This window comes from Halobacterium jilantaiense, from assembly GCF_900110535.1.
GTDB classification, from domain to species: Archaea; Halobacteriota; Halobacteria; order Halobacteriales; family Halobacteriaceae; genus Halobacterium; species Halobacterium jilantaiense.
The window spans coordinates 1874304-2094368 of sequence record NZ_FOJA01000001.1 but is presented as its reverse complement, the minus strand read 5'-3'; the positions used below and the strand labels follow the sequence as shown (position 1 = coordinate 2094368).

The window sequence follows — 220065 nt, the reverse complement described above, 5'->3', positions numbered from 1 at the left end:
GACGACACCGGGGACGGCTACGTCCTGCACGCCGACGGCCGCGAGCACGACCTCGGCCCCGACGAACTCCGGGCGGAACTGCTCGCGCGCACGTCGTACGTCCCGAGCATGGCCGACATCGTGGACTCGATGGCGGAGTTCGAGGCCGCGAAAGCGGCGGGGCGGGGCGCAATCGCGATGACGCGAGGGGCCACCCTCGAAATCGACGGGGTTCCAGTGGACATCGAGACCGACCGGATGTGGGACGAGGCGACGTATCAGGCCGCGAAGACGCCGATAGACCTGTTTCAAGACGTCTACGAGCATCGGCCCGACCAGCACGACGCGCTGGCCGACCGGTACGGCCGCGAGGTCGTCGAGCGCGCGACCGAACTCGGCGAGTAGCCGACCGCCCGCTGCGCGCTCGCGTCCGCCAACCGTCGTCCTTTTTTCGCGACGCCGTCGAGTAGCGGTATGCTCGTCGAGGAAGGCGGCGTCGCGGTGGAGGTCCCGGAGGCGTCGGGCGGCGGCGAGGGTGCCGCCGACGACGTGTTCTTCAACGAGACGCAGGAACTCAATCGCGACCTGACCGTGGCGACGCTGTCGGCGTTCCGGGAGCGCGAGCCGCGGGCCGAGACGTACCTCGACGCGATGACCGCAAGCGGCATCCGCGGGGTGCGTGCCGCCGCGAACGGCTGGGACGCGACGCTCGCGGACCTCGACCCGGACGCCGTCGAGTTGGCCGGGGAGAACCTCGCGCGCAACGGCCTCGACGGCGAAGTGGTCGAGCGGGACGCCAACAGCGTCCTGCACGACGACGACCGCGTGTTCGACGTGGTGGACGTCGACCCCTTCGGCTCCCCGATTCCGTTCGCTGACGCGGCGTTCGCGAACGCCCGGAACCTCGTCTGCGTGACGGCGACGGACACCGCGCCGCTGTGCGGCGCGCACTTCGAGTCCGGCGTGCGGAAGTACTCCGCGACCCCCCGGAACACCGAGTACCACGCGGAGATGGGGCTGCGCGTCCTGCTGGGGGCGATGGCGCGGACCGCGGCGCGCTACGACGTGGGCGTCACACCGATTCTGAGCCACGTCAGCGACCACTACGTGCGGACGTACCTCGAACTCCACCACCGGGCGACGGACGCGAACGAGGCAATCGACGAACTCGGGCACGTCTACCACTGCCAGCAGTGCCTCTACCGCGAACACGAGCACGGCCTCGTCGCCGACCCGCGGGACGAGTGCCCGCGCTGTGGCGGCAGCCAGGTGCTCACGGCCGGCCCGCTCTGGCTCGGGGCCGCCCACGACGTCGACTTCGCGGCGAGCGTGCGCGAACACCTCACCGGCGAGATGGGCGAGGCCTCGCAGGCGTTCCACCTCCTGCAGACCATCGAGGGCGAGCTCCACGAGCCGACGCACTACGACCAGCACCGGCTGTACAGCCAGTGGGGCGAGCCCGCGGTGGGCATGGACGAGTTTCTCGACCTGCTCCGGGACGCCGGCCTCGACGCCTCCCGAACGCACTTCGGCGGCACGACGTTCAAGACCGACGGCGGGCTCGGGGACATCGAGGCCGCCGTCCTCGGGTGAGCCGCGGCGATTTATACCGGACGCCGTGGAAGTCTGACGTGTGACACGACTCCGACGCGCCGCGGTCGTCGCTCGGCAGACAGCGACGGGAGCCCGCGACGAGCAAGTGACGTTCCTCGCGGCCGCCATCGCGTACTACGCGTTCGTGAGCATCGTGCCGCTGGTGTTGCTCGGAGTGACAGTCGGCCAGGCGCTCGGGGGCGACGCGCTCGTCGAGGAGGGGCTCCGGCTGACCGACGAGTTCCTCTCCGGCACCGGCCAGCAGGCGGTGCGCAACGCCGTCACCAACACCGAGGGCCGGGCGAGCGCGACCGTGGTGAGCGTCGCGCTGCTGGCGTGGTCCGGGCTGAAGCTGTTCCGCGGACTCGACGTGGCGTTCTCCCAGATTTACGGCGTCGAGGGGAGCGAAGGGCTCGTCGACCAGTTGAAAGACGCCAGCGTCGTGCTGGTGACGATTCCGGTCGCGGTCGTGGTCGCGGCCGGCATCGGCATCGCGGCTCCGGTGCTCGGGCTGCTGCCGTTCGCGAACGTCACGAGTGTCGCGTCGCTCGTCGTCGTGCTGTCCGTGCTCTTCCTGCCCGCGTACTACGTGTTCCCGGACGTCGGAATGACACTCCAGAACGCGGTGCCCGGAGCCGTCTTCGGAGCGGTCGGCTGGACGGCGCTCGTCGAGGGGTTCCGCGTCTACGCACAGACCGCGAGCCTCGAACTGTACGGTGTACTCGGTGGCGCGCTGTTGTTCGTTACGTTCCTCTACTTCGGCGGCATCATTATCACGGTCGGGGCGGTATTCAACGCCGTGCTGTCGGGACGAACTGACGACAACGAAGACGACACGGACAGCGGCCGCGAGCCCCCCGACGAGGCCCCGGACGTCGCCGCCCTCGGAGCCGAAGTCGCGGCGCTCCGCGAAGAATTAGACGCGAAGACAGTGAGTCGCGACGACCTCGAGGCGGACCTGCGGCAGTACGTGCGCGCCCGCCAGCGCCGCGGGAAAGCCCGCGGCTGGGGACCGTACCTCGTGTTGCTGTACGGCACCGGGATGACCGTCGCGGCGTTCGCCTACCTCTCCGGCGGCTGGGCGATACTCGCGATGCTCGTGGTGTGGCTGTCGACGCTCGGCCTCTACACCCTGATGGTGCTGTTCGGCATCGGCGTGAACGCGGTCGGGCTGCCGGGGAAAGTCGCGGACCGCGTGCGGTCGTGGCGGTCGTGAGCGCGCGCGGCGTCGGCGTCACCGAACTCGTCGCGGGCAGCGTTCCGGACGCGCTGGTCGCGGTGCTGGTGGTCCTCACCGCGCTCGGGAGTACGTACGTCGTGACGAGCGCCGGGCCGTTCGCGTACCTCTTCGGGGAGCGACTGGGCCTGCTGGACCGCCGGGACGGCGCGCGTCTGCTCGCCGTCACCATCGGCGGGCTGGCGCTGGTCGTGTTGCTGAAGGGCGCGTTCGCGGAGCCGCGGCCGCCCGAGTCGGTGATGCGAATCGCCGAGGACGGCAACGGCTTCCCGAGCGGGCACGCCACCGGAGCGACGGTGTTCTACAGCGGGCTGGCGGCGCTGCTCGCGGTCGGCTCGCGACCGCGCCGGTATCTCGTCGGTGCGGGACTGATTGTGCTCGTGTCGTTCACGCGCGTGGCGCTCGGCGTCCACTACCTCGTCGACGTGCTCGCGGGGATGACCGCCGGAACGGCGTTCGTCGGGCTGGCGCTCGCCGCGACGCGGCGTCGCGTCGTCTACGGCTTCCTGCTCGCCGTCGCGCTCGCGGTGGCGGCCGTCGTCGTGGCCGGACCGACCGTGGACGCCGTGGCGGCGCTCGGCGGGACGAGCGGCGCGCTCGCGGGCTGGCTGCTCGTCACGGAGCGAGAACGAGTGACCGAGGCGGTGCGGCCCGTGGCGAGCACGGGCGTCGTGCTCGCGGTCGGCGGAGCCGCCGCGGCGACGCTCGCCGTGGAGGCCGCGGCGGCGGCGGTGTTCGCGACCCACGTCGCGGCCGGAACGGTGTTCGTGGGGCTGCCCGCCGTTCAGAACTTCTCGAGGTAGCGGTCGGTCTCCCACTCGGAGACGGACGCCTTGTACTCCGAGAACTCCTGGCGCTTGGCCTCCGCGAACTTCTCGGAGACGTGCGGGCCGAGCGCTTCCTGGAGGACCGAGTCCGCCTCGAGCGCCGTGATGGCCTCGCCGAGGTTCCCGGGCAGCGTCTCGATGCCGTACTCGGCGCGCTTCTCGTCGTCGAACTCGTAGATGTCCTCGCGGACTGCGTCGCCGGGGTCGGCACCCGTCTCGATGCCGTCCAGCCCGGACGCGATGACCGCGGCGAGCGCGAGGTAGGGGTTACAGGACGGGTCCGGCGAGCGAATCTCGAAGCGCGCGGAGACGCCGGCGGCGTCCGGGACGCGGATGAGCGCCGACCGGTTCACGTCGCTCCACGCGATGTAGACCGGTGCCTCGTAGCCGGGGACCAGACGCTTGTAGGAGTTCACCGTCGGGTTCGTCACTGCGGTGAACGCTGGCGCGTGTTCGAGCACGCCGCCCATGAACTGGTAGGCCGTCTCGGAGAGGTTGAACTCGTCGTCGTCGTCGGCGAACGCGTTCTCGCCGTCCTCGTCGAACAGCGAGATGTGGCTGTGCATGCCCGAGCCGTTGATTTCGCCGATGGGCTTCGGCATGAACGTCGCGTGCACGTCGTTCTGCTCGGCGACGGCGCGCACGACCGAGCGGAACGTCGCGATGTTGTCCGCGGTGGTGAGCGCGTCGTCGTACTTGAAGTTGATCTCGTGCTGACCGCGGGCGACCTCGTGGTGGCTGGCCTCGATTTCGAAGCCCATCTCCTCGAGGGTGAAGATGATTTCGCGGCGGATGTCCGACGCGAGGTCCTTCGGCGCGAGGTCGAAGTAGCCGCCGTTGTCGTGGGCGTCCGTGGTGGCGTTGCCCTCCTCGTCTTTCTCGAAGAGGAAGAACTCGGGCTCGGGCCCGATGCTCACCGAGTACCCCATCTCCTCGGCGCGCGCGAGGACGTTCTTCAGGACCTGGCGGGGGCCGCCGGCGAACGCGTTGCCCTCGCGGTCGACGACGTCACAGATGAGGCGGGCGCTCCCGCCCTCGCCGTTCGACCGCCACGGGAGCACCGCGAACGTGTCGGGGTCGGGGTCGAGGCGCATGTCCGACTCCTGGATGCGCACGAAGCCCTCGATGGAGGAGCCGTCGAAGTAGATGCCCTCCGTGAACGCCTTCTCCGCCTGGTGGGCGGGGATGGAGACGTTCTTCACCGTGCCGAGGATGTCCGTGAACTGCAGCCGCAGGAAGTCGATGCCCTCCGCCTCGATCTCGTCCAGTACCGCCTGCTCCCGGTCTGTCAGCCCGTCGGTTTCGGAATGTCCGTTCGTCATCTCTATCTACGGTAAGAGTGGTCTACTTCCATCACTAAATGAGTATCGCTCGGTGTAAGTAGAGCCAGAAGGATAGAGAAGTGGACGTTCGTAAACTTCTATACCGTGGAGTCGGTAGCGTGGTGTATGACCTACGAGAACCTCGACGTGAAACTGGTCAACGAACTACTCGGCGACGGTCGCGCGAGCCTCCGGAGTCTCGCGGACGACCTCGACGTCTCGGTCACCACCGTCTCGAACCACCTCCAGACCCTCGAAGACGAGGGCGTCGTCGACGGCTACACGCCCGTCGTCGACTACGAGCGACTCGGGTTCGACGTCACCGCAATCCTCCAGCTCAAAGTCGACGGTGACGCCCTCCCCGACATCACGGACCGGCTCCGCGGCCACAAACAGATGGTCTCCGTCTACGAGGTCACCGGCGACTACGACGTCGTCGCCGTCGGGAAGTTTCAGGACACCGACGACATGAACGCGCTCATCAAGGAACTGCTGTCCGACGCCGACATCAACGAGTCCAACACGAGCGTCGTCCTGAACGCCGCCGCCGAGAACGAGCAGTTCGAACTCGACGTCGACGAGTAGTAACGGGCCGCGGATTCTCCACGCGACACGGAACGCACAGCAGCGGCTGCGCGACGAGCGTCGAAAGAAGTCGGCAAATCGGTCGGACGAGCGGTGCGACGGCGAATTCGGTGGGTGCTGGAAGCTAGGCTGTGCCCGAGCTTACATCATGCCGCCCATGCCGCCGCCCATGCCACCCATGCCGCCGGCACCGCCCTCGTCGTCACCCTTGTCGGTGGAGAGGTCGCCGGCGGAGATGATGTCGTCGATTTTGAGCACGAGGTTCGCGGCCTCGGAGGCAGACGTGACCGCCTGCTCCTTGGCGTGCGCGGGCTCGACGACGCCGGCCTCGAAGGTGTCCTCGAGGTCGCCGGAAAGGACGTTCAGGCCGGTGCGCTCCTCGCCGCTCTCGTGGGCGGAGCGCAGGTCGACGAGCGTGTCGATGGAGTCCAGGCCCGCGTTCTCGGCGAGGACGCGAGGCACGAGCTCCAGGGAGTCGGCGAACGCCTCGACGGCGAGCTGCTCGCGGCCCTCGACGGAGTCCGCGAAGTCACGGAGTCGGTCGGCGACCTCGACCTCGGTGGCACCGCCACCGGGGAGGACGCGGCCGTCCGAGAGCGTCTGCGCGGACACGTCGAGCGCGTCGGAGACGCCGCGTTCGAGCTCGTCGACGACGTGGTCGGTGGAGCCGCGCAGGAGGATGGTGACGCCGTGGGCGTCGTCGCTGGCACCCTCGACGTAGAACAGCTCGTCCTCCTCGTCGCGAGTGACGGAGCCGGAGACGACGTCGTCGCTGGACGCCGCGTCGAGGTCCGTGACGACGGACGCGCCAAGCACGTTCGTGAGGAACTCGATGTCGGACTTCTTGGTGCGGCGGACCGCGAGGATACCCTCCTTCGCGAGGTAGTGCTGGGCCATGTCGTCGATGCCCTTCTGGCAGAAGACGACGTCCGCGCCCGTGTCGACGATCTGCTGGACCTTCTGCTTGAGCTGCTTCTCCTCCTGGTCGAGGAAGGACTGGAGCTGGTCGGGGCTCTCGATGTTGACGGAGGTGTCGGCCTCTGCCTCCTCGACTTCGATGGCCTCGTTCAGGAGGAGGATGCTGGCGTCCTCGACCGCGCTGGGCATCTGGTCGTGGACGGGGTCCTTGCTGATGGCCGCGCCGCGGAGCAGCTGGCTCTCGCCGACGCCGCGACCGGTCTGGGTCTCGATGTTGATGTTCGCCGCGTCGACGACGATGCCGCCCTCGTCGGTGTCGACGGAGACCTGATTGATGGCGTCGTAGATGATGCCGGAGAGCAGCTCCTTGTCGAGTTCCGCGCCCTTGCCGGTCATCGAGGTCTCGGCGACGCTACGGATGAGGTCCTCGTCGTCGGGGTCGACGTCGACGGCGACGTTGTCGACTTCCTCGCGGGCCTGCTCGGCGGCGAGGTTGTAGCCCTTGATGATGGCCGTCGGGTGGATGTCGCGTTCGAGGAGGTTCTGGGCGTTCTTCAGGAGTTCGCCCGCGATGGCGACCGCGGTCGTGGTGCCGTCGCCGGCCTCGTCTTCCTGGGTCTCGGCGACTTCCACGATCATCTCCGCGGTCGGGTTGTCGATGTCCATCTCCTGGAGGATGGTGACGCCGTCGTTGGTGACGGTGACGTCGCCCATCGAGGAGACGAGCATCTTGTCCATGCCCTTCGGGCCGAGCGTGGAGCGTACCGCGTCTGCGACCGCACGGGCGGCCGAGATGTTGTGTTCCTGGGCGTCGCGGTCTTTCACGCGCTGCGCGTCGTCGCCCATGATGATCATCGGCTGCCCCTGCATTCGCTGTTGCTGAGCCATTGTGATAGATACATTGATTGCCATTCTATATAAAAGTATGTGTTTTGCGACGAGATTGCCGGGAAGCCGACAGACCGAGTCGCCGCCGTACCGCAGGCAAGGACACTGACGCCGGGGATTGTTGTGTTAGTCGTTCACACGAGCCATGGCCCGGGGGAAGGCGTTTAAGTACTAGAATCGGTGGTCGAGCCGTCAGTGGGCCTCGTCTGCGCCGCGCTCACGCTCGTCACGCGTGTACCCCAGCGCCTCCACGGCCGAGAGATTCCCGACGGGCTCCACGGAGTCGTCGCTGCCGTCGTACTCGTCGACCAGCGGCTCCAGCCAGCCGTTCGCCCACTGCGTCTCGATGCGGAACACGCGGTCGCCCTCCGTCTGAACCACCACCCACATGCGGCCGTCGTCGACCTGCTTGCGGTGCGAGTACCCCTCGAACTGTTCGTCCGCGACCTCGAAACGCAGGCGTTCCAGCATCCGCAGGTCCGCCAGCGTCTCCGCCGGACTCTCCTCGCTAGTCGACATGGCCGGACACACCGAGCACGGTGACTTGGCTATACGTCGGCTATCTTCGGATAGCGGCGGCTTAACGCCGCTCGGAGCAGCCCGAGTCCCGGGACCGCCACGCCGCGCCGGCGCGGCCGCGAACCCACACCTTTGTGTCCGGTACGCCACGAGGTGAACAGTGATGGTCGACCGAGGGAACCACGGAGACAGACGGCACCCGACGGCCGCAGAGAGGTGGGTCGATGAGCGGTGAACGAAGCCCGACTCCGCCCTCGGAGCGCATCGTCGGCCTCGACGCGCTCCGCGGGTTCGCGCTCCTCGGCATCCTCGTCATCAACGTCCGGGTGTTCTCGATGCCCGAAGTCGTGCTGTTCAACCCCACCGCGTACGGCGACTTCTCGGGCGCGAACTACTGGGCGTGGCTCGCCGGCCACGTCCTCGTGAAACAGAAGTTCATCACGCTGTTCACGCTGCTGTTCGGGGCCGGCGTCGCGCTGTTCACGCGGAACCGCGAGCGCGACGGCGACAACGCCGTCGCCCTCCACACCCGCCGGTCGCTGTGGCTCGTCGCGTTCGGGCTCGCACACGCCTACCTGCTCTGGTACGGCGACATCCTCGTCGCGTACGGCGTCACCGCGCTGTTCGTCGTCTTCGCCCGCGACTGGGAGCCCCGGAAGCTCGCGATGGTCGGCACCGCGCTCCTCCTGATTCCGTCGGCGCTGGAGGTGCTGTCCGCGCTCGCCGTCGACCCGGCCGCGCTCGCGGCCTCCTGGCAGCCCGACCAGTCGGCGCTCCGGGCCGAAATCGAGGCCTACCGGAGCGGCTGGCTCGGCCAGATGAGCCACCGCGTCGACACGTCGTTCTTCCGGCAGACTTCGGGCTACGTCGCCTCCACGAGCTGGCGGACGGCCGGCCTGATGCTGTACGGGATGGCGCTGTTCGAGACCGGCGTCATCACGAACGAGCGGTCGAGGGGCTTCTACCGGCGGCTCGCCGCCGTCGGTGGCACCGTCGGTCTCGCCGCCATCCTCGCCGGCCTCTGGTACATCGAGGCCAGCGGCTGGGCGGCCTCGGCCTCCCTGTACTGGCACCAGTTCAACTACTGGGGGAGCATCCCGCTCGCCGGCGCGTACCTCGGTCTCGTGATGCTGTGGGCGTCGTGGCGTCCGGACGGCACCGCGACGCGCTGGCTGGCGGCCGTCGGCCGCACCGCGTTCAGCAACTACATCTTCCAGACCGTTGTCGCCACCAGCATCTTCTACGGCCACGGCCTCGGCCTGTTCGGCCGCGTCTCCCGCGTCGAGGCCCTCGGCGTCGTCGTCGCCATCTGGGCGGTCCAGGTCCCCCTCTCGGTGCTCTGGCTGCGGTACTTCCGGTACGGTCCCCTGGAGTGGCTCTGGCGCGCGCTCACCTACCGGACGCTCCCCACGATGCGAGTAGACACCGCCGAGAACGCCTGATTTCTCCACCGTCAGTCACGCTCGACCGGGCTCAGTCGACGGCGAGCGCGCCGTTCCGGAGCCCGAACTGTCCAGCGCACTACTGGCCGAGTGGGCGGCACGAGACCCGTGTCGACAGCGGCTGGTCGACGCAGCGCTGGACGAACGGGAGGGGCGGCCGCCAATCCATGTAAAAATTTTTACTACGAGATTACGCGACATGACGTGGGCGCAAGCCCGAGCATGTCAGAGAACACGACCAACGCCCGCCACGTCGACGACACGCGGGAACGACGCCGGCAGCGGGCTGCCGGCTGTGTCGTCACCGACTCCGACGTGGGAGAGACCGACGGCTCGACCGTCTTCGACGCGGCCCCCGAGGAACATCCTGCGCTCTCGTTCGTTCTATTCGCGAGCAGTGCGGTCGAAGGCGTCGCGTCATAGCGGTCGTGCCGGTGTGGACACGTCCGACCAGTAGCCCGGAACCGGCCAGTACACCGGACTCGACAGCCACGCCGCCGCGCTGGTCGAAACGTATCTCTCGGCGGGTGCGGCAGCCTACCGGCCGCGTTCGGTCTCCGCCCGCGCTAGTTCGTCGAACAGCGCGACGACCCGGCGTTCGACCTCGTCGCGTATCTCCCGGACCGTCTCGGCGTCGGCTCCGTCGGGGTCGGCGAGCGCCCAGTCGCGAACGTCGACCCCAGCGACGGCTCCGAGGTCGAGCGTCGAGCACCCCATCGTCGCGACGTAGTCGCAGTTCCCGAGCGTTTCGCGGTCGACTTCGCGCGGCTGGCGGTCCGAGAGGTCGAATCCGGCGTCGGCCATCGCGTCGCGGACCGCGTCGTGGACGCTGTCGGCGGGGCGGGTGCCGCCCGTGAGCACCTCCACCCGGTCGCCGAGGCCGCGGCGTTCGGCTTCGCGCTCGGCGAAGACGGCGGCCATCTGGGAGCGGCCAGCGTTCTGCACGCAGACGAACGCGAGGGTAGTGGTCACGCGACCACCGCCCGAGCGGCGTGCAGCGCACGTCGCGCCGCAGGTGAGACGGAGTTCTGCACGCAGACGAACGCGAGCGTGGTGGTGGTTGTGGGCATGAGTTGGGTGGTCAGTCGTCGGTGGGAACGCTGTCCGCGGAGCCGTCGCCGCGGCCGGTCCAGTCGAAGCGGTCCTGAAAGGACAGCGCGACGTTCACGAGCGCGAGCAGGACTGGGACTTCGATGAGGGGGCCGACGACGGTGGCGAACGCGACGCCGGAGCCGACACCGAAGACGGCGACGGCGACGGCGATGGCGAGTTCGAAGTTGTTGGAGGCGGCGGTGAAGCCGATGGCGGTCGTGGTGGCGTAGTCGGCACCGACGCCCCGCCCCATCGCGAAGCTCACGAGGAACATCACGACGAAGTAGACCGTGAGCGGGACGGCGAGCAGGAGCACGTCGCCGGGGGCGGCGACGATGGTCCCCCCCTGCGTGGCGAACATCACGACGACGGTGAACAGCAGCGCGACCAGCGTGAGCGGGTCGATTCTGGGGACGACCTCGTCGTCGTACCACTGCTCGCTCCTCGCGCGCGTGCCGACGTACCGCGTGAGGAACCCCGCGGCGAACGGGATGCCGAGGAAGACGACGATGGCCTCGAACACCTGGCCGGGCGAGATGGCGAACGTCTCGATGCCGGTGACCAGCGAGTCGAGGCCGAGCAGCGGCGGAAGCACGAGCGCGAACAGCCAGACGTAGACGCCGTACGTGAGAATCTGGAAGAGGCTGTTGAACGCGACGAGGCCCGTGACGTACTCCGTGGAACCCTCGGCGAGTTCGTTCCAGACGAGCACCATCGCGATGCAGCGCGCCATCCCGATGAACACGAGCCCGAGGAAGTACTCGGGACGGGCGGGCAGCCCGGGGACGACGCCACCGAAGAAGACGACGGCGAGCGCGAACATGAGCGTGGGGCCGATGAGCCAGTTCTGGACGAGGCTCAGACTCAGCACGCGGTAGTTCGAGAAGACGGTCCGGAGCTGCGAGTAGTCGGCTTTCGCCAGCGGCGGGTACATCATGAGAATCAGCCCGACCTCGACGAGGTGGAGGTCCTGAATGGGGGCTGTCACGGAGGGCGCGGCGAACCCGAGGGCGACGCCGGCGGCCATCGCGGCCAGAATCCAGACGGTGAGGTACTTGTCGAGGACGTCCATCGACCGCGGGTCGCCGCAGGCCTCGCAGCCGCAGTCCGGGCCGTGGTCGTGGACGGGCTCACTCATCGACGGTCACGCTCCCGTCGAGGACGGTGACGAGCGCGACCGCGCGGTTCGTCGCCCGGTACTTCTTCCAGCGGCCGTCCTTCCGGGCGTCGGCGAGGCCGGCGTCGACCAGCCGAGAGAGCGCGTGGCTCAGCCCGCTCTCGGAGACGTCGACGAGCGCGTCCAGCTCGCAGACGCAGAGTTCGTCGCCGTCGGCGACCAGCGCGCGGACGAGCGAGTACCGGGTCTCGCTGGCGAGCGCCGACAGCACGTCGAGTTCGGCGTCGACGCGCGCTTCGCCGATTGCGGTTTCGAGCGCGGTCAGCTCGTCGAGGCGCTGGTCCACGTCTTCGTCCCGGCACTCCTCGAGTTCGTCGTCGAGGTAGCGCCGCAGCCGCTGGGTGGCGTCTGCCATCGCGGTATAGTTGAGTGGCCGCTCAAGTATTTGTTCCGGTAGAGGTAGCGAGACGCTACAGAGCCCTCTCTTCGCCTACGTATCGATATGTTTCTCTGCGAGAGTTCGGCAGTGGTTCAACTGTTACCGCGTTCGGCCATCATACCGGCGGCGCGGTCGGCCCACCCGCTGTAGTGGAACCCGAGGGCGACGACCAGTGCCATCCAGACGTTCGAGAGGACGACGCTCCAGTACGCGGCGGTGACGCCCCAGCCGAGCGCGACGCCGGCGACGTACGCGAACCCGACGAGGAACCCGAACATGCCGGTGGCGCGCGCGAGCAGCGGGATGCGGGTCTCGCTGGCTCCCTGGAGAGCCCCGGACAGCGCGACGAACGAGGCGAGGAAGGGCGCGCTCAGGCCGTACACTTGCGCGAACGGGACGGCGTACCGGAGCGTCGCCGGCGTGTCGTCGAGCAGCGAGACGAGCGGGCGGGCGTAGACGGCGAGCAGGACGCCCACCAGACCGACGGTGAGAACGCCGAGCGCGGCGACCGCCCAGCCGTTGTACCGCGCGCCCTCGGAGTCGCCCTCGCCGAGCGCCTGCCCGACGACGACGTTCGCGGCGACGCTGTACCCCCGGGAGAGCGGGCCGGTGACCTGCTGGTAGGCCCGCCGCCCGACTTGGAAGGCCGCGTTGACGTTCGTGCCGAACGTCAGCAGCACGGCGTTGAACGGGAACTCGGCGAGCGTGGAACTCAACCCCTCCGCGATTTTGGGGAGGCTGACGACGAACAGCTGTCTCGTGATGACCGCGGACGCCGGGCGCGCGAACCCGGCTTCGGTCGCGTCCGACGCGATGGCGGCCATAAGCGCGAGCGCAGTGAAGACGTTGCCCGCGGCAGTCGCAAGCCCGACGCCGAGGACGCCGAGTTCGGGGAGCCCGAAGTAGCCGAGGCCCAAACCGACGCTCCCGACGATGTTCGCGACGTTTGCGACGGCGTTCACGTACATGGGCGTGCGCGTGTCGCCAGTGCCCTGCAGCGAGCGCGCTGCGATGAGGGCGACGTGGCGTGCGGGCGCGGTGGCGAGTACGACCGCGAGGTAGGTGCCGCCCAGCGGGACGACATCCGGGTCGGCACCGAGCAGCCGGATGGCGTCCGCGCCGAACAGGAGGCCGAACGCGGCGAACGGAATCCCGACCAGCGCGCCGACGAGGACGGCCTGCGTGACGGCTTCGTCGCGGGTGGCGGTGGCGTCCCGGCCGGTGTCCTGACTGGAGAGGCTGATGGCACCGCCGCCCAGACCGAGCCCCACTCGGAGCGGGAAGCGCGCGTAGAGGTCTGCGAGCCCGACGGCGACGACGGCGGCGGGCGAGATGGCGGCCGTGACGGCGACGTCGACGGTGCGCATCAGGGTGCGCAGCGTCTGTTCGGCCATGACCGGCCACGCCAGCGCGAACACGCGCCGCCACACCGACCGGAGCCGCGAGTACACACCGGGGCGTCGCAGCCTCGCTGCATGGGCCTGTCGGTCCCAGCAGGCTTCGAGACCGCGGAACCGCGACCAGTTTCACTTTCACTCCGGTTCGGTCGGTTTTAAGTTAGCGGCGGGCGTTGTCCCAGTTGTCACACGCTCCATTTTCGCGTTCTTCGCGGTCCATCACCAACGGTTAAATCCGGAACCACCGTACCGCGGCGTATGCTCGAACTGGACGACGTTCTCGCCGCGCGCGACCGCGTCGCCGAGACGGCCCGGCACACACCGCTGGACTACTCACACACCTTCTCGGCGATGACGGATGCCGACATCCACCCGAAACTGGAGTGCTTCCAGCGCACCGGGTCGTTCAAGATTCGGGGAGCCACCAACCGCATCCGCACGCTCTCCGACGAGGAGCAGGCCGCCGGCGTCGTCACGGCCTCTGCCGGCAACCACGCGCAGGGCGTCGCGCTCGCCGCCTCCCGGTCCGGCGTAGACTCGAAGGTCGTGATGCCGGAGACCGCGCCCATCTCGAAAGTGAAAGCGACCAAGAGCTACGGCGCAGAGGTGGTCCTCCACGGTGCCGACTACGACGACGCCCAGGCCCACGCCCACGAGCTCGAGGCGTCGGAGGGCCGCACGTACGTCCACGCCTTCGACGACCAGTACGTCATGGCCGGCCAGGGCACCCTCGGCCTCGAAATTGTCGAGGACTGCCCGGACGTCGACACGGTCGTCGTTCCCATCGGTGGCGGCGGCCTCATCTCCGGCGTCGCCACCGCCGTCAAGGGCCAAAACCCCGACACGCGCGTAATAGGTGTGCAGGCGGAGGGCGCGTCGACGGTCGCCCAGTCGCTGAACAAGGGCGAGCCGCAGGGCGTCGACCACGTCGACACCATCGCCGACGGCATCGCCGTCCGGAAGGTCGGCGAGCAGACGTTCCCGGTCATCGAGGAGCGCGTCGACGAGGTCGTCACCGTCTCCGACGACGAGATTGCGACCGCGCTCGTGCTCATGCTCGAACGCGGGAAGACGCTCGTCGAGGGCGCTGGCGCGACCCCGCTCGCGGCGGTTCTGGAGGGGAAGTTCGACTACGACGACGACGAGACGATCGTGCCCGCGCTCTGCGGCGGGAACATCGACCTCAACCTCCTCACCACGGTCATCGTCCGCGGGCTCGTCGACCAGGGCCGCTACGTGAAGATCCGGACCGTCGTCAAGGACCGCCCGGGCAGCCTCAACGACCTCCTGAACGTCGTCGCCGACGAGCGCGCGAACATCTACGCCATCCAGCACGACCGCACGAACCGCCAGATCGCGATGAACGCCACCGAGGTCGAACTCGACCTCGAGACCCGCGGCCCCGAGCACGTCGACCGACTGCTCACCCGCATCCAGGACGAGGGCTTCGAGGTCACCGTCCTCAACGGCCCCCGCATCGAGGACTGACGGCGGTCGGCTGCCGGTCGACCCGTTCCTCCCACGTTTAAGACGTGGGGGAGCGACTCCCCGCACATGAAGCGCATCATCGAAACCGCAGACGCGCCCGCGGCTGTCGGCGCGTACAGTCAGGCGACCACCGACGGCGACGTCGTCTTCACCGCCGGCCAGATTCCCCTGACCCCGGACGGCGAACTCCTCGACGACGAACCCATCGACGTCCAGACCCGCCAGAGCCTCGAGAACGTCAAGGCCATCCTCGAAGAGGAGGGACTCAACATGCAGGACGTCCTCAAGGTCTCCGTGTTCATGGACGACATGGGCGACTTCGACGAGATGAACGACGCCTACAAGGAGTACTTCCAGGACAACCCGCCCGCCCGCTCGGCCGTCGAGGTCGGCGCGCTCCCGAAGGGTGCCGGCGTCGAAATCGAAGCCATCGCCGCCCAGCGCGACTGACGGGATGGACGCGCGCACGAAAGGCACGCTCCTCTGGGGCGTCGTCGGCGCGCTCGCCTTCCTCGTCCTCGCACAGGGCTACCTCCTGATTTCCGGCGACCGGGTCCCTTACGCCGCGCTGTTCGGGGTCGCCGCCGTCGTGTTCGTGGCCGCCGCCGCCACCGCGCGCGTCGCGGCCGGCCGCGCCCCCTGACGCGAAGAGAAGGGTTTAAACGCCCGACCCGGGTACGACAGACTGGGCCGGGATGGCCGAATGGCAAAGCGCACGCCTGGAAAGCGTGTCCCCTTACGGGGTTCAGGGTTCAAATCCCTGTCCCGGCGTTTCTCGTGACGTAACGGCTCCGAGCGGCGCGTCTCGTCACGCTGCGGACGTGAGTGTCTCCGCCCCGGTTTTTCACGATACTCACGCCTTAGCGACGACGCTGTCGTAGGCGATAGCGGGACGTAAACCACGGAAGCCGCAGTCGCACCGTTTCGCTGCGTTCGCTCCGCTCTCTCACGACGAGCTACCGCAGAAAACCGCGGGCGTGCGTCGCCGGTCTACCGCTCGTCGACGCTCGGGAAGTCGCGGTCCTCCTCGCCGACGTAGCGGGCGCGCGGCCGGATGAGGCGGTTGTCCTCGAACTGTTCGAGAACGTGGCCGACCCAACCGCCGACCCGAGACATGGCGAAGATGGGCGTGTAGATGTCGACGGGGATGCCCATCTGGTAGTACGTCGACGCGGAGTAGAAGTCGACGTTCGGCGCGAGGCCCTTCTCCTCGGCCATGTAGTCCTCGATGGTGACGCTCATCTGGTACCACTTCGTGTCACCCGCGGCCTCGCCGAGTTCCTCGCTGCGCTCGCCGAGAATCTTCGCGCGCGGGTCCTTGACGTTGTAGACGCGGTGGCCGAAGCCCATCACGCGGTCGCCGCGGTCGAGGGCGTCCTGCACCCAGTCGAGGGCGTCCTTCTCGCTCTCGTCGACCTCCTGGAGCATGCGCATGACGTTCGCGTTCGCGCCGCCGTGGAGGCTCCCGGAGAGCGTCCCGATGGCGGACGTGACCGCGGAGTGGACGTCAGCGAGCGTGCTGGACGTGACCATCGCGGAGAATGTCGACGCGTTCAGGCCGTGGTCGGCGTGGAGCACGAGCGCCTGATCGAAGACGTCGGCGAGCACGTCGTCGGGCTCCTCGTCGTTCAGCATGTAGAGGAAGTTCGCGGCGTGGTCGAGGTCCTCGCGGGGGTCGACCACGTCGTCGCCGTCACGCAGGCGCGTGAACGCCGCGACGATGGTGGGGATTTTGGCGGTGATTCGTTTGCCCTTCCGGAGATTCGCCTCGCGGTCGGTCGGGTCGGCGTCGCTGTCGCCGTCGAACGCGGAGAGCTCCGAGACGGCCGTTCGCAGCGCCGCCATCGGGTCCTCGTCCGCGTTGGCGAGGTCGGCGACCAGGTCGAGGACGTCGTCGTCGACCTCGCGGTGGCTCGCCATGTCCGCGCGGAACTCCGCCAGTTCGTCGCGTGTCGGGAGGTCGCCGTGCCAGAGGAGGTACAGCACTTCCTCGTAGCTGGCGTCCCGCGCGAGGTCCTCGATGGTGTACCCGCGGTAGACGAGCTTCCCCTCGTCGCCGTCGATGAAACTCAGCTCGGATTCGGCCACGAGCACGCCCTCGAGACCCTTCTTGAGTTCGTCGGACATAGGCTAGGGTCGCCCGCGCCGGTCCTAATGGGTATCGGTTTTTCGTGTGGATTTGCGGAGTTTCCTTCCGGTTCCGGTCACGCCAACGTTTAACGCGGGCCGGAGCGAACCGTCTGGCATGGGTGGCCGCGTCGAGTACGAGCCGGCGAGCGCGAAGGAGCTCCTCGTGGAGCTCAAAGACACCGCGGAGCTGCTGGTGGACCTCTCGTTCTCGGCGGTGCTGCACGGCAGCGACGACGTGGCCGAGGAAGTCCTGCGGCTGGAGGAGCGCATGGACATCCTCCAGTTGCGGGCGCGGATGACGCTCCTGATGGCGGCTCGCAGCCCCGAGGACGCCGAGTCGCTGGCACCGGTCCTCGGGGTCGTGGCGGCGACGGAGAAGATGAGCGACGCCGCCGGCGACATCGCGAAGGTCGTGCGTGAGGACGTCGGGCTGCCGGACGCGATGCGCGCCGCGCTCCCGGAGGCCGCGGAGTCGCTGGTGCGTGCCGAACTCGGTGCGGACTCGCGGTACACCGACCGGACGCTCGGCGAGGTCGACCTGGAGACCGAGACCGGGGTGCGGGTCATCGCCATCCGCCGCGAGAACCACGGCGAGTCCGGGCCGGGCGCGGGCACCGACTGGCTCCCGAACCCGGACCGCGAGACGACGCTGCGGGCCGGCGACGTGTTGCTGCTGCGCGGCCCCGAGACCGGCGTCGCGGGCGTCTTCGAGACGGTGACCGGCGTGGCGTACGACCGGCCGGCACCCCCGGAGCCGGACGTCGCGGACCTGGAGCGCGCGGTCGACTCTGTCGTCCTGATGAAGAACATGAGCGAACTCGCCGTCGACCTCGCGTACGGCGCGGTGCTGTTCGACGACGACGGGCTCGCGGGCGAAGTCGTCGAGCTGGAGGCCGAAGTCGACCAGCTGAAGTCGCGGTTCGAGGCGTGGACGCTGCGGGCGGCCGCCGACGTCCCGGACCCGGTCTCGCTGCGGGGCCTCGTCCACATCGCCACGGCGACCGAGGTCATCAGCGACGCCGCCGTCGAAATCAGCGAGGGCGTCCTCCGCGGGCTCGACACCCACGTCGTCGTGCAGGAGGCCGTCGAGGCCTCGGACGAGGTGGTCGTCCGCGTCCCCGTCGAGGCCGGCAGCATGCTCGCGGAGACGACGCTCGGCGACGAGCGCGTGAAGACGCAGACGGGCATGCGCGTGGTCGCCGTTCGGCGCGCGGAGACGGCGACCAGCGGCGAGACGTGGGTGGTCGAGCCCGGCCCCGACACGGCGGTCCGGGCGGGCGACGTGCTGCTCGCGAAGGGAACCAGAAGTGGTGCCGACCGGCTGCGCGGCCTCGCCGCCTAGTCGAGTGACCGGCTGACCCGGTAGGCCGCGCCGATGGTGAACAGCGCCGTCGCCAGCAGCGTCGTCGTGAACGCGAGGACGAGCGCCAGCCCGGCGAGATACGGGGTCGGGTACGGCGACCCGCCGGACGCAACCACGAACAGCCAGTACGTCCCGAACGCCACCAGGACGCCGACCGCCAGCCCTCGCTTCGCCTGAGTGACGACGTCCAGCGTCCGCATCAAGTTCCGTACGCCGGGCCGCTCGGACATGGACGGGAGTTGTGGCGGCCCCGCAATAGCAGCGTCGGTTCCCGTACCGAATCGCTGAAGGTACGGCCGCCGGAATTAGGGGGTGATGACGACGCTCGGCACCGCGTCTGCGGCCCCCGGCGAATTCGACACCGGTCGGCTCTCCGTCGGCGAGAGCCGGGACGGTGCCACCGTGGGGCTGCCGGTCGCGGTCGTGAACGGTGAACGCGACGGCAAGACACTCTACGTACAGGCCGCCAGCGACGGCGACGAACTGAACGGCGTCGGCGTCGTCCGGCGCGTCGTCCCCCAGCTCGACCCCGCCGAGCTCGCGGGCGAAGTTCGCGTGGTGGGCATCACGAACCTCCCCGCGTTCAACGTCGCCGAACACCGCAACCCCATCGACGACACGAAGATGAATCGGGCGTACCCGGGGAACGCGGACGGCTCCTCCAGCGAGCGCATCGCGCACGCGACGTTCTCCGCCGCGTCGGACGCCGACCTCATCCTCGACCTCCACCAGGGCTCGACGTCCCGGATGATCAACGAGGTGCGGGTGCGGTGTGGCCGCCACCACCGCCTCCACTCCCGGTGTCTCGAACTCGCGAAGGTGTTCGGGACGGGTCACGTCCTCGACCAGAAGGGGCCGGAGGGCCAGCTCGCGCGCGCCGGCCCGAACGACGGCATCCCCACCATCGACCCCGAGCTCGGCGGCTGCGTCGGCTGGGACGAGGAGTCCATCCAGTACGGCGTCGACGGCGTCTTCAACGTCCTCACGCACTACGGCTTCCTCGACGGCGACGTCCAGACGGAGCCACAGACGCGCGCGAAGGAGTTCGACCGCTTCGGCTCCCCGGTCGGCGGCCTCGTCGACTTCCAGGTCGACCTCGGCGAGCGCGTGAGCGCGGGCGACACGCTGTTCGAGGTGACGGACGCCTTCGGCACCCTGAAGGCCACCGTCACCGCCGACAACGACGGCATCTTCTGGCGCACTCGCCGCCTCCCGCAGGTCGCGACCGGCGAGTACGTCTGTTCGGTCGGCACCAACGTCGACACGTACTAACACGTCTACAGCTCGCGTCCCGCCACGCGACAACTCGCGCCCGCTCGCGGCGTCTACAGGGCGCGCAGACGGCCCCCGTCAGTTATTGTTCTGACTGGAGTACGGACGGTCACTGATGCCCTCCACCAGTCGCCGTGATGCACTCCGCTTGCTCGCTGCCGGCGGCGTCGCCGGCCTCGCCGGCTGTAGTTCTTTCAATCTCGGCAAGAGCAGTCCGAACGAGAAACCACCGGCGTCACTCGGCACGTCGTGGTCGCCGTCCGAGGACGCGTGGCCGTTCCCAAGCGGGGACCCACAGAACACCGCACAGAGCCCGGACGGCGTCCCGTCGCAGCCGACCGTCGAGTGGACCGACGGTACTGGCGGCGACTCGGTGGCGGCCGAGGAACGCGGCGACCTGGTCGCCGCGACGCCGAGCCGAGTGGTCGCCGCGAGGCAGTTCGACGACGGCGTCCATCTGCGCGCGCTCGCCGCGGACGGCACGCGGCAGTGGGACCGCCGACTCGAATTCCCGTCCGAACACCCGAACCCGCGGTACGGCGGCCTCGTGGACGGGTCGCTGTACCTGGTCGGAGCTGGCAACGATGTCGTCGCCCTGAACGCGGCCGACGGCACGGTGCGCTGGCGGCGAAACCTCTACGAGCAAGTAGCCGAGGATGTACCAGCGAAGTTCTTGTTGCGGAACGGCTCGTCCGAAGACTTCGCGGCGATGCTGCTGGCGACCCCGGAGACCCTCTACGTCCAGACGCCCTACGGGATTCACGGTCTCGCGCCGTCGGACGGGACTGAACAGTGGCGGCTCCGCTTCACTGCCGAGTTGAGCGACACGGTGCTTGCGCGACCAGTCGGCCTCGCGGTGACCGACAGCGGGGTGTGGGCGAGTTACGCCTGGCCTGCACCGCTGCTGTTTGCGGTTGAGCTGGGCGAGGATGGCCCGAGAATACAGCGGACCCGCCTGCCATTTCGGGACTACCCCGGCACTCCAGTCGCAGTCAGCGACCGGACAGTCGTCCTCGCGAGCGGCGTCACGTGGTCAACGAGGCCGGGTGAAACGCTGGCCGTCGGAGCGACGACAAACGACACGGAGTGGCAGTTTCCGGGGCACACGGGCGAAGGCGGAGCAGCGTATTCGCGGCTGGCGACCGACGGCGAGCGGGCGTTCGTCTGCCAGGCCACAGAGCAGCCCGAGCGGATGGTCGTCTCCGCGCTCCGCACAGAGACCGGGAAACTAGAGTGGAGCCACCGCGAGTCGCTCGCGGACCGCGACGTTCGAGTCGCCGACGGGCAGACGTTCCGGCTCTGTCAGACCGTGGTGGCGGGTGATTCGGTTGTCGTCGGGTTCGGCCAGCGGACTGACGGGGCGATGGACCGCGGGGCGATACTCGCCCTCTCACGCGACGCGGGCCGCGTCCGGTGGCGCGCCGACATCCCCGTCGCACCCGAGGGCGTGATGGTGACGCGCGACCGGCTCTACGTCGGCGGGCAGCGGGGTGGAGTCGTGGCGCTGGGGACTCGCCGGTCGTGACTACGGAAGGCCGCGAGCACGTCGGTTCGGACGCCATCGACGTGGACGCGTACTGACTGGCTCAGGCGTCGCCGCGGGACGGCGCGACCGGGACGGTGATTGTCCGGTCGACGGCGAACAGCGCGAACAGCGCGAACAGGGCGTACAGTTCTTCCGTACCCGTGAGCACGCCCAACACACCGAACACGCCGAGGACGCCGAGCCGGCTGACGCGGAGTTCCATGCGTGAGCGTACACGTCACCGGCACTAAACGACTGCTCCGAGTCCTGCCGCGCGGGAATGCGTTGGCCGGCACCGCCACGCTCAGGTGGAACGGCCGCGTGTGTCGACGCATGCTCGAATGCCGGTCCTGTGGCGCGACCTACGAGTCGGGACCCGACGAGCCGTGGCGCTGCGAGTGCGGGCACGCGCTCGACTTCGCCGAGTCGCCGGTGCCGGACACCGACGAGCCCGACGTGGCCCGCCAGCGCGGGCTGTGGGCGTTCGCCGACTTCCTCCCGGTCGGTCCGGAGGTCACCCTCGGAGAGGGCTGGACGCCCGTCACCGAGTCGGCCGAGTGGGACGCCCAGTTCAAGCTCGACTACGTGTTCCCGTCGGGCAGCTACAAGGACCGCGGCGCGGCGCTCACGCTCTCGCGGGCCGCCGAACTCGGCGTCGAGCGCGTCGTCGAGGACTCCTCGGGGAACGCCGGCGCGGCCATCGCGCAGTACGCCGCACGGGCCGGCGTGGACGCCGACATCTACGTCCCGGCGGACGCCAAACAGTCGAAGCTCGACGCCATTGAGGCGGCGGGCGCGACGCCCGTGCGAATCGAGGGGAGCCGGCAGGACGTGACAGACGCCTGCGTGAGGCGCGTGGAGCAACGCTCCACGGAATGGTCGAGCGGCGATGAGCCGCGAGACGAGGCGGTGGGCGACGAGGCGTGGTACGCGAGCCACGCCTGGAACCCGGCGTTCTACGCGGGCACGGAGACGTTCGCGTACGAGCTCGCGGCGCAGCGCGACTGGGCGGTGCCGGACGCCGTCGTGCTCCCGCTCGGCCACGGCACGCTGTTCCTGGGCGCGTACCGGGGGTTCCAGAAGCTCCGTGACGCCGGATGGACGGACGACGTGCCGCGGCTGCTCGGCGTGCAGGCCGCGGGCGTCGCCCCGGTCGTCGAGGAGCGCCACGGCGAAGCAGCGGCCGGCGCGAACGACGCGGCCGACGGCATCCAGATTCGGGAGCCCGCACGCCTCGACCAGCTGCTGGCGGCCATCGGGGAGACTGACGGGGACGCAATCGCGTGCGGCGAGTCGGAGACGGAGGCCGCGCTGTCGGCGCTCCACGAGCGCGGCTTCTACGTCGAACCGACGAGCGCGGTGGCCGTCGCTGGGCTCGAAGCCTACCGCGAGAACGGCACGCTCGACGGAGGCGAGGACGTCGTCGTCGCGCTGACCGGGAGCGGGCTGAAGGCGGACTAGCGGCAGTCCGAGAGGTCGACGAACGAGTCGTCGGCCGCCGTCAGCCACGTGGTGACGAGCTCCTCGGCGTCGGCGTCCGCCGGGAACAGCGTACACTCCTCGCCGTCGTCGGCCGACTCCACCCGGGCGATGACCTGCCCGGCGGCAGCGCTCTCGGGCTGGTCGTCGGGCTGTGCAGCGGCGTCGTCGGAGCGAGTGCGGCTGCCCGGCGTCATATTTCCACGTTCCACGACCGTACGGTAAAGGGTTGGGGCCCCTTGCGGCGGACCGAAAATCCCCGCAAAACACTTACCTATCGTTCGGGGTGGGTGGGCGCGTCCCACTCGCCGCGGACGAGCGGGCGGGCGATGTGCCGGCGCGCGCACGGCGGCACCTCGTACCAGCCGCGGTCGAGGTCGCGGCCGAGCGGGCGGCGCTCTTTGCCCGGTGCGCTGGTGTGGCAGTCCCGGCAGCGGTAGCCCTGGTCTGCGCCCGCGCTCTCCATCGAAGTCCCGCAGTCCGGGCACGTGGGGGTGACGCGCTCGGTCGTCACGAGGTCCCGGACCGCGAACTTCTCCAGTTTGAGCGTGCCGTCGGCGACCTCCCCGCAGACGGCGACGCGGTCGCCGGGACGCAGCCCTCGGACGTGGCCGCGGAAGCGCTTGGTCGGCTCGAACGCCACGCAGGCGAGACGGTCGCCGTCGGCTTCGACATCGAGGAAGACGTGGCCGCCCTCGCGGGTCTCGGGGTCGGCGGCGACCGTCGCGTCGACGCGGTACGCGCGGCCGTCCTGCACGTCAGCGAGCGCGGCGTCGGCGAGGTGGGCGTCGGTGCCCTGATTCGTCACGAACAGTTCGCTGGTGTGGACTCGCTCGCTGTCGATTTTGTCGGCGACCCACTGCACGGTCTCGGGGTCGTCGCCGCGAATCCCGTAGAGGATTGGGCCGGGTGTGTGCGGGACGCAGACGAGGTCGCCCTCCGCCCGGTCGACCGTGTCCCACGCGTCGGGGTAGGCGGCGTCGGCCGCGGCGAAGACGCTCTCGGCGTCGACATCCCGGGTGGTTCCCCAGCGCTCGCGGGGCCGGTAGTGGATGCTCTCGTACGTCCAGTCGTCGAACGCCGTCCACGCGCCGACGGCGGCGAGCGCGCCGACGACGCCGCGACCGTTCCCCCAGCCCGCGGTCTGGTAGCCGTGGGCGGCGGCGAGCGACTCGGCCTCGCCGGGGTCGATATCCTCGCGGAGTGCGCGCTCGGCAAACGCAGCGACTGCCGGCGGCGCGTCGGCCTCGTGGGCGACGACGACGCCGGGGTTCGTGCGCTCGTCGTCGACCTCGGCGTACTCCTCGACGACCCGCGAGGCCACGTCGAGTCCGACCGCGGGGTCGACGTCGGCGTGGACGGCGAGCGCCGCGTTCCCCCGCGTCTTGTACGCGACAGCTGGGTTCAGTCGGACGAGCAGGATTCGGTGAACGTCGACGCCCGCGGCCCGGAGTTCTTCGGCGACGAGGTGGGCGGCGTACGTCGTACACATCCCCGCCGTCCGGGAGTCCGTGTCGTCGAGCGCCACGACGGTCATGCCCGGGCGTACGGCGGGCAGCGGTTTTCCGGTTGCGGTCGGGCGGCCGCGGCGTCGGACGTGATGGTTCGGTGGCGTGACTGTCGAAACCCGGGGCAGGCGGGCGTCTCGCCCGTCACAACGCATATATGGCCCGAAAGACTTACCACGCAGTATGTCACGGTCGGCTCTCATCGAGAACGTCACCGCGATGCTCGCAGACGCGGGCTTTTCGGTGAGCGACCGGTGTGCGACGCGCCCGAAGAGCTTCGACGTCGCCGCGCGCCGCGGCGACGACGTGGTGCTGCTGAAGATTCTCGGGAACATCGACGCCTTCGACGCCGAGACCGGCGCGGAGATGCGGCGGCTCGGCACCTACCTGCAGGCGACCCCGCTCGTCGTGGGGCTCCGCACGCGCGACGAGAAACTGGAACCGGGCGTCGTGTACTTCCGGCACGGCGTCCCCGTGTTCAGCCCGGACACCGCGATGGAGCTGTTCGTGGAGGGACTGTCGCCGCTGGTCTACGCCGCGCCGGGCGGCCTCTACGTGAACATCGACGGCGACGTGCTCTCGGACCGCCGAGAGGAAGAGGACCTGAGTCTGGGGAAGCTGGCGACCGAACTCGGCGTCTCCCGGCGGACCGTCTCGAAGTACGAGGACGGCATGAACGCCAGCATCGACGTGGCGATGCGACTCGAAGAGCTGTTCGGCGGCGACCTCACGTCGCCTGTGGACGTGATGGAGGGGGCCGAGGACGTCCGGGACGCCGACCCGACGCCCGAGGACCCAGAGGCCGCGCCCGAGGACGTGCCGGTACTGTCGGTGCTCGCCCGCGTCGGCTTCGAGGTCCACCCGACGGTTCGCGCGCCGTTCAAGGCCGTCAGCGAGGAGTCGGCGGGCCCTGACCGCCTGCTCACCGGGCACTCGTCGTTCACCGAGGCCGCGGTGAAGCGCGCTCGCATCATGAGTTCCGTCGGCGAGGTGACGCACACGCGGGCCGTCTACGTCGTCGACGAGGCGAGCCGGGAGGCCGTCGACGACACCGCCATCGTGGAGCGCGAGGAACTGGAGGACATCGACGACTCCGAGGACCTCCGGGACCTCCTGATGGACCGCGGCGACCCGCAGGAGGCGTAGTTCCGCGCGTCGTCTGCGGCCAGTCCTGTCTGAAAGTACACTTTTCTTGCCGGCCGGTATCGCCTCTGTATGAACAGACGGGAGTTCCTCGCGACCGCGAGCGTCGCGTCCCTGGGTGTCGTCTCCGGATGCACCGGAGGCGAGTCGGAGACCGAGTGGGGCGGCGCAGTGTCGGAGGCCGAGCCGGGCGGCTGGCGGTTCCACAGGAGCGACGCGCGCCTGTCCGGCTCCTCGGATGTCTCCGTGCGGCAGCCGGACGGAGTCAGCGAAACGTTCGAGGCGAGGGGGGTACTCACGACGGACTCGCGAGCGTGTTTTGGGCCGGGTGTGCGGTGTGTTCGGGCCTCGGCAAGCGAGAGCGAGAACGAAACGATGGCGGAATCCGGGTGGTTGCGCGGTCTCCCCGGCGACAGGGCTGTCGTGCTGTCGTCGGGAGCGGTTCTCGTGTACGACCTAGCGTCTGGGAGCGTTCGGCACGAACAGTCGGTCGCAGACGACGCACGGCACCCGAGAGTCGATAGCGAACACCTCTACTACTCGACTGAGGACAGCGGAGCCGTGCGGATACTGCGGCTCAGCGACGGCGAGGAGTGGCGCGTCGACGTCGGGCAGCCCACGCGCGTCGGTGCGGTCGCTGGGAAGCAGCGAGTAGTGAGTTGGAGCGGCGGGACGGCAGCGGTCGGTCCGGGTCCAGAGATTACGTGGTCCCGGTCGCTGGCGAATCCGAGCGCGGCGTCGGCGGACGGCGACCGCGTCTACGTCGGCACGACCGAATCGGGCGGCGGGCGCGTCGTCGCGCTCGACGCGGCGTCCGGCGAGGAACTGTGGAGCGTCCCGATGTCGATGGCTGTCGGGACGCCGACAGTCGGCGAGACGTACGTGTTCGCGGGCAGCACGGAGTTGACTGATGGACCCGAGCAGCCCGGGCGTCTCGTCGCCATCGAGAAGACGACTGGCACGGTACAGTGGGAGCGGGAGTCCTACGCCGACCGGGCGCTGCTCGCTGACGACACACTCCTGCTGGAGGACGGATACGACCGACCGCTCGTGGCGCTCGACGCAGCGACGGGCGAGGAGCGCTGGCGGGCGCTCCCGGACGGTGGAAATCCAGTCACCGTCTCCGACGAGGGGCTCTACGCGAAGACGGCACGCGACAGCGTGGCCCTGCTGTCCTGAGCCGTTACACCACAGTCCGGAGTCGAGGGGTTCTATTAGCGCACAGGAGACGACACCGCGTGCCCGCAGTCTTGTTAGAGCAGTGCAATTTATTTCCGGCAGCAGCGGTGCCCGAAGTCGTACACGCATTGTAGTTGGATTTCCAATCAGTCTCCGAGGGGCCGCGAACACGCCGCTCTCCGGGGGTTATTGCGAGTTGGTTACCAGAACCCTGTACACTAGTCACGGAAGTTATATTTGAGGTGCGGTCACAAGCAGAGTACGCAGAATGTTGAGCACGAATCGAGGAGCCACCGATGCTGCGCTTGCCGAGTCGAGTCCACTCAGCCGAAACTTCGCGTGGACGGACGTGAGGCCGGCAACCGCCGTCGTCGAACTCGTCGCAGAGGCCACGGACGAAAACCCGACTGCTCTCGACCCGCTTCACGACGCCATCGACCCCGACGCGCTGAACCGAGTCGTCGAACCGACCGAACCGAACGCCAGCGGCAACCTCCGCGTCTCGTTCTCGTATCAGGAGTTCTTCGTCGTCGTCCGACAGTCCGGACAGATCACCCTGTACGACCTCGACGAGTGAGCGGTCCGGCCACCGAGTTTCCTTCGACACAGCCGTAGCGACGGCGCAATCAGCGAAGTCACGCCCGGCGAGCGACCGCTCCAGACGCGAGTTCCCAGCCCGTCAGCGCTGCGTCTGTCGGTCCTGCTGTTCGACGCGGAAGCCGCCAGTCTCCTCGCGGCCGAGCAGTTCGCGCTGCGGGTACGGAATCTTGATGCCGGCGTCGTCGAGCGCCCCCTTCACGTCCCGGACCACGTTCGCGGTCGCCATCGCGCGCTTCGCGGGGCTCGGGTGGTCGATCCAGAACCGGCACTCCAGGACGACCGCCGAGTCGCCCAGCGACGTCGGCACCACCTGCGGCGTCGGATTCGAGAGTACGTGGTCGACGTCTTCGAGCGCGTCCTGAACGACTGCCTCGGCCGCTTCGATATCGGCGTCGTAGTCCACGCCGACGTCCACGGACAGCCGCAGGCGGTCGAGGCTCGTGCGGTTCGTCACCGTCGCGTTCAGGACGTTCTCGTTCGGGATGACGACCTCCTCGCCGTTCGGGTTCCGGATGCGGGTGTTGATGATGGTGATGTCGGTGACGGTGCCCTCGTCGTCGCCGATGGCGACCCAGTCACCGATCTCGAACGGCCGCGCGACCATCAACACGAACCCCGCGATGAGCGACCCGATAGTCGTCCGGGCGGCCGTACCGATGACGATGCCGAGGAAGCCCGCGCCGACCAGCAGCCCGCCGAGATTCACGCCCCAGACGGACAGCGACGCGATGGTCGCCGCGACGAGCACGCTCACCTGCAGCACGCGGAACACCACGCCCTTCTGGTGCTGGTTCAGCGCGTCGGACTGCTCGGCGTACGCGTCCACGCGGTCTTCGAGAACGTCGATGCCGACGAGCGTCGCCGCCACCAGCGAGACGGTGATGAGCACGCGCACGAACAGCGGAATCGTCCCGAGGATAGTTTCGACGGCCGCCACGGCGACGTCGACGTACCCCCAGATGACGAGCACCATCAGGGACACCAGCACGAACAGCGCGAGCTGGATGGTGCGGACGACGAGCGTCACCGGGAACCCGACGTCGAAGGAGTCGAGGTCGACCGGGACGCGTTCGTCGGAGAGGATGCGGCCGGTCACTTCCCGGTGGACCGTCCGGACGATTCGCGGCGCGAACAGCCACGCGAGCAGCGCCGCGATGGCCGCGAGGATCACCGTCGCGCCGACCCGGGCTTGCGTCGACGCGAGCTCCTCGAGTATCGAGCTGATTTGCTGGACGGCGTTCACAGACAAGGTTCATAAGCCAGTGCTACCGCAAAAAAGCGTGGATACCGGCGACGGCGGTTCGCTGCCGTTCTCAGGCCCCGTACGTCTCTTCGAGGTACTCGACGATATCAGGTCGCCCAGCTTTTCCGCTCCGAGCGCTCACGCGCTCTCCGCGCAAAACCTGGACCAAAACGACCTATGCGCCGTACGTCTCTTCGAGGTACTCGACGATATCGTCGCTCTCTGCCATCCCGTCGATGCCGTTGTCGGTGTCGACGAGTACGGGAACGCCGGTCTGGCCGCTGACGTCCTCGACTTCGCCGCGTTCGCTGTGCGAACTCGGGACCTCGTGTTCGACGTAGTCGAGGTCGAGTTCGTCCAGTTTCGTCTCGACTTTCGCGCAGTACGGGCAGCCCGGGAGCTTGTACAGTTCGAGTGCCATGGTGTGCCGTAGACGAGCGAGCCCCAAGAGTGCGGTGGACCGAGCGGGGACGGCCGCTTCGACGGCACTGCGGGCGAGTGGCGGCGACCGCTACACTGCGGCCGCGAGCACGCCGCTCGTGCGGACGTAGAAGTAGACGACGAACGCGCCAGCGAGCAGCCACTGGCCCAGTTCCACGTCGTCGAACTCGCCGGCAGCGACCTTCGCGATGGGGTAGGAGATGATGCCGGCGGCGATGCCGTAGGCGATTGAGTACGTGAACGGCATCACGAGGATGGTGAGGCCGGCCGGGATGGACTGCGTGATGTCGTCCCAGTCGACGGCCGTGACGTTCGCGAGCATCAGCAGCGCGACGACGACGAGCGCGATGTGGCTCGCGTACTGGGGGATGGCGGCGGCCAGCGGGACGACCGCCAGCGACAGCAAGAAGAGGACCGCGACGACGAGCGCGACCATGCCGGTGCGGCCGCCCTCTTCGACGCCGGTCGCGGACTCGACGTACGTCGTGACCGTCGACGTGCCGAGCATCGCGCCGAACGTGGTGCCGACGGCGTCCGCCATCAGCGGCTCGTCGGCGTCCGGGAGGTCGCCGTCGTCGTTCAGGAAGCCGCCGGCCTGCCCGACGCCGACGAGCGTGCCGGCGGTGTCGAAGAAGTCCACGAAGAAGAACGTGAACACGATGAGCGCGAAGCTGAACGCTTCGACGTTCCGGAACCCTTCGATGAACGCGCCGGCCAGCGGCGTCACGTCGTACTGGGCTTTCGGGAGTTCGCTGGCGGCGAATCCGCCGTTGCGGACGAACTCGCCGGCGAGCACGCCGGGGTCGACGACGCCGGCGTACGTGAGCGCCGCGCCGGTGACGGTGGTGGCGACGATGCCGATAATGATGCTGCCGGTGACGCCGCGGGCCTGCAGCGCGACCGTGAAGAACAGGCCGACGACGGCGAGGATGGCGACCGGGTTCTGGGCGAGGTCGCCGAGCGCGAGGATGGTTCCGGCGTCACCGACGACGATACCCATCGCCTCCAGGCCGATGATAGCGAGGAAGAGCCCGATACCGGTGCCGACCGCGAACTTCACCGGTTCGGGGAACAGTTTGATGACGTACTCGCGAGCGCCGACCGCGGTGAGGGCGATGAACAGGATGCCCTCCACGAAGACGGCCGCGAGCGCGGTCTGCCAGGGGACGCCGAGCGCGCCGACGACGGTGAACGCGAAGAAGGCGTTGAGGCCGAGGCCGGGCGCGAGCCCGAACGGGCGGTTCGCGTAGAACGCCATGACGAGCATGGCGACCGCGGACGCCAGCAGGGTGACGACCGCCAGCATCTGGACGGTCTCGGCGTAGCTGTAGTTGGCGAGCGCGATTCCGGGTTTGACGACCTCGCCGTCCTGCGTTATCTGGGTCATGACGGCGGGGTTGACGACGACGATGTAGGACATCGCGAGGAACGTCGTCACGCCTGCGACGACTTCCGTGCGCAGGTCCGTGTCGTGTTCGTCGAAGCCGAAGTAGTCAGCGAGCCCCATGATGCACGTTCGGCCACATCCTACCGCGATACTTGAGGCTTGTTATGCACGTTCGACGTTCGTGTCGAGTAACAGTTTCCTCATCCTCGAACGATGCGCGAACATGTATAGAATTCGGCGTTACAGCGCGTCGAGTTCCGTGAGCGCGCCGACCGGGGCGTCCGTTCGCTCGCGCGCCCGGTCGATGCCCTCGTCGCCGGCGGCGATGAGCGCGAACACGCCCGTGACGTCGGCGTCGGCCGAGTCGGCGATGTCCAGCAGGAGTTCCTGGGTCTCCCCGGAGCGGATGAGGTCGTCGACGACGAGCACGGTGTCGCCGTCGTCGAGGGCCGATGCCGGCAGGTAGTAGGTGAACTCGATGCCGGATTCGAGGCGCTGGCGGGCCTCCACGAACTCCTCGACGGCGGTCTCCTTGGACTGCTTGGCGTACGCGCAGTCCGCACCGTAGTAGGAGGCGAGCGCGGCGGCGAGCGTGATGCCGTCGGTGGCGGCCGTCAGGACGACGTCCGGCACCTCGAAGTCGAACGTCTCGGCGGCGACGGGCGCGACCAGGTCGAGGAAGGACTGGTCGAAGACGACGCCGGAGTTGTCGACGTAGCCGTCGTCGTCGACGTGGATGCGTGCGGCGAGTTCGTCGCGCAGGAGGTCAGCGCCGGCGTCGCGAACGACCTCGCGGGCGCGGTCCGCGCTCGGGAGGACGTGGCCGTTCACGTAGCGGTTCAGGTCGCCGGCCGGCAGCCCGGTATCCGCGGAGAGTTCGTCGTAGGTGCGGGTCTCTTTCAGCGTGCGGAGGACGTCGACCGCCTGCAACTGCAGGGCGGCCTTCTCGGCTCGATTCATATCGATACACACGTTTCCACAAACTTGAATACCTCGAAGCGCAGCGTGCGGGAAGGAACCACAAACGCGCTCACGTCGCGTCGCTACTCGGCGTCCAGCAGGTCGCTCGCCGTGGCCAGCGCCTCCATCTCGACGCCGTGCTCGGCGAGCAGTTCGCGGCCGCCCTCCTCGCGGTCCACGACGATGAGCGCGCGGTTCACGGTCGCGCCCGCGTCCCGGAGCGCCTCCACAGCGTCGACGGCGGACTGGCCGGTGGTGACGATGTCCTCCACGACGACGACCTCCTCGCCGTCGTCGAGCCGTCCCTCGATTCGGTTCGCGGTGCCGTACTCCTTGGCCTGCTTGCGCGCGATGACGTACTGGACGCCGGCCTCGGTCGCGGTCGCGGCGGCCAGCGGCACGCCGCCGAGCGCGACGCCCGCCAGCTTGGTGTCCGTATCGATGCGGTCGGCGAACGCCTCGGCGATGGCGCTCAGGCAGTCGGGGTCCGTCTCGAATCGGTACTTGTCGACGTAGTACTCCGAGGTGCCGCCGTGCGAGAGTTCGAACTCGCCGTACTTGACGGCGTCTGCGGCCCGCAGGGCGGCCACGAGGTCGTCGGTGGGCATCGGTGGACACGGCGTGCCCGTCGGACAAAAGCCCCCCGGTCCCCGCCCAAACGCTATGCCGTGTGTCCACGAACGTCACGACATGAACGTTCGTGAGGCCAGGCCCGGAGACGCGTCGGCCGTCCGCCGGGTCGCGGACGCCGCCTGGCACGACGCCCACGCGCCCATCGTCGGCCCGGAGACAGTCGAGGAGTTCCTCGCCAACTACTACGACGTGGCGGACCTGCGAGCGCGCTACGCGGAGGACGACGGCAGCACGACGTTCGTCGCCGAGGACGGCGAGGTCGTCGGGTACGCGACCGGCGTGCCAACCGACGACGCCTACGACCTCGCAGCCATCTACGTCCACCCGGACCGTCAGAGCGAGGGCGTCGGCAGCCGGCTGGTCGAGACAGTCGAGTCGCGGGCCCGCGAGACCGACTACGACACGCTCCGACTGGTCGTGATGGCCGACAACGATTCGTCGCGCGGCTTCTACGAGGCACACGGCTTCGAGCACGCCGACGACGACTACGACTCGGAGTTGGGCGTCCAGAACTGCATCTACGAGAAGCGGCTCGACTGACGCCACAGCCGGTAACACCGAGCATCCGCGAGTGAGCGTTCACGAGAGCGGAGCTCTCGTGCAGCCCATCAGAAACGCTCCGCGTTTCTGAGGACGGTCCGCAGGACCCGAACGACGCGGTTCACTCGCGGCTTCGCCGCGAGGCCGACGGTACTACCACGGCTCGTCCTTGAGGCCGAGCGCGTACGCGATGCCGTTCGTGAGGAGGTGGAGCGCGGGCGTGAGGACGACGACGGCGACCAGAACGGGGATGGTGAACGTCTCGCCGAACCACGCGGGGGCGGCGGCGGCGGTGAGCGCGAGCGCGACGACGACGAAGTCGAGCTGGTCGACGAGCGGGAAGGCAGCGCCGCGCTCGCGACCAGTCCGGCGCTTGAGGAAGGAGGCGAGGACGTCGCCGAGCATCGCGCCGAACGCGAGCGTGAGCATCGCGGCGGCGGGGAACTCGGGGAGCGTGACGCCGAGTGCGTCGGCTGCGGCGGGGCGGGCGGCGTTGAGCGCGACGGCGAGGGCGACGCCGACGACGGTGCCGACGGCGGTGCCACGCCACGTCTTGCCGTCCCCCAAGAGGCGGCTGTCGCCCCACGTGCGGCCGCCGTCGATTGGGCGGCCGCCGCCGGCGAGAACGGCGGCGTTGTTCGGGACGTACGCGGGGAGCATCGCCCACACGGCGACGGCGACGGTGCCGACCAGGTCCATGCGGGTCGGTGGTCGCGCACCACTCAAAAAGCCGCGGGTTCCCGCGAGCGGGGTACTTAAGGGACGGCGACCCCCAGGTTCGTGTATGATTCCGCCCATCGCGAGCCGGTTCGTCGCGGGGGAGACGCCGGCAGAGGCAATCCAGCACGCCGACGACCTGAACGACAGGGACGTGAAGGCGATTCTGAACCTCCTCGGGGAGCACTACCACGAGCGCCCGCCCGCAGACGATGACGCACGGCAGTACCGCGATCTGGTGCGGGACATCGCGGACACGGACGTCGACGCCTGCGTCTCGGTGAAGCCCTCCCAGATCGGACTCGACGTCGGCGTGGACGTATTCCGGGAGAACCTCGAGAGCATCGTCGAGGCCGCCGACGACCACGGCGTGTTCACGTGGGTGGACATGGAGGACCACGAGACGACGGACGCGACCCTCGACGCCTTCGAGGACTTCGCCCGGAAGTACGAGGGCGACGTCGGCGTCTGCATTCAGGCGAACCTCAAGCGCACCGAGGACGACCTCGAACGGCTCGCGGACGTGCCGGGGAAGGTCCGGCTCGTGAAGGGCGCGTACGACGAGCCCGGTGACATCGCGTACAGTCGGAAAGAGCGCGTGAACGAGGCGTACCGCGACTACCTGGAGTACATGTTCGAAGCGTTCGACGACGGCGTGGCGGTCGGCAGCCACGACCCCGCGATGATCGAGTACGCCGCCGACCTCCACGACGAGTACGGCACCGACTACGAGGTCCAGATGCTGATGGGCGTGCGGGAAGACGCCCAGACGGAGCTGGCGGCCGACGGCGTGGAGACCTGGCAGTACGTTCCGTACGGCGGCAAGTGGTTCTCGTACTTCTACCGGCGCGCGATGGAGCGCAAGGAGAACCTCCTGTTCGCGGTTCGCGCAGTCGTCGGCCGGTAGGGAGAAAGCTCGAAATCACTATACGTGGTCCGTCTGTGGGTTCCGGTATGAGTTCCTGGAAGCGGGACTTCGCGAGCGGGCTCGTCGTGCTCGTCCCGATTCTCGTCACGCTGTACGTCATCTACTGGCTGTTCGGGCTGCTCTCCAGGCTCTCGCTGTTCGCGACCCAGATCAGCGACCCGGCACAGGCCGTCGGTCTGACGCTGGTCGTCTTCGTGCTCGTGGTGTTCTCCGTCGGCTACCTGATGCGGACGGCCGTCGGCGGCATCGTGGAGGCCGTCATCGACGACCTGATGAACCGGCTGCCGGTGTTGCGCATCGTCTACAACGCCTCGAAGATGGCGGTGGAGACGGTGCTGTCGGACGGCGCGAGCGAGTTCCAGAAGCCGGTGAAAGTCGAGCCGTGGCCGGGAATGCGGCTGACGGCGTTCAAGACCGGGAAGACGACCGACGACGGCCGCGAGGTCGTGTTCATGCCGACCGCGCCGAACATCACGACGGGGTTCGTGATGGAGCTCGAACCGGAGGACGTCCAGGAGGTCGACGAGTCCGTCGAGGACGCGCTGACGAGGGTGTTGAGCGCCGGGTTCGGGGAGAACGACGACGAAGTCGCCATCGACAATCTGGTCTCGGACGACGACAGCGAGTAGCGTAACGGCCCCACAGTTCTCGTCGCAGTCTAGTCGCCCGCGTCGATGCACGTCGCGGAGCGGTGCGCGACATCGACGACGACGTAGCGGGTCGGCGGCGTCGCGAGCCGCCGAGAAAGAGCGTCCGTGGCTGTCCTAGACGTAGTGGAACCACTCCTCGCGGTCGCCGGCCTCGACGAGGTCGAAGAACGCGGTCTGGAGTTCCTCGGTGATGGGGCCGCGGCCACCGTTACCGATTTCGACGTTGTCGACCTGCTTGATGGGCGTGACCTCGGCGGCGGAGCCCGTGAAGAACAGCTCGTCGGCGGTGTGGAGTTCGCCGCGGGAGATGGAGACGTTGTCGTGGACGGTGTAGCCGCGCTCCTCGGCGAGTGTGATGACGGTGTCCCGCGTGATGCCGTCGAGGATGCTCTCGGAGAGCCCGGGCGTGTAGAGTTCACCGTCGCGGACGAGGAAGAGGTTCTCGCCGGGGCCTTCGGCGACGTTACCCTCCTTGTTGAGGACGATGGCCTCGACGAAGCCGTTGCGGCGGGCTTCCTCGCCGGCGAGCATGCTGTTGACGTAGAGGCCGGTGGTCTTGGCGTTCGTCGGAATCTGACTGGAGGCGTGCTTGCGCCACGACGACACCATCACGTCGACGCCGTTTTCGAGGGCGTCGTCGCCGAGGTAGGTGCCCCACGGCCAGGCGGCGATGGCGACGTCGGTCGGGCAGTCGCCCGGGGAGACGCCCAGCGACTCGTAGCCGTAGTAGGCGAGCGGCCGGATGTAACACGACCGGAGGTCCTGGCGGTCGACGAGTTCGACGGTGGCCTCGGTGAGTTCCTCGCGGGTGAACTCGATGTCGAGGTCGTAGGGCTTCGCGGACTGATAGAAGCGGTCGAGGTGTTCGTCCCACCGGAAGATGGCGGGGCCGTTGTCGGTGTCGTAGACGCGGACGCCCTCGAAGATGCCCGAGCCGTAGTGGAGCGCGTGAGTGAGAACGTGCACTTGCGCGTCCTCCCAGTCGACGAATTCGCCGTCCATCCAGATGGTGTCGACATCCATCTCGCTGAAACTGGCCATGTGCGGCGGGACGCACTAGTCAGTCATAAAACCACGAGTGACGGTTCCCGCGATGCTCGCCGGTAGTCTCGACAACCGGCGGAAATATCCATGAATAATCTAACCGTCGAGCTTAATTACCCGAGTGAATTATCTCGCGTCGATGAGCGAGTTCACACCGCTTGCCTACGAGGACATCGACGAGGCCCACCGGCCCAGTCTCCGGGAGGCGCTGGTCCCGGTGCTGGCCGTCGTCCTCTCTCTGGGCGTCGGCTCGGGCTACCTCGGGCTCGCGCCGCACGCACCGCTGCTGTGGAGCATCGCGTTCACCGGGCTGTTCGCGCGCTACCGGCTCGGCTACGACTGGGACTCGGTCTACGACGCGGCCGCCGCCGGCCTCCGCATGGGGCTGCAGGCCATTCTCATCCTCTTCGTCATCTACGGCCTCATCGCCACCTGGATCAGCGCCGGCACCATCCCCGGCCTGATGTACTACGGGCTCGGCGCGCTCACGCCCGCCGTCTTCCTGCCCGCCACGGCGGTGCTGTCCGCTATCGTGGCGTTCGCCATCGGCTCCTCGTGGACCACGGTCGGCACCCTCGGCGTGGCGTTCGTCGGCATCGGGAACGGCCTCGGCATCCCCATCGCGATGACCGCGGGTGCCATCGTCTCCGGCGCGTACGCCGGCGACAAGCAGAGCCCCCTCTCTGACACCACGAACCTCGCGGCCGCCGTCACGAACACGAACCTCTACGACCACATCAAGGGGATGCGCGTCGGCACCGCCATCGCGTTCGGGCTCTCCGTGCTCGCGTACGCCGTCCTCGGCGTCTACTTCGTCGAGGGCGGTGCCACGAACGTCGCCGCCATCAGCGGCCCGCTCGCCGACAGCTACGCGCTCGGTCCGCTCGTCTTCCTGCCGCTCGTGGTGACGTTCGGCCTCGCACTACGGGGCTACCCCGCGCTCCCGTCGCTCGTCGCCGGCGTCTTCGCGGGCGCGCTCACCACCGCGGTCGTGCAGGGCGTCGGCTTCACTGCCGCCTGGGACATCTTCCTCAACGGCACCGAGCCAGCCACCGGCAGCGAAGCCGTGAACAGGCTCCTGAACGCTGACGGCCTCGCGGGCTCGGCGTGGACCATCTCGGTCGTCGTCGCCGCCCTCTCGCTCGGCGGCCTCCTCGAACGCACCGGCGTCCTCCCGACGCTCACGCACCACCTGACGCAGGCCATCTGGTCGCCGGGGTCGCTGGTCGCTGGGACCGGTGTCGCCGCCATCGCGACGAACGCGTTCTCCGCCCAGCAGTACATGAGCATCGTCATCCCCGGAGTCAGCCTGCGGAACCTCTACGACGAGTACGGCCTGAACGAGCGGGACCTCTCCCGCGCCGTCGAGGCCGCCGGCACGCCCACCGGCCCGTTCTTCCCGTGGCACGCCGGTGCCGTCTACATGACCGGTATCCTGTACATCAACCAGCCCGCCGCCATCTCGTGGTGGTGGGCTCCGTACTACTTCTTCGGCATCCTCTCGCCGCTCGTGCTGTTCGCGATGGCGTTCTCCGGCCACGGCTTCGACCAGACGCCCGCCGACGTGGACACCGACGAGGTCGGAGAGAGCGGCATCGTCGCGGACGACTGACCGACGACTCGCTGTGGCTCGCTGGTTCCCGTGACCGGCGACAGCCTGAAACGGGTGGCCGACGGGGTACCTGTATGACAGACGCCGACGTCCGTCCGCACGCGTCGCAACACGACGCCATCGGCGACCTCCCGCTGGTGACGAGGTCGGCGACCGTCACCGAGGTCGAGACGATGGACCAGGACCGGCGGCCGGAGGTCGTCGCGGCCGTCCGCGAGTGGCTGGCGGACCGCGGGCTGGACGGCGACTACCCCGAGGTCACGCGGGACACCGACCTCGGCGGTCTGGCCGGCGACCTCGGCGACGCCGGGTATCCGGGGCTCGCGCGGAAGGTCGCGACCGTCGCGGAGCGCTACGACCGCCCGAAGCCGATGCTGGCGCGGGCGCGCTTCGACACCCACCAGGACGTCGACTTCCTCGCCGGCCAGTACGTCGGCCTGCGCTACGACGGCACCTCGCGGGCGTACTCGCTGGCGAACTCGCCGACCGAAGACGAACTCGAAATCTGCGTGCGGCGCGTGCCGGGCGGCCGGCTCTCGCCCCGAATCTGTGACGGGCTCGCGGTCGGCGACGACGTGAGCGTCCGGGGGCCGTACGGCGACCTCGTGCTCGGCGAGCAGTCCGAACGGGACCTCATCTTCCTCGCGACCGGCACGGGCGTCGCGCCGATGAAGAGCATGCTCGACTACGTCTTCGAGACGGGCCGCGACGAGTACGGCGGCGAGCGCCGGGACGTCTGGCTGTTCCTCGGCGCGGCGTGGGCCGACGACCTCCCGTACCGGGCGGCGTTCCGGGCGCTCGCCCGCGAGCGCGAGAACTTCCACTTCGTGCCGTGTCTGAGCCGCGAGCCAGTGCTCTCGGACTGGGACGGCGAAACCGACTACGTCCAGCACGCCCTTCTCAAGCACACCGACGCGAGCGCCGTCACCGCGCCGCTCGGCCGTCGGCTGGAGCGCTGGCTGCAGGAGGAGCCGCGGTCCGGCGTTCGGGCGCGCATCGACCCGTCGAACGCCGACGTCTACGCCTGCGGCATCAACGCGATGGTGTACAGCCTCGTCACCGCGGCCGAACGGCTCGGCGTGCCGGCCGGCCGCATCGAGTCAGAGGGGTTCGGGTAACGAATTCGGGACTACGGGCCGCCGTCACCGAGGACGGAGAATCTGTGAAAATCGCCCTGCGTAAGGTTTGAGAGCATGGCTATTTCTTCTATGGGAGCTTGATAGACAGAGACATGTCGGTTATTCCAGTCAGTCCCTCAGCCGCCGCTCTAACGCCGCTAACTATCGTTCGTGAGCGTCTATCTGATTTTTCGCGCTCAATACGTCCTCGGGCGCGTCTGAAGTTTATCCTGATGTTGTCTGCCTCGTCACGGATGTGGCGACGAATCTCTTGGAGTTGAGAGTGAGTGTACGGCTCCTTTCCAGCAACTTCGGCCATCTCTGGAGTTACGAGTCTTCCACGATTGTACTTCCTTTTGAGTTCCCGAACCTCATTCGTGAACTCCAGCCGTACAGAAGTAATCTCGGAGGCAGGCAACTCCTCCAAGTTTTCCACAGAGTAGCGTTCTTTCCAGTCCTCGATTTTTCGCTCCACCCTCTCTGGAGGAACCTCGGGAGTAACCATACGGTACACAACACTTGCTACCCGGAAAATACCAGTGGCAACCCTTACTGGAGTGCGTCGAGCAGCTCGCTGCCTTCGACGTACGCGAAGTCGTGGCGGTCGGCGTACGCCTTCGCGTCGTCGACGGAGAGCGCGCCGCCGGTCTCGTCGTCGAGCATCTCGCAGACGACGACGGCGGGCGGGACGCCGGCCTCGCGGGCGAGCGCGACGCCGAGTTCGGTGTGGCCCTGCCGGTCGGCCAGCGACGGGGCGGCGCGGAGGACGTGGACGTGGCCGGGCGCGCGGAACGCGTCGGCGAACGCGACGGCGTCGGGGTCTGCGGCCGCGCGGCCGAGTTCCGAGATGGTGAGCGCGCGGTCGTCGTCCGTGATGCCGGTGTAGGTGTCGCGGTGGTTCACGGTCAGCGAGAACGACGACCGGTCGTCGTAGCCGAGGTGGCCGTGGTCGGCTGCCGGGTGGTCGAGTTCGTCCACCACGAACGGCAGCTCGAACGCGTCGGCGACCGGCTCGGCGAGCGCGACGCAGACGAGGCCGCCCGCGTCGTTGCGCATCCGGGCGACGTCAGCGGGCTCGACGGACGCAGCCGGGTAGACGAGGTCGACCTCGCCCTCGCGGTCGGCGGCGTCGTGAACCAGTACGGGGTCGCCGTCGCGGAACGCGGCGACCGCGCTGGCGACGGCGGTGGCGTTACTGCTCTTCGACACGGATGGTCACCTCGTCGTCGTCCAGGAGGCCGAGTTCGTCGCGGAGCTTCTCCGGGGCGATGACCTCGAGTTGGCTCTCGTCGTGGTGCGTGCGGTCCGGGACGATGACGTGCGCGCCGTCGAACTCGCCGGCGGGGGCGTCCGGGTGGTCCTCGCGGACGACGACCGTACAGCGGTAGCAGGTCGCGGACCCGTACGTGCGCTCCTCGTCCTCCCAGCCGTCGATGGGGACGCCGCCGAGTGACTCCATCGCGGAGCGGGCGCGCTGGCTCTCGGCGTCGAGGTCGACGTTCAGCGTGCCCGGGTAGGGGTCGTAGCCGAGCTTGTCGACGAACTGGCGGTTGTAGCCGGGGAGACTGATGTAGTGTCGGCCCTCGCCCATGCCGCTGGTGACGACGCCGGTGAGGTCGAGTTCGCCGGGGTCGTCGAAGATGCGGCGGTAGTCCTCGTACTCTCGTTCGAGCGCGCGCTCGCCGGCCTCGGTGAGTGCGACCCACTGGCCGTCGCTGACGAGGTCGCGGGTGACGTAGTCGGCGTCCTCCAGCGCCTGGAGGCGGCGGGAGGCGGTCTGGTTGGAGGCGTCGAGGCGGCCGGCGAGGTCGCCACACGACACCTTCACCTCGCCGCGGTGGCCGCCGTCGAGCGCGAGCAGTTTGAGCACGGCGAGTTCGTCGTAGCCGACGTCGCCGGTGCCCGTGGCTCCTGACATGTCTCGGCGTTGGCCCGCGGCCCGCATAAGGATACCGGATGTGGAACGCGTCTCGGAATTGAGCTAGTCGGCGCTCGGGCGGGCGCTCACGACCCCCTCAGAGGTTCCGAGGAACTTCGTGGATGATCAACCCCTGGTCCGTGACCAGGACGACTACGTGGTCGGGGGCAGCGGCCACATCGGTGTAATCAGCGTCTTCATTCGTGTAGGTGGTCGTTCTCCGCTCGGCCCCGACAGAGGCTGTCAATTGGTACGCCCCGGTTCGGGACACGACCTGACTGAACTCCACGCTTTCGTTGCCGGACAGTGCCCTGCGATAATCGTACGCGAGTTCGTCTTGGCCCTCGTGCCGCATCGACAACGAGAACTCCTGGTTTTCACTCCCCGTATTTACGACCCATATCGTCGGCGGAGCCGCGTTTGTCGACTGGTTCGGCCCACTGTACGGGTCTTCGGCCGTCACGGTGTGGTGGCTCAGTTCGATTCGAGTCGTCGTTTCCCGCGAAACACCGTAGATAGCCATCGATGCGGCGTCAGTCTCCCCGCCGCTCGTCGAGTAATAGTACGGGTATCGGACCTGAGCGTAGTATGTACCTCGGTCTTCGGCCACGACGACGGCGTCTCTCGTCGTCGTGCAGCATCCGACGCCGTACTTCCCCTCCTCGTAGCGGTCTTCGAGGTGTTGCTCCAAGAACTGTTGCTCGTACTCCAGCGCGTACGATTTCACGGAAGAGTTGTTGAGTTCCTGTGGCTGTTCTAGTGGCGGAGTCAGTTGCCCCCCGTTCGAATCGGTGCCGCCCCCGGTTGTACCGAGACAACCCGCGGAGACGACGATGAGGAGCACGCACGCTGTTCGGGGACCAATCTTCATTGCCACTATATGGGTTTGCTTTCCGCGAAAATGGTTTTTTGGCTAGGCTTCCCTCAGTCAGCCTGCGCGCCCTCCGCCCAGAACTCGGAGCCGTGTTCCAGTTCCGGCACCCACGTGTCCTCGTCGCGCGCCAGCAACGCGATTCGCGAAGACTCGTCGGTCTTCAGCACCGGGAGACTCGACATGTGCTCCTGCACCGTCTCGGCGAACGCCGTGACGCGCTCGGGGCTCGGCATCGCCTCCCGGCCGAGGCGGTCCCGGCTGTCGCCGACGTGCATGTACGCCTTCAGCTCCACGAAGTCCGGGTCCGCGCGCTCGAAGAACCCCGCGTACCAGTCCGGGTTCGCCATGTTCTCGCCGCCAACGAGCGTCGTCCGCAGCACCGTCCGCGTCTCGTCTTTCTCGTAGAGCACGTCCATCGTGTCCACGAGCTTCTCCCACGCGTCGTCCTCCTGAGCCCCGACCACGTCGTCGAACGTCGCGCGCTCCGGCGCGTCCACGGAGACGTAGAGCTGCGTCGGGTCGCACTCCCGCAACACCTCCGGCCGAGTGCCGTTCGACACGAGGAACGTCGTCAGCCCGCGGTCGTGGAACGCCTCGATGAGTTCCGGGAGGTGCGGGTAGAGCGTCGGCTCGCCGTCCAGAGAGATGGCGACGTGCCGGGGCTCCAGCGCCTCCTCGAAGCGCTCTCTGGGAACCTCGTCGTTCCCGCCGAACCCCGACAGCAGCTTCCGCTGGAGGCGAATCGAGGCGTCGACGACGGCCTCCGGGTCGTCCCACTCGACGCCGTCGAGTTCGTACGTGTGCCCGGAGTGGTCCCGCCAGCAGAACACGCAGCGCTCGTTGCACCGCACCACCGGCGTCATCTGGATGCAGCGGTGCGAGCGGATGCCGTAGAAGGCGTGCTTGTAACACGACCGACCTTCTGTAAGTGCATTCTTCGTCCATCCGCAGGCCTGGGCCGCCGTGTGATTCACGCTATGGTAGTCCGGATCATCGACTTGCTTCGGTCCGGACTCGCCCTCGCTCATACAGGGAGGCAAGCGTGGGAACGGCAAAAAGCCCGTCCATCCCACCCAGAACGGTCATGCCCTCCAAGTATCGGGGATGGCCAAGCGTTATTGGAGAAGAACAACCTCGTGATCGGCGGCCCTATCTGTCCATTCACCGTTTAGAATCCGAACGCGGCTATTGAAGTTCCAAGTTTTACCGTCAGACAGACCACTCTTTGACGTGATGGCAGTTCCGAGGACGTTCCCGTTTTCTGCATACACCTTCGGGACAGCCATTAGGAAAGCATCGTCAACACCGCTTGTATTCTCGACCGTTGCTGAGATGATAGGGCGATTGTCGTCCTGTGGCACCTCCATACCTGACTCAGTGACGCTAAATCCATCGGGGAAATAGGTGCGTGGCGTTGTAGTCGCTTGAGTGATTACAAGCTCGCCTCGCTCAACCTTTGAGGGGTTGTCAACGTATATGACGAAGGCGTCCCATACTTCGCCAGGAGCTAGGTCACTGATTTTTACCACGCGCGTGGTCAATAGGTTGTCCTGCCCGTCGTAGAATTTCCCAGTGACAGCGACCGACCTCAGCCGTTTAGTGCCCGTATTCTTGACGTGCCCCACAATCGCGCCTTCCTCGTAGCCGTTTGGTGATTGGACTCGGTACTCCGCCGAGGTCACACTCGCCTCAACCGAGGTTGAGGAGGTTTGCGTCTGTGAGTCAGTAGATGTCGAGGTTGTCTGTTGCCCAATCGATGTTTGTGACGCGGTTGCTGGATTCGCCGAGTCGCCACTACTGGTACAACCAGCGAGTCCTGCCGCACCGATTGTAGCTGCAGTAGCAAGGAATCGCCGTCGGTTCATATCCCAGTCGTTCTCATCAATACGAAAATAACTACGGATTGGTTCCCCCGACTAGTAGTCCTCGGGGTAGCCATCCAGGGTGTCCCCCGTCGACTCTCCCACGTACGCCTCTACAATATCCGCCACCAAGCCGGCGAGCGCACCCGAGGGAGCACTCGGGGTACTGTCGCGGCCATAGTAGAGATACGGAACGCCTCCGCGAATGGTGGCCGTGTTATGCGGCCGGAGGAGTGGGGCGTCCCGCTTGAGGAGATACCGGAGTTGGATGAACTTGTACTTCCCAACGTAGTCCTCAATCGGGAAGAACGGGAGCGCCACAGTGTAGTCCGTCACCTTGCCGTTCTCGACGATCACGCGACTAGTGTAGTCGCCGCCCGTTTGGGTCGGGAAGATGTCGAACGCCACTGTGCTATCATCCAGTAACGGGTTATTCACGTCGGCGACGGTGTCGGCGAGCCGGTCGCCTAATGCGGGCGCGTCAAACCGGTCGCCGTCTCTATTCCAGCTGCTATCTCCCGCCCAGAAATACTGTCGCTCGGTATCGTCCGGGGTGGCTTCACTCGGGAGGTCCTGCGCGCCAGCAATCTCACTGGAATTCGGCCGGGGCATGGCTACGTGGGACGCGCAATCACCGTGCGCGGCCTGGGAGAACAGGCCGCCGAGGTGGTCGCGCTCCCAGAAATCCAACCCCTCCGGATAGGGGTCCAGGTCCGGGAATGGGTCCTCGCCAACACTCATCGGGTTACTGGATGCTCGCGCGGACGTCCGCCACCGTCACCGAATCGGCGAGGTCGTCCGGGTTCGATTCAGCCTCGATTTGGCGGGACCGCTCCCCTATCGCGTCGAGGACGGTGACGCGGGGGCCGTACCGCTTTTGCTCGGCCGCCAGCAGCAGGTCGAGAATTGCGTCATGCTCGCCCGCTTCAATCGCCGCAGCCGCGTCGTCCGCTGCATCGAGGACCGCCTCAAGCTCCGAGGTTGCCACCCACCGGAACACGTGGTTCCCGGACTTGTCGGTCTTGTTCTTGAGACGGTTGACGGTGTCCTCGTCATCGATGAACTGAATCGGGTCGCCGCCCGTGCGGCCGTAGTCGAAACTTACGCCCCGATGGAATTTGATCCCCGGATGGCCCTCGCGGAGCGCGAACAGGTATTCGTCACTCATTCTGACCACCGAATAGGGTCGGCGTGTGTTCATGGGACTGTACTAGCGTGGTCGTTCGATTCGAATCGTTCATAGTCGAATTGGGTCGGCGCGGTGGCTCGCCCGAGAGTGCCGAAACCTCGGGGTCGTCGCATGCCCCGCCGTGCTGTGACACACGAACGGGGTACTGGATCCATGACCGAAACGACGACGTCCGACGGCCGGCGTGGATGCTCGCCCCCGGGTGCCGGCGAACCCGGGGGGTCATCACGGACCAAGTCATTCGTCGACGTCCTCCGGAACACGCGGCGCGTTCTCGGCGTACTCCCCGCGAAGAACCACCGTCGGCCCACTATGGGAGAGGTCGGGGTTCCCCGCCGCGTCGGCTGGCACGCGGTCGCCGTCCGGCGTCACGTACCCGTCCCCGTCGCCGTCAGTATAGACAATTCCGTGGTGTGGCGTCGTCGCGTCAGACGGCGTCTCTAGGCTGTCGACCTTCCGCGCAATCTCACGCTTCGACCGGCGCGTCATGTCGACCGCCTCGCGTCAATCAGTTCCCGGAGCGCCGTCGCGTACGGCTCCTCAACGTGGTCACTGGCGTCCCGAAGGAACGCGCCCATCTCCTCGCTGTCGCCGTCCGGGTCGCCGGCGACACTCCCATAGTTCGCATACCGATACGCGAGCGCTGCGCGAAACGCCTCACGGACGCGGTCGGGGACGTCCCCGGGAGTCGTGGCCTCAGTCGTGAGGTCATCAAGCGCGCGTTCTAGCTCGCGCTTTGAGTGCCGAGTCATGAGTCGAAGTCCTCCCGTTCGGTGTGCCAGTCGCCGACGGCGTCGCGGGTGATCCGCGTCCGGGATGCCAGCCGCTTCTCGCCGTCGTCGCTCTCCCCGCCGTCCCAGTCCGTCGGAACCACGTAGTCGTTTATCACGATCTTCGACGGCCCGTCGTAGTCGGCCGTGGGGTCCAAGTCATCGACCGCGCGCTCGAGCTCCCGCTTGGAGTGCCGCATTATCGGCCACCTCCTTGCGCTTCTTCAAGCGCCGAGATACGGGCCGCCAACTCCTCGAGCTCCTGGAACTCCTGGCACCACTCGTCGAACTCCATGACCGTGCGAGCGGCCTTCCGGTATTTCTCCTCGCGCAGCAACCCAATCACCGCGCGGTTCACGACACTCTCCACGGTGAGCGCCCGGCGGTCGCGGTCCGCAACGTGCTCGCGGCTGGATTCAGCGATTCGGTCTAAGTCCTTGTGAATCTGCGTCTGACTAACGCCGAATCGCTCGGCTTGCTCCGACTGATTGAGGAGTTTCGGATGGCCGAGGTCCTCAATCTGTGAGAGTAGGTCCGCCCGCCGCTCTTGGTACGTGAACTCCTCGGGTGGCTTCGCTGGGATTTCCACGTTGGAATAGTCGGGTTCACTACCACCGTTTACAACCGTTTGATTAGACGCAGTCATGTGATTTGAGGGAGTTGTAGGAGGGCTATTTCACGCACGGCCACGGCCGTCGTTCTCTGCCGGTTCCTCCTGGTCCGCGAGTAGTGACTGTATGGCGCGGTTGTAGTTCCGGAGGTCGTGCTGTTCTTTGTACGCCTTGAGGTCGTCACGGGTCGACGTCCCCAGGGGGATTGAGGTTCGATCCATACGCAGACATATGTGTGATATACACTTATATTTCTGTGTCAGGATAGTGGTATAAGGGCATGTAGTTCAGAACGGAAACGCGACCTTCCGAGCACAGGGAGTTACTATGAGTCACTTTGAATGGAAATGGAATATACATCAATAAATAGATAGAAATGTTATCATCCAGCCCACAACCGTTGTTGGTACTCGGCCGTTACAAGGGTCATCGGCCGTGGTCTGCACCGTGGTGAAAGTGTTACCACCGTAATACAGAGAGTATAACCACGCTTCCGCCAATATAATCTAGTTGACTAGACAAACCCCGATGAACCACACAGGCGGGCGGGCATGCATACGCATACGCGCGTAGATATGCCGGGGGTTGTCTAGTTAAAATACTTATATTGGCGTACTGTGGTGTGTGATGCCTGGATCCGGCAAGTTATACTTTCACCAGGGTAAGGAAAAGAAGTGAAATAAACAATTCGGGGCTACTCGAAGCCGCCGAAGCCACTGGATGACCGGCCACCTGCGTCTGTGTCCGACCGATAGGCGTCTGCTCGCGCCGTGAACGAGACATTCAGAAAACACCGTTTCTGTGTTCCGTTCACAGTCGCACGGCCGTCACTCACGTTGTGGTCTGTTTTCAGCCGCGTGGTCATTTCACTCTGCATTTCCGCCGGCATGGACTCTTGCTCGCAGAAGTTCTTATACACTTGATGCACGGTCTTTTTCGGAATCGGTTCGGTGTTACCTACGTCACCCACGTCAAGGCACGTAGACGCGAATCGGTCCACTGTACTCCCCCATTTATCCCACTTCTCGGCTGTTAGGGACGGCGTCAAGTCACCCGTGAAGCCACCCTGTTCCCGAAGCCGCTGCAGGCCGTCAAGCGCCCAGTTTAAGATACCGGGAAGCTCCGATTCGAGTTTCTCGTCTAAATCACCGTCGCGGTCGTCCTGTGGGATTGTTCGAGGAAATGCCGCGAGGAGAATCCGGCGATAGAACGCCCCGTCGTCGTTCTCCGTATCGGGGAGCTGGTTCGCTGCGAAAATGTGTTTCGCGGTTGGCGTGAACATGAACGGGTCTTTGCCCTTCCGCTCAGCCTTGATGGGGTCGCCCGCGATAATCTCTTTGAACGTCCCGGTTTTCTTCACCGCGCTCGCGGGAATATCGTTCCGGATATTCACCCACTTCCCGTACAGTTCCGCGCCGCCGAACCGTTGGGTCATTTCCTGTGGGGAGAGACTAGCCACGGTGTCCTCACCGTGAAGAGCGCGTATCGTATCGGCAAACGTGGATTTCCCGCTATTCCGTGGACCGACGATGAAGAGGCTCTTATGCCACTTTAGCCGCCAGTGCATTAGCGTGAAGCCCGCGAACTCCTGCAGTTTCTTCTTGGCTGTTTCGTCGGACACCACTTCGTCAAGGAATTGTTTGAACCGGGGACAATCCGCGTCCGGATCGTATTCCGTTCCGAGACGGCTCAAGAAATTATACTCGGGGTCGTGGTCGGATAACTCACGGTCGGATACGTCCAACACGCCGTTGGCCACGGCAACTTTCTCTGCAGGCCCACCCATATCGTCTTGTGTGACTGTCGTAGCCGCTCGAAGGTGGGATAAGACCTCGCGGACCTCGTTACGCGCGTACTTGTCACGCAGGCGGTCACGGACGATTTGGCGGGCTTGTGACTCTCCGGTTTGCCGGTAAATCCCGTCGTTCGGATCGTACCACCATAGCGTATCGTCTTCCTCGAAGGTCCGCCAATAGTGGTTTTGTAGGAGAACTTCGGCGGCGTCATACCGTGCGGCGTTCTTCCCGTCGCTGTTCTCCGCGTTCTGATACCGCTCGTATACGTCCGACCACGTCACGTCGTGCGTGCCGGTTCGCTTGTCGCCGTCTGTGACGTTCTCGCCGGCGTCACGCTCCGGGGAAGTGTTCTCTGTGGCGTCCGGGTCGTAGAACTCAGTTTGACCCTCTAGCGCCGTCCGTATCGTTCGCTCCCCATACGTCCGGTCGCCACGGTCGGCATCCCACTTCTCCCGGTACAAACCGGATTCGCGGAACAGACTGTCAATCCTCGAACGGTCACCGCCCGTCCAGAACGCCAGCAGATTCACGAGCGCCTGATCCGCTTCGCTCTGTGACGGATACCCCGCCGTATCTCCGTTCCACAGCCGGCGGAACTTCTCACCGTTCTCGGCGTTCTTCGCCTTCTCGATAAGGTCGGCGTCCGATAGGGGGACCGACCCGGTCTTGCCGGCCTTAGGGGTGGGGTTCACGCCGCCAGGTCCATCCTCCGAGCCGGCGGATTCAGCGTCACTAGCGATATACTCACCGTGGACGTCCTTCACTGCTTGATGGACTTGCGTCACGTCCGCCGGCGTGTCCTCAATCCGGTGGCCGGTCACAGTCAGATATCGGCCGGTATCGTACATCTCAATGTGGCCGGGTTCATCCTCGACGTCCGCGCGGTTCCCTCCCTCAGGGACGAACCCCAGGCCGAGTAACCGCAATCCGGTTCCGGACGGGGATACCTCCGCATACGTGGGGACCTTCTCAAGCACGTGGTCGGCCCATGCCTCGCGGTCGCCTGTTTCGGGGTCGCGGCAATCATCAAGGTCAAGGCCCAGAATGGTAGCCTCGTCGTGAAGAACGAATCCGATCCCATCCGTGTCCGTGGTTTGCTTGGCGTGGTAGCTGACCGCGTCCTCGAACGACGTCCACGTTTCGCCGTCCGTGGATTTGGCAATCCCTCCGGTGTTGACGTCGACGGGGAGTTTCGTCCAATCTTCGCGGTCGGCGTCCCATTCGTACCGCCAGCACACCCACGCATCCTGATTGGTGAGTGTGTCGGGGATTGCGCTGGGGGTTACATCTAATGGCTCTGGGCGTGGGGGTTTTTGAATGCTCACCGAATCACCCCGTAGGCGCGGGCGTGCGATTCACACACTGGCGTTCCGTCAATTTCGGTGTGCGCGGGTTCCCAGCATCCGCCACAGAATTGTTTTCCGTAACGACTTTGTGGCTGGCTTCTGTAGTCAGTCACAGGCGAATCACCCACTCGGTGTTCGTCGTCATCCCCATCGTCGCAGTGGCGGCCGCGCCAACGGCCGTCTCGTTTCCGTACATTACGCTTCAGCCTCCTGTTCGGATAGTTCGAGGAGTGCCTCCGCGAGGCCGGCTGCGGGAAGGTCGGTGTCCGTGAGGTCGGCGAGGTCCTCGCGGTGTTCTTCGACCGCGTCGATCATGGTTCTCCCTCGTATTCTTCTGCTAACCGCCGCAGCAGGTCGTCGTAACTCTCCTGTGGCTGCTTGAGTGGGTACAGGATATTGTCCCGTGTTTGCCGGGAGCACGGGAGTCGGGTGTTCGCCTTTGGCATACACAGGGTGTAACGGGCGTACAAACCTTTACATAAACGCAAGTATATTCACTTTACATGGGAGAGCGAGCAAATGGCCCGATTCTCACGTCAACGCGCCGGGACGTACTCCAGGGTGACTACGACAGACCTAGCAGGCAGGCAGAACAGGACCATAAAGACGCGATTGAAGAAAACACCCAATTAGGGCTCCAAGACTACCAATTCCTCTTCAACCACGTAGACCAAGAAGACTTAGCGGATATCATCGGTGGAGAAGCGGATTCCGAAGACGGACCTGTGGCCCATGATAGTCGAGATATGGACTTGGCCGATCTCGAATGGGACAATGCCAGGGAGTTCTTCACGAAACAACGGGACCAAGACGGGAGGATTTGGCCCCCGGACCAAAACCCCGACGCCAAAATACCGTATGAGCGGTACCGCGAAGAACTCAAGCAGTCAAACAAAGCGACCCCGGAGATGCAGAAGACACTGATTGATTGTATTGGGTTCCTATGCCGGGCTGCCGAAGCCGGAGAGTTAGACATCCACGACCTGATTGAGCGTGGAGTTGAGCGATACTATCGGACGCACCCAACAGAAGAAAATCGATTGGTGGATGTACGGTCTTGGTCCGAAGAAAAGAACGCGGAGAAAATCAAAGCGTACTCCCGTCAGACAGACTGGGAGCCATCCTCGCCTGAAGGGGAAGAGGGGGAAAGCGCAACCATTATTGAGGGCTCTAGTTCCTTTGACCCCAAAGAGGCTGAATCCGCAATAGCCCGGTTTTTGGCCCGTGACGGAAGGAATTAGTCCTCGCCAAGTTTCTCCGCGAGCGCCGCCTTCACCTCCGGGTCATCAAGAATCTCATCGAGCGTATCCAGCTTCTCCTGCGTATCCGAATCCTCCGGGTCCGTCTCCGCATAGGACTGTTTCATGTCGTCCTGTATTTGGTCCTCGGCCGCCTTCGCGTCCGGCGCGAACACCGTCCCACACCCCGGACACGCCTTCGCCTCCGGCTCTAACTGTTCGCCACACGTCGGACACACCTGCGGCGTCAACGGACTTTCCTCTTCAGGCTCCCGCATGTCCGCTGCGACTTCCGCCGCGCGAATATGGTCGTCGTCAGTCAGGTGCTGGTAGGTCGTTTCCATTACCTTACTGTTCGGGCCGTGTCCGATTAGGTGCTTAATCGTCGATTCGTCCATGCCGTAGTCGCGCTTACACGCTGTGACGAAGTAATGCCGGAAGTTGTGAGGGTTTGGTGGTTTGTCCACTCCCGCGTTCTTGGCTACCTTCTTGAGTTGCGAGCGAATCGTTGACTGTGACAGTTTCTCCCCGGCTGTCCCACGCTGCGCGGTCGGGAGGCACGTAATCAGATAGTCGTCGGGCTCCCCCGTGGGATGGTCTTTCAACCAGTCATAGACGGGCCGGGCCGCGCCGAGGAGTGGACGCTTCGAGCCGTTCTTGTCCGCGCCCTTCAACCCGGCTTCGTCCGTGTTCAAGTAGTAAACCCCCTCGTCAGTGTCGACGTCCTTCACGCGGAGCGTCTGAATTGCTCGAATCCGCTGGCCCGTATTCAATAAGAGCTCAAGCACACACCGATCCCGTGTGTTGTTCACGGCGTCCCGGAGTTCCTGAATTTCCTCCCGAGTGTACATATCGCGTTCGTCCACTGACGACTTCGGCTGGCGTTTCACCACAACTTCAGTGTGGTTAATCCCGAGGTCGTCGTGGTATTCGTAGAACTTTGTAACGCCGCTCTGCCACTGTGAGAGCGTGCTCTTGGCGTAGCCGCCCTCCTTCACGTCTGGGTGGGTGCCACTACCAATCTCGTCAAAGAACGCGTTGACAGCGCGCGTGTCCGGCATCTCAACAAGCGGCGTGTTCGCCAGTTCGCCAACGCGTTTCAGGGCTTGCGCGTACGCTGCGAGCGTCCCGTAGGCTTTCGTCTCGCGTTCCCCGTTTTCACCCGTGAAATTGACTGTGGATATGTCGGGATTGATTGCGTCTAGGAATTCGAGCGCGGCGTCTATGTCGTCGGGGTGGAGGTCGGCGTCTTTCAGTCGGTCCCGTGAAAGCTGGTAGCGGCGTTCGGGGTCGTCTATCGAGGACATACTGAGTTCTACGCATACCAATACGCGCCGTGCTTATAGCAGTTTGGTACGACTATAAGGCGTGCTTGTAGCAGGTGCCCTCGCCGCGCATCGCGTTCGCGGTCCAGCCACACGTCTGGGCGGCCGTGTGGTTCTCGTGGTGGTAGTCCGGGTCGTCCACCTGCTTCGGCATGGCACCGAGTTCGGCGCTCGCGGGGAAAAGCGTGGCGTCAGCGACACAGCCGCGCGAGCCACGCCGGCCGCGCTTCAGAACACCTTTTGTCGGCGGCGTCCACCACACGGGCATGTTCATCGCTTTCCGCCGGGAAGTCGAGGCCGCCGTCGAGGCGGCCCTCGACGACCTCGGCTACCCGACCGGGGACCTCGGCATCGAGGAACCGCCAGGTGACGTGCCCGCCGTGCTCGCGTCGAGCGCGGCGTTCCGGCTCGCCAGCGAGGCGGGTGCGCCGCCGCCCCAGGTCGCCGGCGAACTCGCCGACGCTATCGACGTTTCGGACGCGGAGTACGTCGCCGACGCGCGCTCGCAGGGCCCGTACGTGAACTTCGCGCCGAGCGACGCGTACTTCGCGGACACGCTCGCCGCGGCCCAGAACGACGACTGGGGGCATCTCGAAGACACCGGCGAGTCCGTCGTCGTCGAGCACACGAGCGCGAACCCGACGGGGCCGGTCCACGTCGGCCGCGCCCGGAACCCGATTCTGGGGGACGCGCTCGCTCGCGTCCTGGAGTACGCGGGCAACGACGTGACCCGCGAGTACTACGTGAACGACGCCGGCCGCCAGATGGCGGTGTTCACGTGGGCCTACGAGACGTTCGACGAGAGCGACCTGCCGGAGCCGGGCCGCGAGAAGCCCGACTACGACCTCGTTCGGTACTACCGGAAGGGCAACGAATTCCTCGAAGAGGGCCCCGGGGAAGAAGTCGACGCCGCCGAGGCCGAGATTGCGGCCATCATCGAGGGGCTCGATCGTGGCGACGAGGACACCTACGAACGCGTCGAGGAAGTCGTCGACACCGTCCTCGGCGGGATGCAGGAGACCCTCGGGCGGCTGCCGGCCGAGTTCGACGAGTTCGTCAAGGAGACCGAGTTCCTCCGCGACGGCTCGACGCACGAGGTCGTCGACCGGCTGAAGGACTCCGAGTACGCCTACGAGGAGGAGGGCGCGTGGCAGCTCGACCTCGACAACTGGGACATCGAACAGTCGTTCGTCTTCCTGCGCTCGGACGACACCACCCTCTACACGACCCGCGATTTGGCCCACCACGAGTGGAAGTTCGAGGCGTTCGACCGCGCCATCACCGTCCTCGGCGAGGACCAGGAACTGCACGCGAACAAGCTCAACGCCGCCCTCGACATCCTCGGCAACGACACCGACCGCCTCGAAGAGCAGTTCTACGCGTGGGTGAACCTCCCCGGCGGCGAGTCCATGAGCACCCGCCAGGGCACCGGCGTCGACATGGACGACCTGCTGGACGAAGCGGTCTCGCGGGCGGAAGAGGCCGTCCGCTCCCGGATGGGCGACCGCGTGCGCGGCGACGGCCTCTCCGACGACGACGTCGACCGCATCGCCGAGCAGGTCGGCATCGGTGCAGTCCGCTACGACATCGTCTCCAAGCAGCCGACGAAAGCCATCACGTTCGACTGGGAGGACGCGCTGGATTTCGAGGGGCAGAGCGCGCCGTTCGTCCAGTACGCCCACGCCCGCGCCTGCGGCATCCTCGACGAGGCCGGCGACGTCGAGCCCGAACTGGACGCCGACGTGCTGGACGAGGACGCCGAGCGCGCGCTGCTCGCCTCGGTCGCGCGGTTCCCGCTCGTCGTCGAGGCGGCCGCCGAGGACCTCGAACCCCACCAGGTCGCGACGTACACGCGGGAGTTCGCCGACGACTTCAACGCGTTCTACCGGGAGTGCCCGGTGCTCGCCGACGACGTCGCGCCCGAGGTCCGGGCGGCGCGGCTCGCGCTCGTCGACGCGGCGCGCCAGACACTCGCGAACGCGCTCGACGCGCTCGGCATCGACGCGCCCGAATCGATGTAGAAGAGGCGTCTAGATCGGTGCGCCGACGTACGCGAGGGCACCGTACGTGATACCGATTGCTAGCAGGACGTAGAACAGCAGCCAGCCGGTCGACATCGAGTCGCTCTCAGTTGCCATACGCGTCTCTCGGAGTGCGCTCTCGCTTAATCCTTCCCGTTCGACCCGAGGAGGCCGCCGGTCACCCGCGATAGCAGCGACCGGCTCTCCGTCCCCTCGACGTCCTCGGTCATCATCTCCGCCATCGCCGCTCCGGGTTCAGCGTCCCCGTCGCCGTCCCGGAACGACAGCGGCGGCGACTCGCCGAGCAGTTCGTAGCCGAGTTCGCGGTACGACTGCCCGGCCGGACTCTCGGGCGCGAACGCCACGAGCGGTTCGCCCGCGCGCTCGCTGTCGGCGACCGTGCTGTCCTCGGGAATCGACCCCAGAATCTTCACGTCGAGGGCCGCCACCTCGTCGTCGTCCGCCACGTCGCTGCCGGAGACGCGCGTGACGACCAGCCCCGTCACGCTGCCGCCGACGCGCTCCACGAGGTCCCGGGTCTTCGCCGTGTTCTCCAGGGCCGCCGCCTGCCGCGTCGACACCAGCACCGTCTCGTCGGCCAGCCCCAGCGGCACAGTCGTGTCGTGGCTCAGCCCGCCGCCGGTGTCGACGATGGTCACGTCGTACTCCGACCGCAGCGCGTCCGCTACGCCCCGGAGTTTCGAGGGGTCTGCCCGCCCGAAGTCCTCGATTGCGGTGCCGCCGACCACCACGTCGAATCCGCTGGGCACCGACGCCACGGCGTCCAGCGGCTTCGCGTCCCCCGCCAGCACGTCGTGGAGGGTCGCGTCGGCGGCCTCGACGTCCAGCACCTGGCCGACGTTCGCCATCCCCAGGTCGTAGTCGACGAGCACCACCGACCGGTCCGCCTCCGCCATCGCCGCAGCCACGTTTACGGCGGTCGTCGTCTTCCCGACGCCGCCTTTCCCCGAGGCGACGGCGAACACACGGCCACTCATGGCTACATCTTCGCACACCGTCACATAAAGCGTTTGGCGGTGACCGACAAATCGGGCGCTAAGTTACCCTTGGCCGTACTGCGACAATCAGCGACGGCGCTGCACGTCGAACGCTATGAAGAACCGCAGGAGGGCGTTCGGGGTTACTCCTCGTAGAGCGAGAGGACCTTCGGGAGCTTGTTGAACATCTTGATGCCGACCGGGAGCCCGAGTACGCTCAGGCAGAGGACGTACGCCACCACCGTCCACGCCAGACTCGCCCACCAGCCGACGAACACGAAGTACGCGCCGCGGACCAGGAGCCCGGGGGAGCTACCACTGCTCCTGCCGACCTCGATTCGGTTCACGTCGCTGTCCTCGGACGACTTCAGCGTCAGCGCCTTCGGGACGTAGTTCACGAGCTTGACGCCGACAGGCAGCCCCACGATGGTGAGACTGATCGCCCACGCCGCGGAGAGCAGCAGGCCAGTGAGCCACCAGCCGACCGCGACGAACCAGATCGCGCGGACGATAATGGACGGGCTGTCGTCGCTCACTGTTGGTCGTACTTCCGCTGTTCCTCCCGAATCGAGTGGGAGACGTCTTTGTAGTCGGGGACGCCGTGCCAGGTAATCTCGTCGTTGCTGGCGGTTCGGAGCGTGATGGAGCCGTGACCGAGGAGCCGCTCGAACAGCGATTGGGTCGTCGTGATGCTGTTGAGGTCGGAGATGCGGTACTCACGGCCCTTCTTGGACAGGAGACCAAGTTTCATCTTCACGCGCTCGTCGGTGACGAGGTACCGCGACTGCATCCGGGAAAGCACCACGTACCCGAAGATGACCGCCGCGATGAGGAAGCCACCGGCTGCCGCGTCGCCCGCCACGCCGAATAGCAACACGAGCGCCGCGAGGACTATCTCTTTCAGCCAAAGCGACCAGCCCGGCCGACGATTCTGTAACACCGATTCGTCTTGCATCAGGTCGATGCCGTCCGTGTCCGCCTGATGCGTCGTCTGTTCGTTCGTCGTCGCCGTTTCTGACATGCAGCCCGAGCAATCAGATTCCGAGTGATAAACGTTATCTCCAATTATACATATTGATAGAGACAGGTCAGTTCGCCCGCAGGGATTCGATAGAGAGAATCGACCGACGGAGAGTAGCGCCCCCGCTGCTGGCACCCGGCACCGCCGGCCTCGGAGGGTCAAAGCTTACTTACCGGCTGGTCGGCTACTTTAGTGCAATGAGCGAGCAAGAGGAGGTACCGTCCGAGGACCGACGCAAGTACGAGTTCCGGAAGGTCATCGAGGAGCTCAAGGACTACGAGGGCAGCGGCACCCAACTGGTCACCATCTACATTCCTCCGGAGCGGCAGGTCTCCGACGTCGTCGCACACGTCACCCAGGAGCACTCGGAAGCCTCCAACATCAAGTCCAAGCAGACGCGGACGGCGGTCCAGGACGCGCTGACGTCCATCAAGGACCGGCTGCGGTACTACGACACGTTCCCGCCGGACAACGGCATGGTCATCTTCTCCGGCGCGGTCGACTCCGGCGGCGGTCAGACCGACATGGTCACCGAAGTCCTCGAATCGCCGCCCCAGCCCATCGAGTCGTTCCGCTACCACTGCGACTCGGCGTTCCTCACCGAACCCCTCGAAGAGATGCTCGGGGACAAGGGGCTGTACGGCCTCATCGTCCTCGACCGCCGCGAGGCGAACGTCGGCTGGCTGAAGGGCAAGCGCGTCGTCCCCGTGAAGTCCGCCGAGTCGCTGGTCCCCGGCAAGCAGCGGAAGGGTGGCCAGTCCGCACAGCGGTTCGCCCGCCTGCGGCTGGAGGCCATCGACAACTTCTATCAGGAGGTCGCGGGGATGGCCGACGATCTCTTCGTCGCCAAGCGCCACGAACTCGACGGCATCCTCGTCGGCGGTCCCTCGCCGACGAAAGACGAGTTCCTCGACGGCGACTACCTCCACCACGAACTCCGGGACAAAGTCCTCGGGAAGTTCGACGTCTCCTACACCGACGAGTCCGGGCTGTCGGACCTCGTCGACGCCGGGCAGGACGCGCTCGCGGAAGCCGACCTGATGGACGACAAGTCCGACATGGAGGAGTTCTTCGAGGAGCTCAACGGCGGCGACCAGGCCACGTACGGCTTCGAGCCGACCCGCGAGAACCTCATCATGGGCTCGGTCGACCGGCTGCTCGTCTCCGAGGACCTCCGCGAGGACGTCGTCGTCTACGAGTGCCCGAACGAACACGAGGAGTACGAGACCGTCGACCGCCGGAACTCCAGTCCCGACCACACCTGCACGGAGTGCGGCGAGGACGCCGAGGAAGTCGAGCGCGAGGACGCCATCGACCACCTGATGGAGATCGCCGACCAGCGCGGCACGGAGACCCACTTCATCTCCACGGACTTCGAGAAGGGCGAACAGCTCCTGACGGCGTTCGGCGGCTACGCGGGCCTCCTCCGGTACCGGACCGGCGTGTAAGGACGGCGACCCCGTCTCTTTCCACCTCGCTGCGAACTGACCGCGAGCGACGCTTCGACGCCGACACAAGACACATTACCGAGCCGAGCGCCGAGATAATTGTGAACGAGGTATCACGTCGTGCGGTGGTGGCGGCGGCCGGCACCGCGTTGACCGCCGGCTCGGGGTGCCTGTTCGGGTCCGCTCACCGCGGCCGCGCCGACTCCGTCTCCGGGAAGGTGACCAACGACGCGACGGAACAGCGGACGGTCACGGCCCGGCTCGTGACGAGCGGCGGCGGGGCCGACCTCGAGGAGACCTACGAACTCGGGGACTACGAGACGGCCGAATTCGAGGTCCAAGAGCCCGACGACGACTACACGCTGGCCGTCGAGGCGAACGACGGCGTCGCCGGCGAGACCGACTGGGACGTGACCCCCTGTTCGAACCACGTGAGCGTCGCGGTTGGCGGCGAAGGCGTCGAGTTCCGGTTCACGCAGTGCTGACTCAGTCGTCGGCGTGCGCTTGCTCGAAGGGGTACGGCGGGAGCCGGAGTTCGTCGAGCCCCGGGAGGTGTTTGACGTTGTAGACGACCCGGAGGTCACTGGACAGCGGGACGCCGTTGCAGGACAGCCGGAACCCCTGTCCGGTGAGGTCCTCGGTGAGGATGTGGTCGGTCGGCATCGAGAGTTCGCCGGCGGTGACCGCGACCGCGCAGTTCGCGCACGCGCCGCCGCGGCACGCGTACGGCCACGCCCAGCCGCGGCGCTCGGCGGCCTCCAGCAGTGACTCGCCGGGTTCGACCGTGAACTCGCCGTGGTCGATGGGGTCGAGGTCGGCGGCCGCCGCCTTCTCGAAGAGGTCGGCGTCGCCGAGACTCCAGCCGGCGTCGGCGAGCGCGTCGTAGTTCAAGTACTCGACGCGCGTCTCGGCGGACTCGGGCCGCCGGTCGAAGCCGTCGGACTCGGGGTCGGTCTCTACGTCGCTCTCAGCGAACGTCTCGGCGTCGCCGGACTCGATGGACTCGTAGGCGGCCCTGACGACCTGGAAGGCCTCCAGCGACCCGCCCTGGTCGGGGTGGGTCTCCATCACGCGGCGGCGGTACGCTCGCTCGACCGCCTCGTCGTCGGCGTCCGGGTCGACGCCGAGAATCTCGAACGGGGAGTCCACAGTCGGGATTGGGTGCAGAGCCGGATAAGCGTCACCGCTGGGGCTGGCGTCGCCGGAGTCGTCGCTACGTCATCGCCGCGCTGCCGACCTCGGGGTGCTCGCGGGCGTACGCCGCGAGCACGTCGACGTAGCTCTCGAAGGCCGGACACGAGACGCCGGACCCGGCGAGGTCGCGGCGGGTGTTCGGCGCGACGTACGTCGTCGGGTGCGTGAAGTAGTCGAGGGCCTCCGGGGGGATGCCGGCCAGCGAGCGCCCGAACTCGGTCCCGAGGAGGCGCTTCGCGAGGTCGAGCGTGGCCGGAATCGGGAGCACCCGGGTGTCGGTGACGTCGGCGAGCACCCGCGTGAGTTCGGGAATCGTCGGCGGGTTCGCGTCGCAGAGCTGGTAGACGGTGTCCGCGTCGCCGTGCTCGCTGAGGTGGTCGATGGCGTCGACGACGAAGTTCCGGGGGACGACGTTCAGTTCGGTGCCGGCCCGCCCCGGGAACGCCGGGAGCGGCGCGACGCCGGGGCAGCGCTGGAGCCACCGCATGACGAAGTACGGCCCGTCGTACTTCTGGGTCTCGCCGGTCTCGCTGTCTCCGACCGTGATGGCGGGCCGGTAGACGGTCGCCGGCAGGCCGTCGGCCATCCGGTCCTGCACGAGCACCTCGGCCTCGAACTTCGTCGCCTCGTAGTGGTTGTTGAACGACTGCCCGACGTCGAGGTCGTCTGGCCCGAAGACGCCGTCGTGGCGGCCGCTGACGTAGCAGGTGCTGACGTAGTGCAGGCGGTCGAGGTCGCAGTTCTCGGCGACGTCGAGGACGTGTCTGGTGCCGTCGACGTTGACGGCTTCGCCGACCGCGCGGTCGACCGCCAGGTCGTAGACGGCCGCGAGGTGGAACAGCTCGTCAGTCTCCGCCAGAATCGTCTCGCGGGCGTCGTCGGAGAGGCCGAGCCCGGGCTCCGTGATGTCGCCCTCGTAGAGTTCGATGGCGTCCTGCCAGTCGTCGCCCGCGATCTCTGCCGCCCGGGATTCCGCGGCGTCCCGGAACTTCGGCTGGACGAGACAGCGGACCGTCTCCCGGCGGTCGAGCAGCCGGTCGACGAGCGCCGACCCCAGAAAGCCCGGGAAGCCGGTGAGGAAGACGCTCACCGCGCCCACCCCGGGAGCCGCCCGAGCAGCCGTAGCCCGCCGGACATCGCCTTCGCCCAGAGCGCCTGCGGAAGCGGCCCGGGGTCGATGCGGAGGCCGCGCTGGACCGCGACGGTCTGGGCTTCCGTGAACCGCAGCAGGCCCTCGTCGCCGTGCCGCCGGCCGACCCCGGAGTCGCCCATCCCGCCCATCGGAGCGTCGATAGACGCCCACGCGGCCGCGTACCCCTCGTTGACGTTCACTGTCCCGCAGTCGATTCGCTGGCCCACCGCCGCGCCGCGCTCGGGGTCGCTCGTCCAGACGGACGCGTTCAGGCCGTACTCCGAGTCGTTCGCGCGCTCGATTGCCGCCTCCGTGCTGTCAACCCGGTACAGCGAGGCGACGGGCCCGAACGTCTCCTCGTCGAAGGCAGTCATCTCCGGCGTGACCCCCTCCAGTACGGTGGGTTCGTAGAAGTACGGGCCGAGGTCGGGGCGCTCACGGCCACCGGCGAGCACGTCAGCGCCCTTCTCGACGGCGTCCTCGACGTGCTCGACGGTCTTCCGCAACTGCGCCTCGTTCTGGAGGCTGCCGACCTCGGGGCCGTACGAGAACCCGCCGCCGAGCCGGAGGTCGCGGGCGGCCGCGACGAACGCGTCCCGGAACTCGTCGTAGATGTCGTCGTGGACGTAGAGGCGTTCGGTGCTGATGCAGAGCTGGCCCGCGTTCGCGTAGCAGGCCCGGGCCGCGCCCCTCGCCGCCTTCTCGGGGTCGGCGTCGTCGAGGACGAGCAGGGGGTTCTTCCCGCCGAGTTCCAGCGAGCAGTCCACGAGATTCCGGCCCGCAGCGGCCGCGACTTCCCGGCCTGCGCGCGTCGACCCCGTGAACGCCACGTAGTCGACGTGGTCGACGAGCGCCGCGCCGACGCGCTCGCCCTCCCCGGAGACGACCTGGAACAGCTCGGGCGGCAGGCCCGCGTCCACGAGCAGTCGGCGGGCCAGCAGCGCGACGTGCGTTGTCTGCTCGGCGGGCTTGAGCACGACGCCGTTGCCGGCCGCCAGCGCGGGCAGCGCGTCCGAGATGGCGAGCGTGACGGGGTAGTTCCACGGCGAGATGATGCCCACGACGCCCTTCGGGTGGCGGTGGACGGTCGCCTTCGTGAGCCCCGGAAGCACGCCGCGGCGGCCCTCGCTGGCGAGCAGGTCGTCGGCGACGGTCGCGTAGTGGTCGGCGGTCGCCGCCACGTCCAGCACCTCCTCGAAGGCGTCCCGCCGGGACTTCCCGGCCTCCAGTTGCGCGAGGTCCAGCACGTCGGCCTGAGCGTCGAGCACCCGGTCGGCGTACCGGTCGAGGACGGCGGTCCGCTCCTCGACGGGTCGCTCGGCCCACGCCTCCTGCGCCGTCTCGACGCGCTCGACCGCGGCCTCGATGTCCGCCTCGGTGCCCGCGGGAATCTCCGCGAGTTCATCGCCCGTGTACGGTGCTTCGACCGAGATACTGGCGCGGTCCCCAGTGACGACGAGGTCGTCGCGCAAGCCGGCCAGCCGGTCGGCGTCAGCCCACTCAGTGTCCATGTACTGACGGTCGGCGGCCAGCCCCCTAACTGCTGGCCTGCCGGCACTCAGATGAGCTGTTCGAGTTGCGTGCGGCGTCGAGTCACGTCGAGTTCCGGGTCGACTGTGTCGTCCGCGGCGACCCGGTCCAAGAAGAGGAGAACGTCGACGCCCCGGCGCTCCGCGATGTCGGCGACGGCATCGGCGTCCTGCCGGTGGAGCACGAGCCGGTCGAGGAGCGCGAGCAGGCTCGCCAGCACGGCGGCCGTCTCGCCGTCGTCGGGGAACGCCTCGCTCGCGCGGGAGAAGTCGGGGTACTCGGCGACGGTGTCGTCGCTCGGCGCGACCCGGAGACAGTGCGTGCAGACGGTGGCGCTCGCCCGGTCGTCGGGCAGGTGCTCGCGGACAGCGTCGGGAACGGGGAACGCCAGGAGGTCAGCGCCGCAGTTCGGACAGTCCATGGCTCGCACGACGGCCGGCGGGCCCCTAAGTGGCGCGGGCCGACGTGGTGGTCGGCGGTCGCTGCTCGCGGCCACGTCGACACGAACCAGCTGGTTTCGACTGCAGCAGACGGAGAGAGTTCCAGAAAGCAACTCGAACGGGCCGGGCGAGTGCAGCGAGTGGTACTAGTCGTCGGCCGGCGCGTCTTCCTCGCCGAGGTAGTAGGCGTCGGCCGCCTCGTCTTCCTCTTCCTCGTCCTCCTCTTTCTTCGCTTTGACCTTCTTCATGCGGAAGATCTCCTCGCGTTCCTGCTCCTCGAGTTTCTGCTCGATGTACTCCTGGCCGTCGTACAGTTCGGGCAGGAGCTTGAACTCCAGAGCGTTCACGCGGCGCTTGGTCGTCTCGATTTCCGTGAGCATCTTCTTCATCGCGGTCTCGACCTCCGCCGCGAGCACGATGGACTCCAGCAGGTCCTCGTAGGCCTCGGCGGCCTCGTCGATGCGGGCGCTCGTCCCGAGAATGCCGTAGCCGCGCTCGTCGAGGCTCTTGCTGACCTTCGTGGACTCGATCTGAGGGACGACGACGCCCATGATGTTCCGGGACTCGACGGTGATTTCGGGGTGCTCTTCGAGGGCGGCGGCAGCGCCGCGGACGGCGATGTCGCCCTCCATCGCGCGCGCCATGTTGATCTTCTTCTGGGCCGTCTGGTAGTCGCCCTCGAGGTCCTCCCGGACGTCCTGTGCCTGGTCGAGGATGTCCATGAACTCCATGATGAGGCCGTCGCGCTTCTGTTCGAGCGTGTCGTGGCCTCGCTCGGAGAGTTCGATGCGGTCCTCGATCTCCATGAGGTTCTTCCGGGTGGGCTTGATGTCCTGGGCCATACTGGTCTCTTGGAGCGGTGTTCGCCCTGCGGGGAGGTAAACGTTTTCAGTCCCGCTTCAGAGCACGCCCTGCGCGCGGTCCATCAACGTCACCACGACGACGTGCGGGAGCGTCAGCACCGCAATCAGGACGAGGTAGAGCGCGGCACCGCCCTCCAGCGTGGTCGGAGGGTCCGGCACCGCGACCCAGAGTCCACCGACGAGTGCGAGCGCGACCGCCGTCAGGGGAGCCGCCTCTTTCCCGAAGCGCGCGAGCGGCCCGAGCACGTCGCCCGCACGCAGCGACGGCCGCACCGAGTCGTCGACGGCGATGGCGCGCGCGGCGTGCCGCACCGAGTGCCAGACGCAGAAGTAGACGCCGACCGCGAACACCGGCGGGACGACGTAGAAGAACGCCCACAGCGCCAGCGTCTCGGCGGCGTCCACGCGCCACGCCCGCGGATTCCGGGTGCGCCGTCGCCCAACTGCGAGTACGCCGACGGTGAGCGCGGCGAATCCGACGCCGAGCCCGAGTCGGACCGCCGGGTCGAACAGCGCGAGCGCGGCGACGTCGTCGGCGCTCGCACCGAACGGAGCCGCGAACGCCGCGACGACCGCCCGGTAGCGCTCGGGGTGGCCGAGCAGCGGGACGAGCATCGGGAGGCCGCCGCGCACGAGCAGCGTCCCCGCGCGTCGCGTGCGCGTGTCGAGGTAGTCCGTATCCAGGAACTCCAGCAGCGGGTAGAGGTCGCCCTGTCCCCAGTGCAGCCACGTGATTGCGACGAACGCGAGCGCGGCGGCCACCGGGAACGCGAACCACGTCGCGGCGTACGCGCCGCCGAGGACGAGGTAGAGAACGCCGACGGCCGCGAGCCAGCGGCCCGACACCTCGCCGTCGACGGCTCGCGGGAGCGCGACGTAGTCGATGGCACCGTGGGGCATCCCGAACAGCACCGCGCTCGCCACCAGCGGCGCGTACCGGACCGTCGGCGACAGCTCGACGCCCGCGAGCACAGGCACTGCGGTGAGCGCGACGGCGAGCCAGCCGACAGCGAGCGCCGGGCCCGCGAGCGTGGCTCGCTCCCGGGAGCCGAGGGCGGTCAGCGCCACCGCGCGACCACCCACGCGTAGAGAACCAGCCCCTGTGTCACGAAGACGTTCGTCACGAGGAAGAACGCGCCCTCCTCGACCGGCAGCCCGAGGACGGACAGGCCGGTCGTGTACTGGTCGGCGAGCACCCAGATGCCGTCCGCGATGGCCCACTGGTCGATGGTGGACAGGTAGAGGGTCGGGACGGCGACGGCGACGCCGTACAGCCGGCGGCGCGCCCAGAGGTACCGCCAGCCGACCGCCCACTGGAGCGCGAGCACGGGCGCGGCCCACGCGAGGATGGCACCCAGATAGAACGTGGCGTCACGAGCGAGGAACGCGACGCCGACGGCGGCGACGAGGACGCCGGCGAGCAGGCCGGCAGCGGCGTCGCGGCGCGTCGGCAGGAAGTCGGGGTCGTCGCGGACCGGCAGCGACTGCACCCAGAGTCCCGTCAGTAGCGTCTGCGCGGCGACGAAGATGTACTCCTCGACGGGCGCGTGCCAGAGCGACGCCGCCACGGTGCCGTCGCCGTACCACCAGACGCCGCGCGCGACGAGGTAGTTGTCCCAGGGCGTCGTGTACACCATCGCGAGCACGACCAGCACCCCGATGCCGCCCAGGCGGCGGTAGTCACCGTCCCAGCGAGCGACGCGGAGCGCGGCGAGCACCGCGAGCGGCGGCAGAACGAACGCCGCGAGGAACGCCACGTACGTCGTCGTCACCGGCCACGCCTCCGGTGCTGTCCGCCGGGCGTCTCCCGAAGAGACCGGCTCCCGGAGCGGGTCACGGTGCGAGCGGCGGCGGTTCGTGTCACTGTCGGCTCGTGTTTCGCGCGCACGTCGAAAAGATTGGCGAGTCCACTCGACCCTCGCCGGGGCACGTCAGGCGTCCGCGGGCTGGCCGCCGGTGGGTGCCTCCCGACGAGTCTCGGCCGCGTCGAGGATGCTGTGACTGCGCAGCAGGATGTAGCCGAACCCGACCTTCGCGGTGAGGTCCAGCACCATGAAGCCGGCCGTCTCGACGCCGATGCCGACGGCGGAGAGGCCCTCGGTGCCGACCAGCCACCACACCGGGTAGACCAGCCACAGCACGAGAATCATGTTTCTGAGCGTCCCGAACGTTCCCCGGGCGTCACTCGACAGCGACTTCGCCTGCGAGGTCAGCGACCCGAACAGGATGTACAGTAGCACCAGCAGGAAGCCCGTGCTGATGCCCCACCAGACGAGGCGCGCGCCCTCGGTCCCGATTGCGTCGGTTCCGGCACCGGTCAGCGTCGCGACGGCACCGGTCCCGATCATCAGCACGTCGAGGCCGACGAGGGTCGCGATGGTGTTCCGGTCTGCGCCCGCGAGCAGGCCGAGGTCGTACAGCAACAGCGGGGTAGTGAACAGCCAGTCCGTGTACCGCGCCCAGTAGATGGGGAGTTCCTCCCCGGCGACTGTCACGGTTGTCAAGCCGTATCCGAGCGCCATCGCCAGATAGTTCGCGAACGCGATTGCCGTGATGAAGATCGTGGCGATGTAGAACTTCTGTCGTCGTTCGTTCTCGATACCCCACCCTCGGGCGATGAAGTACACCATCCCGAGGAACATTCCAGCCGTCCCGAGCCACAGCCACGTCGATTCAGTGCCTGGTGCTGCCATGGTCCAACCGGTAGTTGGGATGAACACGTCGTAAGCGTGACAGCCCAAATTTCCGGTATCGCCGCGGTTGCTTCAAGTGAGGGTGTCGTCGAGGTCGTCGCACTCGATGGCGGCACCGACGAGCTTCCGGAGCGCCGCCCGCCGGTGCTGGTGGAACGTCGACGGCGACAGCCCCATCGAGTCCGCTAGCTCGGCTCCGGAGACGTCCCGGGTCGAATCGAAGAACCCCGCGGCGTACGCCCGCTTGAGGACCACGCGCTGGCGCTCGGTCAGGTCGTCGGCGACCGACGCCAGCGCTGCGCGCTCGCTGGACGGCGGTGAGGCGTGCTCCTGGATGGCGGCGAGCTCCGCACCCGGACAGCGGTCCTCGACGACGTCGGTGAGCGACCGCGGGTCGGCGTCTCCGGGCGCGTCCAGAACCAGCTCCGCATCGTCGGGGGTCGCCTCGATGGCGTCGACGTCGACGCCGCGCTCGGCCAGCGCCGCGACCAGCGACGAGTCCAGCACCTCGAACGCCAGCAGCGTGCCGTTGGAGTGGTCGGCGACCAGCGACGACGCGCGGACGCCGTCGACCTCGTCCGCGAGTCCACCCGGGTCCCCGTCGAACGCCGAGGCGTCGAACAGGAGCGTGAGCGAGCCGTCGGTCCGCTCGGCACCGACGTACTCCAAGTCGCAGTCGGCGGCCGCCGCCAGGTCGGTGACGAACCACGTCGCGGACGAGAGGTCGTAGGTGAGTTCCGTGCGCTCGTCGGTCTCCACGCGCCGGTGGCTCTCCACCGCGTTGATGCCAGTGGCGGTCGCGCGGCCGATGGCGCGCAACACCACGCGCTCGTGGTCGTCGAACGCCTCGGTGGTGGCACAGATACAGAGCACGCCGTAGGTCGAGTCGTGGTACGTCAGCGGGACGACCGCCATCGACTCGAACCGACTCGGCAGCGCCACTCCGGGAAGCCCGCCGCCCGTCGACGCGTCGACCACCTGGACGGTGTCGGTCTCGACGGCGCGCACCGCCGGGTCGTCGTCGCCGAGCGACACCTCGAAGTCCGTCAACTCCGTGCCGTCCCCGGCCACCGCGACGGCCGGCTTCACGGCCTCCGACGCGTAGTCGTACTCGCCGATCCACGCGAACGCGTACGAATCGCCGCTGCTGACGCGCCGGCAGACCGCCCGCTGGAGACCCTCTCGCGTGGTCGCCTGAACGAGCGCCGTCGTCACATCCCCCAGCAGGCCGTTCACGCGGTCGAGAACGCGCGCCAGGGTCGCGCGCTCGTCACGCAGGCCGTGCGCCCGCTCGCGGGCGGCGCGCTCGGCGAGCACCCGGCGAGTCACGTCTGTCTGGAACCCGACGTAGTTCGTCACCGCGCCGTCCTCGTAGATGGGCGCGACCTCCACCCGGTTCCAGAACTCCGTGCCGTCCTTCCGGTAGTTCCGGAGTTCCACGGAGACGCGCTCGCCGGCGTCGATGGCGCGCCGCATCTCCGCCACCGGCTCCTCGCGGGTGTCCGGCCCCTGAAGCAAGCGGCAGTTCCGCCCGATGACCTCCTCGCGGCTGTACCCCGTCAACCGCTCGTAGGCGTCGTTGACGTACACCAGCGGATTGTCCGGCAGCGACGGGTCCGAGATGGTGATGCCGACCGGTGCTTCGTCCATCGCGCGCTCCTTCAGCGATTCGTCTACGTCGACAGCGCGTGCAGCCTCGCGAACCGACTCGGGCTCGGTCACGCCACCACCCGGAACCGCGCTCGACGACCCACAGCCGTGCGTGTCACTGACTCACGTTAGAAGCGAAGCGACAAGTGCGTTTGGCCGACGCGTCGCTCCGCGGCGGACCGAAAGAGAGAACTGAGAGAACGTCGGGTGCCGCAGTCAGTCGGCGGTCGCGGCTTCCTCGGTCTCGTCCTCGACGTAGTACTCGTCGATGAGGTCCTCGTCGACGCGGTTCAGCTCGGCCTTCGGGAACATCGACAGCAGCTCCCAGCCGAGGTCCAGCGTCTCCTCGATGTCGCGGCTCGTCTTGAAGCCCTGGTCGACGAACTCCGCCTCGAAGCGATCCGCGAAGTCCAGGTAGCGGTTGTCCCGCTCGCTCAGGGCCTCGCGGCCGACGATGTTCACGAGGTCGCGGAGCTCCTCGCCCTCCGCGTACGCCGCGTACAGCTGGTCGGAGACGTCGCCGTGGTCGTCCCGCGTCAGCCCCTCGCCGATACCGTCGTCCATCAGGCGGGAGAGGCTCGGCAGGACGTTCACGGGCGGCGTCACGCCCTGGCTGTTCAGGTCGCGGTTCATCATAATCTGACCCTCGGTGATGTACCCGGTGAGGTCCGGAATCGGGTGCGTGTCGTCGTCACCCGGCATCGTGAGGATGGGAATCTGGGTGACAGACCCCTCCTCGCCCTCGATGCGGCCGGCGCGCTCGTAGAGCTGCGCCAGGTCCGTGTACATGTAGCCGGGGTAGCCACGTCGACCCGGCACCTCCTCGCGCGCCGCGCCGATCTCGCGGAGCGCCTCGCAGTAGTTCGTCATGTCCGTCAGGATGACGAGGACGTGGTAGTCCTTCTCGAACGCGAGGTACTCCGCCGTGGTCAGCGCCATCCGCGGCGTGACCGTCCGCTCGACGGCCGGGTCGTCAGCGAGGTTCATGAAGACCACGGAGCGCTCCAGCGCACCGGTGCGCTCGAAGTCCTCCATGAACTCGTTGGCTTCCTCCGCCGTGATACCCATCGCGCCGAAGACGACGGCGAACTCACTGCCCTCGCCGCCCTCTTCTTCCTCCTCCGGCACGGACGCCTGTCGCGCAATCTGGAGCGCGAGGTCGCTGTGCGGCAGCCCGGACCCGGAGAAGATGGGGAGTTTCTGCCCGCGGACCAGCGTGTTCATGCCGTCGATGGCGGACACGCCGGTCTGGATGAACTCCTCGGGGTACTCGCGAGCGTGCGGGTTGATTGCTTCGCCGACGATGTCGAGTCGCTCGTCGGGGACGATGTCGGGACCGCCGTCGATGGGGTTGCCGGACCCGTCCAGCACGCGCCCGAGGAGGTCCTCGGTCACGGGCATCTTCAGGGTCTCGCCGAGGAACCGCACCGAGGCGTCCTGCCCGATGCCCTCGGTGCCCTCGAAGACCTGGATGGCGACGAAGCCCTGACTGGACTCCAGCACCTGTCCGCGCTTGACTTCGCCGTCCGGCGTCTCGATCTCGACGATCTCGTCGTACCCGATTGGCTCGTCGGTCTCGACGTACACCAGCGGGCCGCTGACTTCGGTGATCGTCTGGTACTCTTTCATTGTCAGTAGAGCTCCCGGAGCTGTTCGCTAATCTGCTGTTCGATCTCCTCGACCTCCGCCTCGTACTCGTCGTCGGGCGTCGTGCCGAGGCGGTTCAGGCGGGGCGCGGCGTCGATGGCCGTAATCTCGTCGACCGGGACGCCGGCCTCCAGCGCCTCGAAGGCCTCGTCGTGGAACGACTTGATACCCGAGAGGATGGCGTACGTCTTCTCCGGCGGGCAGTAGCGGTCCACGTCGTGGAGCGCGTTCTGCTGGAGCCACGCCTCGCGGATGTAGCGTGCGACCTCGAGGGTGAGCTGCTGGTCTTCCGGCAGCGCGTCCTTGCCGACGAGCTGCACGATCTCCTCCAGTTCGGACTCCTCGTCGAGGATGTCGACGGCCCACTGGCGCTGCTCCGACCAGTCGCTGACGACGTTCTCCTCGAAGTGCGGGTCGAGCTGGTCCTTGTACAGGCTGTAGGACTCGTCCCAGTTGATCGCCGGGAAGTGCCGGCGCTCTGCCAGGTCGGAGTCCAGCGCCCAGAACGTCTTCACGATACGCAGCGTGTTCTGGGTGACGGGCTCGGAGAAGTCACCGCCCGGCGGGCTGACCGCGCCGATGACGGAGATGGAGCCCTCGGTGCCGTTCTGGTTCTCGAAGTAGCCGGCGCGCTCGTAGAACTGCGAGAGCCGCGCGGCCAGGTAGGCCGGGTAGCCCTCCTCGCCGGGCATCTCTTCGAGCCGGGAGGAGATCTCGCGCATCGCCTCGGCCCACCGCGAGGTGGAGTCGGCCATCAGGGCCACGTCGTACCCCATGTCGCGGTAGTACTCGCCGATGGTGATACCCGTGTAGATGCAGGACTCGCGGGCCGCGACCGGCATGTTGGACGTGTTCGCAATGAGACACGTCCGAGCCATCAGCGGGTTCCCGGTCTGCGGGTCGGGCAGCTCCGGGAAGTCCTCGATGACCTCGGTCATCTCGTTGCCGCGCTCACCGCAGCCGATGTAGACGACGATGTCCGCGTCCGCGAACTTTGCCAGGGACTGCTGGGTGACCGTCTTCCCGGAGCCGAACGGCCCCGGAATCGCGGCCGTCCCGCCCTTCGCGAGCGGGAACAGGCCGTCGAGGATGCGCTGGCCGGACACCAGCGGCTCCGTCGGCGTCTGCTTCTCGACGGTCGGCCGCTGGCGGCGCACCGGCCACTCCTGGTGCATCGCGATCTCCTCGCCGGTGTCCAGCTCGACGACCGTCTCCTCGACGGTGAACGACCCGGACTCGACGCTCACGACCTCGCCGCCCTCGCTTCGGGGCGGGACGAGGACCTTGTGCTCGATGCTGACGGTCTCGTCGACGCTGCCGACGACGTCGCCGGCCTCGACCTCGTCGCCCTCCTCGACGGCGGGCTCGAAGTCCCACTCCTTCTCCAGGTCGATGCCGGGCGCGTCGACGCCGCGGTCGAGGAACGCCCCCATCTCGTCTTCGAGGACGTCCAGCGGGCGCTGGACGCCGTCGTAGATGGAGTCCAGCATGCCCGGACCCAGGTCCACGGTGAGCGGCTCGCCCGTGTTCTCGACGGGCTCGCCCGGCCCGATGCCGGACGTCTCCTCGTACACCTGGATGGTGGTTACGTCGCCCTCTATCTCGATGACCTCGCCCATCAGACCCTCGTCGCCCACGTAGACGACGTCGTTCATCTGGGCGTCGAGGTCCGTGGCGGTCACGACCGGACCGCTCACGCTCTCGATCTCGCCGGTGTCGGTGATTGTCTCTGCTTGACTCATTCGAAGTTACTCACCTTCCTCCTCGTCGCCCATCAGGTCGATCCCGATGGCGCGCTTGATCTGGTCTCGAAGTCCGCTGCCGCCGGCGGCTCCGCCGCCGATGGTCACGAACGTCGGTTCCACGCTGGTCTCGACGGACTGCCGGACGGTCCGCGAGAGGTGGTCGAGGTCGTCGTCGTGCATCACGGCGATGCCGACGTCGTCGTCCTCGAGAACCGCCTCCACGGCACCGTCCAGCTGTTCGTCTTTCTCGTCCTGCGGGACGTTCTCGAACTTCCGAACGCCCGCCAGTCGGAACCCGGTGGTGAACTCCGGGCTGCCGACCACGGCGATCTCCTGGCTCATAGGATGACCAGCTCCTCCTGAATCTCGTCCTCGCTCAGGCCGGCCTCCCGACCGCGAGCGATGGCGCGAATGTTGTCTACTTCCCGTTCCTTCGCGAGCACGTACGCCAGTACCGGACAGACCGACAGCGGGTAGACGTACGAGAGGTGGTCCGAGTACTCCAAGAGCGCGCGGTCGAGCGCGTGCTCGAACCCGATGAGGCTGTCTGCCTCCTCGAGGTCGGTGAGCGCGGCCGAGAGCTCGTCGCCGTACCGGCTGTCCCGGACGCGGTCGACGAGGTCGGACTTCCGCTCGACGAGCGCGCCGAGTTCGGACGCGTCGAACAGCGTCCCGCCCTCGATGAAGTACTCCTCGGGGTCGACGGACGCCCCCGAGCGCGCCAGCCGCAGCGCGTTCCGAACGTTCCGGAAGTCGATCTCGGCGGTCAGGAACTCCGCGTACAGCGCCTGCGGACTGTCCTGATTCGTGACCCGCTTGGGCACGAGGTTCTCGTAGTACGCGCGGTCGACGGCGTTCTCCAGCGGGACGAGCGTCCCGGTCTCCTCGTAGTCCGCGAACGCGGACTCGAGGTACGGCTCGAACAGCGTCCCGTCGAGGGTCTCGACGACCGTCTCGATGGAGTCGGCGGCGACCAGACGGTCGAGGAGGTCGTCGCTGAACTCGCCGGCGTCGACGAAGTCAGTACGGATCTCCTCGGGGCTCGAATCGGAGTACAGCCCGCGGAACACCGTCTTCACGTTCCACGCGTCGAACTTCCGGAGGTACTTCACGACCTGCTCGTACAGCCGGCCGTCGCTCCAGCGGAGCAGCGAGTCGAACTCGAGCGCCAGCGTGTCGTTGAGCGCGTACTCCACGAGGTCGACGCCGCTGTACCGGGAACCGAGGCGGTTCACGGACTCCTCGTACGCGGTGTCCTCCATGAACCGCGCAATTTCGCCGGTGCCCATGCGCAGGAGCTTCCGGTACTCGTCGTCGCCGAACAGGCTGGCTCGGCGGTGGCGGACCCGGGCGACCACGTACTCGTAGTTGGCCGGTCCGGACGCGCTCATTGCTCCTCGTCGAACAGGCGGGCGCTGATTGCTTTCAGGTTGTTCTCCCAGACGTCCTCGAGGACCGAGTCGAACGTGTTGTTCACCCGGACCCGGGACGCGTCACTCTCTACGACCACGCCGCCGAGACAGTCGTACTCGCCGGCGTACTCGTAGCCGTCGTAGTCGTCGAGGATGTCGGAGAGGAGAGCCTCGTCGTCCGCGCGACCGAACACGCGGACGTCCTCGTCGCCGAACTCCGTGCTGGCGGCGTCGAGCAGCTCGCGGGTGAGCTCCTCGCGCTCGTCGCCGTCGATGGCCGCGATGCGGTCTTCGACGGTCGACCGGACCGACTGGAGCGCGTCTCGGCGCGCTTCGAGGCGCATCTGCTTGGCCTCGAGTTTCGCGCTGGAGAGCTTCTGCTCGCGCTCCTGCTCGATCTCGGCCTCGACGTCAGCCTCGGCTTCGGCGACGATCTCGTCGGCGTCGGCTTCCGCCTCTGCCACGATGTCGTCGGCGCGCTCTTCGGCGTCTGCACGAATCTCCTTCGCGCGCTCGCGGGCCTCGTCTCGGATATCCTCAACTACTGTTTCCAGACTCATAAGTGGAGACTGCGGGGGTGGTTAGAACGGGGTCGGGACGACGAAGACGACGACCAGCGCGAGGATGACGAGCGTCTCCGGGAGGACCGTCAGGATGAGGCCCGTACCGAAGAGGTCCTGGTCCTCGGCGATTGCGCCGACTGCGGCGGAACCGATACCTCGCTCCGCGTACCCGGCGGCGAGCGCGGCGAGGCCCACTGCGAGAGCGGCCGCGGACTTCGGCGTGATTGCGGGCATGTTACCTCCGGTCTGGGTCAGGATCGTCGACAAAGTTTCGAACATTTTTAATTTTACTTAGTCCTCAGTGGTGTAGTTGCGTGTGTAACCGAACGGGTTGTACTTCTCGCCACCGCCTTCATAAAACTTGTTAAAGAACTCCACGTATTCGAGGCGTAGCGTCTGTAAGCCGGCCGATGTGACCCCGAGCGCCAGCACCAGAAGGTGCCCGAGGACCAGCACGACGACACCGGCGAGGACGCCGCCCCAGCCCATGTGAATCAGGCCGGGGAACAGCGGCTCGTGTCCGTGTGCGCCACTGAATACCATGAAGTGCGTCTCGTGTTCGATTGTGGTGGTGAACAGCCCGAACATGTAGTCGATAGTCTCGGGGTTCTCCAGGTGCGTCTCGTACGCACCGAACACGAGGAGGTTCACGACGTACGCCATCCCCGCCTTCGCGAGCAGGACCGCGGCGATACGCGTGTAGGAGACGGTGTTGACGAGCGCGTAGGTCGGGCTCTCGAGGAACCCGGCTGCGCCCTCGCCGATGGTGACCAGCACCAGTCCAGCGAGCGCCGCGACCAGAGCGACCTTGCCGACAATCGGCGGCAGCCCGCCGGCGATGCCGGGCACGAGGTCGACGACGCGGTACAGCAGTTCGGGGCGCGGGCCGCCACCGGACTGCATGTGCGTGCTGAACAGCCAGGTACCGACACCCAGCATCAGCAGCATCTGGCCGCCGCTCTCGGTGATGGCGGTCTTCACGCCGTGCGAGCGGGACTCGTTGACGAGCCCGAACACGTACCCGATGGCGAGGTGCACGATACCGAACACGAGACTCGCCGCGAGCCAGAGTTCGGCGAACGCGCCGACGTGCAGCCCCTTCTTCAGGGGCGCGTCGGCCAGTCCGAGCGCACCGTGCCAGAGGTACTCCGTGACCAGATGGAGTCCGAATATCTCGCCGTACAGCACGCCGAACAGCGCCGTGAAGCCGCCGGCCCACATCGCGACGCCGCCGAGCTTCGTGATCATCTCGCTGTCGAAGCTGCGGTACAGCCAGAAGCCGATTGCCGTGTACAGGATACCGTACCCGAGGTCCCCGATCATGAACCCGTAGAACGCCGGGAACGTCAGGAACAGGATGACCGTCGGGTCGAGCTCCGTGTACTTCGGCCGGTTGATGACCTCGGTGAGCGACTCGAACGGCGTCACCGGGCCGGGGTTGTCCTGAACGACGGGCGGACTGTCGCTCTCGTCGAACTCGGCGCTCGTGCCGCCGTCGGTGGCGGCCTCGGCGTCGTGGTCCTCGGCCGGCGCGTGCTGGCCGTGGCCCGCGGGCTCGTAGTCCGCTCGCTCCAGTTCCTCGACCGCGGCGTGCTCGCCGACGGCCGCCCGCACCGACTCGTCGAACGCGTCGTACTCGTCGGACGGAATCCAGCCCTCGGCGACGAACGCGCGCTCGGTGCTGGCGAACTGCAGCGGCACCTCGGCCTTCTGGACGTCGATGGCGAGTTTCTCCTCGGCAGCGAGCAGGAAGCCCGCGTGCTCCTGACGGAACTCCGCGAGCTCGGCTTCGACGCGGTCGAGTTTCGTCTCGATGGTGTTCCGTTCGTCTCGGAGCTTCGCGACGTACTCGCCCGGACTCGCCTCGGCGTCCTCGGGCACTTCGATGCGCGTGAAGTCGACGCCGACGAGCGCGTCGTCGAGCGCCGTGTCGTCGTCGCCATCGGGGTAGACGAAGGCGGCGAGCGTGTCGTCGCCCGCGAAGACCTCGAACGCGTCGACGCGTTCGGACTCCGCGAGAGCGGCGCGAACGCTGTCTCCGTTACCCGTTCCGACGGCGACCTGAAGGGTCTCGTAGCCCTGCAGCAGGTCGAGGTCGACGCCGAGGTCCGCGAACGGCTCGACCTCGTCGATGCGCTCCTCGACGTCGCGGAGCTCGTCTTCGAGGTCGCCCCGCCGGTCGTCGAGTTCGTTCGCCTCGACGCGAATCTCCTCGAGTTCCTCCTCGAGTGCCTCGTCGGTGACGATGCGGGTCGGGCCCGCGTCGTCTCCGGAGACTTCGAGGATGGATTTCAGGGAGCGGACGGTGACGAGTTTCTCCGCGGCCTCGTCGGCACCCTCGAGGGGGTCGCCGTTGTCGAACCCCTCGATGCCGCCGTCGTAGTCCGAGAGGTGGACGAGGTCGAGGTCGTGGATGGCCTCGATGACATCGCCCAGCACGCGCTGGGAGCCCGCCACCGAGACCTTGCTCATCTGCTCAGGTCTGAGCATGTACCGCCTCCGTGAACCGTTCGAGCGCGAACTCGACCGCCTCGTCCTCGCTGGCTTCGGCTTCGGCGACGAGTTCCTCGCGTTCCGCCTCGCCGTCCTCGAGGAGGTCGCTGCGCTCGGCCTCGATGTCTTCTCGAGCCGTCTCGAGTCGTTCGTCTCTCAGTTCGCGGGCCTCCTGCTCCGCCTCGCTGCGGATTTCATCGGCCCGCGACCGGGCTTCGGAGAGCCGCTGCTCGCGGTCCTCCTCCGCCTCGGCCACGATGTCGTCGGCGTCAGACTCTGCCGATTTGATGTCGTCGAGAACCTCTGGCCTTGGCATACGCTCTAACCAGCCGGGAGTTAGCCTACGGGCTATATGGTAGTTGCGAAGTTCCGGGGCCATCGGAAGCTATTATGCGTGTTCAGGCCAACATTCGGCCGATGGGAGTCCTCGAAGACAAGTCGCGGGCCCGGACGTTCTACAAGTACCTCTCGAAGGTGTACGACCGCGTCAACACGTTCATCTGGACCGAGGAGATGCGCGCCGAGGCGCTGTCGATGCTGGACATCGACGCCGACGACCGCGTGCTGGACGTGGGCTGCGGCACGGGCTTCGGGACCGAGGGGCTACTCCAGCACACCGAGCACGTCTACGGGCTCGACCAGAGCCCTCACCAGCTGGAGAAAGCGTGGGCGAAACTCGGCAAACGCGACCCCGTCGCTTTCCACTTCGGAGACGCCGAGCGGCTGCCGTTCAAGGACGACAGCTTCGACCTCGTGTGGTCGTCGGGGTCCATCGAGTACTGGCCGCATCCCGTCGAGGGCCTGCGGGAGATTCGGCGCGTGGCGAAGCCGGGCAGCCAGGTCCTCGTGGTCGGCCCGGACTATCCGACATCGACCGTCTTCCAGAAGCTCGCCGACGCGATCATGCTGTTCTACGACGAGGCGGAGGCCGACCGGATGTTCCGCGAGGCCGGCTTCGAGGACATCGAGCACCGCGTGCTCCGGAAGAACGAGAGCAGTCCGCCTGCAATCGTCTCGGTCGCGCGAGCGCCGGAGCGCGACGAGGGCTGACCGCTACTCGCCGGTGCTCTGTTCGGCTTCGACGGTCGTTTCGGCCGCGCCGAGCAGCTGACCGCGCACTCTGAGTTCGACGCGAACCGTCTCTCCGGCGGCCGGAACTGGGTCGTTCGTGCCCGCGATTCGGACGGTCACGGTCTCGCCGACCCGCCAGTCCGCGCTGCTCGCGGCGTTGAACGCGCCGGTCGGACCGCTAACGAACCCCGACGCGGAGAAGAACGGCACCGGCGGCTGGCGGGCGAGTGGCTCCCCGTCGACCGCGATTCGGACGTCGAGCGAGTCGGGGTCGACCGGTGGCCCCGACAGCAGCGTCAGCGCGACCGTGCCGTCGCTGGACGCGGTTGCTGTGACACCGCGGCGCTCCGGCGGCTCACCGGGCAGCGACGGGACGAACGCGAAGACGCCGGCAGCGGCGACGACGGTGACGGCGACCAGCAGAACGGCCGCGACCGGAGCGTAGGCGCGAGCCACGGGCCGCTGTGGTTCCGGCTTCGGTCAAGAACTCTCGGACCGTGGCGGGCAGTCGCAGGCGGCCGCGGCGAGGTTACGTCTCGCCGACGGTCACGTTCCCGGTCGTCTGCTCGGTGGGCGGCTGCGGGTTCGCGACGACGGTGGCGTTCAGCGTCTCCCCGTCGACCTCGACGGACACCTCGTACTCGCCGCCGGGGCTGATGGCCCACAGCTCGCCGTCCTCGCCGGTCGCACCGACCTCGGACCCGGCGAGGGTGACGGGCGCCGCGATGCCGCCGCCGGTTGCGTTCTCCACGCGGACGTTCACCGGGCCGCCAGTGTACGTCCGGGAGACCAGCAGCGTGGCGTTGTTCCCGCTCGTCGAGGACTCGTAGGACACGGGCATCCGGTCGAGGCGCTTCCGTTGACGCTCGACGTAGACGCGGTCTGTCGAGACATCGCTGTAGACCTCCAGTTCACCGTGGCTGTGGCCCGTGGAGAACAGGACCGCGTAGTTCCCCATCGTCGTGTACGACGCCCCCTGAGAGTTGTTCGCCACCCAGGGGTAGGTCTCCTGGATGAAGGCGATCGGGTCGCCGTAGGCCGCCAGTTCCTCGTCGAGGTTGTCGGGGCGGTACGTCTCCCGGACGTACGTGGTGCCGTTCAGTGTCGACAGCATCACGCCGTCGCCGACGGTCACGTGGATTCTTGCGCGCTCGCGGTCGCCCTGCACGGCTGCGGTGGCGCGCTCCCGGACCGGACCGAGCACGGACTGCAGGCGGGCGCGCGTTCGACTGATGGGACTCTTCTGGTCGGCTAGCGTGTACAGCGCGCGCTGGCTGGACTTGTCGCCGAGGTACCGCTCCAGGCTGCTCGCGGCTGCGTGGACCGCGCCGACCGTGGTGAGGTACTCGCTCCCGGTGATGTCGCCGGCCGCGTACGCGTTCCGGGCCTCCCGCTCGCGCTCGATGAGGGCGGTCGTCCGGTTCGTGGCCCACTCGACCTCCCGCTGGATGAGGGCGCTGCGCTTCGCTCCGGAGTCGACGCCCTCGAGTTGGCTCTCGAGGCGTTCCAGCCGGTAGGTGGTCGTCAGTCCCTGGTGACCGGCGTCGACCGACTGCGTGACGGTCAGGTTGGGGCTGTCGAAGCCGGCGGCGTCGGCGCGCGTGAGGAGGAGGACACGGCTCGTGTTCTCGGAGACGCCAACGGTCGGGTCGTCGCCGGGCTGGGCCGGTGCGGAGAGCGCGCCCGTCGCGGCGAGCCCGGTCGCCGCGGTGGCGACGACGAGCACGAGGGCGGCGAGGGCAGGGCGGACGCGGGACATGGGCGACCGTTCGGGAGGGGTGGTCAAAAACGATGTGGAGCGTTCTCTCGCCGTGTTCGAGCCAGGCGTGTCGCTCGGATGGAAAGTACTTTGCCCGAGCGTCGTTCAGTCACGGTGTATGCGGCAGGCCGCCCTCCTCGTCGCCCTCGCGTGTCTGGTCGTCGCGCCGCTCGCCGGTGCCGGCGCTGTCGGTCAGGCGGTCGCGCCCAGCGCGGGGGCTCCCGCGACGCCCGCTACCGTTGCGGACAGTCCGGAGCCACAGCTCCAGGACCGCGCGCTCGAAGAGGAGGGCGTCCACTTCGCCGTCCAGCTCGAGGAGGACGGTGACGCCAGGTGGAACGTCTCTGCGACGTACCACTTGGAGACCGAGAACGACACCGCTGCCTTCGACCGCCTCGCGGCGGCGTTCAAGGCCGGTGAGACGGACGGCGACTTCTCGGTGGACGTGTTCCGGGCGGCAGCGCCGGAAGTGAGCGACCGTGTCGACCGGTCGATGGAAGTGACTGACGCGCGGCGGACGGCCACGACGGTAGACCACGGAAACAACTCTACTGGCGTACTCTCCCTGCAGTTCACGTGGACGGACTTCGCGGCGGTGAACAACGAGACGCTGGCCGTGGACGGCTTCTCCGGCGGGTGGTTCGGGGACCTCCGAGACGGCCAGACATTGAGCATCCGGCAGCCCGACGGCTACGGCACGGAGAACGTCAGCCCGGAGACGAACGTCGTCGGCGGTGCCTACCAGTGGGAGGGACCGAAGACGTTCGAGCGCGGGCAGCCGTCACTCGTGTTCACCACTGGGCCGACCATCGGTGGCGACGACTTCCCTGTGGTCGCCGTGGGAGGCCTCTTGGCTGTCGTCGGCGTGGTCGTAGTCTGGAGGTACCTTCGGCGCGACGGCGAACCGGCCAGTGACGGCGAGCCCGATAGCAAGGTCCCGAACCCGGAGCGCGAAACAGAGCGCGAGCCGAAGCCGTCGACGGACCCCGTCGACGAGTCGGCCGCCAGTACAAGCGGTGGCTCGGCTGCCGGAGCGGACGCAGATGGCTCGGACACTGAGTCGGCGGCCGGCGGCGTCGACCCGGAGCTGTTGAGCGACGAGGAGCGCGTCGAGCGCCTGCTGGCGGAGAACGGCGGCCGGATGAAGCAGTCGAAGATCGTCGAGGAGACCCGATGGTCGACGGCGAAGGTCTCCCAGTTGCTGTCCTCGATGGACGAGGCCGACCGGGTCGAGAAGCTCCGCATCGGCCGCGAGAATCTCATCTCGCTGCCGGGAGAGGGCTTCGAGGACGAATAAAACTCCGGGCGGTCCGCCATCTGTTCCGAAAACGTTTACCCCCGGGAAGCGCGATTTTCGGGGTGATGAAGGTTCTCGTCACCGTCAAAGAGGTGGCCGCAGTGGAGGACGACTTCGAGATCTCGGGGACCGAGATCGAGAGCACGTACCTCGACTACGACCTCAACGAGTGGGACGACTACGCCGTCGAGGAGGGCGTCCAGCTGGCGGAGGCCGGCGACGACGTGGAGGTCGTCGCGGTCACCATCGGCCCGGAGCGCTCCGAGGAGACCATCCGGATGGCGCTCGCGAAGGGTGCCGACCGCGCGGTCCGAGTCTGGGACGACGCCATCGAGGATGTCGAACTCCTGGATGTGGAGACGAAGGCCCAGCTGCTGGCGGCCGTCGTCGAGGAGGAGGACCCCGATATCGTACTCTCCGGGGTGCAGGCAAACGACGACAGCTTCGGTGCGACCGGCGTGGCGCTCGCCGAGGAGCTCGACTTCCAGTGGGCGGCGGTCGTGAACGCGCTGGACACCGAGAAGGTCCTCGACGAGGGCGTCGCGTCCGTGCGCCGCGAACTCGAGGGCGGTGTCGAGGAGCTCACCGACGTGGAGCTCCCGGCCGTGCTCACTATCCAGACGGGCATCAACGAGCCCCGGTACGCGAGCCTGCGGGGCATCCGGCAGGCGCAGTCGAAGGAGATTGCGCCGAAGAGCCTCGACGACCTCGGGCTGGACGCGGGCGTCGTCGAGTCCAGTCTCGACGTGACGGCGATGTACGAGCCGGAGACCGAGAGCGACGCCGAGTACATCGAGGGCGACGCCGGCGAGCAGGCCGGGCAGCTCGCTGACGTGCTCCGCGACAAGGGGGTGGTCGGCGAATGACCGTACTCGCCGTCGCCGACCACCGCCGCGGTGACCTCCGCGACGTGAGCTTCGAGCTGCTGACCGCGGGCCGCGAACTCGCGGACGCCGCCGGCACCGACCTGCACGCGGCCGTTGTCTCCGGGGACACGGAGTCGTTCGCCGAGGACCTGAACCGCGAGGGCGTCGACCACGTGCACGCCGTCGAGCACGGTGAGGAGTTCAACCACGACGTCTACGCGCAGGCCGTCGAGGCGCTCGCAGACGACCTCGACGCCGAGTTCGTCCTCGTGCCGAACAGCGTGAACGGCCTGGATTACGCGCCGGCCGTCGCCACCCGGACCGGCCGGACGTACGTCTCGGACGCCATCGACCTGGCGTACGACGGCGCGCTGGAAGTCACGCGCGAGATGTACGGCTCGAAGGTCGAGACGACCGTCGAGGTCACTGACGGGCCGTTCGTCGTCTCCATTCGAGGGGCCGAGTGGCCGGCCGCCGAGGGCGTCGGCGACGCCGAGGTCTCGACGTTCGACGTCGACGTCGACGAAGACGCCGTCGGCTCCACCGTGAAGGGCTTCGAGGAGGTCGGCGGCGGCGACGTCGACATCGCCGACGCGAACTTCCTCGTCTCCATCGGCCGCGGCATCGAGGAGGAGGAGAACCTCGAACTGGTCGAGGCGCTCGCCGAGACGACTGGCGCGACCCTCTCGTCCTCGCGTCCCATCGTGGACAACGGCTGGCTCCCGAAGAACCGGCAGGTCGGTCAGTCCGGCAAGCAGGTGACGCCGGACGTCTACCTCGCCATCGGCATCTCTGGCGCGGTCCAGCACGTCGCCGGGATGAAGGGTGCCGACACCATCATCGCCATCAACACGGACCCGAACGCGCCCATCTACGACATCGCCGACTACGGCATCGTCGGCGACCTCTTCGACGTCGTGCCCGCGCTCATCGAGGAGTTCGGCGGCGAACCGCCGAGCGTCTGAGGAAGATTGCATCCGCGGCCGCAGGCCGCGGTTCACTCGCCCGAGCGGCGAGGTCCGGAGGACCTCGGAAGACGCGAACGGTGAAACCGTGAGCACTGCGAGGGCGAGGAGTTTTTAGCGTAGCTTTTTGCGCCGAGCGGTGCGCGGAGCGCACCCGAGGCCGAAAAAGGTACTCGCAGGAGTTCGGCGGCGAACCGCCGAGCATCTGAGGCGTACGGAACACCGTTCTCTCGTTTTTCCAGCCGAGCAGCGCCTGCTCAGGCGCGCGTCATCCGCGGGGAGACGACGAACGCGACGCGGCCGTCGCCGTCGGCGACGTCGAAGGCGGCCTCGATGGGTGCTTCGTCACCGAACCGGAGGTCGACGGGTCGGTCGCCGGGCGTGGCACTGGTGACCGACGCGAGGTACTGCAGCGAGAACAGTGACTCGACGGGCTCTGGGGCGTCGAGTGCTGCGCAGTCCGCCGCCGGGAACTCGATTTCGACCGAGTCGGTGTCGCCGTCGGCGCGGACGTGGAGGTGGTCGTCCTCGGCTCCGAGCGCGAGGTGGTCGGCGACCATGTCGGCGGCGTCGACGGCGCGGGCGAGGCTGGCACCGTCTAGTGTTGCCGACGACGCGTACTGGTCGGCCAGATCGACGCGGTCCGGCGGCGACCGGATGGCCTCGGGGTCGACGAGCGCGAGCGAGTAGGCGAGCTCGCCGACCTGCACGTGGAGGTGGCGGGTCTCGGCGTCGAACGCGAGTTCGACCGGCTGGCCCGCGTCGGCGATGCCGACGACGTCCCGAAGGCGCTCCAGTGGAACGCCGAGGCGTCGGTCCGTGTCGACGTCGAAGGCGTCGAAGGCGTCGGCGTCGAGGTCCAGGGAGACCATCGCGACGGTCGCGGGGTCCATCGCCTCGACGCTGACGCCGTCTTCGCCGACGGCGAGGACACACTCGTCGACGATGGCGCCGAGCGCGTCGAGCGCCGTCGTGAGGACGTCCGGGTCGGCGACCACCGAGACGGCGGGGTCGCGGGGTGGCTGTACACGTCGGGTCGTGTCGTCGGTGGTGGTCTGCTGGGTCATGGTGGGGTGGCGGCCGGCCGGGGCCGGGCTCGCTCGTGCCAACCGCCAGCCGGAACACACCGATAAGCGTTGCCCCGGTGAATCGGAAAAATAATCGGAATTGAGTTATCTATATATTTCTGTTTTTGTAATCGTAATCCAGAACTAGTTATGCCAGGGTCGGGAGAGCGCGGTCGGGGCGTGCTGTCGCCGGCGGACCGCGAGTACCTGCGTGGCGAGCGCGACCTGTCCAGCGTACAGGCCGAACGGAACGCCCGAGCGCGCATCAGGGAACGCGTCTACGACGCCCTGCTGGACTTCGAACTGCTGGTCGAACACCTCGAAGACCGGGACCGCGAACTGGTGTTCGGGAAGCGCGCGAGCGACGCCGACGGCACGGAGGCGTTCGACGCGTTCGTGTCGACGCTGGCGTTCCTCTACCGCGGCGTCGAGGAGACCGACCTGGATTTCGAGACAGTGCTCCGAGAGGGCGTGAACCTCGCGGAGGCGGGCAACGACCGAGCCGCCACAATCGACTACGACGTGACGTTCCACGCGCTCGACGCCGACCACCTCCGGGAAAAGGTCGATTCCGGGGAGTCGCTGTCGCTGCCCGAGATAGCCTACCTCTACGAGAGCGACGACGTGACACGCGACGAACTCGCGGACCTGCTCGGTGAGTCCCGGGCCGACGGTGTCGAGGACGGCCGCGTGCAGGCCGAGGTCACAGACTTCTAGGGCGCGTACATCCCCACCAGTTGGGTCGACGCGAGCACGTGGTCCCGCATGGCGTCACCGACATCGCGCTTCGAGGCGTCCGTGGGGATGTCGAGGCTGGTGTCGAGCGCGTACAGTTTGAAGCGGTACTTGTGTTCCCCGTCCGGCGGCGCGGGCCCGCCGTACCCGCGCTCGCCGAAGTCGTTGACCCCCTCTGTGGCCTGCTCGGGGGTCCAGTCCTCGGGTATCTCGGTCCGCGTCGCGGGCACGTTCCAGACGAGCCAGTGCAGCCACACCTCGCCGGCCGGTTCGACGGCGTCGGGGTCGTCGACGACGAGCACGAGCGTCTCCGCGCCGTCGGGCACACCGGAGACTGACAGCGGCGGATTGACGTCGGCGTCGTCCCGCCCGTACGTCCGGGGGATGGGCTGGCCGTCGTCGAACGCCGGGCTGGACAGCGCGAGGTCCCCGACCTGCTCGGCGTCGCCGACCACCGGGTTCTCCTCGGTCGCTTCGTCCGAGTTCTCGCCAGTGTTCGTGGTCGATTTCGGGGCGGTGTCGCCTCCGTCGCCACCACCGGTGTACCCGCCGAGGTCGCTGCAACCGGCGGCGAGAACGACGGCTGCGCTGCCGGCGACCGACAGCACGTAGCGGCGGGTCGAACGGTTCGCCATACGCGGTACTTCGTGCTCGTGGTCGATGAATGTGAGGGCAACCACCGGCGGAACCAGCGTGTCCCGTCAGGTACTTGACCGGGAAACCCCGAATCGGGTGTGATGGAGTACGTCGAGGCGCGCCGGGCCGCCATCGAGGACCGCATCGCCGAGGCGGTCGGCACCGTCGAGCCGACCGAACTCGGCGACCAGCTCGAACACGTGGTGCTCGCGGGCGGGAAGCGCGTCCGACCGACGCTCACCGTCCTCGTCTGCGAGGCCGCCGGGGGCGACGTCTGGGAGGGCGGCGACGACGCCGACGCGAGCCAGCAGCCGGTGCTGGCGGCGGACGGCGAGGACGCTCTGGACTACGCCGTCGGCATCGAGCTCGTCCACAACGCCTCGCTGGTCGTCGACGACATCATCGACCAGTCAGAGGTCCGCCGGGGCTCGGCGAGCGCGTGGGCGGAGTACGGCTACGGGCCGGGGCTGGTCGCCTCCGACGGCCTGCTCGGCGAGGCGTTCGCGCTGTTCTCCCGGGACCCCCGGGCGATGGAGTGTGTCACGGACTCGCTGGTGGAACTCGGCGAGGGCGAAGCCATCGAACTCGTCGACCGGCCGGAGAACGAGCGAGAGTACATGGAGCTCGCGCGACGGAAGACCGGCGCGCTGTTCCGCGCGGCCGCAGAGCTCGGCGCTATCGCCGCGGACGCCGACGGACGCACCGTCGAGACCCTCGGCGAGTACGCCGAACGCGTCGGAGTCGCCTTCCAGATTCGGGACGACGTGCTGGACGCGACCGCCGACAGCGAGGCGCTCGGGAAGCCGGCGGGCATCGACGAGGAGATGGACCGGCCGAGCATCGTGCGCGTCACCGACCGGTCACCCGAGGAACTGAACGGATTGGCGCGCGAAGAGTCGGACCGCGCGCTCGCTGCGCTCGCTGACCTCGACCTGCCGGCGGGCGAAGCCAAAGACTACCTGGAGTACCTCGCGGAGTTCGTCGTCGAGCGGGACGCCTGAGTCAGGCGGCGTCGGCGTCCGCGTCTGAGCCGCCACGCCACGACTCGACGACGGCGAACGCGAGCGTCGACAGCACGCTCACCAGCGTGCCGGCCGTCAGCACCGCGGCGAGTTCGGTGAGCGTGACGTAGTCGAGGAAGAACGCCGACAGCATGTGCAGGACTGCGGCGATGGAGAGCACGTAGAACGGCGCGTTCAGGTACCGCCACCGGAAGCGTTCGGCGAGGTACTCGTCCGTCACCTGGCCGAGGCTGGTGGTGAGGCCGGCGGCCGCGAACCACCGGACTGCGCCGTACGTGAGCGCCGCCACGACCGTCGACGGGCCGAGGTCGACGCCGGTCTGGGCGCGCACGGCCTCCAGTTGGCCGACGCCCTCGACGCCGCCGATGACGAGCAGCGCGGCCGCGACGACGTACGTGATGAGAGTCACGCGGCCCGTGTAGAGGCTCTCCCGCACCCGGCCGACGGCCTGGTCGACGACGCGCTCCAGGCCCAGTCCCCGGAAGAGCGCGTAGAGCCCGACCGCCGCGGAGGAGACGCCGAGGACGGCCCCGGGTAGTCCGAGCACGTCCGCGAGCACCGCCAGCGGGTAGATGAGCAGGAGGATGCCAAGCGGCACCAGAATCGTTCCCCGCGTCTCGGGGTCGTTCATCACCTGCTTGAGCGTGTAGTACATCGACTCCAGGTCCTGTGCCTGCCGGACGACGACGCGCTTGACCGCCTCGATTGGGACCCGCGAGCGGATGACGGGCACCACGGACTCGTCCTGTGCGCCGTCCGTCACGACCACCGCATTCACGGGGTCGTCCGTCGACAGCCCGGCGAGCACCTCGTCGACCTCCCGGCCGACCTTGCGGTTGGCGGCGACGTCGCCGCGTTCGACGCCCGTCACCGCCGCCACCTCTACGTCCTCCTCGGTGCTGTACTGGTCGTAGAGGTGGACGCCCTCGAAGAGGACGTTCACGTCGCTGTCTTCGGGGTCGGCTTCGGCCAGCGACACCGCAGCGTGTTCGACCTCGTTGCGGCCGACCACGGGCGTCGGCACGCCGGTTTTCCGCCCGAGGTCGTCGTCGAGGTCCACGCAGAGGACCAGCAGCATCTGTCGGCACGTAGGCGACAGTGGTATATTTGCTTTCGGGAGCCCGCACGTCGTCGGGGGGGAGGGGTCGGGGTAGCACCGGCTTACCGGCTCCTCGGGTCGCCGTAACGGTCATTAGGGGCTCGTCCACTACCGGGTAGTGTGACTCGTTCCCCGTCGTTCGCGGCGATGTTCCGCGCGTTCCCGCGGCGCACTCTCGTACTGTCGGTCGTCCCGGTTCTGGTCGCCGTCTTCCAGTCGGTGAACGTCGTCGTCAACGACCTCTCACTGGCGTACGGGTCGGCGTTCGTGCTCGTGATGCTCGCGGCCTCGGTCGTCGTGACGCGTCAGGAGCTCGCGACGTTCCGGCGGCAGACAGTGGAAGCCGATGCCTTCGACCGGACTGCGCGACCGCAGGCCGAGTAAGCCCGACTTTCGGAGCACTCCGCGCGGTCGCGACCCGCGAGCAGCGCGCTCGGCGGCCTGCCGACCCCTTTCGCACGCTTTTTGAGTCTGCGAGCAGTACCAGTTGTTCAACGAATGATCTCCAAGGGCTGCGAGCAGTGCGCGGAAGGGGGGAAGATGGTCCTCTTCGTCTACGGGTACTGCGACCAGCGTGACTGCTTCTACTGTCCGCTCGGCGAGAACCGGAAGAACGTCCACCAGGTGTACGCCAACGAGCGCCCCGTCGAGTCCGAGGACGACATCGTGAAGGAGGCGAAGCTGATGGACGCGCTCGGGACCTCCATCACGGGCGGCGAGCCCCAGGAGGTACTCGACCGGACGTGTCGGTACCTCCGCAGGCTGAAAGACGAGTTCGGCGAGGACCACCACACACATCTCTACACGGGCATCACGGGCGGCCGCGAGAACATGCGGCGGCTGAGCGAGGCCGGCCTCGACGAGATTCGCTTCCACCCGCCGTACGAGCTGTGGGGCGACATGCACGGCACCGAGTGGGAGGAAATTCTGTACATCGCACGCGAGGAAGGTCTCACCCCGGCGTTCGAGATTCCGGGCATCCGCGCCGAGCAGGAGTTCCTCGACTTCCTCGACGAGGGCGCGGCGGACTTCTGCAACGTCAACGAGTTCGAGATGAGCGACGGGAACTACGAGCGCATGCAGGAGGCCGGCTACGAACTGCAGGAGGACCACATGAGCGCCGTCGACGGCTCGAAGGAGGCCATCCTCGAAGAAATGGCCGACCACGAGAAGGTGTACTTCTGTACGAGCGTCTTCAAGGACGCCGCCCAGCACCGCTCGCGGCTGAAGCGGATGGCGCGGAACGTCCGCCGGGAGTTCGACGAAATCACGGACGACGGTACGCTCGTCTACGGGAAGACCACCGTCGAACCGGAGCGCTTCCGCGCGCTCGGCGTCCCCGAGGAGTTCTACACCGTGAAGTCAGAGCACGTCGAGGTGGCGTGGTGGCTCCTCGAGGAGATGGTCGAGGACGGCGACATCGGCGAGGGCGAGATCGTCGAACAGTACCCGACGTACGACGGCCAGGTCGTCGAACGCACGCCGCTGGCGTAGCGGTTTTTAGCGTCCTGCCGAGCACCGCGAGGCAGGGCTCGGGAGAGCGTAGCTCTCTCGGCGTAGATTTTGCGGCGCGAACGAAGTGAGCGCCCCGAAAAGGTACACGCGTCAGGTCGTCGAACGCACGCCGCTGGCGTGGCGCGTTCGTGTTCTACCGGTCGGCAGTGCCCTGCTGAGTGCTATCCACAGTCGGGCTCGCAGGAACGCGCCGTCGTCGCGTTCCCGCTGGCAGCGACGCTCGGCGTGAACCGCGTCGCTCCGGTGAGCGGCCGACACCGACGGTGATAGCCGGCTCGGCTGCTGGCAGGGAACCCGCGGGAGTGGGCGTGCCGCAAGGGTTTAGACGGGTGGCCAGCAACGTGACGTATGGCCGACTGCCCCCTCGCCGACGAGTGCCCCAGCTTCCAGGAACAGATAGAGGGAATGGGGTGCCAGCACTACGGCGACCGCGGTGGGATGGAGTGGTGCCAGCACTACAGCCAGCCCATCTCCGACCTGAAGACGGCTCCCGTGGTGCCCGGTCAGGAGGTAGTCATCGAGGTCGACGACATGCACGAGAGCGGTGCGGGCGTCGGCCGGCAGGAGGACTCCGGGTTCATCGTGATGGTCGACGGCGTGCTGCCGCCGGCTCGCGTGAAAGCCGAGATTTCGAAGGTGAAGCCGAACTACGCCCGCGCCGACCTCATCGAGAAACTCCCCGAGAAGGACGACGAGGAAGACGAGGAGGACGCCGAGGAGGCGGACGAGGAGGCGGAAAGCGACGAGGACGATGAGGACGACGAAGGCGGAATGGAGCGGCTCGGCAGCCGCGATAACTTCTGGGGCAACTAGGCGTCGAAGTCGTCGAGTGAGAGGTCCGTATTGAGAACGAGGCTACCGTCGAGTAGGGTAGCCACTGTATCTTCTTCGAAGTGGAGAGCGAGCTGCTCTCGCGAGAAGTCGGCGGAGACTCCTCTCGCCGAGAGCAGGTGATTTCCGGTTTCTGGATGGTGGAGCGTCATGTGTCCGCCAAGACTGTTCTCGCCAGAAGGGTACGCGTACGCCGTGCTCGGGAACGAATCAACACTCGCTGTTCCCCTGTCGACGTCGAACGAATTGACGAGTCCGAAACTGGAGGTCGAACGGCGGAGTGTGAGCATTGGGTCGCCGAGCACCGTGTACCGACTAGTGTCGGTTCCAGTTCGGTCCAGCGTATCGAGGACACCGTACAGTGGGACGCCGGTGTCTAGCAGCATCGTCGCCTGCTGTCCGATCCGGCCGGCGTTCTCGTCGTCGACGTCGTCGACCGTGACGATACCTCCGGCCGCGCCGGCCGTCAGCAGTGCGAACCCCTGCTCGTAGGACCGACACCCGTTCAGGAAGAACGCGCCCACGCCCGTCGTCGGCAGCGTCCGCACGTCCAGTTCCCCGTCCGGACACACCATCCCCCGCTCCGTGACGTGGCCCACGAAGTGCAGGAAGTCCGTCTCCGACAGCAGCGCCTCCTGTAACTCCGCCGTCGTCAGCGAGTGCGACACTCGAACGTTCGTCTCGGCCGTCGGGTGGTTCCCGTACGCGAGTTCGTCCGGTGCGTCGATGCGCTGGTCGTTGTAGACGACGTGGACGTCGAGAGGCGCGTCGCCAGACGGCCACTCGAATCCCCGCCGGAACGACCCCACAGTGGGGTTTGCAGCCTCCACCGCGAACCCCTCGCCGACCCACGCGTGCCCCGGCGTGTCGACGGGGTCGGGGACGACGACGTCCGCCGTCGCTTCCGTGGTCTGTCCGAGCGAGCGGGCGAGGGCGTCCGGGTCCGGCGCTCGTTGGGCTGGTTCGGGTGTCGGCGGTGGACTTCGAACGATGGCGAGTTCGTCGACGAGGTAGGGGAGCGACGTGGCGTACCGGGGTTCGGGCGCGACGTCTGCGGTGAGGTGCCAGCCCACCAGCCCAGTCGTCGCCGACCGTGGTACGTCCAGATAGGCCGCGGTGCGCTCGTCGAGCGGGCGGTCGAACAGCGCCTCGTGGTCCAGGTCCACGCGCTTCTCCAGCTGTTCGGCCTGCTCGTGGCGGAACGGGTAGACGCCGACTGTCCGGACGACGCCGTCGAGGACGAAGCAGTGCTCCAGGCACGCTGCCACCTCGCTGGCGAGGGCGTCCGGGTCGAACTCGCGGGTCGCGCCGGCCGCCCGCAGCCGCGGCTCGGCTCCGGGTTCGACGGTGGCACCGAGGTAGTACGCCAGCGGCGCCACCGTGAAAATCGGACCGTACTCCGGCGGCACCTCGATGGTGACGCCAGTCTCCGGTGGTGCTACTGCGTCGGGCACAGCCAGACTCGTCCCGAGTTCGATTGCCGGTGGATGGCCGCGGAGCGTCGGCCACGACCGGTCCGGCGACTGCGTCTTCAGCGCCGACCCGAACGTCGACACCGCCGCCATCACGTCCCGCGGGTCCTCCGTCGTCCGCACCGTCGCCGCGGGCCGCTCGTGGTGTGAACGCACGCCCACCACCAATCGCGCCGCGGGGTCGATATCCAGCACAGTGTGGTCGTCCTCGAATCGACCGCGGACAGCGGCGTCGTGCACTTTCACGTACGTCTTCGCGCCCGGCGGCGACGCGTCTATCTCGTACGTCCCCGAGTCGAGCCACTCGCTCGACCCACCGTCCTCCGTTCGGTGGACGACTTCTCCGTCTTCGAGGAAGACGGCCGGACGGTAGACGGGGAAATGGAGCTCGCCGGCGTCGATGGCGACGGCGGCGTCGACGGGGCTGGTGAACTCGTCGACGGACGCCTCCTCGGGAGCGAGTTCGCGGTCGGCGCGCAGCGTGAACTGCTCGCTCTCGGTCGTATCTCGAACGCGCAGACTGCGGCCGTCGACTGTTGCGAACTGTATCGTCACGATGTCTCCGTGGGCGACTCTCTCGGGAGTAGTCGCCGTCGAACGTATAAGCGTTGTTAGGTGTGTCCCGGCCAGGCTACGCGAAGTCGTCGGGCGAGAGCGTTTCTGGTCGCCGGAGTCGGCCGTCGACGAGCAGCGGGCCGGTTTCGGTGGCCAGCATGTCGGCGAGCGTGTCTCGGGACAGCGAGCACGTGGTCGGCTGGGCCGACAGGAAGTGTCGCTCGGGCGGTCCGTAGTTCATGCTGGCCATGGAACCGATACCGTTCTCGCCGTTCGGGTACCATGCTATCGTCCGAGGCACGCCGTTCGCGCCGGGTTGCTCGGCCGTCGTCGCGCTCCAGAGGCCTGCCGCACCCGACGTGCTCCGGCGAAGTGTGAGCGTCGGGTCGCCGAGGGCAGTGTACCGACTCGTGTCCGTCCCCGTCTGGCCGAGCGCGTCCAGCACGCCGTACAGCGGGAAGCCGGCGTCCAGCAGCATCGCCGCGTCCCGGCCGACTGTACCCGCCACTCCGTCTTCGACGTCGTCGACGGTGACGATACCGCCCGCCGCCCCGGCCGTCAGCAGCGCGAACCCCTGCTCGTAGGACCGACACCCGTTCAAGAAGAACGCGCCCACGCCGGTCATCGGGAGCGTGCGGACGTCCAGTTCCCCGTCCGGACACACCATCCCCCGTTCGGTGACGTGCCCCACGAAGTGCAGGAAGTCCGTCTCCGACAGCAGCGCCTCCTGTAACTCCGCCGTCGTCAGCGAGTGCGACACGCGAACGTCGGTGTCCCCGGTCTCGTGGACGTCGTACGCGAGTTCGTCCGGCGCTGCGAGGCGTTCGTCGTTGTAGACGACGTGGACGTCCAGCGGCCCCGCTCCGGACGGCCAGTCGAACCCCCGACGGAACGACCCCACGGTGGGGTTCGCCGCGTCGACCGCGAAGCCCTCTCCGGCCCAGACGTGGCCGGGTGTGTCAGTCGGTGCCGGGCGGACGACTCCGGACGCCGCTCTCGACGGCTGGTCGAGCGACCGCGCGAGCGCGTCGGGCACCGGCGACCGATCGACTCGCGTCGGCCCGGGCGGCGGGCTCCGCACCGCAGCGAGTTCCGACGCGAGATACGGCAGTGCCGGAGCGTACCGGGGTTCGGGGGCGACGTCTGCGGTGAGGTGCCAGTCCACCAGTCCCGTCGTCGCCGACCGCGGCACCTCCAGGTAGGCCGCGGTGCGCTCGTCCAGTGGGAGGTCGAACAGCGCTTCGTAGTCCAGGTCCACGCGGTCGTCGACGGCGTCTGTCTGCTCGGTCCAGAACGGGAACGCGCCGACCGTCCGGACGGCCCCGTCCAGCACGAGGCAGTGCTCCAGGCAGTCCCGGACGTCGGCCGCGAGGGCGTCCCGGTCGAAGTGTACCGTCCGTCCGGCGGCGTGCAGCGCCGACTCGTTCCCCGGTTCGACGGTGGCGCCGAGGTAGTACGCCAGCGGCGCCACCGTGAAAATCGCGCCGTAGTCCGGCGGCACCTCGACGGTGATTCCGGTCTCCGGCGGCTCGACGTGGCTCGGAACGTCCAGACTCGTCCCGAGTTCGACGGCTGGCGGGTGGCCGCGGAGGGACGGCCACGACCGGTCCGGCAACTCCGTCTTCAGCGCCGACCCGAACGTCGACACCGCCGCCATCACGTCCCGCGGGTCCTCCGTCGTCGTCACGGTGCCCGCGGGCTGCTCGTGGTGGGAGCGCACGCCGACGACGACGCGAGCCACCGGGTCGGCGTCCAGCACGGTGTGGTTGTCCTCGAACCGCGCCCGGACGGCCGCGCCACACACTTTCACGTACGTCTTCGCCCCCGGCGGCGACGCGTCTATCTCGTACGTTCCAGCGTCGAGCCATTCGCTCGACGCGGCGTCCTCCGTTCGGTGGGCCATCTCGCCGTCCCGGAAGAACACCGCGGGTCTGCGGAGCGGGTAGTGGAGTTCGGCCGTCTCGAACGCCACGGCGGCGTCGACCGGGTTCGTGAACTCGTCGACGGACGCCTCCTCGGGGTCGATTCGGCTGTCGAACCGGAGGTCGAAGCGCTCGCTCTCCGCGGTGTCTCGCACCCGAAGCGTGTGCCCCTCGTCCTCGACATCGAACTGAATCGTCACAGTGCCCTTGTCGGCCGGTCAGCCGATTGCTCCCCCCTCAGGACGCACCGCTGATAAGCGTTTCAGTACTCGGAGCGCGCTCGGCTGGCGCGGTTGCCGGCTGCGAAGCGACTTAACCCCTGGCCGGACCAGTCAGTCGCATGGACCTGGCACTCGACGGCGACGCGGCGCTCGTGACGGCATCGTCCAGCGGCCTCGGGAAGGCGAGTGCGGCGGCGCTCGCCCGCGAGGGTGCCGACGTCATGCTCTGCTCCCGCAGCGAGGACCGCCTCGACGCCGCGGCCGAGGACGTGCGGTCGGACGCGGCCGGCGACGTCCTGACCGTCCCGACGGACATCACCGACCCCGACGACGTGGAGGCAGTCGTGGACGCGACCGTCGACGAGTTCGGCCGCCTCGACCACGTCGTCACGTCGGCGGGCGGCGTGCCAAGCGGGCCGTTCCTCGACACGAGCGACCGAGACTGGTACGACGCCTACGACCTGCTCGTGATGAGCGTCGTGCGCACCCTCGACGCGGCCCACGAGCACCTCGTGGACGGCGGCGGCACCGTCACCTGCGTCACGTCGACGAGCGTCAGCGAGCCCCTCGAGGGGCTCGTGCTGTCGAACGCCGTCCGGCGGGGCGTCGTCGGCCTCGCGAAGACCGTCGCCCGCGAGTGGGCTCCCGAGGTCCGGGCGAACGTCGTCCAGCCCGGTGCCCACGAGACGCCGCGAATCGAGGAACTCGTCGACGCTTCGGTGGCGCGCGGCGAGTACGACAGCTACGAGGAGGGGCTGGCGGCGTGGAGCGACGACATCCCGCTGGGCCGCGTCGGCGACCCCGCGGAGTTCGGGGACGTCGTCGCGTTCCTCGCGAGCGACCGCGCGAGCTTCGTGAACGGTGTCAGCCTCCCCGTCGACGGCGGCCGCCTGCGCGGCTAGTGGGTGGCCTGTGACAGCCCCGAGGTCGGGCTCGGACTCGAGTTACGGGGGCGTGACACCGCTGGGCTGCGCTTATCTCCCTCGGTGGTGTACACACCGATATGGTCGAAGAGACGGCTGAGCGCCTCACCGAGTACCTGTACAGCCAGGTCGGTGACGGGCTCCGGACGGTAGTCATCGTCAGAGACGGCGACTACGCGATCCACTACCTCAGTGACGAACTGCGGCGGGAGTACACCAACGAGACCTACGACGAAGTCGTGGACACGTTCCGCCTCGAGAGTCCGTTTCTCTCGGAGGAACTCGCCGACTCGCCGGTCGGGGAGCGGCGCGCGCTCATCGACTACCACGAGAACGCGTGCGTGATACAGTTCCCGTACTCGGCGTCGGAGACGATTCTCATCAGCGTCTCGCGGGAGGCGGGTCGTGACCTCATCGAGTTCGTCGAGGCGTGCCGGGACATCGTCGGGGACAGGCGCGGAACGGCGACCTGACCTAAAACAGGCCGTCCTCGTCCAGTGCCGCGACGGCCTCGCGGACGCGCTGGGCGTCCTCCCGGGGGACGACGAGGACGCGGTCGTCGTAGGCGGCGACCACGAGGTCGTCGACGCCGACCACCGAGACGTGTTTGTCGTCACTGGCGATGACGTTCCCGCTCGCATCGACGACCGTGGCGTCGCCGAGGACAGCGTTCTCGCCGTCCAGTAGGCGGCCGAGCGCGTCCCACGCGCCGACATCGTCCCAGTCGAAGGCCGCCGGCACGACCCGGACGTCGGCGGCGCGTTCGAGGACTGCGTAGTCGACGCTCACGGGGTCGACGCGCTCGAAGGCAGCGGCGGGGTCGGCTCCGAATTCGAGTGCGTCCGCGAGCGGACCGAGCGGTCCGTCGCTGGCGGCGTCGAGGAACGCCGCGGGCGTCCACGCGAACATCCCGGCGTTCCAGAGACAGCTACGGTCGACGAGCCGCTGGGCCGTCTCGGCGTCCGGCTTCTCCCGGAAGACCGCCACCTCGCTGTGGTCGCCGCGGTCCGCGCCCGGCTCGATGTAGCCGTAGCCAGTCGCAGGGCGGTCCGGCTCGATTCCGAGCGTGACCAGCGCGTCGGTGCGTACGGCGACATCCACGGCCGTCTCGGCCGTGTCCCGGAAGCCGTCACCGACGACGTGGTCGCTCGGCAGGCAGAGCATCGCCGCGTCGCCCCCGAAGCGCTCCCGCACTTCGCTGGCGGCGTACGCGAGCGCCGGCCCCGTGTCTTTCCCCGCCGGCTCGACGAGGACGGTGGCCTCCGGCACTTCCTCGCGGACGCGGTCGGCGTACTCGCCGCGAGTGACAGCGAGGAGGTCGTCAGCGAACTCCGCGCGGTCGGCGGTGCGGCGGAGGAGGCTGCGGTCGTCGTCGCCGAGCGCGAGGAACTGCTTCGGGCGGTGGCTCCGGCTCGCCGGGTAGAGCCGGGTGCCGGTGCCGCCCGCGAGCAGGACGGCGACGGTGCGCGTCACGGCGCGCTCACCCGCGAAGAGTGCTGCATAGGCGCGCTTCGGCGCGGCGTCCCAAATGCCTGTCTCCGGCCGAGTACATATCACTTTCACCCCGGTGCCGAGAGTTTAAAGGTAGTCGGGAGCCAATCCCGATACGTCTCCCATCGAAACACACGCGGAGACGGACACACGACCATGAGCGACCTTTCAGACACTGCTCAGGAGGTTCACGACGACCTCTCGGAGCACGTCGACGCCACCGTCGACGACGTGGAAGCACGGCTGGAGAAACTGGTTACGGAGTACAAGGTCCCGGTAGACGAGGCCCGCCGCAGCGTCGAGAACCACTACCTCGACGAGGCCGGCCTCGACCGCGACGACCTCGCCGGCGGGGGCGGCAACGACACCGTCGAAGTCGAGGACGTCGACGAGGCCGAGCAGTGGGTGGACATCACGGCGAAAGTCGTGGAGCTCTGGGAGCCCCGCTCGGACTCCGTCGGGCAGGTCGGCCTGCTCGGCGACCCGACCGGCACCATCAAGTTCACCAAGTGGGCCAAATCCGACCTCGCGAACCTCGAAGAAGGGAAGACCTACCGCCTCGGGAACGTCGTCACCGACGAGTACCAGGGCCGGTACTCGGTGAAACTGAACAAGACGACGACCATCGAGGAGGTCGACGAGGAGTTCGAAGTCGGCGACAACGAAGACGAAGTCGAGGGCGCGCTCGTGGACGTCCAGTCCGGGAGCGGCCTCATCAAGCGCTGCCCGGAGGAGGACTGCACGCGCGTCCTCCAGAACGGCCGCTGCAACGAGCACGGCGAGGTCGAGGGCGAGTTCGACCTCCGCATCAAGGGCGTGCTCGACGACGGCACCGACGTCCACGAGGTCATCTTCGACGAGGAGGCCACGGAAGCCCTCACGGGCATCGGCCTGGAGGAGGCCAAGCAGATGGCCAAGGACGCCCTCGACACGACCGTCGTCGCCGACGAGATGAAGGCGAAGATTCTCGGGAAGTACTACCGGGTCACGGGGCCGACGTTCGGCCGCTACGTGCTCGCGAACGAGACGGAGCTGCTGGACGACCAGCCAGACCCTGAATCCGTGCTGATTCGAGCGAGGTCGATGTAGATGAGTGGAGCACCTACCCGCGAGGTCGCGCGACGCGTCTTCGCAGCCGAGTTCAACGATGCAACGTTCACCTTCAAGGAGTCCGACGACGAGCGCGCGCCGCTGTACGCGCTGCTCCCGACCGGCGAGCGCGCGAACCGCGTGTTCGTCTCGGGGACACTCACCGAGACCGAGGACATCGGCGAGGACTCGGAGTACTGGCGCGGCCGCGTCGTCGACCCGACGGGAACGTTCTTCGTCTACGCCGGCCAGTACCAGCCGGAAGCGGCGTCCACGCTCCGCGACGCCGAGACACCGACGTACGTCGCCGTGGTCGGGAAGCCGCGGACCTTCGAGACCGACGACGGGTCCGTGAACGTCTCCCTGCGGCCGGAGTCCATCACGATGGTCGACGAGGCCGTCCGCGACCGCTGGGTCGTGGAGGCGGCCGAGCGCACGCTCGACCGCGTCGAGGCGTTCGACGAGGAGGGCAACGAGTACGCCGAGCGCGCCCGCGCCGAGTACGGCGAAGACCTCTCGGCGTACCGGCAGGCGGTCCTCGACGCGCTCGAGGACTTCGACGCGGAGGCCGACGTTCCGGCCGACGCGTGACCGTCTGACAAACCCTTAAGCAGTTCCGGCCGACAGTCTCTGCCAAATGGGGAACAAGAACAAGACCATCTCGTTCCGCGTGAACGAGGACACGTTCGACGCGCTCCGCGACATCGCCGAGGAGCGCGACCTCTCGCTGTCCGCGGTGTTCCGGGACTACGTCGACTCGCTGGTCGCCCACGACGGCCAGGTCCGACTCGTCCCCGAGGACAACACCGCGGACGACGACGACGAGTTCCCGCCGAGCGTCGAGGTGTCGAAGAGCTTCGTGCGCGAACACGAACGCCTCGAACTGGAGGCCGAGCACCTGCGCGAGCAGCTCGACGAGCACAAGGCGTACATCGACCACCTGCGGAACCGGCTGGAGGGCGAGGACGACATCGAGGAGGTCGTCCACCTCGAAGAGCTCGACGACGACGACGAACCCTACCAGCTCGGATAGCGAGTCGTTCCCACGGCCGGGGTAGCCTTTTTGTGGCGGGTCGTGAACGACCAGCTGTGATAATCGAGTCACGCCAGGGGTCCGGTCGGGCCCGTGGACGCGTTCCGGCAGGCGCATAGCGGATTCTCGCAGCAGATGCGAGCGACGACGACCACCAGCGACCGCGACGCCGCGAACGGAGGTGGTCGGCGTGCGGCGTAGCGACCTGTTCCTGCCCGCGACCCGGGAGACGCCCGGTGCGGGGTCCGATGCGGCGAAGCTCCTGGTCCGCACGGGCCTGATTCGGAACTTCGGCAGCGGGCTGTGGGCGGTGACACCCGCCGGCCAGCGGGTCCGGGAGAAGCTCACCGAGCGCGTGGTCGCGGCGATGGACGCCATCGGCGGGCAGCGCGTCCGACTGCCCGGCCTCCAGTACGCCGACCGCTGGCGCGAGAGCGGGCGCTGGGGTGGCTTCGAGGACGAGATGTTCACGCTGGAGAACCGCGACGGGCAGGCGATGTGTCTCGCACCCAGCCACGAGGAGGGTGTCGTCCACCTGCTCGACGGCCGGGTGCGCAGCCACGCCGACCTCCCGCTGCTCGTCTATCAGGTCGAGTCGAAGTTCCGCGACGACCACGCGAGGAACGGGCTCGTGCGCACGAAAGAGTTCACGATGCAGGACGCGTACAGCGTCCACGTCGACGAACCTGGGCTCCGAGAGACCTACCGCGAGGTCCGGGCGGCCTACGAGCGCGTCCTCGACGACGTCGGTCTGGAGTACGCTATCGTCGAGGCCGACGCGGGCGTGATTGGCGGCGCGGCCTCCGAGGAGTTCGTCGCGCCCGTCTCAGACGCCGGCGGCGACAGCGACCGGCTCGTCTACTGCACGGCCGACGGCTGTCGGTTCGGCGTCACCGACGAACACGACGGCTCCGACGCGCACGCGACCGGAGACGCCTGCCCCGAGTGCGGTGGCGACCTCGCGGCGAGCGACGGCATCGAGGTCGCCCACGTGTTCAAACTCGGTACCCGGTACTCCGAAGCGATGGATTTCACCGTCGACACCGACGACGGCAGCGAGCGCCGCGTCGAGATGGGGAGCTACGGGCTGGGCGTCGACCGCCTGCTCCAGACGCTCGCCCAGCAGCACGGCGACAGCGACAGTCTCGCGTGGCCCGTCACAGACTGGGGGAGCGCCGCGCCCTACCGCGCCGCCGTGATTCCCGTTGGCGAGGGCGAGGTACTGAATGTCGCCGAGCGCATCCACGACGACTGCGGCCGCGACGACGTGTTGCTGTACGACGACCTGAGCGTCGGGGAGCGCTTCGCCGAGAGCGACCTGCTCGGTATCCCCGCCACGGTCGTGGTCGGGAACACGTATCGCGAGGACGGTGTCGTCGACGTGGAGACCGAAACGGGAACGGAGGAGCTGGCCGTCGAGGCGGTCGCCGAGTGCGTCGAGCGTTTCGCCGCCGGTGAGGAGGAGGAGGAGGAGAGCGGATGCGGGAGCGGCGCTATCGGCTGAGTTCGCGTTTCTTCCGGCTGGCGCGGTCGGCCTCCTCTGGACGGCCGTCCACGTCGGCGAGCTCCTCGACGGCCTCCAGCGTGCGGATGGCGTCGTCGAGGAACGAGTAGAGGTCGCCGGGGTACGCGTACACCATGTAGTCGTCGGTCATCACGTCCACCATCGACTCGGGGTCGAGGCCCTGCGCGCGGAGGTCCAGCAGGTACTCGACGAACTTCTCCTCGGGGTGCCCGCAGTAGGGGTTCGAGTCGCAGTCGCAGTCTAGGAAGTCCTCGGCGAACTCCAGAACTGAGTCCCGGGTCGCGTCGTTCAACTCGGAGAGGTCCCCGGTGAACAGGATGTCGAGGGTCGCGCCGCTGAACGCCGACTTCGGGAACCGGGTGTCGAGCTGGGACGCGATCTGCCGGTGGTTCTTCACGTAGATTTTGTCCGTGACGGCCACAGTCACCCCTCGATACGCCCGGTTCGTGGAAAAGCGTATCGTCTGCCCGAGGTCGTAACGTATTTGTCTGCGAGCGCGCTACGACCGAGTGCAGTGTCCGGGGTAGGGTAGTGGACTATCCTTCAGCCTTGTGGAGGCTGAGACGCGGGTTCGATTCTCGCCCCTGGACCTTCTCAACACACTCGAACCGCGAGCGACCAGCTTGCTGTGTCGCTCGTCCGGTCGCTGGGCACTGTTTCACCGCGAGCAACACGCAGTAAGTGATTAGGAACGCCGGGCGAGAGCATGGCGTATGCAACGACGAGCCCTCCTCGGCGGCGTCGCAGCCGCAGCGGCAGCGTCACTGACTGGCTGTGTGAGCGGTCTGTTCGGCGACCAGTACGAGGAGACGAGAGAGGTCGAGTTCGACCTGCCCGGCGAGGACGCAGTGGTGAGCGTGCACAGCGAGAACGGCGACGTGGACGTCTCGACCCACGACGGCGAGCGGGTGGCGGTGACCGCGCGGCTGTCGGGGCCGAGCGAGGAGCGCGTCGACGGCGTCGAGGTCGCCGGGCCGACCGGGGACGGCGACGTGTCGGTCGCGCTCGAAGGGACCACCGACCGGGTGAGCGCCGGCTTCGACGTGCAGGTGCCGGCCGGGACCGCGGTCGGCGAACTCGAGACGGACAACGGCGACGTGGAAGTGCGGGACGTGGCGGGCGTCGAGTCCGCGGTCTCCGAGAACGGCGACGTGACGGTGCGGTCGGCCGGCCCGGTGTCGACGGCGGAGACCAACAACGGCGAGGTCGGCGTCGACCTGCCAGCGACGCTGCCGGGCGACGTGACCGTCGCGTCGGACAACGGCGACGTGGGCGTGTCACTGTCTCCGGACGTCGACGCCGAGGTGGTGGCGCGGACGGACAACGGCGAGGCGAGCATCGACGGCCTCGAACTGTCGGACCTGCGCTCCGACGACGGGACGGTGCGTGGCGTGCTCGGCGACGGCACGCACGAGGTGGTGGCGGAGTCGGACAACGGAGACGTCGAGTTCGACGCGCTCTAGGCGTCGTCGGTCCGGGTGACGCCGTCGAGGTCGGTGACGAAGTCCGGACCGTAGGCCGTCGACGGCGTCTGATAGCCGTCGGGGGCGTCGCCGTCGAGCGCGCGCTCGGCGGCGGTGCTGGCGGCATCGACCGTGAGCGCGTAGGTTTCTGGCGTGACGAGCCGCGAGACGGCTGTCTCACCGGTCGCCTCGTTCCGGGCTTCGCCCCAGACGTAGGCGCGGCCGGACTCGCGTTCGGTCTCGTCGGGGCCGTCGACGAACCGCCGGGCGAGCGACTGGAGCGCGTCGCTGACCGGCTCCGCGCCGAGCACGGGGCGGAGGTGGCGGGAGGCTGAGAGCAGGCGGCGGGCGGCCTTCGGCATCGGGACGTAGACGTCGACGTTCGGGATGCCCGTGGAGTGGTACGCCGTCGACACGTCGCCCCAGGGGATGGTGACGCCGGTCCGGACACCGTTCCCGAAGTCGATGCGGCGCTCCCGGTGGCCGGGGGGCACTGCGACGAGTCGGCCGTCCCGCCGCACCGCGCCGTCGTCGGCGAACTGGCCGAGCGCGGTGGCGGCGGTGCCGGGCGAGAGCCCGCCGTGGGGCTCGAAGCCGAGCGAGAGGTGGGTGGCGTCTGGCAGCCGGTCGGCGAGGTGGGCGGCGAGGCAGTCCGTCGGCACGACGTCGAAGCCGACGCCGGGGAGGAGGGTCACGCCCGCGTCCGCGGCGTCGTCGTCGCGGCGGGCGAGCGTCTCGAAGACGGGAATCTCGCCCGTGACGTCGAGGTAGTCGACGCCGGCGGCGAGGCAGGCCTCGACCAGCGGTTCGGCCGTCTCGACGAACGGGCCCGCACAGTTCAGGACGACATCGACATCGTCGAGGTGGGCGTCGGCGTCCCCGACGGGGAGTGCCCGGGTCTCGCAGCCGAGCCGGGTGCCGATTCGGCCGAGTTTCACGTCGTTCCGGCCGGCGAGCACGGGGTCGCGGCCGCGGTCGGCGAGTTCCTCGGCGACGAGTTCGCCGGTGTAGCCGTAGGCACCGTAGACGAGCAGAGTCACGTGCGTCGGTAGGCCGCCCGGGGTCTTGGCTGTGGGTGTGGCAGGGAGTGTTGCGGCCTCGGGGCGGCCTGCCAGGCGCTATCGGCTGGTGAGCCGGGCCGCGTCGAGGTCCGCGAGCGCGTCGTAGAGGGCGGCGTAGACGCCGGCACAGGAGTCCTCGGAGTCGCGGTGGCCGGCCGGCTTGGTAAGGGTCTCCCAGTCGCCGACCAGCGAGAGGTGTCGGCGGGCGCGGGTGAGCGCGACGTTCAGGCGGCGCGGGCCCTCCTCGGGGTGTTCGAGGAATCCGGCGTCGTGGGCGTCGTTGCTGCGCGCGAACGAGACGACGACGGCCTCGCGCTCGCCGCCCTGAAACGAGTCGACGGTGTCGACGGTGAGGGCGGAGCGGTCGAGGCCGCGGTCGGCGAGCGCGCGCCGTATCTCCGAGACCTGCCCGCTGTAGGCCGCGATGACGCCCACGTCGCCCGGGTCGACGCCGGCGTCCAGAATCGCCGCGGCGCGCTCGGCCGCGACGCCGGCTTCGGCGGCGTTCCGGACGCTCGCGCCGCGCTCCTCCCGGCGCTCCGCGCCGGCCACGTCGAACAGTTCGACCGCCGGGAGGCCGTCGACGGTGCGGTCGGCGGCCTCGTCGGCGGTCTCCAGTCGGCCGCCGTAGAACGCCTCGTTCGGGAAGGCGGCGATGGCGTCGTGCATCCGGTACTGGCGCGCGAGCAACACGGCCACGTCGTCGCCGTAGCGGTCCAGGATGGTCTCGAACAGCGACGGTCGCATCTCTCCCGCGCCGCCCTCGCGGACGCCGTACGGCGGGAGCTGTCGGTGGTCGCCGGCGAGCACGAGCTTCTCCGCGGCGTTCACGGCGATGGCGGTGGCCGCCCGAGACGCCTGGGTCGCCTCGTCGACGACGGCGACGTCGAAGGCGTCCTGGTCGAAGGTGGCAGCGCCGTTCGTCGTCGCCGCGACCACGTCCGCGGTCGCGACGCCGCGCTGCCGGTAGTGCTCGTCGACGACGCGGTTCCGGGAGTGCCGGCCGTACCGCGCGACGTCGACGCTCTGGTCGTCACCGAGTACGCCGTGCAGGGACGCCTCGTCGGGGTCGTCGGGCGTGCTGTCGCCGACGAGGAGGTTGTCGACGGCCTGGTTCGAGTGGGCGGTGACGAGGACGCGCTCGCCCCGGGCGACGGACTCGGCGACGACGGCCGCGAGGGTGCGCGTCTTCCCGGTTCCCGGCGGTCCGTGGATGCAGAGCACGTCGTCGGCGGCGACGGCGAGCGCGAGCGCGCGTGACTGGTGGTCGTCGAGCGCGAGGTCGGCGCGCCGGCGGCTGGGCGGCCGGGAGACCGAGAGGTCGCGCTCGCCCGTGAGCAGCCGGCGCTTCTCGGGCGTCTCCCAGACTGCGTCGAGGGCGTCGAGCCGGCGGGCGTAGGGGACGGGGTTGAGCAGGCCGCGCAGCCAGAACGGGTCGGCGTCCTCCAGGGCCGCTGCGGCGCGCTCGGGGTCGTCGGTGCGCTCCCAGGCCGGCCGCAGCGTGACGACCGGGCCGTCGACGCTCGCGACCCTCGCGGGGAGCGGCAGCGCGTCCTCGAAGGCGTCCAGCAGGACGTGGTTGTCCGGGTAGAGGTCGAACGCCGACACCAAGTCGATGTCCGCCGGCACGCCGTCCTCGGGCGCGTACTGGACGCGCACGTCCGCCGGCCGGTCCGAGTGCGCGGTCGTGCCGACGAGCACGAACGGCCCGTCGACCGCGCGCTCGCCGATTAGCTGTCCGAGGTCGGCGTCGGCGTGGGCCTCGCGGGTCCCCTCGCGCTCGGCCGCCCGCTCGCCCCGGACCGTCTCCCGGAGGTCGTCGAAGAACGCGCGGCGCTGCTCGCCCGCGAGCGGGGCCTCGGCGGCGACGGCGGACGGAACGTCGACGTCCGCGAGCGCGTCGCCGTCGTCGCCCGCGTCGGGTGCGTGGTCTGGGTGCCAGAACCGCACCCGGTGGGCGATTTCGGTGGCGACCACGTCGTCGAGGGGGGCGCGGCTGTCCGCGCCGCTGATACCGAAGCTCTCGTCGAAGTAGCCGACGGCGTCGCTGTCCGCGTCCCAGACGACGTACTCGTCGGTGGGCTCGGGGCCGTCCGCGGCGTGCAGCGGGACCACCTGTCCCCGGCCGTCCTCGTCGGGCACGTCGACCACGCCGGCCGCGTTCGTCAGGCACGCGCGGAGGTCGTCGTGTTCGAGGCCGAGGTAGCGGCTGAGCGCCCGGAGGTCGTCCGTCGCGTACCGGCCGGCCCCGTGCAGCGACCACTCCTCGTAGAGGGGCGTGACGTCCGGAGTGTCGCCGTCGGTCATCGGACGACGAGGTAGCCCGCGGACCGAAAAGAGGGTGCCGGTCCCGGCTCAGCGCCCGGAGAGGTCGAGGTCCTGCCGCGTCGCCTGGAAGTCGGTGGACTGGATGATGTCGAAGGCGTTGACGAGGTCGGTGCGCGTGATGAGCCCCGTCATCTCGCCGTCGGCGTCGACGACCACGAGGCGGCCGACGCCGTGGCGCTGGAGGGCGTCGAGGGCGTCCGTGGCGTTCGCGTAGATCGGGACGGTGTACACCTCGTCGGTCATCACGTCCTCGACGCGCATGGCGTCGCGCTCGACGGCCTTGACGCTGCGGGCGTCGTCCAGCGTGACCATGCCGACGACCTCGCCGTGACGCATCACGGGGTAGCCGGTGTGGCGCTCCTGGAACATGCGGTCCATGAGGGTGGCGATGGAGTCCCCGGCGTCGACGGTGTGGACGTCGTCGCCGTGCGTCATCACGTCCGCGACGGTGACGCCCTCGAAGGCCGCGTTCATCACGGTGCGCTGGGCTTCGCCGGACGCGCCGACGTAGATGAAGAACGCGACGCCGATGAGCAGGAGGTTCAGCGTGAGGATGCCGACGAGACCCATGACGAGCGCGAACAGCTTCCCGACTTCGGCGGCGAGCTGGGTGGCGCGGGCGTACGGGCGGTTCCGGGCGAGCAGCGCGCGGAGGACTCGGCCGCCGTCCATCGGGAAGCCCGGCAGGAGGTTGAACGCGGCGAGCGCGAGGTTCATGAGCGCGAGGTAGCCGAAGACGAACCGCGCGAAGTCCAGCGACGAGGGCAGCACCTGGAGCGCGACGTAGCTGCCCGCGGCGAGCGCGACGCTCACTGCGGGGCCGGCGAGCGCGATGTAGAACTCCTGGTTCCACTCCTCGGGCTGGTCGCTGAGGCTGGCGATGCCGCCGAGAATCCACAGCGTGATGGAGTCGATGGTGAACCCATACCGCATCGCGACGACGGAGTGTCCGAGTTCGTGGAGGACGACGCCTGCGAACAGTCCAACGGCGGCGACAGCGCCGAGCAGCCACTGACCGTTGCCGGCGGTCAGTGCGTCGCCGTTCAGCGCGGCGTCGAACGGCGCGTCGTTCAGCAGCGATATCCACATGTCGACCTGGGTGCCGATGAGGTAGGCGAACACCGGCAGCACGAGCAGGAACGTGGCGTCGAGCTTGATGGGAATCCCGAAGGCGCTCCCGATGCGGAAGCTGCGCATGCCGGTAGCTATCGGTCGACCCGTCTTAACTCCGGGGGCGTCGGCGAGCCGGGTGCGTCCCCGGAACCGCTACCAGGCGGCGTCGAGGACGGCTTCGGCGTCCTCGGTGGTGACGTCGAGGTCGGTCGGCGCGTTCGCGACGAAGGCGTCGGCGACCGTCGCTTCGGCGATGGCCCGGAAGTCTGTGGGCTCGGGGCCGTCGACGTCCCGGAGCCGGCTCGGCAATCCAAGCGAATCGCGGACGGCTTCGACTTCCTCAACGACGGCCGCCGCGGGGTCGTCGGTGTCGCCTACACCGAGCGCCTCCGCGAGCAGGTCTCGGCGGCCGTCCACCTCGCCGAAGAGGTAGTCGAGGACGTGCGGGGCGACGATTGCGTGCGCGACGCCCTGCTGTAGGGTGCCCGTTCGCGTGAGACCGTGGCCGAAGGCGTGAATCAGGGAGAGCGTGGAGCCGTCGGGCCGGGAGATGCCGTACTGGACGAGCAACAGCCCCTCCAGCACTGGTTCCATGGTCTCGGGAGTCGGACCGGTCGCACCGAGTTCCCGGAGGCCGTCGGCGAGCAGCCCGAGCCCCCGGCTCGCCGTGGCGTCCGTGACCGGGGTGGCGTTCGCGGCGTACAGCGTCTCGATGCCCTTGTCGAAGCCGTTCATCGCGGAGCCGGCGAGTACGGACTCCGGAGTTGTCGCGGCGAGTTCGGGGTCGGCGACGACGGCGGCCGGCAGCAGGCGGCGGTCGCCGACGCCGCCCCCCGATTCCTCGTCGACGAAGCCGGAGCCGGGGCCGGCGGTGATGCCCGCGACCTGCGAGACGTCGGCCCCCGCGAGCGTCGTCGGGACCGCCACGACGGGCGGCAGGTCGCCGTCCGGGACCGGAATCGTTCCCGTGTCGTCGAACGCCCGGAAGACGGATTCTCTCGGCTCTTCGGAGGCGGCGAGGGCGCTGGCGACCTTCGCCACGTCGATGCTGCTGCCGCCGCCCACGGCGACGAGCGCGTCGGCACCGGTCTCGGCGAGTCTGTCGGCGGCGTCGAACGCCGTAGCGAGCCGTTTGTCGGGCGTGGTCTCGGCGAACACGCCAGCGAGCCGGTCGCCCAAGCCCTCCCGGACGGGGTCCATCACGGCGGCCGTGCTGCCGACCGTCGAACCGGTGACGACGAGCGCGCTGTCGAGGCCGTGGGCGGCGAGTTCGTCGCCGAGGTCCCGCGTGCTCCCCGCGCCGAAGCGGAGGACCGGCGACTCGTAGTCGAAGCGGAACGGGTCCCCGGCACGGTCGTCTGCGGTCGCGTCCATCAGTCGTCTCCGTGGCTCGGCGCGTCGAACGCGGGCAGTTCGACCTCGATGCGCGCCCGCTCGTCCTCCAGCCAGTCGGGGAGGACCAGACTGGAGCCGAGGTCCTCGACGGCCTCGTCCGCGTCGAACCCGGGCCCGTTGGTCGCAATCTCGAACAGCACGCCGCCGGGCTCCCGGGTGTAGACCGACTGGAAGTACGTCCGGTCGATGACGCCGCTGGGCTGGAGGCCGTGGGCCCGGTAGGCCTCGCGGTACTGCTCCTCCTCGTCGGTGTCCGCGGCCTGGAACGCGACGTGGTGGACGGTCCCGATGCCCATCTGGCCGCGGGGCTGGTCGGTCTCCACGAGGTCGAGTCGGGAGTGCGGGCCCTCGCCGGGCGCGCGGAAGCGCCGGCGGCCGTCCTCGTCGCCGACGTGCTCGTAGCCGAGGACGTCCGTGAGAATCTCCGCGGTCGGCCCGAACTCGGCGACCGCGAGCGTGACGCTGTGGAAGCCCCGAAGCCGGTGCTCGGCGGGCACCGGGCCGTCCTGCCACGCCACGGTGTCGGCGTCGGCGGCGGACTCGCTCGCGACGAGTTCGAGCCCGATGCCGTCCGGGTCACTGAACTGGAGGACGGGCTCGCCGAACCGCTCGGTCTCCTCGACCGCGACGCCCGCCTCGTCGAGGCGGTCCCGCCAGAAGCCCAGCGAGTCCGGGCGAATCAGGTACGCGGTGTGGCTGGTCTGGCCCGCCCCGAACTCGCCGTCGCGGCCGCGCTCGCCCCACGGGAAGAACGTGATGTTGGTGCCCGGCGTTCCCTCGTGGTCGCCGAAGTAGAAGTGGTAGGTGCCCGTGTCGTCGTGGTTCACGGTGCGCTTGACGAACCGCAGGCCGAGGGTCTCGACGTAGAAGTCGGCGTTGGCCTGTGGGTCGCCCGCGATGGCCGTGACGTGGTGGAGTCCGGCAGTAGTCGGCATACTCGACGTAGGAACCCCAGCCTCCTATGTCCTCCCGGACGGGTGGGTTACCGGGTGACAGCCGGGTTACCACCGGACGCCGGGGCCAGCGAATCGTTAACACACCAGCCGGCGAAGCACAGCCATGACCTGTCCCCACCTGGAGTACCGCGACGACGACGGCCGCTTCGACGCGCCGCGAGCCTACTGCGGGGCGGCCGACCAGTTCGTGCAGGCGATGCGCGCCGACGTCTGCAACGACCGCTACGACCTCGACCACGCGACGGACTGCGAGATATTCCTGGCCCACGAGGGAGAGGGCGCGACTCCAGCCGAGGACGCGGCGGGTGGAGAGTCGTGACGTACGCGGACTACCTCGCCGGCGAGCCCGTGATTCTCACCGCGGCGCTGACCGGCGGCGTCCACGGCAAGGAAGCGAACCCGAACCTCCCGGAGACCCCCGAGGAGATTGGGTGCGCGGCGGCCGCAGCGGAGGACGCGGGCGCGGCGGTCGTCCACGTTCACGCCCGCGAGGACAGCGGCGAACGCTCGTTCGCCACCGAGCGCTTCCAGGCCATCGACGACGCCATCCGCGAGCACGCCGATGACGTCGTCATCCAGCACTCGACGGGCGGGACTGGCGCGCCCGACGACCTGCGCCACCAGCCCCTCAGGACGGACCCCGCGCCCGAGATGGCGAGCCTCGACATGGGGCCACTGAACCGCTACGACCACCTCACCAGCGAGAACACCCGCGGGCTCGTCGACTCGCTGCACGCCGAGATGGTCGAGCGCGGCATCAAGCCCGAACTCGAAGTGTTCAACGACGGCCACGTGAACGAGGTCCACGGCCTCCTCGACCGCCGCGACCTCGCCGACCCGGTGTACGCCACGCTCATCTGCGGCCCCGGCACGCTCACCCGTCCTCGGCCCCGGAACTTCCTGAACCTGATTTCGAACCTCCCCGACGGCGCGGCGTTCAACACGCTCGGGTTCGGCCGCCACCAGCTCCCGTTCGCCGCGATGGGCGTACTGTTCGGCGGGCACGTGCGCGTCGGCTTGGAGGACAACGTCTACTACGAGGCGGGCGAACTCGCCGAGAGCAACGCCCAGCTCGTCGAGCGCGTCGCGGGGCTGGCGCGGGAACTCGGCCGGCCCGTGGCGACGCCCGACGAGGCCCGCGAAATTCTCGGGCTGGGCGGACGCCCCGAGTGACCGGGACGGCTACCCATAAGTCCCGGGCCTGCGAACGGTCGACCATGAGCGAGCCCACACACGTCGTGAAGCACGCAGAGGACGCCGAGTACGAGGCCGTCGGAGCGGCCGACGGGATGCAGAAGGGCGTCCTGCTGGACGAATCGGACGGCGCGCCGAACTTCGCGATGCGCCGGTTCGAACTCGCGGCGGGCGCGAGCGTCCCCGAGCACACGAACGAGGTCGAACACGAGCAGTACGTCCTCGCCGGCAGCTACACCGTCGGCATCGAGGGCGACACCTACGAGGTGGAGGCGGGCGACAGCCTCCTGATTCCGGCCGGTGCCGTCCACTGGTACGAGAACGACAGCGACGAGACGGGCGCGTTCATCTGTGTCGTGCCGAACGGTGACGACGACATCCAGCTGGTCGACGAGTAGGGAGTCAGAGCGCGAACTCGCCGTCGACGATGCTTCTCGTGACCGCGGCCGTGTAGTCCAGCAGCGGCTCCCAGTCCGAGTCCTCACCGGCCGCGACCCGGCGGGCGTGGATGTCCTCCCAGACGGTCGCGAGGCCGAGCGCGGCGTGCGTCCGGTAGAAGCGCTCGTGGTCGAACGAGAGGTCCGTCTGTGCTTCGTAGCGCTCGACCAATTCGCGGCGGCTGGGGCTGCCGGGCCGGTTCGCGTACCGGTAGAACCCGTGTTCGGCCGCCTCCGCCACTTCTGCGACGGCCTCTGGGTAGTCGTCACCGTAGCGGTCGCGGATTGCGTCGAGACCCGGCGTGGGGTCGCCGTCGTCCCGCCAGTAGAACAGCAGGTAGCCGAGTTCCGTCCGCGGCTCGGCGAGGGTCGCCGTCTCCCAGTCGAGGACACCCGTTATCTCGGGCGGCGTGCCCGGGCCGAAGCAGACGTTCCCGGACTTGAAGTCGCCGTGCGTGAGCCGGGTTTCGTGCTCGGGCGGAGCGTGCTCGCGGAGCCAGTCGGCGGCGCGCCGGAGTTCGGGCACGTCGCGGCCGCTAGCGTCGGTCGCGCGGTCGAGGCGGTCGGCGAACCGCTCGACCTGCTCCAGTGGCTCGTAGCGCTCGCAGACGCCCTCGAAGGGCTCGGTAGGGACCGAGTGCACGTCGGCGAGGGTGTCGACGAGCGCCTCGCCGACGGCCCGCCGGTTGGCCGGCGTCTGGAAGCGCTCGGGGAGCGGCGACCCGACCGGCACCGGTTCGCCCTCGCGGTACGTCGTCACAGCGAACGGGTCGCCGAGGACGGACGCGTCCTCGCAGTACGCGACCGGCTCGGGGGCGGGGACGTCGGTGTCCGCCAGCGCCGACAGCACGCGGTACTCGCGGTCGAGGCCCACGAACAGGTCGCTGTCCCGCATCTCGCTGGCCCGGCGAACCACGTAGGCGTGCTCCGTGGACTCGGTGGAAACGGCGACCATCGTGTTCAGCGCGCCGTCCAGCACCTCGGTGTCGGTCACGCGCTCGCCGAGTTCGTCGGCGAAGTACGTTTCGAGGTCGGCGAGCGGGAGGGCGTCGGCGGTCATCGTCGGGGAGTGGGAGGCCGTCATGAAACCATTCCCGGTGGCGTGCGGGGATGTACCACGGCGCGCTGGTGGCGGCCACGAGAACGACTGCCAGCCAAGCGAACCGCTGAAATACCGGCGTCCTGTATGACTGGGCGTGTCTGAGCAGGTCCAGCGCGTGGACACGCTGTTCCTCCACGAGACGGGGGACGACTACCTCGCCGTCGCCAACCGCGACGGCGACCGGCTGTTCCGCGCGAAACTGGAGGTCGCGGAGAAGAGCGCGGGGCCCCGACCCGGCCGGTTCCGCCGGAAGACGAGCGGGGGCGAAGAGCCGCGGAACCCCGACGAGTTCGTCGCCATCGCGCGACGAGCCGGCCGCATCCGCATCAGCCAGCAGACCAGCCAAACGGGGCGCGACGAGCTCCGGGACATGCTCTCGGCCTACCAGCTCGACGCGAAGGTCGTGCGGACCTGCCGGTACTGCGCGGGGAAGGGGCGATACTCGCCGCTCACGTCGGAGACGGCCATCGAGGCCGACGGCGAGCACATCTGCCGGGACTGCGCGGTGCGCGAACTTGAGCGCGAACTCTCGTTCTCGGGGTCGGTGTCGGGCGCGGCACAGGACCGCCTCGAAGAACTGCTGTTCGAGGAACAGGACCTCGCGAAGGTTACGGGACTGTTGAGCGGGAACCTCGACCCCGACCTGACGAAGTACGACGAGGTGTCCGCGACCACGGACGAGGTCGACCCCGTGAAGGTCTCCGAACTCGACCTCCACCCGGACGTCCAGGGCCTCTTCGAGGACCGCTTCGAGGAGCTGCTGCCCGTCCAGAGCCTCGCCGTCGAGAACGGGCTCGTGGAGGGCGACGACCAGATGGTGGTGTCCGCGACGGCGACCGGGAAGACGCTCGTCGGCGAGATTGCGGGGCTCCACCGGCTACAGTCTGGGAACGGCAAGATGCTGTTCCTCGTCCCGCTGGTGGCGCTCGCGAACCAGAAACACGAGGACTTCGAAGACGAGTACGGCGACCTCGCGAACGTCACCATCCGGGTGGGCTCGTCTCGGATTCGGGACGACGGCCACGCCTTCGACCCGTCGGCGGACATCATCGTCGGCACCTACGAGGGCATCGACCACGCGCTCCGGACGGGCCGGAACCTCGGCGACATCGGGACCGTCGTCATCGACGAGGTGCACACGCTGAAAGAGGACGAGCGCGGCCACCGCCTCGACGGCCTCATTTCGCGGTTGAAGTACTACTGCGAGCAGCGCCAGCAGGAGCGGTCGGGCTACGACGGCGCGCAGTGGGTGTACCTCTCCGCGACCGTCGGCAACCCCGGCGAACTCGCCAAGAAGCTGCGCGCGAACCTCGTCGAGTTCGAGGAGCGCCCCGTCCCCATCGAGCGCCACGTCACGTTCGCCGACGGCTCCGAGAAACCCGACATCGAGAACAAGCTCGTCCGCCGGGAGTTCGACCAGGAGTCCTCGATGGGGTACCGCGGCCAGACCATCATCTTCACGAACTCCCGGCGGCGCTGCAACGAGATATCGAGAAAGCTCGACTACCCCTCCCGGCCGTACCACGCCGGCCTCGACTACGGCGAGCGCAAGTCCGTCGAGCGCCAGTTCGGCGACCAGGACCTCGCGGCCGTGGTGACGACCGCGGCGCTCGCGGCGGGTGTCGACTTCCCCGCGAATCAGGTCATCTTCGACACGCTCGCGATGGGCATCGAGTGGCTCTCCGTCCAGGAGTTCGAGCAGATGCTCGGCCGCGCGGGGCGGCCGGACTACCACGACCGCGGGAAGGTGTACGTCCTCGTCGAACCCGACGCCTCCTACCACTCCTCGATGGAGGGCACCGAGGAGGAGATCGCGTTCACGCTCCTCAAAGGCGACATGGAGGACGTCGTCACGCACTACGACGAGGACGCCGCCGTCGAGGAGACGCTCGCGAACGTCACCGTCGGCGGGAAGGCCGCCAAGCGCCTCAACGACCGCATGGTCGGGGACGTTCCGACCAAGCACGCCCTCGGCAAGCTTCTGGAGTACGAGTTCGTCGACGGCCTCCAGCCGACGGACCTCGGGCGCGCGGTCACCACGCACTTCCTCGACCCCGACTCCGCGTTCCGCATCCTCGACGGCGTCCGGAAGGGCCGAGACCCCTACGGCATTATCGCCGACCTCGAACTGCAGGACGACGAGTAACGGGCGTGAGAGCGGTTCTCTGACTACAGCGGGACGACCAGCGGCAGCGTCACGACGGCCGGTGCGAACGCCACGCCCGCGTACGCCAGCAGTATCACGAGCAGCGCGCCCGGGAACCCCGCGACGGCGACCGCGAGCAGCGCCAGCGGCGTCACCGCCACCTCCGCGCCCAGCGCCTGCGCGAGCAGTATCACCACCAGCCCCACGACGGCGTTCACGACGAACGGCTTCACGGCCCGAATCACCCAATACGCGCCGAACACCGCCGCGAGCACCAGCGCGACCAGCGCGAGTTCGAGGGCAGCCATAGCGCAGTCGAAACACCCGACCGCGAAAACCCTTGGGGCGTCCCGAACGAAACGCTTAGGCGTGAGGCCGCGGTACGGAGGGGTGTGGGACCGTAGGGTAGCTTGGTATCCTTCGGGCCTTGGGTGCCCGTGACCCCGATTCAAATTCGGGCGGTCCCATACTATTTAACACAGAGCCGGCTTTTGTTGCCGGTTCTCGGCCGTTCCGCGAACCCGAGTAGCGCCGACTCTCGACGGGAGTGGTCGGTATGAGTGTACCCGCCGACTCCACCGACGAGCGAGCAATCTGTCAGTACTGAAGTCCCAGCGGACTGGCAATCCGATGAGTCGGCCACGCAGCCACGTGCGGGAGGTCGTTCAGTTCTCCGCCTCCTGTTCGCAGTACGAATTGTCGTGCGAGACCATGATCGAGACTTCGTCGAGCCCGCTGTCCGATACGTGGGAACCGATCACGACCATGTATGTAGAGCACGCGGCGTCCTCTGAGCTGAGGTCGGCAGTTGTCCACTCGTCGGACGACTGCGCGGTGGTCTTCGCGTGGAGCGTGTACTGGCCTGACTCGCCAGCGGGTCCCTCGAAGGACGCACCACCGACCTCCTGGTCGTTCTCGGCGGCTGTGACGCGTTTTGCCGACCAGTAGACGGGGTCGCCGCTGTCGCGGACGAGTACCTGGACCGTCGTGGGTTCGGTCACGTGGTTCACCACTTGCACTTCTCCGATTTCCGTGGACGACTCGCTGCCCGGAAGCGCAGAACAGCCGGCGACGCAACTGAGGAGAGCCGCTCCGCCCGTCTGGAGGACGCGACGACGAGAGACCATGGCACATCTGTACTCGGGGTGCGAAAAACTGCTTCGCTCCAGCGCCAGCCAGTCGCTTCGGGTAGGCGGAAACTCCGCTCAAAGCGATACGGCGGGTTCGGCCCGCTGGCGGAACGCCGACCGCTCCGTGCCGGCCGCTCGTCGACGTGAGCACCCGAGCGGTCGGGCGGTGGACGGGTCGGTCCGACGGCGGCTACGGCTCGGGAGCCATCATTCGGACTGGCGTCGGAGGTCGTCGACGCTCCGGCGGTGGGCGGGCGTCCGGAGGTAGGCCGCGATCCGGGCGCGGTCGGCGTCCGTGATGCCGTGGTCGTCGGTCGCGGGCTGCTGAGAGCCGGACATCTAGTCGGCCCCGACGACGCTGTCCCGGGCAGCGTACGCGTCGAGCGTGCCGGCGTCGTCCGCGAGCGCGACGAGGTCGCGGTCCTGGTCGTAGTCGACGACGCCTGCGGTCTGGAGTTTCGGGACGTGGGTGTGGTACAGGGAGAGGTAGATAGTCAGCACTGCGTCTTCGGGGACCTGAGGGAGTGGTTCGTCGTGTTCGCGGTCCGCAACCTCGTCGGCGAGGTCCGGAAGCGCCATCGGCCCGTGCTCGGTCAGGCAGTCGAGCGCGTGGCGGCGGCGCTCACTGGAGAGGAGGTCGTGGAGCGCGCTCTCGTCGAGGGCGTGGGCCTCTTGCGATTTCGAGTGCGAGTCGTTCATACTCCCCGTACTTCAGTCCCATTGATAGGTTAACTGCCTTAGTAATTAGGGGTGGTCGACGGAGCCGGGGGCTGACAAGCGTTCGACAGCGCGGACAGTTACGCCGCGGCGTGCGATTCGGTGGGCTGTCGCCGGCCGCGTGTCAGGTACCACGCCACCAGATTGGCCGCGACGCCGAGGATGAACAGCCCCCAGGTCGCCCAGAACGACTGGTACCAGAGCACGTCCAGCATGACCACCGGACCTTTGACGAGCGGCCAGAGCGGTTCGATTCGCGTCGACGCGTCGGGAGCCGACAGGACGTCGGCGAAGAGGTGCGAGACGCCCGTGACCCAGACGACGATGACGCCGACGGCCGTCGCGTGGGCTCGCGCTCGCGCGTCGAACCAGCCCGTCGCCCGGCCGATGCGCGCGAACGCCCACCCGACCAGCGGCCCGAGGACGGCCGCGAACGCCGTGACGGCGAGGACGGTGTGGACGACGCCGTGGTGGTGGACGCCGGAGAGCCAGTTCGAGAGGACGAGGTCGACGTCCGGCAGCATCCCGAACCAGAAGCCACCGAGGAGGACGAAGAGCCCCGTCTCGCGGTGGTCGACGAAGTACCAGACGGGTGCGAGCCACAGCAGCGCCATCCCGAGGTGGCCGAGGACGTCTACCATGCGGACTGGGACGGCACTCAGTCGGAAAGGCTGCGTGCTGGCACCTGCATACCGGTTTCCACGAGCGCGGCGCTGCGGTCAGGCGGACGCCTCGGCGAGAGCCGGCGCGGCGACGACGATGGCGGTGGCGGTGGCCGCCGCGAGGAAGGAGACGGCGAGCGGCGGTGTGGCCGCGTAGGCAGCGCCGAAGAGGACGGCCGCCGCGGCGACGGCGGCGACGGCGGCGGTCGCGGCACGCCTGCTGGACGGCCGAGGCGTCGTCCGCTCGGCGACGGCGCGCCACGCGAGCCAGCCGCCGAGCGCAGCGCCGAGGGCCGTCACGCTGTCGAACGTGACTGCCTGGAGGACGCCGGCGACGCCGGCCGCAGCCGCGAACCAGAACACCGGCTCCGGGCGCGTGCCGGCGTCGCTGACCCGGGAGAGCGCGGCGACGACGACGACGCCAACGGCGGCCCCGACGACCACGTCGACGGCGTAGTGGACGCCGAGCACGAGCCGGGAGAGCGAGACGAGGGCGACGACCCCGCCCGCGGCAGCGAGTCGAGTTCGGCGCTCGCTCGCGTCGAGGACGAGGGCGGCACCACCCCAGACCATCGTCGTGCCGAGCGCGTGCCCGCTCGGGAACCCCGGCCCGTGGCCGGTGGCGATGTCGGTGTACAGGGGTTCGACCGCCGCGGGCAGCCCCGGGACGACGGGTGCCTGGGCCGCGCCGGGCGGGCGCGGCAGCACGAACGCGGTCTTGAGCGCGCCGACGAGCGCGACGTAGGCGAGCGCGAGCGCGAGCACGAACAGCCCGCGCCGGCGGTCGACGCCGAGATGCGGGAGCCGGTCGCCAGCGACGTACAGCGCAGTGCCCGCCAGAAAGAGGAACCAGACGTCGCCGAGCTGCGTCACGAGCGCGAACAGCACGACGACCGGCCACTCCGCGCCGCCGTGGAGCCACTCGGTGATGCCGACGCCGCGGCCGTTCGGTGTCACGTTCGGCCTGGGGACGCGTCGCGTTGTAAATCCCCGCGCCGCCTGCGGCTACGAGCGGTCGACTGCGTCACCACCGCTGACGACCTCGTACACGCCGGCGAGGTCGGTCTCGGCGACCTGTGCGGTGAACTCCTCGCCCTCCGGGACGCCCTCGTCCGTCACGACGGTGACGGCCTCGATGGGGCTGCGTCGGAGGAACGCCAGAATCCGCTCGGGCCACGACGGCGTCCCGCCCTTCCGGCAGACGAGCACGTGGCGGCCCGCGGCGAGCGTTTCGAGTTCGGGCTGGAGGTCGGCCTCCTCGAGTTCGTCGGGCGCGAGGGCGTGGACGACGTCGGCAGTCAGCGTCTCGGGCACGCCCGTGAGTCCGGCCGCCCCGGAGTTGAGTGTTGCGTCGGCCGGCGAACCAGTCGGTCTCGGCTCCGATGCTCGGGGGAGTACACATATACGTGGGACGTGGATACAGGTGGGCATGATTCCGGCTCCGTCGGACGAGCGCGCGACCTCCCCCGCAATCGGGGTCGCGTTGCTGTTCGTCATCGCAGTGCTGGTGGCGGGGGCGGTCGGTGTCGGCGTGTTCCTGAACGACGAGACCGTGACCGCCGGCGTCCAGATCGCGGCGTCGAACGGCGAAGCGACCGTGCTGTGGACCGAGGCGGGGAACGCAGAGTACATCGAGGTGACGACCAGCAACTCGCTCGGCAACGCTACCATCGAGGAGGTCGAGGGGACGGTCGAACTCCCGCGGGACGTCGGCCGCAGCGGGGAGACGATGCTCATCGTGCGCGCCGTGAACAACGAGACCGACCGCGTCATCGAGGAGCAGGAAGTCGAACTGGAGTGACGCACCCGGCCGCGTCGGGTCGGCCCACGAGACGAGCGGCGGCCCGCTAGCGGTCAGTCACTCGTCGGGGCCGGTGAACGCGAGCGGCGTGGGGTCGACAGTGACCTCGATGCGGACGCCGTTCTGGTACTCCGTGTCGACGGTCGCCGTCCAGCCGTGGACGCGCGCGAGCGTGCGGACGTTCGGGAGGTGCATCCCGGCTTCTGTCGTCGGAGCCGCGTCCCCGTAGTCGAAGAAGCGTTCGGTGTCGCCGACGCTCGGAGCCGCACCGTCGTCCTCGATGGCGAAACCGCCCTCGTGGATGTCGACGACGACCCGGCTCGCGCCGTTGTCCAGCGCGAACGCGAACGCCGCCTCGAAGAGGTCCTCGAGGCGGACGCGGTCCGCGTCGAGAGTGCCATCGCCGTCGACGGTGAGGGCGAGGTCGCCCGTGTCCGCGGCCCGCCAGCCGGCCTGCGCCGCCTCGCGGACGTCGACCTGGTCGGTGTCGCGGAGCGTGCGGCCGTGGCGGGCGAGCGTCGAGAGGTCGCTGACGCGGTCCTCCATGCGGTCGACGGCGTCGGAGACGCGCTCCAGCGACTGGCGGGCTTCGGTGACATCCTCGTCTTCGAGGGCGCTCGCGGCCTGGGACGCGAAGCCGGTGGCGACCTGAATGGCGTTCCGGAGTTCGTGATTGACGCCGGCCGCGAACCCCTCTAGCTGGGCGTTGTGTCGTTCGACCTCGCGGCGGTGGCGTTCGGTCTCCGTGATTTCGGTGAACACGAGGACGCGGCCGAGGCTGCTGGCCCCCAGCGAGAACGACGAGTCGGCGACGAGGTAGTACTCGGTGTCGCCGTCGCGGCGCACCGCGAGGACGTCGTCGCCGCCGTCGAGGTGGGCGGCGACGTCCGGCGCGATCTCGGAGAGGGCGGTGCCCGTGTTGCCGTCGAGCCCGGGGAACCGCTCGCGGGCGTTGTCGTTGACCGCTCGGACGCGGCCGTCGTCGTCGAGCAACACGACGGGGTCGTCGATGTCGCCGGTGAGCTGGACGGCGAGAAAGCGGTCCTCGTGGAGGAACAGGACGCCGACGGCGAAGACGGCGACGCCGAGCGGCGAGTGGATGATGTCGATGAGCGCCGGGCTGGCGAAGCTGTAGACGTCGAGCACCGCCGGCACCGCCATGATGCCGACGAGGACGGCCAGCGGGCGCGTGCCGTAGTCCGCCTCGCGGAACATCTCGAACAGCATGAACATCCCGATGGCCGCCAGGGCGTACGACAGGCCGGTGATGCCCCAGTGGAAGACGCCGTGTTCGACCACGAAGAAGGGGAACTCGTCAGGCTGGTAGGTCGCGCGGTAGTAGAGGTGGTGAAACGAGTTCGTGAGTTTCACCGCGACGACAGCCAGATAGGTGACAATGCTCCCCGTGACCACCCAGGTGTCGCGGTGGAGGACGCGGCCGGTGTACGCCGAACAGAAGTACAGCCACGCCCACACGGTGGAGAAGCCGAGAACGAGGCCGACGAGGTACGCGGAATCGGCGACCAGTTCGGACGGCGCGAGCAGCGTAACGACGTGCGTGGCGGACCAGCCACTGGCTGTACCGAGCAACACGAGGAGTCCGTGGCGGGTCTCTCGGTCCTCGACGCGTCTGGCTCGCCAGGTGCTGGCCGCCGACACGACGGCAGCCAGCGCGAACAGCCCGGCGTACGCGAGGTCGATTGCCGCGATTCCGAGCGGCGAACTCGTCACTGCTGGTCCTCCGTCACGTGCCTCACAGAGGGCCGGAGAGTACTAAGCGTTGGCTTCGTCGCCAGTTACTCCGCTGCTCGGCCGACGACCACCCCCCGCGCACCCCGTTTCTAACATATTCGGGCTGGTGCCCAGTTCGTGAAAACGGGGTGGACTGTTCTTGGCTGCGCTGTCGCAACGGCCGGATACAGGCGGGTATCGGTGGAGCGGCGACTGTGCCGGCGGCTGGCTGGGCCGCCGGGTCGCTCCCCGCCCGGAGGAGATACGAATGCACGACGAGGACGAGTCACCAGACTTCGACGAAGACGAAACGAGGCGCATGGAACGCGTACTCGACGACACCGAGTACGACACCGAACTCGGCGTCGAGATGGCCAAAGACGCCCAGCGCGTCGCGGCCGGCGAACTCGAAGAGGCGGAGTTCTACCGCCGGTACCACGAGGACATCCTCGAGGAATTCGGCGAGGACGACCGCGAACTCACCGGGCTGCTCGACGACGTCGGCAACGTCGACGCGGGCGACGGCGAGGGCGTCGCGGATAAACTCCAGGCGCTCGCCGAGGAGAAAGACGTGTCGCGGCGCGAAGTGATGAAGAAAGGCGGTGCGGCCGTCGCCGCGCTCAGCATCTTCGCGAGCGCCGGCGAGAACCGCGCTGCCGCCGCCGAGGGGGAGGAGGGCGGCGACGAGTACGACGGCACCCGGTGGGGGATGACAATCAACCTCAACAACTGCGACGGGTGTCTGGCGTGCATGGTCGCCTGCGACCAGGAGCACAAGCTCTCGGGCGGCGCGAACTGGATGTACGTCTTCACGTACGAGGACGACCACCAGGACGACGAGAACTTCCTCGTGCGGCCGTGCCAGCACTGCACGGAGTCGCCGTGTACGAAGGTGTGTCCGGTGGGCGCTCGCCACACCCGCGAACAGGACGGCCTCGTGCTCACGGACTACGAGATCTGCATCGGCTGCCGGTACTGCGAGGTCTCGTGTCCGTACGGCGTCAACTACTTCCAGTGGGGCGAACCCGACCACCCGCAGTCCGAGATTCCCGAGAGTCAGGCCCACGACGACCGCGGGCGCTGGGTCGGCGCTCGACCGCCCGAGGGCGTGATGGGGAAGTGCACGTTCTGCGTCGACCGGCAGGACGGCGAGATGGGCGAAGAGAAAATCGGCACGACCGCCTGCGAGGAGGCGTGCGCGATGGACGCCATCCACTTCGGCGACCTCAACGACCCCGAAAGCGACCCGAACACGCACCTCGAACAGTACAGAGACGAGCAGAGCAACGACCTGTCGAAGTTCAAGGACCGCAAGGAGCACACGGTGTCCACCTTCAACCTCATGGAGGAGCGCGGCACGAAGCCGAACGTCCGGTACGTCGGCAACGAGCCGTCGCCGCACGCCGAACAGGTCGAGGGCCCCGTCTCCTACGAGGACGTCGGGCTCGTCGACAACCGCAAGGAGGAAGTCCTCGACAACGGCGCGATGGCCAACCAAGACGGGGGTGAAGAGGCATGAGCACCGACGTCGGGCGTGAAACCCTGACACGACCGATTCGGTCGCCGTCGAAACGCTACGTCGGCGCGCTGCTCGCCGCGCTCGCAGGCATCGCCGTCTGGCTGTTCTTCTACTACCGGCAGCTCTCGAACGGCCTCATCGTCACGCACCTCGCTGACTGGGGGTCCGCCGGCGGCGTCCCGTGGGGGATGTACATCGGGGCGTTCATCTGGTGGGTCGGCATCGCCCACGGCGGCATCATCCTCTCCGCCGCGGTCCGGCTGCTCGGCATGGACACCTACCAGCCGGTCGCGCGGATGGCCGAACTGCTCACCATCGCCGCGCTGAGCTGTGCCGGCCTCTACATCCTGATTCACGTCGGTCGGCCGGACCGCCTCGTGACGAGCGTGCTGCCCGCGTGGCCGTGGCGCGTCCAGTGGTCGCCGCTCGTCTGGGACGTGACCGTCATCACGGCGTACTTCGTGCTGACGGCGACGTACCTCCTGCTCACCATTCGGTACGACATCCACCGGCTGCGCGACCGGCTGCCGGACACCTTCGAGCCGCTGTACAAGGCGCTGATGGTCGGCTACAGCGAGAAGGAGGACAAAATCGTCGAGCGCATGGTGTGGTGGCTCGCGTTCGCCATCATCATCATGGCACCCCTGCTGCTCCACGGCGGCGTCATCCCGTGGCTGTTCTCGCTGCTGCCGTCGATGGCGGGCTGGCACGGCGGCGTTCAGGGACCGTCGTTCCTCTCCATCGCGCTCACGTCCGCGGTCAGCGGCATCATCATCATCGCCGCCGCGTTCCGCTACACGTACGACTGGGAGGAACTCATCCCCGACCAGGTGTTCTACGGGCTGTCGAAGTGGCTGGGCTTCTTCGCCCTCATCTTCCTCTGGCTGCAGCTCCAGCAGGTGATGACGGGCATCTTCGCCGCGCCGACGACGCTCCAGCACGCCACCGAAGTGAAGCTCTCGACGCCCGCCTACTGGGTCGCCATCGGGCTCGTCGGCCTCGGGCTGGCGTACATCTTCGCGTCGGCGCTGAAGGCGTCGCTGTTCTCGATTCCGCGCATCGTCGCGGTGTCGTTCGCCATCCTCGGCGGGACGCTCGTCGAGAAGACGCTGTTCGTCGTCGAGGGCCTCCAGCACGCGCACTTCCAGCTCTACGACGGCGTCCCGGGCAACTACGTCCCGTCGCCGGTGGAGCTGTCGTCCATCCTCGGCGCGGTCGGCATCGTGGTGGCGTTCTTCCTCGTCGTCTCGAAAGTCATCCCGGTCGTCGAACTGCACGCCATTCAGGACCACCACGACGACGCGGAGCCAACGGAGGTGAGTGACTGATGACGCTCCCGCTCTCGCTCCCGCCGTTCATGAACCCGTTCGTCGGGCCGGGCACGTACCTCATCTTCGGCATCGTGTTGCTGCCCGTCTACCTGATGCTGGCGGCGTGGGTGCTCGGCCGGCCGAGTGACGCCAAACGCGTCGCGCTCGGCGTCGGCTACCTCGTCGGCCTGACGACGACGCTGTGGGGGAGCCTGTTCGTCGCCACGATGGTCATCGACGTCGTGTTCTTCTGAGCACGGCTCCCAACGACCCTCGACTGCACAGGCGACCGAATCGACCTCGACTCGACTCGACTCGGCACGCGACTCGACCCCGGCACCACACCATGACACTCACTGCATCCGAACTGGAGGAGCGACTCAGGAGCGTAGAGGACCCCGACAACGGCGACGACATCGTCTCGATGGGGCTCGTGAACGACGTCTCCGTCGGCGAGGACGAGGCCAGGGTGAGCCTGGCGTTCAACGCGCCGTACTCGCCGACCGAGATGGACATCGGCAACGAGATTCGGGATGTCGTCGCGGACGCCGGCCTGGAGCCGGACCTGCGGGCGAGCGTCGGCGAAGACCAGGGCTTCGACGAGGAGGTGCTGCCCGGCGTGAAGAACGTCGTCGCCGTCGCGTCCGGGAAAGGCGGCGTCGGGAAGACGACCGTCGCCGCGAACCTCGCCGCCGGCCTGAACGACCGCGGGGCGCGCGTCGGCATCCTCGACGCCGACGTCCACGGACCGAACGTTCCCCGGCTGCTGCCGACGGAGAACGAGCCCGGCGTCACCCCGAACGAGGAAATCGTGCCGCCGGCGAGCGACGGCGTGCGCGTGATGAGCACCGACCACATGATGCCAGACGGCGACGACCCCGCCGTCCTGCGCGGCCCGATGGTGAACAACGTGATGATGAAGTTCATCAACGAGGTCGAGTGGGGGCGGCTGGACTACCTCGTCGTGGACCTGCCGCCGGGCACCGGCGACGCCTCGCTGAACCTCCTGCAGACGCTCCCGCTGGCGGGCGTCGTGGTCGTCACCACGCCACAGGAGATGGCGGTCGCGGACGCCCGGAAGGGCCTCAAGCTCTTCGAGAAGCACGACGCTCCCATCCTCGGCGTCGTCGAGAACATGGCCGCGTTCCAGTGTCCGGACTGCGGGGACACCCACCGCGTGTTCGGCGAGGGCGGCGGCGACGAGATTCGCGAGGACTACGGCGTCCCCGTGCTCGCCGAACTCCCCGTCCATCCGGACTTCGACAGCGGCGACATGGCGGGGCCAACCATCCGCGAGGAGGACAGCGACGTCCGCGAGGACCTCTTCGAGTTCGTGGACGCCACCGCCGACCGCATCGGCGAGGTGAACCGCGCGACGGTCGCCGAGGAAGTCGGGCTCGACGGGCAGGAGTCCGTCCCCGGCGGCGACACCGACGGCGAGACCGCGGACACCGACTCGACCGGCGACGACACCGAGCCGGCCGGAGACGACGCTGCGGCCGAGACGCCAGACCCCACTGCGGACTAACCGGGCCGGAACGACCACCGGACGGAGGCACGCTCCACTCGGGTGCACGGCCACTTGACGGGCCGGCAGCCGTCCACGTTCACCCCCGTTTGCGAACCTTCTTACGCGAGCGAGCACTATCCCGGAAGGACAGAATGGCCCAGGCCGCCAACCAGGAGCTCGTCGACCGATTCGAGGAGTTCTACCGCCGATACTACAGCGACGACGTCGCGGAGCTCGCCCGCGAGTACCCGCGCGAGTCGAAGTCCCTCGAACTGGACTGGCGGGACCTCTACCAGATGGACCCCGACCTGGCCGACGACTACATCAACCACCCCGACCAGCTCCAGGAGGCCGCCGAGGAGGCCCTGCGGCTCTACGACCTCCCCGTCGACGTCAGCCTCGGGCAGGCCCACGTCCGCGTGCAGGGCCTCACCGAACACACCGAAATCCGGGCGATTCGGGCGGAACACCTCAACACGCTCGTCTCCGTCCAGGGGATGGTTCGGAAAGCGACCGACGTGATGCCGAAAATCGAGCGCGCGGTGTTCGTCTGCCAGCGCTGCGGTGCCGAGACCGAAGTCCCGCAGGGCGACGCCGGCTTTCAGGAGCCCTACCAGTGCGAGTCCTGTGAGCGCCAGGGCCCGTTCAAGCTCGACCCCGACCGCTCGGAGTTCGTGGACTCCCAGAAGCTCCGCGTGCAGGAGTCTCCCGAGGGCCTCGCGGGCGGCGAAACCCCGCAAGCCATCGACATCCACATCGAGGACGACGCCACCGGCGAAGTCACGCCCGGCGACCACGTCACCGTCACGGGCGTCCTCAGACTCGACCAGAGCGAGGACTCCACCGACTCCCCCGTCTTCGACCACTACATGGAGGGGTCCTCGGTCGTCGTCGAGGACGCCGAGTTCGAGGAGATGAACATCACGGAGGAGGACAAACAGGAGATCATCGAGCTCTCCGACCACGAGGACATCTACGAAGAGATGGTCGACTCCATGGCCCCCGCTATCTACGGCCACCGCCAGGCCAAGCTCGCGATGATGCTCCAGCTGTTCTCCGGCGTCACCAAGCACCTCCCCGACGAGTCCCGCATCCGCGGCGACCTCCACATGCTGCTGATAGGGGACCCGGGTACGGGGAAGTGCGTGCGCGGCGACACCACCGTGACCCTCGCCGACGGCAGCGAGCACGAGATTCGAGAGCTCGTGGAGTCGAACCTCGACGACCCGAAGCCAGTCGACGACGGCGTCTGGGACGACGCAGACATAGCGGTCCCGTCGCTCGCACCAGACGGCACGCTCGTGCAGCGCCGCGCGACGAAAGTCTGGAAGCGCGAAGCACCGGAGACGATGTACCGCGTCCGGACTGCGAACGGCCACGAGGTCACCGTCACGCCGAGCCACCCGCTGTTCGTTCCGGGCTTGCAGGGCCCAGAAGCTGTACGGGCCGAAGACCTCGATTCTGGGCAGTTCGTGGCTACACCGAGACAGCTGGAGACGAACGGAGACGACACGCTCGACGTTTCTTACCGCGAGTCCCGGTCGTACAACGCCGTCCACATCGACCTGCCGGACGAGTGGTCCCCTACTCTCGCGCGGCTCATCGGGTACGTCGTCGCAGAGGGGTACGTCGAGCAGCGCGACGACAACACGGGCTACGTCTCGGTGACCAACAACGACGAGGCTGTGCTAGACGAAGTGAAGGGGGCACTCGACGCAATTGGCGCGAACCACCACCAGCGCGAGCCACACGAGGGAAAGTCCGCTCGCGAGGTCATCTGTGGGTCGGGAGAGTTTGTGAGTTTCCTCGCCGAACTCGACGCGGGCCTGCTCGACGGCTCGGCCAAGAAGCGCGTCCCGAACGCCGTGAAACGAGCGTCCGACGGAACCAAGCGCGCATTCCTCGCTGCATTCGTGGAAGGTGAGGGGCACGTGTCCGCTACGGAGCGCGAGATTTCCGTCGCCTCGACGAGCCGCGAACTACTCGATGACGTGCGGTCGCTGCTGCTCTCACTCGGTATCACCAGCCAGCTCCATCCCCGAGAGAACGGGAGCTATCGGCTTCGCATCAGCGGCGGCATGTTCAAGCGATACGTCACCGAGGTCGGGTTCGTCACCGACCGGAAGTCCGACGCTGCAGCGGCGTTCGAGGAGACAGACGGGAACACGAACACGGACGTTGTCCCGGTCGGCGGCGACGAACTCCGGTCGCTCAGGAACGAGCTCGGGCTGACGCAGGCCGATTGCGGGATTCCTCGCTCGACGTACCAGCACTACGAGCGCGGCAGCCGGAACCCGAGTCGGGAGAGTCTCTCGGCGGTCGCGACGGCATTCTCCAATGCGGTCGACGAGACTGTCGCCGCTGACGGTGGAACCGACGTGACAGCGAGAGTCGGTGCCGTGGAAGCTGCAGCGACGGACGACATCGCCTGGGACCGCATCGACACCATCGAGGAAGTCGAGACAGACGAGGACTGGGTGTACGACCTCGAAGTCGAGGGGACGCACAGCTACCTCACCGACGGTGTGGTCTCGCACAACTCCCAGATGATTTCGTACGTCCAGAACATCGCGCCTCGCTCCGTCTACACCTCCGGGAAGGGGTCGTCCGCGGCCGGGCTGACGGCCGCCGCCGTCCGGGACGACTTCGGTGATGGCCAGCAGTGGACGCTGGAGGCGGGCGCGCTCGTGCTCGCGGACAACGGCGTGGCCGCGGTCGACGAACTGGACAAGATGGCCGACGACGACCGGTCGGCGATGCACGAGGCGCTCGAACAGCAGAAGATCAGTATCTCGAAGGCGGGCATCAACGCGACGCTGAAGGCGCGGTGTTCGCTGCTGGGCGCGGCGAACCCGAAGTACGGCCGCTTCGACCAGTACGAGCCGATCGGCGAGCAGATCGACCTGGAGCCCGCCCTGATTTCGCGGTTCGATTTGATCTTCACGGTGACGGACTCGCCGGACCCCGAGGAGGACGCGGCGCTCGCGGAGCACATCCTCCAGACGAACTACGCGGGCGAGCTGAACACGCAGAACGAGCAGCTCGCGAACGCGAACTACACGGAGGAGGAAATCGACAGCCAGACCGAGGAGGTGGCACCCGCCATCGAGCCCGAGTTGCTCCGGAAGTACATCGCGTACGCCCGGCGGACGTGTTTCCCGACGATGACCGCGGAGGCGAAGCAAGCCATCGAGGACTTCTACGTGGACCTGCGGTCGAAGGGCGCGGACGAGGACGCCCCCGTTCCGGTGACGGCCCGTCAGCTCGAAGCCATCGTGCGGCTGGCGGAGGCGTCGGCGCGGCTGCGGCTCTCCGACACGGTCGAGCAGGAGGACGCCGACCGCGTCATCGCCATCGTCCAGTCTTGCCTGCAGGACATCGGCGTCGACCCGGAGACCGGGGAGTTCGACGCCGACGTGGTGGAGACCGGCCAGTCGAAGACCCAGCGCGACCGCGTGAAGAACGTGAAGGCGCTCATCGGCGAAATCGAGGACGAGTTCGACGAGGGCGCGCCGGTCGAGGAGGTCCTGGACCGCGCGGAGGAGATCGGGATGGACGCCGGGAAGGCCGAACACGAGATCGAGAAGCTCAAAGAGAAAGGGGAGCTCTACCAGCCGAACAAGGACCACTTGCGCTCCATCTGATGGACCGAATCAGCGCGCTCCGGAACGTCGAGGAGGCCCTGGCGGACTTCGAGGACGGGGACGCGAGCCTCGGCGATGTCGAGGACCGCGTGCTGGGCGTACTGCGGACGTACGCGACCGAGTTCGACGAGGCGGGCGTGACCGCGTACCGCGCCACGGGCGACCCGGTCGTCGAGGGGACGGTCGTCGTCGCACCGGACGCCGAGACCGCCCGGGAGCGGGTCGCGGCCCGAGTCGACGGTCGCGTCCCCGAGTTCGAGGTCGCAGAAGTCGTTTGATTCGGGTAGTTCGAAACTAATATTTTCGTCGCTGCGAACGCTCGGGTAGTGCTACTGGTGGTGACGTACGCGCGGGCCGCGAGACAGAGCCTGCGGAACGTCTGTGACGCGCACGAGGACTGCGTCGTCCGGCGGTTCGGCCGCGCCGCGCTGCTTCGGGAGACGGAGTTCGGGGCGTTCCAGGCGCTCCGCCTGCGGGAGAAACACGGCGGCGACGTCCAGGTGGAGCGCACGGCGGCGTTCAACGAGTTCGCGGACGCCCCCGACCGCGTCCGGGAGGCGGCCCAGGCCTACGAGGACCGGGAGGCAGCGAGCACGCCGTACGCGAAGTTCGCGGCCGGCCGGGAGCACCCTGCTCCGGAGACGATGCGCGACAGCGAGCTATGAGAGTCTCACTCGCTGGTGTCGAGCGCCGCGGGCGGGCGCTCGACCTTCGAGACGCCGATGTCGAGTCGGGCGCGGTCGTCGACGCGATTCGCGACCCCGAGGACGAGTGCGTCCGCTGCCAGCCGCCCCGGCGCGTCCACGAGCGCGTCGGTGTGCTCCACCGGCGCGTGTCGGTCTCGCTGCGGGCGGCCGTCGCCGCGGCGGCCCGAAGCCGGGGTGCGGGCACGCGCCACGACGACGACCTCAGGGCGTGCCGGACGGCGCTCGCGGACCTCGACGCACCGGACGTCGATCTGGAAGGGGCACGGGAGCGCGTCTCGACGACGGCCGCGGACGTCGAGCGGCTGCGCGAGCGGGTGGCGCGAGCGAGCGGGCGCGTCGAGGCGCGCCGCGAGGACGGGGACGCCGAGTCGGCCGAGGCCGCGCTCGGCGAGGCGACCCGGGAGCTGGCGGCGGCCGAGACCGAACACCACGCCGCCCGGGAGTCTCTGGAGCGAGCCAGGCGGCGAGCGCGCGAGGCCCGCGACGCCCGGGAGCGACGCCTCGAAGTCGAGGACCGGCTGGCGAATCTGCGCCGGGACGCCAGGGGCGCACTGGCCGAGCGCTGGAGTGCGCGCTTCGAGCGCGCGGTCGACGCGCTCCCGTTCCGCGGCGACCCTGCGCCGCCCAGCGAGTTCGACGGCCCGGCGTGGACGGCCGGCTGTGCGGCCGCCCGACTCGCCGCTCCCGGCGCGCCACTCGTGGTGGCCGACGACCTGTTCGCGAATGCGACGAGAGCGAGCGCCGCGCTGGGCGCGCCGGTGGTGCTGGTCGAAGTTTAAGGCCGGGAGCGGGGCCACCGCCGGCATGCGCGTAGCGACCGAGACACACCGCCGGAACGGCGTCACGCTGGTGGCGGTGCGCGTCGAACACGACGGCGAGCAGCGCCAGCGCGTCCGACTGGCGAACGAGTGCGCGGGCCCGGTGTGGCCGCCCCGCGAGAACGGACTGCCGGCTCCGGGCTGGGACGACGGCGGCTGGGAGGGCGTCCTCGACCCGGGCGATCGGACGCCGCTCGGGTACGCCACACCGGGCGAGCCGCGGGACCCGCCGGTGTCGGTGGCGTGGACCGAGCGCGCGGCAGCGGGGCCGCCCGACGCCAGCGCGGCGGTCGCGGAGTTCGGCGACCCGCGGCCGCCCCGCGACGCTGTGCCGGAGCCCGACACCGCGCTCCCCGACGCCGTCCGTGACTGGCTCGGTGACGTTTCGTCGCGGGCGAGCGAGGACGGAGAGACGCCGGAGGACCGGGAAGCGGTGTCGGCGCTGGCGGCGCGCGCGAGTGTGCTCCGAGAGCGGGTGGACGAGTGATTCTCGCCGTCGCCGGCGGGAAGGGCGGCGTGGGGAAGACGACCGTCGCGCTGAACCTCGCGGCCGAACTCGGAGCTCGGAAGACGACACAGTCGTCTTCCGCAACCCATCAGAACGCAGCGCGGTCTGAGGACGCCGTCCTCGTGGACGCCGACCTCGGGATGGCGGACGTGCCGGCCGGAAGGGGGCCAGACCTCCACGACGTACTCGCCGGCCGTGCCGCGCCCTGTGAAGCCGTTCAGGGAGACGGTCCCGTGTCGGTGCTGCCCTGCGGCCGGACGCTCGCCGGTGCCCGCGAGGGCGACCCGCGGGAGCTGGCGAGCGTGCTGGAAGCGGTCGAGCGCGAGTTCGGGACGGTCGTCGTGGACTGTCCAGCGGGCCTGCAGGCGGACGTCGGAGTGCCGCTGCTCGCGGCTGACGCGGCCGTCGTGGTGACGACGCCGGACCGCGCTGCGGTTGCGGACGCCGTGCGCGTGCGGTCGCTCGCCCGGGAACTCGACGCCGGGCTCGCAGCCGTCGCGTACAACAGGGCGGACTCGGGCAGCGAGCGGGTGGCCGACGCGCTCGGCGCGCCGACGGTCGCGGTGCCGGACGCCGAGGGAGTCGAGCGCGCGCTGGCGGCGGGGCTGCCGGTGCGAGCAGTGGCGGCGGAGTCGACGGCTGCGGCGCGGTTCGCAGACCTCGGGGCGCTGGTTCAGTCCTGTAGCTCGTAGTGGGTCGTCCGGAGCGTGACGGGCGTCACGTCCGCGACGTCGGCGGCGTCGGCCTGCGTGACTGCGTGCTCGGTGTCCGCGGCGGCCGTGTACAGACACGCGGCGGCGACCCCGCTGGGGTTGCGGCCGCTGACACCGCCGTCGGCTTCGAGGTCGTCGACGAACTCGCGGGCGCGGCGTTCGACGCCGCTCGGGAGGTCGAGCCTGTCGGCGTACCGCGGGAGGTAGTCCCGGGGGTCGATGGGGCCCGTCGGTAAACCGAGGTCGCGGTTCATCGCGTCGTAGGCGGCGGTGAGTTCGTTCTCGTCGGCGCGGGCGGCCGCCGCGACCTCGCCGAGCGTTCGGGTGACGCCGTTCGTCCGGCAGACGGCGTAGACGCCGGCGGCGGCGAAGCCCTCGATGGTCCGGCCCTGCAGCAGGCCCTCGCTCTGCGCGGAGTCGAACAGCGCGCAGGCCTGGTCGCGGACGCTCCGCGGGAGACCGAGCGTGCTGACGAGCCGCCGAATCTCGGTGAAGCCGTACACCTGGTTGCGGTCGGCTTTCGAGGAGATGTTGGCGCGCTTGTGCTGGCGGCGGAGTCGCGCGAACTTCCGGCGCTTGCGGCCCTTCAGCCGCGTCGAGCGACCGATTTCCGTGGAGAGGCCGCGGTCGTGGCGGGAGCGCGTGAGCGGTGCGCCCGTTCGTTCTGGGCTGCGCTCGGAGTCGCTGCCGAAGGTGCGCCACTCGGGGCCGCGGTCGATGCGGTCTTCATCGACGACGAGGCCGCACTCAGTACAGACGCGTTCGGTGTCTCGGTCGCGGACGGTGCCCTCGCACTCGGGGCAGCAGTGTGTCTGACTCATCCTACCTGAACGTAGGCCCCGAAGCAGTATTTAAACGGAGGACGAATCGCCGGATATCGGCCGCTTCGGCCCGTGAGAACCTACCGGTGACCGGTCGGTTCGCGGGCGGTACCGCCGTTCAGTTCGCCTCTAATCAGTGTAATTTTAAGTCTCGCCGGGAGCAAGTCCCGAGCATGGGGTTGTCAGACATCGCAGCGGGGGTGGAGGTCACGACACGCCAGCGCGAGCGCGGGGTGGCGAGCGTCGACCGCACCGCCGCGCCGCTCGCCGACCGGCTGGCGGCGCACGCCGACGACCTCCCCTGCGGGCCGGGGACAGCGGCCGAGCTGGCGGAGGCGTACGCGAGCGGCGGGAGCGTCGGCGACGCCGCCGAGGCAGTCGGAGTTGCGCCGACGACCGCCGCGAAGTGCCTGCACCGCCTCGGCTTCGAGGGGCTGACGCCGCTCTCGCCCCTGCAGCGCGATATTCTGGCGGACTGGCTGGACGCGCGGCTCTCCCGGACGGAGGCCCTGGAGTTGACGGCCGTGAGCGAGCGCGAGTTCGCGCTCGCGGCGTACGTCGCGACCCACGACCGGCTGCCCGAAGCGGCCGAAGCGGTCGAGAGCGCGCTGTCGAACGGCGAGGACGCGATGGTCGCGAAGCGGGACGCGCTGGCGGCGACGCTGCCGGAGTCAGGCTAGTTTCTCGCGGGCGGCGTCGAGCACCGAATCGTCATCGAAGTCGACGCCGATGGACTCGTCGAACAGCGACTCGGCGAGCGCCGCGACCGCCTCGGTGAACGCGCCGGTGCCGTCGAGTGCGACCGGCGCGTCCGGGATTCCGGTCTCGTCGTGGGCGGGGACGGCGAGGTCGGCGTCCGGTGGCGTCTCGGAGTGGCGGTTGGCGACGACGAGGTCGCAGTCCGCGCCGACGTCCGCGAGGCGGCCGCGGACGCGCTGGAGGCTGTCGACGCCGCGGTCGCCCGGCGGGACGACTGCGGCGACGGCGTCGCTGGCGGTGACCGCGGCGACGGCCTGGTTGGCTGCGACCGGTGGCGTGTCCACGAGCACGTAGTCGTGTTCGGCAGCGAGGTCGTCGAGGACCGTCTCGAAGCGCCGGGCCGCACCGGTCGTCTTCGCCTCGGCGAGACGCGTGAAGGGCGCAAACGCCGGGTAGACGGCGAGATCGCCGGCCGCGTCGGACGCGAGGTCGTGGCGAGACGCACTGGGGTTGGTGTCCCCGGCAAGGACCGCGGTGGCGTCCGGGTCGATGCGGCCAGCGACGTGCTGAGAGAGCCCCTGCGTCGCGAACGCGGCGTCGAACACGCCGACGCTGGCTCCGTCGCGCGCGAGGACGGCAGCAGTCTCGGTAGCGAGCCGGGTAGCGCCCGCGCCGCCGGCGACGCCGACGAGCGCGGCTGTGGTCGTCTCCATACCACAGATTCGGCTCGTTCTGATACTAAAATTTAGGCGTTTCAGTCGTGGTGTTCGGCCGGCTCGACGCCGCTGACTTCGAAGCGCGCGCCGCCGTCCTCGCCGTCCGTGGCGCGAATCGACCAGTCGTGTGCGCTGGCGATGCTCGCGACGATAGCGAGCCCGAACCCCGTGCCGGTGTCGGTCGTCGTCACGCCGGGCTCGAAGACCTCGGCGCGCTCGCCGTCGGGGATGCCGGGACCGTCGTCCGCCACGAAGAAGCCGTCCCCGGTCGCACCGACGGTGACGGTCACGTCCGGGCCCACGTGTTCGACTGCATTCCGGAAGACGTTCTCGAACAGCTGGACGAGGCGGGTGCGGTCGGCGGCGAGCGTCCGGTCACCGGCGACCCGGAGGGTGGCGCTATCGGTGTCGACGTTCTCCCACGCCGCCTCGGAGACGGCGCGCAGGTCACAGGGCTCGGTGTCGCCGATGACTTCGCCCTGGCGCGCGAGCGCGAGCAGGTCGTCGACGAGCGCCTCCATGCGGTCGAGTGCGCCGGCGACCGTGGCGAGGTTCCCGTCGCCCTCGCGGCCGTCCCGCGCGATGTCGAGGCGGCCCTGCGCGACGTTCAGTGGGTTCCGGAGGTCGTGGCTGACGACGCTCGCGAACTGTTCGAGCCGTTCGTTCTGGCGTTCGAGTTCGCGGCGGTGGCGCTCGCTCTCCGTGACGTCCGAGAACAGCAGCAGCCGGCCGATTTCGGTGCGGCCGACCGCGAACTGGTTGGCGCTCACGAGCAGCGACCGCGTCTCCCCGTCGACCTCGCGCTCCAGCACGGTCCCCTCGTCCGCGACGGCGTCTGCGACCCCGGGCAGCACGTCGGCGAACGGCCGGCCGGTCGCGCCGTCGAGTTCGGGGAACAGCTGGCGGGCCGCGTCGTTGAAGTCCCGGAGGTCGCCCTCGCCGCTGACGAACACCACCGGGTTGTCGATTTGGCCGGTGACGCGGACGCGCTCGAAGGTCCCCGTGAACAGCGAGAGCGCGCCGACCGCGAACGTCGCGACCCCGAGCGGCTCGTAGGACATGTCGACGAGCCACGGCACGCGAGCGCCGGCGACGGTGGCGGCGACGGGGAGCGCGGTGAGCGACGCCAGCACGACGAGCGGCCGGGTGTCGAGGCTGGTCTGGTCGAACAGTTCGAGCAGCATGAAGTAGCCGACGGCGGAAACCGCGTACGCGACGCCCGCGATGACCCAGTGCAGCGCCCCGCTCTGGACGGCGAGGTGAGGGAACGGCGTGGGTTCGGCGACCATCGTGAAGTAGACGCCGTGGACGGGGTTCGTGACTTTCACGGCGACGACGATGACGAAGACGGCGAGCGCGAACCGCCGGTACCGCGGGTCCTGGTGGAACGTGCGGCCGGTGTACGCCGAACAGAAGTACAGCCAGGCACCGGGCGTGCTGAACCCGGCGACGAGGCCCGCGATGTGGAAGGCGTGGGCCCACTCGGCAGTCGGCGCGAGCAGGAAGCCGACGCCGGCGGCCGCCCAGATGCCGCTGGTGACGAGCAGCGCGGCGAGCCCGCGGCGGGTGTCCGCGCTGTCGATGCGGTCGACGCGCCAGAGGCTGACGAAGCAGCCCGCCGCCGCGAGCGAGAACGCGGCGACGTAAGCGGCGAGTACGGGGTCTACGGCCACGCGCGCTCACCCGAGCGAGCCGCCGCCGACTCGGTCACTCCACTCGGTTCGCGACGTCCTCGGCGATGGCGTCGAGCTCGTCGTCGGAGAGGTCGGGGCGGCTGCCCGCGACGACGTGGATGGGGCCGCCGCCGTCGCCCTCGAAGCGCGGGATGACGTGACCGTGGACGTGGGGAATCTCCTGGCCGGCGGCCTCGCCGTTGTTGAACGCGACGGTGCTGGCGTCGGCGTCGACGGCGTCCTCGACGAGCGGGGCGAGCCGGTGGAGCGCCGCGAACACGGCGCTACCGTCGGCCTCCGGGAGGTCGCCGAGCGTCTCGTGGTGGGCTTTCGGAACGACGAGCGTGTGGCCGGGTGCCATCGGGTTCGCGTCGAGGAACGCGAGCACGTCGTCGTCCTCGTAGACGACGCGGCCGGGAATCTCGCCGTCGACAATCTGGCAGAAGATGCAGTCCTCGCTCATGGGTAAGGGGACGCACGGCGCGCCCTTAAGCCTACTCGGGGACCGAGCCCCGGAAGCGGTCGCGGTCGACGACGCGGAAGGTCAGGTCACCGGTGGCGACCGCCGCACCGTCGGACTCGCGCTCGGCGCGGACGGCGAACCGGACGTCCGGTCGGCTGACGCGAACGAGCGTCGCAGACACCGTCACGTCGCCGTCGACGCCGACCGGAGCGAGGTGGGAGATGGAGGCTCCGCGTTCGACGGCTCCGTACCCCTCGGGGAGGTGGCCGCGGAGCGCCTCGCGGGCGACGGCACCGAACTGCGCGAGCAGGTGGGAGGTGCCGAGCACGTCGACGGTCTCGCCGGGGTCGACGTCGGTCGCAGCGGGGGCACTGGGCGGGTCCTCCTGCCGGCCGAACACGGGCGTGGCGTGTTCGGCGTCGAGCGTGAACGTCGCGTCGTTGCGCACGTCGGCGTCCGCGAGCGCCTCGAAGGCGTCCTCGGGCATGGACGGGGAGACGGTGGACCGCGAGTTAGTCCTGTCGGCGTCACACGCCCTGCGCCCTGACCGCCGCCCAGAACGCGCCGACGGTGCCAGCGCCGACGACGGCGGCGACGGTCCACGCCGGGAGCGACCAGACGAGGTCGGCAGCGCCGTAGACGGCGACCACGAGGCCGGTGGCTGCGGCGGCGTTCCCGCCGTGTTCTGCTGCGTACTCGGGGTCGGTGGCTCCGGTGTAGTTCGCGAGCAGCGACGGGTCCGCACGGAGCCTGACGTAGACGCCGGTCGCGGCGACGGAGACGCCGACCAGGAGCATCATGAGCGCGGCAGCGGAGCCGCAGGGCATCTCACTCGACGAGTGGGAGCGCGATACCGAAGAGGAACGGACAGACGACGATGCCGAGGACGCCGATGATTTCGAGGTCGAGCAGCACCGTCAGCTCCCAGCCCGGCAGCCGGCCGGACCCGAGGGTCGTGCCGGCGGCACCGACGAGGAGGAGCGCGAGGCTGGCGAGCGTCCCGTACTTCGCGAGGTCTGGGTAGTCGAGGTTCGCGGCGCGTGCCATACCGGCGGTGGCCCGTGCCTCGTCGTAAATCTTCTGTGTCGAGACCGTGGCGAACGCAAAGCCTACAACGGAGAGGAGACTGACGGGGTGTATGCTCGAATCCCTGCCGGAACTGTTCGACGCCCTACTGACGCCGCTGCTGGCGGTCGTCGGCGCGACGCTCGTCGGCGGCGGCCTGTTCGCCGAGCTGCAGAGCTACTCGTCGCTCGGCGGCGGCGGCGACCTCGTCTGGGGCGTGTGGCTGGCCGTGATGGGCGCGGCAGCGGTGGCGATGGGCGTGAAGGTGTTCACCGACGCGCTCGCCGGACGGCTAGCGTAGCCCGGTCGCCGGCTGTACAACCGATTATCCTTTGAGGTGTGAGCGGGACGGTACCCGTATGAGTGGATTCGGCGACGTGCCCGACCAGTACGACCCCGAGGACGTCGAGGACCGGGTGTTCTCGTACTGGGACGACGTCGACGCCTACGAGCAGACGGTCGAGCACCGGGCCGACGGCGAGGACTTCTTCTTCGTCGACGGCCCGCCGTACACGAGCGGCGCGGCCCACATGGGGACGACGTGGAACAAGACGCTCAAAGACGCCTACATCCGCTACCTCCGGATGCAGGGCTACGACGTCACGGACCGCCCGGGCTACGACATGCACGGGCTCCCCATCGAGACGAAAGTCGAGGAGGAACTCGGCTTCGAGTCCAAGAAGGACATCCAGGAGTTCGGCGAGGACGCCTTCATCGAGGAGTGCAAGCGGTTCGCCGACGACAACCTCGACGGCCTCCAGTCGGACTTCCAGAGCTTCGGCGTCTGGATGGACTGGGACAACCCCTACAAGACCGTCGACCCGTCGTACATGGAGGCGGCGTGGTGGGCGTTCAGCGAGGTCCACGACAACGGGCTCGTGGAGCGCGGGAAGCGCTCCATCAGCCAGTGTCCGCGCTGTGAGACCGCCATCGCGAACAACGAGGTCGAGTACGAGGACGTCAGCGACCCGTCCATCTACGTCAAGTTCGACCTCGACGACCGCGAGGGCAGTCTCGTCGTCTGGACGACGACCCCGTGGACGATTCCCGCGAACGAGTTCGTCGCGGTCGACGAGGACGGCGACTACCAGCAGGTCCGCGCCACCACGGAGGACGGCGAGGAAGAGGTCCTGTACGTCGCCAGCGAGTGCGTCGACGGCGTGCTGTCGGCGGGCCGCTACGACGACTACGAGGTCGAGGCCGACCTCACCGGCTCGGACCTCGTCGGCTGGTCGTACACGCCGCCGCTGACCGAGGAGGTGCCCGCGAACCCGACGGACGCCGACGGCACCCACGAGGTCTACCACGGCGACTGGGTGGAGGCCGACCGCACCGGCCTCGTGCACTCCGCGCCCGGGCACGGCGAGGAGGACTTCGAGCGCGGCGAGGAACTCGGGCTGCCCGTGTTCTGCCCGGTCGGCGGCGACGGCGTCTACACCGAGGAGGCCGGCGAGTACGAGGGCGAGTTCGTCCGGGACGCGAACGACGGCATCATCTCGGACCTGGAGGGGCACGGCGCGCTGCTCGCCAGCGAGACCGTCGACCACAGCTACGGGCACTGCTGGCGGTGTGATACCGGCATCGTCCAGATTGTCACCGACCAGTGGTTCATCACCATCACGGACGTCAAAGACGAGCTGCTGTCGAACATGGACGAGTCCGAGTGGCACCCGCAGTGGGCGCGGGACAACCGCTTCCGGGACTTCGTGGAGAACGCGCCGGACTGGAACGTCAGCCGGCAGCGCTACTGGGGCATCCCCGTCCCCATCTGGACGCCCGAGGACTGGAGCGGCGACGTCGAGGACGTGCTGGTGGTCGGCACCCGCGAGGAGCTCGCGGAGCTCGCCGACCAGGACGTCGACCCCGAGTCCGTCGACATCCACAAGCCGACCGTCGACGACATCACCATCACCGTCGACGGCACCGAGTACACGCGCGTGCCGGACGTCTTCGACGTCTGGCTGGACTCCTCCGTGGCGTCCTGGGGCACCCTGAACTACCCCGAGCAGGAGGACGACTTCGAGGAGCTGTGGCCGGCCGACCTCATCATGGAGGCCCACGACCAGACCCGCGGCTGGTTCTGGAGCCAGCTCGGGATGGGGACCGCGGCGCTCGGCGAGGTGCCGTACCGGGAGGTCCTGATGCACGGCTACGCGAACATGCCCGACGGCCGCGGCATGTCGAAGTCGAAGGGCATCACCATCGAGCCCCACGAGGTCATCGACGAGTACGGCGCGGACCCGATGCGGCTGTTCCTGCTGTCGGTCACGCCGCAGGGCGAGGACATGAGCTTCTCCTGGGACGAGACCGGGAACATGCAGGCCGACCTGAACATCCTCTGGAACGTCTTCCGGTTCCCGCGGCCGTACATGGCCCTCGACGACTTCGACGCGAACGTCCCCGAGGCCTTCGGCGGCGAGGGCAGCGGCGTCGCCGTCGAGGACGTCGACCTGGAGGCTGTCGACGAGTGGCTGCTGTCCACGCTCCAGTCCGTGAAGGCCGACGCCACCGAGCACTGGGAGGACTACGAGCAGCACCGCGCGCTCGACGCGGTCCTCGAGTTCGTCGTCGAGGACCTCTCCCGGTACTACGTGCAGGTCGTCCGCGAGCGCATGTGGGAGGACGGCGAATCGGCGTCCAAGACGGCGGCCTACGCCACGATGCAGCGCGTCCTCCTCGAAGTCACCGCGCTGCTCGCGCCGTTCGCGCCCTTCGTCACGGAGGAGCTGTACGCCCACCTCACGGGCGACACCGGCCACGACACCGTCCACATGTGTGACTGGCCCGAGGTCGAGGAGTCCCTGCGGCAGCCCGGACTGGAGGCCCACGTCGCCGTGCTGCGCGCCGCCGAGGAGGCGGGCAGCCACGCCCGCCAGCAGGCCGGCCGGAAGCTCCGGTGGCCGGTCACGCGAATCGTCGTCGACGCCGACGACGACGCGGTCGTCGACGCACTCGACGCCCACGGCGACCTGCTCGCCGACCGCCTCAACACCCGCAGTGTCGAGGTCGTCGACCCCGGCGAGTCCTGGGGCGAACTCGCGTACAGCGCCCGCGCCGACATGAGCGAACTCGGCCCCGCGTTCGGCGACGACGCCGGCGCGGTGATGAACGCGCTCAACGACGCCCACGTCACCGACACGGACCTCGACGCGCTCGCCGACCAGGTCTCCGAGGACCTCGGAATGGACGTCGAACTCACCGACGAGATGGTCGAGTTCGTCGAGGAGACCCCCGAGCACGTCGCCGGCGCGGACTTCGAGTCCGGGACGGTGTACGTCGACACCGAACTGAACGAGGACGTGGAGAGCGAGGGGTACGCCCGCGAGGTCGTGCGCCGCGTTCAGGAGATGCGCAAGGACATGGACCTCGAGATGGACGCCGAGATTCGGCTGGACGTGCTCGTGTTCGACGAGCGCGTCGGCGAACTCGTCGCGCGCCACGAGGACCTCGTCAAGGAGGAGACTCGCGCCCGAGACCTCGGCGAGGTCGAGGACGGCTACCGCGAGGAGTGGGATGTCGAGGGCACCACGGTCGCCCTCGAAATCGAGGAGCTGTAAGGCCGGCTCGCCGCCGGCTCGCTGAGACTTCGCAGCGCCTGCGAGCGCTACGGGCATTCTTTATTATCGCCGGCCGCACTGGACGTATGTCCGCAGTGTCGACGCTCGAGTCGGCTCTCCGAACCCTCCAGCGGGTCGTGCTCGGGGTACTGCTCGCGTTTCTGGGGCTGCAGAGCTACGGCGTCGCGGTTCGCGCGCTCCCCGACGGTCGCTACGCGCTGACGTTCGCGGCGGCCGCGGCCGCCGCCGTCGCCGTCGCGCTGGTCGCAGCGCTGTTCGCGGAAGGGTGGCGAGCGGGGCGGCGACAGGCAGCGTGACGACAGAGAGCTACGGGACCGCCGACAGGTCGCCTACCCCCGTACGGGGATGTTGCCGAATCGGACGGTCTGCTGGAAGAACCGCTCGCCGCCGCCGTCCACGTACTCGACGCCGACGACGGCCATCGTCGCGGGCGTCTCGCCGTCCGGCAGGTCGTAGCTCGCCGACAGCGTCGCGGACTCGCCGACGGCGAGCCGGTCGGTCGCCGCGTCGCCGTCGACGCGCGCGCCGTCCTGCGTCGTGACGGTGCCCAGTCGGAGTTCGTACGGCCGGTCGCCGGAGTTCTCGACGTCGACGGCGAGTTCGAACCGCCAGCCGTCGTCCCGGGCGTAGACGGTCGCGTCCGCGAGCGTCTCGGCGCGGTCGGTCGTCGGCAGCAGGTCGTCGCCGACGACCGTCGCCGGCTCGGATGCCGTGGTCGTCGACGCCGCCGCGTCGTCGCCCTCGCCGTCGCCGAACAGCCACGACTCCACGAGGCCGACGAGCGTCGCGCCCTCGACGACGACCGGGATGCCGAGCCCGAGCCCGACGACCGCGCGAATCAGCCAGCGACGCGTCACGTCGCTGTCGTCGTCGCTGGCGGCGGTCGCGGTCGTCTCGTCGGCGTCTGAGTCGGGCATGAGCGTGGGGAGTGTGTCAGTTGCTGCGCGGAGCGAACGCGAGCGGGTGATTAGTGGGCGTTACACCGGGAAGCCGCCGCTACCGGGACCGAGGATGCCGTCGGCCAGCATGCTGTACAGCGGGAGGCCGTACGCGATGATGACCAGCACGACGGCGATGGCGGTCCAGACCTTGAGGTTGTCGAGGATGCGGGGGCTGTCGGCCGGCCCGGACAGCGGCGCGGGAATCGTGCCGTTGACCGAGAGCTGGCCGACGCCCGACCGCGACAGCCACGTCCCCGTCATCACGACGAGGAACATCGCGAGCGCGACGAACAGCAGCGTGCCGCCGACCGCAATCTGGAGCTGCATCTCGGAGATGCTGCCCACCACGGGGTCGAACGGCGCTGCGCCCTCGCCGCGGAACAGCGGCTTCGCGGTGCGGCGCGGCAGGCCGGCGAGGCCGCCGCGGTGCATCGCATTCGACATCAGGGTCATGCCGATGACCCAGACGAACGGCTGGACGGCGGCGATGGTCTTGTGCTGGAGCTGTTTGCCCGTAATCTGGGGGACGAGCCAGTAGGACACACCCATCATCGTCAGCGCGAACGCGGTGCCGACGGTGAGGTGGAAGTGACCGGGCACCCAGATGGTGTTGTGAATGAGGTAATTGATGTTCATCCCGGCGTTGATCATGCCGGAGAACCCACCGGCGGCGAACACGAGGCCGGCCAGCGCCATCGCGGAGAACGCGGGGTTCCCCCACGGGAGCGCGCGCAGCCAGCCGAAGTAGCCCGTGCCGCCGCGCTGCCGCGCGCCGTGTTCGAGCGACGCCACGACGGTGAACGCGGTCAGCAGCGACGGCAACAGCAGCATGAAGGTGTTCGTCATCGCGATGAACTTGAACCCTTCAGCGACGCCGGGGTCGGTGTACTGGTGGTGGAAGCCGACCGGCGTCGACAGCAGCACGAACAGCACGAAGACGATGCGGGCCAGCGGGTCGCTGAACAGTTTGCCGCCCGCGAGCTTCGGGAGGATTGTGTACCACGCGAGGTAGGCGGGCAGCAGCCAGAAGTACACGACCGGGTGGCCGAAGTACCAGAACAGCGTCCGCGTCAGCAGCGGGTCGACCTGGCTGATCCAGCCCAGCGACCACGGGATGAGGAACGCGACCACCTCGACGGCGACGCCGAGCGAGGAGAGGTACCACATCACGAACGTCGCCAGCACCATGAACGTCTGCAGGGGGATGCGTTCGTCGGGATTGTCGGCGCGCCACTGCCGGTACGTGAGGAAGTACTCCGCGCCGACGACCCACGACCCGACGACGAGCAGCGCCGCGCCGACGTAGAACGCCGGGTGGGCCTGCAGGGGCGCGTAGAACGTGTAGAGGACGTCCGCGGACCCGAACGGCAGTTCGGGCGCGAAGCCGTTCAGGATGGTGAGCGCGGCCAGCGCCGTGCCGACGAGCATCGACAGGAAGCCCGCCCAGGCGACCCGCTGGTGGGCGAGCGGACGGTCGAGGCTGCGCGTGACCGCCCACACGAAGAACCCACAGATGAGGAACGTCGTGAACACGAGCGCGAGCAGGACGCCGTGGCCCGTCAGCACCGTGTAGTACTGTGAGGCGTCGATCGGGAGCGCGTCACGGAAGTAGCCGGTCCGGTACAGCGCCTGCACGAGGCCGAACAGGCCGCCGAGCGCGAGCGCGACGAACCCGACGCCGAAGTGGTATCTGACGAGCTTCGCTTCCTCGGGGAACTTGTCGACGAACGCCATTAGTCACTCACCTCCGGAACGTCCTGCGATGCGAACTCGTCCTGCGGGACGACCTCGACGGTGCCCTCCATCGCGTGGTGGGCGGAGCCGCAGTACTCGTGGCAGACGATGTGGTGCGTGCGGGCTTCGTCGAACTCGACTGTGAGTTCGGCGACCTGCCCGGGAATCACCATCGTGTTCACGTTCGTGCCGACGAGCTCGAAGCCGTGTGTCACGTCACCGCTCGTCACGTGGAACGTCACTTCCGCGTCGGCGGGCACGCGAATCGGCTCGTTCGTGCCGGGCGCGAACGCGAACTGCCGGGCTTCGACGTAGACCGCGTACTCGCCGTCACCGGTCTGGTAGACGCCGGGCTCCCGGAAGTTGTCCGAGGCGGTCGGGTCGCCCGGGTCGACCGTTCCGCCTTCGTCTCCGACCATCGCGACGCCCGCGCCGAGCGAGCCGTAGACGATGGTGGCGATGAACGCGGCGATGAGTACGAACGCCGCGGCGAGCCAGAGTTTCTCGAATCTGTGTATCCGCATGCTTGGTCACCCCACGATGGTCGGTCCGTTCCCGAGGAACTCGACGAAGTACGTGAGCGCCCACATCCCGACCAGGATGAGGAAGTAGATGGCGACGAGCGAGAGCGTGCCGACCGGGTCGTAGTCGTCGTGCCCGATCTCGGTCTCCGGCTCGAACTCGTCGGCCTCGGGGATTTCGTCCATTGTCTCGCCGCCGGCGTCCCCGGAGTGGGAGTCGCCGGCCGGCGGGCGGTTCCGGTAGTAGTTCGAGAGGATGGGCGCGAGCATCGCGAGCAGGACGCCGCCGGCGAACACGGACGTCCAGAGCGTACTGCCGGGAATCGCGCGCTGACCCGTGCCGCCGTCGTCCCCGCCGCCGCTGCCGCCGGGTGCCGCGCCGACGACGATTGCGCCTTTCATCCCCGCCGTGAGGTGGGGCTTGCAGTAGTACGTGTAGACGCCCGGCGTCTCGAACGTGTGCGAGAACGAGTAGCCCTCGTTGTTGATCTCCTCCTCGCCGCTCCAGTCCGCCCCCTCGGGCTGGCTCTGGACGACGACGTTGTGCGTGTTCGACACCCACTCGAATGTCACCGTCGTCCCGGGTGAAACGCGGACGGCTGCCGGCCCGAACCCGAATGACCCGCCGTTCGCGTTCGCGCCGACCTCGACGGTGACCTCGTCCTGTCCCGTCTGGTCGACGGTCGACCCGTCGAAGTTGCCGGTCGCGCCACCGTCGGCGTCACCGGTGAACCAGTTACCGTAGTCGGCCTCGACGGTCGGCGCGTCGCTGCCGCCACCGCCGCCACCGCCGACGACGATTGCGCCTTTCATCCCCGCCGTGAGGTGGGGCTTGCAGTAGTACGTGTAGGTGCCCTCGGTCTCGAACGTGTGCGAGAACGAGTAGCCCTCGTTGTTGATCTCCTCCTCGCCGCCCCAGTCCGCTCCCTCCGGCTGGTCCTCGACGATGACGTTGTGGGTGTTCGACACCCACTCGAACGTCACCGTCGTCCCGGGTGAAACGCGGACGGCTGCCGGCCCGAACCCGAACGACCCGCCGTTCGCGTCCACGCCGACCTCCACAGTCACTTCGTCCTGTCCCGTCTGGTCGACAGTCGTCCCGTCGTAGTTGCCGACGCCGCCACCCTTGGCGTCGCCGGTGAACCAGCCGCCGTAGTCCTGGGCCGCGGCCGTGCCGGTCGCCGCCGCGCCGGCCGCGACCGCGGTCGCGGACCCGGCAGCGGCGCGGAGGACACCGCGGCGCGATAGTGTGTTCGTGTCCAATCTGGTCATCGTGTACACCTCACTTCGGTCTCGTTGCCGCCCGAAGGCGGCACTGCGAGTGAAGCCGGTACGGGCCCGCCGGTGTGCCGGAGCGGGGCCCGTAGCCGTTCACACCTCCGTGTTTTCGAGATGTCCTATAGCTATCCTCGCTGATTCCAAGCCTGTAGGAATCCGTCAAAAGGTTTAGGCGGAAACCGGCCAACCGCCGGGTATGAACGTGCGTCCACAGGTCGTCGCGACCATCATGCCGCTGCTGGCGCTGGTGCCGGTCGCGCTGTACGCCAACGGACAGAAGGCCATCGCAGCCATCGCGCTCGGGAACGTCCTCATCATCGCCGGCTGCCTCTACTACATGTTCTCGGAGGCGGAGGGCGACGAGCACGCCGTCGCGCACTAGTCGCGCGATGGTCACATCAGGCGTGTCGCTCGCAGCGTCCGGCGTCACCACAGCAGCCGCGAGCGCGTCCGACGCCGGCGTCGTCGCGTTCTTCGTGGTCGGTCTCCTCGGGGGCGCGCACTGTCTCGGCATGTGCGGCCCGCTCGTGACGATGTACGCCGACCGCATCGGCGACGACGCGCGCGGCCCGTCGACGCGCGCGCTCCGCCAGCACGCGCTCTTCAACGCGGGTCGCACCGTCAGCTACGCCGTCGGCGGCGCGCTGATGGGCGCGGTGGGTGCCGTCCTCGTCGACGCCGGCGGCGTCCTCGAAGCGAGCCACCTCGTCCGGGGCGTCGCGGGCGTCGTCGCTGGCGTCGTCATCGTTGCGGCGGGCGTCGGCTACGCCGCGGGCGGCCAGTCGCGGGTCGCCGCGGGCGCGGTCCCCGGGCTCGGGCGAGCGTTCGGCGTCCTCACCGAACAGGTCGCGTCGCGGGCCGACGACTGGGCGACCGGCCCCGGCATCGTCGTGCTCGGCGCGGCCCACGGCGTCATGCCGTGTCCGCTACTGTACCCGGGCTACGTGTACGCGCTCGCGACCGGGTCGCCAGTGGAGGGCGGGCTGGCGCTGGGCGCGCTCGGTCTCGGGACGTTCCCGACGCTGTTCGCGTACGGCACCGCCGTGGACGCGGTGAGCGCGACGACCCGCCGGCGCGTCCACCGCGCGCTCGGCGTCGCGTTCGTCGTCGCGGGCACCGTCCCGCTGGCGAAGGGCGCGACCGCGCTCGGGTACCCGGTCCCGCACCTGCCGCTGCCGATGCCACCGATGCCAGGCTGACATGACCGACGACTGCACACTCTGTGGCCTGCCGACGCCGGACCCGCCCGTCGCCAGCGACGGCGTCGAGGGGACGTACTGCTGCCGGGGCTGTCTGGAGGTCGCGCGCACGCTCGACGACCCGGAGAGCGCGGACGCGGACCCGGTCGACGACCTCGACACCGGCCCCGACGACGAGGACGTGGACGGCGACACGGCGTACCTCTCCGTGTCGGGGATGCACTGCGCGACCTGCGAGGCGTTCGTGGAAGCGCAGGCGACCGACGCCGACGGCGTCAAGGCGGCCGCCGCGAGCTACCCGACGGAGACGCTGAAAGTCACCTACGACGCCGAGGTCGCCGACCGCGGGGACCTCGTGGACGCCGTCGAGGGCTTGGGGTACTCCGCGAGCGCGCGGGACGCCGACGACGAGGACGACCAGTCCGAGGTCGGGCGGCTGCTCGTCGGCGGCTTCTTCGGGATGATGACGATGCTGTGGTACGTCCTCTTCCTCTACCCGGCGTACCTCGACCTGCCGTCGGCCGCCCAGCTGCTGGACCTCGGCGGCCTCGCGGGCAGCTACCTGCTGGCGAACGTCTGGCTGATGGCGACCGTCGTGCTGGCGTACACCGGCTACCCGCTGTTCCGGGGCGCGTACGTGAGTCTGCGCGCCGGCCACCCGAACATGGACCTCCTGGTGGGCATCGCGGCGGGCGCGGCCTACCTCTTCAGCACGTTCGTCGTGCTGACCGGCGGCCGCGAGGTGTACTTCGACGTCGCCATCGTCGTCGTGCTCGCGGTCACCGTCGGCGACTACTACGAGGGCCGCGTGAAACGCGCGGCGGCCGGCCGGCTCGCCGACCTCACCGAGGAGCGCGTCGACGAGGCGACGCAGCGCACCGGCGACGGCCTCGAATCGGTCGCGGTCGAGGACCTCCGGCCCGGTGACGAGGTGGTGGTCACCGCCGGCGAGCGCGTCCCGGTCAACGGTCCGGTCGTCGAGGGCGCGGCGACCGTCGACGAATCACTCGTCACGGGCGAGTCCACGCCCGTCGGGAAGGAGCCGGGCGACGACGCCGTCGGCGGCGCGGTCGTCACGGACGGTCGACTCGTCGTCGAAGTCGGTGAGGACGCCGCGAGCACGCTCGACCGCGTCGTCGAGGTGCTGTGGGACGTGCAGAGCGCACGACCCGGCGTCCAGCGGCTCGTCGACCGCATCGCCGCCGTGTTCGTCCCGCTCGTGTTCGTGCTCGCAGCGCTGGCTGCGGGCGGGCACTTCGTCACGGGCGCTGGAGCGCGGGAGGCGCTGTTGGTCGGGCTCTCGGTGCTGGTCGTGTCGTGTCCGTGCGCGCTCGGGCTGGCGACCCCGCTGGCGACCGCTCGGGGCGTCCGCGAGGCGCTGGACGCCGGCGTCGTCGTCACCGACGCGTCGACGTTCGAGGCCGCGCCGGAGGCCGACACCGTCGTCTTCGACAAGACCGGGACGCTCACCACCGGCGAGATGCGCGTGCTGGACATCGCGGGTGACGACCGCGTGCTCGCCCGGGCGGCCGCCGTCGAGCAGTACGCCGACCACCCGGTCGCCGCCGCCATCACCGACGGAGCGACGCCCGCGGGCGATATCGCCGACTTCGAGCGCGAACCCGGCCGAGGGGTCGCCGGCACGCTCACCCTCCGAGCCGACGGAGCGCGGACGGCCGAATCACCCGAATCCGCCGGAGTGGAGGTGCTCGCCGGGAACCGCGAGCTGTTCGCGGCCCGCGGCTACCGGGTCCCCGACGAGTACGCCGAGCGGGCGAGCGGCGCGCGAGCGAACGGGAACGTCCCGGTGCTCGTCGGCTGGGACGGCGAAGCCCGCGGGGTGGTCGTCGCCGGTGACCGGCCCCGCGAGGAGTGGCAGTCCGTGGTCTCCGACCTCGCCGCCGACGGCCGCGACGTGGTCGTGCTGACCGGCGACGACCCCGAGGCCGCCGAGCGCTTCCGCGACCACGACGCCGTCTCGGACGTGTTCGCGGGCGTGCCGCCCGAGGGGAAGACCGAGGTCGTGCGGTCGCTTCGGGGCGAGGGCACCGTCGCGATGGTCGGCGACGGCGTGAACGACGCGCCCGCGCTCGCTGCGGCCGACATCGGCGTGGCGCTCGACCACGCCGCGCTCGCAGCGGACGCCGCCGACGCGGTCGTCACCACCGACGACCTCGCCGCCGTGCCGCGCGTGTTCGACCTGACGGCGGCGACGAACGGCCGCATCCGACAGAACCTCGTGTGGGCGTTCTGCTACAACGCCGTCGCGGTGCCGCTGGCCGTCGCGGGCGCGCTGAATCCGCTGTTCGCGGCGGCCGCGATGACGGCCTCCAGCCTGCTCGTCGTCGGGAACTCGGCGCGGTCGCTGGTGGACTGGGACGGGCCCGGACACGGGGAGGTGGAGAACGCGTGAGCGCGGCGCTCGCCCGGCTCCGGCCCCGGCGCGAGACTGTCGGCGTGCTCGCCACGCTCACGCTCGCCGAACTCGCCGTGCTCGCCGTCTACCTCACGGCGATGCCGGTGGCGGTCACGGAACCCCGGTACGTCGTCTACCCGTTCGTCTGGCTGAACGCCAGCGCGCTCGCAGTCTGGCGGGTCACACCCCGACCGGCCAGCGGCCGCCGGCGGTGGCTCGCCGCGGGCGTCGGCGTCGCGTACTTCCTCGTGCTCGCGGCCGTCGGCGGCGTGCTCGCGGCGTCGACGGGTAGCGGCGTCACCGTCCACTGGGCGCTCCCGCCGGGCTGGGGGCCGATGGTGCTCGCCCACGTCGGCCCCGTCCGGGTCGCCGCCGCGCCCTACCGGGTCGTCGGCTACCTCGCGCTCGCCTACCTCGTGTACGCCACGCTCGTCGACGCAGAGACGTCGCTCGCGGGCGGGTTCGTCGGACTGTTCGCCTGCGTGAGCTGCACGCTCCCGCTGCTCGCGGCGGTCGTCTCCTCGCTGGCGGGCGGCGCGGTCGCGTTCGGGTCGGCGACCGCGCTGTCCTACGACCTCTCGACGGCCGTGTTCCTGCTGGCCGTCGGGCTGCTCGCGTGGCGGCCGGACGCGGCGCTCCTGGCGCGGCTTCGCTGAGAAGGGACGCGGACTCAGAGTTCGTCGGCGACGGCGGACGCGGCCGACACCCCGGAGACGGCGCGCTCGATGGTGTCTGTGCCGTAGACGGCGTCGACGCCGGCGTCCGCGAGCTTCAGCCGGGCGTTGCCCGCGAGCAGCGGGTGGACGGTGGCGACGAACACCCGGCTCGGGTCGTCGAGCGCGGCGATGGCCTCGCTCATCGTGGTGCCGGTGGCGACGATGTCGTCCGTGACGACGACGTCCCGGCCGGCGGTCTCGATCTCGCTCGGTTCGACGGTCACCTCGCTGCCGGAGTGCCGGACCTTCTCGAAGTGGTCGGTGACCCCCGAGCCGTAGGCGTCCCGGACGCTCTCGGCGAGCGCGGTCGCGCCGTGGTCTGGCCCGAGGAAGACCGGGTCCGCGAGGTCCGCCGGGAGCGGGTCGGCGAGCTGTGGCGCGGCGTCGACGCCGACCGCGGGCACGTCGAAGAAGTCGAGCACGCCGTCCTCGTGGGGGTTGACCGTAATCACGCGGTCAGTGCTCGCGGAGATGGCGCGAGCGACGGCGCGCGCCGACACCGGCTGGCCCGCCTCGAAGGCCTCGTCCTGGCGGGCGTACCCCATGTAGGGGAGGACGGTAACGACCTCGCTCGCGCCGGCCTCGCGGGCGGCGTCCTGAAGCTGGAGCACTTCGACGTGCGCGTCGCTCGTCGGCGTCGACGCCACCACGACCGCTCGCTCGCCCGCCACGCCCTCGGGAACGGTGACCAGCTGCTCGCCGTCCGGGAACGAGTCGTAGGTCACCCGGCCGAGTCGCTCGCCGGTCTCGGCGGCGAGCGCGGCCGCGAGCGCCTGACTCGAGGACCCGCTGAGTAACATACGCGAGTGGACTCGGGCCGGCGGCTTACGCGTTTCCTTTGCGTGGCTCGGAGGGAGTGCGCGGTTCGGAACGAGCGCAGCGAGTGAGAACCGCAGATGCGAACGGGGAGTGAAGCGACCCGTGAGCGAACGGAGTGAGCGAGAGCCACGGGGAACGTGAGCGGCGACCGGCGGGAGCCGCGAACAGCGTGGTCGAGCGAAGCGAGACCACGTCAGGGCGAGCGCGGAGCGTAGCGATGCGCGAGCAGCGCGCGTGGTTCGGAGGGAGTGCGCGGTTCGGAGCGAGCGCAGCGAGTGAGAACGACGTTGTTGTGAGCGGAGAGCGCGTGCTCGACCAGCGGGAGAGCACGGCTGGTCGAACGGCGAGCCGAGCGAGCCGCGTGATGGGGTCCAGAGGGGCTTGCTCGGGCAACGTGAGTACCTATCAGGCTACATCGGGACGATAGTTGCATGCCAGACATCGGGAACCCTGCTGGATTCGACGTGGCGACCGTGCTGACCGGGTCGGGGTTGACACTGCTGCTCTCCGCGGCCATCACTCGGTACGGCGACCAGTTCTCGTACTCGACGGCGGAGCTCTACGGGTTGAGCGGCGGGGTGTTCGTCGCTGTCGGCGTGCTGTTCGGACTCGCGCTGGTCGTGTGGGGGTATCGCTGACCACGGGCCAGCGGCAGCCCCGTCACGCGGCGTCGACGTGTTCGCCGCCGACGACGGTGATTGCTGCGGCGTCGGGGAGGCCGAGGCTGCGGTGGCGGGTGTCGCCGTCGTCGCTGTCGACGACGAGGGTGCCGGTGGCGGTGAGGAGGATGGTGGTGTCGACGGCGTGGGTGGCGTCGACGATGGGTTCGTCGACCGGGAGGGTTCGGTCGGTCCAGACGCCGTCAGCGTGCTCGAAGCAGGCCTCGGGTGTGGCGGCGTGAGCGAGGCCGACCTCACCGGGCGTGGCGGTGGCGGGGTCGGCGGCAACGGCGCGGAAGTCACCAGCGACATCCTCCAGCCAGCCGTTGCCGAGCGAGAAGAGGCCGTCGGCGGTGGCGGCCTGCGGGACGCCGGGGGCGGCGACATCGCGGGCGTCGTCGAGGCCGGCGTGCGTGACGCCGTCGTCGGTGAGGCGGTGGACGCCGTCGCCGGCGGCGACGAGGTCGGCGTCGAGCGCGCGGACGTCGGCGTCGACGCTGCCGCGGTCGGTCCAGTCGCCGTCGTAGTGGGCGATAGTGCCGTCCTCGCCGGCCGCGAGCACGCCGCCGTCGAAGCCAGTGACGGCGACCGCGGGGCCGAAGCCGGTCTCGGCGAAGTCGCCGCCGTCCGAGAGCAAAACGTCCTCGGCGGTGGCGACCGCGACGCCCTCGCCGGTCGCGGCGACGTCGCGAGCGTCACAGCGGACTTCGAGCGCGAACTCGCCGACCTTGCTGCCCGAGATGTGGGCGGCGGTGACGCCGAGACCGGCGGCGACGTACGCCACGAGAGTCTCGCCCTGTTCGACGAACACGCGGTCTTCACGGACGGTGGGCATACGTAGAGAGCGGGTGGCGCTCGGCTAAGGGGTTGTGGTTCTCTCGAAAACACTTTGCCGCGAGCGTCGAACGTGTACGGTATGCGACGACGGACGGTGCTCGCTGGGGTCGCCGGACTGGCCTCGACTGCGGGCTGTTTCAGGCTCCTCGCCGACGAGACCGTCCGCGTTCGGGTGAAACGGCCACCGGAGGGGGACGCCGCCGACGCGGACCACCAGTGCGCGCTCGGCGATGGGTTCGTGACCGACCACCCGACGCTGGAGCGCGTGGCGTCGGCGGCGGCGAACGCGCCCCGCGACGAGTGGGTGACCGAGGACGTCGACCCGGAGACCGGGCGAGCGCTCGCGTCGGACCTCCACGGGCACTGCAGCGCGGTCGGCGGCGTCTACCACTACGACGACACGGCGTTCGTGGTGGAGGTGACCGACGGCAGCGAGTCGCTGTTCCCGGGCACGACCACCGGTTCGGAAGCGATTAGGGGCGTCCACCCCGACACACGCTCATGAAGGTCTTCGGGTCGAGTGGGACGCGGGGCGTGGCCAACGAGGAGCTCACACCGGGGTTCGTGTTGCGGGTGGCGAAGGCGGCGGGGTCGGTGTGGCGCGCCGACCGCGTCGCCGTCGCTCGCGACACCCGGACCACGGGCCGGATGCTGGAGAACGCCGCGGTCGCGGGCCTGCAGAGCGTCGGCGCGGACGTGGACCGGCTCGGCGCGCTCCCGACGCCGGGGACGCAGGCGTACGCCGAGCGTGAGGGGGTGCCGGCGCTGATGGTGACGGCGAGCCACAACCCCGCCGAGTACAACGGCGTCAAGCTCGTCGGCAGCGACGGCGTGGAGCTCGCCGTCGACGACCTGGAGCGCGTCGAGCGGAAGTTCTCCACCGAACAGTTCAGCGACGCGGCCTGGGACGGGACCGGCGACGACCGGGCCGTCGAGTCCGCTGCTCGCACCTACCTCGACCAGCTCTACGACGCCGTCGACCGCGACGCCGTCGCTGACGCCGGCCTCACCGTCGCCCTCGACCCCGGCCACGGCGCTGGCTCTCTGACGAGCCCGGAGTTCTACCGCGAACTCGGCTGCGAGGTCGTCACCGTGAACAGCCAGCCAGACGGCCACTTCCCCGGCCGAGAGCCCGAGCCCGTCCGCGAGCACCTCGAAGACCTCGGCGGCCTCGTCGAGGCGGCGGACGCCGACGTCGGCATCGCCCACGACGGCGACGCCGACCGCGCCATCTTCTTCGACGAGACCGGCGAGTACGTCGAGGGCGACGCCGCACTCGCCGCGCTCGCGGAGGCCGAACTCGGCGAGGGCGACACCACCGTCTCCGCGGTGAACGTCAGCCAGCGCCTCGTGGACGTCTGCGAGCGCACGGGCGCGGAACTCGAACTGACGCCCATCGGCTCCACGCAGATTATGACCCGCATCCGTCAGCTCGAAGCCGAGGGCGAGCACGTCCCGGTCGCCGGCGAGGGCAACGGCGGCATCATCTTCCCGGGCTACCGCACCACGCGAGACGGCGCGTACACGGGCGCTCGCTTCCTCGAACTGCTCGCGGACAGCGACCAGTCCGCCAGCGAGGTCGTCGCGCCCTACAGCGACTACCACAACGTCCGCGTGAACGTCGGCTACGAGGACGACGCCGAGCGCGACGCGCTCCTCGAAGCGGCCGAGACCCGGGCGCTGGACGCGGACGCGAACCGCACTACCATCGACGGCTACCGGCTCGACTACGGCGACGCCTGGGTGCTCGTTCGGCCGTCGGGCACGGAGCCGGTCGTCCGCATCTACGCGGAGTCCACCGACCACGAGCACGCACAGGAACTCGCCGAGGCGTTCGCCGCCGACCTGCGCGCCGCGCGAGCGAACGCGTAACGGGACTCGCTGGACTCCGCGACACCACCAGCCGGCAGCGTTCGAATCCCGGGCAGGCCACGAGAGTTATCAGCGAAGCGAACGAACGGAGGCCATGCCGACACGACGACGCGTGCTGTCGGGGGTCGCGCTCGCGACAGTCGGACTCGGGGGATGCCTTTCTCCCAGCAGTTCGGATTCGAGTGCGCGCATCGCCGACCTCACCGTTCTGTCGATATCTGACGAACCGGTGACGCTGGACGTCCAGATTGCCAGTGGCGGCGAGGTCCTGCTGGACGAGACGTACGCCTTCGAACCCGACACCGGAGCCGAGTCCGGGACCGGGGAGCTCGTCGACGAACCGTGGATGGCCGAACAGGGACAGTACGAGCTCACTGTCGACGCGTCGACGATGGACGAGACCGTCACGCGAACGATTCCGAACCGCGGGTCCGGGTGTTACGGCGTCGTCGTTCGGGTGCGCTCGGACGGCACCGTCGACGTGCCGATGGACGCCGAGGCCGCTGACTGCTGACGGCTCGGGACCGACAGCGCGACGCCGGAGCAGTTAGTTCTCGTCGAGCGCGTCCCGCAGCCGCTGCTCGTTTTCCCGTGCGCGCTGCAGGTCGTCCTCGACGCCGGCCTCGATGCGACGTTTCTCCGCGTCGGTGAGTTCGTGCGTGGCGACGGCGGCGTCCCGCAGCCGGTCGTAGTCGTCGCTGCGCACCCACCGCCGGACCGCGTGGAGGGGTTCGAGGACATCGTCGCCCGCGAACCGCGCGGCGACCGAGACGAGTTCGTCCAGCCGGTAGGCGAGTTCCTCGGCGGGCGCGGGCGGCCAGCCCACGGTCAGCGGGTCGGCGTCGAGGCGGTCGAGGTACGTGCGGTTGCCGCTGACAGCGCGCTTCAGGGTCCGCGGCGCGTCGACGTAGTGCTCCAGTTTCGACGGCGAGTACTCGGCATAATCGAGGAGCGTCGGAATCGGCTCTTCGCCGGCCGGCTGATTCGCGACGAAGTCCGCGAGGTCCTCGGGTACCGGTTCGAAGCCGACGAGCGGGTAGGCTTCCGTCGTCTCGACGAAGTCCAGGAACTCGCGGGCGGGGGCCTCTCGCCGGAACGTCTCGAAGGCGTCGGTCACAGCGTCGTCGTACGCCTCGATGGGGTCCCGGAGGTCCGCGACCGGCGCATCCAGGTCGGCGTTCCCGAGGCGCTGGAGGCGTTCGAGGGACGCGACTTCGTCGGCGTACTCGTCTGCGGCGTCGGCGACGCGGCTGCGGGTCTGCCGGTACTCCTCGCGTGCTTCGTCGAGGGTGTCGAGGCGCTCGACGAGGTCTCGGGCGTCCCGGAGGCGGTCACGCGCCTCGTCGAAGTCCGCCTCCGAGAGCCGGCGTTGCTTGAACAGGTCGAGCAGCGACTCGAAGGCGTCGCGCTCGGGCAGGTCGTCGTCGAAGCCCTCGACGAGCGCCACGATATCGTCCTGAAAGGAGAGGTAGGCCTGGAAGTCGCCAGTGCCCGTGGCGTCGTCCTCGTACTGCTCGAACAGGACGTCGAGGTCGCGGAGCGCCGCCCGGAGCGCCTCCAGGCTGTCCGCGCCGTGCTCGTCGACGGCGGCCTCGGCGTCGCCGACGGCCTCGCGGGCGTCTCGGAGCGCGGCGACGAGCGCGTCGGGGTCGCGGTCGCGGACCTGACCGGCCTGCGCGTCGGACATACGACAAGGGTGGTCGGACACCCGCATAGGCCTTCTGTCGGACTGCGGGAATCGAGACGGTGAGCCACGAGTGTTCCATCTCCGTACCGGCCGACGAGCGGCCGGAGTTACGCGGCGAGGTCCTGCACGTCGGGGTGTTCGCGGTAGTCGTCAGGGTCCGGCCGGGGATCCGCGAACTGGTCCCGGATTGCTTGCCACTCTGCGTGCCGGACGAGAATCTGGACCGGAATACTGTCGATACCGAGGATGTCCGCAATCGAGAACCGATGGAAGCCTTCCAGCCAGACGACTTCACCGCGTCGAGTGATGGCGACGAGCGGTTCGAGGCGGTTCGCGTACGCCGTCTCGAAGGCGTTCTCCTCGGTCGGCGGGTCGTGGCCTGCGTCCCGGTTCGGTCGGTAGCCGTTGTCGCGAATCGACTCGTAGAGGTCGTCGACGTGTGACAATCGGACGTCCCGGAACGCCGCTGGACTGCCGTACCCGCGGACCGTCTCGCAGGTCTCGAACTGGGAGCGCACACGCTCGAAGAGTGTCGTGTCCTCCCAGTCGCGGCCGTCGACGAATCGCTGATGGAGCCCCCGGTACGTCGTCGTTTCCCGGAGCCGGTCGAGGTCCTCGGACCGGTCCCAGTCCCCGCCGCGGACGCGACCGAGCCCCCAGTTCAGCCGCAGCCCCGAGTGGTAGTACTGGACATCTCCGGGGTCGACGTGAACGAGCCGGTACGGGTCCGCGGGTGCGTCGTACCGACGTTCGTTGACGAACTCGTGCCACGCCGTGTAGAACTCGAACCGGTCGAGGTCCATCCGCCAGACAGAGACCACACACCGCAAAAAGTGTAGCGCCGCCGACTGTTGCTCGCCGTGGTCAGGCCCGAGAGCCCGCCGCGTCCAGCTCGATGTCGAGGTCGGCGAGCACCTCGCGGGCTTCCTCACGTTTCTTCTGATGGTCTTCGAGGAACTCCTGCATCAGTTCGGCGGCCTGCTCCTTGCAGCCGCCACAGAGCCGTTCGCCGTTCACGCACTCCGAGTACACGTCTTCGGCGAGCCCGTCGTCGTCGCCCGCGAGCAGGTAGGCGTACAGCTCGTAGACCGGGCACTCGTCGGCCTCACCGCCGAGTTCGCGCTGCTTCTCGGCGGTCTCGCGGCCGCCGGTCGTCGCGGACTTGACCTTGTCGTAGCCGTCCTCGGGGTCGTCGAGCAGGCTGATGTGACTCGCGGGAATCGAGGAGGACATCTTCCCACCCGTCAGCCCGGTCATGAAGCGGTGGTAGACCGACGACGGCGGGACGAAGCCGTAGCCGCCGTGGTCGACCTCGACGGCGAGCGCGAGGTCCTCGGCGGTCTCCATCTCCATGTCGAAGGCGTCGACGTGGCCGTCGAAGACGCGCTTCTCGCCGGCAATCTCGCCTATCAGGGCTTCGAAGGCCTCGTCGGTCGCCTGCCGGTCGAAGAACCGAATCCGCGGGCGGAGCGGCTCCATCCCGGCGTTCTCCAGTTTCTGGACGACCGCGTCTACGGTCTCGGCGTCGAAGCCCGCAGCCGCCTCCGGCCCCGCTTCGAGCCAGTCGGCGGCCTCCGTGCACCGGGGCTGGTCGGCGTCTTCCGCGTACTCGCCGCGGGCGTCGTAGGCCGCGCGGACGAGCGGGCGCTCGTCGTCGTCGAACGCGACGCTCGCGAACGCCTCTGTGACCTTGAAGTACCGCGTGCGCTCTGCGAGGTCGCGAGCGAACCGCACGTGGGGGTCCTGGTCGGGGCCGACCGGGATGACGGTCGGCTTCGGCTCGTCCAGCTGGGGGTAGAGAATGTCCGCCATCTGGGTGACGACACTCTGCATGTGGGACACGTCGGTGTCGCCACCGAACCCGTAGATGGCCTCGAACTCCGAGAAGTTCGCCTCGATACCGAGTTCGAACGCGAGGTCCTGGAGTTCGCGGTTCGTGGACTGCCGATAGAGCTCGCCCGCCTCGGCGTCGAAGCCGAGCGCGAGCAGCGAGAGCAAGTAGTCTTTGGCGTGCTCGTCGATTTCGTCCCAGTCCAGACCGCGAGCGGAGTGGGCTTCGAGGTCGGCGATGAGCGCGTACGCGTCGCCGCCCTGCTGCTGGTGCCAGATGATCTCGTCGAACACCATCTTGTGGCCGATGTGCGGGTCGCCGGTCGGCATGAACCCGGAGAGCGCAGCGAACGGCTCGTCGTTGCGCATCGCCGACGCCACCCGGCGGTAATCGCGGTGGCCGAAGATGATGGCGCGCCGCATCAGGTAGTGGGGCGCGGGCACCTCGTCGAGAACGTCCTCGAAGGCTTCGATACCGAACTCCTCGAAGAGTTTGCGGTAGTCGGAGACGGTCGTCGAACCCCAGGGGTCGAGTGCCAGGTCGTCCGCACCGGCCGTGGATGTGTTGTCGTCGGTCATGGCGTCAGTCGACTGACGGAGAGCCAGCGAATCGTGTCATTCGTGTCGTCGGTGATTGCAAAAACCATTCGCTTGCGGACGCCGTGCGCCAGCCGCACGTCCAGCGAGAGGTCCCGTGGGACGAAGTCGTGGTCCGTCTCGACGACCCGAACCAGGAGTTCGGAGTGCCCGAGGTCGTCGACCGACTCCACGCCGGAGTACACCCGGAAGTCGGCACCGAACTTGAACCCGGTCTTCGGGACCATGGCGGCGTCCCGGAGCGCGCGGTAGACCGCCAGCCGGCGGTCGAACCGCTCGCCCTCGCCGACGCGGCCGCGGGCCAGCACGTCCGCGACGCCGGCGTCCGCGAACGACAGCACGCCGGCGTCCGTGAGGTAGGCCGCTTCGAGCAGGGACAGCTGGAGGGCGTCGTGGTCGGCGGCGCGGCCGCCCAGCGGCTGGCCGTAGAACCCGGACTCGTGGAGTTCCGCGGGCGGCTCCCAGACGAGCACGCGGTCGTCGAACAGCACGGCCGGCACGTCTGCGGGCCGGTCGAACTCCGTGTCGCCCTCGGGGGTCTCGGGGGAGACATCGAGGTACGTGAGTTCGCTCTCCTCGTCGACGACCGCCAGCACCTCGTCGGTGAGGCCGCTGGCGGGCAGCGTCGTCCGTTCGTCGACCACGCGAATCCGGTGTTTCACGACGCCGTCCCGTCGCGTGTTCCCGCGCGGGAACACCACGAAGTCGCCGTCGCCCGGTTCGTGCCACCACGGCTTCTGGTCGGGCACGAGGTAGAACCCCCGGTCACGGAGGTCGACGTAGACGAGGAAGCGCGCGACGAACCCCGCCTCGCGGTCCGCGAGGAACGCACGGAACCCCTGACCGTCGACCGCCTCGAGGTCCCCGCGGAACAGGAGGTGGGCGGCCTCCACGAGCGACAGCGCGATGTCGTTGCCGCCCAGCGGGTAGCCGTACCCGCGGGCGTCGTGGAACCGCTGGCGGGCGTCCCCGCCGACGTGCACCTCGTCCCCGCGAAGGTCGCCGTTCATACGTCACCGACGCGCGCGGACACTCAAAGCGACTGCGGTGCGCGCTCGCAGTCGGCGTCCAGACACCGCCGACCCTCCGTGGTCCGGACGGCCGGCAGCCCGCAGTCGCAGTCGCCGTCCCGAGTCCCGACCGGGAGCCGGAATCGGCTCCCACAGCCCTCGCAGACGGCGTGCAGGCCGCGTTCGGCTTCGACGGTCAGCGCGTCTCCGCACCGGCACGTCCAGTCGAGCGCCGCGCGAGCGACCTCGGCGAGGGGCTCGCAGTCCCGGTCGAGGCAGGCGGTCACGACGACGCCGCGCTCGACGCGGATGCGGGGCAGCCCGCAGTCCCCGCAGGTCTCGTCGATGACGGCGGCGTCCCGCGGGACGGCGTACTGGGCGCGGCAGTCCACGCAGACCACGCGGCCACCGTCCCGCACGAACGCGCCGCCGCAGTCACAGGTGCCGACCGGCGGGCCAGCGGGCGACGCCGGGTAGTGGGCGTCCCCGTGTTCGGTCGCGCTCTCCACGACGAGTCGTTCGTCGCCGTCGGCCGCGTCGATTCGGAAGCCGCCCGCGTCCCGAGTGTACCGGACGACCCCGGGTCTGGTGAGCCACGCCGCCGGCTGGTAGCCGTCAGCGTCGTGGACGAGCACGGTGTCGTCGGGTTTCACGACGACCACCACGTCCCCCCGCAGCACTCGCTCGGTCGTCCCGTCGCTCTCGTAGCGCACGGCGCACTCGCCGGCCAGCACGCGTATCGCGTCCTGCATACCGGCGGTTGGTCCCGCGCTCCGGTTTCAACCCTTGGCCACGGCCAGCCCGGGCCTTTTACAGATACGCGTCCACGTTCCGACATGAATCTGCCGTGGTCCGAGGAGTGGCGGACAGCCGGCTGGATCGCCGTCGTCGTCGCGGCTATCGTCGTTCTCGCTGTGGCGGTGCAGCCCGTGTTCGGCTCGCTCGTGTTCGCCATCTGGGTGTACTACGCGACGCGGCGAGTGCATCGCCGGGTGGTCGACGCCATCGGCCACCCGAACGTCGCGGCGACGGTGACGGTCCTGCTCGTGTTGTTGCCGATACTGCTAGTCGTCGGGTTCGCCGCGTGGACGGCTATCAAGGAGATCAGCGACGTGCTCGCGCACTCGGACCTCGAACAGTACCAGTCGATTCTGCGGCCGTACGTCGACATCTCGGAGATGGGGCCGGGCCCCATCGTCGAGCAGCTCCGACAGAACCCACAGGAGGCGTTCGACCAGCAGCTCCGGAATCTGCTGTCGGGCGCGTTCGGCCGGGTCACGACCGCCGCCGGGTTCGTCTTCTCGGTTCTCGTCCGCGTGTTCCTGATGCTCGTGTTCGTGTTCTACCTGCTGCGGGACGACCACAAGCTCGCAGGCTGGTTCCGCGGGAGCATCGGCGGAGACGCCCGCGTGGTGGCGGTCCTCGACGACATCGACGACCACCTCGAGACCGTCTTCGTCGGGAACGTGGTCAGCATCCTCGTCCTCTCGGTGTTCGCCGTCACCGTCTACAACGGCATGGACTACTTCGCGCCCGCCGTCTACTCCATCCCGTACCCGTTCCTGCTCGGTCTGCTGACCGGCGTCGGAACTATCGTCCCCGGTGTCGGCATCAAAATCGTCTACTACCCCCTGACGCTGTTCCTGTTCGCCGTCGGCCTCACCACCGACGCGCCCCTGTGGTTCCCCGTGTTCTTCGTCGCCGTCACCCAGATTGTCGTCGACGTAATTCCCGACATCTTTCTGCGGTCGTACTTCTCGGCGGGCGCCCTCCACTTGGGGCTGGTGCTGTTCGCGTACATCGTCGGGTCCATCGCTTTCGGCTGGTACGGCGTCTTCCTCGGTCCCATTCTCCTCATCGCAATCGTCGTCGTCGGCCGGGACGTGTTCCCGGACGTCGCGATGCAGTTCCGGTCGCTCCGGTGACCGGCCCCCCTACGATACGTCGACGGTCCGCGTCTCCGTCACGGGGAGCAGCGGGAGGTCCGCGAACGTCACGGTGACCTCGTAGGTGAGGTCGTCGGCGTCGGCACCGAAGACGCCGACCGGGACGGTGACGCCGTCGCCGCCGAGGTAGCCGGTCTCCTCGCTCATCTCGACGCCGTTGACAGTCACGTCGACGCCGACCTTGGCGCTCCCGCCGTCGTTTTCGACCGTGACCTCGCACATCTGGTTGTCCCCGGCGGGAATCGCGTCCGGGAAGTCGCCCCAGTCGACGGTCACGTCCGGGAGGCCGTCGGCCTGCTCGTGGACGCTCTCGGCGACGCCCTCGGAGAGGCCGGCGTCCGCGAGTCCCGAGACACCGGCCGCCCGGACGTCCTCGGGGGTGCTGATGCCCTCCTCGTGGAGTTTGTGGGCGCGGCCGGCGGCGACCCCGTCGATGGCGGTGAGGCCGACCGCGGACTCCGGGACGCCGGTGTCGATGCGGGCTTCCAGCCGAGCGGCGGCGTTCGCGCCAGCCGGGTCGTCGTAGCGGTCGAAGAACGCGCCGAGCGCGGCGAGCAGGCGGAGCGCGTTCTGCTTGATGACCCACGCGTCCGACCGGAGTTCAGTCGGGACAGCGCCTCGCATGCCCGCGCGGAGGATGGCGTACACCTTCCGCGGACCGTCCTCCATCTCGTCGCCGCTGTGTTCGAGCACTTTCTGGATGGCGTCCTGCTCGGACTGCCGGGCGCTCACGGAGTCGAACTCGCCCGCGCTGGCGACCGCACGCAGAATCTCGCGGTCGTCGAGGTCTCCCTCGGCGACGTCCCGGAACTCCCGGGCCGTGTCCAGCCGGAGGTAGTACGTCGACGCGAGCACGCCCAGCCGGGTCGCGGAGAGCCCGAGGTCCTCGTCGGTCTCCACGAATCCCTCTTCGACGAGGTGGTCTAGGGTGTCTCGGACGCGGTCGCGGACGTTCGGGAAGTCGTAGTCCTCGGGCGCGGACTGCGCGCGCCGGTAGTAGAACGTCGTCTCCAGCCAGTCCATCACGTCCCCGAGCCCGCGGATGGTGCCCATCGCGATTTCGGCGTTCAGGTGTTCGGCGAGGTTGCCCGCCAGCCGGCTCTCGATTTCGTGGCCCTCGTCGAGCAGGCTGCGGTACTTGTCGGCGTCAGACGTGTCACAGACGACCCAGCCGTAGCCCACGTCGTCGTAGCCCGGGCGGCCCGCCCGCCCGAGCATCTGGAGGACGTCCAGCGGACTCATGTCGACCTCGCCCTCCAGCGGGTCGTGGAGCTTCGTGTCCCGGATGACGACGCAGCGCGCCGGCAGATTGACGCCCCACGCGAGCGTCGACGTGGAGAACAGCACGCGAATCTTGCCCTCGCGGAACCACTGCTCGACGCGGTTCTTGTCGTGCGTCGAGAGCCCGGCGTGGTGGAACGCCACGCCGTCCAGCACCGACTTGCGGAGGGTCGCGTTGTCGAGTTCCTCGGCGGCCGTGTGGAACTCGTAGTCGCCCCGGGAGCTCACCGGGATGTCCCGCTCGGCAATCTCGTCTCTGGTCTTCTTCGCGGCCTGCACGGTGTCCTGCCGCGAGGAGACGAAGACGAGGGACTGGCCGTCCTCGCGAAGGTGGGGTTCCGCCAGGTCGAGCGCGGTGAACAGCCGCCGGTACTTGTCGGCGAACGGATTGTCGCCGTGCGTGTACGTCCGCACGCCCGCGTGGAGGTCCACGGGCCGGTACTCGTCGCCGAATTCGAAGGTGGTCTCGGGCGTGGCGTCCAGCCAGTCCGCCACGTCCTCGATGTTCGGCATCGTCGCGGACAGCGCGACCACGCGGGGGTCACAGAGCCGCCGCAGCCGCGAGACCACGACTTCGAGGACGCTCCCGCGCTTCTCGGAGTCCAGCAGGTGGACCTCGTCGATGACCACGCAGTCCACGTCGGTGACGAACGAGTACCGCGGCGAGTCGTGTTTCCGCGTCGCGGAGTCCGCCTTCTCCGGCGTCATCACGAGCACGTCCGCGCGCTCGGCGCGCCGGGGGTTCAGGTCGCGCTCGCCGGTCACGACGTACACGGAGTACCCGAGGTCCTCGAAGCGCTCCCACTCGTCCTCTTTCTCGTTGGTGAGCGCGCGCAGCGGCGCGACGAACAGTGCCGTGCCGCCGGCTTCGAGCGTCTGACAGATTGCGAGCTCCGCGAGCGCGGTCTTTCCGCTGCCGGTCGGCGCGGACGCCACGACGTTCGCGTCCGACTCCAGCAGCGCGGGCACCGCCTCGCGCTGCATCTCGTTGAACTCGTCGAAGGGAAACGCCTCGGCGAACTCGGGAACGACCTCGGCGACTTCCATCGAGCGGTGCGAGGGGTGGAGTCCGGATAGGCGTTTCTAGTCCGCGTGGGTCGGAGCGAGTGCGTGGGTCGGAGCGAGTGAACTGAGTGAACGAGTGAGACCCACGGAACTGCGAGCGGGGAGCGCGTGCTCGACCAGCGGGAGAGCACGATTGTCAGAACGATGAGCAGTGCGAACCGTGAGGAGCGGAGCGACCCGCGAGCGAACGAAGTGAGCGAGAGCCACGGAGGTGCGAGCGGCGCTATCGCGCCGCGAGCCGCGTGGCTGACTGTCGGTGGACCACGGAACGGTGACAGTCAGTCCGCTGCGGCCGCCGTCGCCGCGCGCTCGATGAGGCCGCCGCTGCCGCTGGTCTCGTACCAGAAGTAGGCCGCGACGCCGACCGCCGCGACGACGTTCGAGAGCGTGATGGCCCAGAACACGGCGTGGACCGGGACCGCGAGCACGAAGACGAACGCGCCCAGCACGGCGATGGGGAGCCGCACCGTCCAGTACTGGAGGAGCGTCGCGACCATCGACACCTGCGTCTTCCCAGCGCCGTTGAATCCGCCCTGCACCGGATAGATGACGCCGAACGCCCAGTACCCGAGGGCGAGGATTTCGAGGTACGTGACCGTGTACGCGAACGCGTCCCGGGTGAGCGTCGGCGCGAACACGTCGACGATGACGCCCGGCACGAAGAACTGGACGACCCCGAGAACGACCATGCCACCAGTCGTGGCGGCTGTCGCCAGCCACGTCGCGCGGGTCGCACGCGACGCCTTCCCGGCGCCGACGTTCTGCCCAACGATGCTGGATACCGCGCTCCCGACGGCGGCGGCGGGCACGAACGCCACCGTCGAGATGCGGGCACCGACGGTGTAGGCAGCCAGCCCGGCGCTGCCACCGACGGCAGTGACGATGGCGATGATGACGAGGCGTGCGACCTGCCGCCCGCCCTCCTGGCCGACTTTCGGCACGCCGACTTCGAGGAGACTGCGGGCGGTGTCGGGGTCGAACCCCACGTCCCGCCAGTGGATGGTGAAGCTCGTGCGGGCGACGCGCAAGCCGGCGACCGCGACGCCGAACCCGACGACGTAGCCGATTGCGGTCGCGGCCGCGGCGCCGAAGATACCGTACCCGGTGAAGCCGGAGATGCCCCAGCCCACCACGAGGAAGGGGTCAAGGACGACATTCGTGAGGACGGCGGCGACATTGATGACCATCGAGGCGCGGGAGTCACCCCAGCCGACGAAGCCGGACTCGATGGCGTCGCTCATGCCGCCGAAGATGCGGCCGAACGTGGTCACCGTGAGGTAGGTGGCGGCCAGCGGGAGTACGGCCTGACCGGGGTTCAGGAGACCGATGACGTCGGCTGCGAGGAAGTAGACGAGCACCGCGAGAACTGTGTTCGCGACACCGACCAGCGCCGTCGCGTGGAACCCGGCCCGTCGCGCTTCGGCTTCGTCGTCGGCGCCGACGTTCTGCGCGACGAGCACCCGGCCGCCGATGACGCCGGCGTGTGTCACGAGCCCAAGCAGACCGACAAGCGGTGCGACGAGACCGACCGCGGCGACGGCGTCACCGCTGACGCGGCCGAGCCAGAACACGTCTACAATCTGCTGGAGGACTACGACGTACTGCTGAACGACGAGCGGGGTGCTGAGGAACAGCAGCGCCCGGGAAAGCGGCCCTTCGGTTATCTCCTCGCTGGACACGTCAAACATTTTCTCAGTTGTTGTCTCGTTAATTATTTACTCGCCCCTCTTTAACATACGGGGTACATTGGCGCGCGTCTCTCGGCGGGGCGCGAGTCCGGTCGGGGGCCGCAATCCGCACCGTTTTTGCGCTGGCTTCCGAAGGACCGTCTATGAGTAGCCGCCGGAAGCCGGATTGGCTGAAGATGCGGCCGCCGTCCGGGGAGCGGTTCGCGGACATCAAGGAGACGCTCCGCGAGCACGACCTCAACACGGTCTGCGAGGAGGCGTCCTGTCCGAACATGGGGGAGTGCTGGAGCGGCCGGAACGGCCCGGGGACGGCGACGTTCATGCTGATGGGGCACCGGTGCTCGCGCGGCTGTAACTTCTGTGACGTCGAGACCGGAGGCATGGAGCCTCTGGACCCCGACGAGCCGGCGAACGTGGCCGATTCGGTCGCCAAAATCGGCCTGGACTACGTGGTGCTCACGTCGGTCGACCGCGACGACCTCGACGACCAGGGAGCCGAACACTTCGCGCAGACGATTCGGGAGATCAAGGACCGCGACCCCGGCATCCTCGTGGAGGTCCTGATTCCGGACTTCCAGGGCGAGGAGGACCTGGTGCGGAAGATCATCGACGCAGGACCGGACGTCATCGCGCACAACGTGGAGACCGTCGAACGCCGGCAGTTCCCGGTGCGGGACCGCCGCGCGGGCTACGAGCAGTCCCTCTCGGTGCTCGACCAGGTGAACCGGGAGTCCGACATCTACACGAAGACGAGTCTGATGCTCGGGGTGGGGGAGTACGACCACGAGGTCTACCAGACGCTCGGTGACCTCCGGGAGGTCGGCGTCGACGTGGTGACGCTCGGTCAGTACCTCCAGCCGTCGCGCTCGCACCTGAACGTCGACGACTACGTCCACCCGCAGAAGTTCGAGACGTGGCGGCGGGTCGCGGAGGAGGAGTTCGACTTCCTGTACTGTGCGTCCGGGCCGATGGTCCGGTCGTCGTACAAGGCGGGCGAGCTGTTCGTCGACGCCGTGCTGCGGGAGGGCAAGAGCGTCGAAGAGGCGCGCAGCGAGGCGCGACAGCGGAGCGCCTCGGACTGAGCGAGCGCGCAGTTCGCTGAGCGCCGTCGCAGCGGTCGCCAGCACCTAAAAGTTCGGATGGCCTACCGCCGGCGGGTGGGGTGGACGGGCGTCCAACACCGGCCTGTTTCACTCGGTGTTTATTTCGTTTCCGAGTTTTCGTCGGCGTCTCGCTGGTCGCTTGCTCGGTTTACCGGCCCGATTCTGGACGTGAGTCCGGGAATTCGTTGCCTCGCAGACCCTTGGCAAAGATTGTTACGAAAACCATATAGTCGCCGGGGTAGACGGTTCGCACATGTCAGGACGGGGGTACCCGTGACCGAGACCGTTCACCGAGAACCCGACGACATGTATCGGGTCCTCGACGAGGACGGCGAGCTGGTCGACGGCGCAGAGGTACCGGACCTCTCCGACGACGAGTTCGTCGAGATGTACCGCCACATGAAGCTCGCGCGGCGCTTCGACGAGCGCGCGGTGAGCCTCCAGCGCCAGGGCCGCATCGGGACCTACCCGCCGCTGTCCGGGCAGGAAGGAGCGCAAATCGGCTCCGCGATGGCGCTCGACGAGGACGACTGGATGGTGCCGAGCTACCGAGAGCACGGTGCCGGCCTCGTCCGCGGCCTCCCGCTGAAAGACACCCTGCTGTACTGGATGGGCGACGAGCGCGGCAACCAGATTCCGGAAGACGAGAACATCTTCACGGTCGCCGTCCCCATCGCCAGTCAGCTCCCGCACGCGACCGGGATGGCGTGGGCGTCGAAGCTCAAAGACGAACAGGACAAGGCGTTCCTCTGTTACTTCGGCGACGGCGCGACCTCGGAGGGTGACTTCCACGAGGGCATGAACTTCGCTGGCGTCTTCGACACGCCGAACGTCTTCTTCTGTAACAACAACCAGTGGGCGATTTCGGTGCCCCGCGAGCGCCAGACCGCCTCCGCGACGCTCGCCCAGAAGGCCGAGGCGTACGGCTTCGAGGGCGTCCAGGTCGACGGCATGGACCCGCTGGCCGTCTACCAAGTGACGAGAGACGCCATCGAGAAGGCCAAGGACCCCGACGAGGACGAGCTGCGGCCGACGATGATCGAAGCGGTGCAGTACCGCTTCGGCGCGCACACGACGGCGGACGACCCCTCGGTCTACCGCGACGAGGCGGAGGTCGAGAAGTGGAAGGCCAAGGACCCGATTCCGCGCCTGGAGGCGTTCCTCAAGAACACCGACAGGCTGGACGACGACGACATCGAGGCCATCGAGGCCGACGTCGAGGACGACGTCGCCGACGCCATCGAGGCGGCCGAGGAGACCCCGCGGCCGGACCCGGCGTCGATGTTCGAGAACGTGTACGCGGAGATGCCGAAGCGGCTGGAACAGCAACTCGAGTACTTCCAGTCGATTCGCGAGGAGTACGGCGACGAAGCGCTACTGGAGGACTAAGACATGAGCGAGAATCTGACGCTAGTGCAGGCGGTACGGGACGGCCTCCGAGCAGGGTTGGCCGAAGACGACGACGTGCTGGTGATGGGCCAGGACGTCGGGAAGAACGGCGGCGTGTTCCGCGCGACCGAGGGACTCCACGACGAGTTCGGCGACCAGCGCGTCATCGACACGCCGCTCGCGGAGTCCGGCATCATCGGCTCCGCAGTCGGGATGGCCGCCTACGGCCTGAAGCCGGTGCCGGAGATTCAGTTCTCCGGGTTCATGTACCCGGGCTTCGACCAGATTGTGAGCCACATGTCGCGGCTCCGCACGCGGTCTCGGGGCCGGTACACGCTGCCGATGGTGCTGCGCGCCCCGATGGGTGGCGGCATCCGCGCGCCGGAACACCACTCCGAGTCGAAGGAGGCGTTCTACGCGCACGAGGCCGGGCTGAAGGTGGCGATGCCGAGCACGCCCCACGACGCGAAGGGGATGCTCATCGCGTCGATTCGCGACCCAGACCCCGTCGTGTTCCTGGAGCCGAAGAAGATCTACCGGGCGTTCCGCGAGGAGGTCCCGGACGACCCCTACGAGGTCGAACTCGGGGAGGCCGCCGTCCGGAAGGAGGGCACCGACGTCTCCGTGTTCACGTGGGGTGCGATGACGCGGCCGACCATCGAGGCCGCGGAACAGATGGAGCGCGTCGACGTGGAGGTCGTGGACCTGCGGACGCTGTCCCCCATCGACTTCGACACCATCGTCGAGTCGTTCAAGAAGACGGGCCGGGCGGCCATCGTCCACGAGGCCCCGAACACGGGCGGGCTGGGAGCCGAGATTGCGGCGACCATCCAGGAGGAGGCGCTGCTCTACCAGGAGGCACCCATCGAGCGCATCACCGGGTTCGACGTGCCGTTCCCGCTGGCGGCGCTCGAAGACTACTACCTGCCGGAGCCCGCGCGCATCGCGGCCGGTATCGAGGAGGCGTTCGACTTCTAAGATGGCTCGCGAATTCAAACTCCCGGACGTCGGCGAGGGCGTCGCCGAGGGCGAGCTGGTTCGCTGGCTGGTCTCCGAGGGCGACACCGTCGGCGAGGACCAGCCGGTCGCGGAGGTCGAGACGGACAAGGCCCAGGTGGAAGTGCCCGCGCCCGTGAACGGCACGGTCCGGACGCTGCACTGGGACGAGGGCGACGTGGTGCCGGTCGGCGACCTCTTCGTCACGTTCGACGTGGAGGGCGAGGCACCGGAGCCCGAGAGCGAGGACGCCGGCGACGACGCCGAGGCGACCGACGAGGCCGCGTCGGCGACCAGCGAGGCGAGCGGGCGGACGTTCGCGCCGCCGAGCGTGCGCAAGCTCGCTCGTGAACTGGACGTCGACCTCGACACCGTCGAGGGCACCGGGCCGTCCGGACGCGTCACCGAGGGCGACGTGCGCGCCGCCGCGGAGGACGGCGACGACGGGGCGGCTGCGGAGCCCGCCACCGAGTCGCAGTCCGCGACGAAGCGCGTGAGCGACGACGAGCCGGCGAGCGCCGGCGGCGCGGCTGCCGGCGGGCAGGAGCCGGCGGGCCGCGAGACGACGCTCGCGGCACCCGCGACTCGCGGCGTCGCTCGCGAACTCGGCGTCGACATCGACGACGTGCCCGCGGTCGAGCAGCGCGACGGCGAGGCGTTCGTCACCGCAGAAGCAGTGCAGGCGTACGCCGAGGGCGGGCAGGCCGCGCAGGGCGACGCCGCAGCCGGCGGTGCCAGCCGCGAGTTCGTCGAGGGCGGCGAGACGACGGAGCCCTACCGGGGCATCCGCCGCACCATCGGCGAGCAGATGGCCGAGTCGAAGTACACGGCCCCGCACGTCACGCACCACGACACCGCCGTCATCGACAGCCTCGTGGAGACGCGCTCGAAGCTGAAGGCGCGCGCCGAGGCCGAGGACGTGAAACTGACGTACATGCCGTTCGTGATGAAGGCGGTCGTCGCGGCGCTGAAGGAGTTCCCGGTGCTGAACTCGGAGCTCCGCGAGGAAGACGAGGAAATCGCGCTGAAGCAGGACTACAACATCGGCGTGGCCGTCGCGACCGACGCTGGTCTGATGGTCCCCGTCGTGAAGCACGTCGACCAGAAGTCGATGCTCGAAATCTCCGAGGAGATGAACGAACTCGTCGAGAAGGCCCGGGACCGCTCCATCTCCCGCGAGGAGATGCAGGGCGGGACGTTCACCATCACGAACTTCGGTGCCATCGGCGGCGAGTACGCGACGCCCATCATCAACTACCCCGAGACAGCGATTCTCGGGCTGGGTGCCATCGACAAGCGGCCCGTCGCGGAGGACGGCGACGTGCGCGCGGCGGAGACGATGCCGCTGTCGCTGTCCATCGACCACCGCGTCATCGACGGCGCGGAGGCCGCGCAGTTCACGAACCGCGTCATGGAGTACCTGACTGACCCCGAACTGCTGCTACTCGAATAATGGTTGTCGGAGACATCTCGACTGGGACGGAAGTCGCGGTCGTCGGCGCGGGCCCCGGTGGCTACGTCGCGGCGATTCGCGCGGGACAGCTCGGCCTCGACGTGACGCTCGTTGAGAAGGACGCCTACGGTGGCACCTGCCTGAACTACGGCTGCATCCCGTCGAAGGCGATGATCACGGCCAGCGACGTGGCCCACGACGCCGGCAACGCCGAGGAGATGGGCGTGTACGCCGACCCCGAGGTCGACGTGGCGGAGATGGTCGACTGGAAGGACGGCGTCGTCGACCAGCTCACGGGCGGCGTGGAGAAGCTCTGCAAGGCCAACGGCGTGAACCTCGTCGAGGGCCGCGCGGAGTTCGCGGGCGGCGACAAGCTCCGGGTCGTCCACGGTGGTGACGGCCAGGGCTCGGAGACCATCGAGTACGAGCACGCGATCGTGTCGACTGGCTCCCGGCCGATTCAGGTGCCGGGCTTCGACTTCGGCGACGACCCCGTGCTGGACTCGCGGCAGGCGCTCGCGATGGACGACTTGCCCGACTCCATCGTGGTCGTCGGCGCGGGCTACATCGGCATGGAGCTCTCGACCGTGTTCGCGAAGCTCGGCGTCGACGTCACCGTCGTCGAGATGCTCGACGAGATGCTGCCGCAGTACGGCGACGACCTCACGCGCCCGGTCGCGAAGCGCGCGGAGGAACTCGGCATCGACGTCCACTACGGCCTCGCCGCCGACCACTGGGAGGAGTCCGGCGACGGCATCGTCGTCGCCGCCGAGGACGAGGACGGCGACCTCACCGAGTTCGAGACCGACAAGGTACTCGTGGCAGTCGGCCGTCAGCCAGTCACAGACACCCTGAACCTCGACGCCGTCGACCTCGAACCGAACGAGGACGGCCGGCTGGAGACCGACCACGAGGGCCGCACCGACGTGGAGAACGTCTTCGCAATCGGTGACGTCGCGCCCGGCCCGATGCTCGCGCACAAGGCGAGCAAGGAGGGCGAAGTCGTCGCCGAGGTCATCGCCGGCGAGCCCGCCGCGATGGACTACCAGGCCGTGCCGGCCGCCGTCTTCACCGACCCCGAGGTCGCGACCGTCGGCCTCACCGAGGACGAGGCCGCCGAACAGGGCTTCGAGCCCGCGGTCGGGAAGTTCCCGTTCAACGCCAGCGGCCGCGCGCTCACCACCGGCGAGTCCGACGGCTTCGTGCAGGTCGTCGCCGACGAGGAGAGCGGCTTCATCCTCGGCGCGCAGATTGTCGGCCCGGAAGCGAGCGAACTCATCGCGGAGTTCGGGCTCGCCATCGAGATGGGTGCCACGCTGGAGGACGTCGCCTCCACCATCCACACCCACCCGACGCTCGCCGAAGCGACGATGGAGGCCGCCGAGCACGCGCTCGGCCACGCCATCCACACGCTGAATCGGTAAGCGGTCCCTCACGTTTTTCTCTCGTCGCGGTCGGGACGTGCTTCGTGCTCGGCGGCTACCGGTTCGACTGACACACCCCCGACGCGCTTTTCCCCCAGCCCCGGGTACCCGGTGGCATGGAGACGGTGACGCTGGGGCCGGCAGGGACGTACTCGCACCGGGCGGCGACGGCAGTAGCCGACGGCGACATCTCGTTCGCGGAGTCCGTGCGGGGCATCGTGGACGCGGTGGCCGAGGGTCGCGCCGACCGGGGCGTCGTCCCCATCGAGAACAGCATCGAGGGGTCGGTGACGGAGACACTGGACGCGGTCGCGGACACGGAGCTCGCGGTGGTCCGCGAGGTCGTGACGCCGATTCGGCACGCCTTGCTCGCCCGAGAGTCGAGTTTCGACGTGGTGGCGAGTCACTCGCAGGCGCTCGCGCAGTGCCGGGAGTACCTCGACGAACGCCGCCCCGAGGCGACGCGGAAGTCGGTCGCGTCGACGGCCCGCGGCGTCGAGCTCGCCCGAGAGGACAGCTCGGTGGCGGCCATCGCGCACCCCGATAATGCGGACGATGACCTGCGCGTGCTCGCGGAGGGCGTTCAGGACCGAACGAGCAACGCGACGCGCTTTTTCGTCGTCGCGCCGGCCAGCGAGCGCTCGGAGGCGGGCGGGAAGTCGTCGTTCGTCGTCTACCCGAACGCGAACTACCCCGGGCTGCTGCTGGAACTGCTCGAACCGTTCGCGGACCGCGACATCAACCTCTCGCGCGTGGAGTCCCGGCCGTCCGGCGAGCGCCTCGGCGACTACGTCTTCCACATCGACGTCGCGGGCGGGCTCTACGAGCAGCGCACGAAGGAGGCCGTCGCCGACCTCGAAGCCATCGCATCGGAGGGCTGGGTCCGGCGGCTCGGGTCGTACGACACCGAGCACGTGGCGTAGGAGAAGCGGCGCGAGCACAGCGAGCGGCGGTTCTCCGAACAGTCGAGCGGGGAGCGAAGTGACCCGTGAGACGAGCGAGACGTCTCGGAGAAGGCGAACGGCGACCAGAGCGAGCCGTGAGCGCCGACGCACCGAGCGACTGTTCAGCTGGCCGATGCCTTTTCCTCTGTCACCGCCGAACGGACGCATATGGACCGACGGAGCCCCTTCGACGAACTGGAGTCGCTGCTCGAACGCATAGACGCCGCACAGAGCATGGGTGAGCCCGACGCTGACATTCGAGACACTGGCGAGTCGTTCGAGGTGGTCGTCGACCTGCCCGGCTACGAGAGCGACGACATCGAGGTGGAGGCGCGGGAGCGGACCGTCCGCATCGACGCGACCCACCGGGAGTCCGCGGAGGCGACGGGCGCAGACTACGTGCGACAGGAGCGCAACAAGCGGTCGGTCAGCCGGGGGCTCACGCTCCCGGAGGACGTCGACGAGTCCGAGGCGACGGCGGACTTCTCGAACGGCGTGTTGACGGTGACGCTGCCGAAGGCCCACGCCGACGAGGCGTCGACGAGCATCGACGTGGAGTAATCAGCGCGGGATTTCTGCGGCTAGCGCGTCGACGGCGTCCCGCCAGCCCTCGGGCGGGTCGCTGCCGCGCTTCGGCGGGGAGACGGGCAGCGAGTACGGCTCGTAGTCGAAGCCGTCGAGCGAGCGCGCCGCGAGGTCGCCGACGAACTCGGCGTTCTCGCGCTTCGAGGAGACGCCGTCGGCGAGGTCGTAGTAGTCGGTGAAGACGTGCGCGAGCCGCACGGGCCGGTCGAAGTCGCCCGCGTCGGCGTACCGCGCGAGCTTCACGGGGTTGTTCGCGGGGTCCGCGCGCCGGACTTCGACTTCCACCAGAACGAGAGGCGCGTCCGGGTCGTCGGCGAACGCGCCCACGAGCTGCCGGAGTCCCGGGCCTACTTCAGCCTTCGTGGACGTGGATGGCGGGGCGACCCGGTTCCGCCTTGCTCGCCACGTCGTCGTCGGCCTCGTCGGCGGCGAGCACGCGGACCGGCGCGTCGAACTCCGACTCGACGAGCCACGCCGCGCGCTCCAGCGTCGCGCGCTCCGCGTCCGGTCCGAGGACGTCCGGGAACGCGGGTGCCTGCGCGGCGAGGTCCTTCGCGTAGTCGGCGGCGTCCTCGCCGTGGCGCTGGAGGCTCTCGTCGCTCATCACGGAGCCGACGACGTTCCCGTCGGCGTCTTTCGCCAGTTCGAGGACGTCGTACATCCACTCGGGCGCGGTGACGACGTCGACGCCGGTCGGGTCCTCGATGCCGGCGGTGTCGACGATGTCCCGGACGTCCTCGCGGGTCTGCTCGACCAGCCGGGTCGCCTTGTCGTGGTCGCTGACGTCGCGGTCGGGCGTCGGCCAGTCGGCCTCCGCGACGAAGCCGTCGCCGCCCATGGTCGTCCAGCACTCCTCGGTGACGTGGGGAGCGACGGGAGCCAGCAGCTTCACGGCGACCTCGACGCCGCGGGCGACGACCGACTCGTCGACGCTGTCGCGGTCGCGGTACCGGACCAGCAGCGACACCAGTTCGTCGACCGCCTGCACCGCGCGGTTGAACTCCATCTCGTCGAAGTACTCGGTCGCGTCCGCGACGGTCGCGGCGGTCTCCCGGGCGACGTACTCGCCGGCGGGGTCGAGGTCGCTGGTGGTCGCACCGGCGTCGACCTCGCGGGCCATCGACAGCAGGCGTTCGAGGAACGCCCGGCTGGACCGGACGCCCTCCTCGCTCCACGGGAAGTCCTTGTCCGGGCGGGCCGCGCGCAGCGTGAACAGCCGCGCGGTGTCGGCACCGTACTCCTCGGTGATGCGCTCGGGGGAGACGCCGTTGCCCTTCGACTTGGACATCTTCGTGCCGTCCTCGCCGAGCACCATGCCCTGCGTGGTCAGCGCCTCGAAGGGCTCGCGGTGGTCGAGCATGTCGAGGTCCGCGAACGCCTTCGTCACGAACCGAGAGTACAGCAGGTGCATGACGGCGTGCTCGATGCCGCCGACGTACTCGTCGACGGGCATCCAGTCGTTCGCGCGGTCGACGTCGAACGGCGCGTCGTCGAGGTCGGGTGACGTGAACCGCAGGAAGTACCACGAGGAGTCGACGAACGTGTCCATCGTGTCGGTCTCCCGGACGGCGGGCTCGCCGCACTCGGGGCACTCGGTGTGCTTCCAGTCCTCGGCGGCGTCCAGTGGGTTGCCCGTCGTGTGGACGAACTCCGGCAGTTCGACGGGCAGGTCCTCGTCGGGGACGGAGACCGGACCGCAGTCCTCGCAGTGGACGATGGGAATCGGCGTGCCCCAGTAGCGCTGCCGGGAGACGCCCCAGTCCCGTAGCTGGTACTGGACGGCGGACTCCGCGCCGCCGATGTCCGCGGTCAGCTCCTCGCGGGCCGTTTCGCTGTCCAGCCCCGAGTAGTCGCCGGAGTCGACGAGTACGCCGTCCTCGGTGTAGGCTGCTTCCTGAACGTCGACCGCGTCGGCGTCGGCCTCGTCCTCGGGCTCGACGACCTGCCGAATCGGGAGGTCGTGGCTCTGTGCGAACTCGTGGTCGCGCTCGTCGTGGGCGGGCACCGCCATCAGCGCGCCCGTGCCGACGTCCGACAGCACGAAGTCCGCGACGACGACGGGAATCTCCTCGCCGGTCGCGGGATTGGTGGCGGTAATGTCGGTTCGGACGCCCTGTGGCTCGTCGCCGTCGGGGTCCGCGACCTCCTCGACGAAGTGCGCCACGTCGTCGTCGCGCTCGGCCGCCGCCTCGGCCAGCGGATGGTCGGGAGCCAGCGCGAAGTACGTCGCGCCGTGGATGGTGTCCAGTCGGGTCGTGAACGCGACCACGTCCTCGTCGCCGTCGGGCGTGTGCAGCGTGAACGGCACCTCCGCGCCGTCGGTGCGGCCAATCCAGTTGCGCTGCATGTCCCGGACGTTCGTCGGCCAGCCGTCCAAGTCGTCGATGGACTCCAGCAGGTCGTCGGCGTACTCGGTGGTCTTGAAGAACCACTGGTCGAGGTCGCGCTCGGTGACCGGCGTGTCACACCGCCAGCACAGCTCGTCGTCGCCCTCGACCTGTTCGTCGGCCAGCACCGTCTCGCAGGACGGACACCAGTTCACGGTCGCGGCCTGCCGCTCGACCAGATCGTTCTCGCGGAACTCGGTGAACAGCCACTGGTTCCACTTGTAGTAGTCGGGGTCGCAGGTCGTGACCTCGCGCTCCCAGTCGTAGCCGAAGCCCAGGGACTCGAACTGGTCGCGCATCTGCTCGATGCAGCGCTCGGTCCACTCCCGGGGGTTGGTGTCGCGCTCCTCGGCGGCGTTCTCGGCGGGCAGCCCGAACGAGTCCCACCCCATCGGGTGGAGGACTTCCTCGCCGTCCATCCGGCGATACCGGGCGAACGCGTCCGTGATGGCGTAGTTCCGGACGTGGCCCATGTGGAGCTGGCCGGACGTGTACGGGAACATCGCCAGCACGTACTCGGGGTCCTCAGCATCGTCGGGGACCCGGAAGACGTCGGCGTCGTCCCACTCTCGCTGCCAGCGCTCCTCGATAGCTCGGTGGTCGTAGGTGGCTTCTTGCTGGCCCATGCGTTGGTCTTGGCCGACAGTGCGTGACCGAGGGCCAAATGCCTTTCATTCCGACAGTCCCGGCTGTCGAGACGCTCACCGCGGGAGACACGCCCGCCCCCGGAGTGTCACCGCAGGAACGTTTTTTCGCCGTCGGCGCGTAGTTCGTCCATGAGTTCCGCCCCCGAGCCCGTCGAACGCCTCGTCCGCACCGTGAGCAAGTCGTCGAAGGGCGGCCCCAACGCCGAGATGTCGACCGTCGGCTGGCTGATGGCCGTCGCCCTGCTGTTCCTCGTCGTCCCGTTCGCGCCCGTCATCGCCGCCGTCTGGCTGCTCTCGAAGGCCGCGAAGTTCCTCACTCGGCAGACTAGAGGCGGCATGTGACTCGGGACGCAGCCGGCGGAGTCAGCGAACAACACGACCGACAGCGAGCGTCCGGCGACCGAGTGGTCCGAAGGACCCGGAAGGTCGCCGGTTCACTGCACGAACGAGCGTAGCGAGTGAGTGCAGGCCGACGACTGAGGGGAGCGAGTGTAGCGAGCGAACCGAAGGAGGAGTGCTTTTAGCGTAGCTTTTGCCGAGCGAGCGGCGCGAAGCGCCGCGAGCGCAGCGCAAAAGGTCCTCGCTAGACGCCGAGCAGGTCGAACTCGTAGCCGTTGTCGTGGTCGTCGGCGTGTTCGTAGACGACGTGGGCGGCGGCGACGTCCTGAATGGCGAGGCCGGTGGAGTCGAAGACCGTCACACCGTCGTCGTCGGTGCGCCCGTCGGCCTTCCCGGTGACGATCTGGCCGATTTCGGCGTCGATGTCGTCGTCGGTCAGGGTGCCGTCGTGGTAGGGGACGTTGATTTCGCCGGAGTGCGTGGTCTGGGCGTGGTCGTCGATGACGAGCTTGCCGGCGAGCAGAATCTCGTCGGCGAGTTCGTGTTTGCCTTCGGCGTCGGCACCCATGGCGTTGACGTGGGTGTGGTCGGCGAGGTCGTCGGCGGAGACGATGGGGTCTTCGACCGGCGTGACCGTGGAGAGGATGTCACAGTGGCCGGCCTCGCTGATGGAGCCCGCGCGGACGTCGAAGCGGGCCGAGAAGTGGTCGACGTACTCGGCGACGGCGTCGTCGTTGACGTCGCTGACGACGACCTCCTCGATGTCGCGGACCTCCGAGATGGCTTCGAGCTGGGTGTAGGCCTGAACACCAGCGCCGACGACGCCGAAGCTGGTGGCGTCCTCGACTGCGAGGTGGTCGGTGGCGACTGCTGCCGCCGCGCCAGTGCGCTTCATCGTGAGTTCGGTGCCGTCCATGAGCGCGAGCGGGAACGCGGTCTCGGGGTCCGAGTACACCATCGTCCCCATGACGGTCGGCAGGTCGTGGTCCTCGGGGTTGTCGGGGTGTACGTTCACCCACTTGATGCCGGCGGCGTCCCAGTCGCCGGCGTCCATGTACGCGGGCATCGAGCGGAAGTCGCCGTTGTACTGCGGGAGGTCGATGTAGGACTTCGCGGGCATCTGGGCGTCGCCGGTCTCGTAGGCCGCGAACGCGTCCTCGATGGCCGAGATGAGTTCGGCCATCGGCGTGTTCTCGTCGACGTCGTCCTTGTTGAGCAGAAGCGTCTCCATGCCGCAAATCTTGCATCCGCGGCACTTAGAACCTCCTTTTACGGGACGACGGACAGAGCGGTCACGGCGCGACTGCGCGCACACAGAGGAACACCGGCTCCCGGGACTCCGTCTCGTAGCGCTCCGGGCGCTGTTCGGCGAACGCCTCGGTCGGCTGGGGCTCGTGGACCGCGTCGGTTCGGAAGCCGGCGTCGAGCAGCGGGTCGAACATCGCCGAGAACGGCCGCCGGTAGTACGGTGCGTCGGCGGCCCAGTCGGCCGTCCGGCGCTCGGTCTCGAAGTAGTTCGCGTCGCCGTCCGGGTCGAACTCGTCGACGGGGTGGCGGACGGAGAACACGAGGAAGCCGCCCGGTGCGAGGACGCGCTCGAACTCCGCGAACGTCGCCTCCCAGTCCGCGACGTAGTCGAGCGCGAGCGCGCTGACGACGCCGTCGAACTCGCTGTCGGCCGCGAACGACAGCGGCTCCGCGAGGTCGCCGCGGTGCAGCGTCGCCCGGCCGCCGACGCGGTCGGCCGCGCGGTCGAGCATCGCCTCGCTGGCGTCGACGCCGACCACGTCGGCACCCCGGTCGAGCAGCCACTCGGTGTACCGGCCCGCGCCACAACCGGCGTCGAGCACGCGCGTCCCGTCTACGCCCGGAAGCAGGCTGGTCGTTCCGGGGAACTCGAGGTGGGCGTTGTACGCGCCCGCCTCGACGTCCTCGTAGCCCGCCGCCAGTTCGTCGTAGGCCTCGGCGGGCGTTCGGTCGTCTGGAGGGGTCACGGGCGAGTGTCCACGCCCAGCCACATCAATCACCGCGGTGGCGGCGGGCGTACTGCGGTACCGGGACGGCGGCGCTGCCGCTGGTCGGCGCGGCGTCGAAAGAAATTCGTCGGGTGGTGAGCGAGCGGTGCGGACCGGCTGGGGTGGGTGGCTGGTGTTACGTGGCCGACGTCACATCGCGCCGCCCATGCCGCCCATGCCGCCCATGCCGCCGCCCATGCCGCCGGGGCCGCCGGCGGGGCCGTCGTCGCCGTCGTCGTCGCCGACCTGACCGCCAGCGAGGTCGCCCGCGGCGATGACGTCGTCGATGCGCAGGATCATCGTCGCCGCTTCGGTGGCGGACTCGATAGCCTGGGTCTTCACGCGGAGCGGCTCGACGACGCCGTCGGACTCCATGTCGACGACTTCGCCGGTGTAGGCGTCGAGGCCCGCGGCGGTGTCACCGCCGTCGTGCTGGCTGCGGAGGTCGACGAGGGAGTCGATGGGGTCGTGGCCCGCGTTCTCGGCGAGGGTGCGCGGGATGACCTCGAGCGCGTCGGCGAACGCCTCGACGGCGAGCTGCTCGCGGCCGCCGACGGAGTCGGCGAAGTCGCGGAGCTGCATCGCGATTTCGGTCTCCGGGGCACCGCCGCCGGGCATGACCTTGCCGTCCTCGAGGGTGACGCGCACGACGCCGAGGGAGTCCTCGATGGCGCGCTCGACCTCGTCGACGACGTGCTCGGTCCCGCCGCGGAGGATGAGAGTGACGCTCTTGGCTTCCTCGACGTCCTCGACGAAGATGCGCTCGTCGCCGCCGATGTCCTTCTGGGCGACCGAGCCGGCCTCACCGAGGTCCTCGGACTCGATGTCGTTGACGTTCGAGACCGGGGTCGCGCCGGTGGCGCGGGACAGACGGGTGAAGTCGTCGGACTTCGCGCGACGGACCGCGAGGATGCCCTCCTTCGCGAGGTAGTGCTGGGCCATGTCGTCGATGCCGGAGTCGGCGAAGACGACGTTTGCGCCGGCCTCCTTCAGGGAGTCGACCATCTCCTTGAGCTGCTCTTCCTCCTGGTCGAGGAAGTCCTGGAGCTGGTCGGGGTCGGTGACGTTGACCTCGGTGTCGATCTCGGTCTCCTTGACTTCGAGCCCGTCGTCGACGAGCGCGATCTTGGCGTCCTCGACGCCGTAGGGCATGTTCTCGCTGACGCGCTCCTTGTCCACGATGACGCCCTCGATGAGTTCGGAGTTCTCGATTGCGCCGCCGGTGACCTTCTCGACCTTGACGTTGTCCGTGTCGACGCCGTCGTCGTCGGCGACCGACTGGACCGCGCGGACGACGAGGCTGGAGAGCACATCCTTGGCGTTCTCCGCGCCCTTGCCGGTCATGGCGGTCGCGGCGATCTTCTCGAGGGTCTCGGCGTCGTCGGCGGAGACGTCGATGGCGGCCTCGTCGAGGAGGTCCTTGGCCTTCTCGGCGGCCTGTCGGTAGCCCTGCGCGAGCGTGGTCGCGTGGATGTCCTGTTCGAGGAGGTCCTCGGCCTCGGAGAGGAGCTCACCGGAGACGACGACCGACGTGGTCGTGCCGTCGCCGACTTCGGTCTCCTGGGTCTCGGCGACCTCGACGATCATGTTGGCCGCCGGGTGCTCGATGTCCATCTCCTTGAGGATGGTGACGCCGTCGTTCGTGACGACGACTTCGCCCGTCGAGTCGACGAGCATCTTGTCCATGCCTTTCGGGCCGAGCGTGGTACGGACGGACTCCGCGACGGCCTTGCCGGCGGTGATGTTCATCGACTGTGCGTCCTCTCCGGAAGTGCGCTGACTGTCTTCGGAAAGTACAATCAGCGGCTGGTTACCCATCTGCTGCGCCATAATCACTCTTTGATTGAATGCGATTCTATTTAAAACTTGTGCGCAAGACAATAACACACCCGAGGAGACGCGCCGAGCCGCCAGCCCACGGCAGAACAGCGAACCGGACCGCCAGTGTTTATATACGCCAATAGCTGTCACGGATGCCGGCGGAGTGGGTGCTATCAGCGACGACCGCTGGCTGCGAGGGAAACACCGCGAAAACGAGAGCGTCGGCTCCGGCGAACTCCGATTACGGGAACACGCGCCTCGCTGGAACAGTCGCTCGATGGGTGTGCGTGTTCCGCAGTCAGCTAATCTATAGGCATATCTGACAGCGGGGAAACAGTACGTGGGATTGCCGATTCGATCGAGGTCAGCCGGTGGCAGATGGCCGTGACAGCAGCAGCGGGAGCGATCGGCGCGATTGCGAATCTGTTCCAGATTGTTCGCGGAGACTACGAAGGTCTGAACGTCGTGCTGCTCGCGGCGTTCCTCCTCGTCTGCGCCGTCGCTGTCCATCCAATCCTGACTGGGAACACGGGATAGTCCCACAAGACCGGCAGTCCATCCGGTCAGACCAGTGTGAGTCAGTAACTACCTGCGGAGTTCAATAGAATCAGCTCGTCAGCGGTTCCGAGCCGTCAGCCCGGGAACTCGTGGTAGTCCATGCCCTGCTGTTTCAGCTCCTCGCTGCGCTTGCGTTCGAGGAACGAGTAGACGGAGCCGTGGGGTGCGCCGTCCAGCAGCATCTCGGCGGCCGAACGCGCGATGTCGACTTCCTTCGGCTGCCCGATGACGCCGAACGTCGACCCGTAGATGACGACCGACGCGCCGGTGAGCTCCTCCATCAGTTCGCGAGTCCGGCCGTTCTCGCCGATGAGTCGGCCCTTCTTCCGGCGGAGGTCGTTGTCGTTGCGGGCGGCGCGCTCGATGTCGATGGTGTCGAACATCCGCATGTCGTCGTCCAGCAGCGTCAGCGCCTCGTCGGGCTTGAAGCCGCGACCGATGGCCTGCACGATCTCCGGCGCTTTCATCCCCCGCACGGGGTCGCCCGTGCGCTCGATGGCGACCGCGCCGTCCTGCGAGTCGACGTCGATGTCGACCTCGGCGGCGGCCTCGATGCGTCGGAGCGTCTCACCCCCGTCGCCGATGAGTGCCCCGATTCGGTCGTTGGGAATCTTCACGTGTTTCATGACGCGATGTACTTGTCGCTCGCGTAAAAGCCTTCGTCACCTGTGTCAGTCGGTCTCCGTCCGTTCCACGGCCGTGGCAGCGAGGTTCGCGTCGACAGTTAGCCGGACCTGCTCGTCGTCGAGTTCGACGGTGACGGCCGCGCGGTCAGCGGCGTTCCCGTCACCGACCCACTCGGCGTCCGCCAGCCAGTCGATGTGCCAGAGCGCCGTGTCCCGGACGCTGCGGTCGTGGTCGTCGTAGAACGAGACGACGGCGGGGTGGTCCACGCCGACCCACGCCGCGAGTCCGTTGAACGTCGCCCCGCAGCGCTCGCACTCGACGACCGCCTGCGGGCCGTACTCGCTGTCCCGCAGGCGGCCGGTAGTCGGTCCACTACAGGTGGGACAGAAGCCGTCGAGGAACGACCGGGACGTCGTTCGCACGTAGCCGTCGATGGCGGCCGCGAGGTCGTCCTCCCGGCCGTCGACGAACGCCGGCGGGACCCCGGTCTGGATGAGCGTCACCTCGCAGTCCGTGCAGTCGACCTTGCCCGCTTCGTCCTCGTAGACCGCCTCGAGGCTGCCGCCGCAGGCGACACACGACCCGTCGACCGGCTGGGGGCCGACCGACTCGGCGGCCTCCGTGTACACCCCGGAGTGGAGGCTGCCGACGAGTTTCCGGCCCGCGAACCGGAGGTCGTAGCCGCCGGCGTCGGCTTGTTCCACGAACCGTCCCCGGAGCTCGCCGAGGTGGTAGTTGAACCGCCCGGAGTCCCGAACGCCGACGCGCTCCCGGAGCGCCGAGAACGACAGCGGGCTGTCGGCGTCCCAGAGTTCGCGGAGGATGCGGACCCGGAGTTCGTCCGCGACCGCAGCGAATGCCTCCTCTGCGTCGTCGGTCATGGCTCCGTGGTCGGCAGCAGGGGCCTTAGAGGTGGGGCCGTCGTCTCCGTCTCAGTACCCGAACCCGACGGCCCCGCGGGCGCGCTCGCGCTCGGCGTCGGTGAGACGGAACGGGGCCAGTTCCGCGTCGACGTCCACGAGCGCGTCGCGACGGGACTGGTGGTCGGCGAGGAAGTCGACGATGCGGTCGGCGGCGAGTTCCTTGAGTTCGCCCGAGAGCAACTCGCCCGCCCGGTACTCGCATTCGATGCGCGCGAGTTCCTCGTCGTCGGGCTCGAAGAACGCCGACAAGTACTGGAATGGCACGTCCTCCTCGGGGACGCCGCCCTGCTCGCGGTGTGCCTCGACGCTCGCGCGGCCGCCCGTGTAGGCGTGCTTCCGGACCTTCTCGCGGACGGTGTCGGGGTCGTCTGTGAGCCGAATCGAGACGCCCTCGGAGCTACTCATCTTCCCCGGGCCCGCGAGCGACGGCAGGAACTGCATCAGGAGCGCGCCGGGCTTCCCCACCGGGTAGCGGGCCTTCGCTGCCACGTCCCGGCTCACCCGGACGTGGGGGTCCTGGTCGACGGCGATGGGGACCAGCGTCTCGTGGTCGCCGTGGACCAGCTGCGGGAGCAGGAGGTGGGCGGTCTGGACGGCTGGGTAGAACGCCTGCCCGATGTTCTCGGGGGCACCGTAGACGCTCTCCAGCGTCGACCCCGTGACGTTCTTCGCGAACGCCGTCGCCAGCGGATAGACCACGTCGGCGTCCCGGGTGTCGACGACAATTCGCGTGAGTTCGGGGTCGAAGCCGACCGCGAGCAGGTCACGGAGGTTCTCCCGGAGGTAGTCGCCGGTCTCCGTCGGCGTCTGGTCTTTGAACCAGTACTTCTCGTCGTCGGAGATCGGAATGTAGACCCGCGCGCCGAGGTCGTCCTGCAGGCGTTTCGCGAAGTAGAACACCATCGCGTGCCCGAGGTGCATCGGCCCAGAGGGACCGACGCCGGTCACGATAGACTGCGTGTCGGCCGCGAGGAAGTCGGAGACGCCCCGGCCCGCGTAGAACAGCCCCCGGCGAACCAGAGGGTGGTCGGGGAACCGGGCGCGCTGGTCGTCGGTCAGTTCGTCCGCGCCGAAGCGGGCGAGCAGCTTCTCGTAGTCGAGGTCGCCCGCGACGCTGTGCGGCGTCACCGTGTCGTCGTCTGTCATGTGTGGGTGTCGTGGCGTGGCTGGTGGTCGGAAGACAGTGCGCGAGACGGAGAGAACGAAGTGAGCCACGCCCCGTGCCCGAGCGGGTGACGCCCGTCAGGCCGCGGCGGCGAGACTGTCCGCTCCCCGGGGACGCCAGCGCCAGCCGCAGGGAGCGGTCTGCATACTCCGGACTGCGGGCAGCACGCCAAAAATGGTTTCGGTGGGGCTCGGCGCGCCCGAGTCAGGCCTCGTCGTCCGGTGCCATACCGTCCCGTTCGCCGGCCTCCGTGTCCTCCTCCGAGCGCGGGTTCGCGTGCTCGCGGACGTACGTCAGGAGGTCGTCGGGGTCGGCGTCCGCGCCCTGCCGCGCGAAGAAGTTCGCGACGTTCCGGCAGTCCCGCTCCAGCAGGTCGGCGCTGCTCGGGTGGTGGACGGTCACCGCTTGCCCGACATCGATGACGACCAGTTCGCCCTCGTAGACGACGACGTTGTACTCCGAGAGGTCGCCGTGGACCAGCCCCGCGTCGTACAGCCGCCGCACGTACTCGCGGACAACCTCGTACGCCATCTGGGGGTTCTCGACCGTCACGTCGCTGAGCTTCGACGCGGCGTCGCCCTCCCTGCCGATGAGCTCCATCACGAGGACGTTCCGCTGGACCGCCAGCGGCTCGGGAACCCGCACGCCCGCCGTCTTCGCGCGCTGGAGATTCGAGAACTCCTTGCGCGTCCACGACAGCACGACCGCCTTCTTGTCGCCGCGCAGCCCCTCGAAGCGCGGGTCGCCCTCCAGATAGTCCCGCATCTGCTTGAAGTTCGAGGCGTTGATGCGGTAGACCTTCGTCGCCACGTCGCCGCCCTCGCCGTCCAACGCCTCGTAGACGTTCGCCTCCTTCCCCGTGGAGATTGGGCCGCCCATCGCTCCCAGGTGGCCGTCCTGCACGAGCTTGTAGATGGCCGCGTACGTCGCGTCGTCGAACGCGCCGTCGTCGAGTTTGAACTGTTCGGTGTCCTTCAGCCGCTTCCGGAACTCGGCGAACTCGCGGTCCTGCTCGCGGGCGATACGGTCGGCCTCGGTGTCCCGGACGTCAATCTCCTCGAACTCGTCGCCGGGCGCTCCCTCGGTCTCCTCGGTCAGCCCGTAGTCCCCGCTCATTTGTCGGGCGAACGGCCCCCAGCCCAAAGACGCATTCGGTCCCGAACGTATTTATACCAGCGACGGACAGAGCACAGTGTTGAGACACTGTATTTCAGAATACAGTACCAGAGCACGGTACGAACCCGAATATAGTATATGAGTCCTTCGGAATCATCGGGGTCGTACGTCGTCGTCGGCGACGTCGTCGGCTCCCGGGCTATCGACGACCGGGATACGTTCGGTCGAGCGCTCGACGACGCGCTCGCGACCGTCAACCACCAGTACGCCGGCAGCGTGCGCGCCGACGTCGTCACGGTGAAAGGCGTCGACGAGGTCGCCGGTGTCCTCGACCACCCCCGCGACGTCTACGGCGTCGTCAAGACCGTCCACGACGAGATACACCCCGACCAGGTTCGGTTCGGCGTCGCTCACGGCGCAATCGACGTCAACCCCGACAGCGCGGACGTCACGACGATGGACGGGCCGGCGTTCCACCACGCGAACGAACTGCTGGAGTGGGTCGAACGCCGCGGCAGCCTGTTCGCGTTCGAGGGACGGTATCCGGCCGTGGACGGACTCGTGTCCAGCACCGTCAACCTGATTCTGACGCTGCGGGAGGACTGGACCGACCCCCAGTTCGAGGCCGTCCGGGCCAGAGAACGCGCGTCCTCGCAACAGGAGGCTGCCGACCAACTCGACATCGGCCAGCAGACGGTCTCGGACAGGCTCCAGCGCGCCCACTGGAATCGCGTGACGCAGGCCGAGGACACGGTGCGCGAAATCCTGGCGGGCTACGAGGACGGCTCGTGACGCTCGAAACGGTCCTGTTCTGGCTCTGGACGCCAGTGGTGTACGGGTACACGTACGTCCTCACGCTCGCGACCAGCACGTGGGTCGTCGAGCGGGCGCTCGAACACGCGAACGCCGACGAAGCCCTCGAGGACGACGACGGGCGGCGCGACACCGGGACGGTCATCGGGAAACTCGAGAACGTCCTCGTGCTCACACTCATCTTCGCCGGGGCCTACACCGCGCTCGCCGTCCTGTTCGCCGCGAAGTCCCTGGTACGCATCGAGGACACCGGCACGGAGGACTCCACGTACTACCTCACTGGTACGCTGGCGAACTTCACGTGGGCGACGCTACTGGGGACCGTCGCAGTCGCCGTCGCAAACGCCGTCTAGAAGTTACTCGATGTGGCCTTCTTCGCGGAGCTGGTCAGCGTCGCTCTTCTCGTAGCGCCACGTCACGTCCGCTTTGTCGTCCTGCCAGTCCCACGGCTCCACGAGCACCACGTCGTCCTCGCGAATCCAGATTCGCTTCTGCATCCGCCCCGGGATGCGCGCCGTCCGCTCCTTTCCGTCCGCACACCGCACCTGGACGCGGTTCGCGCCGAGCATGTCCGTGACCTCCGCGAAGACTTCGTCGTCCTCGGGCATTCGGAGATTCTTGCGTCCGCCGTCGTCCTCGCTCATAGGCCGCGGTTGGACAGCGAGTGATTTAAACCCCACCACTCCGCGGCATTCGACCGCCGACCAGCAGGCTTACCACCGCCGCTGGGCGTGCCTGAGGTATGTTCGACAAACTCGGGCTGTCGGGAGTCTTCGGACTGGTGTTGATGGTCGCGGGCGTCGCCGTCGTCGCCTGGAAAGCGCCCGTCGTCGCGGCCGGTCTCACGGCCGTCCTCGTCGGGCTCGCGCTCGTCGCGCGCGGCGCTGTGCAGTCGGTGATGGGCATGTTCGGGATGGCGTAATCGCGTCCGCCGCACGCAGCGAGAACGCAGGCCCGCGGCAGGACGCAAAGTGCGCCCCTCGCTCGCCGGTCGCGGCCGGCGAGCCGCGAGCGCGCGGCAATCGCAGGTAGTCGTCGGCGACCGCTCGGGTCTCGCTAGTCGAGGAACAGTTCGGCGTCTGCGCGCATATTCCCATCCGTCACGCCGTCGGGGACCTCCGCGTACCAGTCGGCGGTCTCGGCCTCGCGGTTCGGCACCTCCGCCGGGAGCGTCCCGTCCCCGGTGGGTGACGCGGCGTACACAACGTCGTAAGCGACGGCCTGCTCACCGTCGTCGCTGGTGGAGTCTTTCCGGCGTATGCGGACGAGCGCGTCGAGTTCGACGTCGATACCGAGCAGCGCCTCCGCGGCGGTGTTTGCGCCGCCGGCGAAGTCGCCGTCGGGTTCCACCGGGAACCACGGGAGCATCGGTCCGTGGTCGAACTCGGCGAACGCGACCGCGCCGTCGTCGTTCGTGACTGCGACGGCGGCGACGCCGGCGTGGTCACGGTTCATCTCGAAGTGCGAGTCGTCCTCGACCGCCTGGTAGTCCACGCCCTCGGCGTCGGCGAACGCGGCCGGGTCGGTGAGCGACTCGGTCGGGTCGGCGCTAGTCGACGCCGTGGCCGCGATGCGTTCGATGTCGGCTGCGACGACCTCGGGGCGTCGTCTGGCGCGGCGTCGCGCCACGCGAGGTCGGCGTCGTCAGCCTCGCTCTCGGGGTCGTCCGGGATTCGGGTGTCGGGAGTGGCCCACAGGAGGACGTTCCAGACCGCCGTCTCGCGGTCGTCGTCGGCGACGGTGAAGGTGCGCCGGCGGGCGTGCAGGACGCCCGAGATGGAGAGGTGTGTCCCGGTCAGTGCCGCGAACTCGCGGTCGGCGACGGCGAGGGCGTCCTCGTCGTCTGGCACCTCGAAGGCGGGCGGCGTCCAGCCGTGGTGGCCGTCGTCGTAGAGGAGGACGCCGCGGCCGTCCGCGACGCCGACGACGACCCGGTCGGTCCACGCCTCGGCGGCGTCGAAGTCCGCAGCGTCGATTGGTTCGGTGCGAGTCTCGACGGCGAGGTCGGGATGGTCGAGCAGCGATTCGAGGTCGGACAGCGAGTCGATGTGGACGAGTGAGTCAGGGCCAGTCATGGGTGGTCGGAGTCTCCGGAGCCGCCAGCGGTGCGGAGAGCCGTCTGTGGGTCGAGCGGCGGTACTCGGACGGCAGCGAGGTGACCGACAGTCGACAGTGCAATCGCCGTCGCTGTCTGGAGCGACCACGGTGACGTCCGGACCTCGCCGCGCTCGAATCCGCCCGGCTCGGAGCCGGAGCAGCAGCTACACGAAACTGTTAGAAGAAAGCACTGATTTAATTACAGCTGCTTCAGTTATTGATAATACTCGGCCCGTGCACAAATGGCTTTTTCCGGTTTTGCTTACAGGTCTGCGGCGGCGACCCGTTCGGTCTCCGTCACCTCGCCGTCCTCGTCGACGGTCACGCGGAGCGCCGTCTCGGCACCCCCGGTGGAGTCGTCACTCGCCGCGAATCTCGCGGAGTCGCTCGCGACCCGGTTCGATGAGTTCGTCGAGGGCCGACGCCAGCGCGCCCTTCGCGTCCGCCGGGTGGAGTTCGCCGGATTCGAGGTCCGCGGCCAGCGCCTCGTACGCCTCGTAGACGAGGTCGCCGCCGTACTCGTCGGGGCGCTCCACCACGACCTCCTCGAACCGCGGGAAGACGTGGTACTGGAACAGCTCCAGCACCGGATGCACTTTCTCGCCCTCGGGGTCGCGAGTCGGCGGGCAGAACGCCTGATTCACCTTCTCTTCGAGGTCCTCGGTGGAGTCCTCCATGGAGATTGTGACGCCCTCGCTGGAACTCATCTTCCCCTCGCCGGAGCCCAGGTCGCCGATGATGGGCGTGTGCAACACCGGGCGCTTCTCGTAGCCGACGCTCGGCAGCTCCTCGCGGGCGAGCATGTGGACCTTCCGCTGGTCCATCCCGCCGATGGCGAGGTCGAGGTCGAGGTACTCGATGTCGAGGGCCTGCATCAGCGGGTAGACGACGTGACTGACCTTCGGCGTCTCCCCGCTCTGAATCTCGGCCATCGCTCGCTGCGCGCGCTTCAGGGAGGTCTCGACCTGCATCGCGTGCAGGTCGAGTTCGTAGTCCTCGTCGAGCTGGAACGACGACCCGAGGACGAACTCGGTCTGGTCCTCGTCGAGGCCGTACGCGAGGAACTGCTCTTTCATCTGGTCGGCCGTCGCCCGAATCTCCTCGAAGCTCCCCTTGTCGTTGAGGTAGGCGTGGACGTCCGCCAGCAGCACCACGACCTCCATCCCCGCGTCCTGGAGGTCCATCAGCTTGTTCGCCGTCAGCAGGTGTCCGAGGTGGAGCACGCCGGAGGGCTCGTAGCCGACGTACACCCGCTCGCCCTCGGGGTCCTCGGCCAGTTCCCGCACCTCCTCCTCGGTCACGACCTCCGCCGTGTTCCGAGTGATGCGCTCGTAAGCGTCCATACGCCCGGAGACTCGGGCCGCGGGGTTAAGCGGTGCGGAAGTCTGTGAACGGTTCGAACGGACGAGTCCCGACACGGCAGTGGACCGAACCCCCGAAAGCCGTAACCGGTCGGTTCCCGAACCGCGAGCCGATGGACGACACGGTCGCTGCGATTGCGGAACGCGACCTCGGCGCACCGCCGGACGACGTTGCACCGGTCGCCGAAGGCCTCCAGCACGAGACGTACGTCCTCACGGTCGACAGTCGAGGCTACGTGCTCCAGTTCGCGGCGTCCGAAGACGGGCGAGACGTGGACTCGCTCGCCCGTGGACTCCACTGGTACGTCGCACTCCGGGAGACCGATATTCCGGTCCCGCGAGTGGTCAGCGAGCGCGTCGCCGAGTTCGACGGCCGGCGGTACGTGCTCGTCGAGAAGCTTCCGGGGACGACCGGCGAGCGGGACGTCTCCCCGGCACGCACGCGGAACGCGGCCGCCACCCTCGCGACGGTTCACGACCACGCCGCGTTCGACACCGCCGGCGCGCTGGTGGGAGAGGGAAGCAAGCTGTCCGTCCGAGCGTGCGGCGACGCGACGTTCCGCGAGCGGGTCCAGCGCGAGGTTTCAGAGAGCGCCGGACACCTCAGGGACGCCGGACTGGGGTCGATTGCCGACGGCTTGGAGGGCGTTCTCGACGAGTTCGCCGACCGCCTCCCGGAGTCGTTCGGCCCGGTGCTCTGCCACGGCGACTTCTCGCCGGACAACGTGCTGTTCCGCGGCGACGAGGTGGTCGGAGTGCTGGACTTCGACCGTGCCCACGCGGGTCGTGCCGGGTGGGACCTCGCGGCGGCCGCGAACGCGTTCTGGATGCACGACCCGACCGCCGACTGGTGCGTCAGGGAGACATTCTACGAGGGGTACCGGGCGGTGCGGCCGGTCGCCGGGTCTTTCGACCGCTGCGAGCCGCTGTACCGGGCGGCGACGCTCGCTCGACTCGTCGCGGGCATGCTCGCGCTCGACGAGCTATCCGCGTACGAGCGGGATTTCTACGCCGAACGCCTCCAGAACGCGGTTGGACGGGCGAGCCGAGAACTAGGCAGGCAGTGAGTCTGTGAGCGGAGCGTTGCGGTCGAGCCGAGACAGTCAGTCCCTATCCGCGCGGTGTTCAGAGATAATGGAGTCGACCATCGTCTCCTTCTGCTCGCGTTCGCGCTCGGCCTTCCGCTGCTTCCAGTCCTCGACGACGGACTCGACCTCGGACTCGTTGGCGATGGCGAGTTCGTCGACTTCGCGGATGGTGACGGCGTCGGCGGGGCCGACGGGAATCTCGTGGTCGAACAGCACCTCGTCGGCGGCGTCAGAGAGGCCGCCCGACCGCAGGACGACGCGGGGGTCGAAGCCGGCGAGGAGTTCGGCAGTGCGGCGGCCCGCGCCGGAGGCGTCGCGGAGGTAGACGACGTCGCCGCTGGCGATGCCATACTCGTCGTCGGCCGTCTCGATGGCGTCGACCGTGAACTGGTCGACGGGCTTGACGGCGACGAGGTCGCGGCCCTCGCCGCCGACGTCGCCGAGGTTCGAGTGGTCGAGCTTCCAGAGGTCTTTCAGGCGCTCCAGTTTGGCTTCGAGGCTGTCGGCGCGCTCGCGCTGCTCTTCGAGTTCGGTCTCCAGTCGGTCGTTCTCCCACTCCAGTTGGGTGACTTCGCGGCGCTCGCGGGCTTCCTGACGTTCCTCGCGGCGGGCCTCCGAGAGCTCTTCCTCGTACTCTTCGAGTTTGTCGTCTTTCTCGTCGAGTTCGGCTTCGAGGTCGGAGACGTGGGTCTGGAGGCGTTCGACCTGCGCTTCGAGGTCCCTGATGCGACGCTCGTCGTCCGTGAGTTCGCGGGGTTCGTGGGTGGACTCCTCGGGCTCGGGCTCGTCGGTCTCGGTGAGGTCCGAGAGGACGCCCTGGAGGGACTCGCCGGCGAGCACGCGCGCGGCGACCTCGCCCTCGTCGAGGTCGTGGGGCGTCTCCCGGGTGGCGCGCTCGATGGTCTCCCGGTAGTGGTCGTAGGCGTAGAGGGCGGCGGCCATCGCGTCCCGCTGGTGGTCGTCGTCGTACCCCTCCTCGCGGGTGCGGTGCTGTTTCTCGTCGACCGGGAGGTCCGAGTCGGGCACCCAGCCCGGGGCGTCGAAGCTCGCCGCGATCTTCTCGACGGTGTTCGGCATCGGGGTGACATCGGCCGCGACGAGCGCGGGACGGCCGCGCTCGATGATCCACTCGATGACCTCGGCGGTGTCCGCCGTCCGGGTGCTCATCACGTCGAGCACGTGGCCGTCGAGACCGACGAGGGCGACGGCCGTCGTCGTGCCGGGGTCGACGCCGACGAGCACGCGGTCCCGGCGGCGGGCGAGCGGCCGGAAATCGATGCCGTCCCGCCGCACCGGCTCGACCTCCACGCGGGTGTCGCCGGCGCGGTGCTCGCCCACCGGGATGTCCTCGGGGCGCGCCTGCACGGTGAAGACGGCGTTGGCGTACCCGCCGTACTTCTCCGTGACCTCCCGGTCGTAGTCGAGGCCGGCGTCGTCGAGCTTCGACTCGACGTTCCGCGACTCCCGCTTGACAGCGCCGTGGATGCGGCGCGTGAAGCGGTCCTCGCTCCAGCCGCCACCGCCGCCCGTCGACCGCCCGCGCGAGACCTTGATTTCGGTCTCGTCGGTGAACGCCGACACCTCGTAGCCGACGTTCCGGGCGGCCAGCCGGGCGGCGGCCTCCGCCTCTTCCATCGCGGGCTTGCCGTACGGGACGCCGTGGCGTTTCGCCACCCGGGAGAGGGGTTCGGGGCGCTCGTCGCCGGTCACCTGCACGAGCTTCGTCGTCTCGGGCAGCCGCCGGAGCAGGTGGACGAGCTGGTCCTTGTCGGCGGCCAGCTCGTACATGTTGTCGGTCGCGAGAATGGCGGGCTCGCGGTCGTGGACCAGCCGCAGCAGCTTGCGTCGCGTGACGACGTCGCGCTCTATCGTCTCGCCGTCGAAGACGACCAGCGCGTAGGAGGGCGCGTCGCCGCGCACGTCGCCGCTCTGCACGTCGACCCCGAAGACGAGAGCGTCGAGGGCGCTCGTGCGTGTACTCACGTCCGGAGGTAGGGAGCGACCGACCATAAGTGCATGGCGGCCCGGAGATGCGACAGACGCACCGACATCCGGACCGCTGCTGGGGAACCCCCTGTTCGGGTTGCACGAGAGCCACTACGACTATGTACCTCGTTACCGTACCGGCAGCTATGGGTGGTGACGACAGCCCCGTCTACTCGCTCCCGGATGCCGACGACTGGCGCCCGAGCAGCGGCTCCGGGGACGTAGCGCCGCCCCCGGACGCCCTCTTCGGTGCGCTCGCAGACGCCACGAGACGCCGCGTGCTCTGGTACCTCCTCGACGAGTCGCCGGCCGCCGTCGACGAGCTCGCCGACGTGCTCGCCGGCTGGCGGCTCGGCGACCAGCACACGGTCGGCCCCGACGAACACGACAGTGTCGTCGCCGCGCTCCACCACACCCACCTCCCGATTCTGAACGACGCCGGTCTCGTCGACTACGACGACGACGATACCACGGCGGCGGCGACGCCGCTGGCCCCCGTCGTCGAGGACACGGTCCGCTTCGCGTGTGCGTACGACGCCGCGTTCACGGGGCGACGATGAGTCCCGGCGGCGTCATCGAAGCGGCGATCGAGCGCCGGAAGACGCTCGTGCACTACGCGCCCGACCCCGGCGACCTCTCCGAGCGGTTCGTCGCCCGGAACGTCGACGTGACGTTCCGCGAACTCCCGCCGGGCGGCCCCGGGCCGTTCGTGACGGTCCGAGAGGACGACGACTTCCAGGGCGCGGTCAGCGTCGAGAGTCTGGAGGTCCTGCTCGCGCCCCCGCACGCATCGGCGTTCGACCACGACGACGTCTCGCCCACGTACGGCGCGCTGCTGGAGCTGCTCGACGACACCGTGTTCGCGTCGCTCTCGCGCCGCCAGCTCCTCGCCACGACCAGAGAGTTCGAGGACCGGGCGTGGCGGGCGGGCGACGGTCTCCTGCACGTCGGCTTCCAGACCACCGAGGCCCTCGAACCGCAGCGCGCGCTGTACCGCAGGCTCGCCGCCGAGACCGACCTCGACGTCCACGTCCACTTCACGGGCGACAGCGTCGACCTGGACGACATCACGGTCCACGAGGACAGCGAGTGCGCTGCCGACTACTGGTTCGTGGCGTTCGACGGGCCCGACGACAGCCAGTGTGCGCTCGTCGCCGAGCAGCGCGACGAGAACGACTACGAGGGCGCGTGGACGTACGACCCGGACCTCGTCGCGGGCGTCCTCGAAGACGTGACGGCCGGCGCGTAGCGACACCGACCGCGTGTCCGACCTGTCGGAACTGCAGACAGCTTTTTACCAGTTGCCTGCGAAAGGTCAGATATGAAGAACCGAGTCACCACCGCGGTCACGAGAGCGAAGTACGCGGCCGTCGGCGCGGCGGTCGGGGCCGCCGTCGGGGGCCTCCTGAGCCGGAACGCCGCCAGCACGGGCGGCGGCATCGGGGCGCTCGCCGGTGCCACCATCGGGGAGAAACGGACGGAAGCCACCGAGCTGGTCGAGAAAGTCAAGGGCGCGGACGCGGACTGACGGGCTACTCGTCGTCCGGGAACGGGACCTCGTACTCGAGGCCGTCGTGGGCGACGAACGCGTCGCCGCCGAAGCCCGACGCCCCCTCGCTGATTTCTCTGGCGTCGCCCGCGTACCGCGAGGAGACGTGCGTGAGCGCGAGCGCCCTCGCGCCAGCCCGTGACGCCACGTCTGCGGCCTCGCCGGCCGTCGAGTGGCCGGTCTCCGCGGCGCGCTCGCTGGCGTCGTTCGCGAACGTCGCGTCGTGAATCAGGAGGTCCGCGTCCTCCGCGGCCGACACCACGGCGTCGTGGGGCCGCGTGTCGCCGGTGTAGACCAGTTTGCGGCCCGGCCGGGGGTCGCCGACGACCTGCTCGGGTCGGACGACCGTGCCGTCGTCGAGTTCGACCGGCTGGCCGTCGTGGAGCTTCGAGAACTTCGGACCGACCGGCACGCCCAGTTCCTCCGCGCGGTCCCGGTCGAAGCGCCCCTTCCGATCGTCCTCGACGAGCGCGTACCCGACGGAGGCGGTGCGGTGGTCGGTCGTGAACGCCCGCACCTCGAACTCCGGGAAGTCCAGGACGGTCTCGCCGGCGCTCACCTCGCTGACGCGCACCGGGTAGCCGACGTCACCGCCCACGGAGAACACGAGGTCCTCGACGCCCGCGCCGAGCCCCCGGGGAACGTGGATGGTTAGCGGGTCCGTTCGGTCGTTGAAATCCCACGTGTGGACGAGCCCCGGCAGCCCGAAGACGTGGTCGCCGTGGCCGTGCGTGACGAACACGTCCGAGACGTCGAAGCCCGTGTTGAACCGCATCATCTGGCGCTGGGTCGCCTCCCCGGCGTCGAAGAGGAACGCGTCCCCGTTCCGGCGCACGAACACCGAACTGGGGTTGCGTTCCGTCGTCGGGACTGCGCCACTCGTCCCGAGGAAGGTGACACTGAGAGTCATACGGTCTCCTGAGGCGGCCGCGCGCAAAACGACACCGATACTGCGACTGAACGCCCCGGGACCGGCTGGGCTGCCGCGAGAGCGGCGCTCGGTCCGCGTACGCCGACGCTATCACCGAGTACGTTCGGCTTGTCGAGCGACCGCTCCCGGACTGTCCACGATCCCCGATTCGACCGCGAAACCTCTCCGGCGTACGCCGAGGTTTCGGGGAGTAGCAACCCTGTATAGTTCGTAATCTGGATTAACTATCTGTCCGGTTTATTCGGGTCGCGGCCGACTGTTCGGGCTGCATGGCACGTACACGAACCATCGGCGTCCTTCTCGTCGTGGGGACACTCCTCCTCTGGGGGGGTGCCGCGGCGGCGACAACGTCGCTCTCCGCGAGCGGCGGGGCCGTCGATACGGCGAGCACGGCACAGGTACAACAGCAGCAGGAAGAGAACGCGTCGGTCACGTTCGAGAACCAGACCGCCGAGAACGGGACCGTGACAGTCGCGAGCGTCACGGTGCCCGACGGCGGCTACGTGACCATCCACGACGACTCCCTGCGCGACGGGGACGCAACCGGCAGTGTCGTCGGCGTCTCCGAGTATCTCGAGCCGGGTACGCACGAGAACGTCACCGTGATGCTGTACGAGGACGTCCGCGGTGCGAACTTCGAGGTCGGCAGCCAGCCGAACGGAACGGAGACGCTGTTCGCCATGCCGCACATGGAGACCAGCGAGCAGATGGCGGACAACGAGACGACCACCACTACCGGCGACGGCGTCGGTGACAACGAAACTGAGACCACCACTGACGACGGGACCAACGACACCGAGACCACCACTGACGACGAGGCCAACGACACCGAGACCACCACTGACGACGAGGCCAACGACACCGAGACCACCACCGACGGTGGCGCGAACGACACCACGACGACCGCCGGCGCTGGTGACAACGAAACCACCACCGGCGGCGTCGGGGAGACGACGAGCGAGGAGAACGACACGCAGACCGCGAACGCCCAGCAGACGCAGGCGAACCAGACCTACGACTTCGTCGTGACCGACGGCCGGGAAGACGGCCCGTACACGGTCGACGGCGCGGTCGTGACGGACTCGGCCGAGGTCGATTTCTCGGCACCGGAGACTGACGACGGCGGGGGTGCCGGCGCGCCCGACGACACCGAGACGAACGAGACCGAGATGCAGGCCGGCAGCTCGTTCGTCGTCGAGTCCATCGAGGCACCCGCGCTCGCCGCCCCGAACGCGACCATCACGGTGAACGCCACCGTCTCGAACACCGCGGACGGGGACGCCACGGAAGACGTCGCGTTCCGGCTGGCGGGTGACGACGCCGACGTCGTCGTCCACCAGGACGTCAGCGTCGACGCCGGCGGGAACGAGACCGTCACGTTCGAGGTGAACGCCTCGGACGTCGGCGAGGGCGAGTACATCCACGGCGTCACCACGGAGAACTCCAGCGCGTTCGCGACCATCGAGGTCACGGGCGACGCGCAGGTGACGTTCGGCGACCAGGAAGGCGACGGTGAGAACGTCACCGTCGAGAGTGTCTACGTGCCCGAGGGCGGCTACGTCGCCGTCCACAACGACTCGCTGCTCGACGGCGACGCCGTCGGCAGCGTCGTCGGCGTCTCCGAGTACCTCGACGCCGGCGTCCACGAGAACGTCTCGGTGACGCTGTACGAGGGCGTCGAGGGCGCGGAGTTCGCGGACGACGCGGCCGCTGCGGACAACACCACGCTCGTCGCGATGCCCCACCAGGAGACCACTGGCGACGAGACCTACGACTTCGTCAGCAGTGAGGGCGAGGACGACGGTCCCTACGTCGTCGACGATGCAGCCGTCGTCGCCGTCGGGAACCTCACTGTCACCGGCGAGGGCGCGCCGAGCGGCGGCGACGAGGACGCGAGCGACAACTGACGAGCAGCGACACACCCCAACCGACTCTTTCTTTGCCCCGTGGCGGCTACCCGCGAGTGATGGACGAACCGCTCTGGATCGACGAGCACGCGCCGTCGCTGGCCGACCTCCCGCAGGAGAGCGTGCGGGACCGGCTGCGCGACGCCGTCGACGAGCCCGTGAACCTCGTCGTGTACGGGCCGCCGGGAGCCGGGAAGACGGCGGCGGTGCGCGCGCTCGCGGAAGCCGCCCACGAGGACCCCGACAACGACCTCGTGGAGCTGAACGTCGCGGACTTCTTCGGGATGACGAAGAAGGAGATCAGCGAGGACCCGCGGTTCGCGCCGTTCATCGACTCGAAGCGCCGCCGGAACTCCTCGAAGGCCGACCTCGTCAACCACGTGCTGAAGGAGACAGCGAGCTACTCGCCGGTCTCCGGCGGCTACAACACGATTCTGCTGGACAACGCCGAGGCGATTCGGGAGGACTTCCAGCAGGCGCTGCGGCGCGTGATGGAGCGCCACCACGAGGCGACGCAGTTCGTCATCGCGACCCGCCAGCCCTCGAAGCTGATTCCGCCGATTCAGTCGCGGTGTTTCCCGGTCTCCGTGCGAGCGCCGACCGTCGGCGAGACGACGAGCGTCCTCGAAGACATCGTCGAAGCCGAGGGCGTCGACTACGACGCGGACGGCGTAGAGTTCGTCGCCGGGTACGCCGACGGCGACCTCCGGGAGGCCGTGTTGAGCGCGCAGACGACCGCCGAACAGGAGGGCGAGGTGACGACGAACGCCGCCTACGAGACCCTCCAGGACGTCGGCAGCGACGACGCCGTCGAGTCGATGCTCGACGACGCGGAAGCCGGCGACTTCACGGACGCGCGCTCGACGCTCGACGACCTGCTCGTCGACGAGGGGATGAGCGGCGGCGAGGTGCTGGACGACCTGCTGTCGGTCGCCCGGTCCCGGTACTCGGGTGACGAGCTCGCCGAACTGTACGCGATGGCGGGCGACGTGGAGTTCGACCTCGCACAAGGCAACAGCGACCGCGTGCAACTCGGGCGGCTGCTCGCGGAACTCGGCCGGTAGCTTTTCGTCGGCCCGTCGCAGAGTCCACCTGTGTCACTCGCCGACTCCCTGGAGCGCGCCGGCGTCGTCGTCGGGACGATGGTGCTGTCGGCGCTCCCCGGCTCCATCCTCGTGACCGCCGTCGACAGCCGGGGGACGCCGTGGTGGGGGCCGCTCGTGGTGCTCGCGCCGGCGTTCGTGCTCGGGTGGGCGCTCGCGCACGACCGCCCGAGCTTCGACTACGACGACGTGTGGTTCGTCTGCCTGCTCGGCTACCTCCTGACCGTCGCCGGACTCGCCGTCTCCGGCGTGAGCGTCGACGACGACGGTGGGCTCGCGGTGCTCGCGGTCGGGGTCGCGGCCTACCTCCTCGCGGCCGGCGTGCGCTACTGGTGGCGGGACTGACTACGAGAGCACGAGGACGTACCTGACGAGCGACCGGTGGACGCGGCGCTCGAAGCGTGATTCGACCGTCCAGCCCGCGGCTTCGGCTTCCTCGCGCCAGTCGCGGTCGGCGACGAGCACGCAGCGGTCGGCGACCCGCCGGACCTCCGCGAGCGCGCCGCCGACGAGGTCTGCGAGGTCGTGGGTCTCGATTTTCGACTGGCGGCCGTAGGGCGCGTCGAAGACTGCAGCAGTCACGCTGTCGTCTCCGAGCGGGAGGCTGGTGGCGTCCGCGCGCGCCACCTCGAAGTCGTCGAGGAAGTGGGCGAGGTTCTGTCGCGCGCCACTGACCATCTTCGCCTGGGCGTCGGTGCCGACGGGTCGCGCACCGAGCAGTCCTGCTTCGATGAGGACACCGCCGGTGCCACACATCGGGTCGAGGACGCGGTCGCCGGCCTCGACGCGGGCGAGGTTGCAGACGGCGCGCGCGAGCAGCGGGTCCATGCTGCCCGGCTGGAAGAACGGCCGGTCGGTGGGCTTGCGGTCGCCGTAGTCTCGGACGGACTCGGCGGCGAGCCACGCGACGAAACAGGAGTCACCCGAGAATAGTGCGCGCAGTTCGTGGTCCGGGTCGTCGAGGTCGACCGCGAAGCCGGCGTCGACGAGCACGCCACCGAGTTCGCGTTCGGCGGCCTGCGTGTCGACGTCGGTGGTGTTGCGGACGTTCCGGGCGCGGACCGCGACCGTGCCGTCGCGGTCGGTGGGCGAGTCCTGAATGGCCGCCCGGAGCGCGTCCGCGGCGGCGGCGGTGTCGGCGTCCGCGGTGGCGACGTGCTCGCCCGCGCGGTGCGCGTACGCCAGCCCCCGGAAGCGGTCGGCGTCGAGGCTGCTCGCGGTGGCGACGCCGGGTGCGACCACGTCGGCGTCCGGGGCTGCGGCGCGGGCTTCGGCGGCGGCGAAGGCGTCGTCGTCGCCGCCGAGTTCGAGCACGAACACGGGTGAACTGGACGCCCGCTGGCAATCAGGCTGCCGGTGCCTGCAGGTATTTGAGGCACCACTCCCCGGACCACGAACCTTTATAAACCTTAAATACATGGTTTAAGTCGAACGATGACCGACCCCAAGGAAACCATCAACATTGAAAACGTGGTCGCCTCCACCGGAATCGGCCAGGAGCTCGACCTCCAGAGCGTCGCGATGGACCTCGAGGGCGCGGACTACGACCCCGAGCAGTTCCCCGGGCTCGTCTACCGCACTCAGGACCCCAAGAGCGCCGCACTCATCTTCCGCTCCGGCAAGATCGTCTGCACCGGCGCGAAGTCGACCGACGACGTCCACGAGAGCCTCCGCATCGTCTTCGACAAGCTCCGCGAGCTCTCCATCAAGGTCGAGGACGACCCCGAAATCGTCGTCCAGAACATCGTCACCTCGGCCGACCTCGGCCGCCAGCTCAACCTCAACGCCATCGCCATCGGCCTCGGCCTCGAGAACATCGAGTACGAGCCCGAGCAGTTCCCCGGTCTCGTCTACCGCCTCGACGAGCCCGAGGTCGTCGCGCTGCTGTTCGGCTCCGGGAAGCTCGTCATCACGGGCGGCAAGAAGCCCAAGGACGCCGAGCACGCCGTCGACAAGATCACGTCCCGGCTCGAAGAACTCGGCCTGCTCGAGTAACCGGCCGTGACCCCAGCAGCCACAGCGGTGCCGGCGGCAGCAGCCACAGCCGGCGTCGCCGCGACCGACGCCATCGTCGAACCGGCCACGGGCACGCTCCTCCAGTACGTCGCGACGTTCGTCGGCGGCTGGCTGCTGTTCGGGTTCACCGCGCACGCCGCCGCCACGTTCGTCCTCGGGGACGTCCCCTGGAAGCGGGGGTTCCTCGTCGGCCTCGCGCCCGCCGTGGTGACGGTCGCGCTCGTCCGCTTCAGCCCGCTGCTCATCGTCGCAATCGGGCTCGCGGCCGACTTCGCTGCCGTCCACGCCGTGTACCGCGTGCGCTACCGCACGACGGCGTTCGTCGTCGTGATGCACTACACGGTGTCGCTGGCGCTCGTGTTGCTCGGGGCGAACCTGCTGGCGCTGCTCGGCACCGCGCCCGGGTAGTCGCAGTCAGAGAGAACACCCATCCCCGTTTTTTGTCGGGTGTGTCGTGGCTACGCACATGGACGAGTACGACAGACAAGCTCTTCGCGCGAGTGCGCTGACGCTCGCGGCCGCCATCCTGGCGTACGCCGCCGCTTACGTCCACGACCCCGGCCCCGACGTCGCCGCCGTCTTCGCCATCGCGGCCGTGCTGGCGCTCGCGACCTACTACTTCCTCGACGAACCGAACGCGCTGGCCGCCGTCTGGGTCGCGCCGACCGCCGGCATCCTCGTGTCGCTGGCTGCAGAGACGCCCCACCAGATGCGGCTCGCCGCGCTCGGCCTCGCGGCAGTGAGCGTCGTGGGCATCGTCGCCTACCCGATGGCGGGGACAGTGGCGCGCATCGCCGCCCGCGCGAGACGACAGCTCCGCAACGCGAGCGACCAGTGAGTAGCCCGGACTGACGCGTTACTCGACGAGGCGCTCGATTTCGGTGACGAGGATGCCCGACGCCCCCACGTCTTTCAGGTCGTTGACGGCCTCGAAGACCGCGCGCTCCTCGACGACAGCGTGGACGGCGACCGTCCCGGGTTCGTCGACGTCCAGGACCGTCGGGCCGCCGAGCCCCGGCAGCACGTCTTTCACGTCGTCGAGGCGGTCCTCGGGCGCGTTCAACATCAGGTAGCGCTTGCCACTGGCGTCCAGCACCGACCGGAGCGCGGTCTCGACCTGCCGGACCTTCGGGTCGTCGCGGACGTCCTCGCGGGCGAACAGCCGCACCGAACTCTGGAGGACCTCGTCGACGATTCCGAGCCGGTTCACGCGCAGCGTCGTGCCCGTCGACGTGATGTCGACGATGGCGTCGGCCATCTCGACGTGCGGCGTGAGCTCGGTCGCGCCCGTGACCTCCACGATTTCGGGGTCGACGCCGAGGCCGTCGAAGTACTCCCGGGTGACCGTCGGGAACTCGGTGGCGACCGTCTTCCCGTCGAGGTCGCCGGGCTCGGCGATGTCGCCGTCCTCCGGGGCAGCGAGCACGAGCCGGCACTTCCCGAAGTCGAGGTCGAGGAGTTCGGCGACGTCGTCGACGCCGGACTCCCGGACCTGGTCGTAGCCCGTGATGCCGACGTCGGCAGCGCCGTCCGCGACGTACTCCGGGATGTCGGCGGCGCGCGCGTACAGCACGGTAATCTCCGGGTCGACGGTGTCGGCGTACAGCTGGCGGTCGGCACCGTTCTCGACGCCGATGCCGGCCCGGTCCAGGAGCTCCAGCGTGGGGTCGTGCAGGCGTCCCTTGTTGGGTACGGCGATTCGCATGCTGTCGGCTTCGCCGGGAGTCCAGAACTACCTTTGGGAAGCGGGCGTCGCCGGCAGCGGCCGCGACAGTGGTTTGAAGCGGTCGGGGGCCGGAGTCGACGCGTATGCTGGAGCGCGCTCGCGAGTACGGACCGGTCGGGCTGGTGCCGCTGGCGTGGACGTTCGCGGCCGCCGCCCACCTCGGGTACGTCAGTGAGCATCCGCTGTTCGTCGCGCACGTCGTCATGGTCGTCCTGCTGGCCGCGTTCGCCGCGCTGTCGTGGACGGAGATGCGGGCGGGCGCGCTGCGGGCGTGGCGGACCGTCGTCACCGCTGGCGTCGGCGTGACGGCGCTCGGACTCGCGTCGTTCCGGGTGCCAGCGGAGCCCGCGGGCGTGCTCCGCGCGGCCGCCGTCGTCGGCTGGATGCTGCTGCCGGCGTGGGGGCTGGCGGACACGGCGCGAAGGACGACGAGGCCGGCGTTCGCTCGCGTCTACCTCGGCGCGGCGGTGGCGTCCGTCGCGGGTGCCGCGCTGGCGGTCGTCGGCCTCGCGTCGCGGGTGCCAGCGGCGGGCTGGGTCGTCCTCGCCGGCATCGCCGTGACCGGCGTCGGGCAGACTGCGAGCATCGCAGCGGCCGCCCGACAGGGCTCGTAGCGTCCCGACAGATTCACGCCCGGGTCGGGCGAAGTCCGGGCCATGAGTACGCTGCGAATCGCGGGCGGGTCGGTTCTCCGATCGGACTTCTCCGTGACCGAGGGCGACGTGCTGGTCGACCGGGAGTCGGGCGAGATTCTCGCGGTCGGCGACGTCGAGGGCGGCGACGAGCGGCTGGACGCCGAGGGCTGTCTGGTGATGCCCGGGCTGGTGAACGCGCACTGCCACGCGGCGATGACCCTGCTGCGGGGATACGCCGACGACAAGCCGCTGGACGCGTGGCTACAGGAGGACATCTGGCCGGCCGAGGCCGAACTCGACACCGGGGACGTCCGCGCCGGCACCGAACTCGCGCTCGTGGAGCTGATTCGCTCGGGGACCACGGCGTTCGCGGACATGTACTTCCAAGTCCCCGAGGTCGTCGACGCCGTCGAGACGGCGGGCCTGCGGGCCCGGCTCGGTCACGGCGTCGTCACGGTCGGGAAAGACGACGAGCAGGCCATCGCGGACAACGAGGAGAGCCTGGAGGTCGCCCGCGAGTTCGACGGCACCGCCGACGGCCGAATCAGGACGGCGTACATGCCCCACAGCCTCACGACCGTCGGCGAGGAGTACCTCCGTGAGTTCGTCTTTCAGGCCCGCGAGGCCGGCGTCCCCGTCCACTTCCACGCCAACGAGACGGCCGACGAGGTCGAGCCAATCGTCGACAAGCGCGGCGTCCGCCCGCTGGAGTACGCCGAGGACGTGGGCCTCCTCGAAGACGGGGACTTCCTCGCGCACGGCGTCCACAGCGACGAGACCGAAATCGAGTTGCTCGCGGAGTCGGGCGCGAGCGTCGTCCACTGCCCGGCGTCGAACATGAAACTCGCTTCGGGGATGGCCCCCGTGCAGGCGATGCGCGAGGCCGGCGTGACCGTCGCGCTCGGCACGGACGGCGCGGCGTCGAACAACGACCTCGACGTCTTCGACGAGCTCCGGGACGCCGCGATGCTCGGGAAACTCCAGACCGGCGCGGCCGACGCCGTGCCCGCCGAGGCTGCGGTCGAGATGGCGACCGCGGGCGGCGCGGACGCCCTCGGCTTCGACGCCGGCCGAATCGAGGCGGGCGCGAACGCCGACCTCGCGGTCGTCGACTTCTCGGCCCCGCACCTAACGCCCGTCCACGACCACGTCTCGCACCTCGCGTACGCCGCGACCGGGCAGGACGTCCGGCACACGGTCTGTGACGGCGAGGTGCTGATGCGCGACCGCGAGGTGCTGCCGTTCGACGAGACCGCGGTCCGGGAGCGTGCCGAGCAGCGCGCCGCGGCGCTCACCGAGCGCGCCGGCGACTGACGGACCCGTCAACACGACGGCCAAAACCCTGAAATACGAGCTGTAGAACGGCCAGCAGCCTTATTGTACGAACGCGGTAACGAAGTGACGACCATGGGCAAGACAGGGCACGCAGTACTGGTCGCGGCGCTGTTCGTCGCGGCGGTCGCCGTCGTCCCGGGCGGGGCGGTGGCGGCCGACGGGCTCGCCGTGACCGGCGAGCAGGCAGACGACGGCACGGTCACCGTGACCGTGACCGAGAACAGCACTGCGGTGGCGAACGCGTCCGTCACCGTCGAGGCACTGAACAACTCCACGTACGCCGGCGCTGGGAGCTACGAGACGGGGGAGAACGGCACCGTCGACCTCGCAGCCCCCGAGCAGAACGTCACCGTCGACGTGACCGCCGAGGCGAACAACACGACGGCGACGACCACGCTCGACCTCGTGGCATCGACTGACGACACCAGCGACGAGCTGGCAGTCGGCGTCACGCAGGCCGACGACGGGTCGGCGGCCGTCTCCGTGACGACGAACGGGACGGGCGTTCCGAACGCCTCGGTCGCGGTCGCCGCACAGGACAACGTCAGCTACGCCGGCGAGGGCAACTACGCGGCCGACGAGAACGGCACCGTCGGCCTCCCGGCCCCCGAGCAGAACGTCACCGTCGACGTGACCGCCGACGCGGACAACCAGACGGCGACGACGACCGCGACGCTGACTGTCAGCGAGAACGCGACCGACGAGGACGCCTTCGGAGCACGGGTGTCCGCGTTCGTCCGCGCGCTCCAGTTGGACGGCAACATGAGCGGACAGGCCGTCGCGGAGTTCGTCACCGCGAACAACCCCGGGGCCGACAACCGCTCGGACACCGCGAATCAGGGGCCGCCCGAGGACGCGGGCAACGACGAGAGCGAGGACGACGCTGACGCCGACGACGAACCCGAGGACGACGAGTCCGACGCAGACGGCGAGAGCAACGACGACAACGGCAACGGGAACGACAGTGACGACGAGAAGGGCAACAGCGACACGGGCAACAACGGCAACGGCAACGGCGGCGGGAACGGCAATGGCAACGGGAACGGCCCGCCGTAACGTCGGCCGAGTCTGATTTTCGCCGCGGCCGAGGTCGCCGGTCGCGGCCGACGCCGACGGCTTCGGTACCGTTTTGAGTTCGGTGCCCCTCGCTTGCTGCATGACCACTGCGTCACCCATCAGCGGTCGGCTCGACAACGTCGAGTCGGCGCGCGCCGAGGGGCGGAAGAAGATCGACTGGGCGTTCGAACACATGCCCATCCTCTCCTCGCTCCGCGAGGACTTCGAGGCCGAGCAGCCGCTGGCGGGCGAAACCGTCGGCATGGCGCTGCACGTCGAGGCGAAGACCGCGGCGCTCGTCGAGGCGATGGCCGCCGCCGGGGCGGAGGTCGCCATCACGGGCTGCAACCCGCTGTCGACCCACGACGACGTGAGCGCGGCGCTGGACGCCCACGACAACATCACCTCGTACGCCGAACACGGCGTCGACGACGAGGAGTACTACGAGGCCATCGACGCCGTCCTCGCCCACGAGCCGACCGTGACCGTGGACGACGGCGGCGACCTCGTCTTCCGCGTCCACGAGGAACACCCGGAACTCATCGACACCATCGTCGGCGGCACCGAGGAGACCACCACCGGCGTCCACCGGCTGCGCTCGATGGACGACGACGAGGCTCTCGACTACCCCGTCTTCGCCGTCAACGACACGCCGATGAAGCGCCTGTTCGACAACGTCCACGGCACCGGCGAGTCCTCGCTGGCGTCCATCGCCATGACCACGAACCTCTCGTGGGCCGGCAAGGACGTCGTCGTCGCCGGCTTCGGCTACTGCGGGAAGGGCGTCGCGCGGAAGGCCAGCGGCCAGAACGCGAACGTCATCGTCACCGAAATCGACGAGCGCCGCGCGCTCGAAGCCCACATGGAGGGCTACGACGTGATGTCGATGGACGACGCCGCCGAAATCGGCGACGTCTTCATCACCACCACCGGCAACCGCGACGTCATCGTCGACCGGCACTTCGAGCAGATGCAGGACGGCGCTGTCCTCGCGAACGCCGGTCACTTCGACATCGAAATCGACCTCGACGCGCTCTCCGAGCGGGCCGACAGCGAGCGCGAGGTCCGTGACGGCGTCCGCGAGTACCGCCTCGACGACGGCACCCGCATCAACGTCCTCGCCGAGGGCCGCCTCGTCAACCTCGCCGCGCCCGTCAGCCTCGGTCACCCCGCCGAAGTCATGGACCAGTCCTTCGGCGTGCAGGCCGTCTGTGTCAAGGAACTCGTCGAGAACGGCGACGACTACGACGCCGGCGTCCACGACGTCCCCGACGAACTCGACCGCCAGCTCGCCGCGATCAAGCTCGACGCCGAGGGCGTCGAACTCGACGAGCCCACGGACGAACAGACCGAGTACATGGACTCCTGGCAGCACGGCACGTAGACGCGGCTGCCCGCAGGTCACCCGGCGTCCCGCAGCGTCGTCGGCGTGCCCGGTGCCCGGCCGGGCGCGCCGTCACTGCGTGACGGGGACAGTGACGTCGGACTGAATCCAGGCGTGCTCGTTGTGCGGGTCCGCAATCATCGCGACGCGCGCGTCCTCGAGGTCGTACTCTTCGTAGGTGTCTCTGATTGCTGCGTCGTCTACCGGTGGCTCCGGGCGGCGTGACTCAGTCACGTGTCCGTCACCTCGGGGACACGCGCGTCACTCGCGCCGTCGACGGAGACGGTGCCGTCGCCCCGAACGACGACAGTGTGGTCGCCGTGGTCGAAGCTGATTTCGAGGTCGGTCGCGCTGGCGACGAGCGCGTCGAGGGCGTCGCCGTCGACCGACTCGTAGAGCGGCGGGTCGACCTCGTGCGGTTCGGTGTCGGTCGCGTCCGCCAGCGCGTGGATGACGCGGAGACTGGGTACGTGGTGTTCGGTGGAGGCCTCTGACATCGTGTGTACCGAAGGGGCTCCCCGAGTATCCCCCTGACTGGTATACTGGTAAGGGCACCCGCCGACGGACCCAATACGTATAGCGTCGCGCTAGCTCGGGGCCGTGACCGTTATTGTGTCGTGCTACCAAGTAGTCGGGAATGAGTGGTGACTCCCTGGACCGGCTGCAGCGCTCGCTCGAAGCGCTGGCGGCCGGCGACACGGACGTCGACCCGTTCGACGGCGACGACCGAGCCGACCTCGGGGAAGCCCTCCGCGGCGTGGCCGACCGGCTCGACTCCCTCCAGCGCGAGCGGGACGCCGAACGCGACCGAGCGGCCGCGCTGTTCGACCACGTCACCGACCCCATCGCGCGCGTGACCGGGGCGTCCCCGCCACGGGTCGCCGACGGGAACGACGAGTTCGACACCGCGTTCGAGGGCGTCGCGTCGCCGGGTTCGCCGCTCGCGGACTGCTTCGCCGAGGACTGCGGTGACGTCGTCGCCCGAGTGGCGGCTGGAGAGCCGGTCGAGGCGACGCTGCGTGCCGCCACGGCGAGCGGCCCCGCCGACACCGACGTCCGGTTCGTCCCGGTCACCGGCGACGAGGGGTACGTCGTGTTCGACAACCCCACGGCGGTTCAGGACGAGCCGGTCGACCGCCGACAGCAGCTGTACGAAGTCACCGCCGACCCGGCGCTGTCCCTCGACGAGAAGGTCGAGCGCTTGCTGTCGATGGGCTGTGAGTGGTTCGGCACCGGGAACGGCCTCCTCAGCCGCATCGACGAGGCGACCGACGACTACCGCGTCGAGCGGGGCGTCGGCCCGGACCCAGTGAGCGCGGGCGACCGCTTCCCGCTGTCCGCGACGTACTGCCGGCGCACCGTCGACAGCGACGACATCCTCGCGATCCACGACGCGCCCGCCGAGGGCGAAGCCGCCGACCCCGGGTACGCCGACGGCGGCGTCACCTGCTACATCGGCGGGCGCGTCGTGGTCGACGGCAGGCTCTACGGAACGCTCTGCTTCTACGACGAACAGCCGGCGAGCGCGCCCTTCACCGCGCTCGACCGCGCCCTCGTCGACCTCATGACGCGGTGGGTGAGTTACGAACTGGAGCGCTCTCGCCGCGAGCGCTCGCTGGCGGCGGTCCACGACGCCACCGTCGAACTGCTCGGCGTCGAGTCGGTGGACGCCGCAGCGGAGACGGTCGTCGAGACGGTCGAGGATGTGCTCGACGACGCGGTGGTGGCGTTCTACCAGTTCCGGCCGACGACGGGCGAGTTCGCCCCGGTCGCCACGACCCCGGGGTTCGCCACCGGCGACCCGCCCGCTCTGAGTGTCGGGGCAGCGTCACCGGCCTGGGAGTGCCTCGTCGACGGCGAAATCTGGACGTTCGGCGACCCCGCAGCCGTCGCCGCCGACTGGACGCCGGAGAACGGCGCGAGCGGCGGAGTTCTGGTTCCCGCCGGCGACCACGGCCTGTTCGTCGTGGCGACGACGACCGGCCCGCCCGACGGTGACCGCCGTCACCTCGTGGAGACCGCCGCGACGAGCGCCGAAGCGGCGTTCGACCGGCTGGCGAGTGAATCCGACCTGCGCGCCCACGAGCGCGAACTCGCGGAGCGCAACGACCGCCTGCAGCGCCGCGTGCAGGTGACCGAAATCATGCGCACCGTCAACCGGTCGCTGATCGCAGCCGAGAGCCGGGCGTCCATCGAGGCCGCCGTCTGCCAGGGGCTGGCGGACGCCACCGGAATCAAGTTCGCGTGGGTCGGGGGCTGGGACGCCGACGAGGGCCGGCTCAGCCCGCGGACGTGGGCCGGCGACGGCGGGACCTACCTCGACGCCGTGTCCCTGCGCGCGGACCGCCGAGAGCCCGCCGTCGTCGCCGCACGCGACGGCGTCCCCGCGGTCGTCGGCACCGTCGCCGAGGGCGTGACCGTCGAAGCGTGGCGCGAGCACGCCACCGCGTGCGGGTTCGCGTCTGCGCTCGCGGTGCCGCTGTCGGTCGACGGCCACAGCCACGGCGTACTCGCCGTGTACGCCGACGAAGCCGGCGCGTTCGGCGACCTGGAAGCCGACGTGTTCGGCGAACTCGGCGAGACCATCGCCGACGCGATGGCCGCGGTCGCCGCCCGCGAGGCGCTGCAGGCCGACACGCACGCCGAGTTGCGTCTGTCCGTCGCGGCCGACGACACCGTTCTCGCCCAGCTTCAGGCGGACACCGGCGGCCGCGTCGTCTACGAGGGGGCGGCCAACCGCGGCGACGGCAACGACATGTTCGTCTCGGTCGCGGGCGCGAGCCGGGACGAGGTCGCCGACGCGCTCGCCGACCGCACCCGGGTCACCGACTACCAGCACGTCGCCAGCGCCGGCGACCGCCACGCGTTCGAGGTGACGACCGCGGACGACAGCCTACCCCGGGTGCTCGCGCGGAGCGGCGGCAACCCGCAGTCGATTGTCGCCGACGAGAGCGACGACCTCAGCGTCGTCGTCGACGTCCCGGCGGACAGCGACGTCCGCGCCTACGTCGACAGTCTCCGCAGCCGGTACGACTCGGTCGAGCTCGACGGCCGGCGGGACGTCGAACGGAGCGCCCGGACCCGGGAAGAACTGGTGCAGGACCTCTTCGACGCGCTCACCGAACGCCAGCTAGAGGTGTTGCGGACGGCGTACCTCGCCGGGTTCTTCGAGTGGCCGCGGGAGACGACCGGTGAGGGCGTCGCCGAACTGCTCGGCGTCTCACAGCCGACCGTGAACCGCCACCTCCGGGTCGCACAGCGCCGGCTGTTCGAGGAGCTGTTCTCGATGGAGCGGCCGCCAGCGGTCCGCGAGTGACGCCAGACGGCGGCGCGAACGCACCGGGACGCAACGCACTAACCGCCCGACGGCCTACGGCGGGACATGACGGACACGCGCGGTGACGCCCCGGAGGGAGGCCAGCATGGCTAACTCGAACGCGAAGGGCAACAGGCGCGAGCGCGAACTCGTGAACGAACTGGACGAGCGCGGGTTCGCGGTGATGCGCGCGCCGGCGTCCGGGTCCGCGACCGAGCGCGAACTCCCGGACGTGCTGGCGGGCGACGGCGACGCGTTCTTCGCCGTCGAGGCGAAGTCCTCCGCCGGCGACCCGATCTACCTCACGGGCGAGGAGGTCGAAGCCCTCGTCTACTTCGCACAGAGCTTCGGCGCGAGCCCCAAAATCGGCGTGCGCTTCGACCGCGAGGACTGGTACTTCTTCCACCCCGCGGACGTCTACAGGACGGACGGCGGGAACTACCGCGTGAAGAAAGAGACCGCCATCGAGGACGGCGAACACATCGACGACCTCGGCGAGAGCGGGGACGCGGACGGCGACCACAGCGTCCACGACGTCCTGCAGGCGCTCGACCAGGGCGTGCTGTCGCTGGACGAAGCCGCCTCGATGCTGGAGTAGGAGAGCTCAGGGCTCGTCGGCCTCGCCCTCGCCGGGTCGCCGCAGCCGCCCCCTCGGGAACGCGTAGCGCTGTGGCGGGCGGGCGGCGACCTGCGCTGCGCTGGCGTCCCGGTCCAGCGGATAGAGCACGTCGACGACCACGTCCCCGGGGTCGTAGTGCCTGTTCGAGTAGTGCTCGGCGACCGTCCAGCCGCGGGAGGGAATCTCGACCTCGTCAGCGCGCTCGCCCGTCGTCTCCACGACCACAACGAGCGTGTCGGTCTCCCGGTCGACGACGAACTCGCCGGCGTCGAGCGTGCAGTCCCCGCAGTAGACGGGGTCCGCGGCGTCCTCGTCGACGTGGAGTCGCTCGCCGCAGTTCGCGCACGAGGTGGCCCGCTCGCCGGGCGCGGGGACGGTACCGGCCGTGACCTCCATCGCCGCCCGCCGCAGGTGCTTGCAGCGCACGCCCCGGAACTGGTGGTCGGGGCACGCACACCGCCCCGCTTCGAGGGCGACCTCGTAGGTCGCGCCGGACTCGCCGGTCACCTCGTAGCGGCCGCTCCCGGTCGCCTCGACGCGCATGCGTTCGTCGCGAGCGCGCCTCGCGCGCGCCCGGTCGGCGTCGGATTCCGCGGCCATCACAGACCGATGTAGCCGCCGCAGACGCCTAAACCCCGCCAAACCGAGGGATTCTTGCAGCGCAGACACCTATTTGCGTGGGTCTCGGGAGCGCGTCCGACGGCTTCGAAGCGCTTTTGCGGCGGCCCGAGAAAGCCGCAGCCATGTCAGACGCGCTCGACGCCCGCGTGGAGGCGGGCATCGCAATCCTCGCTGTGCTGGTGTTCATCGGCATCCTCGTCGCCGCCGCGTCGATGGGAGCCAGCGGCTTCGGCGCGACCAGCGCGTACGCGGTCGTCGCGGCCATCGTCGTCTTCATCCTCCTGATGGCCGGCGTCGGCTACTGGCTCTCCGGCAAACAGGAGTAATCAGTCGTCCGCGTCCGCAGCAGTCTCGTCGTCGCGCTCCCGCCAGTCTTCTAGGTCCTCGTCGTCTTCGTCGTCCAGTTTGACCTCGTAGTACGACAGCGGGTGGTTGATGGCGTCACAGAGGTCGTCTGGATTCGTGCAGTCCCCGTAGGCCTTCATCGTCGCACACGACGGTGCCGTGTACTCGGTGGGGCTGGAGTCGCCCTGAATGTGGTCCGTCTGGTAGCGCGTCATCTCCTCGCCGAACCCCGGATTCACCTTGTAGATGTCGACGATTTCGTCGGTCGTGAGCCCGATGTTCGCGAGGAACGACGTGATGGCGAACCGCGAGTGGTGCGGGAGGTGTTCGCCGCGCTGCACCTGGTCGAGGAGGTGTTGCATGCACGGCGGGAACAACTCCGGGACGACGGTGTCGATTTCGCGCGTGAGGTCCATGTCTGCGAGCACGTCCCGGACGGCGACGGCGGGTGCCTCCATCGCGTCCGCGATGGGGTCGGGGACGGACAGCGGGAGGCCGTCCTCGATGCGGCCCCGAATGGCCTCTCGGAGCAGCGTGTCGAGTTCGGGCTCCGAGACCGGCACGCGGCCGTCGTCGAGCGCCCGGTTCACGAGCCGCCAGTCGTCGCCCCGGAGCGACGACGACAGCAGGAGGTACGTCGGCACGTCGACGTCGTAGCCGTCCCGGCGGGCGTGGACGTGGTCAGCGAGGTCGAACTCCGCGAGCAGTTCGTCCCGCGACAGCCGGTCGTCGCCGCCGACGCTCTTCAGCTCGCTGTCGTCGGACTCGTCGGCCGTGAACCGGTCGTAGGCGGCGTCAGCCTCGGCCTGCGCGTACTTCCGGACGAGCACGTTCTCGTCGACGACCGACACGAGGACGCGCGCGACGGGGTACGAGAGCAGTTCGATGCGGTCCGAGCGCGCGCGGTCGCCGACCGTCCCGTCGGCGAGCGCGCCAGTGACGCGCTCCCGTGCGCGCTCCACGACGGCGTCGTCGTTAGCGACCACGTCGGCGAGGTCCACACCCGCCTCCTCGACGGCGTCTCGGGCGTCCCCCAGGAACGGGTAGCGAGCGTGGCGGGCGTTCATTCGCTCCCTGTTTGCGAGCCGACGCCGATAAACACCCCGGCTCGCTGCCGGCGGTACGGCAGCCGGACAGCTGGCCGAGTGGCGGGACCGACACGCTCACCACGCTGGCAGCCGACGGTGGGAGTGTGTTCGCGCGCGGCCCCTGGAAGTGGCAGTACGCACTCCCCCCGGCAGTCGTGGGGCTCGCCCTGCTCGGGCTCTCCTCGCTGTGGGGCGTCCCCGCGCTCGCGCTCGCCGGATTCGTCGCCTGGTTCCACCGCGACCCCGACCGCACCCCGGACGGCCCCGGCGTCGTCACGCCGGCGGACGGCAAGGTGTCCGTGATTCGGGAGGCGGACGACGGCCGAGTGCGCGTGGGCGTGTTCATGAACGTCCACGACGTGCACGTGAACCGCGCGCCCCTCGACGGCACGGTCGAGGACGTGACCCACGAGCCGGGCGGCCACCGGCCCGCCTTCGACAAGGAGTCCGAGCACAACGAGCGCGTCCGCGTCGAGACCGACGAGTGGACGCTCGTGCTCATCGCGGGCGCGTTCGCCCGCCGTATCCACCCCTACGTCGAGGCGGGCGACGACCTCGCGCGCGGCGACCGCCTCGGCCACATCTCCTTCGGCAGCCGGGCGGACGTCGTGTTACCGCCGGAGTACGGCCTCGACGACGTGGCCGTGGAGTCCGGCGAGAAGGTTCAGGCGGGCGAGACCGTGCTGGCTCGCCGGGCCGGGTACGACGAGAGCGAGTTCGGTGGCGGCGAAGTCGGCGAGACGGTGCTCGCCGACGACGAGTGACTTTTCCGAAGTGGCGGGGAACGTGAGGCGTGACCGACAGCGACGCGCTCTTCGACCGCGTAGCCGACGAGATGGCCGTGCACCTCGACGGGGACGACTCGGGCCACGACATGCACCACCTCTGGCGCGTGCAGCGGCTGGGGACTCGCATCGCCGAGGCGGAAGGTGCCGACACCGACGTGGTCGGCGTCGCGGCGCTCGTCCACGACCTCCACCGGGTTCGCGGCGACGGCTTCACGCACCCCGAGGAGACGCTTCCGGAGATTCGCGAGATTCTCGCCGACGCCGGCGTCCCGGAGACGCTCCGTGACCCAGTCTGTCACTGCGTCGCGGTTCACGAGGAGTACAGCTTCGAGGACGACCCCCTGACGGCCGAGACGGTCGAAGCTGAAGTCCTGCAGGACGCCGACAACCTCGACGCCATCGGTGCCGTCGGCGTCGCTCGCACGTTCCAGTTCGGCGGCGCTCACGGCAATCTCATGTGGGACCCGGAGCGGCCGCTACCCGGTGCCGACGACGCCTACGAGAAGGACGACCACGAGGACGAGCAGGCCAGCACGTACCACCACATCCACGCGAAGCTGCTGCGGCTCCACGAGCACATGAACACGGAGACGGGCCGCGAGATAGCCGCCGAGCGCCACGCTTTCCTCGAAGAGTTCACGGAGCGCTTCGAGGCCGAGTGGGCGGGAGAGGCGTAGCTCAGTAGTCCCGCGGCAGCGTGTCCAGAAGAGTCGAGCAGGCGGCGCGTTCCTCGACAGGCCGGTGTGCCACACTCCCGCCTCGACCGGTCCTGCCCTAGTTCTACGTCACGTCGCGGGGTGGTCTCGGCCTACCACTTGAACCTACGCAGCAGACGAGAGTCGACAGATGAAACAGCCGGTAGCCGCCAGCATCCGCGAGCGAGCGGTTCGAAGAACCCGAGCGAAAGCGGTTCACGCTGCGAGCGGCGGAGCCGCGAGCAGCGGCCGACGACCGACTAACGCGAGCGAAGCGAGCGACGGGAGGGAGGAGTGCTTTTAGCGTAGCTTTTGCCAGCGAGCGAGGGCGCGTCAGCGCCCGAGTGAGTGCAGCAAAAGGTACCTAGTCAGACTGAATCCGCGGCGCGAGCATGTAGGTGACCTGACCCTGGGCTTCGGCGATGTCGAAGTGCATCTTGACGGGGTACTCGTCGCCGAGTTCGAGTTCGACCTCCGCGTCTTTCGGGATGGCCTTGTTCATGTCCTTGAGGTAGTCGAGGCTGAACAGGCTGTGGGCCGCACCGGATTCGAGGTCGATGAGCTGGTCGCGGGTGAGTTCGAGGTGGACGTCGTCCGTGTCGCCTTCCGCGTCGACGTAGAACAGTTCGTCGGCGGCGTCGACGCCGAGCGCGATGTGGTCGGAGACCATGTCGGCGGCGGTGACGGCGCGGTCGATGTCGCGGCCCTCGATGACGACGTGGGCGGGGAGGTCGAGGTCCGGGATGTCGGGCTCCTGGCGGATGGAGTCCGGGTCGATGAGCGCGAGCGTGTACTCGAGGCCGTCGATCTGGATGTGGAGTTTGCGGGTCTCCTCGTCGAGTTCGAGCTGGACGAGCTGGCCGGCGTCGGCCATGCCGGCGATGTCTTCGAGCCGGGAGAGGTTGACACCGATGAGGCCGCCGTCGGCTTCGTAGGATTCGAACGCGGCGGCGGCCAGGTCGAGATCGACCATGCCGACGTTCGCGGGGTCGACTGCGCGGATGGAGAGGCCGTCTTCGTCGAGGTGGATCTTGCACTCGTCCACCAGCACGCTCACGGAGTCCAGCGTCTCCTTGAGCGTGTCGGCGCTCACGATCGCCTTGAACATTATTGGAAGCGGCTACGCGAGCCGCCCGTAAAAAGCCCCCGTTACGGGCGCGCGCGCAAGGCCTACGTGGGAATCAGGTCCGTGAGGCCGACGGTTTCGAGCGCGAGCCACGCGACGAACGCGGCGTACAGCGCGAGGAGCGCGAGGGCTTCGCGGTCGGTGAGTTCGAGACCGGTCCGGATGACCGTGAAGAGGACGATGGTGGCGGCGACGAGGACGCCCATCATCGGCGCGGCGAACGCGAAGTCGATGGCGGTCGCGCCGCCGAGGAGGACGCCGGCTGGCACGGCGACGAGGAGGTCGAAGACGTTGCTGCCGAGGACGTTCGCGAGGCTGGTCTCGGCGTTGTCGTCGCGGGCCGCGCGCACGGAGACGACGGCGTCGGGGAGGCTGGTGCCGGCGGCGACGACCGTGAGCCCCCAGAGGAAGGCGGGCGTGCCGAGCGCGTCCCCGAGCGTGAGCGCGGCGCGGACGAGGGCTTCGACGCCGACGAGGATGAGCGCGAGGCTGCCGGCGAGCAGGAGCCAGAGCCGGGTCGGGTTGAGGTCATCCGTGGCGGGGACGGCCTGAGCGCGGTGGTCGGCGGTGTCCTGGTGCTGGACGAAGAGGTAGAGGCCGTACAGCGCGAGCGGGATGCCGGCGAGCGGGCGCGTGAGCGTCCCCGAGAGCCCGCCGAGAGGTTCGTAGATGACGGCGAACGCGAACGTGAGCAGGAGGACGGCGACCGACAGCATGTAGAACTGCGCCTCCTTGTAGACGAGGTCGCGATTCGAGTCCAGGGGCTCGCTGGTGGCGAACGTGGACGCCGCGGGGACGACGAGGATGTTGAAGATGGCGGAGCCGACGATTGCGCCGACGCCGAGGTCGAAGTCGCCGTGCAGCAGCGTGGAGAGCACGACACTGGACAGTTCGGGGAAGCTGGAGCCGACGGCGGCGACGACGGCACCCTGAACGACTGGCGGCAGCCGGTAGTGGGTGGCGAGGCCGTCCGCGGCGGCTTCGAGGCGGCCGCCGCCGACCCAGACGACGCCAGTGGCGAGGGCCGCGACCGCGAGCGCGCCGAGTACGTCGAGCACGCCGAGTTGCGACGGCGCGCCGGCCCAAACTGGTTTCGGTCCCCGTCGGAGCCGCTTAACTCGGCTTAATTCGGACAGAGAGCAGCCAAGACGACTGGACGGAGTTCTCGGTTTATGGGCGTGTGGCGTCTGGACCCGACCAGGATGAGCCGAATCGTACCGACGCTGCTGGTGGCCGCGCTCGTGGTGCTCGCCGGGTGTGCCGGCGGCATCGCGGGCCCGAACGCCGGCGGCACGGGCGACAGTTCGACGGACAGCGCGACAGACAGCGGGACGGTGCAGTTCTACCTGAGCGACGAGCGCAACGCCATCGACCAGTTCGAGCACCTGAACGTGACCGTGACGAGCGTCGGCTTCGCGACGGCCGGTGCCGCGGACGCGAACGAGACCACGGCCGACGCTGGCTCCGGGAACGAGACCGAACTCGCGGTCGAGAACGAGAGCGAGGGCGGGCTGTCGGTCGCGTTGGTCGGCGACGTGACGCCCGGCGAGAACGCGACGGTGCAGGTGACCCACGAGGGTGAGTCGGCCGCGAACGTCTCGGCGGTCGTCGAAGCTGGGGGCCGCGAACTGACCGTAGAGACTGACGCGAACGGCACCGTGACCGTCCCCATCCCCGAGGCACTCGGTGACTTCGAGGTCGAGGTCGAGACCGCCGAGAACAGCACGTACGGCGAGGCGTCGGCCTCGCTGTCCGTGGCCGCCGAGGCAGACGACTACAGCGACGAGGACGAGTCAGAGGGCGGCTGGGTCGAGCGCGACGTGGACGAGCGCAGCGTCGACCTGACCGAACTGCAGGGCGCGAACGCGACCGCGCTCGGGAACATCTCGGTGCCCGAGGGCGACTACGAGAAGGTCTTCGTGCACGTCGGCGAGGTGAACGGCACGCTGAAGACCGGCGAGGAAGTGAACGTGAAGCTGCCGTCCCAGAAGCTCCAGTTGAACGAGAACTTCACCGTGGGGAACGGCGAGCGCGTCGACTTCGTGTTCGACATCACGGTGTTCGAGGCCGGGAACTCCGGGAAGTACATCCTGAAGCCCGTCGCCAGCGAGTCCGGCACCGACGTGCCCATCGAGGACGTCGACGAGGAGCGTGGCGGTGAGGCCGAACTCGACGTCTCGGTCGTCGGGAACGCGACCGCCGGCGAGAACGCGACCGTGCGGGTGACGCGCGGCGGTGAGCCGGTCGAGAACGCGACCGTCGAGTACGGCGACGACGCGACGGTGCGGACGGACGCGAACGGCACCGCGACCGTCGCCGTGCCCGCAGACGGCGAACTCGAACTCGAAGCCGGCTACGAGAGCGGCGAGACGGAGGCCGAGGGCGAGCTCGAACTGGAGCTCGGCGAGTCCGAGAGCGAGGACAACGAATCGGAGGAGACCGAGGCCGGTGACGGCGACGACGGCGACGCGTCGGCGAGCGCCGAGGCCGACCTCGCAGTCGCCTACGACGGCACGTTCGCGGCGAACGAGACGGTGACCCTGTCCGTCACCGACGGCGACGGCGAGGCCGTGGAGGACGCGACCGTCGAGCTCGACGGTGAGGTCGTCGGCGAGACCGACGAGAAGGGCGAGCTGGCCGTCGACCTCCCGAGTGACGTGTCGATGGCCTCGGAGCTGACGGTGACGGCGGACGGCGAGTCCGTCACCGTCGACGCGTCGACGGTCGCCGCGGCGAACTGACGAGCGGGGGCGAGCCGGCCCGAGCTGCCAGTTTTTGCGGCCGTCTGTTTCTTTTTGTGAGTTCGTGCCATGGACGGTGTATGGCGGACGTACCACGCGTGATGAGCACGCAGCACCCGGACAACGCGACGCTCCCGTTCTTCGCGGCCGACGACGTCATCGAGGGCGAGGACGAGATTCAGGAGGCGTACTACGTGTACTCTCACCTGGGCTGCGACGAGCAGATGTGGGACTTCGAGGGGAAGGAGGGCGACGAGTACGCGGTGAAGAAGCTGCTGTCGCGGTACCCGGACTTCTTCGCGGCCAACCGACTCGGGAACGGCACCAGGCTCACCGTCCGCGGGCCGAACCCCGACCTCGAGGCGTCGGAGGCGAAGATTCTCCTCGAAATTCTGGAGAGCGTGCCGCGGTCGTTCGACGCCGCGAGCCGGTTCGCCGGCGAGCACGACATCGACGTGATTCCGCCGATTCACGAGGTCATCGTGCCGATGGTGACGAGCGCCGACCAGCTGAACGCCGTCCACGAGTACTACGAGCGGTTCGTGACCGGGAAGGCCGACGCCGAGGTGTGGGACGGCCGCACCGTCGGGGACTGGGTCGGCGGCTTCGAGCCGGAGTCCGTCGCGGTCATCCCGCTCATCGAGGAGCGCGAGGCGATGCTGGCCGCCGACGACGTGGTCCGCGAGTACGCCGCGGCCCAAGACCGGGAGGGCGTCCGGGTGTTCCTCGCGCGCTCGGACCCGGCGCTGAACTACGGCTGTCTGGCCGCCGACCTTATCAACAAGGTGGCGCTCCAGCGGCTCTACGAGATGAGCGCGGAGACCGGCGTCGACGTCCACCCGATTCTCGGCGCGGGGTCAGCGCCGTTCCGCGGGAACCTCACGCCCGAACGCGCGGCCGAGACCGCCGACGCCTACAGCGAGGTGGAGACGTTCACCGTGCAGTCGGCGTTCAAGTACGACTACCCGGTGGAGACCGTCCGAGACGGGGTCGCTGCACTCCGGGAGGCGGACCTCGGTGCGCCGCCCGACCGCATCGACGAGGAGCGCGCGCTGGCCGTCGTCGACCGCACCGCCGACGCGTACGCCGACCAGGTCGACGCCATCGCGCCGACGGTGAATCGGCTGTCGTCGTTCGTGCCGGACCGCCGCGCCCGCAAACTCCACGTCGGGCTGTTCGGTTACTCGCGGGAGGTCGGGGAGAACGCGCTGCCGCGGGCAATCGGCTACACGGCGTCGCTGTACGCCGTCGGCTGTCCGCCGACGCTGCTCGGCGCGCACGCGCTCACCGACGAGGACGCCGCGTTCGTCCGGGAGGCGTTCCCGACGTACTTCGACCACCTCCGGGACGCCGCCCGCTACTTCGACCCGCGGTGTACGGACGTGCTGGACCTCGACAGCGACGACCTCGCCGCTGCTGTCGACCACGTGGACGTCGAACCAAACGAGGAGCACCGGGCGGCCACCGGCGACGCCATCGACGCGTTTCAGGCCGGCCGCGACGACGCGCTCCGGTCGGCGATAGGGCGGGGGGCGCGCGAACGCCAGTTCCTCGGCTGACCGCCTCGGCTAGCCGTCGGTCGGCTCGGTCGGCCGCGAGCAGACCAGACAGAGCGTGTCGTCCCCGACCCAGTTGACGTGCCGGGAGCCACACGACGGACACTCGTGGTGGTCGGTGGCGTACTCCGTCGTCCCCCGGGGCGCGGCGAGGTAGCCGTCCTCGACGGCCGCCGCGACCAGACTCGGGAGCCGCTGGCGTTTGTACGTCGCGCGGTGTGCGAGGAACGCGCCCGGGTCGCCGGGGTCGGGGCCGTGGAGGTCCGACCACGACACCGCGATTTCGCCGTCCGCCTGCCCGCGCGCGAACTGCTGGACGAGGTCGGCAGCGGCCTCGAACAGCGGCGTGGTCGCCAGCGCCTGCGGCGAGTCGACTGCGTCGGCGGCGTCGCGGTAGGCGTCGGCCGCCGCCTCGTAGGCCGCCTCGACGCCGTCGAGCCCGCCGACCGCCCGGAAGTCGGCGACGAACTCGTCGAAACACGCTGCCCGCGCGGGGTGCCGGTCGGCGTACGACCGCCGGAGGTCCCGCGCGACCGCGACGCCCTCGACGGCGCGGTCGGTCGCGCGAGCCGGCGCGCCGGCCACCCGGTAGGCGGCCGCGCTCGCCGCGAGGTGCGCCAGCCCCTCGCCCACCCAGCCCTGCTCGTCGGCGTCGAACGGCGACACGTCCTGTTCGCCGCGGGGTGCCGACAGCACCCGCCAGCCGGCGCGAGCGTACGCGTCGCCGGCGCGTCCGTACTCGCGGGCCGCCAGCGCGTCGACCGCCTCGTCGTAGAAGCCGCCGTCCTCGGTGCGCATACGCGACCGGAGGGCGGCCAGCGCCTCAAGCGTTCCCGTCGCCGGCGAGTGAGCGGGCAGACGCCCGGCTCGCCCCGCCGAACGACGAAACTTTCCGTTCCGGCACCCTCGCTACGGGCATCATGGGTAACGGGAAGGACCACTACTACAACAAGTCGAAGCAGGAGGGGTACCGGTCGCGGTCCGCGTACAAGCTCCAGCAGCTCGACGACCGGTTCGACATCCTGTTCGGCGGCGCGTCCGTCGTCGACCTCGGGGCGGCACCGGGCGGCTGGCTGCAGGTGGCGGCCGAGCGCGTCGGCGCTCGCGGGAAGGTCGTGGGCGTGGACTTCCAGAGCATCTCGCACTTCGAGACGGACGCGGGTCTGGAGACGGTGCGCGGCGACATGACCACCGAGGAAACCAGAGAGCACGTCCGGACGGCGGCGAACGGCAGCGCGGACGTCGTCATCTCGGACATGGCACCGAACATGACCGGCGAGTACGACCTCGACCACGCGCGGTCGGTCCACCTCGCGCGGCAGGCCCTCGATACGGCCCGCGAGCTGCTGGACGCCGGCGGTCACTTCGTCGTGAAGGTGTTCGACGGCCGGGACTTCCAGGGCTTCCTGGCGGACGTCGAAGACGAGTTCGCGTTCGTCGCGACGAACAGCCCGGACGCCTCCCGAGACGCGTCCTCGGAGCTGTACGTCGTCGGGAAGAACCGCATCGTCGCGCCGGTCGCGGAGGGCGACGAGCTCACCGTCGACATCGCCGACGAGGGGGACGAGGGCGACGGCATCGCGCGCGTCGACGGGTATACGCTGTTCGTGGACGGCGCGACGGAGGGCGAGACCGTCGACGTGACGGTGACGGACCTGAAGCCGAACTACGGCTTCGCGGAACTGCGCGACGGAGACGAGTAGCGCGCGTATCGGGTCAGTCGGCGGCGGGGTCGGGCGTCGCGTCGGGTTCAGCGCCGCGGACGGCCCGGACGACGGCGTAGACGAACGGCGTGTCGCCGACGGCGATGCCGAGCTTGAGGACGTACTGGCCGACGATGAGCGCGAGAATCTGGCTCACTTCGTAGACCTGTCCGACGCCGAACAGCGTCGGCGCTGCCCAGAACGCGACGGTGACGAAGATGACGGTGTCGATGGCCTGACTCGTGGCCGTGGAGCCGACGTTGCGCAGCCAGAGGTGGTCGCCGCCGGTGCGGTCGCGGATGGCGTGGAACACCACCACGTCCCAGTTCTGGCTGACGACGTACGCCAGCAGCGAGCCGGCGACGATGTTCGCGGAGGACAGCAGGACCGACGAGAACTCGCTCTGGCCGACGCCGGAGAACGGCGCGATGGGGGCCTGGACGGTGCTGTAGACGAGCGCGAGCAACACGAAGTTCATCGCGAAGCCGACGTTCACCATCACCTGCGCGGGCCGCCGGCCGTACAGCTCCGAGTAGCAGTCGGAGGCGAAGAACGTCACGGCGTACGCGAGCGCAGCGCCCGGCAGCACGAGCGAACTCCCGGTGTGGGGCAAGGAGACCGGGATGTCGAACAGCAGGAGCTTCGAGGCGGTGAGCTGGGCGGTGACGAGCGCGGTGACGAACAGCGCGACGAGTGCGACCTGGCCGCCCGCGAGGCGGTCGCTGGCGCTACTCGCCATCCTCGCCCTCCCCGAGTCGGCCCTGTCGGTCGTCGATGTCGTCGAGGATGTCCAGCGTCTTCCGAACCGACGCCCGGATGGCCTCGCTGCGGTTCACGAACTTGCCGTTCTCCCCGACGTGGTCGTCCAGGTCGTCGAGGAGTTCGGCCGGCACTTCGACGCTTATCTTGGGCATATGCCCTAGAGAATATCGTGAGAATATAAGCGGGTCGTTCGCCGGCGAGTCCGGGGCCGACCGGGCGGGCCGGCGAGTGCTGTCAGTCCTCGGCCTCGACGGTCGGCGAGTCCGGTGGCGGTGCTTTGCCGTCGTCGTCGGCTTCCGGACCCGAGTCGGCGGTCACGCCCTCGACGAGGTCCTCGTCGGGGTCGCGGTCGGTCGTCACGCCGAGCGCGTCGAAATCGCCCGCGAGCGGCGACACCACGTCCGGTTCCGCCGGCGGCTCGTAGACGACGAGGAGGTCGCGAGTGACGGCGTAGAACGAGCCGCTGGCGGCGTCCTCGACGACGCCGACGTCGGCGTCGATGGCGTAGTCCACGAGGTCGGCCAGCGACTCGGCGTCGGCGCACTCGCGGTCGCGGATGGTTGCCGGCAGCCGCGCCCGCACCACCCACTCGTCGAACTCGGCGCGCTCGTCGCGGAACGCGAGGTAGTCGCGTTCGGCGTCGGTCAGCCCCGGCTCGTCGCGGCGGTACGCCGCGCCGAGCGCTCCGAGCCCGGCCAGCCCCGCGAGGAGCAGGAGCGGGCCGCCGACGGTCCACAGGGGCCCGTAGGACTTCGCGACCTGAACCGTGCGCTGGGTGGTGGCCGCTTCGCTGGTCGGGCCGGGCGCGTCGACGCCGTACGTCGACCCGGCGATAGTGAGCGGGACGGACTGCGTGTACGAGACCGGGTACTCGCTGCCGGCGACCGCGCCGGTGGCGTTGACTGCGACCGAGATGGTCGCGGTCACCTCGCCGGCGGTGTCGCCGAGCCCCTGCTGGATGTCTGTGGCGCGTTCGTCGACCCGGCTGGCGTTCACGTCGAAGGCGACCGACGTGGTCTCGCCCGGCGCGAGCGTCGCGTCCGTGGTCGCCAGGCGCTCGCGGTCCGTCCAGTACGTCGCGCTCTCGCCAGTCGACGACAGCACGAGCGTCGCCGTCGCCGTCACGTCGACCGGTTCGGCGTCCCCGGTCGGGTCGGCGTACGAGACCCTGTAGGTGCCGTCGAGGATCGGCGACGCGCCGACGAAGTACGTCGACCGCCCCTCCAGCGTCTCCCCCACCTCGAACACCGGATTCTCTCGGGTCACTGTCGCGGAGTGCCCGAACTCGCCGCCGACGGCCCAGTGTTCGACGGTCTGGCGTTCCGTCGTGGTCCCCGGTGCGGCGTGCGCAGTCCCCGCTGCGTACCCCCCTGCGGCCGCCAGCACCGCGAACGCGACGACGAGTACGACGAACCACTCGCCGGCGAACGCACGGAGCCGCAGCCACCGCGTCTCCCCTGTCATGTGCGCTCACACTCTGGTCCGCCGACAAAGAATTGTCGATTGGTTGAACGGTGGTGGCGGGCGAAACGACCGCCGACGCTCACCGGAGGAGTCGTCGCAGCCGGCCGGCGAGAGACCGACCGTGGCGGCTCTCCCGGCGGCGCACCCGCACGCGCCGGCCGCGCAGGAACACCAGCCCGAGGACGGCGACGACGGACGCCAGCACGCTGTCGACGGCGACGATGGGCAGCCACGGGTGGAGCTCGTAGAGTGCGTCGAGAAGCGGAGCGGGCAGCAACAGGAGGTAGCGGTGTTCGGTCACGTAGCGCCGGTAGTAGCCCGTGTCGTCGGGGGCTGACAGTGTCAGCCGGGCGGTCGCCTCGCCGCGCGACCCCACCCGGAGGCGGTTCGGTTCGACCGCGACCCCCTCGCTGGCGGGTTCGAGGTACGACACCACCGGCACAAAACCGCCGTTGGCCACTCCGTAGTCGAACGTCGAGGACGCACCCTGCCTGATGACGGTGGGGTTCTCCGAGCTGAACTCGGCGCTCACGACGCCGAACTGTTCCGTACTCGCGGGCACCACCATCGCGGCCGTCGCCGACACGACGAGTACTGCCGCGAGCGCGGCGACGACGAGTCCCGGCGAGACGCCGCTCTCGCGGTCGCGGCTCCGGCTGCGGTCCCGGCCCGGCCCGTCGTCCAGCAGCAGGTCGACGACGTACAGCAGCACCGACAGCCCGAACAGGATGTACGTCAGGCCCTGCGTGCCGAGCAGCGACCGCGACCCGGTCGCCGCCGCGAGGCGGCGCTGCGCGTTCGAGAACGCGTCCTGTATCGCCGTCACGCCCGTGCCGAGGCTCGGAATTACGACGGCCTCGCCGTTCACCTGGAGCGCGTGGGCGACGATCTGGCCGCGTTTCACCGGCGGCTCGTCGCCGTCCTGGTCGGTGAAGGGGTTGGCGTCACCCCTGGTGACGAATCCGCGGTCGGTCTCGCCGACCACGCGGTGCGTGGTGAGGCCGCCGCCGTGGAGTTCCTGCGCGCGGAAGACGACCACGTCGCCCTCCTCGGCGTCGCCCGCGAGCGGCGCTGGCACGGAGACGAAGCCGTCGCCCGGCTCCATCGTCGGCGACATGCTCCCGGTCTCGACGTACCCGAGCAACACCGGGTAGCCGAGCACCTGGCCGGCGGCCAGCGCCACGACCACCAGCACCACCGCCGCCTCTCCGGTCAGCGTGAGCGCTCGGCGTGGCGTCATCCGGTCGCTCGCACCGACGTGTCAGCCGCTCAAGTAGCTTGCGCCGCGCGGCCGCCCCGGCCACTCACTCCTCGTCGCCCCGCCGACGCCACGCGGCGATGCCGACGACGACCAGCACGACCGCGAATCCCGCCGCCGCGAGCGTCTCGACGTCGAAGCCCGCGGGCTCGGCCAGCGGGTCGTCCGCGGCGTCGGCGGGTTCGGCCGCCGAGACGTCGCCGTCCGTTCCGTCGTCCGAGGAACTGCTGTCCCCGGCCTCGACGACGAGCGTGCCGGCGTCGACGCCATCCACCGCAATCGCGTGCTCGCCCGATTCGGGCGCGACTGGGGCCGTCACGGTCGCCGTCTCGCCCGCGTCGAGACGCACGCTGCGCTCCGCGACCACCGCACCGTCGACGGTCACCGGCACCGTCCGCTCGCCCGCCGCGCCGCCGTCGTTGACGACGGTCGCCGTCACTGTCGCCGAGTCGTCGGCCCCGATCGACGACGGCGACACGGACGCCTCTCTGACGGCGATGTCGGGGCGTTCCGCCGCCAGCACGAACGTCGAGAAGTCGTCCGCCGTCCCCTCGACGACCACGCCGCCCTCGCGCTCGCCGACGACCGACAGCGGGACCTCGCTCCACTCGCCGTCGCTCTGGCGGTACAACGAGAGGTCGCCGACGTCCGCCACCGCGACGTCGTCGAGGAACGCGTCGTCGACCGTCAGCCGGAACGTCGCCGCGTCGACGGCGGCGCTGGCGTCGACCCGGACCGCGCCCAGTTCGTCGGCCGCGGCGCTCGGCACCGGCTCCGTCCCGGTCCGCTCGACGTCCACCGTCATCGCGTCACTCGACGCGGGCGTCACTGTCAGGGACTCCAGGACCGCCGCCCGGTCGCCCTCGCCCGCGACGACCAGTCGCGTGTCGAGGGTGAGCGAATCGCCGGCCGTCGGTGACAGCATCGTGAACGACACCGAATCCGAGCCCGCCGCCCGGCGCTGGACCGCCGGAATCGACACCTCGGTGTCGTCGGTGGCCGGCTCGTCCGTCGTCTCGCGCTCGCCGCCGTCGGCCACGCGCGAGTGGACCGTCAGTTCGCCGGGGCGCACGTCGCCCGCACTCGTGTTCACTCGGACGCTCACCGGCACGACCTCGCTGGGACCGACGCGCACGCGCTCCGCCGCCGAGCCCGCCCGCTGGCCGTCGACCTCGAAGGCGACCGCCGCCGAGTCCGCCGTCACCCAGACCTCCGCGTACCGGTCGCCCGTGTACCGAAC

The 220065-nt window shown here is 68.9% G+C and carries 230 protein-coding genes, 3 tRNA genes and 1 pseudogene (2 of these 234 running past the window's edge); 107 read left to right on the top strand and 127 right to left on the bottom strand.

The window, feature by feature from the left end; genetic code table 11:
• The 4 genes from aceB to BMW35_RS10720 form a co-directional block, all read left to right on the top strand.
• A protein-coding gene (gene aceB / locus BMW35_RS10735) for a malate synthase AceB (protein WP_089669436.1) crosses the window boundary here: on the top strand, positions 1-384 show its final stretch. Its footprint begins 927 nt before the window's first position; only the last 384 of its 1311 coding nucleotides appear in the window; the start codon falls outside the window, past its left edge; the stop codon is at positions 382-384.
• Positions 385-453: 69 nt separating this feature from the next.
• Positions 454-1572 carry a tRNA (guanine(26)-N(2))-dimethyltransferase gene (locus BMW35_RS10730; protein ID WP_089669435.1) on the top strand — a complete coding sequence of 373 codons (1119 nt, stop codon included), beginning with the start codon at positions 454-456 and terminating at the stop codon, positions 1570-1572.
• 40 nt (positions 1573-1612) lie between these two features.
• Complete coding sequence (locus BMW35_RS10725) at positions 1613-2788, top strand: YihY/virulence factor BrkB family protein (protein ID WP_089669434.1); 1176 nt, start codon at positions 1613-1615, stop codon at positions 2786-2788.
• Positions 2785-3612, top strand: a complete 828-nt coding sequence (locus tag BMW35_RS10720) for a phosphatase PAP2 family protein (RefSeq protein ID WP_089670412.1) — start codon at positions 2785-2787, stop codon at positions 3610-3612. The genes BMW35_RS10725 and BMW35_RS10720 overlap by 4 nt, the downstream gene beginning before the upstream one ends.
• Here BMW35_RS10720 and BMW35_RS10715 read toward each other — a convergent pair.
• Positions 3594-4958, bottom strand: a complete 1365-nt coding sequence (locus BMW35_RS10715; RefSeq protein WP_089669433.1) for a glutamine synthetase family protein — start codon at positions 4956-4958, stop codon at positions 3594-3596. The two genes, BMW35_RS10720 and BMW35_RS10715, sit on opposite strands and share 19 nt — an antisense overlap.
• 72 nt (positions 4959-5030) lie before the next feature.
• Here BMW35_RS10715 and lrp point away from each other — a divergent pair, with 72 nt between their 5' ends.
• Positions 5031-5543: an HTH-type transcriptional regulator Lrp gene (gene lrp / locus BMW35_RS10710; protein ID WP_449404982.1), complete on the top strand. Its 513-nt coding sequence runs from the start codon at positions 5031-5033 to the stop codon at positions 5541-5543.
• A 141-nt stretch (positions 5544-5684) separates the two neighbouring features.
• On the opposite strand, the gene thsB is transcribed toward lrp, so the two are convergent.
• Positions 5685-7349, bottom strand: a complete 1665-nt coding sequence (thsB, locus tag BMW35_RS10705) for a thermosome subunit beta (RefSeq protein ID WP_089669431.1) — start codon at positions 7347-7349, stop codon at positions 5685-5687.
• Between the two features lie 192 nt (positions 7350-7541).
• On the bottom strand, positions 7542-7868 hold the full coding sequence (locus BMW35_RS10700; protein ID WP_089669430.1) for a hypothetical protein: 327 nt from the start codon (positions 7866-7868) through the stop codon (positions 7542-7544).
• Positions 7869-8092: 224 nt separating this feature from the next.
• Here BMW35_RS10700 and BMW35_RS10695 point away from each other — a divergent pair, with 224 nt between their 5' ends.
• Both BMW35_RS10695 and BMW35_RS10690 read left to right on the top strand, forming a co-directional pair.
• A complete protein-coding gene (locus BMW35_RS10695) occupies positions 8093-9310 on the top strand; it encodes a DUF418 domain-containing protein (RefSeq protein ID WP_089669429.1) in 1218 nt (405 codons plus the stop codon).
• Between the two features lie 222 nt (positions 9311-9532).
• Positions 9533-9733, top strand: a complete 201-nt coding sequence (locus BMW35_RS10690; RefSeq protein WP_089669428.1) for a hypothetical protein — start codon at positions 9533-9535, stop codon at positions 9731-9733.
• A gap of 114 nt (positions 9734-9847) precedes the next feature.
• Here the strand turns inward: BMW35_RS10690 and BMW35_RS10685 are convergent, their stop codons facing one another.
• The 4 genes from BMW35_RS10685 to BMW35_RS10670 all read right to left on the bottom strand — a co-directional run bounded on the left by BMW35_RS10685 (position 9848) and on the right by BMW35_RS10670 (position 13352).
• Positions 9848-10282: an arsenate-mycothiol transferase ArsC gene (locus BMW35_RS10685; protein WP_218138602.1), complete on the bottom strand. Its 435-nt coding sequence runs from the start codon at positions 10280-10282 to the stop codon at positions 9848-9850.
• A 109-nt stretch (positions 10283-10391) separates the two neighbouring features.
• The gene (gene arsB / locus BMW35_RS10680; protein ID WP_089669426.1) at positions 10392-11540 is read right to left on the bottom strand and encodes an ACR3 family arsenite efflux transporter; all 1149 of its coding nucleotides are present in this window, start codon (positions 11538-11540) and stop codon (positions 10392-10394) included.
• Positions 11533-11934 (bottom strand): ArsR/SmtB family transcription factor, encoded by a 402-nt coding sequence (locus BMW35_RS10675; RefSeq protein ID WP_089669425.1) that lies wholly within the window; start codon positions 11932-11934, stop codon positions 11533-11535. Before BMW35_RS10675 ends, arsB begins: the two co-directional genes overlap by 8 nt.
• A 116-nt stretch (positions 11935-12050) precedes the next feature.
• Positions 12051-13352 (bottom strand): MATE family efflux transporter, encoded by a 1302-nt coding sequence (locus BMW35_RS10670; protein WP_089670411.1) that lies wholly within the window; start codon positions 13350-13352, stop codon positions 12051-12053.
• A gap of 261 nt (positions 13353-13613) precedes the next feature.
• On the opposite strand from BMW35_RS10670, the gene ilvA reads away from it, so the two are divergent.
• From ilvA to BMW35_RS10650, 4 genes are all read left to right on the top strand, one after another.
• Positions 13614-14843 (top strand): threonine ammonia-lyase, encoded by a 1230-nt coding sequence (gene ilvA / locus BMW35_RS10665; RefSeq protein WP_089669424.1) that lies wholly within the window; start codon positions 13614-13616, stop codon positions 14841-14843.
• Between the two features lie 66 nt (positions 14844-14909).
• Complete coding sequence (locus BMW35_RS10660; protein WP_089669423.1) at positions 14910-15293, top strand: Rid family detoxifying hydrolase; 384 nt, start codon at positions 14910-14912, stop codon at positions 15291-15293.
• 4 nt (positions 15294-15297) lie between these two features.
• Complete coding sequence (locus tag BMW35_RS10655) at positions 15298-15486, top strand: DUF7981 family protein (RefSeq protein WP_089669422.1); 189 nt, start codon at positions 15298-15300, stop codon at positions 15484-15486.
• 46 nt (positions 15487-15532) lie between these two features.
• Positions 15533-15614 (top strand) — tRNA-Ser (locus tag BMW35_RS10650).
• Between the two features lie 219 nt (positions 15615-15833).
• Here BMW35_RS10650 and citZ read toward each other — a convergent pair.
• Entirely contained in the window at positions 15834-16970 is a 1137-nt protein-coding gene (gene citZ, locus BMW35_RS10645) for a citrate synthase (RefSeq protein WP_089669421.1), read from the bottom strand.
• Between the two features lie 118 nt (positions 16971-17088).
• On the opposite strand from citZ, the gene BMW35_RS10640 reads away from it, so the two are divergent.
• Positions 17089-18315, top strand: coding sequence for a potassium channel family protein (locus BMW35_RS10640; protein WP_089669420.1), 1227 nt, complete (start codon positions 17089-17091; stop codon positions 18313-18315).
• On the opposite strand, the gene BMW35_RS10635 is transcribed toward BMW35_RS10640, so the two are convergent.
• Positions 18312-18566, bottom strand: coding sequence for a DUF7536 family protein (locus BMW35_RS10635; protein WP_089669419.1), 255 nt, complete (start codon positions 18564-18566; stop codon positions 18312-18314). The genes BMW35_RS10640 and BMW35_RS10635 overlap by 4 nt on opposite strands.
• An 85-nt stretch (positions 18567-18651) precedes the next feature.
• Between BMW35_RS10635 and BMW35_RS10630 the strand changes: the two genes are divergently transcribed.
• The gene (locus BMW35_RS10630; protein WP_089669418.1) at positions 18652-19608 is read left to right on the top strand and encodes a succinylglutamate desuccinylase/aspartoacylase family protein; all 957 of its coding nucleotides are present in this window, start codon (positions 18652-18654) and stop codon (positions 19606-19608) included.
• A gap of 115 nt (positions 19609-19723) precedes the next feature.
• The gene (locus tag BMW35_RS10625) at positions 19724-21133 is read left to right on the top strand and encodes an outer membrane protein assembly factor BamB family protein (RefSeq protein ID WP_089669417.1); all 1410 of its coding nucleotides are present in this window, start codon (positions 19724-19726) and stop codon (positions 21131-21133) included.
• 61 nt (positions 21134-21194) lie between these two features.
• Here BMW35_RS10625 and BMW35_RS15645 read toward each other — a convergent pair whose 3' ends face one another.
• Positions 21195-21356 (bottom strand): hypothetical protein, encoded by a 162-nt coding sequence (locus BMW35_RS15645; protein ID WP_177170823.1) that lies wholly within the window; start codon positions 21354-21356, stop codon positions 21195-21197.
• A gap of 110 nt (positions 21357-21466) precedes the next feature.
• On the opposite strand from BMW35_RS15645, the gene BMW35_RS10620 reads away from it, so the two are divergent.
• Positions 21467-22594, top strand: coding sequence for a pyridoxal-phosphate dependent enzyme (locus BMW35_RS10620; protein ID WP_089669416.1), 1128 nt, complete (start codon positions 21467-21469; stop codon positions 22592-22594).
• Here the strand turns inward: BMW35_RS10620 and BMW35_RS10615 are convergent.
• Both BMW35_RS10615 and BMW35_RS10610 read right to left on the bottom strand, forming a co-directional pair.
• Entirely contained in the window at positions 22591-22809 is a 219-nt protein-coding gene (locus BMW35_RS10615; protein ID WP_089669415.1) for a DUF7511 domain-containing protein, read from the bottom strand. The genes BMW35_RS10620 and BMW35_RS10615 overlap by 4 nt on opposite strands.
• Before the next feature lie 77 nt (positions 22810-22886).
• On the bottom strand, positions 22887-24149 hold the full coding sequence (locus BMW35_RS10610) for a tRNA(Ile)(2)-agmatinylcytidine synthase (RefSeq protein WP_089669414.1): 1263 nt from the start codon (positions 24147-24149) through the stop codon (positions 22887-22889).
• A gap of 154 nt (positions 24150-24303) precedes the next feature.
• On the opposite strand from BMW35_RS10610, the gene BMW35_RS10605 reads away from it, so the two are divergent.
• The 3 genes from BMW35_RS10605 (at position 24304) to BMW35_RS10595 (ending at position 27019) form a co-directional block, all read left to right on the top strand.
• Positions 24304-25266, top strand: coding sequence for a transcriptional regulator (locus tag BMW35_RS10605; RefSeq protein WP_089669413.1), 963 nt, complete (start codon positions 24304-24306; stop codon positions 25264-25266).
• Positions 25267-25335: 69 nt separating this feature from the next.
• Positions 25336-26442: an outer membrane protein assembly factor BamB family protein gene (locus BMW35_RS10600; RefSeq protein WP_089669412.1), complete on the top strand. Its 1107-nt coding sequence runs from the start codon at positions 25336-25338 to the stop codon at positions 26440-26442.
• A 349-nt stretch (positions 26443-26791) separates the two neighbouring features.
• Positions 26792-27019: a HalOD1 output domain-containing protein gene (locus BMW35_RS10595; RefSeq protein WP_089670410.1), complete on the top strand. Its 228-nt coding sequence runs from the start codon at positions 26792-26794 to the stop codon at positions 27017-27019.
• 102 nt (positions 27020-27121) lie between these two features.
• Here the strand turns inward: BMW35_RS10595 and BMW35_RS10590 are convergent, their stop codons facing one another.
• The 5 genes from BMW35_RS10590 to pyrE form a co-directional block, all read right to left on the bottom strand.
• Complete coding sequence (locus tag BMW35_RS10590) at positions 27122-28285, bottom strand: mechanosensitive ion channel family protein (RefSeq protein WP_245708193.1); 1164 nt, start codon at positions 28283-28285, stop codon at positions 27122-27124.
• 175 nt (positions 28286-28460) lie between these two features.
• Positions 28461-28706 (bottom strand): glutathione S-transferase N-terminal domain-containing protein, encoded by a 246-nt coding sequence (locus tag BMW35_RS10585; RefSeq protein WP_089669410.1) that lies wholly within the window; start codon positions 28704-28706, stop codon positions 28461-28463.
• A 90-nt stretch (positions 28707-28796) separates the two neighbouring features.
• Positions 28797-30233, bottom strand: a complete 1437-nt coding sequence (locus BMW35_RS10580) for an NCS2 family permease (RefSeq protein ID WP_089669409.1) — start codon at positions 30231-30233, stop codon at positions 28797-28799.
• Positions 30234-30353: 120 nt separating this feature from the next.
• Complete coding sequence (locus BMW35_RS10575; RefSeq protein WP_089669408.1) at positions 30354-31073, bottom strand: phosphoribosyltransferase family protein; 720 nt, start codon at positions 31071-31073, stop codon at positions 30354-30356.
• 83 nt (positions 31074-31156) lie between these two features.
• A complete protein-coding gene (gene pyrE, locus BMW35_RS10570) occupies positions 31157-31681 on the bottom strand; it encodes an orotate phosphoribosyltransferase (RefSeq protein WP_089669407.1) in 525 nt (174 codons plus the stop codon).
• 82 nt (positions 31682-31763) lie between these two features.
• Here pyrE and BMW35_RS10565 point away from each other — a divergent pair, with 82 nt between their 5' ends.
• Entirely contained in the window at positions 31764-32246 is a 483-nt protein-coding gene (locus BMW35_RS10565; RefSeq protein ID WP_177170821.1) for a GNAT family N-acetyltransferase, read from the top strand.
• A gap of 153 nt (positions 32247-32399) precedes the next feature.
• On the opposite strand, the gene BMW35_RS10560 is transcribed toward BMW35_RS10565, so the two are convergent.
• Entirely contained in the window at positions 32400-32945 is a 546-nt protein-coding gene (locus BMW35_RS10560) for a CDP-2,3-bis-(O-geranylgeranyl)-sn-glycerol synthase (protein WP_089669405.1), read from the bottom strand.
• 85 nt (positions 32946-33030) lie between these two features.
• Here BMW35_RS10560 and BMW35_RS10555 point away from each other — a divergent pair, with 85 nt between their 5' ends.
• Positions 33031-33870 carry a proline dehydrogenase family protein gene (locus tag BMW35_RS10555; RefSeq protein WP_089669404.1) on the top strand — a complete coding sequence of 280 codons (840 nt, stop codon included), beginning with the start codon at positions 33031-33033 and terminating at the stop codon, positions 33868-33870.
• Positions 33871-33917: 47 nt separating this feature from the next.
• Positions 33918-34520: a DUF502 domain-containing protein gene (locus BMW35_RS10550; RefSeq protein ID WP_089669403.1), complete on the top strand. Its 603-nt coding sequence runs from the start codon at positions 33918-33920 to the stop codon at positions 34518-34520.
• A gap of 135 nt (positions 34521-34655) precedes the next feature.
• Here BMW35_RS10550 and BMW35_RS10545 read toward each other — a convergent pair whose 3' ends face one another.
• The gene (locus tag BMW35_RS10545) at positions 34656-35582 is read right to left on the bottom strand and encodes a branched-chain amino acid transaminase (protein WP_089669402.1); all 927 of its coding nucleotides are present in this window, start codon (positions 35580-35582) and stop codon (positions 34656-34658) included.
• Positions 35583-35724: 142 nt separating this feature from the next.
• Between BMW35_RS10545 and arcD the strand changes: the two genes are divergently transcribed.
• On the top strand, positions 35725-37197 hold the full coding sequence (gene arcD / locus BMW35_RS10540) for an arginine/ornithine antiporter ArcD (RefSeq protein WP_089669401.1): 1473 nt from the start codon (positions 35725-35727) through the stop codon (positions 37195-37197).
• A gap of 74 nt (positions 37198-37271) precedes the next feature.
• Positions 37272-38315 (top strand): ferredoxin--NADP reductase, encoded by a 1044-nt coding sequence (locus tag BMW35_RS10535; RefSeq protein WP_089669400.1) that lies wholly within the window; start codon positions 37272-37274, stop codon positions 38313-38315.
• A gap of 88 nt (positions 38316-38403) precedes the next feature.
• On the opposite strand, the gene BMW35_RS15375 is transcribed toward BMW35_RS10535, so the two are convergent.
• From BMW35_RS15375 to BMW35_RS10480, 14 genes are all read right to left on the bottom strand, one after another.
• Positions 38404-38820, bottom strand: a complete 417-nt coding sequence (locus BMW35_RS15375; protein ID WP_143052191.1) for a hypothetical protein — start codon at positions 38818-38820, stop codon at positions 38404-38406.
• Between the two features lie 44 nt (positions 38821-38864).
• Entirely contained in the window at positions 38865-39524 is a 660-nt protein-coding gene (gene ribB / locus BMW35_RS10530; RefSeq protein WP_089669399.1) for a 3,4-dihydroxy-2-butanone-4-phosphate synthase, read from the bottom strand.
• The gene (locus BMW35_RS10525; protein ID WP_089669398.1) at positions 39508-40233 is read right to left on the bottom strand and encodes a DUF120 domain-containing protein; all 726 of its coding nucleotides are present in this window, start codon (positions 40231-40233) and stop codon (positions 39508-39510) included. Before BMW35_RS10525 ends, ribB begins: the two co-directional genes overlap by 17 nt.
• Before the next feature lie 97 nt (positions 40234-40330).
• Complete coding sequence (locus tag BMW35_RS10520) at positions 40331-41104, bottom strand: hypothetical protein (RefSeq protein WP_089669397.1); 774 nt, start codon at positions 41102-41104, stop codon at positions 40331-40333.
• Positions 41105-41157: 53 nt separating this feature from the next.
• The gene (gene twy1, locus BMW35_RS10515; protein ID WP_089669396.1) at positions 41158-42135 is read right to left on the bottom strand and encodes a 4-demethylwyosine synthase TYW1; all 978 of its coding nucleotides are present in this window, start codon (positions 42133-42135) and stop codon (positions 41158-41160) included.
• A gap of 87 nt (positions 42136-42222) precedes the next feature.
• Positions 42223-42789 (bottom strand): FxLYD domain-containing protein, encoded by a 567-nt coding sequence (locus BMW35_RS15370; protein ID WP_143052190.1) that lies wholly within the window; start codon positions 42787-42789, stop codon positions 42223-42225.
• Between the two features lie 234 nt (positions 42790-43023).
• Positions 43024-43710, bottom strand: coding sequence for a hypothetical protein (locus BMW35_RS10510; protein ID WP_089669395.1), 687 nt, complete (start codon positions 43708-43710; stop codon positions 43024-43026).
• A 4-nt stretch (positions 43711-43714) separates the two neighbouring features.
• The gene (locus BMW35_RS10505; RefSeq protein ID WP_089669394.1) at positions 43715-44137 is read right to left on the bottom strand and encodes a hypothetical protein; all 423 of its coding nucleotides are present in this window, start codon (positions 44135-44137) and stop codon (positions 43715-43717) included.
• A gap of 258 nt (positions 44138-44395) precedes the next feature.
• The gene (locus tag BMW35_RS10500) at positions 44396-44647 is read right to left on the bottom strand and encodes a hypothetical protein (protein ID WP_089669393.1); all 252 of its coding nucleotides are present in this window, start codon (positions 44645-44647) and stop codon (positions 44396-44398) included.
• Entirely contained in the window at positions 44644-44910 is a 267-nt protein-coding gene (locus BMW35_RS10495; RefSeq protein ID WP_089669392.1) for a hypothetical protein, read from the bottom strand. Before BMW35_RS10495 ends, BMW35_RS10500 begins: the two co-directional genes overlap by 4 nt.
• Positions 44907-45128, bottom strand: a complete 222-nt coding sequence (locus BMW35_RS10490; RefSeq protein WP_089669391.1) for a hypothetical protein — start codon at positions 45126-45128, stop codon at positions 44907-44909. The genes BMW35_RS10495 and BMW35_RS10490 overlap by 4 nt, the downstream gene beginning before the upstream one ends.
• Complete coding sequence (locus BMW35_RS10485; RefSeq protein WP_089669390.1) at positions 45128-45517, bottom strand: hypothetical protein; 390 nt, start codon at positions 45515-45517, stop codon at positions 45128-45130. Before BMW35_RS10485 ends, BMW35_RS10490 begins: the two co-directional genes overlap by 1 nt.
• An 87-nt stretch (positions 45518-45604) precedes the next feature.
• Complete coding sequence (locus tag BMW35_RS15640) at positions 45605-45760, bottom strand: hypothetical protein (protein ID WP_177170820.1); 156 nt, start codon at positions 45758-45760, stop codon at positions 45605-45607.
• 473 nt (positions 45761-46233) lie between these two features.
• Positions 46234-48660 (bottom strand): phage/plasmid primase, P4 family, encoded by a 2427-nt coding sequence (locus BMW35_RS10480; RefSeq protein ID WP_143052189.1) that lies wholly within the window; start codon positions 48658-48660, stop codon positions 46234-46236.
• Between the two features lie 524 nt (positions 48661-49184).
• Here BMW35_RS10480 and BMW35_RS15365 point away from each other — a divergent pair.
• The gene (locus BMW35_RS15365; RefSeq protein WP_143052188.1) at positions 49185-49922 is read left to right on the top strand and encodes a hypothetical protein; all 738 of its coding nucleotides are present in this window, start codon (positions 49185-49187) and stop codon (positions 49920-49922) included.
• Here the strand turns inward: BMW35_RS15365 and BMW35_RS10475 are convergent.
• Both BMW35_RS10475 and BMW35_RS16045 read right to left on the bottom strand, forming a co-directional pair.
• A complete protein-coding gene (locus tag BMW35_RS10475) occupies positions 49919-51226 on the bottom strand; it encodes a site-specific integrase (RefSeq protein ID WP_089669388.1) in 1308 nt (435 codons plus the stop codon). The two genes, BMW35_RS15365 and BMW35_RS10475, sit on opposite strands and share 4 nt — an antisense overlap.
• 61 nt (positions 51227-51287) lie before the next feature.
• Positions 51288-51512, bottom strand: a pseudogene (locus BMW35_RS16045) (hypothetical protein); the annotation flags it as partial.
• Here BMW35_RS16045 and argS point away from each other — a divergent pair.
• On the top strand, positions 51511-53265 hold the full coding sequence (argS, locus tag BMW35_RS10470; RefSeq protein WP_089669387.1) for an arginine--tRNA ligase: 1755 nt from the start codon (positions 51511-51513) through the stop codon (positions 53263-53265). The pseudogene BMW35_RS16045 and the gene argS sit on opposite strands and share 2 nt — an antisense overlap.
• Before the next feature lie 143 nt (positions 53266-53408).
• On the opposite strand, the gene BMW35_RS10465 is transcribed toward argS, so the two are convergent.
• The 3 genes from BMW35_RS10465 to BMW35_RS15840 form a co-directional block, all read right to left on the bottom strand.
• The gene (locus BMW35_RS10465) at positions 53409-54263 is read right to left on the bottom strand and encodes a MinD/ParA family ATP-binding protein (RefSeq protein ID WP_089669386.1); all 855 of its coding nucleotides are present in this window, start codon (positions 54261-54263) and stop codon (positions 53409-53411) included.
• A 143-nt stretch (positions 54264-54406) separates the two neighbouring features.
• Positions 54407-54799 (bottom strand): YccF domain-containing protein, encoded by a 393-nt coding sequence (locus BMW35_RS10460; RefSeq protein WP_089669385.1) that lies wholly within the window; start codon positions 54797-54799, stop codon positions 54407-54409.
• Positions 54796-55284 (bottom strand): PH domain-containing protein, encoded by a 489-nt coding sequence (locus BMW35_RS15840; RefSeq protein ID WP_218138601.1) that lies wholly within the window; start codon positions 55282-55284, stop codon positions 54796-54798. The genes BMW35_RS10460 and BMW35_RS15840 overlap by 4 nt, the downstream gene beginning before the upstream one ends.
• Before the next feature lie 197 nt (positions 55285-55481).
• On the opposite strand from BMW35_RS15840, the gene prf1 reads away from it, so the two are divergent.
• Entirely contained in the window at positions 55482-56732 is a 1251-nt protein-coding gene (gene prf1, locus BMW35_RS10450; RefSeq protein ID WP_089669384.1) for a peptide chain release factor aRF-1, read from the top strand.
• A 101-nt stretch (positions 56733-56833) separates the two neighbouring features.
• A complete protein-coding gene (locus BMW35_RS10445) occupies positions 56834-57217 on the top strand; it encodes an Ig-like domain-containing protein (RefSeq protein ID WP_143052187.1) in 384 nt (127 codons plus the stop codon).
• 1 nt (position 57218) lies between these two features.
• Here BMW35_RS10445 and fer read toward each other — a convergent pair whose 3' ends face one another.
• The 17 genes from fer to ahaH form a co-directional block, all read right to left on the bottom strand.
• Complete coding sequence (gene fer / locus BMW35_RS10440) at positions 57219-57881, bottom strand: ferredoxin Fer (protein WP_089669382.1); 663 nt, start codon at positions 57879-57881, stop codon at positions 57219-57221.
• A 64-nt stretch (positions 57882-57945) separates the two neighbouring features.
• Positions 57946-59016, bottom strand: coding sequence for an SDR family oxidoreductase (locus BMW35_RS10435; protein WP_089670408.1), 1071 nt, complete (start codon positions 59014-59016; stop codon positions 57946-57948).
• Entirely contained in the window at positions 59013-60569 is a 1557-nt protein-coding gene (locus BMW35_RS10430; RefSeq protein WP_089669381.1) for a succinic semialdehyde dehydrogenase, read from the bottom strand. Before BMW35_RS10430 ends, BMW35_RS10435 begins: the two co-directional genes overlap by 4 nt.
• A gap of 47 nt (positions 60570-60616) precedes the next feature.
• A complete protein-coding gene (locus BMW35_RS10425; protein WP_089669380.1) occupies positions 60617-61009 on the bottom strand; it encodes a DUF6276 family protein in 393 nt (130 codons plus the stop codon).
• 165 nt (positions 61010-61174) lie between these two features.
• On the bottom strand, positions 61175-61870 hold the full coding sequence (locus BMW35_RS10420; RefSeq protein ID WP_089669379.1) for a V-type ATP synthase subunit D: 696 nt from the start codon (positions 61868-61870) through the stop codon (positions 61175-61177).
• Positions 61871-61927: 57 nt separating this feature from the next.
• A complete protein-coding gene (locus tag BMW35_RS10415) occupies positions 61928-62974 on the bottom strand; it encodes a Brp/Blh family beta-carotene 15,15'-dioxygenase (protein WP_245708164.1) in 1047 nt (348 codons plus the stop codon).
• Positions 62950-63663, bottom strand: a complete 714-nt coding sequence (locus tag BMW35_RS10410) for a lycopene cyclase domain-containing protein (protein ID WP_089669378.1) — start codon at positions 63661-63663, stop codon at positions 62950-62952. Before BMW35_RS10410 ends, BMW35_RS10415 begins: the two co-directional genes overlap by 25 nt.
• Before the next feature lie 159 nt (positions 63664-63822).
• Positions 63823-64584, bottom strand: coding sequence for a bacteriorhodopsin (locus BMW35_RS10405; protein WP_089669377.1), 762 nt, complete (start codon positions 64582-64584; stop codon positions 63823-63825).
• 72 nt (positions 64585-64656) lie between these two features.
• Positions 64657-66306 carry a bacterio-opsin activator domain-containing protein gene (locus tag BMW35_RS10400; RefSeq protein WP_089669376.1) on the bottom strand — a complete coding sequence of 550 codons (1650 nt, stop codon included), beginning with the start codon at positions 66304-66306 and terminating at the stop codon, positions 64657-64659.
• Between the two features lie 144 nt (positions 66307-66450).
• Entirely contained in the window at positions 66451-67863 is a 1413-nt protein-coding gene (locus BMW35_RS10395) for an ATP synthase subunit B (RefSeq protein WP_089669375.1), read from the bottom strand.
• Positions 67864-67865: 2 nt separating this feature from the next.
• A complete protein-coding gene (locus tag BMW35_RS10390) occupies positions 67866-69623 on the bottom strand; it encodes an ATP synthase subunit A (protein WP_089669374.1) in 1758 nt (585 codons plus the stop codon).
• A 6-nt stretch (positions 69624-69629) separates the two neighbouring features.
• The gene (locus BMW35_RS10385; RefSeq protein WP_089669373.1) at positions 69630-69968 is read right to left on the bottom strand and encodes a V-type ATP synthase subunit F; all 339 of its coding nucleotides are present in this window, start codon (positions 69966-69968) and stop codon (positions 69630-69632) included.
• Complete coding sequence (locus tag BMW35_RS10380; protein ID WP_089669372.1) at positions 69965-71017, bottom strand: V-type ATP synthase subunit C; 1053 nt, start codon at positions 71015-71017, stop codon at positions 69965-69967. Before BMW35_RS10380 ends, BMW35_RS10385 begins: the two co-directional genes overlap by 4 nt.
• On the bottom strand, positions 71014-71598 hold the full coding sequence (locus BMW35_RS10375; protein ID WP_089669371.1) for a V-type ATP synthase subunit E: 585 nt from the start codon (positions 71596-71598) through the stop codon (positions 71014-71016). The genes BMW35_RS10380 and BMW35_RS10375 overlap by 4 nt, the downstream gene beginning before the upstream one ends.
• Positions 71599-71619: 21 nt before the next feature.
• The gene (locus BMW35_RS10370) at positions 71620-71880 is read right to left on the bottom strand and encodes a F0F1 ATP synthase subunit C (RefSeq protein ID WP_089669370.1); all 261 of its coding nucleotides are present in this window, start codon (positions 71878-71880) and stop codon (positions 71620-71622) included.
• 12 nt (positions 71881-71892) lie between these two features.
• Positions 71893-74091 (bottom strand): V-type ATP synthase subunit I, encoded by a 2199-nt coding sequence (locus BMW35_RS10365; RefSeq protein WP_089669369.1) that lies wholly within the window; start codon positions 74089-74091, stop codon positions 71893-71895.
• Positions 74078-74410: an ATP synthase archaeal subunit H gene (gene ahaH / locus BMW35_RS10360; protein ID WP_089669368.1), complete on the bottom strand. Its 333-nt coding sequence runs from the start codon at positions 74408-74410 to the stop codon at positions 74078-74080. The genes BMW35_RS10365 and ahaH overlap by 14 nt, the downstream gene beginning before the upstream one ends.
• 101 nt (positions 74411-74511) lie before the next feature.
• Between ahaH and BMW35_RS10355 the strand changes: the two genes are divergently transcribed.
• Positions 74512-75144: a methyltransferase domain-containing protein gene (locus BMW35_RS10355; protein ID WP_089669367.1), complete on the top strand. Its 633-nt coding sequence runs from the start codon at positions 74512-74514 to the stop codon at positions 75142-75144.
• A gap of 3 nt (positions 75145-75147) precedes the next feature.
• Here the strand turns inward: BMW35_RS10355 and BMW35_RS10350 are convergent, their stop codons facing one another.
• Positions 75148-75621: a type IV pilin domain-containing protein gene (locus tag BMW35_RS10350; protein ID WP_089669366.1), complete on the bottom strand. Its 474-nt coding sequence runs from the start codon at positions 75619-75621 to the stop codon at positions 75148-75150.
• A gap of 73 nt (positions 75622-75694) precedes the next feature.
• On the bottom strand, positions 75695-76924 hold the full coding sequence (locus BMW35_RS10345) for a DUF7096 domain-containing protein (RefSeq protein ID WP_089669365.1): 1230 nt from the start codon (positions 76922-76924) through the stop codon (positions 75695-75697).
• Positions 76925-77042: 118 nt separating this feature from the next.
• Between BMW35_RS10345 and BMW35_RS10340 the strand changes: the two genes are divergently transcribed.
• The 3 genes from BMW35_RS10340 to BMW35_RS10330 all read left to right on the top strand — a co-directional run bounded on the left by BMW35_RS10340 (position 77043) and on the right by BMW35_RS10330 (position 80052).
• The gene (locus BMW35_RS10340; RefSeq protein ID WP_089669364.1) at positions 77043-78221 is read left to right on the top strand and encodes a helix-turn-helix transcriptional regulator; all 1179 of its coding nucleotides are present in this window, start codon (positions 77043-77045) and stop codon (positions 78219-78221) included.
• 65 nt (positions 78222-78286) lie between these two features.
• Complete coding sequence (locus tag BMW35_RS10335; RefSeq protein ID WP_089669363.1) at positions 78287-79087, top strand: electron transfer flavoprotein subunit beta/FixA family protein; 801 nt, start codon at positions 78287-78289, stop codon at positions 79085-79087.
• Complete coding sequence (locus tag BMW35_RS10330; protein WP_089669362.1) at positions 79084-80052, top strand: electron transfer flavoprotein subunit alpha/FixB family protein; 969 nt, start codon at positions 79084-79086, stop codon at positions 80050-80052. Before BMW35_RS10335 ends, BMW35_RS10330 begins: the two co-directional genes overlap by 4 nt.
• A gap of 257 nt (positions 80053-80309) precedes the next feature.
• On the opposite strand, the gene BMW35_RS10325 is transcribed toward BMW35_RS10330, so the two are convergent.
• On the bottom strand, positions 80310-81119 hold the full coding sequence (locus BMW35_RS10325) for a DNA polymerase sliding clamp (protein ID WP_143052186.1): 810 nt from the start codon (positions 81117-81119) through the stop codon (positions 80310-80312).
• A 150-nt stretch (positions 81120-81269) separates the two neighbouring features.
• Here BMW35_RS10325 and BMW35_RS10320 point away from each other — a divergent pair, with 150 nt between their 5' ends.
• The gene (locus BMW35_RS10320) at positions 81270-81836 is read left to right on the top strand and encodes a DUF8102 family protein (protein WP_089669360.1); all 567 of its coding nucleotides are present in this window, start codon (positions 81270-81272) and stop codon (positions 81834-81836) included.
• On the opposite strand, the gene BMW35_RS10315 is transcribed toward BMW35_RS10320, so the two are convergent.
• Positions 81833-82489 carry a YbhB/YbcL family Raf kinase inhibitor-like protein gene (locus tag BMW35_RS10315; RefSeq protein WP_089669359.1) on the bottom strand — a complete coding sequence of 219 codons (657 nt, stop codon included), beginning with the start codon at positions 82487-82489 and terminating at the stop codon, positions 81833-81835. The two genes, BMW35_RS10320 and BMW35_RS10315, sit on opposite strands and share 4 nt — an antisense overlap.
• Positions 82490-82591: 102 nt before the next feature.
• Here BMW35_RS10315 and BMW35_RS10310 point away from each other — a divergent pair, with 102 nt between their 5' ends.
• Complete coding sequence (locus BMW35_RS10310; protein WP_089669358.1) at positions 82592-83491, top strand: polyprenyl synthetase family protein; 900 nt, start codon at positions 82592-82594, stop codon at positions 83489-83491.
• A 1-nt stretch (position 83492) separates the two neighbouring features.
• Here the strand turns inward: BMW35_RS10310 and BMW35_RS10305 are convergent, their stop codons facing one another.
• On the bottom strand, positions 83493-84590 hold the full coding sequence (locus BMW35_RS10305) for a DUF373 family protein (RefSeq protein WP_089669357.1): 1098 nt from the start codon (positions 84588-84590) through the stop codon (positions 83493-83495).
• A 141-nt stretch (positions 84591-84731) separates the two neighbouring features.
• On the opposite strand from BMW35_RS10305, the gene BMW35_RS10300 reads away from it, so the two are divergent.
• The 3 genes from BMW35_RS10300 to BMW35_RS10290 all read left to right on the top strand — a co-directional run bounded on the left by BMW35_RS10300 (position 84732) and on the right by BMW35_RS10290 (position 86939).
• On the top strand, positions 84732-84995 hold the full coding sequence (locus BMW35_RS10300) for a hypothetical protein (RefSeq protein ID WP_143052185.1): 264 nt from the start codon (positions 84732-84734) through the stop codon (positions 84993-84995).
• A gap of 114 nt (positions 84996-85109) precedes the next feature.
• Positions 85110-86105, top strand: coding sequence for a radical SAM protein (locus tag BMW35_RS10295; protein ID WP_089669355.1), 996 nt, complete (start codon positions 85110-85112; stop codon positions 86103-86105).
• A 369-nt stretch (positions 86106-86474) separates the two neighbouring features.
• Positions 86475-86939, top strand: a complete 465-nt coding sequence (locus tag BMW35_RS10290; RefSeq protein WP_089669354.1) for a TRAM domain-containing protein — start codon at positions 86475-86477, stop codon at positions 86937-86939.
• On the opposite strand, the gene BMW35_RS10285 is transcribed toward BMW35_RS10290, so the two are convergent.
• Positions 86936-88984 (bottom strand): hypothetical protein, encoded by a 2049-nt coding sequence (locus tag BMW35_RS10285; RefSeq protein ID WP_089669353.1) that lies wholly within the window; start codon positions 88982-88984, stop codon positions 86936-86938. The two genes, BMW35_RS10290 and BMW35_RS10285, sit on opposite strands and share 4 nt — an antisense overlap.
• Positions 88985-89060: 76 nt before the next feature.
• Positions 89061-91106 (bottom strand): hypothetical protein, encoded by a 2046-nt coding sequence (locus tag BMW35_RS10280; RefSeq protein ID WP_089669352.1) that lies wholly within the window; start codon positions 91104-91106, stop codon positions 89061-89063.
• 140 nt (positions 91107-91246) lie between these two features.
• On the opposite strand from BMW35_RS10280, the gene BMW35_RS10275 reads away from it, so the two are divergent.
• Positions 91247-92029: an SDR family oxidoreductase gene (locus tag BMW35_RS10275; protein ID WP_089669351.1), complete on the top strand. Its 783-nt coding sequence runs from the start codon at positions 91247-91249 to the stop codon at positions 92027-92029.
• A 101-nt stretch (positions 92030-92130) separates the two neighbouring features.
• Entirely contained in the window at positions 92131-92523 is a 393-nt protein-coding gene (locus BMW35_RS10270; RefSeq protein WP_089669350.1) for a DUF7522 family protein, read from the top strand.
• 1 nt (position 92524) lies between these two features.
• On the opposite strand, the gene BMW35_RS10265 is transcribed toward BMW35_RS10270, so the two are convergent.
• A complete protein-coding gene (locus BMW35_RS10265) occupies positions 92525-93523 on the bottom strand; it encodes a mannose-1-phosphate guanylyltransferase (RefSeq protein ID WP_089669349.1) in 999 nt (332 codons plus the stop codon).
• Between the two features lie 174 nt (positions 93524-93697).
• Here BMW35_RS10265 and BMW35_RS10260 point away from each other — a divergent pair, with 174 nt between their 5' ends.
• The 4 genes from BMW35_RS10260 (at position 93698) to BMW35_RS10245 (ending at position 97167) form a co-directional block, all read left to right on the top strand.
• Complete coding sequence (locus BMW35_RS10260; RefSeq protein WP_089669348.1) at positions 93698-94630, top strand: replication factor A; 933 nt, start codon at positions 93698-93700, stop codon at positions 94628-94630.
• On the top strand, positions 94631-95221 hold the full coding sequence (locus BMW35_RS10255) for an RPA family protein (RefSeq protein ID WP_089669347.1): 591 nt from the start codon (positions 94631-94633) through the stop codon (positions 95219-95221).
• A 46-nt stretch (positions 95222-95267) separates the two neighbouring features.
• Complete coding sequence (locus tag BMW35_RS10250) at positions 95268-95663, top strand: DUF8146 domain-containing protein (RefSeq protein WP_089669346.1); 396 nt, start codon at positions 95268-95270, stop codon at positions 95661-95663.
• 190 nt (positions 95664-95853) lie between these two features.
• Entirely contained in the window at positions 95854-97167 is a 1314-nt protein-coding gene (locus tag BMW35_RS10245; RefSeq protein ID WP_089670406.1) for an aminoacyl--tRNA ligase-related protein, read from the top strand.
• Here the strand turns inward: BMW35_RS10245 and BMW35_RS10240 are convergent.
• Positions 97157-97609 carry a DUF5814 domain-containing protein gene (locus tag BMW35_RS10240; RefSeq protein ID WP_089669345.1) on the bottom strand — a complete coding sequence of 151 codons (453 nt, stop codon included), beginning with the start codon at positions 97607-97609 and terminating at the stop codon, positions 97157-97159. The genes BMW35_RS10245 and BMW35_RS10240 overlap by 11 nt on opposite strands.
• Before the next feature lie 96 nt (positions 97610-97705).
• Between BMW35_RS10240 and BMW35_RS10235 the strand changes: the two genes are divergently transcribed.
• Positions 97706-97778 (top strand) — tRNA-His (locus BMW35_RS10235).
• Positions 97779-97901: 123 nt separating this feature from the next.
• Positions 97902-98651 (top strand): DUF4097 family beta strand repeat-containing protein, encoded by a 750-nt coding sequence (locus BMW35_RS10230; protein WP_089669344.1) that lies wholly within the window; start codon positions 97902-97904, stop codon positions 98649-98651.
• On the opposite strand, the gene BMW35_RS10225 is transcribed toward BMW35_RS10230, so the two are convergent.
• The 5 genes from BMW35_RS10225 to BMW35_RS10205 all read right to left on the bottom strand — a co-directional run bounded on the left by BMW35_RS10225 (position 98648) and on the right by BMW35_RS10205 (position 105483).
• Positions 98648-99691, bottom strand: a complete 1044-nt coding sequence (locus BMW35_RS10225) for a saccharopine dehydrogenase family protein (RefSeq protein ID WP_089669343.1) — start codon at positions 99689-99691, stop codon at positions 98648-98650. The two genes, BMW35_RS10230 and BMW35_RS10225, sit on opposite strands and share 4 nt — an antisense overlap.
• A 78-nt stretch (positions 99692-99769) precedes the next feature.
• A complete protein-coding gene (locus BMW35_RS10220; protein ID WP_089669342.1) occupies positions 99770-102019 on the bottom strand; it encodes an AAA domain-containing protein in 2250 nt (749 codons plus the stop codon).
• Between the two features lie 48 nt (positions 102020-102067).
• Positions 102068-103237: a site-2 protease family protein gene (locus tag BMW35_RS10215; protein WP_089669341.1), complete on the bottom strand. Its 1170-nt coding sequence runs from the start codon at positions 103235-103237 to the stop codon at positions 102068-102070.
• Between the two features lie 69 nt (positions 103238-103306).
• Positions 103307-104527, bottom strand: a complete 1221-nt coding sequence (locus BMW35_RS10210; RefSeq protein WP_089669340.1) for an iron-containing alcohol dehydrogenase family protein — start codon at positions 104525-104527, stop codon at positions 103307-103309.
• A complete protein-coding gene (locus BMW35_RS10205) occupies positions 104527-105483 on the bottom strand; it encodes a ring-cleaving dioxygenase (protein ID WP_089669339.1) in 957 nt (318 codons plus the stop codon). Before BMW35_RS10205 ends, BMW35_RS10210 begins: the two co-directional genes overlap by 1 nt.
• Positions 105484-105607: 124 nt before the next feature.
• On the opposite strand from BMW35_RS10205, the gene BMW35_RS10200 reads away from it, so the two are divergent.
• The 3 genes from BMW35_RS10200 to BMW35_RS10190 are packed head-to-tail and all read left to right on the top strand — an operon-like array spanning position 105608 to position 107096.
• Positions 105608-105823, top strand: coding sequence for a hypothetical protein (locus tag BMW35_RS10200; protein WP_089669338.1), 216 nt, complete (start codon positions 105608-105610; stop codon positions 105821-105823).
• Entirely contained in the window at positions 105820-106677 is an 858-nt protein-coding gene (locus BMW35_RS10195; RefSeq protein ID WP_089669337.1) for a beta-keto acid cleavage family enzyme, read from the top strand. Before BMW35_RS10200 ends, BMW35_RS10195 begins: the two co-directional genes overlap by 4 nt.
• A gap of 44 nt (positions 106678-106721) precedes the next feature.
• Positions 106722-107096: a cupin domain-containing protein gene (locus tag BMW35_RS10190; RefSeq protein WP_089669336.1), complete on the top strand. Its 375-nt coding sequence runs from the start codon at positions 106722-106724 to the stop codon at positions 107094-107096.
• A 4-nt stretch (positions 107097-107100) separates the two neighbouring features.
• Here BMW35_RS10190 and BMW35_RS10185 read toward each other — a convergent pair whose 3' ends face one another.
• The gene (locus tag BMW35_RS10185; protein ID WP_245708163.1) at positions 107101-108219 is read right to left on the bottom strand and encodes a phosphotransferase family protein; all 1119 of its coding nucleotides are present in this window, start codon (positions 108217-108219) and stop codon (positions 107101-107103) included.
• A 112-nt stretch (positions 108220-108331) separates the two neighbouring features.
• On the opposite strand from BMW35_RS10185, the gene BMW35_RS10180 reads away from it, so the two are divergent.
• Positions 108332-110383, top strand: coding sequence for a DEAD/DEAH box helicase (locus BMW35_RS10180; protein ID WP_089669334.1), 2052 nt, complete (start codon positions 108332-108334; stop codon positions 110381-110383).
• Between the two features lie 23 nt (positions 110384-110406).
• Here the strand turns inward: BMW35_RS10180 and BMW35_RS10175 are convergent, their stop codons facing one another.
• Positions 110407-110691 carry a pro-sigmaK processing inhibitor BofA family protein gene (locus tag BMW35_RS10175; protein ID WP_089669333.1) on the bottom strand — a complete coding sequence of 95 codons (285 nt, stop codon included), beginning with the start codon at positions 110689-110691 and terminating at the stop codon, positions 110407-110409.
• Positions 110692-110777: 86 nt separating this feature from the next.
• Between BMW35_RS10175 and BMW35_RS10170 the strand changes: the two genes are divergently transcribed.
• Positions 110778-110850 (top strand) — tRNA-Pro (locus BMW35_RS10170).
• Positions 110851-111048: 198 nt separating this feature from the next.
• Here BMW35_RS10170 and BMW35_RS10165 read toward each other — a convergent pair.
• From BMW35_RS10165 to BMW35_RS10145, 6 genes are all read right to left on the bottom strand, one after another.
• Positions 111049-111393, bottom strand: coding sequence for a hypothetical protein (locus tag BMW35_RS10165; protein ID WP_143052184.1), 345 nt, complete (start codon positions 111391-111393; stop codon positions 111049-111051).
• Between the two features lie 327 nt (positions 111394-111720).
• Positions 111721-111852 (bottom strand): hypothetical protein, encoded by a 132-nt coding sequence (locus BMW35_RS15995; RefSeq protein WP_281242486.1) that lies wholly within the window; start codon positions 111850-111852, stop codon positions 111721-111723.
• Complete coding sequence (locus tag BMW35_RS10160; RefSeq protein WP_089669331.1) at positions 111853-112212, bottom strand: DUF7344 domain-containing protein; 360 nt, start codon at positions 112210-112212, stop codon at positions 111853-111855. It abuts the gene before it with no gap.
• Between the two features lie 98 nt (positions 112213-112310).
• A complete protein-coding gene (locus BMW35_RS10155; RefSeq protein WP_089669330.1) occupies positions 112311-112871 on the bottom strand; it encodes a metal-dependent hydrolase in 561 nt (186 codons plus the stop codon).
• A gap of 78 nt (positions 112872-112949) precedes the next feature.
• Positions 112950-113849, bottom strand: coding sequence for a phosphatase PAP2 family protein (locus BMW35_RS10150; protein WP_089669329.1), 900 nt, complete (start codon positions 113847-113849; stop codon positions 112950-112952).
• A 48-nt stretch (positions 113850-113897) separates the two neighbouring features.
• A complete protein-coding gene (locus BMW35_RS10145) occupies positions 113898-114206 on the bottom strand; it encodes a DUF7526 family protein (RefSeq protein ID WP_089669328.1) in 309 nt (102 codons plus the stop codon).
• 115 nt (positions 114207-114321) lie between these two features.
• Here BMW35_RS10145 and BMW35_RS10140 point away from each other — a divergent pair, with 115 nt between their 5' ends.
• Entirely contained in the window at positions 114322-114693 is a 372-nt protein-coding gene (locus tag BMW35_RS10140) for an archaellin/type IV pilin N-terminal domain-containing protein (protein WP_245708162.1), read from the top strand.
• A gap of 57 nt (positions 114694-114750) precedes the next feature.
• On the opposite strand, the gene BMW35_RS10135 is transcribed toward BMW35_RS10140, so the two are convergent.
• A complete protein-coding gene (locus tag BMW35_RS10135; RefSeq protein ID WP_089669326.1) occupies positions 114751-116424 on the bottom strand; it encodes a sensor histidine kinase in 1674 nt (557 codons plus the stop codon).
• A 268-nt stretch (positions 116425-116692) separates the two neighbouring features.
• Here BMW35_RS10135 and BMW35_RS10130 point away from each other — a divergent pair, with 268 nt between their 5' ends.
• From BMW35_RS10130 to BMW35_RS10085, 10 genes are all read left to right on the top strand, one after another.
• Positions 116693-117943: a 4Fe-4S ferredoxin N-terminal domain-containing protein gene (locus BMW35_RS10130; RefSeq protein ID WP_089669325.1), complete on the top strand. Its 1251-nt coding sequence runs from the start codon at positions 116693-116695 to the stop codon at positions 117941-117943.
• Entirely contained in the window at positions 117940-119271 is a 1332-nt protein-coding gene (gene nrfD / locus BMW35_RS10125; RefSeq protein ID WP_089669324.1) for an NrfD/PsrC family molybdoenzyme membrane anchor subunit, read from the top strand. Before BMW35_RS10130 ends, nrfD begins: the two co-directional genes overlap by 4 nt.
• Entirely contained in the window at positions 119271-119507 is a 237-nt protein-coding gene (locus BMW35_RS10120) for a hypothetical protein (RefSeq protein WP_089669323.1), read from the top strand. Before nrfD ends, BMW35_RS10120 begins: the two co-directional genes overlap by 1 nt.
• A 92-nt stretch (positions 119508-119599) precedes the next feature.
• Entirely contained in the window at positions 119600-120781 is a 1182-nt protein-coding gene (locus BMW35_RS10115) for an Mrp/NBP35 family ATP-binding protein (RefSeq protein WP_089669322.1), read from the top strand.
• 134 nt (positions 120782-120915) lie between these two features.
• On the top strand, positions 120916-124407 hold the full coding sequence (locus BMW35_RS10110) for an LAGLIDADG family homing endonuclease (protein ID WP_089669321.1): 3492 nt from the start codon (positions 120916-120918) through the stop codon (positions 124405-124407).
• Positions 124407-124685 carry a DUF7854 family protein gene (locus tag BMW35_RS10105; protein WP_089669320.1) on the top strand — a complete coding sequence of 93 codons (279 nt, stop codon included), beginning with the start codon at positions 124407-124409 and terminating at the stop codon, positions 124683-124685. The genes BMW35_RS10110 and BMW35_RS10105 overlap by 1 nt, the downstream gene beginning before the upstream one ends.
• A gap of 48 nt (positions 124686-124733) precedes the next feature.
• A complete protein-coding gene (locus tag BMW35_RS10100; RefSeq protein WP_089669319.1) occupies positions 124734-125072 on the top strand; it encodes a DUF7855 family protein in 339 nt (112 codons plus the stop codon).
• The gene (locus BMW35_RS10095; protein WP_089669318.1) at positions 125069-125893 is read left to right on the top strand and encodes a DUF7856 family protein; all 825 of its coding nucleotides are present in this window, start codon (positions 125069-125071) and stop codon (positions 125891-125893) included. The genes BMW35_RS10100 and BMW35_RS10095 overlap by 4 nt, the downstream gene beginning before the upstream one ends.
• 25 nt (positions 125894-125918) lie before the next feature.
• On the top strand, positions 125919-126419 hold the full coding sequence (locus BMW35_RS10090; protein WP_089669317.1) for a DUF7857 domain-containing protein: 501 nt from the start codon (positions 125919-125921) through the stop codon (positions 126417-126419).
• Positions 126416-127132 (top strand): nucleotide-binding protein, encoded by a 717-nt coding sequence (locus BMW35_RS10085; protein ID WP_089669316.1) that lies wholly within the window; start codon positions 126416-126418, stop codon positions 127130-127132. The genes BMW35_RS10090 and BMW35_RS10085 overlap by 4 nt, the downstream gene beginning before the upstream one ends.
• On the opposite strand, the gene BMW35_RS10080 is transcribed toward BMW35_RS10085, so the two are convergent.
• Positions 127114-127974, bottom strand: coding sequence for a transcription initiation factor IIB (locus BMW35_RS10080; protein WP_089669315.1), 861 nt, complete (start codon positions 127972-127974; stop codon positions 127114-127116). The genes BMW35_RS10085 and BMW35_RS10080 overlap by 19 nt on opposite strands.
• A gap of 173 nt (positions 127975-128147) precedes the next feature.
• Here BMW35_RS10080 and BMW35_RS10075 point away from each other — a divergent pair, with 173 nt between their 5' ends.
• Positions 128148-128654 (top strand): helix-turn-helix domain-containing protein, encoded by a 507-nt coding sequence (locus tag BMW35_RS10075; protein ID WP_089669314.1) that lies wholly within the window; start codon positions 128148-128150, stop codon positions 128652-128654.
• Here the strand turns inward: BMW35_RS10075 and BMW35_RS10070 are convergent.
• From BMW35_RS10070 to BMW35_RS10045, 6 genes are read right to left on the bottom strand one after another with little or no spacing between them, the layout of a single operon-like run.
• The gene (locus tag BMW35_RS10070; RefSeq protein WP_089669313.1) at positions 128646-129386 is read right to left on the bottom strand and encodes an AAA family ATPase; all 741 of its coding nucleotides are present in this window, start codon (positions 129384-129386) and stop codon (positions 128646-128648) included. The genes BMW35_RS10075 and BMW35_RS10070 overlap by 9 nt on opposite strands.
• A gap of 41 nt (positions 129387-129427) precedes the next feature.
• Positions 129428-131062: a sensor histidine kinase gene (locus tag BMW35_RS10065; protein WP_089669312.1), complete on the bottom strand. Its 1635-nt coding sequence runs from the start codon at positions 131060-131062 to the stop codon at positions 129428-129430.
• A gap of 34 nt (positions 131063-131096) precedes the next feature.
• On the bottom strand, positions 131097-131525 hold the full coding sequence (locus BMW35_RS10060; protein WP_089669311.1) for an HIT family protein: 429 nt from the start codon (positions 131523-131525) through the stop codon (positions 131097-131099).
• Between the two features lie 31 nt (positions 131526-131556).
• Positions 131557-132012 (bottom strand): thioesterase family protein, encoded by a 456-nt coding sequence (locus BMW35_RS10055; RefSeq protein ID WP_089669310.1) that lies wholly within the window; start codon positions 132010-132012, stop codon positions 131557-131559.
• Between the two features lie 40 nt (positions 132013-132052).
• Complete coding sequence (locus BMW35_RS10050; RefSeq protein ID WP_089669309.1) at positions 132053-132352, bottom strand: hypothetical protein; 300 nt, start codon at positions 132350-132352, stop codon at positions 132053-132055.
• 1 nt (position 132353) lies between these two features.
• Complete coding sequence (locus BMW35_RS10045) at positions 132354-132572, bottom strand: DUF7860 family protein (protein WP_089669308.1); 219 nt, start codon at positions 132570-132572, stop codon at positions 132354-132356.
• Positions 132573-132663: 91 nt separating this feature from the next.
• Between BMW35_RS10045 and BMW35_RS10040 the strand changes: the two genes are divergently transcribed.
• The 3 genes from BMW35_RS10040 (at position 132664) to BMW35_RS10030 (ending at position 136464) form a co-directional block, all read left to right on the top strand.
• Complete coding sequence (locus BMW35_RS10040; RefSeq protein ID WP_089669307.1) at positions 132664-132891, top strand: DUF8151 family protein; 228 nt, start codon at positions 132664-132666, stop codon at positions 132889-132891.
• A 58-nt stretch (positions 132892-132949) separates the two neighbouring features.
• Positions 132950-136147 carry an isoleucine--tRNA ligase gene (gene ileS / locus BMW35_RS10035; protein ID WP_089669306.1) on the top strand — a complete coding sequence of 1066 codons (3198 nt, stop codon included), beginning with the start codon at positions 132950-132952 and terminating at the stop codon, positions 136145-136147.
• Between the two features lie 95 nt (positions 136148-136242).
• Entirely contained in the window at positions 136243-136464 is a 222-nt protein-coding gene (locus tag BMW35_RS10030; protein WP_143052183.1) for a hypothetical protein, read from the top strand.
• A 33-nt stretch (positions 136465-136497) separates the two neighbouring features.
• On the opposite strand, the gene BMW35_RS10025 is transcribed toward BMW35_RS10030, so the two are convergent.
• Genes BMW35_RS10025 through BMW35_RS10010 form a run of 4 tightly spaced genes read right to left on the bottom strand, consistent with a single transcriptional unit; the run spans position 136498 to position 140636 of the window.
• Entirely contained in the window at positions 136498-137085 is a 588-nt protein-coding gene (locus tag BMW35_RS10025) for a hypothetical protein (RefSeq protein WP_089669304.1), read from the bottom strand.
• A 60-nt stretch (positions 137086-137145) separates the two neighbouring features.
• Positions 137146-138843: a b(o/a)3-type cytochrome-c oxidase subunit 1 gene (locus tag BMW35_RS10020; protein ID WP_089669303.1), complete on the bottom strand. Its 1698-nt coding sequence runs from the start codon at positions 138841-138843 to the stop codon at positions 137146-137148.
• Entirely contained in the window at positions 138843-139367 is a 525-nt protein-coding gene (locus tag BMW35_RS10015) for a cytochrome c oxidase subunit II (RefSeq protein WP_089669302.1), read from the bottom strand. Before BMW35_RS10015 ends, BMW35_RS10020 begins: the two co-directional genes overlap by 1 nt.
• A gap of 6 nt (positions 139368-139373) precedes the next feature.
• Positions 139374-140636: a halocyanin domain-containing protein gene (locus BMW35_RS10010; RefSeq protein WP_089670405.1), complete on the bottom strand. Its 1263-nt coding sequence runs from the start codon at positions 140634-140636 to the stop codon at positions 139374-139376.
• 202 nt (positions 140637-140838) lie between these two features.
• Here BMW35_RS10010 and BMW35_RS10005 point away from each other — a divergent pair, with 202 nt between their 5' ends.
• The 4 genes from BMW35_RS10005 to BMW35_RS09990 are packed head-to-tail and all read left to right on the top strand — an operon-like array spanning position 140839 to position 144913.
• Complete coding sequence (locus BMW35_RS10005; protein ID WP_089669301.1) at positions 140839-141024, top strand: DUF8131 family protein; 186 nt, start codon at positions 140839-140841, stop codon at positions 141022-141024.
• 7 nt (positions 141025-141031) lie between these two features.
• Positions 141032-141841: a sulfite exporter TauE/SafE family protein gene (locus tag BMW35_RS10000; RefSeq protein ID WP_089669300.1), complete on the top strand. Its 810-nt coding sequence runs from the start codon at positions 141032-141034 to the stop codon at positions 141839-141841.
• Between the two features lies 1 nt (position 141842).
• A complete protein-coding gene (locus BMW35_RS09995; protein ID WP_089669299.1) occupies positions 141843-144254 on the top strand; it encodes a heavy metal translocating P-type ATPase in 2412 nt (803 codons plus the stop codon).
• Entirely contained in the window at positions 144251-144913 is a 663-nt protein-coding gene (locus tag BMW35_RS09990) for a DUF7546 family protein (protein ID WP_089669298.1), read from the top strand. Before BMW35_RS09995 ends, BMW35_RS09990 begins: the two co-directional genes overlap by 4 nt.
• A 14-nt stretch (positions 144914-144927) precedes the next feature.
• Here the strand turns inward: BMW35_RS09990 and prs are convergent, their stop codons facing one another.
• The gene (gene prs, locus BMW35_RS09985) at positions 144928-145773 is read right to left on the bottom strand and encodes a ribose-phosphate diphosphokinase (RefSeq protein ID WP_089669297.1); all 846 of its coding nucleotides are present in this window, start codon (positions 145771-145773) and stop codon (positions 144928-144930) included.
• 450 nt (positions 145774-146223) lie between these two features.
• Between prs and BMW35_RS09980 the strand changes: the two genes are divergently transcribed.
• On the top strand, positions 146224-146430 hold the full coding sequence (locus BMW35_RS09980) for a hypothetical protein (RefSeq protein ID WP_089669296.1): 207 nt from the start codon (positions 146224-146226) through the stop codon (positions 146428-146430).
• Between the two features lie 22 nt (positions 146431-146452).
• Here BMW35_RS09980 and BMW35_RS09975 read toward each other — a convergent pair whose 3' ends face one another.
• On the bottom strand, positions 146453-147286 hold the full coding sequence (locus tag BMW35_RS09975) for an HVO_0234 family beta-propeller protein (protein ID WP_089669295.1): 834 nt from the start codon (positions 147284-147286) through the stop codon (positions 146453-146455).
• A gap of 81 nt (positions 147287-147367) precedes the next feature.
• Between BMW35_RS09975 and BMW35_RS09970 the strand changes: the two genes are divergently transcribed.
• The 3 genes from BMW35_RS09970 to BMW35_RS09960 all read left to right on the top strand — a co-directional run bounded on the left by BMW35_RS09970 (position 147368) and on the right by BMW35_RS09960 (position 149674).
• Positions 147368-147793, top strand: coding sequence for a hypothetical protein (locus BMW35_RS09970; protein WP_089669294.1), 426 nt, complete (start codon positions 147368-147370; stop codon positions 147791-147793).
• Positions 147790-149160 carry a phosphoglucosamine mutase gene (glmM, locus tag BMW35_RS09965; RefSeq protein ID WP_089669293.1) on the top strand — a complete coding sequence of 457 codons (1371 nt, stop codon included), beginning with the start codon at positions 147790-147792 and terminating at the stop codon, positions 149158-149160. The genes BMW35_RS09970 and glmM overlap by 4 nt, the downstream gene beginning before the upstream one ends.
• A gap of 94 nt (positions 149161-149254) precedes the next feature.
• Positions 149255-149674 carry a hypothetical protein gene (locus tag BMW35_RS09960; protein WP_143052182.1) on the top strand — a complete coding sequence of 140 codons (420 nt, stop codon included), beginning with the start codon at positions 149255-149257 and terminating at the stop codon, positions 149672-149674.
• A gap of 33 nt (positions 149675-149707) precedes the next feature.
• On the opposite strand, the gene BMW35_RS09955 is transcribed toward BMW35_RS09960, so the two are convergent.
• The 5 genes from BMW35_RS09955 to BMW35_RS09935 form a co-directional block, all read right to left on the bottom strand.
• Positions 149708-150847, bottom strand: coding sequence for a DUF7118 family protein (locus tag BMW35_RS09955; RefSeq protein WP_089669291.1), 1140 nt, complete (start codon positions 150845-150847; stop codon positions 149708-149710).
• A 107-nt stretch (positions 150848-150954) separates the two neighbouring features.
• Entirely contained in the window at positions 150955-151650 is a 696-nt protein-coding gene (locus tag BMW35_RS09950) for a ParB N-terminal domain-containing protein (protein ID WP_089669290.1), read from the bottom strand.
• A gap of 61 nt (positions 151651-151711) precedes the next feature.
• Positions 151712-153256 carry a tryptophan--tRNA ligase gene (locus BMW35_RS09945; RefSeq protein ID WP_089669289.1) on the bottom strand — a complete coding sequence of 515 codons (1545 nt, stop codon included), beginning with the start codon at positions 153254-153256 and terminating at the stop codon, positions 151712-151714.
• Positions 153253-154284, bottom strand: a complete 1032-nt coding sequence (gene endA / locus BMW35_RS09940; RefSeq protein WP_089669288.1) for a tRNA-intron lyase — start codon at positions 154282-154284, stop codon at positions 153253-153255. Before endA ends, BMW35_RS09945 begins: the two co-directional genes overlap by 4 nt.
• Positions 154285-154307: 23 nt before the next feature.
• Positions 154308-155036 carry an endonuclease NucS domain-containing protein gene (locus BMW35_RS09935; protein ID WP_089669287.1) on the bottom strand — a complete coding sequence of 243 codons (729 nt, stop codon included), beginning with the start codon at positions 155034-155036 and terminating at the stop codon, positions 154308-154310.
• A gap of 84 nt (positions 155037-155120) precedes the next feature.
• Between BMW35_RS09935 and BMW35_RS09930 the strand changes: the two genes are divergently transcribed.
• Positions 155121-156209, top strand: a complete 1089-nt coding sequence (locus BMW35_RS09930; RefSeq protein WP_089669286.1) for an AI-2E family transporter — start codon at positions 155121-155123, stop codon at positions 156207-156209.
• Between the two features lie 9 nt (positions 156210-156218).
• On the opposite strand, the gene BMW35_RS09925 is transcribed toward BMW35_RS09930, so the two are convergent.
• Together BMW35_RS09925 and BMW35_RS09920 are read right to left on the bottom strand one after the other, a co-directional pair.
• Positions 156219-158558 (bottom strand): DEAD/DEAH box helicase, encoded by a 2340-nt coding sequence (locus tag BMW35_RS09925; RefSeq protein ID WP_089669285.1) that lies wholly within the window; start codon positions 158556-158558, stop codon positions 156219-156221.
• A gap of 296 nt (positions 158559-158854) precedes the next feature.
• Entirely contained in the window at positions 158855-160264 is a 1410-nt protein-coding gene (locus BMW35_RS09920) for an MATE family efflux transporter (RefSeq protein WP_089669284.1), read from the bottom strand.
• 143 nt (positions 160265-160407) lie between these two features.
• Here BMW35_RS09920 and lipA point away from each other — a divergent pair, with 143 nt between their 5' ends.
• From lipA to BMW35_RS09885, 7 genes are all read left to right on the top strand, one after another.
• Positions 160408-161346 carry a lipoyl synthase gene (lipA, locus tag BMW35_RS09915; RefSeq protein WP_089669283.1) on the top strand — a complete coding sequence of 313 codons (939 nt, stop codon included), beginning with the start codon at positions 160408-160410 and terminating at the stop codon, positions 161344-161346.
• A 327-nt stretch (positions 161347-161673) separates the two neighbouring features.
• A complete protein-coding gene (pdhA, locus tag BMW35_RS09910; protein ID WP_089670404.1) occupies positions 161674-162756 on the top strand; it encodes a pyruvate dehydrogenase (acetyl-transferring) E1 component subunit alpha in 1083 nt (360 codons plus the stop codon).
• 3 nt (positions 162757-162759) lie between these two features.
• The gene (locus BMW35_RS09905) at positions 162760-163734 is read left to right on the top strand and encodes an alpha-ketoacid dehydrogenase subunit beta (protein WP_089669282.1); all 975 of its coding nucleotides are present in this window, start codon (positions 162760-162762) and stop codon (positions 163732-163734) included.
• Position 163735: 1 nt separating this feature from the next.
• Complete coding sequence (locus BMW35_RS09900) at positions 163736-165205, top strand: dihydrolipoamide acetyltransferase family protein (protein ID WP_089669281.1); 1470 nt, start codon at positions 163736-163738, stop codon at positions 165203-165205.
• On the top strand, positions 165205-166629 hold the full coding sequence (gene lpdA / locus BMW35_RS09895) for a dihydrolipoyl dehydrogenase (RefSeq protein ID WP_089669280.1): 1425 nt from the start codon (positions 165205-165207) through the stop codon (positions 166627-166629). Before BMW35_RS09900 ends, lpdA begins: the two co-directional genes overlap by 1 nt.
• Before the next feature lie 116 nt (positions 166630-166745).
• Entirely contained in the window at positions 166746-167552 is an 807-nt protein-coding gene (gene pheA / locus BMW35_RS09890; RefSeq protein WP_089669279.1) for a prephenate dehydratase, read from the top strand.
• Positions 167553-167741: 189 nt separating this feature from the next.
• The gene (locus BMW35_RS09885; RefSeq protein ID WP_089669278.1) at positions 167742-168134 is read left to right on the top strand and encodes an Hsp20/alpha crystallin family protein; all 393 of its coding nucleotides are present in this window, start codon (positions 167742-167744) and stop codon (positions 168132-168134) included.
• Here the strand turns inward: BMW35_RS09885 and BMW35_RS09880 are convergent, their stop codons facing one another.
• Together BMW35_RS09880 and leuS are read right to left on the bottom strand one after the other, a co-directional pair.
• Complete coding sequence (locus BMW35_RS09880; RefSeq protein ID WP_089669277.1) at positions 168135-168485, bottom strand: hypothetical protein; 351 nt, start codon at positions 168483-168485, stop codon at positions 168135-168137.
• A gap of 25 nt (positions 168486-168510) precedes the next feature.
• On the bottom strand, positions 168511-171171 hold the full coding sequence (gene leuS, locus BMW35_RS09875) for a leucine--tRNA ligase (protein ID WP_089669276.1): 2661 nt from the start codon (positions 171169-171171) through the stop codon (positions 168511-168513).
• A gap of 150 nt (positions 171172-171321) precedes the next feature.
• Here leuS and BMW35_RS09870 point away from each other — a divergent pair, with 150 nt between their 5' ends.
• Complete coding sequence (locus BMW35_RS09870) at positions 171322-171534, top strand: DUF7535 family protein (RefSeq protein ID WP_089669275.1); 213 nt, start codon at positions 171322-171324, stop codon at positions 171532-171534.
• A gap of 241 nt (positions 171535-171775) precedes the next feature.
• On the opposite strand, the gene BMW35_RS09865 is transcribed toward BMW35_RS09870, so the two are convergent.
• The 3 genes from BMW35_RS09865 to thsA all read right to left on the bottom strand — a co-directional run bounded on the left by BMW35_RS09865 (position 171776) and on the right by thsA (position 175376).
• Entirely contained in the window at positions 171776-172762 is a 987-nt protein-coding gene (locus BMW35_RS09865; RefSeq protein WP_089669274.1) for an ornithine cyclodeaminase family protein, read from the bottom strand.
• Positions 172763-172823: 61 nt separating this feature from the next.
• Entirely contained in the window at positions 172824-173525 is a 702-nt protein-coding gene (locus tag BMW35_RS09860; protein ID WP_089669273.1) for a class I SAM-dependent methyltransferase, read from the bottom strand.
• Positions 173526-173696: 171 nt separating this feature from the next.
• Entirely contained in the window at positions 173697-175376 is a 1680-nt protein-coding gene (gene thsA, locus BMW35_RS09855; protein WP_177170819.1) for a thermosome subunit alpha, read from the bottom strand.
• A 375-nt stretch (positions 175377-175751) separates the two neighbouring features.
• Here thsA and BMW35_RS15635 point away from each other — a divergent pair, with 375 nt between their 5' ends.
• A complete protein-coding gene (locus BMW35_RS15635) occupies positions 175752-175904 on the top strand; it encodes a hypothetical protein (protein WP_177170818.1) in 153 nt (50 codons plus the stop codon).
• A gap of 95 nt (positions 175905-175999) precedes the next feature.
• Here the strand turns inward: BMW35_RS15635 and BMW35_RS09850 are convergent, their stop codons facing one another.
• The 4 genes from BMW35_RS09850 to rio1 all read right to left on the bottom strand — a co-directional run bounded on the left by BMW35_RS09850 (position 176000) and on the right by rio1 (position 179756).
• On the bottom strand, positions 176000-176551 hold the full coding sequence (locus tag BMW35_RS09850; protein ID WP_089669272.1) for a KH domain-containing protein: 552 nt from the start codon (positions 176549-176551) through the stop codon (positions 176000-176002).
• A 45-nt stretch (positions 176552-176596) separates the two neighbouring features.
• Positions 176597-177433: an ArsR/SmtB family transcription factor gene (locus BMW35_RS09845; RefSeq protein ID WP_089669271.1), complete on the bottom strand. Its 837-nt coding sequence runs from the start codon at positions 177431-177433 to the stop codon at positions 176597-176599.
• A gap of 51 nt (positions 177434-177484) precedes the next feature.
• Positions 177485-178621 carry a tryptophan--tRNA ligase gene (locus tag BMW35_RS09840; protein ID WP_089669270.1) on the bottom strand — a complete coding sequence of 379 codons (1137 nt, stop codon included), beginning with the start codon at positions 178619-178621 and terminating at the stop codon, positions 177485-177487.
• A 223-nt stretch (positions 178622-178844) separates the two neighbouring features.
• Positions 178845-179756, bottom strand: coding sequence for a serine/threonine-protein kinase Rio1 (rio1, locus tag BMW35_RS09835; RefSeq protein ID WP_089669269.1), 912 nt, complete (start codon positions 179754-179756; stop codon positions 178845-178847).
• 138 nt (positions 179757-179894) lie between these two features.
• Between rio1 and BMW35_RS09830 the strand changes: the two genes are divergently transcribed.
• Positions 179895-180548: a SatD family protein gene (locus BMW35_RS09830; protein ID WP_089669268.1), complete on the top strand. Its 654-nt coding sequence runs from the start codon at positions 179895-179897 to the stop codon at positions 180546-180548.
• A complete protein-coding gene (locus tag BMW35_RS09825) occupies positions 180545-180922 on the top strand; it encodes a hypothetical protein (RefSeq protein WP_089669267.1) in 378 nt (125 codons plus the stop codon). Before BMW35_RS09830 ends, BMW35_RS09825 begins: the two co-directional genes overlap by 4 nt.
• Positions 180923-180925: 3 nt before the next feature.
• Here BMW35_RS09825 and eif1A read toward each other — a convergent pair whose 3' ends face one another.
• Positions 180926-181213 carry a translation initiation factor eIF-1A gene (gene eif1A, locus BMW35_RS09820; RefSeq protein WP_089669266.1) on the bottom strand — a complete coding sequence of 96 codons (288 nt, stop codon included), beginning with the start codon at positions 181211-181213 and terminating at the stop codon, positions 180926-180928.
• 98 nt (positions 181214-181311) lie between these two features.
• Between eif1A and BMW35_RS09815 the strand changes: the two genes are divergently transcribed.
• The gene (locus BMW35_RS09815; protein ID WP_089669265.1) at positions 181312-181491 is read left to right on the top strand and encodes a DUF7470 family protein; all 180 of its coding nucleotides are present in this window, start codon (positions 181312-181314) and stop codon (positions 181489-181491) included.
• Between the two features lie 134 nt (positions 181492-181625).
• Here the strand turns inward: BMW35_RS09815 and BMW35_RS09810 are convergent, their stop codons facing one another.
• The 3 genes from BMW35_RS09810 to BMW35_RS09800 all read right to left on the bottom strand — a co-directional run bounded on the left by BMW35_RS09810 (position 181626) and on the right by BMW35_RS09800 (position 184009).
• Complete coding sequence (locus tag BMW35_RS09810) at positions 181626-182063, bottom strand: hypothetical protein (protein WP_143052181.1); 438 nt, start codon at positions 182061-182063, stop codon at positions 181626-181628.
• Positions 182021-182644: an NUDIX hydrolase gene (locus BMW35_RS15355; RefSeq protein WP_143052180.1), complete on the bottom strand. Its 624-nt coding sequence runs from the start codon at positions 182642-182644 to the stop codon at positions 182021-182023. Before BMW35_RS15355 ends, BMW35_RS09810 begins: the two co-directional genes overlap by 43 nt.
• A gap of 381 nt (positions 182645-183025) precedes the next feature.
• The gene (locus tag BMW35_RS09800) at positions 183026-184009 is read right to left on the bottom strand and encodes a tyrosine--tRNA ligase (protein WP_089669262.1); all 984 of its coding nucleotides are present in this window, start codon (positions 184007-184009) and stop codon (positions 183026-183028) included.
• Positions 184010-184140: 131 nt separating this feature from the next.
• Here BMW35_RS09800 and BMW35_RS09795 point away from each other — a divergent pair, with 131 nt between their 5' ends.
• Entirely contained in the window at positions 184141-185094 is a 954-nt protein-coding gene (locus tag BMW35_RS09795; protein WP_089669261.1) for a phosphotransferase, read from the top strand.
• 36 nt (positions 185095-185130) lie between these two features.
• On the opposite strand, the gene BMW35_RS09790 is transcribed toward BMW35_RS09795, so the two are convergent.
• Positions 185131-187098 carry a DUF460 domain-containing protein gene (locus BMW35_RS09790; RefSeq protein WP_089669260.1) on the bottom strand — a complete coding sequence of 656 codons (1968 nt, stop codon included), beginning with the start codon at positions 187096-187098 and terminating at the stop codon, positions 185131-185133.
• A 149-nt stretch (positions 187099-187247) separates the two neighbouring features.
• Between BMW35_RS09790 and BMW35_RS09785 the strand changes: the two genes are divergently transcribed.
• The 3 genes from BMW35_RS09785 (at position 187248) to BMW35_RS09775 (ending at position 188629) form a co-directional block, all read left to right on the top strand.
• Entirely contained in the window at positions 187248-187661 is a 414-nt protein-coding gene (locus BMW35_RS09785; RefSeq protein WP_089669259.1) for a DUF7344 domain-containing protein, read from the top strand.
• Positions 187658-188350, top strand: a complete 693-nt coding sequence (locus BMW35_RS09780) for a DICT sensory domain-containing protein (RefSeq protein ID WP_089669258.1) — start codon at positions 187658-187660, stop codon at positions 188348-188350. The genes BMW35_RS09785 and BMW35_RS09780 overlap by 4 nt, the downstream gene beginning before the upstream one ends.
• 72 nt (positions 188351-188422) lie before the next feature.
• A complete protein-coding gene (locus BMW35_RS09775; RefSeq protein ID WP_089669257.1) occupies positions 188423-188629 on the top strand; it encodes a glycine zipper 2TM domain-containing protein in 207 nt (68 codons plus the stop codon).
• A gap of 4 nt (positions 188630-188633) precedes the next feature.
• On the opposite strand, the gene rnz is transcribed toward BMW35_RS09775, so the two are convergent.
• A complete protein-coding gene (gene rnz, locus BMW35_RS09770; RefSeq protein ID WP_089669256.1) occupies positions 188634-189560 on the bottom strand; it encodes a ribonuclease Z in 927 nt (308 codons plus the stop codon).
• A gap of 290 nt (positions 189561-189850) precedes the next feature.
• Between rnz and BMW35_RS09765 the strand changes: the two genes are divergently transcribed.
• Genes BMW35_RS09765 through BMW35_RS09755 form a run of 3 tightly spaced genes read left to right on the top strand, consistent with a single transcriptional unit; the run spans position 189851 to position 192936 of the window.
• Entirely contained in the window at positions 189851-191488 is a 1638-nt protein-coding gene (locus BMW35_RS09765; RefSeq protein ID WP_089669255.1) for a DUF7282 domain-containing protein, read from the top strand.
• Positions 191489-191547: 59 nt separating this feature from the next.
• Complete coding sequence (locus BMW35_RS09760) at positions 191548-192552, top strand: AAA family ATPase (RefSeq protein WP_089669254.1); 1005 nt, start codon at positions 191548-191550, stop codon at positions 192550-192552.
• Between the two features lie 30 nt (positions 192553-192582).
• Complete coding sequence (locus BMW35_RS09755) at positions 192583-192936, top strand: hypothetical protein (RefSeq protein ID WP_089669253.1); 354 nt, start codon at positions 192583-192585, stop codon at positions 192934-192936.
• On the opposite strand, the gene BMW35_RS09750 is transcribed toward BMW35_RS09755, so the two are convergent.
• Positions 192937-193911, bottom strand: coding sequence for a TIGR01177 family methyltransferase (locus BMW35_RS09750; protein WP_089669252.1), 975 nt, complete (start codon positions 193909-193911; stop codon positions 192937-192939).
• Between the two features lie 114 nt (positions 193912-194025).
• Here BMW35_RS09750 and BMW35_RS09745 point away from each other — a divergent pair, with 114 nt between their 5' ends.
• Genes BMW35_RS09745 through BMW35_RS09735 form a run of 3 tightly spaced genes read left to right on the top strand, consistent with a single transcriptional unit; the run spans position 194026 to position 195445 of the window.
• Positions 194026-194586, top strand: a complete 561-nt coding sequence (locus tag BMW35_RS09745) for a TATA-box-binding protein (protein ID WP_089669251.1) — start codon at positions 194026-194028, stop codon at positions 194584-194586.
• 6 nt (positions 194587-194592) lie between these two features.
• Positions 194593-195015: a DUF7473 family protein gene (locus BMW35_RS09740; protein ID WP_245708161.1), complete on the top strand. Its 423-nt coding sequence runs from the start codon at positions 194593-194595 to the stop codon at positions 195013-195015.
• 58 nt (positions 195016-195073) lie between these two features.
• A complete protein-coding gene (locus BMW35_RS09735; RefSeq protein ID WP_089669250.1) occupies positions 195074-195445 on the top strand; it encodes a hypothetical protein in 372 nt (123 codons plus the stop codon).
• An 18-nt stretch (positions 195446-195463) separates the two neighbouring features.
• Here BMW35_RS09735 and hisG read toward each other — a convergent pair whose 3' ends face one another.
• Positions 195464-196312: an ATP phosphoribosyltransferase gene (hisG, locus tag BMW35_RS09730; protein WP_089669249.1), complete on the bottom strand. Its 849-nt coding sequence runs from the start codon at positions 196310-196312 to the stop codon at positions 195464-195466.
• Positions 196313-196416: 104 nt separating this feature from the next.
• On the opposite strand from hisG, the gene BMW35_RS09725 reads away from it, so the two are divergent.
• From BMW35_RS09725 to BMW35_RS09710, 4 genes are all read left to right on the top strand, one after another.
• Positions 196417-196947, top strand: a complete 531-nt coding sequence (locus BMW35_RS09725) for a hypothetical protein (protein ID WP_089669248.1) — start codon at positions 196417-196419, stop codon at positions 196945-196947.
• Positions 196948-196989: 42 nt separating this feature from the next.
• Positions 196990-198282 (top strand): amidohydrolase, encoded by a 1293-nt coding sequence (locus BMW35_RS09720; protein WP_089669247.1) that lies wholly within the window; start codon positions 196990-196992, stop codon positions 198280-198282.
• A gap of 93 nt (positions 198283-198375) precedes the next feature.
• A complete protein-coding gene (locus BMW35_RS09715; protein ID WP_177170816.1) occupies positions 198376-199359 on the top strand; it encodes a hypothetical protein in 984 nt (327 codons plus the stop codon).
• A gap of 100 nt (positions 199360-199459) precedes the next feature.
• The gene (locus BMW35_RS09710) at positions 199460-200743 is read left to right on the top strand and encodes an adenosylhomocysteinase (protein ID WP_089669246.1); all 1284 of its coding nucleotides are present in this window, start codon (positions 199460-199462) and stop codon (positions 200741-200743) included.
• Positions 200744-200815: 72 nt separating this feature from the next.
• Here the strand turns inward: BMW35_RS09710 and BMW35_RS15630 are convergent, their stop codons facing one another.
• Together BMW35_RS15630 and BMW35_RS09705 are read right to left on the bottom strand one after the other, a co-directional pair.
• Positions 200816-200977 (bottom strand): hypothetical protein, encoded by a 162-nt coding sequence (locus BMW35_RS15630; RefSeq protein ID WP_177170815.1) that lies wholly within the window; start codon positions 200975-200977, stop codon positions 200816-200818.
• On the bottom strand, positions 200974-201240 hold the full coding sequence (locus BMW35_RS09705) for a HalOD1 output domain-containing protein (protein WP_089669245.1): 267 nt from the start codon (positions 201238-201240) through the stop codon (positions 200974-200976). The genes BMW35_RS15630 and BMW35_RS09705 overlap by 4 nt, the downstream gene beginning before the upstream one ends.
• A gap of 140 nt (positions 201241-201380) precedes the next feature.
• On the opposite strand from BMW35_RS09705, the gene BMW35_RS09700 reads away from it, so the two are divergent.
• On the top strand, positions 201381-204059 hold the full coding sequence (locus tag BMW35_RS09700; protein WP_089669244.1) for a bacterio-opsin activator domain-containing protein: 2679 nt from the start codon (positions 201381-201383) through the stop codon (positions 204057-204059).
• A 106-nt stretch (positions 204060-204165) separates the two neighbouring features.
• Positions 204166-204657 carry a Holliday junction resolvase Hjc gene (hjc, locus tag BMW35_RS09695; RefSeq protein ID WP_089669243.1) on the top strand — a complete coding sequence of 164 codons (492 nt, stop codon included), beginning with the start codon at positions 204166-204168 and terminating at the stop codon, positions 204655-204657.
• 6 nt (positions 204658-204663) lie between these two features.
• Here the strand turns inward: hjc and BMW35_RS09690 are convergent, their stop codons facing one another.
• Positions 204664-205278, bottom strand: coding sequence for an SWIM zinc finger family protein (locus BMW35_RS09690; protein WP_089669242.1), 615 nt, complete (start codon positions 205276-205278; stop codon positions 204664-204666).
• A gap of 143 nt (positions 205279-205421) precedes the next feature.
• Between BMW35_RS09690 and BMW35_RS09685 the strand changes: the two genes are divergently transcribed.
• A complete protein-coding gene (locus tag BMW35_RS09685; RefSeq protein ID WP_089669241.1) occupies positions 205422-205625 on the top strand; it encodes a DUF7472 family protein in 204 nt (67 codons plus the stop codon).
• Here the strand turns inward: BMW35_RS09685 and priL are convergent, their stop codons facing one another.
• Entirely contained in the window at positions 205626-206711 is a 1086-nt protein-coding gene (priL, locus tag BMW35_RS09680) for a DNA primase regulatory subunit PriL (RefSeq protein WP_089669240.1), read from the bottom strand.
• A gap of 125 nt (positions 206712-206836) precedes the next feature.
• Between priL and BMW35_RS09675 the strand changes: the two genes are divergently transcribed.
• The gene (locus tag BMW35_RS09675; RefSeq protein WP_089670401.1) at positions 206837-207496 is read left to right on the top strand and encodes a protein sorting system archaetidylserine decarboxylase; all 660 of its coding nucleotides are present in this window, start codon (positions 206837-206839) and stop codon (positions 207494-207496) included.
• A gap of 29 nt (positions 207497-207525) precedes the next feature.
• Positions 207526-208197 (top strand): HD domain-containing protein, encoded by a 672-nt coding sequence (locus BMW35_RS09670; RefSeq protein ID WP_089669239.1) that lies wholly within the window; start codon positions 207526-207528, stop codon positions 208195-208197.
• A gap of 382 nt (positions 208198-208579) precedes the next feature.
• Here BMW35_RS09670 and BMW35_RS09665 read toward each other — a convergent pair whose 3' ends face one another.
• The gene (locus BMW35_RS09665) at positions 208580-209323 is read right to left on the bottom strand and encodes a DNA polymerase sliding clamp (RefSeq protein ID WP_089669238.1); all 744 of its coding nucleotides are present in this window, start codon (positions 209321-209323) and stop codon (positions 208580-208582) included.
• Positions 209324-209385: 62 nt separating this feature from the next.
• Entirely contained in the window at positions 209386-210399 is a 1014-nt protein-coding gene (locus tag BMW35_RS09660) for a sodium:calcium antiporter (protein WP_089669237.1), read from the bottom strand.
• 144 nt (positions 210400-210543) lie between these two features.
• On the opposite strand from BMW35_RS09660, the gene BMW35_RS09655 reads away from it, so the two are divergent.
• Both BMW35_RS09655 and ppcA read left to right on the top strand, forming a co-directional pair.
• Positions 210544-212082, top strand: a complete 1539-nt coding sequence (locus tag BMW35_RS09655) for a DUF4382 domain-containing protein (RefSeq protein WP_089669236.1) — start codon at positions 210544-210546, stop codon at positions 212080-212082.
• Between the two features lie 80 nt (positions 212083-212162).
• Complete coding sequence (ppcA, locus tag BMW35_RS09650) at positions 212163-213641, top strand: phosphoenolpyruvate carboxylase (RefSeq protein WP_089669235.1); 1479 nt, start codon at positions 212163-212165, stop codon at positions 213639-213641.
• 9 nt (positions 213642-213650) lie between these two features.
• On the opposite strand, the gene BMW35_RS09645 is transcribed toward ppcA, so the two are convergent.
• A complete protein-coding gene (locus BMW35_RS09645) occupies positions 213651-214436 on the bottom strand; it encodes a hypothetical protein (protein WP_089669234.1) in 786 nt (261 codons plus the stop codon).
• 122 nt (positions 214437-214558) lie between these two features.
• On the opposite strand from BMW35_RS09645, the gene BMW35_RS09640 reads away from it, so the two are divergent.
• A complete protein-coding gene (locus BMW35_RS09640) occupies positions 214559-215341 on the top strand; it encodes a 23S rRNA (uridine(2552)-2'-O)-methyltransferase (RefSeq protein WP_089669233.1) in 783 nt (260 codons plus the stop codon).
• A gap of 13 nt (positions 215342-215354) precedes the next feature.
• Here the strand turns inward: BMW35_RS09640 and BMW35_RS09635 are convergent, their stop codons facing one another.
• The 5 genes from BMW35_RS09635 to BMW35_RS09615 all read right to left on the bottom strand — a co-directional run.
• On the bottom strand, positions 215355-216080 hold the full coding sequence (locus BMW35_RS09635) for a queuosine precursor transporter (protein WP_089669232.1): 726 nt from the start codon (positions 216078-216080) through the stop codon (positions 215355-215357).
• A complete protein-coding gene (locus BMW35_RS09630) occupies positions 216070-216255 on the bottom strand; it encodes a ribbon-helix-helix domain-containing protein (protein WP_089669231.1) in 186 nt (61 codons plus the stop codon). The genes BMW35_RS09635 and BMW35_RS09630 overlap by 11 nt, the downstream gene beginning before the upstream one ends.
• A gap of 82 nt (positions 216256-216337) precedes the next feature.
• Positions 216338-217567: a DUF5305 family protein gene (locus BMW35_RS09625; protein ID WP_089669230.1), complete on the bottom strand. Its 1230-nt coding sequence runs from the start codon at positions 217565-217567 to the stop codon at positions 216338-216340.
• 79 nt (positions 217568-217646) lie between these two features.
• Positions 217647-218807 carry a S26 family signal peptidase gene (locus BMW35_RS09620; protein WP_089669229.1) on the bottom strand — a complete coding sequence of 387 codons (1161 nt, stop codon included), beginning with the start codon at positions 218805-218807 and terminating at the stop codon, positions 217647-217649.
• A gap of 64 nt (positions 218808-218871) precedes the next feature.
• On the bottom strand, positions 218872-220065 hold the 3' portion of the coding sequence (locus tag BMW35_RS09615; protein WP_089669228.1) for a CARDB domain-containing protein. It continues 252 nt past the right edge of the window; the window shows 1194 of its 1446 coding nt (coding positions 253-1446); its start codon lies off the right edge, out of view; its stop codon occupies positions 218872-218874.

Coding starts and splice junctions, on each gene's coding strand:
- BMW35_RS09870 (WP_089669275.1), top strand. CDS start 171,322: ATGAGTTCCGCCCCCGAGCCCGTCGAACGCCTCGTCCGCACCGTGAGC.
- BMW35_RS09690 (WP_089669242.1), bottom strand. CDS start 205,278: ATGGCCGCGGAATCCGACGCCGACCGGGCGCGCGCGAGGCGCGCTCGC.
- BMW35_RS10155 (WP_089669330.1), bottom strand. CDS start 112,871: ATGGTAGACGTCCTCGGCCACCTCGGGATGGCGCTGCTGTGGCTCGCA.
- BMW35_RS10015 (WP_089669302.1), bottom strand. CDS start 139,367: ATGCGGATACACAGATTCGAGAAACTCTGGCTCGCCGCGGCGTTCGTA.
- BMW35_RS09795 (WP_089669261.1), top strand. CDS start 184,141: ATGGACGACACGGTCGCTGCGATTGCGGAACGCGACCTCGGCGCACCG.
- BMW35_RS09975 (WP_089669295.1), bottom strand. CDS start 147,286: ATGCCCACCGTCCGTGAAGACCGCGTGTTCGTCGAACAGGGCGAGACT.
- BMW35_RS10175 (WP_089669333.1), bottom strand. CDS start 110,691: ATGGCTGCCCTCGAACTCGCGCTGGTCGCGCTGGTGCTCGCGGCGGTG.
- BMW35_RS10420 (WP_089669379.1), bottom strand. CDS start 61,870: ATGGCCCAGGACATCAAGCCCACCCGGAAGAACCTCATGGAGATCGAG.
- BMW35_RS10365 (WP_089669369.1), bottom strand. CDS start 74,091: ATGCTCAGACCTGAGCAGATGAGCAAGGTCTCGGTGGCGGGCTCCCAG.
- BMW35_RS10575 (WP_089669408.1), bottom strand. CDS start 31,073: ATGAATCGAGCCGAGAAGGCCGCCCTGCAGTTGCAGGCGGTCGACGTC.
- prf1 (WP_089669384.1), top strand. CDS start 55,482: ATGAGCGAGCAAGAGGAGGTACCGTCCGAGGACCGACGCAAGTACGAG.
- BMW35_RS10640 (WP_089669420.1), top strand. CDS start 17,089: ATGGGTGGCCGCGTCGAGTACGAGCCGGCGAGCGCGAAGGAGCTCCTC.
- BMW35_RS09970 (WP_089669294.1), top strand. CDS start 147,368: ATGCGACGACGGACGGTGCTCGCTGGGGTCGCCGGACTGGCCTCGACT.
- BMW35_RS10095 (WP_089669318.1), top strand. CDS start 125,069: ATGAGAGTCTCACTCGCTGGTGTCGAGCGCCGCGGGCGGGCGCTCGAC.
- BMW35_RS10330 (WP_089669362.1), top strand. CDS start 79,084: ATGACCGTACTCGCCGTCGCCGACCACCGCCGCGGTGACCTCCGCGAC.
- BMW35_RS10700 (WP_089669430.1), bottom strand. CDS start 7,868: ATGTCGACTAGCGAGGAGAGTCCGGCGGAGACGCTGGCGGACCTGCGG.
- BMW35_RS10210 (WP_089669340.1), bottom strand. CDS start 104,527: ATGGACGCGACCGCAGACGACCGTGCCGGGGACCCGTTCCGCTTCGAC.
- BMW35_RS10675 (WP_089669425.1), bottom strand. CDS start 11,934: ATGGCAGACGCCACCCAGCGGCTGCGGCGCTACCTCGACGACGAACTC.
- BMW35_RS10525 (WP_089669398.1), bottom strand. CDS start 40,233: ATGTCAGGAGCCACGGGCACCGGCGACGTCGGCTACGACGAACTCGCC.
- BMW35_RS10500 (WP_089669393.1), bottom strand. CDS start 44,647: ATGACGCGCCGGTCGAAGCGTGAGATTGCGCGGAAGGTCGACAGCCTA.
- arsB (WP_089669426.1), bottom strand. CDS start 11,540: ATGAGTGAGCCCGTCCACGACCACGGCCCGGACTGCGGCTGCGAGGCC.
- BMW35_RS10190 (WP_089669336.1), top strand. CDS start 106,722: ATGAGCGAGCCCACACACGTCGTGAAGCACGCAGAGGACGCCGAGTAC.
- BMW35_RS10405 (WP_089669377.1), bottom strand. CDS start 64,584: ATGGCAGCACCAGGCACTGAATCGACGTGGCTGTGGCTCGGGACGGCT.
- thsA (WP_177170819.1), bottom strand. CDS start 175,376: ATGGCGCAGCAGATGGGTAACCAGCCGCTGATTGTACTTTCCGAAGAC.
- BMW35_RS09735 (WP_089669250.1), top strand. CDS start 195,074: ATGGACGAGTACGACAGACAAGCTCTTCGCGCGAGTGCGCTGACGCTC.
- BMW35_RS09950 (WP_089669290.1), bottom strand. CDS start 151,650: ATGGACCTCGACCGGTTCGAGTTCTACACGGCGTGGCACGAGTTCGTC.
- BMW35_RS10655 (WP_089669422.1), top strand. CDS start 15,298: ATGGACGCGCGCACGAAAGGCACGCTCCTCTGGGGCGTCGTCGGCGCG.
- BMW35_RS10605 (WP_089669413.1), top strand. CDS start 24,304: ATGTCACGGTCGGCTCTCATCGAGAACGTCACCGCGATGCTCGCAGAC.
- BMW35_RS09780 (WP_089669258.1), top strand. CDS start 187,658: ATGAGTCCCGGCGGCGTCATCGAAGCGGCGATCGAGCGCCGGAAGACG.
- eif1A (WP_089669266.1), bottom strand. CDS start 181,213: ATGAGCGAGGACGACGGCGGACGCAAGAATCTCCGAATGCCCGAGGAC.
- BMW35_RS10005 (WP_089669301.1), top strand. CDS start 140,839: ATGAACGTGCGTCCACAGGTCGTCGCGACCATCATGCCGCTGCTGGCG.
- BMW35_RS10270 (WP_089669350.1), top strand. CDS start 92,131: ATGGTCGAAGAGACGGCTGAGCGCCTCACCGAGTACCTGTACAGCCAG.
- pheA (WP_089669279.1), top strand. CDS start 166,746: ATGGAGACGGTGACGCTGGGGCCGGCAGGGACGTACTCGCACCGGGCG.
- ilvA (WP_089669424.1), top strand. CDS start 13,614: ATGCTCGAACTGGACGACGTTCTCGCCGCGCGCGACCGCGTCGCCGAG.
- BMW35_RS10315 (WP_089669359.1), bottom strand. CDS start 82,489: ATGGCGAACCGTTCGACCCGCCGCTACGTGCTGTCGGTCGCCGGCAGC.
- priL (WP_089669240.1), bottom strand. CDS start 206,711: ATGAACGCCCGCCACGCTCGCTACCCGTTCCTGGGGGACGCCCGAGAC.
- hjc (WP_089669243.1), top strand. CDS start 204,166: ATGGCTAACTCGAACGCGAAGGGCAACAGGCGCGAGCGCGAACTCGTG.
- BMW35_RS09640 (WP_089669233.1), top strand. CDS start 214,559: ATGGGTAACGGGAAGGACCACTACTACAACAAGTCGAAGCAGGAGGGG.
- BMW35_RS10045 (WP_089669308.1), bottom strand. CDS start 132,572: ATGGCACGCGCCGCGAACCTCGACTACCCAGACCTCGCGAAGTACGGG.
- citZ (WP_089669421.1), bottom strand. CDS start 16,970: ATGTCCGACGAACTCAAGAAGGGTCTCGAGGGCGTGCTCGTGGCCGAA.
- BMW35_RS10615 (WP_089669415.1), bottom strand. CDS start 22,809: ATGACGCCGGGCAGCCGCACTCGCTCCGACGACGCCGCTGCACAGCCC.
- BMW35_RS09645 (WP_089669234.1), bottom strand. CDS start 214,436: ATGCGCACCGAGGACGGCGGCTTCTACGACGAGGCGGTCGACGCGCTG.
- BMW35_RS09900 (WP_089669281.1), top strand. CDS start 163,736: ATGGCTCGCGAATTCAAACTCCCGGACGTCGGCGAGGGCGTCGCCGAG.
- twy1 (WP_089669396.1), bottom strand. CDS start 42,135: ATGAGCGAGGGCGAGTCCGGACCGAAGCAAGTCGATGATCCGGACTAC.
- BMW35_RS09800 (WP_089669262.1), bottom strand. CDS start 184,009: ATGGACGCTTACGAGCGCATCACTCGGAACACGGCGGAGGTCGTGACC.
- BMW35_RS10230 (WP_089669344.1), top strand. CDS start 97,902: ATGCAACGACGAGCCCTCCTCGGCGGCGTCGCAGCCGCAGCGGCAGCG.
- BMW35_RS10395 (WP_089669375.1), bottom strand. CDS start 67,863: ATGAAAGAGTACCAGACGATCACCGAAGTCAGCGGCCCGCTGGTGTAC.
- BMW35_RS09905 (WP_089669282.1), top strand. CDS start 162,760: ATGAGCGAGAATCTGACGCTAGTGCAGGCGGTACGGGACGGCCTCCGA.
- lipA (WP_089669283.1), top strand. CDS start 160,408: ATGAGTAGCCGCCGGAAGCCGGATTGGCTGAAGATGCGGCCGCCGTCC.
- BMW35_RS10565 (WP_177170821.1), top strand. CDS start 31,764: ATGAACGTTCGTGAGGCCAGGCCCGGAGACGCGTCGGCCGTCCGCCGG.
- BMW35_RS10690 (WP_089669428.1), top strand. CDS start 9,533: ATGTCAGAGAACACGACCAACGCCCGCCACGTCGACGACACGCGGGAA.
- ppcA (WP_089669235.1), top strand. CDS start 212,163: ATGGCGGACGTACCACGCGTGATGAGCACGCAGCACCCGGACAACGCG.
- BMW35_RS10010 (WP_089670405.1), bottom strand. CDS start 140,636: ATGACCAGATTGGACACGAACACACTATCGCGCCGCGGTGTCCTCCGC.
- BMW35_RS10040 (WP_089669307.1), top strand. CDS start 132,664: ATGCTCGAATCCCTGCCGGAACTGTTCGACGCCCTACTGACGCCGCTG.
- BMW35_RS09845 (WP_089669271.1), bottom strand. CDS start 177,433: ATGACCGACGACGCAGAGGAGGCATTCGCTGCGGTCGCGGACGAACTC.
- rio1 (WP_089669269.1), bottom strand. CDS start 179,756: ATGAGCGGGGACTACGGGCTGACCGAGGAGACCGAGGGAGCGCCCGGC.
- argS (WP_089669387.1), top strand. CDS start 51,511: ATGTTCATCGCTTTCCGCCGGGAAGTCGAGGCCGCCGTCGAGGCGGCC.
- BMW35_RS10585 (WP_089669410.1), bottom strand. CDS start 28,706: ATGGCACTCGAACTGTACAAGCTCCCGGGCTGCCCGTACTGCGCGAAA.
- thsB (WP_089669431.1), bottom strand. CDS start 7,349: ATGGCTCAGCAACAGCGAATGCAGGGGCAGCCGATGATCATCATGGGC.
- BMW35_RS10390 (WP_089669374.1), bottom strand. CDS start 69,623: ATGAGTCAAGCAGAGACAATCACCGACACCGGCGAGATCGAGAGCGTG.
- BMW35_RS09785 (WP_089669259.1), top strand. CDS start 187,248: ATGGGTGGTGACGACAGCCCCGTCTACTCGCTCCCGGATGCCGACGAC.
- BMW35_RS10670 (WP_089670411.1), bottom strand. CDS start 13,352: ATGGCCGAACAGACGCTGCGCACCCTGATGCGCACCGTCGACGTCGCC.
- BMW35_RS10320 (WP_089669360.1), top strand. CDS start 81,270: ATGCCAGGGTCGGGAGAGCGCGGTCGGGGCGTGCTGTCGCCGGCGGAC.
- BMW35_RS15640 (WP_177170820.1), bottom strand. CDS start 45,760: ATGGATCGAACCTCAATCCCCCTGGGGACGTCGACCCGTGACGACCTC.
- BMW35_RS10255 (WP_089669347.1), top strand. CDS start 94,631: ATGAGTGGAGCACCTACCCGCGAGGTCGCGCGACGCGTCTTCGCAGCC.
- endA (WP_089669288.1), bottom strand. CDS start 154,284: ATGAACGGCGACCTTCGCGGGGACGAGGTGCACGTCGGCGGGGACGCC.
- BMW35_RS10430 (WP_089669381.1), bottom strand. CDS start 60,569: ATGGACACTGAGTGGGCTGACGCCGACCGGCTGGCCGGCTTGCGCGAC.
- BMW35_RS09840 (WP_089669270.1), bottom strand. CDS start 178,621: ATGACAGACGACGACACGGTGACGCCGCACAGCGTCGCGGGCGACCTC.
- BMW35_RS10370 (WP_089669370.1), bottom strand. CDS start 71,880: ATGTTCGAAACTTTGTCGACGATCCTGACCCAGACCGGAGGTAACATG.
- BMW35_RS09625 (WP_089669230.1), bottom strand. CDS start 217,567: ATGACAGGGGAGACGCGGTGGCTGCGGCTCCGTGCGTTCGCCGGCGAG.
- BMW35_RS10520 (WP_089669397.1), bottom strand. CDS start 41,104: ATGAAGATTGGTCCCCGAACAGCGTGCGTGCTCCTCATCGTCGTCTCC.
- glmM (WP_089669293.1), top strand. CDS start 147,790: ATGAAGGTCTTCGGGTCGAGTGGGACGCGGGGCGTGGCCAACGAGGAG.
- BMW35_RS09715 (WP_177170816.1), top strand. CDS start 198,376: ATGGGCAAGACAGGGCACGCAGTACTGGTCGCGGCGCTGTTCGTCGCG.
- pyrE (WP_089669407.1), bottom strand. CDS start 31,681: ATGCCCACCGACGACCTCGTGGCCGCCCTGCGGGCCGCAGACGCCGTC.
- BMW35_RS10495 (WP_089669392.1), bottom strand. CDS start 44,910: ATGACTCGGCACTCAAAGCGCGAGCTAGAACGCGCGCTTGATGACCTC.
- BMW35_RS09815 (WP_089669265.1), top strand. CDS start 181,312: ATGTTCGACAAACTCGGGCTGTCGGGAGTCTTCGGACTGGTGTTGATG.
- BMW35_RS10075 (WP_089669314.1), top strand. CDS start 128,148: ATGGGGTTGTCAGACATCGCAGCGGGGGTGGAGGTCACGACACGCCAG.
- BMW35_RS09995 (WP_089669299.1), top strand. CDS start 141,843: ATGACCGACGACTGCACACTCTGTGGCCTGCCGACGCCGGACCCGCCC.
- BMW35_RS10610 (WP_089669414.1), bottom strand. CDS start 24,149: ATGACCGTCGTGGCGCTCGACGACACGGACTCCCGGACGGCGGGGATG.
- BMW35_RS10335 (WP_089669363.1), top strand. CDS start 78,287: ATGAAGGTTCTCGTCACCGTCAAAGAGGTGGCCGCAGTGGAGGACGAC.
- BMW35_RS10730 (WP_089669435.1), top strand. CDS start 454: ATGCTCGTCGAGGAAGGCGGCGTCGCGGTGGAGGTCCCGGAGGCGTCG.
- BMW35_RS09850 (WP_089669272.1), bottom strand. CDS start 176,551: ATGAAACACGTGAAGATTCCCAACGACCGAATCGGGGCACTCATCGGC.
- BMW35_RS09725 (WP_089669248.1), top strand. CDS start 196,417: ATGCTGGAGCGCGCTCGCGAGTACGGACCGGTCGGGCTGGTGCCGCTG.
- BMW35_RS10465 (WP_089669386.1), bottom strand. CDS start 54,263: ATGAGTGGCCGTGTGTTCGCCGTCGCCTCGGGGAAAGGCGGCGTCGGG.
- BMW35_RS09720 (WP_089669247.1), top strand. CDS start 196,990: ATGAGTACGCTGCGAATCGCGGGCGGGTCGGTTCTCCGATCGGACTTC.
- BMW35_RS10580 (WP_089669409.1), bottom strand. CDS start 30,233: ATGGGGCTCGCTGACTACTTCGGCTTCGACGAACACGACACGGACCTG.
- BMW35_RS10380 (WP_089669372.1), bottom strand. CDS start 71,017: ATGAGCGCGTCCGGACCGGCCAACTACGAGTACGTGGTCGCCCGGGTC.
- BMW35_RS09705 (WP_089669245.1), bottom strand. CDS start 201,240: ATGTCAGAGGCCTCCACCGAACACCACGTACCCAGTCTCCGCGTCATC.
- BMW35_RS10660 (WP_089669423.1), top strand. CDS start 14,910: ATGAAGCGCATCATCGAAACCGCAGACGCGCCCGCGGCTGTCGGCGCG.
- BMW35_RS10080 (WP_089669315.1), bottom strand. CDS start 127,974: ATGAGTCAGACACACTGCTGCCCCGAGTGCGAGGGCACCGTCCGCGAC.
- BMW35_RS09775 (WP_089669257.1), top strand. CDS start 188,423: ATGAAGAACCGAGTCACCACCGCGGTCACGAGAGCGAAGTACGCGGCC.
- BMW35_RS10505 (WP_089669394.1), bottom strand. CDS start 44,137: ATGAGTGACGAATACCTGTTCGCGCTCCGCGAGGGCCATCCGGGGATC.
- prs (WP_089669297.1), bottom strand. CDS start 145,773: ATGTTACTCAGCGGGTCCTCGAGTCAGGCGCTCGCGGCCGCGCTCGCC.
- BMW35_RS10600 (WP_089669412.1), top strand. CDS start 25,336: ATGAACAGACGGGAGTTCCTCGCGACCGCGAGCGTCGCGTCCCTGGGT.
- lpdA (WP_089669280.1), top strand. CDS start 165,205: ATGGTTGTCGGAGACATCTCGACTGGGACGGAAGTCGCGGTCGTCGGC.
- BMW35_RS10275 (WP_089669351.1), top strand. CDS start 91,247: ATGGACCTGGCACTCGACGGCGACGCGGCGCTCGTGACGGCATCGTCC.
- BMW35_RS10310 (WP_089669358.1), top strand. CDS start 82,592: ATGGAGTACGTCGAGGCGCGCCGGGCCGCCATCGAGGACCGCATCGCC.
- BMW35_RS09760 (WP_089669254.1), top strand. CDS start 191,548: ATGGACGAACCGCTCTGGATCGACGAGCACGCGCCGTCGCTGGCCGAC.
- pdhA (WP_089670404.1), top strand. CDS start 161,674: ATGTATCGGGTCCTCGACGAGGACGGCGAGCTGGTCGACGGCGCAGAG.
- BMW35_RS10535 (WP_089669400.1), top strand. CDS start 37,272: ATGACAGACGCCGACGTCCGTCCGCACGCGTCGCAACACGACGCCATC.
- BMW35_RS10630 (WP_089669418.1), top strand. CDS start 18,652: ATGACGACGCTCGGCACCGCGTCTGCGGCCCCCGGCGAATTCGACACC.
- BMW35_RS09685 (WP_089669241.1), top strand. CDS start 205,422: ATGTCAGACGCGCTCGACGCCCGCGTGGAGGCGGGCATCGCAATCCTC.
- BMW35_RS09930 (WP_089669286.1), top strand. CDS start 155,121: ATGAATCTGCCGTGGTCCGAGGAGTGGCGGACAGCCGGCTGGATCGCC.
- BMW35_RS10490 (WP_089669391.1), bottom strand. CDS start 45,128: ATGCGGCACTCCAAGCGGGAGCTCGAGCGCGCGGTCGATGACTTGGAC.
- BMW35_RS10425 (WP_089669380.1), bottom strand. CDS start 61,009: ATGGACTGTCCGAACTGCGGCGCTGACCTCCTGGCGTTCCCCGTTCCC.
- BMW35_RS09655 (WP_089669236.1), top strand. CDS start 210,544: ATGAGCCGAATCGTACCGACGCTGCTGGTGGCCGCGCTCGTGGTGCTC.
- BMW35_RS10325 (WP_143052186.1), bottom strand. CDS start 81,119: ATGACCCAGCAGACCACCACCGACGACACGACCCGACGTGTACAGCCA.
- BMW35_RS10090 (WP_089669317.1), top strand. CDS start 125,919: ATGCGCGTAGCGACCGAGACACACCGCCGGAACGGCGTCACGCTGGTG.
- BMW35_RS10340 (WP_089669364.1), top strand. CDS start 77,043: ATGCGGCAGGCCGCCCTCCTCGTCGCCCTCGCGTGTCTGGTCGTCGCG.
- leuS (WP_089669276.1), bottom strand. CDS start 171,171: ATGGGCCAGCAAGAAGCCACCTACGACCACCGAGCTATCGAGGAGCGC.
- BMW35_RS10160 (WP_089669331.1), bottom strand. CDS start 112,212: ATGAACGACTCGCACTCGAAATCGCAAGAGGCCCACGCCCTCGACGAG.
- BMW35_RS10260 (WP_089669348.1), top strand. CDS start 93,698: ATGAGCGACCTTTCAGACACTGCTCAGGAGGTTCACGACGACCTCTCG.
- BMW35_RS10110 (WP_089669321.1), top strand. CDS start 120,916: ATGGCCCAGGCCGCCAACCAGGAGCTCGTCGACCGATTCGAGGAGTTC.
- rnz (WP_089669256.1), bottom strand. CDS start 189,560: ATGACTCTCAGTGTCACCTTCCTCGGGACGAGTGGCGCAGTCCCGACG.
- BMW35_RS10625 (WP_089669417.1), top strand. CDS start 19,724: ATGCCCTCCACCAGTCGCCGTGATGCACTCCGCTTGCTCGCTGCCGGC.
- BMW35_RS09885 (WP_089669278.1), top strand. CDS start 167,742: ATGGACCGACGGAGCCCCTTCGACGAACTGGAGTCGCTGCTCGAACGC.
- BMW35_RS09960 (WP_143052182.1), top strand. CDS start 149,255: ATGCCGACACGACGACGCGTGCTGTCGGGGGTCGCGCTCGCGACAGTC.
- BMW35_RS10250 (WP_089669346.1), top strand. CDS start 95,268: ATGGGGAACAAGAACAAGACCATCTCGTTCCGCGTGAACGAGGACACG.
- arcD (WP_089669401.1), top strand. CDS start 35,725: ATGAGCGAGTTCACACCGCTTGCCTACGAGGACATCGACGAGGCCCAC.
- BMW35_RS10130 (WP_089669325.1), top strand. CDS start 116,693: ATGCACGACGAGGACGAGTCACCAGACTTCGACGAAGACGAAACGAGG.
- BMW35_RS10185 (WP_245708163.1), bottom strand. CDS start 108,219: ATGACGGCCTCCCACTCCCCGACGATGACCGCCGACGCCCTCCCGCTC.
- BMW35_RS10560 (WP_089669405.1), bottom strand. CDS start 32,945: ATGGACCTGGTCGGCACCGTCGCCGTCGCCGTGTGGGCGATGCTCCCC.
- BMW35_RS09980 (WP_089669296.1), top strand. CDS start 146,224: ATGCCAGACATCGGGAACCCTGCTGGATTCGACGTGGCGACCGTGCTG.
- BMW35_RS10545 (WP_089669402.1), bottom strand. CDS start 35,582: ATGGCCAGTTTCAGCGAGATGGATGTCGACACCATCTGGATGGACGGC.
- BMW35_RS10620 (WP_089669416.1), top strand. CDS start 21,467: ATGCTCGAATGCCGGTCCTGTGGCGCGACCTACGAGTCGGGACCCGAC.
- BMW35_RS10385 (WP_089669373.1), bottom strand. CDS start 69,968: ATGAGCCAGGAGATCGCCGTGGTCGGCAGCCCGGAGTTCACCACCGGG.
- BMW35_RS15365 (WP_143052188.1), top strand. CDS start 49,185: ATGGGAGAGCGAGCAAATGGCCCGATTCTCACGTCAACGCGCCGGGAC.
- BMW35_RS09710 (WP_089669246.1), top strand. CDS start 199,460: ATGACCACTGCGTCACCCATCAGCGGTCGGCTCGACAACGTCGAGTCG.
- hisG (WP_089669249.1), bottom strand. CDS start 196,312: ATGCGAATCGCCGTACCCAACAAGGGACGCCTGCACGACCCCACGCTG.
- BMW35_RS09935 (WP_089669287.1), bottom strand. CDS start 155,036: ATGCAGGACGCGATACGCGTGCTGGCCGGCGAGTGCGCCGTGCGCTAC.
- BMW35_RS10060 (WP_089669311.1), bottom strand. CDS start 131,525: ATGAGCGAGGACTGCATCTTCTGCCAGATTGTCGACGGCGAGATTCCC.
- BMW35_RS15840 (WP_218138601.1), bottom strand. CDS start 55,284: ATGTCAGAAACGGCGACGACGAACGAACAGACGACGCATCAGGCGGAC.
- BMW35_RS10025 (WP_089669304.1), bottom strand. CDS start 137,085: ATGCCCGACTCAGACGCCGACGAGACGACCGCGACCGCCGCCAGCGAC.
- BMW35_RS10345 (WP_089669365.1), bottom strand. CDS start 76,924: ATGTCCCGCGTCCGCCCTGCCCTCGCCGCCCTCGTGCTCGTCGTCGCC.
- BMW35_RS10050 (WP_089669309.1), bottom strand. CDS start 132,352: ATGCCCTGCGGCTCCGCTGCCGCGCTCATGATGCTCCTGGTCGGCGTC.
- BMW35_RS10200 (WP_089669338.1), top strand. CDS start 105,608: ATGACCTGTCCCCACCTGGAGTACCGCGACGACGACGGCCGCTTCGAC.
- BMW35_RS09765 (WP_089669255.1), top strand. CDS start 189,851: ATGGCACGTACACGAACCATCGGCGTCCTTCTCGTCGTGGGGACACTC.
- BMW35_RS09665 (WP_089669238.1), bottom strand. CDS start 209,323: ATGTTCAAGGCGATCGTGAGCGCCGACACGCTCAAGGAGACGCTGGAC.
- BMW35_RS10635 (WP_089669419.1), bottom strand. CDS start 18,566: ATGTCCGAGCGGCCCGGCGTACGGAACTTGATGCGGACGCTGGACGTC.
- BMW35_RS10375 (WP_089669371.1), bottom strand. CDS start 71,598: ATGAGTCTGGAAACAGTAGTTGAGGATATCCGAGACGAGGCCCGCGAG.
- BMW35_RS10295 (WP_089669355.1), top strand. CDS start 85,110: ATGATCTCCAAGGGCTGCGAGCAGTGCGCGGAAGGGGGGAAGATGGTC.
- nrfD (WP_089669324.1), top strand. CDS start 117,940: ATGAGCACCGACGTCGGGCGTGAAACCCTGACACGACCGATTCGGTCG.
- BMW35_RS09830 (WP_089669268.1), top strand. CDS start 179,895: ATGAGTCCTTCGGAATCATCGGGGTCGTACGTCGTCGTCGGCGACGTC.
- BMW35_RS10220 (WP_089669342.1), bottom strand. CDS start 102,019: ATGACCGACGGCGACACTCCGGACGTCACGCCCCTCTACGAGGAGTGG.
- BMW35_RS15645 (WP_177170823.1), bottom strand. CDS start 21,356: ATGGAACTCCGCGTCAGCCGGCTCGGCGTCCTCGGCGTGTTCGGTGTG.
- ileS (WP_089669306.1), top strand. CDS start 132,950: ATGAGTGGATTCGGCGACGTGCCCGACCAGTACGACCCCGAGGACGTC.
- BMW35_RS09630 (WP_089669231.1), bottom strand. CDS start 216,255: ATGCCCAAGATAAGCGTCGAAGTGCCGGCCGAACTCCTCGACGACCTG.
- BMW35_RS10120 (WP_089669323.1), top strand. CDS start 119,271: ATGACGCTCCCGCTCTCGCTCCCGCCGTTCATGAACCCGTTCGTCGGG.
- BMW35_RS10020 (WP_089669303.1), bottom strand. CDS start 138,843: ATGGCGTTCGTCGACAAGTTCCCCGAGGAAGCGAAGCTCGTCAGATAC.
- BMW35_RS10550 (WP_089669403.1), top strand. CDS start 33,918: ATGAGTTCCTGGAAGCGGGACTTCGCGAGCGGGCTCGTCGTGCTCGTC.
- BMW35_RS09955 (WP_089669291.1), bottom strand. CDS start 150,847: ATGTCCGACGCGCAGGCCGGTCAGGTCCGCGACCGCGACCCCGACGCG.
- BMW35_RS09920 (WP_089669284.1), bottom strand. CDS start 160,264: ATGTTTGACGTGTCCAGCGAGGAGATAACCGAAGGGCCGCTTTCCCGG.
- BMW35_RS09700 (WP_089669244.1), top strand. CDS start 201,381: ATGAGTGGTGACTCCCTGGACCGGCTGCAGCGCTCGCTCGAAGCGCTG.
- BMW35_RS09925 (WP_089669285.1), bottom strand. CDS start 158,558: ATGGAAGTCGCCGAGGTCGTTCCCGAGTTCGCCGAGGCGTTTCCCTTC.
- BMW35_RS10475 (WP_089669388.1), bottom strand. CDS start 51,226: ATGTCCTCGATAGACGACCCCGAACGCCGCTACCAGCTTTCACGGGAC.
- BMW35_RS09945 (WP_089669289.1), bottom strand. CDS start 153,256: ATGACCGACGACAACACATCCACGGCCGGTGCGGACGACCTGGCACTC.
- BMW35_RS10105 (WP_089669320.1), top strand. CDS start 124,407: ATGGACCGAATCAGCGCGCTCCGGAACGTCGAGGAGGCCCTGGCGGAC.
- BMW35_RS10115 (WP_089669322.1), top strand. CDS start 119,600: ATGACACTCACTGCATCCGAACTGGAGGAGCGACTCAGGAGCGTAGAG.
- BMW35_RS10355 (WP_089669367.1), top strand. CDS start 74,512: ATGGGAGTCCTCGAAGACAAGTCGCGGGCCCGGACGTTCTACAAGTAC.
- BMW35_RS10215 (WP_089669341.1), bottom strand. CDS start 103,237: ATGCGCAGCTTCCGCATCGGGAGCGCCTTCGGGATTCCCATCAAGCTC.
- BMW35_RS10305 (WP_089669357.1), bottom strand. CDS start 84,590: ATGCTGCTGGTCCTCTGCGTGGACCTCGACGACGACCTCGGGCGGAAA.
- BMW35_RS10140 (WP_245708162.1), top strand. CDS start 114,322: ATGATTCCGGCTCCGTCGGACGAGCGCGCGACCTCCCCCGCAATCGGG.
- BMW35_RS10695 (WP_089669429.1), top strand. CDS start 8,093: ATGAGCGGTGAACGAAGCCCGACTCCGCCCTCGGAGCGCATCGTCGGC.
- BMW35_RS10070 (WP_089669313.1), bottom strand. CDS start 129,386: ATGGAGACGACCACAGCCGCGCTCGTCGGCGTCGCCGGCGGCGCGGGC.
- BMW35_RS15355 (WP_143052180.1), bottom strand. CDS start 182,644: ATGACTGGCCCTGACTCACTCGTCCACATCGACTCGCTGTCCGACCTC.
- BMW35_RS10510 (WP_089669395.1), bottom strand. CDS start 43,710: ATGAGTGTTGGCGAGGACCCATTCCCGGACCTGGACCCCTATCCGGAG.
- BMW35_RS09635 (WP_089669232.1), bottom strand. CDS start 216,080: ATGGCGAGTAGCGCCAGCGACCGCCTCGCGGGCGGCCAGGTCGCACTC.
- BMW35_RS09745 (WP_089669251.1), top strand. CDS start 194,026: ATGACCGACCCCAAGGAAACCATCAACATTGAAAACGTGGTCGCCTCC.
- BMW35_RS10290 (WP_089669354.1), top strand. CDS start 86,475: ATGGCCGACTGCCCCCTCGCCGACGAGTGCCCCAGCTTCCAGGAACAG.
- BMW35_RS10715 (WP_089669433.1), bottom strand. CDS start 4,958: ATGACGAACGGACATTCCGAAACCGACGGGCTGACAGACCGGGAGCAG.
- ahaH (WP_089669368.1), bottom strand. CDS start 74,410: ATGCCAAGGCCAGAGGTTCTCGACGACATCAAATCGGCAGAGTCTGAC.
- BMW35_RS09620 (WP_089669229.1), bottom strand. CDS start 218,807: ATGACGCCACGCCGAGCGCTCACGCTGACCGGAGAGGCGGCGGTGGTG.
- BMW35_RS15375 (WP_143052191.1), bottom strand. CDS start 38,820: ATGGTTACTCCCGAGGTTCCTCCAGAGAGGGTGGAGCGAAAAATCGAG.
- BMW35_RS10055 (WP_089669310.1), bottom strand. CDS start 132,012: ATGCCCGAGGACGCCTTCGAGGCGCTCGCGGACGCCGACGTGCGCAAC.
- BMW35_RS10205 (WP_089669339.1), bottom strand. CDS start 105,483: ATGCCGACTACTGCCGGACTCCACCACGTCACGGCCATCGCGGGCGAC.
- BMW35_RS10555 (WP_089669404.1), top strand. CDS start 33,031: ATGATTCCGCCCATCGCGAGCCGGTTCGTCGCGGGGGAGACGCCGGCA.
- BMW35_RS15995 (WP_281242486.1), bottom strand. CDS start 111,852: ATGTCCGGCTCTCAGCAGCCCGCGACCGACGACCACGGCATCACGGAC.
- BMW35_RS09865 (WP_089669274.1), bottom strand. CDS start 172,762: ATGGAGACGCTTCTGCTCAACAAGGACGACGTCGACGAGAACACGCCG.
- BMW35_RS10000 (WP_089669300.1), top strand. CDS start 141,032: ATGGTCACATCAGGCGTGTCGCTCGCAGCGTCCGGCGTCACCACAGCA.